This window comes from Edaphobacter paludis, assembly GCF_039993895.1.
Classification (GTDB): Bacteria; Acidobacteriota; Terriglobia; order Terriglobales; family Acidobacteriaceae; genus Edaphobacter; species Edaphobacter paludis.
On record NZ_CP121194.1, the window covers coordinates 2,702,563 to 2,933,248 of the forward strand.

Sequence of the window (230,686 nt, forward strand, 5' to 3'; positions counted from 1 at the left end):
GCATCTTGTTCATGGCCTCTTCGCGGTCCTTGCCGTGGCAGATCAGCTTCGCAATTAGCGAGTCATAATAAGGGGGCACCACACCCTCGGCATACTGCGCCGTATCCACGCGGACGCCGTTACCGCCGGGGAGGTTGAATGCCGTGATCTTGCCCGCGCTGGGTGTGAATTTTTCCGGATGCTCCGCATTGATGCGGCACTCAATCGCATGACCGCGAATCGCCACCGGCTCCGTAATAATCGAGTTCAGCTTTTCGCCCGCGGCGATTCGTAACTGCGCCTTGACGAGATCGATTCCTGTAACCATTTCTGTTACACAATGCTCGACCTGAATGCGGGTATTCATCTCGATGAAGTAGATTTTTCCATCTTCATCCATCAAAAATTCAATCGTCCCGGCGTTCCAGTAGCCGATATTTTCCAGCGACTTCCTGATCGTCTTGCCCAGTTCCTCGCGCAGCTTGGGAGTTACCATCAGGCTCGGCGCCTCTTCGATCAGCTTCTGGTGCCGTCGCTGGATCGAGCACTCACGCTCGCCCAGGCTCATCACGTTTCCATGCTCATCGGCGAGCACCTGGAACTCGATATGCCGTGGCTGCTCGATGAACTTCTCCATGTAGAGGTCGCCGTTGCCAAACGCATTCGCCGCTTCAATCGAAGCCTGCTGATACAGTCCCGGCAGCTCATCCTTGTTGCGGCAGATGCGCATTCCGCGGCCGCCGCCACCGGCGACTGCCTTCAAAATTACTGGATAGCCAACGCTGCGCGCCCACTCCAGCGCCTCGCCTTCACTGGCGATGATGCCGTCCGACCCGGGCAGAATCGGCACCTTCGCCTTCTTCATCGTTTGCCGTGCTGTGGACTTCTCGCCCATCATCCGCGTTACTTCCGGCGGAGGCCCGATGAACTTGATATTGGAGGCCCGACAAACCTCGGCGAAGTTCGCATTCTCGCTTAACAGACCATAGCCAGGATGGATCGCATCTACATCTGCAATCTCCGCCGCCGAGATGACCGCCGGCACATTCAGATAGCTCTCCGACGAACGCGGTGGCCCGATGCAGATGGCCTCATCGGCAAACCGCACGTGCAGGCTGTTACGGTCCGCCTCGCTATACACCGCGACCGTGCGGATTCCCATCTCCTTGCACGCGTTGATCACCCGCAGCGCAATCTCCCCGCGATTTGCAATCAATACCTTACGAAACATGCGTTACCTGTTCTCTTCCCTTTAGATCAATTTACTTGTCATCCGGAATGCCGAATCCGCCGCGAAGCGTTTCACCTCGCCTGCCACCCGTCAAATCGCTAACGGGCTTTGATCGCAAACAGCGGTTGCCCGTACTCTACTGGCTGCCCACTTATGGCAATTCGCTTGACTACTTCGCCCGCGACGTCTGACTCGATCTCATTCATCAGCTTCATCGCCTCAACGATGCAGAGCACCTGGCCAACTTCCACTTGGTCGCCAACGTTCACAAACGACGGAGTGCCGGGCGAGGGCGACTCGTAGAACGTCCCCACAATCGGCGACTTCACCTCATGCAGAGTCTCCGCTGGAGCAGCGGCAGGAGCGCTCTCCACAACTACGGCAGGGACCGCGGCAACTGGCGCCGAAGCCGCTGCAGGAGCCGAAGCCATCAGCCTACTCAGATGCGCGAGATCGACACCCCCCGCCGCAGCCTGAGGCTCGCCCGCGAACTTGATGCGGACCTTCAGATCATCTTGTTCCATGTCGAACTCGGCGATCTCGTTCGCCTTCAAAAATTCGACCAGTTCGCGAAGCTCTTGCAACTTGTTAACGTCCATCCATATCTCCTGTGCCTGTTGCGGCACTCTAGTCATTACAACTCAATCCAGGCCTTCACGCTTGGCGTCAGAACTTCGCCTCCCGTCGCGGTGACGAGAACCATGTCCTCGATCCGCACGCCGAACCGGCCTGGCATATACACTCCGGGCTCGATCGTGACGATCATTCCCGGAGCCAGAACCTGCGTCTGCTTCGCCGCAAGCCTTGGACCTTCGTGAATCTCCAACCCAACGCCGTGCCCGGTCGAATGGCTGAAATACTTATCCATCCCCGCCGTCCGCAGCACGCTTCGCGCCGCTTCATCGACCTCGGCACAGGTCACGCCCGGAGCCACCTTTGCGACTCCGGCCTCCTGCGCTTCCAGAACCGCATCATACACTTCCCGCTCGTCCGGCTGCGCCTTGCCCATGTGGACGGTGCGCGTCATGTCGCTGCAATAGCCATCGACGACGACGCCAAAGTCCAAAGTTACGAAGCCTCTCTTTGGCAGCTTCGCCTGAGTTGCGCGCCCATGCGGCAGCGCGCTCCGCTCTCCGCTGGCGACGATTGTCTCAAACGACATCGCCTCCGCTCCAGCCAGCCGCGCGGCATGTTCGAGTTCTGCCGCCACTGCGACCTCAGTCAGCCCCAATTGCATGAAACTAAGCATCCCGTCGAACAATTGGCAACCCAGCAGAGCGGCCTTACGCATGGTCGCAACCTCTTCCGCGTCCTTCACCTCACGCAGACCGGCAACCAGTGGCTCAACTGCCTGAAACAGCCCCCGGCGCACCTTCGTCGAGACTGACTTCCGCATCCCTTCGAGTGCAGCGACCGTCGTCTGTGCAGCATCGAAGCCGCAGCGCTGAATGCCGGCGGCCTCCATCCATTCACAGGCAGCCGTCACCACCGGCTTCTTCGCGATTACCACGCGGCTTCCCGCTGCCTCAGCCTTCGCCTGGGCTGTATAGCGTCCATCCGTAAACAGAACGGCGCGGCCGCCAGCCAGCACTAAAGCGGCATTCGACCCCGTAAACCCGCACAGATAGCGGACATCCGGCAGATGCGTCACCAGCAGGCAATCCACTCCGGCGGCCTTCGCCCGAGCCACCGCTCTCTTCTTCCGCAAACTTAAACTCATCCCCATGATTCTACCGAACTTGTGCGGCAAAGCTGGCTCAACATGTACACAACCCGGTATCATGTCCTATGTCCGGCTTTAATCCCGAACCATCCCCGCGATTCACCCGGCGCCACTTTCTCGTCGGCGCGGGAGCAGCTGCAGCGGGCCTGGCTGTTTACTCTGGCGAAATCGCCCGCCATGAGATCGATCTCGTTCCCCGCACCATCGCCATTGCCAACCTCCCCGGCGCCTTCCATGGTTTCCGCATCGCGCAGATCAGCGACATCCACCTCGACGAGTTCACCGAGCCATTTTTCCTCGAACGCGTCGTCCATCAGGTCAATACCCTTGCCGCCGACATGGTCCTGCTGACGGGAGACTTCGTCACCCATGGCTCGCTCACCTTCCTCAACGGCCAGAACGCCGCTCACCGCTGCGCGGAGATCCTCAGCACGCTTACCTGCCCCTTGCGGTTCGCCTGCCTAGGCAACCACGACGTCGCCGTCAGCGCACCGCTGGTTATTTATTCCCTTACTTCGAACGGTATCCCGGTGCTCGTCGACCAACATGTTCCAATCGAACGCAACGGCTCCCGCTTCTGGCTGGCCGCCGTCAACGACCCCGGCACTACCAATCCCCGCCTCGAACTCGCTGTACCGGCACGCCCCGATGGTCCCGTCATCCTCATGGCGCACGAGCCAGACTATGCCGACACCGTCCGTGCACATCCCCGTGGCCATCTGGTCGACGTCATGCTCTCCGGCCACACCCACGGCGGCCAGATCAGGCTGCCCTTCCTCGGCCCTCTTGTGCTTCCGCCCATGGGCAAAAAGTACGCCGAAGGCCTCTTTCGCCTCGACAACATGCAGCTTTACGTCAATCGCGGTATCGGCGCTGTGGGAATTCCCTTCCGCCTTAATTGCCCGCCAGAGATCACCCTCATCACGCTGCAATCAGCTTGAAATTTAAGGCTGCCGTGTCATTGCAGCTTTGCCCGGGCATCCACGTCGACCTGTACCGTCTTGCCTACTCGCAGAATCAACGTGCTCGGATCTTTCATTCCCCACGCCACATAGGGCACGTCAAAGCTGGTCTTCGTAGTCAGCGTGGTTCCGTTCTGTGTAGTTGTGACCTGCAGGAAGAGTGGATGATCGGCGCCGTGAATGGTAAAGGTGCCTTCCACTGTCACATTCTGCGTCTTGCCGTCGCGGACAACGCCAGTGACCCTCTGAGGGTGAAAGATCGCTTCCGGATACTTCGCGCTTTCAAGAACATCGTTCGCCATACGATGGTCGCGAGCACCATTGCCGCTCTCGCCCGAGGCAGTTTCGACGATGATCTCTCCCTCAGCCACACCCGTCTTTTCATCCAGCGTCATCAGGCCACTCTTCAGCAGGAACGTACCGCGAACCGTGTGCAGAACGTCCTTCAGTGTCCAGCGGATCGTCGTCGCCGCGGGGTCGAAATGGAGTGTCAGATTCGAGGGCGTGTCTTGCGCCCACGCGGAACCGACGGCCAGTGTAAGTGTCGCTACCGCGAGAGCTAGCGAAAAGCGTGTAATTCTCTTTTTCATCCTGCTGAAAATAGTAATAGCCTCCCGAACCTCACCCCATGCCGCAGTACAACATGAGGAAGGCGTTCCTCGTTTAGATGCACGCGAAGCATCGCCGCGAAGAGATCGGGGCGAGCTGCGAGCGCCCTGAGTGTCCGTTTCCTTAGCCGGGGATGGCGGTCCATCAGGAGCATGACACGCGCCATCTGTTGGGGCAATCGTAAAATGTCCGCATGTTGCGCTTGATATAGCTCGAGTCCACCTTCGGCGATTGAATCGCGCAGTAGCAGCGCCTGTCGAAAACCCATCGCAAGTCCTTCCCCTGTGATAGCGTCAGCCGAGCCGGACGCATCGCCCACCAAAGCGACGTTGCCCCGCGTGACCCTATGAAAGCTGGAGGTCATCGTTACCGCGCCCCGCTGCGGAGTAAGCTGCTTCGCGCGCGATAGCAACTCGCGAAGTGCCGGGATGCTGTCAATCACGGCATTAAATGTCGTCGGCAATTGTGAGCGGGAGATGACGGCAACACACACCGTCCGTTCTCCCACGGGCGTCACATACGCCTGTCCGCCATCACCCCAATGGACCTCAACCTGTGACATCCCCACATTTCCATCTGTCGGCAGCTCGAAGTGTGCTCGAAAGCCAAACCGGCGGCTGCGCACCGCTCCGTTATTCAATCCAGCCCACGAGCGCGTTCGTGAGGACTCGCCATCCGCTCCAATCAGATATTTGCAGCAAAGAGCTTCGCCCTCGATGGACGGCTTCTTCCCAGGCGTCAACTCAACCCTTGTCTTCCACCGCATTCGTACTCCCATCGTCGTCGCCCTCTCCAGCAACTGACGATGCAGCGCCAATCGACGCACACCCATGCCCTCACCCGTTGTGAATGCGCTGCTCACGGTGGAGTCCCTATCTGCAAAGCGAATGCCGCCGAAAGGCGCCCCTTCCACCTTGGCCAAGTCAATCCCGAGTCTTGATAATTCGAGCAGAGAATCGGGCATCAGCCCCTCGCCGCAAGCCTTGTCTATCCCAGGCTCCTGCGCATCGATGAGTAGAACGTCGGCCCCCGTCTGCCTGAGCGCGATAGCGGCCGCCAGACCGGCAGGACCGCCGCCCACGATGACAACGTCGGCGCTACAGGTATTTCCCCGTTTCGATTGCCCTTCAGAGATCTCCGTAATCACCTTGCTTAGACTCCCCTGGAGCTCAAAAAGAGCACATTCTTTAGACTAAATGCACCCAGCCGAACGGAGATCACCGACATCTTAGTGTTGAAGACCCGGGAACGAATCGTAAAAGAGAACACCCTCAGAGTCGCGCGAGCGATCAGCGGATAAACAGGCAGGCAAACGAGGTGAGTACATTGCGCGGGAGGAACTTCGTCAACAGCTAGGTAACTTGAACAAAATCTATTACTTACCGCGCACGGCCTGCCGGCTTTTTCTGCTTTGGCTGCACCGTTACAGGAGCCGTACTCTTCACACCTGACTTCTCATCCATCCAGGCATCCAGCAAGTTCTTTTTGAACCGCCAGCGGTTCCCCAGTTTGAACGCCGGAATAAAGCCCTCCGACGCATACCGGTACAGCGTATCTCCACTGATGCCTAGATACTCCGACGCCTGCCGGATATCCAATACTTCGCGAGTCGTCACCTGCGCCAGAGCAGCCATTAGAGAACCCTTCGAAAGACCAGAACAAACCGGATAAATGCCAAGTCGAACCGGAAACCCGGGCACACTCTTTGTACCCCGTTTTCTTCAGCCAGACAACAGCAAACCCGGTTGTTAATCAACTAACCGATAATCACCCAGAGCCCCTATTGCTTCGAACGCAAAAATAAACGGCCCAACGCTGGCGCTGGACCTTCTTTGAGGTACTGCAATATTTTTAGCAAGCCGTTTTTTATCTCGTCGTGAAAGAGCGGTACCCGGTGAAAACTAATGGAATCAGCTACTTGACTACAGATTGAAACAGAGGCGAGTTCAGCAGTCCGGCAAATTCACTATCCGAGGAAGAGTAATCCACGGTCAGCGTTCCGGAGTTGGAATCGATCGTTGTCCGGTCCAGCGCCGATCTTTCCATCGGGGAGCCGGATGATTTCTTCATAATGACCATTCCCTTCATCAGGGTGGCACAGGTGGCCGCAGTCATCGTATCGGACATGACAACGGCGAGGTCGAACTTAACGCCGTTTTCGAAGTCCATGGTGTAGCGCGAACTCTTCATCCGGTTGCGAACCGTGTCGTAGTCGGTTAACTGCGCAGCATCGCCGAGCACGCTTTTCATCATCGTCTGCGTGCCCTTGGCGTCAAGCAGACTCCAGATCGCGCGCCGATCGACCGTTCCCATATCGTTGACCATCTCGCCGTTGGTGAGGAAGTTCGGGATGATCCCATCGCGAGCATCCAGTGCGACCTTCACCGCTGCTCTATCACCGAAGACCATCGTGGTCTGGTTCAGGAACACGACACTCATCCCGGCCGACCCCATCGAATAGATGGTGTTGTTGCGGTCGACGATGGGCTTGGTTTTACTTTTGGCAAAACCGGCCAGAATCGATTGCGTCTCAAACTGCCCCTGGGCGATGCCGACGATCCTGGTTCCCTGCCCGCTGGAGTCGCGGAACGAAGCGAAGGCCAGGACGTCAGCGTCTCTATCCACGTTCAGCTTGGCGTTCTTCAGCGCGGTCTCTAATCGCTTAAGTTCAGGCGGGAGAACCCGCTCCTTCAAGTCCATTGCGGCAGTCGAATTCTGCATGGCGCGGTAGTCCACCACGATGAGTTGCTGAACGTCCTTAGGAATAGCGGACTTAGCGTCACTCGATAGCTCCGCCGCCTGAGAGAACGTAGCGGAGAGAGCAAGCACGGCGATGGGGAGGAGGTGCCGATAGAGAATACGCAATGAAATTACTCCTTGGCCACGGAACTTTGCGGCCTAACCTTTCTATTCTTCCGTGAAACACGGGGATAAGCAAGCAATAGGGCTTCCTACCTTTGACGTACCCGGCAAAATAGTGTCGTTCGAAGTCTTCAATACAAGTGGTTAACGGCGCCGGAAGCGCTTCGATGATCTCAGTACTGACACTAGCGCATCAGGCGGTAGGCCAGGCGAGCGGATGCTCCAGGCGCCGCTCCAGAACTTTGAGTGCTGGATTAAAGCCCGTGATCTGCCCAACCCACTCTGAACCCTCATCGTAGGCCTCCTGAGGAATCAGGCCGATGAGTTCGGCGTCATCGATCAGCGCGCCATGACGCTGCGCAAGATGCTGGATGGTCGCGTGGATATGCCGCATGGGCGTGATGCGAAAGTCCGTGATGTTCATGCTGACCTGGGCGCGCCCATTCGCAACCACGCCAATTGCCTTCACTCCATGGAGTCCTCCGTTGGAGGCTCGAATGTCCCGGGCGATGGCGCGCGCGGCGGAGATATCCCCTTGATGAAGATGGACGTTGTAGGCAATAAGGAAATTTCGCGCTCCAACAGCCGAGGCTCCAGCGGTTTCGTGGAGGCCGGGACCTCCGACGTCGGGACGTCGGGCCGCATCGCGACGGGTAGCTTCGCGGAGCCCTTCAAACTGGCCCTTGCGTACATCTTCGAGCTGGACGCGATCAGGACGCGCAGCGGCGGCTCCGTAGAAGTAGACGGGAACCCCGTAGGTCCGCCAGATCAGCAGCCCCGCCTGCCTCGCCAGCACAGCGCACTCCGCCATCGAGATGCCGCTGACCGGGATGAAGGGGACTACGTCGGCAGCGCCGATGCGTGGGTGGACGCCCTTCTGTTTTGTAAGGTCAATCAGTTCCGCCGCTTTGCCGACGGATTTAACCGCCGCCGCTATCACCGCTGCAGGCGGCCCAGCGATGGTAACCACCGAACGGTTGTGAGCAGTGTCGAGCGACCAGTCGAGAAGGCTCACGCCCTCGACCTGCATCGCGGCGACGATCTTGCTTACCTTGGCAACGTCCGTGCCCTCAGAAAAGTTCGGGACACACTCGATGATCGCATCAGAATTCATAGGCACGTCTTACTTCCACCAGCTATAACCAATCGTGAATTGGAGACTCGCATTCACGCCGGGGTTCTTGTCGCCGAGCGAGGCCGAGGAGATATGCACCGCGTTGGCGCTGAAGTCGATGGAGCGACGCGGGCGCAGGAAGTAGTGAAACCCAACGCCCCCCTGAGGTGTGAAGTTCCACACGCTGGCGTCGGTGTTGGGACCGTCGTTGGCGAGAGTCAGCGGCTGTCCGCCAAACGCCGGATATTTGTGGTTGGTCCAAACGAGGCCTCCTGCACCCTGTATCCATGGGGAGACGCGTCGGGTACCGGTAAAGTTCCAGCGCAGAATGATGGGCGTAATGGAGACTCCGGAGTAAGTACCCCCCGTCGTATAGAGCGGTGAGCAGGCGAGATTAGCCGAGTCTGAGACAACGCTGCAATGGGCGCGCTGAAACTTCGGCGTGTAGGACTGCCAGAAGGGGAAGACCTCGACGGCGTACTCGAAGTTGCCGTGGAGTGGGCCGGGCAGGTAGTTGCCGGTAAGAACTTTGCCTGCATGAACTCCGGCCATAAGGAACTTGAAACTATTGCGATTCTCGGTGAGGCCGACGCCGCTCTGGACGAGGACCCCCAGTTCGAGCGGCAGTTTGCCGGAATTGGTGTGAAAGGGAGTCGCCTCGCGGCTTGCCGCCGGAGCCTGCGCGACCGCGAGGGGTACGGAGAGAACAAGAGCCAATGCTCCGATGAATGGTCTTGCTATGCCGCGAAATCCCTTGGTCACTATGTCGCTCCGTTTGATACCTGTGACAGAAGAAAGGCCGCCGATAAACGGCGGCCTGGTATGAATCAATTGACCGCCTCGGCTAGTGTCCGGCATTGGCTACAGCAGCTTCATCCATGTCGAAGTTGGAGTAGACATTTTGCGTGTCATCCAGGTCTTCGAGCACTTCCAGAAGGCGGATCATGGCGTTGGCCTGAGAACCTTCGAGCTTCGTATACGTCGAAGCAATTTTGGTGACCTCGGCGTGCTCAGGCGTAATGTTGGCCGCCTTGAGCGCGTTGGTGACCGCCTCGAAGTCCTTGGGATCGCAGAGCACTTCCCAGTTCTCGCCCTCGTCGCTTAGGTCTTCGGCGCCGGCTTCGAGCACAATCTCAGTGAGTTTGTCTTCGTTGGCGGCAGACTTTGCAATAACGATGACACCCTTCTTGGAGAACATCCAGCCAACAGAGTTGGACTCTCCGAGATTGCCGCCGTTCTTGGAGAAGGCGTGGCGAATCTCGCTGACGGCGCGGTTCTTGTTGTCGGTGAGGACATCGACGATAACTGCGACGCCACCGGGGCCATAGCCCTCGTAGGTGATCTCCTCGTAGGAGACGCCTTCGAGCTCACCCGTACCGCGCTGGATCGCACGTTTGATGTTGTCGGCGGGCATATTCTCCGCTTTGGCCGCTGCAATGGCGCCGCGCAGACGGGGATTGCCGTCCGGATCTCCGCCGCCGCCGGTCTTGGCTGCGATGGTGATTTCCTTGATGAGACGAGTGAAAATCTTGCCACGTTTGGCGTCAAGCGCGCCCTTCTTATGCTTGATTGTGGCCCATTTTGAATGGCCGGACATGTACTACCTCGGTGGTGATTTTGTCGGGGCTGCGATAAGCTGCGGCCCCAAGCGACCCTGTGAGTTTAGCACGCTGGAGGGGCGCTAGAGTACCTCTGGAGCCAACAGATCGCGCATGGTCTCGCGGCGGCGAATCAGCTTGACCGTCGCTTCGTCGATCAGCACCTCAGCGGGACGCGGACGGCTGTTGTAGTTGCTGGTGAGACTCATACCATAGGCTCCCGCATCGAGAATCAGGACCAGGTCGCCGGGTTTGACGGCAGCGAGGACGCGGTCGCGGGCGAAGAAGTCGCCCGACTCGCAGACCGGACCTACGATGTCCGCCGTGATGGACGGGGCTGCGGTACGCGGCTGCTTGATGGGGAGAATCTCGTGATGAGCGTGATAGAGCGAGGGCCGGATGAGGTCGTTCATGCCCGCGTCGGTAATGACGAAGGTCTTGGAACCATTCTTCTTCACGAAGAGGACTCGGGTAAGTAACGCTCCTGCCTGGGCTACGATGAAGCGCCCCGGCTCGATGATCAGATGGGAGGATTCAGCGGCAAGTCCCTTGCTGAGAGCGGCGGCGTACTTCTGCACCTGCTGCGCCGGGTTGAACGCGGTAGTGCCGTAGTCGATGCCGAGACCGCCACCGGCGTCGATGTAGCGGATGTTGTGGCCATCCTTTTTGAGGTCAGAGATAAGGGCGGTGACGCGGGCAGTCGCTGCGGCAAAGGGATCGACCTTGCGGATCTGCGAACCGATGTGAACGCTGACTCCGGCGGCATCGAGCCACTTGGATTTGCCCGCTTTGCGGTAGATGGCACGAGCCTGATTGATGTCGATGCCGAACTTGTGTTCACTGAGGCCGGTAGAGATATAGGGGTGAGTGTCGGCGAAGACGTCGGGATTGACGCGGAGTGCGAAACGCGCACGGATGCGGAGAGCTTCGGCGCGGGCGGCAAGCAGGTACAGCTCGGCTTCGGACTCGACGTTGAAGAGGAGGATGTTCGCCTTGAGAGCGGCATCGATCTCCCAGACCTGCTTGCCTACCCCGGAGAAGACGACCTTCGTGAGCGCCGCTTTGTGGGCTTTGCGGACGCGCTCCAATTCGCCGCCGGAGACGATGTCGAAGCCTGCTCCCTGCAGCGCTAGCAGGCGCAGAATCGCCAGCGACGAGTTAGCTTTAACCGCGTAGCAGATGGTGTGCGGCTGCCCTTTGAACGCCTCTTCAAAGAGTTGAAAGCGAGCGGAGATCTGCTCCGCCGAGTAGACATAAAGTGGAGTGCCGTGATCTTCCGCGAGAGCTGAGATGTCAGCTCCGTCACAGTGAAGGGTGCGGTTGCGATAGGCGAAGGGGCGGGGGCTTGGCTGCGGCGCGGTTTTTCTGGGCAAACTAGGTACTCTTTATCGGAAGTGCGTAGGGGGCTTCGGGAATGATGACCCAGGCGGCGAGATAGGCCAGTGCGCCGATTCCTGTAGTAAAGATGATGAATAGCGCCGTGATGACACGCACCACGTTGATGTCCCAGCCATAATGCAACGCAAACCCGGAGCAGACTCCGGCGATCATCCGCGGGGTGCGCGGACGAGTAAGGCGCGCGACGGGCTGGTATGCGTTCGCCGTAAACAGCGCGGGGCTGATCGTCGCTCCGCACGCGGGGCAGAAGCGAGATGACGGTTCGATTGGCTTTCCACAATGGCTACAGAACATGGGAGCCTCCAAATATTACATTTAGCAGCGACCTCTATTTTGCCACACCTTCTGGTGCTTTATTTACCCGCATAAGGGGTTTTGAGGTACTTGCGTGCGGTGTCGGCCTGGGATTGGTCGCCGCCCCCGGCACTGGCCTGCTGATACTGTTTGATGGCCTCGGGCCGGTTGTGGAGGAGATCGAACATCTCTCCGGCGTTGAGTTGGGCACGGCGCCGCAGCCAGTCGCTGCAGGTAGGTTGTGCGGCGGCCTGAAGGTAATTGTTGGCCGCGTCAGAGATATCGTTCTGCCCCCGCTGGGTGTCGGCGAGGCCGAAGTAGGCCATGTGCAGGCGCGGATCGAAGAAGTAGCCGGGCTTGGCGGCGTCGACCAGAATGGCTTTGTACGTAGCGATGGCAGCCGGGCCGTTACCTTCATCCTTGGTGATGTTGGCGACTTCGAGGCGAAAGAGATAGTCACGCGGAAATTGCTCGGCCAGAGCTCGCTCCACGGCGAGCGCCTCGGGATATCGGGCATCGTGGCGCAAAAACAGGGAGAGCGCGGTACGCGATTCGACCGGAGTGACCACACCCTGCGCGGCGGCTTCGCGGAGCAGTTGCAAGCCTTTTTCCTTATTGCCATTGAGGCCGGCGATACCGACCATGATGCGGAGAAAGCGCGGCAGACTGGCGACGGCGAACTGCTGAATACCAATCGCCATCTTCGCGTCGGCGTAGCCGGGATCGATCCTGAGCGCTTGTTCGCTGTCGTTGCGAGCGGTCAGTCCCTGATGCGCCGCCGAGATGTAGCTGTGGTCGACCAGCGTTATAAAGGCCGTATGCATTCCGCGAGCATAGCCGCGGGCAAAGTAGGCGTTCTTGTCGTTCGGGTTATTGTGGATCTGCCGGTCGCAGAGGTCGATGGCGCGTTTGGTGAGATCTTCGATGCGCTGGCGCGTCGCGTCTGGAACAGGCACATCGCGTTTGGAGCTGAGAAAGCTGTTGTGGGCGTAGTAAGTCGTGTCTAGAAGATCCTGATGGTAAAGCTCGCGAAAGATTATCGTCGTCAGCACGTAGTCGACGGCCATCGGATTCTGCGGATTGGCCTTCAGCACAGCCTCGAAACGGGCGAGCGCGCCATCGTAATTAAGGTTGTAGAAATCGACCCGGGCTTCGCGGACCAGCGGGGTAAGGTTTATGGGATCGGTGTGGTCAGCCGGGTTATAAGTCTGCGCGCCAGCAGATATGGCGAAGGCAAGCATGAGGGCGAGGGGACTTGATATCGCAATGTAGCACAGTTTTGATGTCATCGTTTCAGAAAATCATTCGAAGATAGGTTGCGAAGACGAAAGAAATCCTCTCGGGATGTTGGACGGCTTCTCACCGTAGACTATACAGTTGGACGCCTGTACTACTGGCAGGTTACTGAATGCTCTTGGGGATGTGGACGGACCTTCATGACACGGTTTCAATTACTTCAACTACTGATTGCACAGGCTCGCGGCAATGGCTTCGAGTTTCGCAAATGGTACACAGGCAATCTCGGACTGCCATGGCAGAATACGCACCACGCGATTGAGATGCTCTCCGCTGAAAAGCGCTTTTACGTGCTGCTGTTCTCGCATGAGTTTGCGTCTTCCTTTTGGAAGGGGGGCGCATTGATGACGTTTCAAGTGCCGTCACAGAGCTTTATGCGCAAGATGGCGGACGGGAGCATTGGCATCGTGAAACGCAAGGCCTATACGCGCCGCAATACACGCGAGGATGCATGGCGCTACCACCTGCGAGAGATGGCGGTGTCAGAAGATCCGTTACGCTACATGCGACGCTTTCTGCGGGTGGAGGATGATCTGGAGGATGAGGCAGTCCCGACGACCCCGTAGAATGAACCGACACCATGAAGCCAAAGACCAACCGAGTTTTCGTCCCCAGCCTGCTGCTGCTCGCATTTGGCATCGTCGGCCTTAATACCTGGCTTGCATTCCGTTCCATCAATTCGCTCGTCCGCAGCGAAGCCTGGGTGGACCATACCTGGCAGGCGATCGATCAGGTCGAGCGCATCATGAGTTCAGCCAAGGATGCCGAAACCGGCAATCGTGGCTATCTCATCACGGGCGATCAAAAATATCTCGCGCCCTATCTCTCGGCGAGACAAGAGTTACCCGCTGAACTCAAGCATTTTCAGGAATTGACCGCCGACAATCCAAGCCAGCAGGCGCACGTTCACGAGATGGACGCTGCAATCGGCCGCCGCCTCAACTTGCTGCAGCAAGGCATTGACCTGCGCCGCAGTGGAAGCGTGGACAGCGGTCATGCGCTGATCCTGAGCGGGACCGGCAAGCTGGAGATGGATAACCTGCGCCGTATCGCCGACCAGATGGAGGGGGTAGAGCACGGTCTGCTGATAGAACGCACCGCGGTCGCAAAATCGAGCAGCCGTCAGGCACGCTACACGCTCGCGCTGGCCAGCTGCCTCGACTTTCTTTTGATCGTCGTGATGCTCCGCTATTTTGTTCGTGAGCGCCACATGCGCGTCGCCTTAGAACGGGATGCGGAACGGCTTGCCGTGGCGCGCGCAGAGGCCGAGGAACGCGCCGACGAGGTTCGGTCACTCAACGCAACGCTCGAGGACCGTGTAAAGCGTCGCACCGCCGAATTGGAGACGACCAACCGCGAGTTGGAGGCTTTCAGCTACTCGGTCTCGCACGACCTTCGCGCCCCGCTGCGCACCATCGACGGCTTCAGCCTCGCGCTCGAAGAAGACTACGCGACCCTGGTCGACGACGTTGGGCGAGACTATATCCGCCGCGTCAGAAACGGCGTTCAACGCATGGGGCAGCTGATCGATGCGCTTCTGCAACTCTCGCGCATCACCCGCGCCGATCTCTCCAGGGAGGATGTTGACCTTAGCCAGATGGCCGAATCCATCGCCTCCGAATTCAAGGACCAGAATCCGGCGGGCAATCTCACCTTCAACATCGAGAGCGGGTTGCACGTTCATGCCGATCCTCGGCTGCTCCGCATCGCTCTCGAAAACTTGTTCGGAAATGCCGTCAAATTCAGTTCCAAGATCGCGGGGCCTACCGTCGAATTTGGCTGGGATCCGGATCAGAAGGCGTGGTTTGTACGCGACAACGGCGCCGGCTTCGACATGTTCTACTCCGACAAGCTCTTCAACGCTTTCAACCGCCTGCATGGGGACAAAGATTTCACCGGCTCAGGCATCGGTCTGGCGACGGTGGCCCGTGTCATCCATCGCCACCAGGGTCGCATCTGGGCCAAAAGCTCTGTCAATCATGGCGCTACCTTTTGGTTTACGCTAGGATGAACTCCATGAGGGACAGCACTAAACTGATCTTGCTGGTCGAAGACGATCCCGACCATGAACTACTTACGATTCGTGCTTTGAAGAAATCAAATATTGCGAACGAGGTCCGCGTGGCCCGGGACGGCGAAGAAGCGATCGAGCTGCTCTGCGGCTCCAATCCCATCCGCCCGCAAGTGGTTCTGCTCGACCTCAAATTGCCGAAGGTCGATGGCCACGAAGTTCTGCGCCGCATTCGCAATTGCACCACCACCAAACTGCTGCCGGTCGTTGTGCTCACCTCCTCCGACGAAGAACGCGATGTTGTTCGCAGCTATCAGCTGGGAGTCAATAGTTACATTCGCAAGCCAGTTAATTTCATCGACTTTGCAGAGGCTACACGGCAACTCGGATTGTATTGGCTGGTGTTGAACGAATGTCCTCCACTGAACTAGCACCACGCGAACTGAACGTTCTCCTCGTCGAAGACAATATCGACGACGCCTTCCTGCTGGAACGGCATCTGAAGCGGCACGGGTTCGCGCCACAGGTCACTCGCGTCGAGACCGGCCCCCAAATGCTGGCCGCCCTTGAGCAAAACACTCTCCCTGACGTGGTGCTGGCCGACTACAATCTGCCCAACTTCAGCGGACCCGCCGCGCTGCGACTGCTCAAACAATCCGCTCTCGACGTTCCCTTCATCATGATGTCGGGAGCTGTCTCCGAAGAGACTGCCGTCGAGTCCATGCGTGCAGGCGCGCATGACTACGTCTCCAAGCAGAACCTCACTCGTCTCGTCCCCGCCCTCGAACGCGAATTGAAAGAAGCCTCAGGCCGTCGCAACAAACTTGCCGCCGAAGAAGCGCTGCGCGCCAGCGAAGCCCGCTTTCATCGTCTCGTCGAGGCAATGCCGCTGGGCTTGCTGATCAGCGACGCCTCGGGCCGCGTCATCTACGCCAATCAAGCAGTGGAGCGATTGCTCGGCTGCACGGACAACGACATCGCTTGCGGAACGCTAACGCTGGATTCTCTCTGCCCGTCGCTCACTGCGGCCCATTCAGCCCTGACTCATACGGCACCACCTGAACCATTTGAGGCCGTCTGCACCACGCGCAAGGGGGAGACGATCACGGTCCTCGTCGGAATCGCGCTTCTCAATCCCGAAGCAAAACCTGAAGACCGCCAGATAGCCGCCTTTATCGCCGATCTCTCGCTCCAGAAGAAGAGCGAAGAACTCCTGCGTCGCACCGAAAAACTGGCTGTAGCTGGGAGGCTCGCTGCCTCCATCGCTCACGAGATCAATAATCCTCTAGAGGCGATCACAAACTGTCTCTATCTGGCTGCAGGTACTGAACTATCAGACTTGTCGCGCAGCTACATCGAACTCGCGCAGAACGAGCTCGACCGTGTAGCGCAGATTACCGTGCAGACTCTGCGCTTCTACAGGGGCAGCACACGGACCGTCGAAACCGACGTCCATGAGTTGATCGAGACCGTCTTCGCGCTACTGGAGTCGCGCCTTCGCGGCCTGCAAATCGAGGTCGTCCGCCAGTTCCGCGCAACCTCGTCCGTCATGGTGCAGGCCGGTGAGATACGGCAGGTGCTTGCCAACCTCTTCGGAAACGCGATGGATGCCCTGCCTTCGGGCGGCCGCATCCTGCTCCGTACCGCGGCCACACGTGACTGGCGCTCCGGCAGGCACGGTATCGCCATTACCGTGGCAGACAATGGCACCGGCATGGACAGCGCAACCCTCAACCGCCTCTTCGAGCCCTTCTTCTCGACCAAGGGAATCACCGGTACCGGCCTCGGCCTCTGGATCTCCCACGAGATCGTCGCCAAACACCGCGGGACCCTGCATGTCCGCAGCCGCGCCACAGAGAACGGTGTCGCAGGTGGGACCGTCTTCCGGCTGTTCATCCCTACCGAAGATGAGTCTTACTCTTCCGACACGGCCAAAACTGAAGCAAAGGCATTAACCCGCGTGGTTGCCACCGGCGCGTAATCCGCGTCCAAGCTCTGGAAACCCGCTCGATTTCCGCGAGATCAACATATCTTCTCCGCCTGACAATCCCAATGTCCTAAACTAGAACTCAATGTCCATTCAAATCATCCGCCCCGCCCGCACCCTGCAAGGCTCCCTTACTCTGCCCGGAGACAAGTCGATCTCCCATCGCTACGCCATGCTCGCCGGCCTCGCCGAAGGCACCACCCGCCTCTCCAACTTCTCGACGGGGGCCGATCCCCACTCCTCGCTGGCCTGCATGGAGGCGCTCGGCGCCACCATCGTCAAACAAGACAAGACCATCGAGATCACCGGCACCGCCGGGGCCTTCCGCCAGCCTGAGCATCCCCTGGACTGCGGCAACTCAGGCAGCACTATGCGCATGTTGGCCGGGTTGATCGCTCCGCATCCCCACACCTTCACCCTCATCGGCGATCATTCCCTCACCATGCGTCCCATGGAGCGCATCCGCAAGCCGCTTTCAAGGATGGGCGCGGAGATCCACTTGACCGGCGGGGACGGAGCCGTCGGCGGCCACGCCCCCATGACCATCGTCGGCGGACCGCTTACCGCCATCGACTTCGACACTCCTATCCCGTCGGCGCAGGTCAAAACTGCGGTCCTCTTCGCCGGTCTTCAGGCCAACGGGACCACCAGCCTCACCGAATCTGTTCGCACCCGCGACCACTCCGAACAGGCGCTCAAGGCGTTCGGCGCGACGCTCACACGGGAGGGCGAAAAGCTGAGCATCCCTGGCCACCAAAAACTCAAAGCCATCGACGCTACCGTTCCCGGCGATCTCTCCTCCGCCGCATTCTTTCTCTGCGCTGCTTTGCTCTTCCCCGATTCGAACCTCATCCTCGACTCGCTCGGCATGAATCCCACTCGCGCGGCGCTGCTCGATGTCATCACAGCTTTGGGCGGAAAGATCAAAGTCCTCACCGTCGAAGAACACCACGGCGAACTCATCGGCACGATCCAGGTCAACACCATGCCGGGCGGACTCAAGGGCATCGCCATCGCCGGAGCGCTCTCCGCGCAGCTCATCGATGAGTTGCCGGTCCTCGCCGCCATCGCTCCCTACACCCGCGAAGGCATCACCATCCGCGATGCCAAAGAGCTTCGCGTCAAGGAGTCCGACCGCATCGCGCTTGTCGCCAAAAATCTCAAGGCCATGGGGGCCGAGTTCACTGAATACGAAGACGGTCTCAGCATTCCCGGAAACCAGCAACTTCACGGTGCGCAGATCGACTCCGGCAGCGACCATCGCATTGCGATGGCCTTCTCTATCGCCGCTCTCCGGGCCACCGGCGACACCGAGATTCACGGAGCCGAAGCTGCCGCTATCTCCTTCCCTGAGTTCTTCACGTATCTCGACACTCTCTGCTTACGCTAGACACGACAGAGATGCATGGTGAATTTCCTTGACTTGGGGGAGAAAGAGCGAGAGCCTTTCTCCCCTAATCCGTCCGTGTCCTAATGGGCGGCAGGTGAAGGAGTTTTGACTGCACCAGACCGATCGTAATCGAAGTATCGCTTCATGCGAAGGAACTGCTTTTCGTACAGGTTATAACTGGCATACGCGAGGACGATAGCAACGAGGAACGTAAGAAATCCGGCTACCACGACCCCAATGAGTTTGCTGGAAGTGAAATGCAAAATCCAGCTGCGAAACGTGGCGATAAAGAAGCCCGCCGCAGCATAGTGAAGCACATAGAGCCCGTAGCTGTATTTGCCGAAGAAACGCAGAGTGCGACCTTCAAAGAAGATACGAGTTCGCGACGAAGGCCGCAGGCACCATGCAATGAGTGCCGCAGAGCCAAGCGCTACCAGCGTATAACGTATGGCGAGATAGCTGCTATCGAAGGCAAAGAGCCACTCGGAATGCCGCTCAATCAGAAATCGAGAGAGATTGAGGGCGACGATAACGGCAACAATCGCAAAAAATATCTTCTTTGCCGAGGCCAGTACAGCATCATGGAGACGGCTGCGTAGCAAGAGCGCCAGAACAGCTCCAAGAAGCAGAGAGTCCGCACGGCTAAAAGTGCTCCTGTTAACGAAGTTGTAGTTGACGTGATGAAAGATCAGAAGGAAGCGCAGCAGAAGTGCGACAAAGGAAACTGAGCAGCAGACCCAGAGGAGCTTCCGCAGATCACGTATAAAAAAGACCGCTAATGGCCATACCAGATAAAACTGCTCTTCAACGGCCAGTGACCAGAAGTGATCAAGCGAAATGCCATGCCCCAGTTGAAACGTATAGAAGGTCCCGAATATGTTCGTATTCTGCAGGTAGAAGAGGAGCGCCCAGTTCATTCTGTGCCAATGAAAACCAATCAAAGGTGTTAGAAGGAACAGTAAAAAAAGGACACCATAGTACAAGGGGAATATGCGCAGGGTCCTTCGAGCGTAAAACTTACGGAAATAGCCTGAATCAGAGATCGAATCAAAAAGAATTCCCGTAATCAAGAAGCCGGATAGAACGAAGAAGAGATCGACTCCATTAGCACCAAATATGAGAGTCGCCCCTATCGGTTGCAGCCATGTGCCACGAGTCGTACCGGGGAAAAGATGCGATGCCATGACCGCCAAAACGGCCATCCCACGAAGCCCGTCGAGCGATGGAACATGGCGGGAGTAAGGTCCTGCTTCTCTTGGGGAGGTGATTTGGGGCATCGTGATGGTAAAAGTGTAGCTTAACCCTGATGAATCTCTGTCTGGTCAGGAATGCGGTTCGGATATCGCGTAAGAAGATCAGCTAACGCCGATGTCACTTCGTCGACACTGACTTCATCGATGATGTAATCCTGCGGCGGCGGTACTGGTATATCGGCGTTCTTTAGTATGCGGAATTTGTTGTTTCCTAGCGGCAGCCACTCGATAGGAGGAGACCAGGCCGGGGCAATGATGACCATTGGAAGACCGACTGCGCGGCCAAGATGCATTGGTCCCGTGTCCAGGGTGAGGCCGACCGTGACAAGACTCATGAGAGCGGCCAGTTGCAGCACTGTGGTTCTGCCGGCAACGCTGGTTGTAGGAGCCGACAGACTACCGCGCAGTTCATCGATGGCCGCGGCCTCGGCGGCGGTGCCTACAAATAGAATATGGGCACCATAGCGCGTCATCAGAAATTCGGCAGCAGCCTTGAATCGCTCAGAGCGCCAGCTTTTTCGCTGCGTAACGCTGGTCTGCGTGATAAAGACTGCGACAGGCTGACCGCTTTGCACACCCGCACGAGCGAGGGTTTCGCGAGCGAAGGCGAGGTCTTCCTGGCGGTAGAAGATCTCCGGCTCAAAATGAACCGAGGTATGCCCCAGGGCCTGCACGATACGAAGGTTATTGGCAATCTGACTCGATGTTCTATCGAAGATCAGCGGCTTACGATAGAGCTTCGGCACTACAGTGAAGCCAACCCGGATCGATGCTCCGCTGAGCAAAGCCTGCATCGCGATACGAGTTCTCTCGTTGCCTGTGGAGGTCAACGTGGCGAAGGCTGTTTCGCCAAACGGAAGTTCGCGGCGAAGCGTCATTACAGAACCGTTCAGGTCTTTCAGGGGAGTCGGTGTTTCGATCAACCGGTCAATGCCTGGGTTGTTGCGAAAGACATCCCGAGCGAACCCGCTGGCTGCGACCACGATGCGGCATTGTGGAACAGCGTGGCGTAAGGCCCGAATCAGCGGGGTTGCGTGTATCGCGGTGCCAAGGGCGGTGGGATATTGGAGCAGAAGAAAGTTTTCGATCTCCCGAAGAGAACCATTGCGCGAGACTCCTCCGGAGTTTGAGACACGCTCAACTGCGGCGACTCCGGCGAGGATTCCACCCTTCAGGTTTTGAACAAGACTCAAGAGCAATCCTTGGTGGAGTAGTTGAAGATCTAAGAACAACGACAAGCTGCATTACATTTTGTAACGGCCCATGTCATCGTCGTTCAGATTTTCCAGCCAGCGTCGCATCTCGTCAGCATCGAGGGTTTGCGAGCCGCTGGCAGCTTGTTTCGAATTTTCCAACACATCGCGATTGACGTAGATCGGGCAGTCCCAGCGCAGGGCGAGTGCGATGGCATCGGAGGGACGGGCGTCAAGGGTCACGGTCTCTCCAGCATGGTCCATCCAGATGACCGCGTAGAAGGTGTCGTCGCGCAATTCCGAGACGACAACCTTATTTACCTGCGCGTTGAGGCCTCGGGCGAGATTTTGCAAAAGATCGTGTGTCATTGGCCGCGGCGTCGCGGTTTTTTCGAGTTCGAGAGCGATAGCATTAGCCTCGAAGATGCCCACCCAGATAGGAAGGATCAGATCGCTTGCAATGTCTTTGAGCACAACGATCGGCATGTTGGTGACTGGATCCATCATGAGGCCGCGAATCTGCATCTCGACCTCTGCCCCAGAGCCGGAGTCAGCAGTCTTATGAACTTCGGTCTGGTCGTTTGATTTCATTAGCTTGCCAATGCCTCGCCGAGAAGGCTGTTGGGAAAGGTCTGGGTGATGCGGACAGAGACGTAGCTTCCTGTCGCAGGGAGAATGGGCTGCGTGGTAGTGAAGTTGACGGTCTTGTTCTGGGTGCTACGGCCAATGACTTGATTTCGCTGACGGTTATGGCCTTCGACCATAAGTTCCATTACTTCACCAAGATGGCGCTCATAGTTCAAGCGTTGGGTTTCGCGCTGACGGTCGAGGAGGATTTGCAGCCGCTTGACCTTGACCTCTTCCGGAATTGAGTCAGCCATGTTGATGGCCGGAGTATTGGGTCGGGGCGAATATTTAAACGCAAAGATGGCGTCGTAGCCGACCTCTTCGAGCAGGGTCGCAGTCTGCTCCAGGTCTTCTTCGGTCTCGCCGGGAAAGCCGACGATGATGTCCGACGTAATGCTGATGTTGCGCTTGGCAGCCTTGATCCACGAAATGCGCTCGAGATACCAGTCTCGCGTGTACTCCCGCGCCATGGCGCGCAGCACATTCGTAGAACCGCTCTGAACAGGAAGATGAACATGATCGCAGAGGGTTGGCACAGCGTCGATGGCGTCCACGATGTCCTTGGTGAAGTCGCGTGGATGAGAGGTGGTGAAGCGGACGCGGCGGATGCCGGGAATACTGCCGACGGCGGCGAGCAATTCGGCAAACGTCATCTTTGCCGAAGGATCATGGTAGGAGTTGACGTTCTGGCCTAGAAGCTGGATCTCGGTAAAGCCCGCGTCGGCCATGCGAATGGCTTCGTCAAGAACCGAGTTCGCGGTGCGACTGCGCTCCTTGCCGCGCGTGTAGGGCACGACGCAGTAGGCGCAGAACTTGTCGCAGCCTTCGATGATTGTGATGTAGCCGCGATGAGGATTGGTGCGGGCGACAAAGGGGGTTTCAAAGGTCTCGTCAGTCTGGCGGTCGTCGAGGCCGGTGATGCGCTGTTCCCCGGCTTCAAGGCGGGCTAGCATCTGGGGGAGATTGCGATAGGACGCCGAACCGGAGACCAGCGAGACGTAGGGAGCCTTATCGAAGATCTTTTCGCCCTCCTGCTGGGCGACGCAGCCAATCACGGCGAACTTTTTGCCCTCGCCCTGCAGCTTCTTGTACTCGTTGAGGCGGTGAAAGACCTTCTGTTCGGCTTTGTCGCGGATGGAGCAGGTGTTGTAGAGGATCAGCCCGGCGTCGGCTTCATCCTGTACACGGGAATAGCCCTCATGTTCCAAGGTGCCAATGACCTTTTCAGAGTCATGGGCGTTCATCTGGCAGCCGAAGGTTTCGATATAGAAAGTCTTGCTCACAGAGACAGTATATCGCCCACGACTGATGCATAGATTTGAAGGGATTTTGGTAGCGCCACCGGGGCTCGAACCCGGACTCTCAGCCTTGAAAAGGGCTATTTTGGCCATTTTCAGATTTTGCATCGTGCACCAAGTCGCAATAAAAAGCAGCGTCTTTATTGACGATTTTTTTCGGGGGGCCTTTCTGTTTTCTACACGGGTGATCCTTTCTTAATATCGGGTGATCCCTGTGAATTGGCGAGATGCATTATGTAGATTTAAAGCACAATAGTTGGGCGCGTCATCAAGTAAAAACTATTATGTATAGCTCTATGCGTGGCCTGGAGATGGCACACAACAAAGCCGCCTCCGTAGAGACGGCTTGTGCTCGATTACTGTCTGCACGATCAGGAGAGGAACTTGCGCCGTGCGAATCCTGCCAAGCCCACAAGGCCAGTGCCAAGTAAAGCGATGCTGGAGGGTTCGGGTACAGGCGAGTATGTGACATCCAACTGGACAGTGTAAGGAGAAACGATGCTCCCACTCCCGCCGATATAACCATCCCAGTTGACCCCTGGAGTGTTAACGGTGTCACTAATAAAGCCCATTACGTCAAAATACAAATTCAAGTTTCCGGTCGATACTTCGTCTCCGTTGATGATTGGGAGCAAAATGCCAGATTCTTCATCCAGATCCACGTGCACATCGGACCACCCATTGATGCCAAATGTCGGGGCTATTTGCGGAGCATTCCAATCTGGGGGCGGAAGAGCTTGTTTAACAACGACGACACCTGTCCCGTGAACCGTGGTTGTGGGTAACAGAATATGAATTGTGGCCGAGGTTACGAAATCTCCACTAGGAACGAAAACCGAAATATTGGAGAAGGTGGTGCTCGCTCTCGGATAATATCCAGGTCCAAGACTAGGACGATCAAACAGACCCTTAACGGTGGAGTATTCACCCCAGAAATTGTCATTTGGACTATCGAACGACGCCGTAAAGCTGGAGCTAACTGAGAGTTGAATGCTATCCGCCTGGGCTAAGGGTGTAAGGGTAAGAACCATGGCGGCGGCAGTAATTAGACCGGCAGTTAAGCGCATCAAGTGACCCCTGTTGGATTTTTAGGTGCCCGCAGAGGCTATGCGCTGCGTGTATGCAATTGATAGGCAAAACTTAGGAACGAATGTTCCAATGCGATATATGCCCTACGCGCTATTTAACGGCAGTTGCCTAGTGGGCGTGTCAAGCAATTGAATGTTCATCTCTTCAAGGGGGCAGAATACGCAGCAGGTGCAGCGGTGGACGTTCGCTCGATGCCAGCCACTCTTCATACTCACGGCGGCTGAAGTATGGCTAGTTGGCGAGTGTGTACCCCAGGCCCGAATACTGCTCTCAACCTTTGCCATGTCTTCTGGGCTACACCGCGTGACGCACCTGAGTAGGCCATCCTCTGTGGCGAAGTGATAATAGAGAGTCCTGGTCCCGATCCATGTACGGCAATCGGCCTCTATGAAGGGAACACGCCAAAGGTCTTTATAGTGTTGAAAGTAGGAACACGCATTGAGGCGCACCAAGATGCCCACATAATCGGTACGATTGAGCCCTTTTGAGCCCTTCGCGCACTTCCTGTTTGCCTTATGTATTTATGTTGTTTACTTTGGTAGCGCCACCGGGGCTCGAACCCGGACTCTCAGCCTTGAAAGGGCCGCGTGTTAACCAGTTACACCATGGCGCCGTACACAGAGTGATCCACTGCTTCGACTATATTCCGCTTGCAGCTTCGAAGCGAACATTCGGAAGGAAACAGATTTGGTAGCGTTACCGGGGCTCGAACCCGGACTCTCCGCCTTGAGAGGGCGGCGTGTTAACCAGTTACACCATAACGCCAGAAGGAAGGAAGTTCTCTGCTGCGATGGCTTAAGTATATCAGAATTTCAAGTGAAGATTCACTCACTCTGGTAGGTACTATAGCCCCAGCTTTTTGACTTCGTCGTTATAGTACTTGCGGTAGAGGATGTCCCATTCCTGCGAGCCTTCCATAATGATCTTGCGCTGCGAGGCGATCTTCTGGCGTGCGGCTGCGTCGATCTTGGTTTCTTCGAGGAGGAGCTTTTCGAGGGCCTTGCGGGCCTCCTGCCGAATCGTATTGCGATCTTCGAGAAAGTCGCACTCCGGAATCTCGGCGAGGGTGTCGGCAACCGTGTGGGCAAGTTTGTTGAGCTTGTCGCGGGAGATTCTCACAGCACCGCCTTGTATTTGCGGGCCAGCTCGTTCTTCACCTTTTTGAACATCTCGGGGTAGCTGGCTCCGGTCTTGAGCATATCGTCTTGGAAGGCTTCGAGAATGACGCGGACCTCGTCATTAATACGATCTTCGAGGGCCAACTCTTCGATCATAGCGGCTGTAACCCGCTCCTCGAGAACGGCGGGCTTAGAGCTCTCGATCATCTTCTCGGCGACGAGGTGCTTGAGGGTCTGGCGCGCCAGATATCCAACGTAATCTTTAGAAAAAATCATTGACTTAAATTCGAATATATCATGCGTGCCTCTAACTTGTGGCCGCTGAATTACTTGTGCTTCGCAGCGGGCCTGTGCGGGCAATGCTCGGTGTTGAGGCAGGTGTCAGCGAGTCGCAAGCGTTCAACGGGACGGCCCTGGACAAGGTGCTCGGCGACGATTTCCTCAACATCTTCCAGTCGCACAAAACCATACCAGACTGCCTCCGGATAGACGACAACAGTTGGGCCGTGCTCGCACTGATCGAGGCAGCCGGACTCATTGGCGCGGACCTGGTGCTTGAGCCCGGCGTCCTTGATAGCGTCCTTGAAGGCCGATTTAAGCTTCTTACTACCCCTCGGAAGACAGCTTGGACGGGACGCGGACTCGTCGCGCTCGTTCGTGCAGATAAAGATATGGTGCTTGAATTTCGGCACAGGTAGGTTCCTTCTCCGTCTCTTTCAGAGGCGCGCGTGCGGTCTGCGTGGCTTTCTGAGACAATATGAGGTTGATGCAACCTGACAATCTTATCTCGCTTAAAGACGACATGGTAGCGTTCATCGCTGGCCACGGCATGCGCCGGCTGAACGCTTATGTCACGGAAGACGTACCCACGGTCCTGTTCGAAGAAGAAAATCCGGACGGTTGGAAGGACTTTGTCGAACACGCGAAGGCCGCAGGCGCGCCGTTTGTGACGATGAGCGAGGTGGTGCTGGAAAAGTCTGACGTTGCGATCCTGCTGGATCAGATTCGCGAACAGACATTTCCCGACGAGGCTCCGGAGCTGGATGACGCCGAGTACCTGGTCAACTATGTGGGCAAGATCGGCTATCTGCAGCTTGGGTTTGCGCACCAGGGCGTGATGTTTGTCTTTGAAGTTGCCACGGACTGGTATGACCGTTTTCAGGATCTGCTGGAGACAGTGTCTGAGCTTGGTGGCATCGTGCTCGACGACAGCGATAGCGACGAGTAGCCGAAATGATTTCCGCCCAGAGTGGGCTGCGACAGGAGTGGACCATCGATTCGCATGATGCCGCGGCGGTAGCGCGGTTGGCACGTGAGGTGGGATGTCCTGACGCCATTGCTACGTTACTTATGTCGCGCGGCATTGTTGACGCTGTCGCGGCCCGCACATTTTTCAATCCTTCCCTTGATGACCTGATCGATCCCCTGTTGATGCTCGGGATGCCTGAGGCCGTCGCGCGCATACAGCAGGCGGTTCGCATGGGCGAGCCGATCCTGATCTACGGCGACTACGACGTGGATGGCACAACCGCTACGGTCTTATTGAAGACGGCCATCGAACGCACCGCGACGAAGGACCACCCCGCGATAGTGACCTACCATGTGCCCCACCGGCTGCGCGAAGGGTATGGGATGCAGACTGGCGTGCTGGGTGCGGCGGCGGCGGCGGGCGTCCGGCTGGTGATCAGCGTCGACACAGGAATTCGCGCGTTTGCTGCTGCTGAAGAAGCCAAAGCCCTGGGGCTCGATCTAATCGTCACCGACCATCATCTTCCCGACGACGCCGTTGGTGTTCCCCATGCTATTGCCGTGGTGAATCCCGCACAAGACGGATGCGCCTATCCATTTAAGTCGCTCTGCGGAGCGGGGGTAGCCTTCAAACTTGCTCATGCAATTCTGTCCGCTGCTGCGGAAACTGCGGAAGAAAAGGTAAAGCTTCGACGTGGACTGATCCCCTCCTTTTTGAAGCTGGTGGCTATTGCCACAATCGCGGATTCGGTGCCGCTTGAGGGAGAAAACCGGGTCATTGCAGCATTGGGCTTGCGGGAGCTTCGAAATCCGGTTCAGCCGGGGCTGCGGGCATTGATGCAGGTGGCCCAGATACCCGCAGAACGTCCGCCTACGGCAACGGAAGTGGGCTTCCGGCTTGCGCCGCGCATCAATGCCGCAGGCCGAATGGATATTGCGAGCGATGTTGTGGAGCTGTTTTTGACACGCGACGCTGAGCGGGCCTCTGAGTTGGCGGAAAAACTCGATCGATTGAACAACGACAGGCGGGCGACTGAGGCCAGGGCACTTGAGGAAATAGAGATTCAGCTTGCTTCTCTACAAACCGCCGACGGTGAATTTGTCGCAGAGTGCATCGTTTTGGACGACCCGGCGTGGCATCGCGGGGTGCTTGGGATTCTGGCGTCGCGCATCGTCGATCGGACTGGCCGCCCTGCTCTCGTGCTTACCCATGAGGATGGTCACGCGCACGGATCGGGGCGCTCCATCGCTGGTTTTCACTTACTCGATGCACTGACGGCGGTTCATAGCGATGGCGAGGTCCTCTTCACCCGGTTTGGCGGACATGCCCACGCTGTCGGTTTCTCTTTGCCTTCGGAGCGGGTGGAAATTTTACGCACGCGAATGCAGAGCTATGGCGCGTCTTTATTGTGTGGATCAATGCTTGCTCCGCCGCTGAAATGCGATGTCGAAGTCTCGCTGAACGACCTGACTCCGGAGTTCTTCGACTGGCTGGTCCGGTGCGGGCCCTTCGGAATTGGCAATCGCGAGCCGGTATTTGTGACCCGCCGCGTAACCCTATCCACCGACGTGCGGCTGATCAAGGAAAAGCATGTGTGTCTTCAGGTCTGCCAGAATGGCGGCGGCGCAAAATTTAGCGCGCTGGGATGGAGTCGTGGAACGGACTGGGCAGCACGATGCTCCGGGATAGGATTGCGGCGTGGTTCGGTTGTCGACATCGCCTATCGTTTAAAGGCAAAGACCAATCCTCAGTTTCCCGGCCTCGAACTTGAATTACTGGACCTTAATTTAGGCTGAATCATTCTGCATTCAACGGCGCACCTGTCTGGATACCAAAAAAAATCTGCTTCGTTTCCAGTGCAGGAGCGTCTTATATACTGAAAATTCAAGAGATGCCGACAACCGATACAAGACGCCTGAATCCCTTTATGCTGTTGGGCATCCTGCTCGGTGCTCTTGTTCTCATCGTCGTGCTCGTTCGCTCGTTCACGCGCGAAGACGTGGAGGTTCGCGCCGCAGCAGTGACCCGACAGAACCTGGTAAAGTCCGTCCCTACCAACGGCAAAGTCGAGCCCATAAACAATTTCGCCGCTCGCGCCGAAGCTCCAGGAATCATCGAGAGCATTGATGTAAAGGTAGGGCAGAAGGTAAAGCCTGGGAGTCTGCTCCTGAGGATGGACGGCTCCGACGCCTTGGCGCGGCTGGCTACAGCCAATGCAAGCCTGCGTACAGCCCAGGCCAACCTTCACGACCTGCAGCAGGGCGGTTCTCAGGATGAGCGCATCGCATTGCAGGGCGACCTCGGACGAAGCAGAATTCAGCAACAGGAGGCAGCAAAAGATGTCGCCGCGCTGAAGCAGCTACAACAGAAAGGCGCCGCTTCGGCCAGCGAAGTTGCGTCTGCGGAACAACGCTTGCAGACTGCCGAAAGCTCCCTGCAGAACGTCCAGATGCGCAGCACGCAGCGTTACAGCGCTCCCGACCGCGCCCGCGCCGAGGCGCAACTTGCCGATGCACGGGCTGGCGTGGCTGCTGCACAAAAAGGATATGCGAACGTCAATGTCCGTTCCCCGCTGGCTGGTACTGTTTATTCCATTCCGGTTGCCCGGTACGATTTTGTTCAGGCAGGGGAAGACCTGATGGATGTTGCGGATCTCAATAAAATTCAGATTCGCGCTTACTTCGATGAGCCTGAGATTGGCAATCTTGCCGTAGGTCAGGCGGTTCAGATTCTTTGGGAAGGAAAGCCCGACCGGGTGTGGCATGGGCATGTCAGTCGCGTTCCGACAACAGTTATCGCTTATGGCACGCGCAGCGTCGGTGAGTGCATCATCGCCGTGGATGATGCGAAGGAAGACCTGCTGCCTAATACGAATGTGACAGTCACAGTAACGACCCAACAGCGGTTCAACGTCCTGAGTATCCCTCGCGAAGCATTGCATACCGAAGGCTCCGCGCGTGATTTCGTCTATCGCGTCGTTCACAACAAATTGGTTGTCACACCCGTCCAGGTGGGCGTAGTGAACCTCACGCGGGTAGAGATCACCGGCGGCCTGACCGACAAGGACACCGTCGCCCTCGGTGCAACCAACAGTAATCGTGATCTCTCGAACGGGCTCGCAGTAAAAGTTGTCGAATAATCATGGCTGCAAAAACAAACCTGATTTACATCCGGATTGCACTTTTACTTGTCCTTCTCTCCGGCGTTCGTCTGCTTGCGGATGACACCATGGCCAACGCATATCTGCAGCAGGGGCGGGTCGACGAGGCGCGTACCGCATTGCAGCAGATATTGGCCGCACAACCTGATAATGCTCATGCCCATCAGTTGCTATGCCGCGTCTACTATGCCCAGGACATGGCTGACCTCGCGATCCATGAATGTGAACTGGCGGCGGCGAACGATCCAGGCAACAGCAACACCCAGATGTGGCTGGGTCGCGCTTATGGGATGAAGGCATCTCACGCCAATCCTATCGTCGCTTTTGGACTCGCCCGGAAGGTTCGGTATGCCTTCGAGCGGGCGGTGGAGCTTGATCCGGGAAATGTTCAGGCCATGAGTGATCTCGGCGAGTTTTATGTACAGGCTCCAGCGATTGTAGGCGGAGGGCTCGACAAAGCTCGTGTTCTCGCTGACCGCATGCAGCCCAGATTTTCATCCCAGGCGCATCGCTTGCTCGCATTGATCGCTAACGAAAACAAGGACACGACGACAGCCGAAGCGGAGTTCAAAAAAGCCGTCCTCGCGGGCAGGACCGCAGCAGCGTATGTCGACCTTGGCCAGTTCTATCAACAGCAGAGCCAGCCCGCCAAAGCTCTGGAAGCGATAAAGACCGGAATCGAAGCCGATCGCCGGAAAGATGCGGTACTGGTGGACGCGGCAAGTATCCTGACCTCGATGAACCAATCTCCCCAACTCGCCGAAGATCTGCTGCGCGAATATCTGGCCTCTCCTGCAAAGTCGGACGACGCGCCCGCATTCAAGGTTCGCCTACAACTCGGCAATCTCCTGGCGCGTCAGGGCGACGCAACTTCCGCGCAGCGGGAATATGTCGCCGCCGCTACCCTCGCCTCAAACTATGCACCTGCCCGCAAATCGCTGCAGGGGTCCTGAAGGAAAGAGCTATACCATGATAGGCAGCCCATCTCGAAGGAACCTCTCAGGACGTATGACCCGTCTTCTTCGCCTCGCCATGACGTGTACTGTGTTTGCCGCTGCGGGCCTTCCGGCGATGGCGCAGATTTCCTTTACATCCGCACTCGACCTCGCGCTCAAAAACAGTCCCAGTGTTCTGATGGCCCAGGCTAACGTAGATAAAGCCAGGGCTGCTCTTTCCCAATCGCACGATGTCTACATCCCCAGTGTCGCCGGCGGCTCGGGACTGGGTTATTCCTATGGCTTCCCTGTAGGTCAGCCCTCGGTCTTCAACTTCACCATGCAGTCGCTGGTCTTCAATTTTTCTCAAGGCGATTACATACGAGCATCGCGCTTCGCCTTGAACGCCGCCGAACTGGCCCTCAAAGACGCGCAGCAGGCAGTCACCGAAGATGTTGCAGTCACCTATGTTTCGCTCGATCGCGATTCGCAGCGGCAAAAGGCGTTGAGCGAACAGGCAGACGACGCTAACCGTCTCATCGATATCATTCAGCAGCGCCTCGACGCCGGCGAGGACACGCCCATAGATCTCACCGGTGCACAGCTTTCAGCGGCGCAGATCAAGCTGGCCAAACTCCGCTCCGACGACGAAGCAGAAAACGATCAGGCCCACCTCGCCCGCCTGATCGGTGTCCCGGCACAAGGGCTCAGTGTTGTAAGCGGTAGCATTCCGCCGTTCACAGCGCCGCCAGTTGACGCGTCGAACACCGCCCTGCCGGGCAGTCCGGCGGTCGCCTCGGCCTATGCCACAGCCAAGGCAAAGCGCCAGATCGCCGATGGGGACGCGCATTACCTTTGGAGGCCCCAGATCGCCTTCGCTGCCCAATACAACCGCTATGCGAAGTTCAACAACTACGATCTTTACTATTCGCACTTTCAGCACAACAACTTCGGCGTCGGCGTGGAAATTACGCTGCCGATCTTCGACATGGGCCACCGCGCCAAGGCGCTCGAATCGGCCGCCGATGCCGCACATGCCGAGCACGAAGCCGACCTCGCGCGTGACCAGTTTCTCGAAGGACGCCAGAAGATGCGTCACGCCACATCCGAGCTGACTGCACAAGCCGAAGTTGCCACGCTGGACCAGCAACTCGCCCAGCAGCAACTCGATATTATGCTCGTCCAATTGAAGTCCGGGAGCGGGAATCCTTCCGCCCCGCAGATGACACCCAAGGATGAACAAAAGTCCCGAATCGCCGAGCGGGAGAAGTTTTTGACGGTGCTTGATACCAACTTCGAGATGCGCAAGGCAGAGATTAATCTGCTGCGCGAGACAGGTCAGCTCGAAGACTGGATCAAATCCGTAGCCCAGTCTCAGCCTTCCGCTACGCTGAAACCGGAGTAAATTTCGGTGATCTTTCTATCAGGCCTTCGTCTATCTTGTTGATCCGCAAAGAGCGAACCACCGGTGGAACCAAAGAAAATCCCTCAAACCCCTTAGCAAAATGGTAAACTTGGACTATTATCATGCCCCTCAAAACACTGTTCTTGAACCCGCCCTCCTTCGAGAAGTTTGACGGTGGTGCCAGCTCTCGCTGGCCTGCCACTCGCGAGATCGAATCCTATTGGTATCCCGTATGGCTCACCTATCCGGCGGGCATGTTGGAAGGGTCCCGTCTGCTCGACGCGCCGCCGCACCATATCAAGTGGCAGGAAGTCGTCGAAATTCTGAAGGACTACGAATTCCTCGTGCTTTTCACGAGTACCATGGGTTGGGACGGCGACCAGAAGATGGCCGAGGTCATCAAGCAGACCTATCCCGCGATCAAGATCGCCTTTGTCGGCCCCCCGGTCACGACCTCGCCCGACAAGGCGCTCACTGAGTGCCCTGCTATCGACTTCATCTGCCGCCGCGAGTTCGACTTCTCTGTCGTCGAATACGCCAACGGCAAGCCGCTCAATGAGATCCTCGGCGTCAGCTACAAGGACAAAGAGACCGGCAAGATCCTCCACAATCCCGACCGCCCTCAGGTCACGCCCGAACAGCTCGATGAGATGCCCTGGGCAACGGAGATCTATCACCGCGACCTCGACGTCACCAAGTACAACGTTCCCTTCCTTCTTCACCCGTACGTCGCACTCTATTCCACCCGCGGCTGCCCGGCGCAGTGCACCTTCTGCCTCTGGCCCCAGACTCTCAGCGGCCACGCATGGCGCAAGCGGTCGACCGACGATGTAGCGGCGGAGATGAAGCAGGCCAAGGAACTCTTCCCCCACGTCAAAGAGTTCTTCTTCGATGACGACACCTTCAACATTCAGAAGGCGCGCACCATCGAACTCTGCGAGAAGCTGAAGCCACTCGGCATCACCTGGTCCTGCACCTCCCGCGTTACGACGGACTTCGACACCCTCAAGGCCATGAAGGAAGCCGGCTGCCGCCTTCTGATCGTGGGCTATGAGTCAGGCGATCCGCAGATCCTCAAGAACATTAAGAAGGGCGCGACTGTCGAACGCGCGCTCGATTTCACCCGCGACTGCCACAAACTCGGCCTCGTCATCCACGGAGACTTCATCCTGGGCCTGCCCGGCGAGACGAAAGAGTCGATTCGCAACACCATCGAATTCGCCAAGCAGCTCGATTGCGAGACCATCCAGGTCTCCATCGCCCACGCCTTCCCAGGCACGGAGTTCTTCGACTTTGCCAAGGAGAAGGGCTTCATCACCAACGAAGCCATGTCCGACGATGGCGGCCACCAGATGGCGCATATCGAGTATCCCGGACTGCCCGTCGAGTACGTCATGGAGATGGTGCACAAGTTCTACGACGAATACTTCTTCCGTCCCAAGGCAGCGTTCCGTGTCGTATGGCAGGCTATCGTTCACCGCGACGTACCCCGACTCTACACGGAAGCAAGATCGTTCATGAAGCTCCGCTCGCAGCGCAACAAGGCCGCACTCAAGATGAAGGAAGCCAACGCCGCCAAGGCGCAGGAATCAGTCAGCATGAACGCGTAATTAATCTTCATCTCAGGCGGTCAGCATTTCTGATGCTGGCCGCTTTTTTCTGGAGCGACTACGCTCAATCAGTCCCTCCATCTTGGGTTCACTCTCTAGATTAATGAAGCACACCCTCACCCCGCGGCGTTATCTCATCCTGCTCGCCGTCATGCTCACCGCATCGGTCGGCGACACGCTGCTGTCGCGCGGCATGTCCCAGGTTGGCCCTGTCGACCTGCATCACCTCGGCCTCCTGCTGCACGCCCTCACTAACATCAATGTCATCGCCGGCATCCTTCTTCTCATCGGATTCTTCGCCAGCTACACAACGTCGCTCTCCTGGGCCGACCTCACCTTCGTCATGCCCGCCACCGCCTTCGGCTACGTTGTCATTGCGCTCCTCAGTCGCTTCTGGCTGCACGAGTATCTAAGCCCATACCGCTGGTCGGGCATCGTCCTCATCGTCTGCGCCGTCGGGTTTGTTGCCAACGGCCCCTCGCGCACTGAGCACCCCTCCGACCATCCAGAGCTCGATCTCATGGACAGCGGAGTCGGCCGATGACCTCTGCTCACGTCTTCCACCAGTGGTCCGCCATCCTCTTTGTCGTTGTCCTTGCCATCACGGGTGAGTGCCTCATCGCCGCCGGCATGCGCCGCCTCGGCGACCTCGACCGCCTCCGCACCCGCCCCGGTCTTCTTGGCTACCTCGGCCCTGTGCGCGCCGTCCTCTCCAGCCCGCTCTTCCTCGCCGGAGCCCTCTGCATGGCCCTCAACTTCTTCGCCATGCTCTACACCCTCTCCATCGTCGAGCTCTCCCTCGCCGCTCCCGCCATAGCCTCCCTCACCTACATTGGCAACACCGTCGCCGCAAAGCTTTTCCTGCACGAAAACGTAGACCGGCGCCGCTGGCTCGCAGCCCTCTTCGTCTGTGCCGGGGTCGTTCTACTGTCGAAATAGAAATATAAAAGTGAACTAGTTCACAACTAAACTATTTCGATACTAACTAAACGGCCAGCCCGGCCAGTTCCCTTGCGCGAAGAAAGACTTTAGTAAACATGGGCCGATTCAAACGTCCCGTATTCGTGTTGCGCAACGAGGGATGATAGGTAGCCAGAAGATGCATTCCATCAGGAAGAACATAATGCGCCCCGTGCGCGAAGCGGTAGGCCGATTTCCGGGCCATGATGCCCATCTGCAAGAGATAGGCGAGATAGCCGTCGAAAGCAATTTTCCCCAGGCAGACGACGACGCGGACACGCGACAGGGCTTGAATCTCATCCGCCAGGTGAGTGGCGCAATTCCGAATCTCCTGCGGAAGCGGCTTGTCGCCGGGCGGAGCGCAGCGAACGACCGAGGCAATCCAGGCATGACGAAGTTTGAGGCCGTCGCCGCGGAAGAGGCCCGTGGGCTGGCTGGCTAAGCCTAACTCGTGGAGGATGGGATACATGAAGGCCCCGGAGCCATCACCAGTGAACGGACGTCCAGTCCGGTTGGCGCCATGGGCGCCGGGAGCCAGGCCCAGAATGAGAATGCGGGCGCGGGGATCTCCGAAGCCGGGAACGGGACGGGCCCAGTAGGTCTGGTCCTGATAGGCCCGGCGTTTGGTTTCGCCAATTCCCTGGCAGTAATTGAGAAGGCGGGGACAACGGTCGCACCCTACGATGAAGTCGTGGATTTGCTGCAAAACCGGCGAGAGGGGCTGGACTTTAGAACGGCTCACTGCATCCCATGATAGTTGCACTTACCCGCGGAGGGCCATGCGGGCTTTCCTGAATCCATGTAAGTAAGATGATCGTTGAATAAAAAGTGAATTGGAGATTCGTTGGAAGATCCCAGACTCAGCAGAATGTATGCAAAGTTATTGAGGCACAGACTGGCAGAAGTGCGGCATAACGTATGGCAAACAATGGTGAAGCGGACAGGACTGCTGATTACCATTACGGTTGCTGTCGTATTGCTGCTGGTGGCCGTTGCCTCGAAAGAACGGGGTCGTGGCAATCTTACGAAGCTGAAGACAGAACTGGGAGTCCGCAATACGGTACCGCAGGAAGCGGTGACAGTCAGGCCCGGCGGCCAAGACGCAGTTGTTCTGGAACATGCACAGGTGATGGACATGGAGAGCCCGCAGTTCATCTCAGCAACGCTGTTGCCGGGGCGTGGGATGAATTTGCTCCAGATCAAGGCCTATCTTCCCCAGTTGGGCACTGTCGGGCTGCTTGCTTCACCTTCGCTGGAGGACGCGGCAAAGCAGATGACGGGCGAGGGAGAGGATGCCAACGGAAGCGCGAGTCTAGCCATGGGGGGAGCAATTGAGACTCCCTGGGCGGGCAGCATCTGGGGCACGCCGTCCGAGGGCACAAGTATTACGAGCTGGCGGGACCATACTTTCGATCTTCCCGCGAACGGGAGGGAGAGCAGTGGAGGATTACTGCTGGACCGGCAAGCGGACTCGGTGAAGACGAATGTGATGCCAGATGGCGGCCAGGCTCAGGCCATTTACAACGCGGGAGATTTCAACGGGCATTGGATCTCCAATACTCAGATCACAACGACTGTCCAACTGAACAGTCGGGCGTTAGAGATAAGTATTGCTGCACGCAACACTGGAGATGAGGCCGAGCCTCTAGGAATCGGCTGGCATCCTAAGTTTGCGATTCTGAGCGGAGACCGCAGCGAGATTGCGCTTAAACTTCCCAATGCCCTTCATGAAGAGGTCGACGACCGTCGCGGCAGGATGCCAACAGGCAGGCTATTACCTGTGACCGGAACACCTTACGACTTTACGGCACATGATGGAGCGAGAGTGGGCACTTTGAACCTGGACGACACCTTTGTCCATCTCAAGCAGGGATTGCTGGACAATGGCCCCATTGCCGAGCTTCGCGATCCGAAGAGCAATTATGGACTGCGCATCACGATGATGAGTTCCGCCATCAAAGCGATTCACGTCAGTGCACCGGCGAATGCATCGTTTATTTCGATCGATCCTCAGTTCAACTACGACGATCCTTTTGGTCACGAGTGGCCGAAAGACGAAGACACAGGCATGGTATTGCTGCAACCTGGGCAGACAGTGCAATGGAAGATAAGGCTGGAGATCTTCGCGCTGACAGGGAATCCGTCTCAGCACATGTAGCTTTAGCAAATCAGGATAGCCAGGCCGCAGGCAAATCAGGGATGCTCCGGGTTTGACCCTCCACAACGAAGACTCGTACAGTAGTAGAGAGGCATTTTTTACGCGGCCAGCTTCTTGAGCGCGCCCAACCTCACATACAAGCAACCCCGGAAGGCATGGATTTGACCCCGACTGAGATGACAGAGACAAACGAGACTGCCGAGCAGCAGCCCGAAACAGCGCATACCCACAACCATGACCACGAGCACGATCATGAACATGAGCATCAGCCTGCTCCTTCGCTGAACCCCGAACTGACGCGAGAGATCGAAGTAGAGGTCGGAGCGGATGAGGTGTCGAAGGCCTTCAAGACGGTTGTGAAGCGCTATCAAAAACTGGCACGTATTCCTGGGTTCCGCGCGGGCAAGGTGCCCGAAGCGCTCATCCGGTCTAAGTTCGCCAAAGAAGTCCGGCAGGAAGTGCTGGAGAGCCTCGTCGCCGCGCCGTTCCGCAAGGCGATCGACGACCAGAAGCTCCGTCCCATCTCCGAGCCGCAATTGCTCGATATGCAGCTTTTCGACGGACAGCCGCTGAAGTTCAAAGCTGCATTTGAAGTCGCGCCGGAGTTCGACATTGCCGGTTACGAGAGCGTCCATGTAGCGAAGCCCGAGGTGGCATTGACCACCGAAGAGTTTGATGCGGAACTTGCCCGTGTGCTCGATGGCCATGCGACGGTAGAGCCCGTAGACGAAGATCGCGCGCTGGTTGATGGTGACTGGGCCGAGATTCAGTTTCGCGGTGAGGTAAAAGATCTGGCACAGACGGTTACGGAAGAGGGCGTGACGAACGCTTCTCAGTCTGAGCCAATCACCGGCGACGATGTGCTGATCGAAATCGGCGGCAAAAACACATTGGCTGCATTCAACGAGGCCCTGCGCGGTACGAAGGCAGGACAGGAGTTGAAGTTCGAAGTGGACTACCCGTCGGACTTTGGTGAGGCACGTCTTGCCGGCCAGACCGTCAGCTATGACGTGACCGTAAAGAGCATCAAGCGCAAAACCTATCCTGAAAAGGATGCGGAGTTTGCCAAGCAGCTTGGAAACTATGAGAGCTGGGATGAGTTCGAGAACAAGTTGCGAGAGCACACTGCGGACCGCAAAAAGGATGCTCTCGAAAACGGCGCCAAGGACAAGATGCTCGAAGAGTTGATCGGGCGCTACCACTTCCCTGTTCCCGAATCGTTCGTGCAGCAGCAGATCGACGCAAGACTCGACCGCGGACTCCGCGCTCTTGCCCAGCAAGGTATGAAGGCTGAAGACATGCGCAAACTGGACTTCGGTCGCCTGCGCGCTGCTCAACGTGACCAGGCTGTTAACGAGGTGAAGGTCTCGATGATCCTCGATAAGATCGCCGAAGCAGAGGGTGTCGTCGTAAGCGACGAAGACCTCGACCGCGAACTGCTGATGATCTCGATCCAGTCGCGCGAACCGCTCGAGACGCTCCGGGAGCGGCTGGCAAAAGATGGCGGGTTGGACCGGATTCGCGAGCAGATGCGGCGCGAAAAGACGGGAAGCGTGCTCTACGAGAAGCTTTCGTCGTAGAGAAAAATCAACTGCGTTGTTATAAAGACAAACAGTATTTTGCTTAAGGATTTCTAGAAAGAGAGCGCTATGGGATTAGTACCGATGGTAATTGAGCAGACGAGCCGGGGCGAACGCGCCTACGACATTTACAGCCGTCTGCTACGAGACAACATCATTTTTCTGGGCACTCCGATTGATGACAACATTGCGAATGTGATCATCGCGCAGATGCTGTTTCTGAGCGGCGAGGACCCGGAGAAGGACATTCAGCTCTATATCAATTCACCCGGCGGGTCGATCACCGCGGGACTGGCCATCTACGACACCATGCAATACATCAAGAATGATGTCGTGACGTTCTGCATTGGCCAGGCTGCCAGCATGGGAGCCTTCCTGCTGATGGCCGGCAAAAAAGGCAAGCGGTTTGCCCTGCCGAACTCGCGCATTCTGATTCATCAGCCGTCGATGGGCGGGTTGAGCGGACAGGCCACCGATATCGACATTCATGCGCGTGAGATTCTGCGGATTCGCGAGATTACGAACAAGCTGATGAGCGCCAGCACGGGCCAGACGCTGGAACGGATCGAGCGTGACGTCGAGCGCGACTTTATTATGACTGCTGCCCAGTCAAAAGAGTACGGCATCATCGACGACATTATCGACCGGCCTCGAACGTAAACAAAAGCAATAAAAGTAGAAGCCCGGGCCAATGGTCCGGGCTTTATCCATGATCACCAGTTCGACGTATAGCAGCAGGCACCTCATACCCTGTTTGCAAGATGAAACGGGTGTAAACTTCTGCTTATACCGTTGCTGGATTCACCCAGGAGTTGCCGTACTTATGAAAACGTCACGAGGCACAGACGAATCTCTTCGCTGCTCGTTCTGCCACAAGTCGCAGGATGCCGTTGCCAAGCTCATCTCTTCCCCATCGGACTATCCGCGAGCTTACATCTGCGACGAGTGCGTTGCCGTCTGCAACTCCATTCTTGAAGACGATCGCGCCGAGGCCCAGCCAGGTGCTGCGCCCGCGCACCTGCCCAAACCGCAGGAAGTCAAGGCGTTTCTCGATGAGTACGTTATAGGCCAGGACCAGACGAAGAAGAAGCTCGCCGTAGCTGTATATAACCACTACAAGCGAATTCAGATGAACAAGACCCGCGGCAACGATGTTGAGTTGGCAAAGTCGAACATTCTGCTGGTGGGGCCAACAGGATCGGGCAAGACCTTGCTCGCGCAGACCATGGCGAAGATGTTGGATGTGCCGTTTGCTATTGTCGATGCGACGACGCTGACCGAAGCCGGATATGTGGGCGAGGATGTCGAGAACATTATTCTGAAGCTGCTGCAGGCGGCTGAGGGGGATGTGCAGCGCGCCCAGAGCGGCATCATCTATATCGACGAGATCGACAAGATCGGGCGCAAGGACGAGAACCCTTCAATTACGCGTGATGTCTCCGGTGAGGGCGTCCAGCAGGCTCTCCTGAAGTTGCTGGAAGGCACTGTCGCTAACGTTCCCCCGCAAGGCGGCCGCAAGCATCCCCACCAGGAATTTACCGCCGTTGATACGACGAACATTCTTTTCATCTGCGGTGGGGCGTTTGTCGGCCTCGAGAAGGTTATCGGGCGCCGCATCGGCAAAAAGGCATTGGGATTCAAAGCAGTGATCGATCCGGAAGCGAAGGTTGACGATGTAACCCCGATCCGTGCCCAGCGCGATGCAGAGTTGCTGCGGCAGGCCGAACCGCAGGACTTGTTGAAATATGGCTTGATCCCCGAGTTTGTGGGACGCTTGCCGGTGATGGGAATTCTCGATGAATTGGACGAAGCTGCGCTGATCGAAATTCTGACGAAGCCGCGGAATGCGATCCTGAAGCAATACACAAAACTGTTTGATTTCGAGGGTGTCAAGGTGACGTTCACGGAGGAAGCTGCACGAGAAATAGCCCGCGAGGCATTGCAACGGAAAGTGGGCGCTCGAGGCTTGCGTATGATCCTGGAAGAGTTGATGCTGGATCTGATGTACTTTGTCCCGGGCAACAAGAAGGTCAAAGAGTTGTCCATCACGGCGGAGATGGTGAAGAAGCACAGCCTGACGCTGCCGATGCTACTCGAGAAAGCTGGCTAGAGAGACCGTAGCTAAAATATTGTGATTCCAGGCAAAAGGCGCAAACCAAACCTAATTCCGCCCGAATATTGCCTGCAGCCTTGCCAGACACCTTCAAGGACGCATCGGATTACAATCACCTCAAGCCGCAGACGCTTGCATCGTTATTGATGTTTAGTCGTCTAATTGGAGAGCGATGACAAATCAAGCAAAAGAAGCACTGAGCGGCGACGTTCGCAAGCTACCGATGATGCCCATTCGCGACATGGTCATCTTTCCCCACATGATGACGCCGTTCGTTGTAGGCCGCGAGTCCAGCGTACGTGCGCTCGAAGAGGCATTGTCGGGCGACCGCAAGATCTTTCTGGCGACGCAGCACGATGCCTCCATCGATGAACCGAATGCCGATGATATCTACGAGACGGGAACGATCGGAAACATCGTCCAAAGCGTCAAGATGCCCGACGGAAACATTAAAGTGCTTGTTGAGGGAGTCGAGCGAGCACGTGCCACCGCCATCAACGACGTCGATGGGTTCTTTGTGGCAACAGTGCGCACCGGCAAAACCCATCTGGACCTAACGCCGCAGGTCGAGCAGTTGATGCAGCGCGTTCATACCCTGTTTGAGCAGTATGTAAAGCTGCAACAATCTTTGAACTACGAAACCATGGCAGCCAGCGTGCGTGCCGATGAGCCAGCCAAGCTGGCGGATACGATTGCCGCGAACCTGCAGCTCTCGATTGAAGAGAAGCAGCAGTTGTTGGAAGTGTTTGATCCCGAGTTGCGGCTGTCGCGGGTGGCGGACGTACTGGACGTGGCGATCGAGAAATTGAACATGGACCGCACCATTCAGTCTCGCGTGAAGCGGCAGATGGAGAAGGCGCAGAAAGAGTATTACCTCAACGAGAAGATCAAGGCGATTCAGAAGGAACTCGGGCGTGGTGAGAAGTCCGAGTTCGACGAGCTGAAGAAGAAGATCGAATCGGCAGGAATGCCGAAGGACGTGCTTGAAAAATCATTGCAGGAGCTGAAGAAGCTCGAAGCAATGCCTCCGATGTCGGCGGAGTCAACCGTCTCGCGGAACTACCTTGATTGGCTGCTCGCCGTGCCATGGAAGAAGCGCTCCAAGGAGATCCGCTCGATCGAGCATGCCGAGAAGATCCTTAATGAAGACCACTATGGCCTCGAAAAGATCAAGGAACGAATTCTCGAATTTCTAGCTGTGCGGCAGCTGGTAAAAAACCCCAAAGGCTCGATCCTGTGCTTTGTCGGGCCGCCGGGAGTGGGTAAAACCTCTCTCGGAATGTCGATCGCCAAGGCCACGGGACGCAAGTTCGTGCGCATGTCGCTGGGTGGAGTCAGGGATGAGGCTGAAATTCGCGGACATCGCCGCACTTACATCGGTGCGCTTCCCGGCCAAATCATCCAATCCATGAAGAAGGCCGGGACGAAGAATCCGGTGTTCATGCTGGATGAGATCGACAAGATGGCTTCGGACTTTCGCGGCGACCCGGCAAGTGCCCTGCTTGAAGTTCTCGATCCCGAGCAGAACACTTCGTTCCAGGATCATTACCTCGATGTCGAATATGACCTGTCGCAGGTACTGTTCGTCGCCACGGCGAATGTATTGCATACGATTCCGGGACCATTGCAGGACCGGATGGAGATCCTGCGGCTGCACGGCTACACCGAACTCGAAAAGCTGGAGATTGCGAAGCAGTATCTGGTCAAAAAGCAACGCGAGGGCACAGGTTTAACCGAAGGTCAGGCTGTCTTTGAAGATGAGGCACTACAGCAGATCATTCGCGGATATACCCGCGAAGCGGGTGTCAGAAATCTTGAACGCGAGATCGGCAACGTATGCCGCAAAATTGCACGCCGCGTCGTAAAGAATGGCGCTAAATATCAAGAGACTGTGACCGGAGAGAACATTGGCGAAATTCTCGGTGTAGCCAAATTCCGCGATTCGCAGGTCCACGAAAAGAGCGAGGTCGGATTGGTAACCGGACTTGCGTGGACCGAGATGGGCGGCACGATTTTGCAAACTGAGGTGCAGGTCCTCGATGGTAAGGGCAAGCTGACCGCCACCGGCCAGCTCGGCGACGTAATGCAGGAATCCGCACAGGCGGCACTGAGTTACATACGGTCGAGAGCAAGCTATCTTGGCCTGGCGAGAGACTTCTATCGCAACGTCGATATTCATGTACACGTTCCCGAGGGCGCTATTCCCAAGGATGGCCCGTCGGCCGGTATTACGCTGGCTACAGGCTTGGCCAGCGCGCTCACCAAGATCAAAGTGCGCCGCGACATAGCCATGACCGGTGAGATTACGCTACGAGGCAAGGTGCTTCCGATTGGCGGCCTGAAGGAGAAGCTGCTCGCGGCACATCGCGCTGGCATCTTTGAGGCGATCCTGCCGGAAGACAACCGCAAAGATCTGGCGGAGTTGCCGGAGCTGCTGAAGACAACCATGAAGCTCCATTTCGTAGAGGAGATGGATCAGGTGCTCCAGATCGCTCTCGAAGAAAAGCTCCCAGAGCTTCACGAAGAGACGCCCAGCGCCTTGGGAACTGTGCTGCCGTCAACTCTCGGTACGCCCCTGCCCGCAGCACATCAATAACGAATCAGGCAACATTAAGTAAGGCCGAGCCTCATAGGCTCGGCCTTTCCTTTGCGACGGAGATGTTGCTCAGGCTGATCGTCTTCCCGTTACGAAGTGCATGATGAAGGAGATGACAGCGAAGATGATGAGCAGGTGAATCAAGAAACTGCTTATGTGCAGGACAAAGAAGCCGCCCAGCCAGAGAATAATGAGCACCACAGCCAATATAAGAAACATGTAGAACCTTCTTTCTTCATTAGATATATCGCGTCCAGCGCGACTGTCTACAAGTGATAAGAGCCACGGCAAGCCGCATCCGTTGTATCTACAACGAAATAATGTATCAACCAAATAGATAAGGTGGCCAGAACCCTCTGGCCACCTTAGATTTAGCAAGCAAGAATCTCGAAGAATAATCCGATAGCTAGCAGCAGCCACCCGCGATAGAGGGTATGAGCATCACCTCGTCGCCGTCCTGGAACGCATACGTCTCGCCGCCGAGGAAACGAATATCTTCGTCGTTCACATAGATGTTGATGAAGCGGCGAAGTTTGCCATCTTCCCCTTTGATCTGTGTGCCGAGAGCAGGAAACGTCTGGTCGATATCAGCGATGAGCGCAGGCAGATTCTGTGCGGCGGAATCGAATTGCTTGCGGCCATCTGTATGGCGGGTGAAGGCAGCGGGAAGAGACACTTTAATTGGCATGAATACCTCCGATGGCGGCCAGTTCCGGTTCGGCGGCGCCGTCTAGCTCCCGCAGATAGGCATCGAAGTCAGCCAGGCGGGGGCGAACAGCGCGCTCTTCCGGGTAATGTCCGGCCAGCGCATCCGTTGTTTTAAGACCGTTGCCAGTGATGCAAGCAACCGTCAGCTCATCGGGCGAGATACGTCCTTGAGCATAAAGACGCGCCGTGACGGCAGTCGTGACACCCCCCGCAGTCTCGGTGAAGATGCCTTCGGTCTCTGCAAGTTCCTGCATGCCGGAGACCAGTTCCACATCCGAGACATCCTCTGCCCAGCCGCCAGTGGCACGGATCATCTGAGAGGCTGCCGGACCGTCGGCAGGGTTGCCGATGGCGAGGGAGCGAGCGATCGTGTTTGGCCGCTGCGGCTCGATAAAATCATTCCCCAGCTTTACGGCTTGTGAAATCGGCGAGCAGCCGGTGGCCTGTGCGCCAAAGAAGCGGACAGGTTTCTCTTCTACGAGGCCGAGATAGATCAGCTCCTGGAAAGCTTTGCGAATTTTGCGGATAAGAGAACCGCCAGCCATCGGGACAACTACGTTGTCGGGCAGCCGCCAGCCGAGCTTCTCTGCGATCTCGTAACCTACGGTCTTCGAGCCTTCAGCATAGTAGGGGCGAAGGTTGACATTGACGAAGCCCCAGTTGTACTCGTCGGCAATCTGGCTGCATAGCCGGTTGACGTGGTCGTAGTTTCCGTCAATGCGGACAAGGCGGGCACCATAGACCTGCGTGTTGAGAATCTTCGCGGCTTCGAGCTCCGCGGGAACGAGAATGCAAGCCTTGATGCCAAGCCGCGCAGCCTGCGCTGCTACCGAGTTGGCCAGGTTGCCGGTCGAGGAGCAGCCGACGGTCTCGAAGCCGAACCGCTGAGCGTTCGCCAGCGCGACCGACACAACGCGGTCCTTGAAGCTGAGGGTCGGGAAACATACCGCGTCGTTCTTGATGTAGAGATTTGTCGCGCCAATCCGCTTGCCGAGATTATTGGCCTTGATGAGAGGAGTAAAGCCGACTGGAAGATCCGGTTGATGACCCGCGGGGATGGGCAGGAGCGCGGCGTAGCGCCAGATGCTCGGCGGCCCGGCGGCGATAGCTTCGCGGGTGAAGACGCCGCGCGCGGCTTCGAGATCATAGGCCACTTCGAGCGGTGCCAGGCAATCTGGGCATGCAGACAACGGTTGGTTACCAAACCGCTTTCCGCACTCGTTGCACTTCAGCTCATACGCCGTACAGGAATAATTCATTACGCTCTCTCCGAGTGGAGAGGAGATTTCAACTTGCGACGTACTCTCTGTTAGGGACGCCGCGAACGGCCAGGAAGGTGAAATGGGGTGCAACCTGAAGTTTTGGCTGCGTGCTCCTAATCTCATGTTCCCTGTTTCCAGGAGAGAGTTGACACCGGTACGCCTTTGTTTTGTCCGGTTGTCGTGGCGTCACAGGGCTCGTCCCTCAACCACTCTGCATGAAATTCAAATTTGCCCGAAAGCAAACTGGAATAGTTAACTTTTAGCACAACACAGATGCCACTGCAACTACAGGTGTTAGCAAATAGATGCGCTGGATCAGGTTGCGGCTGCATCTTTTTCGCGCATTTCGACCGGTAATTCGCGGCTAATGTTTAGTGACGATATCGCGGACACCGTCGACAAAGGCTGCCGGATCGAACTCGGTGCGAAGAATCTCGTCGGGGCAGTCGGTGTGAATAGCCACCCGCCAATTACAGACAAAGGCAATCACCTGTCCATGCTGAGCTGTCTTGATCTCCGAACACAGATGTTCCGCATCCTTTATTCCTGACTCTCCCTCAACGTCGATCAGGACAAGATCATAGTGCCGCGCCCAGAACATGGACAGTCCCTCCTCGTGGCTGAGGGTGGAATCTACATCGAAGCCGGAGATGCGAAGAATCTGATCGCGCAAAGGGCGCAACATCTCGCGGCGACAGATATGCAGGATTGCCTGCTTATTGGGTGTTCGTGGTTCCATTTGTTTTGTAATTGGGTCCTGCTTCTATTGTATCTTTCTTCTCAAGTCAGCGCCCCGCATGCCTGTGTATCCACACGTCGCCACCCAGCCAGTGGGTGCCAGCGATGAGTTCACCTTCACGGGTTTAGTCTCGCGCCGATGGCCCGCGAAGGCGCCCTTTACCCCACGCACATCATACCGGCAGCAGTACGGGCCCTCCACAACGCGCCTTCCAGCGAATTCACCGCTCCATCAAGCACATGAACCTGTGGCGCGGACTCCGCCAGCGCCGCGATCATGGCCTCCCGGACTATTGTGACGTGCTCCAGAATGCTTCCCACATATGCCACTCCAATCGGGTCTTTGCTCTCACCCGAGGTCTCCATCATCTTCACTGCCACCAGCGTCACCAACTCTGCCAGATCGGCTCCGGCACGCTCCAGCACGGCCCGCGCCATCTCGTCACCGGCCTCAGCGCATCGCACCACAAGAGGAACCAGCGCAGCAAAGTCCGGGCCTGGACGATCGTTTCCCTTCTCCACCAACTCGCCCAGCGACCCCAGCCCCCAGAAGCTCTGAACCTCGGTAAGCAGGTTGGTCTTGATCCCGCGGTCTCTTGCCCAGAAGCCCGAACGAACCGCCTCCAACCCAATCCACCAGCCCGAGCCCTCATCCGCCAGGACCGGCCCCCAGCCGCCAACGTGGTACATCGTTCCATCTGCGCTTCGTCCAACGAAGATCGATCCCGTCCCCGATACCACCAGAATGCCGGGACCGCCCTGGAACGCCGCGTCGAGAGCGATCTCCTCGTCGCCGCATACCTCCACCTCTCCACTAACCATCGCTTTCATCTGCGAGTGGCACCACTCGCGCACCGCCGGAATCGAGAATCCTCCGATGCCGACGCAGCTTCGCGTCACCTCTTGCAGACTCACTCCAGCCGCCGTCGCAGTCTCTTCCAGAAGTCTCCGCAGCCGCGCCGTGGCCTCTGCTTCGCCCACGCGCATCAGCTTGATGCTGCCGCACTCCGCCCGCCCAAGAACCTTGGTCTCATCCGCCAGAACACACCTTGTCTTTGTTCCTCCTGCGTCGATCCCAATAAAATATGCCAAGTTTCCCTATCTCCCATCACCGCTCCAAGCCATCGCGGCGCCCTGCCCGTTATCATAATGTGCACAAGGTGATGCCGTCAGGCAGCCTCACAGGAGAGTCGCATTGACCGGTAGTTTCGAAGCCCTGGCGCTGGCCGTGCCGACACGTCTCCACCCCATCGATCTCGCCCTCATCGCCGTCTACCTCATCGGCATCACCCTCTTCGGCCTGCGCTTCCGCTCGAAGAAACCATCCGACGGCCGCTCCCTTAAAAGCTACTTCCTCGCCGACCGCTCCATCCCCTGGTGGGCCATCGCGCTCTCCATCGTCTCGGCCGAGACCAGTACCCTCACTATCATCTCCATTCCCGGCCTCGCGTTCGGCGGAGACTTCGGATTCCTCCAGGTCGTCTTTGGCTACATGGTCGGCCGCATCGTCGTCGCCGCCATCTTCCTTCCCAAATACTTTCAGGGCGAGATGCTCACCGCCTACCAACTCATCGACCGGCGCTTCGGCCCCACGCTGCACAAGGTCACTGCCCTGCTCTTCCTGCTCACCCGCGCCGCTGCGGAAGGCGTGCGCGTCTTCGCTGTCTCCATCGTCGTAGGCATCGCCATCGGCACACGCGATGTCCTGTCCATCGCCATCATCTCCGCGCTCACGCTGCTCTATACCTTCGAAGGGGGAATGGCCGCTGTCATCTGGACCGATGTTGTGCAGATGATCATCTACATCGGCGGAACCGTCGTCGCCATCGCCACGCTCGGAACCCATGTCCCCGGAGGATGGTCGCAGATCCACGAAGTCGCCGCAGCAGCGGGCAAGTTCCACCTCTTCCACTTCGCCCTGAACCTCACCGAAACCTACACCTTCTGGGCCGGGCTCATCGGCGGAACCTTCCTCACCATGGCCTCTCACGGCACCGATCAACTGATGGTCCAGCGAATGCTGGCCGCCCGCAATCTGCGCCAGTCCATCGCCGCTCTGCTCTCCAGCGGAGTCGTCATCCTGCTCCAGTTCACTCTCTTCCTCTTCATCGGAGCGGGCCTCTTTGTCTTCTACGGCCTGCACCCTGCAGTGTTCGCCTCAGCGGACAGAATCTTCCCCACCTTCATCGTTCGCGAGATGCCCATCGGAGTAGCCGGCCTGCTCGTCGCCGCCATCCTTGCCGCCGCGATGTCCAACCTCAGCGCCGCGCTCAACTCGCTCTCCAGCACCACCGTCGTAGACTTCTATATGCACTGGCGACCCGCAGCCGACGACCGCGAACGAATGCTCATCTCCCGCTCCTCCACCGTGATCTGGGCCTTCGTGCTCTTCGCCATTGCTGTCTACAGCGTCCACGCCGGAGGCAAAGGCCACGTCGTGGAGATCGGCCTATCCATCGCCTCGGTCGCCTACGGTGCGCTGCTAGGCGTCTTCCTGCTTGGAACGCTCACGCGCTACGCCACCCAGGCCGGAGCGATCCTCGGCATGATCGCCGGCTTCTCCCTCAACATTCTCCTCTGGCTCCATCCCAACCCCATCGCGCTCGGCCCCATCACCATTCCGCATGTCGCCTGGACCTGGTACGTCTTCATCGGAGCGGTCGCCACCTTCGGCATCGGCACCATCGCCAGCTTCATCTTCCGGACAAAACCCCAAGCGAAAGTTCTCGCTACAACTGCCCTTCTAGCTTTTTTCGCCCTCAACGCAACATCAGCCCGAGCACAAACTCGGAAGCCCCACCTTCCCGGCGGCTTCATCGCCGCTAAGGTGGATACCGCCGAACCTACTAACTTCGCAGCGGTCAGTACGCTCATAGACAACGCCATCGCTTTCCAAAAACTCCCGGGCGCAGTCGTCCTCATCGGCCACGACAACAAGGTCGCCTTCGAACATGCCTACGGCAACCGTTCTCTAGAACCCACCGAAGAACCCATGACCGAAGACACCATCTTCGACATGGCCTCCCTCAGCAAGTGCCTCTCCACAGCAGTAGCCGTCATGCAACTCTACGAAGCACACAAACTTAACTTCGACGATCCCGTCGCAAAATATCTTCCCGCCTTCGCAGCCAACGGCAAAGAAAATGTGACCATCCGCGAACTATTAACCCACTACTCCGGCCTGCCGCCCGATGTAAATCTCAAAGACCCCTGGGGCCTCGCCGCTCCCGACAAAGCCGAAGGCATCCGCCGCGCTCTCGACTCGCCGCTCGTCACCCCACCCGGCGCCCACTTTGAATACTCCGACATCAACTTCATCACCCTCGGAGCACTCGTAGAAAAGCTCAGCGGCGAACCCCTCGACATTTATGCCCAGCAGCACATCTTCACCCCTCTGAAGATGTCCCATACCCGCTACCTGCCATTTGCCAAAGCCTGCGGACCACATGAAGTTTTTGGCGCAGCGATCGAGCTGCACCTGGATCCGCATGAGATGATCGCCAATGCCTGTGGCCCCGGCATATGGAACACGCTCATCATACAGCACATAGCACCAACCATCTACGACGATGAAGGCACCGCAACCACCAACCCTGACTTCGGCCACATGCTTCGCGGCACCGTCAATGACCCCACCACCCGCCGCATGGGCGGAGTAGCCGGACACGCCGGCGTCTTCAGCACCGCCGCCGACACCGCCCTCTTCGCCCAGGCTCTCCTCGACAAACTCGTACACAACACCGGGCCCTTTCCTCTCAAGCAATCCACCCTCAAGCTGATGACCGAACCCCAGCAGCCAGCGAGCGCGGAATCAACCGCCACCATCTTCACTCCCGACGGCGAGACCACCAAGGGCGTCGCCACACGCGGCTTCGGCTGGGACATCAACTCCCCCTTCTCGCGCCCTCGCGGCGGCGTCTTCCCCATCGGCTCCTTCGGCCACACCGGATTCACCGGCACATCGCTCTGGATGGACCCCGCCAGCGACACCTACGTCATCCTCCTGACGAATGCCATCCATCCGCACGGTGACCCACCCATCTCCGTCCTCCGGGGCGAGGTCGCCACAGCAGCAGCCGAAGCTCTTCACCTCAATCAATCGGCGCAGCCAAGCGAGGCACAAACCCTCACCGGCATTGACGTCCTCGAATCCACTCAATACGCCGCTCTCGCCGAAGCCGCCCATCGCCACAACAATCATCTGCGCCTCGGCCTCCTCACCAATCAGTCTGGCCTCGACAGCAAAGGCCGCCGCACCGTCGATCTCCTCGCCACCGACGCTCCAAAATTCGTCCCCGGCCTCACGCTCACCACGCTCTTCTCCCCGGAACACGGCATCTTCGGCAAACTGGACACCACCAAAATCGCCAGCGAGACCGACCCCGACACCCACCTCCCGGTCATCAGCCTCTACGGTCCCAAAGACTCCGACAAGCGGCCAAAGCTCGAAGACCTTAGCAAGCTCGACGCAGTCGTCATCGACCTGCAGGATGCCGGAGTCCGCTTCTATACCTACGAGACCGTCGTCGGCTACTTCCTCGAAGCCGCGGCGAAGGCCCACATCGAGATCATCCTCCTCGACCGCCCCAACCCCATCGGCGGCGAACAGGTCCAGGGTCCCGTCTCCGACGCCGGGCTCGAGTCCTACACCGACTACATGCCGCTGCCCGTCCGCCACGGCCTCACCCTCGGCGAACTCGCACGCTACATCAATGGAGAGCGCCGCTTCCCCACCGCCGCCTCTCGCAACATTCAGGTTCCCATCAACGCGCACCTCACCGTCGTTCCCATGCAGAACTGGACACGCAGGGAGTACTTCGACCAGACCCATCTGCCCTGGACCAACCCCAGCCCGAACCTCCGTAGTCTCACCGCAGCCACGCTCTACCCCGGCATCGGCATGATCGAAACCACCAACATCTCCGTAGGACGCGGCACGCCCACGCCGTTCGAGCACATCGGCGCACCCTACATCGACGCTCCCGCTCTCGCCGCTTACCTCAACGCCCGCCACATTCCCGGCGTGACGTTTACTCCCACCACCTTCCCCGTCGCCGAAACATCCAACCACTATCCCTTCCACGGCCAGACGATCCCCGGTGTTCACATCACCCTCACCGACCGCAACCTCCTCGACGCGCCCGAGCTAGGCATTGAGCTCCTCGCCGCTCTCCACCGCTTCTACCCCAAAGAGTTCGACCTTGCGAAAGCAGAGCGCCTCGTCGCCAGCGTCAACACCATGCTCGCCCTCAGCAACAACGAAGACCCACGCACCATCGCCGCCTCGTGGGCCAGCGATCTGGACGCCTTCAAAAATCGCCGCGCTCCCTACCTGCTCTACCGCTAGCTCTTGTTGTCAATTCCCCATTAGCAACCATTCCGGAAGGTATTCATCTCACTACCGCCGGCAAAATTCATCTCTTCTTCGCCGTCTTTACGTCACAATAGAGAGATAGGCATTCACAGAGAGGGAGCACATGCCCCGCATTCATTTTCAGCAACAACTCGTCGCATTGAAAGACAAGCTGCTCGCCATGGCTGCCCTTTCCCAGCAGGCACTCAGTCTCTCCATCGATGCCTACCTCAACAGCGACAGCGTCCTCTGCGACCACATTAAGGAGATTGAAGAGGCCATCAACTCCGCCGAGCGCGACGTCGACGAGATGGCCTACGATCTGCTCGCCAAGGAGCAGCCCATGGCCATCGATCTCCGCTTCATCCTCTCCGTCATCAAGATCAACGGCGACCTCGAGCGCATCGGCGACCAGGCCACCAACATCTCGCAGCGCGTCCAGCTTCTCGACAACGCCCAGGCCATCAAGCTGCCCATCGACATCTCGGAGATGGGAGAGAAGGTCGGTGTCATGATCCGCACCGCCATCCAGGCGCTGCTCGAAGCCGACGCCAAGCTGGCTGAATCCGTTCTCGCCATGGACGATGAGATCGACGACATGAACCGCACCGTGCAGACCGAACTCGTCGAGCTGATGCAGCGCAGCCCCGAGGTCAGCACTCAGGCGCTCAACGCCATCATCGTCTCCCGCAACCTCGAGCGCTCCGCCGACCACGCCACCAACATCGCCGAAGACGTCATCTTCTGGGTTCGCGGCTCCGACGTCCGCCACAAATTTTCTCTCGCTCAGGCAGAGTAAGCTTCACGGCTGTTGCAGCTTGCCGTCGACCAGCCTCCACAGATGAAGCGGATTGCCATCCTTAAGTGGCTCAGGCAGCAGCGCCGATGGAATGTCCTGATAGCAGACCGGACGCAGGAAGCGCTCGATCGCCATCGCCCCCACAGATGTCACGCGGCTGTCCGAAGTAGCCGGCGAAGGCCCGCCATGCACCATGGCATACGAGACCTCGACCCCAGTAGGAAAGCCGTTGGCCAGAATGCGTCCAGCCTTCCGCTCCAGAACCGGTAGCAGGCGTCGAGCCAGTTCCGCATCCTCATCCGCAAGATGCATCGTCGCCGTAAGCTGGCCGTTGATATGCTCCGCCACGGCCACCATCTCGTCTGCATCCCTGCACGCGATCAGCAAAGCCGCTGGCCCAAAGACCTCTTCCATCAGCGCGGGCGTCGTCAAAAAATGCTGTGCCTTCGTCGCAAACACCATCGGCTGACCAGCGCAGGTCGGGGTCGCCGATTCAGATGCCTGTCCACTCGCCAGCTTGTCGACCTTATCTTCGCCCGCCCACTGCGCCGTGCCATGCTCGTATGCCTTGTGGATTCCCGAATTCAGCATGGTTGTGGAAGTTTTGGCCTCAACGGCAGCCTCCGCCGCACGTTGAAAGCGATCAAAATCCGCACCCTCTATACCAATAACAATGCCCGGCTTCGTGCAGAACTGCCCCGTCCCCAGCGTCACCGAATCAACCAGTCCCTGCGCGATCGTCTCCGCACGTTGCGCTACAGCACCGGGCAGCAGGAAGACAGGATTGATGCTACTCATCTCTGCAAATACCGGAATCGGAACCTCTCGCCCAGCGGCAATCGCGACCAGCGCCCGCCCGCCCCTGCGCGATCCCGTGAAGCCCACCGCCTGAATCGCTGGATGCGATACCAGCGCTTCACCCACCGCATTGCCATCTCCAACAACCAGCGAGAATACGCCCTCCGGCAAACCGCAGTCAGCCACGGCCTTTCGAATCACGCGTCCCACCAGCTCCGAAGTTCCCAGATGCGACGGATGCGACTTCGCCACCACAGGACACCCCGCCGCCAGCGCCGAAGCGGTATCTCCCCCGGCAACCGAAAAAGCCAGCGGAAAGTTGCTCGCACCAAAGACAGCAACCGGACCCAGCGGAATCTTCTGCGCGCGAAGATCAGCGCGAGGCAAAGGCTTGCGCTCAGGCAACGCGCTGTCCAGCGTGACGTTGAGCCAACGGCCCTCTCTTACCACCCCGGCAAACAATCTGAGTTGGACTACCGTCCGCCCGCGCTCGCCTTCAACGCGTCCGCGTGGCAACCCCGACTCGCTCATCACGCGCTCAACCAGCAGATCTCCCAGGTCAAGAATCCCTTGTGCAATCGCCTCAAGAAAACTTGCGCGCTGCTCAAGACTAGTCGCACGGTAAGCGTCAAAGGCACGCATCGCCAGCGTACAAGCAGCGTCAACATCCTTCGCCGAGCCCCCGCCAAACTCCGGCGTCAACTCCTCGCCAGTCGCAGGATTCATCGAGCGCACCACTCCCTGCGTGCCACGAACACTTCGCGCTCCAATGAGCATCTCGCCGGTAATTTCAATTGCCGTCACGCTGCCTCCTACGTTACCTACACACTTTACTATCAGGCACGAGCGACGATTTCAGCCAGCCTTGACGCAGCGAAATCCGATATTCGAAGCCGAGCTATCCGGAGTGTTCGAAGTCCGCGCGGCCACGCGATAGCGATTGCAGTACGAAGCATGGCAAAGAAACGATCCGCCCTTCATCACCCTGCTCTGCCCATTGCCGGGTCCAATCGGATCATGCTGCGGCTCCGCGCTGAACGACGCATGAAACCAGTCCGCGCACCACTCCCACACATTGCCCGTAACCGAATAAATCCCAAATCCATTCGCCGGAAAGCTATCCACCGGACAGCTTCCCCGAAAGCCATCCTCGCCCGTATCTTCCACCGGAAACTTCCCCTGCCAGATATTGCAGCGATGCTCTCCACCCGGAGTCAGCTCGTCACCCCACGGATAGAGCTTCTGCTCCAATCCGCCACGCGCCGCATACTCCCACTGCGCCTCCGTCGGCAGCGACTTCGAAGCCCACGCAGCATAAGCACCCGCATCGTTCCACGACACATGCACCACCGGATGCCTGCCGCGCTCCCGCACATCCGAGCCCGCGCCCTCAGGCTGCCGCCAGAACGCCCCCGGAACCTTGCACCACCACGGAGCCGCCGCCACCGTATCCTCCACCAACGCCTCAAACCGTTCCGCAGGGATATGCGACCAGAAGACGAACGACCAGCCAAAGATCTCCGCCTCCGTGCGATAGCCCGTCGCCTCGACGAACGCCGCAAACTCCTCGTTCGTCACTGGAAACCGATCTATCTGAAATGGAGAGAGCGTGACCGGACGCACCGGCCCCTCGCCATCCAGCGGAAAGCCGTGAGCATAGTCCGTGCCCATCAAAAAAGTCCCACCCGGCAGCGAAACCATATCGCTCACAAGCTCAGCGGCAGCATGAGAAGCTGCCACAGCCTTGCCCACTTCCAGCACAGCCACATCACGAACAGCCACCGGCGCGCAGCAGGAAGATTTTTGCTCCACACCGTGTTCACCCGAATTCGTTTCGCCGCCAGTCACTTCGTCAACCATCGCTGCCCTTCCCCATCACGGATACAACTTCGCCTCGGTAATCTCCGGCTCCGGCTCTCCCGAAGCGACGATCAGCTCTTTGAGTTCTTCGCGAAGCTCAGCCGCCTTCGCGCGGTACTCTTTTCGCCCCGCAAGATTCACCAGCTCATGCGGATCGTTGCGCTGGTCGTACATCTGGTACTCATGATAATTATTGCTCGTAGCCGCCCGCACGCCCGTCGGATCAGCAACGCAATACGTCCAGTCCTTGGTGCGAATGGCCCGTCCCGTCATCGATTCGCTGATCTGAATCAGCTCCTTATTCGGCCACGCCTCTCGCGCTTTGGCATCGTTCAGCAGCGGCAGAATGCTCTTCCCCTTCATCGACTCCGGCACCTTCACGCCTGCCGCCTCCAGCAGCGTAGGAGCGACATTGATAATCCCGAACAGCTCCGGTATCTGCTGCGCTCCCTCAAAACCCGGCCCCTGAATAATCAGCGGAATGCGAACCGAGCTATTGTGCGTGCTGCGCTTGTACTCCTCATTGCGCGTCATGAAGTGGCATCCATGATCGCTGATGAAGACAAAAATCGTATCGTCCGCAAGATTCTCCTCTTCAAGAATCTTCCTGAGTCTGCCCACCGAAGCATCGATGCTCTCGCACGCGCCATAGTAGTCCGGAAGCTGCTGATGCCAGTCGCCCGGCTGCTCACGCAGATCGGCAGGCACCGCTGCATTGATAAATCGCTCCGCTGAACCCTTCGGCCCAACCATGCGCTTCATATCATTCTGCTGATGCGGTTCAAGCTGCGAGACGAAAAGAAAAAACGGCTTCTCCTGCTTCTGTCGCAAAAACCGCTCGGCACGGTCGGTAATAAAGTCGACGCGATACTGGTCCTTGAACGTGATCTCTTTCCCATCACCGTCAAAGATGGTTCCCTCAAAAGGATGGGTCGTATGCTCCAGCGCATTCGCACCCTCCCAGAGATCCAAAAAGCCTCCGCGATACTCCGGTTTCACATAACCCGGCCCACCGCCATCCGCCGCCTTGGCCGGTGCAAGATGCCACTTGCCAATCAGATTCGCCGTGTAGCCAGCCTTGCGCAGTTCTCCAGCCAGCGTCGGCAGTTCCGTGCTCAGCGCCGGACCATTGTGCCAGACGCCTGTCTCCGTAGCATATCGGCTTGTCATCAGCACAGAGCGCGCCGGAGCACACACCGGCTGGTTGGTCACAGCATGAGTGAAGTTCTTGCCATGTGCAGCCAGCGCATCCAGATTGGGCGTGTTCGTAGAACTATTCAACCCATTCGCGCCAACAAAGTCCCAGCGAAACTGGTCGGACAGATACAGAATAATATTCGGCTTCCGCTTCCCTGCCCGAGCGGCTCCCTCCGCGCCCGCGTCGCTCTTCGTACCAGTTGGCAAAGCCGCCGCTACACCCGCCTGTGCTGCCGCCGCCGCTGTCCCTAAAAGAAAATTCCGCCGATTAACTGCCAAAGTTCACTCCTTACACTTCCATGCCATCTGGTTCGAGCTGGTTTCATCCAGCGATACTGCAAGCCTAAACGGAAGCTCTCTCGGTTATCCACCACCCCCGGGCAAAAACAAGGCTCCGCCCCGGTCGTCTAAACTAATAAAGACATGATTCCTACCCTCGAATGGCTCCCCGCAGGCGTTAATTTCCTCGACCAGACCAAGCTCCCCCTCGAAGAGACCTACGTTCTCGCGACGGACTACAAGCAGGTCGCCACCGTCATCCGCGACATGATCGTCCGCGGAGCACCCGCCATCGGTGTGTCTGCCGCCATGGGCGTCGCCATCGGCGTCGACCGCAGCACCGCCGCCAGCCTCCCCGCCCTCACCGAAGAAGTAGCCGTCATCGCGAAGACCCTCGCCGAGACCCGCCCCACCGCCGTCAATCTCTTCTGGGCCATCCAGCGTATGCGCGACAAGTACAACGCTCTCGCCGCCGCCAACACCCCCATCCCCGAGATCAAGGCCGCCCTCATCGCCGAGGCGCGGCAGATGTACGACGAAGACATCGCCGCCTGCAAGCAGATGGGAGCACACGGCGCAGCACTTCTTCCCCAGGAAGGCACAGTCCTCACCCATTGCAACGCCGGAGCCCTCGCCACCTGCGGATACGGCACCGCCCTCGGCGTCATCCGCGCCGCCGTCGAGCGCGGCCACAAGATCGACGTCTTCGCCGACGAGACCCGCCCCTACCTGCAAGGCGCACGCCTCACCGCATGGGAACTGCTTCACGACAACATCCCCACCACCGTCCTCTGCGACAACATGGCAGGCGCGCTCATGCGCCAGGGACGCATCCAGGCCGTCATCGTAGGTGCAGACCGCATCGCCGCCAACGGCGACACCGCCAACAAGATCGGCACCTATTCCGTCGCCGTCCTCGCCAAAGAGCACGGCATCCCTTTCTATGTCGCCGCCCCCCTCTCGACCATCGACCTCGCCACCGCACACGGCGATCTCATCCCCATCGAGCAGCGCGCCGCCACCGAAGTCACCCACTCCAACGGCAAGCAGATGACACCCAACGGCGCCGCCATCCAGAACCCGGCCTTCGACGTAACCCCGGCAAAATACATCACCGCCATCATCACCGAGCGAGGAGTCCTCCGCGCCCCCTACAACGAGTCCATCCAGCAGATGGCCACAGAAGCCAACTCCCAGCTCACCACCGCCTGATCGTACCGCAGGAGCTTGACCACCTTCGCCGCAGGGGAATTTGGCCGTAGGCGTTCCCCTGTATGCAGGGAGCATCTGTATTTAGAGAAGCATTTGTATATTGATATTGTCATTCTTCGCCGCAGGCGGAGAATCTGCGTTTCTATTTGCATCCGCATAATTGAGCTACATGGCGATAAAGTTATTGTTCTAAGCTAGTTAGCAGGCGTGGCCTCAGAAAACCCAGCAAAAACGCTGTCAAGCCTCTACACCACTCAAACTAAACAAAACAAACGAAATAGGGATTGCAAAAGAGTTCCCTCCAATCCGATAAAATAATGACAGCAAAGAAATAATCAAAGGCCCAGCGAAACCGCTGGGCCTAACTCTTTTAGATAGAAGACTTTACAAAATAAGCCTTTTAGAATGAAGACTTTACATCCCAAGTACGGGGAGGGGAGGGACCTCCAGTCGGGTCAACTACCCGCATCCGGAGTGACCGCCTTGCCCTTATCCGAAAAATACCCAGCCAACGGATCACGGGGAAGGGCCTTCAGCCCAGCCACGACACACTCCGCGTTCAGCTCCGCCCCTGCCCAGCTCGTATGCGTATGCGGATCGGCGAACAGCGGTTCGACCTTCTCCTCACCGAGCGCATCGTAACGGCGCGCAATGATGGCGTTCAGATCGATGAAGGCAACATGTTGCTGAAGCGCAACCTGACGCGCCCAGCCGCCATAATTGTCGGCATTGCGAACCACCTTTCCGTCCTTCCAGATCTTGCGAGGAATTGGAGAACACACAATCGGAGTCGCCCCTTTGGCAATCGTGTCCGCCACATACTGGCGCATATACCAGCCATAGGTGTGGACCGTCTCATGGCGCTTGAGGATAGGATTTTCAATCTCCCTGCTCTCATCGCCAACCCCCGGAATCGTGCCGCGAGCGCGGGCAGCATCATCGAGCGGCCCCGAATCATTGTGCCCAAACTGGAACAGCACAATGTCGCCCGGCTTCATCAGCGCCAGCGTATCCGCCCAATGTCCTTCGGTGATGTAAGTGCGGCTGCTGCGCCCGCCGATGGCACGATTCACAACGTTGATCTTCGCAGTATCGAAGAAGCTGACCAACGGCTCACCCCAGCCCCACTGTCCATGAGCGCCATCGCCATGGCCGTTCCGGACTGTAGAGTCTCCCACGAGAAACAGCGTAGGAAGATGAGGATTAGCTGGAGTCGGAAGCCCCAACCTGGCATGAACCGCCGGGTCGGTAGGTGATCCCGGCTCTACCGGAGGCTGCACAGTCTGCGCCCGGCCAACAGGAAGCAGAAGAAGGAAAGCTGAGACGAGTGCAAGCAGCGAGAGGGATTGCAGAAAGGCATGTTTCTTCATTGAAACTATTTACGCTGATAAGTATTCAGCAGTCAAGGCGGGTAGGTTGCTGCATCGAACCCACGCTCAACCACGCGTATACTGAGAACAGTTCTTTGTAGCGCTCCAATGCAATGTTGGTGCCAGCTCCAGATGGGGGCGTCACGGCTTCGACGGGATTGCTTGTGGCAGAGAGGCATGCCGGGGTGTGAACACCCGTAATCGCTCACAAAACTATAAGTGCCGAACCTCAATTCGCGCTTGCTGCTTAATTAAATAAGTAGCCGATCGCTCAGGCTTCGCCTACGGGCTTGTACCGATCGTCGCACAGTAGGCTGGTCTTCCCTGCTCCGCCTGAGCGGGTCGGACGAGATTAATCAGGCTGGTCGTCGTCGCATCTTCGTCCGTTCTAAGCGCCGATGACGAGACAAAAATGATACGGAAAAAGCATGAAAGCTCTCTGTTGGAAGTTTTTTCGGACGCGGGTTCGACTCCCGCCGCCTCCACCATAGTAACCATCTGATTCCACTGCACTTATATGGATTTTCTCAGTGCGCGTGGACCTGATGCTAGTTCTTCTCTAAATTCGCTGTCCTACATAGTCTTTCCGGGCCAATGGAATATGCGTCGTCGCGCGAACCACACTCACATTATCGCGAGGATCAAGTGAATCAAATTGATTTGAATCGCCGTCATGCTGTGGTAACGGGGGGAGCCCAGGGGATCGGTCTTTCTGTGGCAACTCGTCTTCTGGAGTCGGGTGCATCGGTCTCCATTTGGGACAACGATCGTGCGGTTTTGGAGATTGCAATCCAACAACTGGAAAAGGCAGGTCATGTCTCCGGAGAGATAGTTGATGTTTCGGAAGTTGCTTCCGTGGATCGCGCGGTTCAGGCAACGATCGACAAGCATCGACATGTCGACATACTTGTAGCGAATGCCGGTATTGCCGGGTCCAATCACAATACGTGGGAGTACCCGGTTGAGGAATGGCAGCGCGTCATCAACGTGAATCTACTTGGTGTCTATCATTGCTGTCGGGCCATCGTGCCACACATGTTGCGCCAGAACTACGGACGAATCGTCAACGTTGCCTCGATCGCGGGAAAAGAGGGTAATCCTAACGCTTCCGCATACAGTGCTTCAAAGGCCGGCGTCATCGCTTTGACGAAGTCACTTGGCAAAGAGACCGCGGCTAACAACATCGCGGTAAATTGCATTACACCGGCAGCCGCTCGCACGCGTATTTTCGAGCAGATGTCGAAAGAGCATGTGGACTACATGCTGAGTAAGATTCCGCGTGGACGCTTTCTCGAAGTAGATGAAATCAGCGCGATGGTTGCCTGGTTAGTCTCCGAGGAGAACTCCTTCACCACAGCAGCGGTATTTGATCTCAGCGGTGGGAGAGCCACGTACTAACGCTGCTCCCTTAAATTTCAAATCAAACAATTTGGAAGACATCATGCAGTCTTGAACACTATTTGCTTCAAGCTCGTCGCATTCTTACGATCCATCGGGAAGCTTAGAGAAAACGATTTAGTCCAGTGCGGCAGAGGCCGTAGAAAGTTTGGTGCCGTTGTGATTCGCAGAGAGTTTATTCGTTTGGCTTCGCTTACGACGGCTGCGATGCCTTTTACCGGCCTGAAAGATTGCAGAGCTAGCAGCTCTGGTCTGTCTGAATCTGACAACGAAGATTCGAAAATCGATGTCCCTCCTGCCAACATCTCCGAGACCAGTCTGTACGAGCTCTTCCGGCAGCCAGCAAATCAATATCGCCCGATGGTCCGATGGTGGTGGAATGGAGATCGAGTTGTCGGAAAGGAGATCATCAGAGAGCTCGACGTATTGCAGGCCGCAGGAATCGGTGGGGTCGAGATCAATCCAATTCGGTTTCCTGCTGAAGCGGACCCAATGAATACCCAGGCTCTGACCTGGATGAGCGACGAATGGATCGACGTACTCGAAGTCGCGCTGCGAGGCACTAAAGAACGAGGCATGACCTGTGACATGATCGTGGGTTCGGGTTGGCCGTACGGTGGCGAGTTCCTGTCCAGGGAAGACCAAACGCAAATGATGGCGATCGGTACAAGAAACTTCACTGGTCCCGGACATGTTCGGCTCACTCGTGCAGAACTGCTGGATAGTGTGAGCCCGCATTTCGTCTCGCCTTACAAGGACAGCCAGAAAGAGCTCTGCGGGCTTACGTTAGTACCGTCTCGGCTTAGCACAACTACTGCAGGCGTTCGCATGGATGAGCAGCGAAATCGTGACTTCATCGAGTTCGATCTTCCGAGTGGGGATCACGTTCTGTACTTTCTTGTAAAACTCACTGGATTCATGGCTGTCATCAATGGTGCGCCGGGTGCAACAGGACCGGTCTTGAATCACTACAGTGAACAGGCGGTCGCAAGGTATCTCGATCGTCTCTCGAACAGGTTATCGGCACGGATAGGTCCGCTGGGCGGGCACTTTCGAGCATTCTTTACCGATAGCATCGAGCTTGAGGGAGCGAATTGGTGCGACGACATGTTCGCGCAGTTTCGCAGAAGAAGGGGATACGACCTCTCGCCGTGGCTCCCATTCATCCTCTTCAAGGTGGGAGAGATGGGGAATGCTGTCTCTGAAAAATATGGAGCGGACTTTTCTCCTGCATTCAAAGCGCAGACCGATCTTGTTCGTTATGACTTCGAAATCACCAGACATGAGCTGTTTGAGGAGAGGTTCGTCGCAACATTTGCGAAGTGGTGCACGAACAATGGAGTGAAATCCAGAATGCAGGCTTATGGCATGGACCTCGATGCAATTACCGCCGGCATGATGGTCGATATTCCTGAGTGTGAAACATGGATTCGGTCTGAGAAGATCGAAAGCTTTGGGACCGGCGATTACCGCCAGGGTCGCAGCTATACCATGATCAATAAATTTGTCAGCTCGGCTGCTCATCTGTCCGGCAAGCAGCTCATCAGTTGCGAGGAGATGACAAATACCGACGATCCATTCCATGCTTCCCTCGAGAGGATTAAGGTTGCCGGTGATCAGAGCATGTTGTCCGGAGTCACCCAGTCGGTGTTGCACGGCTTCAACTACAGCCCGCCAGATGCCCCATTTCCAGGGTGGGTTCGATATGGCACCTACTTCAGCGAACGGAATACATGGTGGCCCTACTTCAAGCTATGGGTGGACTATAAGGCTCGCCTCTCAGCCCTCTTCCAACACTCGGTAATGCAGGCCGACATCGCGATTCTGCCTCCTTCAGCTGATCTCGCATCGCGGTACGGCTTTCAACGTGATCCCTTTCCGAAGACCGTCGATCCGCCGTATCTTTATAAGCTTTGGGAGGTCATTCACCAGAATGGAAGTGGGTGCGACTATCTCACCGAGGACATCATCCGCCAATCGACTGTCAGCCAGGGCAGGCTGCGGTTTCGCGATCGATCCTACAAGGCCATCTTTCTACCCGACGTTGAGTCGATCCATCCAGCCACGGCCGCGCTGCTGAAGGCATTTGTAGAATCTGGTGGAACTCTCCTATGCATCGGCAAGGTCCCCTATCGCGCTTGTGGGCTCATCGATAACGCATCGGAGAGTCGCATCGTTCATGATGTGATTCAGTCTCTGAGGAGCAGCTATCCACTTCGGACTCCGATACTGACAGTGAACGAAGAAGACATGGTGAATTGGTATCGCGAGGTGCAGAAGAAATACGCGCTTGAACCGGATGTTTTGATAAGCAAGCCCACTGACTATATCAGCCAGCTACATTACGTCTGTGGAAGTCAAGATATCTTCTTTTTTAGCAACTACGGCCCACAAGATACTCACACGTTTGAAGCCACTTTTCACATCAAGGATAAGACGCCTTGGCTATGGGACGCCGAGTCAGGTGAACGTGCACCTTATCCAACATCTGGACCTAAGGACATGCTGACTATCACGCTTGGCCCATCTGAATCCAGGCTGATCGTCTTCGAAAAATCCGCTGTCTCATCTGGTTCGGCCATTGCATCGAAGCTCTTACCTGCGGCCATAGGCGACCCTGTCTCGGAGCGAACTATAGCCGGACCATGGAACGTCAGGCTGCTTCATGTGGACGGAACAGCGCAAACCCGGGTACTACAGAATTTGGTCGATTTCAGTCAGGATGACGGTCTGAAGTCCTTTGCAGGAACCATGATCTATAGCAATCACTTCCAGGTCGACCATCCGGATCAGCACCTCGTCCTCGACCTCGGACATCTCCACAGTGTTTCGCAGTTAGAGATAAATGGCCGCCTCATCGGTACGCGTTGGTATGGTGAACACACCTATGACCTATCAGGTGCCCTGAGGTCCGGCGTAAATGACGTGACTATCAAAGTCGTGTCGACACTCGGAGATTACATGAAGACTTTGACCGACAATAAGGCTGCCCGCGCATGGACAGAAGACACGCCGTTCTATCCCATGGGATTGACCCAACCTGTGCGTCTGGTGAGAACCCAGTAAATTCCGACATCAGCGGCCCCCACCGATTATGTCCCGCAAAAAGTCTGAGTGACACACTCGTTGGGAAGCGCGGGCGTGGAGTACCACTCCAAACGCGGCCTGTCCTCGTACGGGCGTGTCACAACTTCCAACAATTTCTCGAAGGGCTGAAAGTCGTGCCGATCAACAGCGGCATTGAGAGCCGCTTCCAATACATGATTGCGTGGAATGAACACCGGATTTATTAGCCTCATCTGTACAGCGCGCGTTTGAGCTGTAGTTGGCTCTTCATTCATGCGCTGGCGCCATCCAGCGGCCCAAGTGTCATAAGCTTCCGGTTCGGTGAAGAGCTTGCGCACTCCCGCGTCCCCGTCCAGTCCAGCTGCGGCATCGCAGAGCCGGCGGAACGTCAGGGTGAAGTCCGCGTTATTTGTGGCCATGCGGTCCAGCAAGTCTTGAGCCAGAACTATATCTCCCTCGCGTTCGGTAAACAGACCAAGCTTACGGCGGAGGCCAGTCTGACGAGCTGCCTCGAACTGTGGTTCGAAGGCAGTGAGCGCCTCTTTCGCTGAGGCCAGCGCGGCCTCTTCGCTTCCCGTCTCCTGCTCTAAAACCGGCAGCAGGGCTTCAGCGAGACGCGTCAGGTTCCAGTGCGCGGCATGGTGCTGGTTGCTGTACGCATATCGTCCATTGCGATCGATAGAACTGAATACCTTATCCGGTTCATAGGCCTCCATGAACGCGCAGGGACCGTAATCAATGGTTTCGCCCGAGATGGAGGTATTGTCGGTGTTCATCACCCCATGGATGAAGCCGAGGAGCACCCATTGTGCGATCAGCTGTGCTTGCTTGGTAATCACGCCATCCAGAAAAGCGCGATATGGCTGATTCGTCTGCGCCGCATCGGGATAGTGTCGGGCAATCGCATAATCCGCCAACGTGCGTATCCCTTCGGTGTCCCCTCGTGCGGCGAAGTACTGGAAGGTTCCCACGCGAATGTGGCTGGCCGCTACTCGAGTCAGCACAGCGCCGGGCAAGACCGTTTCGCGAAAAATCTGCTCCCCTGTGGTCACTGCTGCCAAGGCCCGAGTGGTCGGCACGCCCAGCGCCGCCATGGCCTCGCTCACGATGTACTCGCGCAGCACGGGGCCAAGTGCGGCTCGGCCATCGCCACGCCGCGAGAAGGGGGTTGGACCGGAGCCCTTGAGCTGTATGTCGTAACGCACGCCGTCGCGTCCTATGACCTCTCCCAGAAGATTTGTCCGACCGTCCCCGAGCTGAGGCACGAAGTGTCCAAACTGATGACCCGCATAGGCGAGGGCAAGTGGTTCAGCACCCTCGGCTATACGGTTGCCAGCAAGGATCTCTACTCCTTGCTCGCTCGATAACGCTTGTGGATCGAGTCCTAGATTCCGGGCCAGCTCTACATTCACCTTCACAAGGCTGGGTGCCGCTACCGGCGTTGGATTCAGCCGTGCATAGAAGCGCTCCGGCAAACGCGCATAGGTGTTTGCGAAGCCAAAACGGGTACGAAGGAGGTCACTGGCAGACGTGGGAGGCAGCGTGATCGTGAAAATGTCTGACTTATGCATATCTATTTGATGTGCTCATGGTTCTTTCGCTCCCGCTAAGTTATTGGGTCGATCCCGGGGCTGAGATCGGCCCGATTGTTCGACTTGCAGAGGAGCAGAGCGGTTCATCGGATCCTCTGACCAACGAGAGCGATTGAACTAAGCTCCGAAGACGAATTTCCTTCCCTAACGAGCAGCCGCCTTACGCAGCACCTCAGCCGCACTTTCTGCCGTAATGTCCCGCTGCGGAGAGCCTAAAAGTTCATACCCCACCATGAACTTCCGGATCGTGGCCGAGCGCAGAAGCGGCGGATAGAAGTGAGTATGAAAATGCCACTCAGGATGTTTCTCCCCATCCACAGGCTGGGGATGCAGCCCCATCGAGTACGGAAAGGGAGTATCGAAGACCCGGTCATAGGTCGAAGTCACTGACTGCAGCATGGAAGCAAAGTCATCGCGCTCCGCAGCGGTCATCGCCTCCAGATCGGTAATATGCCGCAGCGGCAAAATCATCACCTCGAACGGCCAGACCGCCCAGTAAGGAACCACGGCGACAAAACTCTCATTCGTCGCCACCACCCGCTCGCCAAGCCGAATCTCCATCTCCTGATAAGCGCAAAGTAGGCAGCATTTACGCTCTTCCAAATAGGCTCTCTGCCCCGCAAGTTCAGAGACAATCTCATTTGGGATCGAACGACTGGCCCAGATCTGGCCATGCGGATGCGGATTGCTCGCGCCCATCATCGCGCCCCGATTTTCAAACACCTGAACATAAGCAATATCGTCCCGCGAACCCAGCTCACGATACTGCTCAGCCCAGACATCCACCACCGCCCGAATCTCGGGAACGGTCATATTCGCCAATGTCAGATCATGCCGCGGCGAGAAGCAGACCACCCTGCAAACCCCGCTCTCTCCCTCGGCAATCAGAATGCCTTTGCCATCCTCGTCATTTGAAAATCGAGGAGCGTCGAGCTTCAAAGCCGCATAATCGTTCTCAAAGACGTAGGTGCTCGTGTACTTGTCCGTCCGTGCGCCGCCGGCGCGAATATTCCCCGGACAAAGATAACAATCCGGATCGTATGTCAGCGCAGCCGCAACAACAGGCTTCTCCATCTGCCCCTGCCATGGACGCTGTGTCCGATTCGGCGAAACCAAAACCCACTCCTGCTTCAGCGGATTGAACCGGCGATGAGGATTTGTCTGAGCTAATGGATTCACTGCGCACCACCCTTCGCAGCCATTGCGAGCGCCCCATCGGAGGGAGCACAGACGAAGCAGTCCGCGTCGATCCCCAAAGCTGCCTTGTACTCATGCCTCAGCGCTTCTGCAAAAGCTTCTGCCTTATCCACGCTGACCAGATTTACGGTGCATCCGCCAAATCCGCCTCCGGTAATCCGCGCCCCAAAGCATCCCGGCAGCCGCATTGCCATCTCCACCAGCGCATCCACCTCAGGACAGCTGGCCGCGAAGTCATCGCGCATACTCGCATGGGCGGCAACCATCAACTCACCAAACCGCTTCACGTCCCCGCGCAGTAACGCCTCACGGGCCTCCTGCACCCGCACATTCTCGGCGATGATGTGCCTGCACCGCGCAAAGCTCGCCGCACTCATCTTGTCCCTGCAGGCCTCAAGATCGGCGAGCGTGGCATCACGCAGCAATTGGATGCCAGGCCGTTCGCGCCGCAGCACCGCCTGCCCTGCCTCCACCTCATCGCTCCGGTCGCCGTACTCTCCGGTCGCATGCTCGTGTTGCACCATCGAGTTGCAAACCACAACCCGCACCTCGGACGGCAAGGGCAGCAGCTCGAACTCCAGCGAACGGCAATCCAGCAGCATCACGCGTCCAGCTACGCCGCCGGCCACGATGAACTGGTCCATGATTCCACTCTTGGCGCCGACAAACTCATTCTCGGTCCGGCGACAGAGCGTCGCTACGGTCTTCAGCGGAAGCTCAGCGCCAGCGTGCGACAGCAACGCCATCGCCGTTGCAACTTCCAGTGAGGCGGACGAGCTTAGTCCCGCGCCCACGGGCACATTTCCCGCAATGCTCATGCTGAACCCGCTCACAGTAATGCCCTCCTGCGCCAAGCTCCATACCACCCCCAACGGGTAGTCGCTCCAGTGTCCTCGCGGAGTGCGTCCAAGGCCCGCGATCTCGAAGGAAACTTCCTCATCAAAGTTCAACGAATAAAAGACAGCACGCCCGTCGTCGCGAGGACTGACCACCGCCAGCGTTGCGAAATCGATTGCCATGGGCATCACGAAACCACCGGTGTAATCGGTGTGCTCGCCAATCAAATTCACGCGCGCCGGTGCGCCAAATGCCCGGCCTTCCCGCCCAAACCGCTGCTTATGCACACGAAGCGCTTCTATTCCATCCAACTTCATCACCACACTCGCACATTTGGATTGCAAGACATATTCATCCTACAACCTAAATCGGCTTGAATGTACGCGTTTACCTCCCGAAGAATTACCGCCCATGCGTCGAATTTCGCTTCCCGCCAGCAGGAAGGCGCCCACGCCATAGGTATAGCTTGCACTGGCTTTGAATGGAGCCGGTTCGGCTCCCGTCTGCTGGATGCAGCCCAGCCGTCCATCTGCATAAACATGATGCAGCATTCCTGCCCAGGCCTTCTCAATCACAGGCCGATAGATTTTCCTGTCCAGAATTCCTTCATTGACGCCCCACGCCATCGCGTAGGTCATCAAAGCTGAGCCCGACATCTCTGGCAGATCATAGTTGCTCTGGTCAAGTAGGCCCGATCGCCACATCCCATCCTTGCCCTGCAGCGAAGCGATCCGCGCCGACATCTCCTGCAACTGCTTCACATACTTCGGACGCGCGGGATCGTCCTTCGGCAGGTATTCGAGCGTACGTGCAATACCGCCCATGACCCACCCATTTCCCCGCCCCCAGAACATCCGCTGTCCATTGGATTCTGTCTTCGTTAGATAGCTCGCATCCCTCGCATACAGATGTTCGCGGGTGTCATACAGCAGGTCGGAGGTCTTCCACCACTCCTCGTCAAGGTAGGAGATATATCTGCGGTCGCCCGTAGCCGCATACATCCGCGCCCACACCGGAGGACCCATAAATAAAGCGTCGCACCACCACCAGGGAAGCTCCTTCCCCGGAATCGTCGACAGTCGCGGAGCGGCCAGCACAGCGTCCAGTTCACTCCGCGTCGGCTCCATCATTGCAGGCTCTTTCTTCAGAAGAAATAGCTCCAGGTAAGTCTGCCCTACGCTCTGATCATCCGCATTCGGCAGATGCGACCGCAGTCGCCAGTCGAACTTCGTCCCCATCGCCATCATGGCATCGCGATATTTGGCATCGTCCAGCGACTCCGAAGCAGCCATGAATCCGCTGTACAAAATGCTCCACGTCCATATCCGATCGAAGTAGGGCTGGGATCGAGCAAGCTGCCAGTCGGCAACCTTCCGCATGGCCTTACCCACCGCTGCAGGGGAAATCTTGTACGACAAGTCCGTCGCCAGTGGTCCAGGATCATCCGGGTCATCACCAAAGTGCCGCGAATTATCCTTGGCAATCCCCGCAAGTTGCTTCGCGGTGGCATGTTGATACGAAATCTGTTGCGCCGTAGCCTCCTGCAAGCCAAGACTCAGCAACAATACCGGAACAACAGCGGCATATTTTCTATAAAAACGATGCATTTCTTAGCTCCTGCAAATGAGGCTGTCATAAAAAATGGACAGACGCTGAAAACCGCAATCTGTCCGTCTGGAGAATTTTGGTCCGATCAATTTGCGATTACTTGACCGCTATAGAATCTATGGAATTATCGAAACACATGTCAATAGAAAAATTATTTCAGTAGATATTGAGATCAAAGCGTTAACGGTGCCATTAGATCGTCTGCCCGCAAAATTACTCTTCCCGCAGAACTTCCAGCGGTTTCTGCCCAAGAATTCGATGACTTGCGGCCCATCCAGTTGCAACCGTCAGGGCTCCCGTTCCTATGAGCGCGGCCAGCGACCAGCCCCACTGCCAATGGAATACCACGTTCATCCGATGCAGCATCACTCGGGCAATCAGGTTAGCAAAGGTAATACCAACAACCCCAGCCACCAGTCCCAGCACCGCAAACTCAATCGAAAAAATAGTCGCAATCCGCCGCCGCGTCGCCCCCAGCGTCTTCAGCACCACTACTTCTCTTATCCTGCGATACCGTGTGCCTGCAATGCTGCTCGCCAGAATGATGATTCCCGCAAAGATCGAGAACGCCGCCAGAAACTGAATCACATAGGTAATCTGAATCACCACAGACCGCACTGTCTCAAGCGCCTGCGCCACATTGATCACCGTCACCGTCGGATAGGCGTTATACAGCGCCCGCTGCAACTCTCCCACACGCGCCGGATCGGCATGAACGCCGCCATACCAGACGACTGGCAGCCCAGCGAGGGCAGCCGGCGGCAGGATAAACGCAGCGCGTGAGTAAGCATGTTGCCCATCCGACTTCGTCAGTGCGACTACCGTTGCAGTAAAGCGCGAGTCCTGCGCGGCAAACGTAATATGCGATCCAACCTTTACGCCAAGCCGCTCGGCGTCACGCTGGTTCACCGCCACTACCGGCGATTTCTCTCCCGCCTGCCACCACTTCCCTGCAACAGCGCTCGTACCTGGCGGCGCGGCCACGGCCCAGGTCAGAGAGATCGATTGCAGCATCCGCTTGGGAAAGTTCTTCAGCTTCGCCTGGTCTGCCGGCACTCCGTCAATATCAACAACGCGCGAAGACACCACGGGCAGCATCTCAGGCGGAACAGTCACGCTAGGCTGCGCCTTAATCAGCGCTCGTACCCCATCAATCTCATTCGGCGTAATGTCCACCAGAAAAACATTCGGCAGATTCGGAGCACTGGTGATGTGCAGTTCGCGCACGACTGCCTGCTGCACAAAATATACCGTCATGATCTGCATCACGCCCAACCCAAGCGCCGCCAATAATGCAGCCGAAGGGTTCCCCGGACGATAGAGATTCGCCAGCCCATGCCGCATCGCCGATGGCAGGCTCAACCGTGTCCGCCCCAGAAACTGCTTCAACCCTGCAAGCACCAGAGCCGAAGCTCCCAGTAAAACCGCAAGCACAGTCACCAGTCCCAGGGAAAAAACTCCACCTATCATCGCCGAATCGCTAAGCGTCGCTGCAATCGCCGCCAATCCTGCAAGAATAAGAACAGCAGCTCCAATCTGCGCGCCATTCTTCCGCAGTTTGCGAAAGACCGCGGTGACAAACGGGTCATCACTCTCTTCCACCGCCCTCCGAAGAATCAAAACCGGACGGACGCCACGAATATCCAGCAGCGGAGGCAGAGTAAATAGCAGCGTCGTCAGCACCCCCACGCCGAGGCCGGTCAACACCGTCTTCCACTGGATATGGATCTGGGTCTGCATATGGAGCAGCCCCGCCAGCAGGCGTGGAAATGCCATCTGCACCCCCACCCCGAGCGCGACGCCCAGCACTCCCCCTAGCAGCCCAAGCAATAGTGTCTGCAGCAGGTAAATTTTCATGATCTGTCCGGAGCTCGCGCCCAGCGACTTCATGATCGCAATCGTGTCCAGCCGTTGTTGCAGGTGCGCGCGCATCGCCATGCCGACGCCAATCGCCCCCAGCACCAGCGCCACCAGGCTCATCAGAGAAAGCAGACTCGTCGCCCGGTCCAGCCCCTGCGTCAGTGCTGGATTCGTCTCGCGATAGTCGATCACCCGGGCCTCCGGTAGCAGCTTCTCCAGGCGATCTCTCAACGCCGCAACCTTTGAATCCGGCATCGCACTTCCGTCCCGAGGCGCGGGCAGCTTGAAGAGAAATCTCTGCCCTGCGTGGCTCCCCGGCGCGAGTAGCCCGCTCGAATCAAGCCCTTCGCGCGAGATGAGCACGCGAGGCCCAGCCGCAAAGTTCCCCGACAACCTGTCAGGCTCGTTGACCACAACTGAAGCAATGCGAAACAGTTTGTTCCCAATCTTCAGCTGATCTCCCACTTTCAGGTGCAGCCGCACCAGCAGGTCATCAGCCACCGCCACACTATCCTTTGTCAAAGCACTCTTCAGCGGAGCCGCCGGCGCCAGATCCACCGTCCCGTAAAACGGATACATCGCGGGATCGACAGACTTCAGCGAAACCAACAGAGGATCGAGTGTCTTCGGCGAACTCGCCATCGACAGCAGTTCCGTCACAGGCGTCATCTCCACGCCGTCGGCCGCAATCTCGTCCAGTCCCTTCTGCTCATCCGGCGTTGGCTGCTCAAACATCCGCGCCGAAACATCCGCCGCCATAATGCTCCGCGCGCGCGTCAGCAGCGTCGCCCGAAACGACGAAGAAAATCCACGCACCCCCGTCAGCGCCGCCACTCCAATGGCAACCGACAGAATCACAAAGAAGAATTTCCCCAACGACGAGCGCATCTCGCGGGCGGCAATCTTGGCAGCAGATCGATACGAAAGCCTCGCCATAGCTACTCCATCACCGCGGAGCCCTGCACTGAAGAGCCCTGCCGATCTTCGGCATCTCCACTCATCTCATCGGAGACAATCAACCCATCCCGCAACGTAATCCGCCGGTCGGCATAAGCAGCCAGCACGGGATCATGCGTCACCAGCACCAGCGTCGTCCCTTCCTTCTTATTTAGATTCAGCAGCAGCTCCAGCACATGCGCACCATTCGTACTGTCCAGATTTCCCGTAGGCTCATCCGCCAGCACAATCGGAGGCCGCAGAATAAACGCACGCGCCAGCGCTACTCTCTGCTGCTCGCCGCCAGAAAGCTGCACCGGATAGTGTCCCACCCTATCTCCCAGGCCCACACTGGCCAGCAACTCTCGTGCACGCGCCAATCCATCCTGCGTGTCACCCGCATTCAACTCATAAGGCAGCAGAACATTCTCAAGCGCGGTCAGCGTGGGAATTAATTGGTACGACTGAAAGACGAACCCAATCGTCTTTCCCCGAACCTGAGCCAGCCTGTCCTCCGGGAGATAGCTGATCGCGACTCCATTCAGCCGCACATCACCGGAGCTGGGCGTATCCAGCCCCGCAAGCAACCCGAGCAGTGTCGACTTGCCGCTCCCCGACGCTCCCATAATCGCGGCAAACTGTCCCTGCGGAATCGTAAAGTCGAGGCCCTTCAAAATGTCGACCGTCCGCGCCCCATTGCGAATCGACTTACGCAGCCCTTCAACCTCAATCATCAGAGCAGTGCTGGCTTCCGTAGCATTCACCTGGCTTCGCTCCTCCTGATAACGTTGTACGTATGCGGCAGATTCAAACTGTACTTATAGTAGCGGGTGTCACCATCGGCATGTTCGGATGCAAGTCAAACTCTTCCTCGCCGTCATCCTCCCCCGTCAGCTCAACCCCCATCGCCCAGCCGCAACTTGCATCCGTTACACCGCTGCCAGCAACAAAACCGGACAATCGTCCCGTGCTGGTCTGCTTCGGCGACAGCCTCACCGCAGGCTACGGGGCCGACCCCGGCCAGAGTTATCCCGACTACCTGCAGGCCGATCTCGACGCTCGCGGCTATCACTACCGCGTCGTCAACGAAGGTATCAGCGGTAACACCACGAAAGACGGCGTCGAGCGTCTCGGCACCATCCTCGCGCTCAAGCCAACCGTCATCGTCGTCGAGTTGGGGGGCAACGACGGTCTCCGTGGCCTGCCCATCGAGGACTCACGCGCCAATTTGGATAAAATCATCACGACGCTCAAAGCCAGTGGCGCAAAGATAGCACTCGCCGGAATCACTCTCCCGCCAGACTACGGCCCCGACTACATCAAGCAGTTCGACGAGACCTACACTCTACTGGCAAAGAAGCACCACATCCCGATGCTTCCATTTCTGTTACAAGGCGTCTACGGCGTCAATGGCATGATGCAAACCGACCAGACCCACGCCACCGCAGCCGGAAACGAGATCATAGCCAAAAACGTCCTACCCCTTGTCTTGCCTCTTTTGAAAAAGAAGCAGCCTTAGTAGTTCTCTGTTCCTAAATCGGTATCCTGGGTGCAAATCGGTGGGAGCCTTTCGCTTACCCCATCACGACAATCGGCTGCATCAGCGTCCCCGCCACGCGCCGTGTGATCGCCAGCAAATCCGTCGGGCTGGTAAACACCTTCACCAGCGAAGCCTGCGAAAACTCCGGCAGGTTCACCTGCATCCCATTGCGCAACCGTCCCGCCATCTGCGCATCCACCGTCACCGCCGGCATCTCGGGCAGCAGCGTCCGCGGATGCGGCAACAAAGCCTCAATCTCTTCAGGCCCGGCAGCTTGCTTCAATTGCTCCACCGTCACCGCTTCATTCAGCGAAAACATCCCGGCCCGGGTGCGTCGCAGCGAAGCAAGGTGCGCTCCGCAACCCGCAAGCTGACCCAACTCATGCGCCACCGACCGGACGTACCCTCCCGCCGAGACATGCATCTCAAATGCAGCCACGTCCCCCTGCAACTCCAACAACTTGAAGTCATGGATCGTAATTCGCGCAGGCTTCACCGCAACCTCGACCCCAGCCCGAGCCAGCTTATGCGCCGCAACGCCATTGATCTTCTTGGCCGAATAAATTGGAGGAACCTGATCGATCTCGCCATGAAACCTACGGCTCAACTCGCGAAGCTCCGCAAGCGAGCAAGTCAGCGCCTTAGGATCAGCAGCCGGAGTGCCCTCGGCGTCAAAGGTGTCGGTCGCAAAACCAAAGCGGATCGATCCCTCATAATACTTCTCCGCCTGTCCGAAAAACTGCGCCAGCCGAGTGTACTTGCCCAACAACAGAGGCAAAACCCCAGTAGCCATCGGGTCAAGCGTACCAAGATGTCCGATAGACTTCTCGCCGGTGGCCCGGCGAACTATAGCCACAACGTCATGCGATGTAAGCCCCGAAGGCTTATCCAATACCAGAAGACCGTTCATTTCATCTTCTAGTCTATTTGCTAAAGCTCGCTTCCAGACCGCCGCACCAACGACAAAAACTCATTCCGCGTCTGAAGCTGCGTCTTAAACACGCCCAGCATCGCCGACGTCACCGTAGACGAGTGCTGCTTCTCCACACCACGCATCATCATGCACAGGTGCTGCGCCTCCAGGATCACCGCAACCCCCTGCGGATTGATCGCCTCCTGAATGGCCTCTCCTACTTGCCGCGTAAGCCGCTCCTGAACCTGAAGCCGCCGCGAAAAGACGTCCACCAGCCGCGGAATCTTGCTCAACCCAATGACCTTGCCGTTGGGAATATAAGCAATATGCGCCTTGCCAAAAAACGGCAGCAAATGATGCTCGCACTGCGAGAAGAACTCGATGTCCTTCACGATGACCATCTCGTCATAGTCCACATCGAACAGCGCATCGTGCAGAACCTTGGTGACATCCATCGCATAGCCCTTCGTCAAAAAGGCTATCGACTTCTCCATACGCTCTGGCGTTCGCAACAATCCGTCACGGTCAGGATCTTCCCCCATGCGGCGCAACAGCTCGCGATACAGCTCCTGCGTTGAAGCAGTCTCAAGCAAAACGGAATCAATTGTGGCGGACGTGCCTGCCATAGTGAACCTTCCTTTTAGATAAAACCGGGATCTACATTACCCGCATAGTCGAAGGAGTTATTGTTCGTCTCTTCAACATGCACCCGCTCCAGATGGGCAGCGGTAAAGCCACAAAAGATGCGATAAACCTCAATACTTAGATTCTCCGTCGTCGAGACCGATTCGCGAAAGCACTCCAGCGTGTTCAGATTCACATGGTCAAACCGATCCAGCAGATTTGTTTGCGCAAACGCATCCAGGTCGGCCAGATTGCAGACCATCCCCGTTGCCGGATCGACCTCACCGCTCACCGTCACCTGCACGGTGTAGTTATGCCCATGCCCGTGCGGATTGTTGCACTTGCCAAACACAACCCTGTTCCGTTCCGCGTCGAAAGCATCGCTATGCAGCCGATGCGAGGCCGGAAAATGATATCGCCGTGAAAGATGTGCTTTCATCGCTCACCGTAGTAATCCGCAAATAGATCGGCCATCTCATACACCCGAACCCTGTGCAGCTTTGCGTTTGGAATCTTGCCATCCAGCCGCTGCCAAATCGCAATGGCGATGTTCTCTGTCGTTGGAATCGCCTTCGCAAACTCCGGCACTTCAAGATTCAAATGCCGATGGTCATACACGCTGACCACCTCACGCTCCAAAATATCTTTCAATTGTTTCAGATCGACCACAAACCCAGACACCGGATCGATCTCGCCGGCAACCGTCACTTCCAGCGTGTAATTGTGCCCGTGGCCATTACGGTTCGCGCACTTCCCAAAGACCCGCAGATTCTCCTCGGCGGACCACGCATCATTCCAATAGAAATGTGCGGAAGAAAACTCGGCTTTACGTGTCAGCAATATCATCGTTGCTCTTTCTATTAGACGCCCCGCACAGCCACGCGGATACAAACCTCAATCATATCCGCGATAAAGCCGACGCTATCGATTGCTACACGCCGCCATACCGCCGTCCCTTCCAGACAACCGACTTCTTCACCCGATGATCCACCACACTCCGCACCAGCAGATAAACAAACAGCGGAACCCCAAGTATCGAAATCACCAAATCAGATGCAGGAAAATGCGACCGCGCTACCCGCGAATAAAACCGCCAAAGTGTCCGCAGCCAAATCACCCAGATCACGCCTCGCTGCCACGGCTGCAGCCAGTACATCCCAACCGCCAACCCCGGCAGCCCAAAAAAAAGCAACACATCCAGCACCCGCCAAGCCGCCAGGTAGAGCGGACGCGGAAACAGCAGCGCAAGATTCTTCGTCCACCCCTCGACCATCTCCGCCGTACTGCGATACATCCGCGTCGCCAGCGCATCCGGCGCATAGCGAAATCGTATCGTCCGCTCCCCGCTCTTGATATTGCGCGCCAGCGCCACATCTTCGAGCACCGTCCCTCCCAGCGCATGATGTCCGCCCACCAGAAAATACGCATCCCGCTCCACCAGCAGAAACTGCCCATTCGCCGCCGCCACGCTCCGCCCAGGATCATTCACCTGCTTCATCGGATAGACACTGGCCAGCTCCGAAAATACTAGCGGCATCACCGCCCGCTGCCAGAAGCCTGTCACAATTTGCCGCGGCGAATACGACAGCAGCGTCGCCTTATACTTCTCCATCTCAAACAGCGCGCGCGAAAGATTCCCGGGTTCATGCACAGTATCAGCATCGGTAAACAGCAGCCGCCGCCCCCGTGCAACCCGCGCTCCGGCCCAGCAAGCATTCGACTTACCCGAAAGCGCACCCGTCCCGCTCAAATCCAGCAGCGGAGCATCCATCACCAACACGCCATCATGGGCAGCCGCAACTCCCTCCGCAATCGCCCGCGTGCCATCCACGGAGTCATCATTGACAACAATCAGCTCCCACTGCACCCCCAGCTCAAATCCCACCTCCGACTGATTCACTAGCGATGCCAGGCACGCGGCCAGCACGCTCTCTTCGTTACGCGCAGGTACGATCACCGACAGCGCAAGCTCATCAACCACAGTTCTCGACTCGGGGGAAAGCTCACTTGGGTTCACGACTTTGTATTATAGGAAGCGGAGCGTAATGTGCGTAAAGTCTGGGCCGGTGTAGTCCTCGCAATGTTACTGGTCGCCGGGTGCGACCGCGGAAGCCATCCCCACCAGATCGGCACAGTAGCGCCGGAATTCACCGTAAGCGATGGCGTCCAGACCATCGACCTCAGCAAGTACCGTGGCCATACTGTCATCCTCAACCTGTGGGCCACCTGGTGTCCCCCATGCATCATCGAGCTTCCCAGCCTCATCCAGCTCCATCACCAGATGCCCGATGTCGACATCATCGCCATCAGCCAGGACGAAGACGACGCCGTTTACCGTCGCTTCCTCGTCCAGCACAACATTGACTTTCTCACCGTTCGCGACCCCACTACCCGCATCAACCGCCTCTACGGGACCAAACAGATTCCAGAGAGCTATGTCATCGACAAGAATGGCATGATTCGCCGCAAATTCGTCTCGGCCCAGGACTGGACCAGCCCCGAGATCATGTCCTACCTGAAAAAGCTCTAATCACCAGGGTCATGCGACCATAGTCATCGCTTCGGCGCGAAGTATTCACGGATATCGATGGCCCTCATCCCGGCCCTGCGAGCACCTTCCAACCCCTCATCGGAGTCCTCAAACACCACGCAACTGGCAGCCGCAACTCCCATCCTTCGCGCTGCCTCCAGAAAGACATCCGGAGCCGGCTTACCCCGCTCCACATCCTCTGCCGCAACAATCAAGTCAAACAGCGTCCGCAGTTTTGTAACCGTCAGGCTAGCCTCGACATTCTCCCTGCGCCCATTCGAGGCAACCGCCATCGGCACCCGCCCCTGCCACTCGCGAGCGATCTCTGCAATTACCGTGACCTCCCGCAAACACTCTAACTCTGCCTGAAACGCCACTGTATACCGCGCAAAGATGTCCTCGCGCGGCACCGACGTCCCGAGCAGCGCCTCATAGTCATCCATCAGCGCATCCGGGGTCAGCCCGCCACGCGGGTAGTACCACTCCTTCGCCATCGTCAGCCCATGCGCGTCCAGCCCCACCCGAAGCGCCGCCAAATGCGCAGGGGCCGTATCCACCAGCGTCCCGTCGCAATCGAAGATCAGTCCCGCAAACGTACCCTCAACCAGAGAAATCCCCATATATTCGATTCTACGTACCCCGCGCCGCTGCTATCATCGATGCATGACCCAGCTTGACGTCCTGTACCGCTACGGAGCGCCTCCCACCGAGGCTGCAACCCTTGCCATCGCCAAAATCCGCGAAGTCTACGGAGTTCGCCGCATCGAGCTCCGCGAAGCTGAAAAGACCGTCCGCATAGAGTACGACGCCACCCGCCTGACCGAGCCGGTCATCCACCAGCTTCTCCGCCGCGCCGGCCTCGATATCGTAGAAACCATGCCCATGTTCGCGCCTCCGCTTCCCGAGCCCGAGCCTGCAGCAGCGGTATAGTTGCACCATGCGCCCGTAGCTCATCTGGATAGAGCATCTGGCTTCGAACCAGAGGGTAGGGAGTTCGAATCTCTCCGGGCGCACCATTATTCATTTTCCCCCCAAAAAAATTCCCAACCGATTGAAAATACTGCCTCTCGATGACCTCGACCTCCTCGGCGAGTTGTGGCCTACAAACTCCTCCCAATTGAGTGAGTTCCTCTTCTGAAATTGGGTTTAGACATAAAGCAAAATTTGCGCGCTCCAATTTTTCAACAACTTACGAGCCCCGTAATGCTGATGCGAAGACTCTATAAGCCTAAATTTTCACCCAGTCTTGACGAATCGCGCTAAAGTTTCAACAAGTAATATCGAAGGGGCATTGCTCTGGACCGCGCTCTACGTCGTGAGAATCCTTCAAGTAGCGAACGCTCCGTGGCTTTACCTGCGGAACTAAGGATTACCTGACTATTGGATTGGGAGCTTTGGGATGGAAGAAGCATGAAGCGTTGCCACATCAACGGATGGGGTCCGCGGTGAGTGTGCAGTCTCTATTCCCGATAATTCTTGCGTTGGCCATCAGTCCCGGCAGCCTGGCGGGCCAGAATGCCGCATCGCGCCCGACCACGAACTCAGTTATCGACTCACATCTCGCAGCAGCGCAAGAGGCGCAACATAGTCAGGACTACAGCACAGCCGAGCGGGAATATAAAGCTGTGCTTGCCGTAGTACCTGATTTTGCCCAGGTTCACCTGAACCTGGGTCTTATCTACCAACTCGAGAATCGGACCCCTGAGGCAATGACGGAGTTTCATCGAGCGCTCAAGATAAAGCCAGGGCTTGCCGCCGCCAATTTGATGCTGGGGGTTGACTACTGCAAGATGGGCGAGGGTACCAGAGCAATCCCCTACCTCACTGCCGCCGTCAACCAAGACCCAACTCGGCCAGAGTCCTGGTCATGGCTGGCAGCAGCGCACGAAATGTCTGGTGATGTAAAGGCTGAACTCGTAACGGTCAAGCATGCACTGAAGCTTCAGCCGCAAAACGTTGATCTACTCTACCTCCTGGGCCACACTTACGAACAGTTAGGAAAAGCAGAGGTCGAACGGATGCAGGCAGCGGACCCCGGCTCCTTCCGTGCCGAGCAGTTGCTGGCTGAGGGCTATGCGACGAGTAGCGAGTGGCCCTCCGCAGTCATTCATTTTCAAAATGCCTTAGCTGCTTCACCTAACCAGCCGGGGCTTCACGTCGAACTCGGCGAAGTGCTCTTGCGAGCCGGAAAGCTGGAGCGGGCAGGCCGGGAATTTAACGAAGAATTGCAGATCAATCCTCACAGTGTGCGCGCAATCGTTCGTCGCGGAGAAGCAAAGCTGCTTGAAGGCGACCTTGACGGCTCTCTTCAGGATTGGTCGCAAGCGATCGAGATAGATCCGCTCTATGCCGCGCGAGTCCTTGGAATAGGTGACGCGGAATCGGGTGATTCTGCCTTCGAGCAGCTTCCTGCCGAGTCTCTCCAAAAAATCGAGCAGCTTGTGCCCGAGTTGCAAAACCGAAATAGCGCCGCTGCCCAATTTGCGCTCGCATATCTTGCGGCACAACGCGGCCAGGTTCTTCCAGCGACGGGGGATCCAGCCCATACGAACCCACCCCTCGCTACCTGCTCCGAAAGCGAAGCACGCCGTGCTCTCAACTCCGGACGATTATCCAGCCTCGCGCCTTGCGGCTCGCGCGTCTTGACCGCGACGTCCTCTGAAGATTTTCGCATTCAAATGGCGGCCGCTTTATTTGAGCTCGGAGATTACGAGACGTCGATGAAGATGCTGGATGGCTTGCCGGCAGGTGGGCGGCATCTCTCCGAAGTCGCTTATTGGCGCGCCCGCTGCTATGAAAAGCTGGCCACCGCAGCTTATCTCAAACTCTACCAGGCGGACCCAAACTCCTATCGCTTGCATCAACTGATGGGTGATCTTGCGGCTACGAGGGGCGACGACAAAAAGGCCATTGAGGAATATCGCGCTTCCCTTGCGTTGAAGCCCTCCGCGCCGGGCTTACATTACAGTTTGGGGCATCTCCTTTGGAAGAATCTTGATGTCAGTGGAGCGCGCGTAGAACTTGAGGCTGAGTTAGCGATTAATCCACGCCACGTTGAGGCGCTTCACGACCTGGGCGATACCTATCTCCTGGAGCGCCAACCGGAGAAAGCTCTCACTTATCTGAACCGCGCATTTACAGCGGGTGGAGACACCTCGGATATTCATCGTGACTTGGGCACTGCTTACGCCGATCTGGGTAACAACAGCAAGGCAGAAGCCGAATTTAACATTGCGTTGCCTGGCGATCACGATGGTTCAGTCCATTTCAAATTGGGCAGAGTGTACCAGGCTTTGGGCGAGAAGGAGAAGGCAGCGCATGAGTTTGCAATCTCGGCGAATCTCAATCGGGAATCCCACACTAAGCTTGAGAAGCAAACCCCCCGCTTAACTGAGATTGAAAAGTAATCTCGATATTCCAACCTGGCAAGCGGTAGCAACAAGCCAGCTCAGCGCAAGCAAATATATGCAAAACTACCCGGGAGACAGCGGCGAATGAAGATGCGAAAACAGAACAGCGTTCTTTATTCCCCACGCCGGCATCCCAGACTTACATGCCGATTCTTTGCTCTTGTTTTGTGCTCGTCTTTTGGTGTCCTGTTTTCTTTGCGACCCGCTGAAGGTCTTCTGGCTAATCCCCCCGTACATCTACCCGCTTCCTACCTGGCTGTACAGGAGGACGCATTTCAAAAAGGCCTGATTGCACTCAAAGAAAATCGTCTCCAGACGGCGCTCGATGAGTTCGCCACCGCTGAACGTGAACGACCGGACAACGCCCTGGCGCGCAACTTCCGCGGAATCGTACTTGCCCGCTTAGGCCGAAACATCGAGGCTGCCGATGAGTATCGCGAGGCAATACGAATCGATCCCCAGATGGAAGCTGCTTACAGAAACCTGGGATTTCTCTACTGGACCGAGCAGCAGTTAGATCGTGCGCGTGAAGAATTGAAGCACGCAGTGGAACTGTCGCCCGATGATTCGTTTGCCCATTACTATCTCGGCAGAGTACAACTCGATGCCCAACTCTATGTGGATGCCTTCGCGGAGTTCCATCAATCTGGAATGTCATTACCTGACGACCCTGACTTTCTGATCGCAGCTGCAACCGGATATCTTGCTATTGGGCAACAAGAAGAGGCTCGAAAAATAATTAATCGTCTCGCAATCCAACCGCTCAGTGCTGTGCAGGACCTACGCATCGCTTCTCTTCTTCTCGCCGTTCACGAAAATGACACAGCCATTCATCTTCTGGAGCAATTGAGTAACACCACGCCGCATGACCGTGCTTCAGGGGTTAATTTCGATTTAGCTTTGGCTTACCTTCTGGCTGGACGCTACCAGCAAGCCATCGACCAGGCTCAGCCCTGCACTGACGCCGTCCACCAAGCCTCTGCGCCAAGCCGCGCTGCGCAGGCGTGGTCTCTTATCGGCATAGCCTATGCTCGCCTCGGCAATGCCGAACTGGCAGTGAACGCTCTCCGCCATGCAGCCATACTGGCTCCGACGCAGGAGGAGCATTGGCTCAATTTGACGCGCGAACTGATGGAACTGAGCCAATACGCTAATGCGATCTCAGCCACTCATGAGGGACTTACTTTCAACCCCAAGTCCTACTCCTTGAACCTACGCCTCGGAGCAGCCAACCTGGCGGCAGGCCACTATGACGAGGCGGGCGAAGTTTTTCGCACCCTCGTCGCTGCCGGCGATCCTTTGCCGACCAGCTATATAGGACTGGCCCAGGTCCTGCTCCGCACCGGCCATGCAGAGGAGGCCGTTACCGAACTGGCCGACGCACGGAAAAAATTAGGCCCGAGCTTTCTCATCAGTTATTTCCAAGGCCTGGCGCTCGATCGCACCGGCAAGTTATTGGAAGCCATTTCTGCCTTTCAGGAAGCTGTGCAGCAGAATCCGGACAGCGCAGAAGCTCACCTGGGACTGGGAAAGACCGAGCTTGTGCAAGGCCGCGTAAGTGATGCCATCGTTCAACTCGAAGAAGCGCTTCGTCTCAGTCCCGGCAACGTGCAGGCGCTGCGACTTCTCAGTCAGGCATACCGGAGGGCCGGGGAAAAAAAAAGCAGCGCAAAGTACGCAGAAGCACCCGCGGCAGCGCCAGTTGCCAACGGAGATCTGGTAGGCGACTTCTTGTTGCCGCCGTGGCAAAATCCTCAGGTAAAGAACATTCCGTAAACCAGACCGCTCGATGCAGGGTATAAGGTGCAGCTAATATTCAGCTACCAACTTACGGATTGCTCCTCCAGGAACCTGCAGGGTCTCAGAGATAGGCTTTCCATTTTCACTTAGACGAACGTTGCTACCTCCCGCCGGCGGAATACTGATCGTTGCGGTTCGCACCTCAGCACCAGGGTTGTACAAAATGAAATTTAGCTGGCGCGGCGGAAATGTTTTCGCATCATTGATGTCGAGAAGATCCAGGTTAACAAGCATTAACTCGCGCTCGCTGACGTGCCCGAGAGCTTCAAACATTAGATACATCCACAGCGATTCACCGGCACCGTATATTTCCTTGCCCACGGTGCCTGTCTGCCCGTTTAGTTCCAGAGTACCCAGGTTTTCAAACGGAATGAATGGCGCGACATTGCGCTGTTGATTGCCCGAGCAGTTCTCAAAGAAATAGAAATTGTTGCGCCGTTGTTGATCCATGAAGCGCAGCAGGCCCTCCGGAATAATTCCACGCTTCATTATTCCCGTCCACGGCAGAATCGCTTCTACATTCTCTTTGAATGCGGGATATAAGATCGATGCCGCAGCCTGAACCATGCCGCGAACTTCGTGTTTTTTTTGGCTTGGGTCGGAATACCAATAAAACATGCGGAGTTCTTCAGAAAGCAGATACATCGCCTCATCGTGCATTCCCAACTCCGCAGCCGCAAGCGCGCCGTAGGCGAGTTCCTGAGGCTCATGAAAAAGGCGATCTGAAGGAACGGTATATAGAACCTGGATGGCCCGCCGGGCGTCGTCGCGGTACTTGTCATCGCCGGTTAGCCTGCTGGCCAAAATCGCTGCCCACGCATAAAGCCCCCCAATGGCATAGTTTGTTCCCGCGCCTTCGGCGCGAAGAGTGGAAACCTGGTAGTAGATCGGGAAAAGATAGTCATACTTATCGGCCATAGTGTGCGCGGTGTTGAAGACGTCCAGAAAATGATCTGTAATTTCCTTTGACCCGACCAGAGTTCCAATCATGGGATACTTCACAAGCCCGTTCTCGAATGGATACCAGGAGTCCGCCCGTTCATGCGGTGGCCGCACAAAATCATTGCTCAGGCTATGCGTGTCCGCATGGTAGAAACCCGGAAGGCTAGCGACAAGCTGATTACATTCAGCGGCAAAACCGGGCGACGGATGAAGCCTCAAATAGAGCAGCGATGGCCACAGGACGTCAGCCACACTCATCAACTCAAAGTTATCAGCGGTTTGTTTCCATATCTGCGAGCTTGCTGGGACGTAGGCACGCAGTCCAGTGTGCCCATCGACGGCAACCTGTGACGAGCTTCCCTGCAGATCGGAAACCGTACCTGCTGCGAAATCCTTCCAACTGGTCGCGCAGGGAGGCCATGCGAGTCTTTCCTCAAAGAGTGGAAGCAGGGCCTGCGTCCATCGTGTCACCGCCTCCTGCTCCGTCAACAGGTCGGTGACAGCCCGCTGCAGCAAGAAATAAGTGAACCGTACCTCGCCCGCAGGAAGCATGTTGCCGGTTGCCTGCGTGGCGATTAATCCAACACCGAGCCGTTGTGTTCCATCGCGCTCGATGTGCGAAATACTCGAACAGCGATAGACCAGGAACCGTGGCAGATTTTCCGTCGACATCCAGCTCATATCGTCAACATCGAAATACATCATCGTCTCGATGCCCAGATTTTGATCCAGCAGATAGAGTGCGGGAAGATCGTTGCCGTAGGTGCCGAGAGAGTTTCGTGTCGGCTGCTCCAGCAGCACGCGTCTCCAACTTCCTGACTGTCCTTCCATGAGAGTGGACGTTGAACTCAACCAGATGATGATCTGCGGCTCTATGCCGCTTTGTTCTTGCAATTTTATCGGCGCGGGCAGGTGGAGGGCGGTTCGAAATCGAAACCAGGGCTCGCCGCCTCCAGCGCCCAAAGCATGGATTTCCGTATTCCAGCCATATTCCACTTGCTTGCCGTTGAGCCCTTCGGCAGCACCCGTCCCTTCCAGCATCACTTTAAAACCCTGATGTTTGGCATGTGAGGTCTTGAACAGAAATGACGCACCCGTCACCAGGCTGCTTGCCAGTGTGGCCGGCTTCCACTCGTTCCCTACGCGCAGAAAGTTTTGAAACGTGGGGGAAGCATCGGTTGTTGTTATTCGAAGCTGCTGATCTCCGTTTTCCAGAACAGTGGAGGTAACGGGACCTTCCGTGCCAACTCGTGCGAAAGCGGCTGCCCTGCCAAACTTCGCATACGCCGGCGAGGCACTTGCCGCCGTTGCCATCAGCGTTTTGACAAAGAACCGGCGATTAAGAAAAGTCATCGTGGAACTCTCGCTGAGGACAAGTCATTGGGCCGTGATGCAGTCGCGAGTACGGATCGTAACAACAAACACGCCCTCGGTGTGACGTCAGTAGGAGATATTCAGACCAAACTGAATCGTTCGCGGTCCACTGGCATTCGTGACCGCGCCAAAACCGCAGGCGAATGGCCCGGGACATCCTGGACCACCTACAGGAACGAATGGGGTAGCCAGGTTGGGACCTCCGACACTGGGCAGGTAAATATGCCGATTAAAGATATCGAAAAACTCTGCTCGAAAGTCGACTGTGAGCTTGTCCTCAAAGAGAAGAGTCTTTTTACCGAGTGTGAAATCCTCATTCTTGGGGGCGTAGAAGCGGGCACTTGCCAAAGAGCGCGGTTCATTACCGAAGGTAAGAGGTGCCGGAACCGAGAAAGCTGCCGCATTCCAGAACGAGGTCGAGAACGGGTGAAAGCTGCTCTTGTTCGTTTCCTGAACACCCGGGATGACATTGACCCTTGCAGCTCCGGTGAAGTGGCACCCTGCAAACAAAACGTCACCGGCTGTTCCGCCGCAAGGGCCATATACCTCGGTAGGGGTTCCCGAATGATAGCTGGCAACCGTAGAAAAGAACCAGCCACCCACAACAGTGTTTACCGGTCCACCCTTATTCATATAGGTCTTCCCATGCCCGACAGGCAGTTCATAGAAGAGGCTCGCGACCAAACTCTGCGGCGTATCAAGTTCGCTCACTGCTTTCTCCGCCTTCCGATCATATGAATTCTGGCCTATGAACTCGTTGGTGCCAGTGAAACCGGAGACGCCTGGCCCCGACGAATCGGCATCCGTAATATTCTTCGAAACCGTGTAAGACACCAGGAAACTCAACCCCTGCGCGATCCGCTTGTCCAGCCCCAGTTGCATTGCGTGATAGGTGGAGTTACCTGTGCGGTCTGGGCTGAAGGAATTATCTTCCTGATTAAAGTCGCCGTATTGAGGAAACGGTCGAATAGCTTGATTGATGAGCCCGGTGAAAGTCGGATAGGGCAACTTGATACCAGCCGCGATGGCGCGAGGACAAGTGCCATTCGAGAGGCAGGTGACATTCATCGTTAAGTCACTGCCCAGCGCGAGGTACGAGGGATTTACCTGGTTTGGAATAACGTTCAGTGCAACCAGATGAGTCCCCTTGGTGCCGACGTAAGCCACGCTGACAAGAAGATTTGCCGTGATCTGCCGTTGAACGTCGAGATTCCACGATTGCACGTCGGATGGGCGCCCGGTATTTGCGGGAACCATGATGACGCCGTTGCTGCCATTCTGCCCGTCAGGCGTAAAGGGCCCGGAATTAGGAAAGACACGCGTCACGCCATTGTCGATCTGGGTGGGACCGCCATTGGTTGGAGTGATCGTTTGGCGGTTGAAAAAACCCAGGCTGTCCTGGTCCGCATACGATCCCTCTTTCAACGGCTCGTAAAAGATCCCATATCCTCCACGCAGCACCGTCTTGTCATTAATGCTGTAAGCAAAGCCTAAGCGGGGACCGATTGCTTTAGTGTAGATATCCTGCGGACGCTTTCTTCCATTGCGGCCTGTACCGCTTCCGAAGTATGTATATGCTCCTAGTATGTTTCCTGCACCAGGATTCGGAAGCGTTGGATCAACCGCTGAAAAGCGGTCAAAGGCTTCTGAAGCCGGGATGTCAACGTCATAGCGGAGGCCATAATTAACAACTAATTTGGGCGTGAGCTTGTATGAGTCCTGTCCATAAAATGAAAAGTTCTTGTATCGAATGCCGCTGTATGCGCCGTAGTTCAGAATCGAGGTATTGGAGAGGCCAAAGAGAGCGCTGGCCACCGGATTGCCTCCCGTTCCATTGGGCGCGCTGGTCTCGGCCGACATAAAGTCGAATTCGCCGGAGGCTTGCGTGAGGCGACGGACATTGAACTGCAGGTTTCGATTCTCACCGCCAAATTTGAAGACGTGTTTACCCTTGGCCCAGGTGACCGATTCGTTCACCTGGTAGACGTTGTCGGCAAATTGCGAGTCTCCACAGTTGTTCAGCAGGCTCTCGTATGGAGTTCCGACAAATTTGATGCATGGAAAAGTGACCGGCGAAACTCCCGTAAGTCCGATCTTCGCTGGATAATCCTGCCCGAGAGTATTCGACGCTTCCGTCCGGAAGCGTCGACTGAATCCAAAAAGAAGATGGTTCACTACAGAGTCGCTGAAGATGTAGTCGTCGCTGACACGTGCATAGCGCGTGACCTGAGGCGTATGAGATCCAAAGATGGGCCCCAAATTCGAGACACCTCCAGTATCGGTGTCGTCCCAATCAAGCCCACCGGAGATACGCTGTTTCGAGGAGATCACCTGATCGATTTTGACATCGTAGAGATCGGCTGTCGTGGTTGAAATGCTGGTGTTGACGACGTTATTTGTGAGGCTGCCGTTAGTCGGTGGCAGCAACGCGAAGACCTTCGACATCACGGCGCTCGGCTTGAAGTTGGGATCGTTAGTCAGAATGTCGCCAGGGATGGCCGCATGTGTTGTGGGATCGTAAAGCTGCACAGCAGGCAGCAGGGCAGATAAATCGCCCTTGCGAAAAGCTTCATTGGGAACACTTAGAAGGGATGTTCCGCCGGTGCGGAATCGGAATCCTTCATAGTCAAAGAAGAAGAAGGTTTTGTCCCGGCCATTGTAAATATGGGGGAGACGCACAGGACCGCCGATGGTAGCTCCAAAGTCGTTCTGAGTATTGACAGACTTGTGTAAACCGGCAGTGTCGTTGGTCCAACTGTTCGCGTCGAGTGCCCGGTTGCGGAGAAAATCATAAACCGAGCCATGGAAATCGTTCGTTCCGGACTTAAGGGTGAGACTTACAATCCCATCGCCCGATTCGCCGTACTCAGGAGAAAAGTTGCTCTGCAGGACTTTGAACTCCTGCACCGCTTCTGTAGAAACGCCTTTATTCCATTGCGTATTGGGAGAAACGAGCGAGATTGAAACTCCATCGACCAGCACATCCGTGCTGTTTTCCTGCCCCCCGTTCACTTTAAAATCATCCGTTGAATTGTCTCCGGGGTTGTTGCCTACGCTCCCCACAAATCCTGGTATCAGCGTGATGAATTGAACCGGGTTGCGGATCGTCCCCGAGACCTCGAGCGGCAGGTTCTCTATCAGAGTTTTCTCGACGGTCGCCCCGATATCCGACGTGACGGTTTCCAGTTGGCTGGCGTTGGCGTTCACAACCACATTCTCGGTGACCGCACCAAGTTGCATTTGGATATCGAGCGGCACCGTGCTGCCCGTTTGCACCGTCACACCTTCTCGCACATACTTCTTTAAATCTGGGGCGGCAACGGTAACGGAATATCGTCCGGGAGGCAGATTAGGGATCGAATAAAGCCCGGCGCCAGTGGTTGAGGTGGTGACTACAAGTCCGGTATCCAGATTTCGCGCGGTCACATTAGCTCGTACCAGCAGCGCACCGCTGGGGTCAGTCACGGTTCCCCGTATACTCCCATTCGTAGTTTGACCGAATAGAGGCGCTCCCAAAAGAATGCAAGATAACAAGATCCCTAAGCATTTCATCGGTGTCTTCCCTTCTTGTGCTATCGCCGCTAACACTTATTCGAAGAAGAAGCTCTTTTACGCAACCCGAGAAACTCTACGGCGATGCAGCGCGAATTGTACGCCGCTCTTTTCTTCTCGTAAAGAAACTATTTGTCTTTTTGCGAACACTATGACTGTAGATACGAAACCTCGTTCATGGAGCATCCTCAGGCTGGACCGCATCTCTGAAGGTGGAAGGAAGAGAGGTAGTCAGCGATTGGGGGCAGGTGCTTGCCTGCAACGAACCAGCGCCCCATCTTCCGGCGGCGATGCAAAACGCACTCTCTGTATAAAGGGGCAGCGTTTCGCAATTACATCGGCAAAATGCTTCCAAGTGGTCGAGTTTTGGCACACCAAATCCCCAGCGTTCAAACATGGTTGCCCTAACTACCAAATTCCGTTATCTTTAGAGAGTTGCATCCAAACGCAATGTGCGCCCGTAGCTCAGCTGGATAGAGCAACTGGCTACGAACCAGTAGGTCGGAGGTTCGACTCCTTCCGGGCGCACCATTTCCCCTTCCCTTCTCCCATCTTTACTTCGAATCCCGGCAAGAAACGCTGCGGCAGATCTGTCAGCGCAGCCTTTCCATCCTTATAGTCGATGCTCCCTATTCAGCCGGACTTCCATCCGGCCACGGCGTATAAGGCGGCCATCCGCCGGTGCGGTAACCAGCTCCAGAATCCTCACACGATTGACGACCAATTTAGTCCGCATTAGACTAGAAGCAGGAACGCCAGCCAGTCCAGAACAGCATCGAGGATCAGCCTTCACGCGCTCGCGGAAAGCCTCCAGGGAAGAGAAAGACCTTATGTTGCAGGCATTTATCATCACCCTCCGCGAGGGGGTCGAAGCAGCACTGATCGTCGGAATTGTCTTCGCCTACCTTTCGAAGATCGGCCGCAACGAGCTCAAGCGCATCGTCTTTTGGGCCCTCGGAGCTGCCATCGCCGCCAGCATCGGCGTAGCTATTGTCGTCGCCCACCTGAACTTCAACTCCGACATCATTGAAGGCTGGGTCATGCTCGCCGCCGCTGTCTTCGTCGTCAGCATGATCTGGTTCATGCACAAGACAGCCCACTCCATGAAGGGCGAGATCGAATCCAAGGTGGCCAAATTCACCGGCGGCGAAGACGGCGTCTCCCGCATCGGCCTCTTTCTCTTCGTCTTCCTGCTCGTCCTGCGCGAGGGCGTCGAGACCGTCCTCATTCTCTCCGCCGTCACCCTCAACTCCACCGAACTTCTCAGCTTCACCGGAACCCTTCTTGGCATCGCCGTAGCCGTAGTCTTCGGTGTGCTCTTCATCCGCGGCAGCGTCAAGATCAATCTCCAGCGCTTCTTCCGCGTCACCACCGTTATCCTCTACTTCGTGACCTTCCAGCTAGTCGTCAGCGGTCTGCACGAGCTCAGCGAAAATGGCGTTCTTCCCTCCAGCAACACCGAGATGCGGCTTATCGGCCCCATCGTCCGCAATGACCTCTTCTTCTTCGTCACCATGCTCGCCCTCGCGGGCCTCATGATGCTGCTCGAATACAAGCGCCGCACCCCAGTCGAGATTCCCTCGACCGCCACACCCGCCGACAAGCGCCGCGCCGAGTGGACCCAGCGCCGCGAAAAGATGTGGATGAGCGCCGTCGTCGTCACCAGCTTCGTCTTCATCTTCCTCTCCACCGCCGAGTTCATCTACGCCAAGAGCACCACTGCGCTCTCGCCGACCACCGACGTCACCCTCGTCGGCAGCCAGGCCATCGTCCCCACCTCGCAGATCACCGACGACCAGCTTCACCGCTACGGCGTCCACGTCGACGACGGCAAAGGCGGCACCGCCGAAGTCCGCTTCCTCCTCTACAAAAAGCCCGATGGCAACATTGTCTCCGTGGCGGACGCCTGCCACATCTGCGGCCCGGTGGGTTTCTACATCAGCAGCCAAGGAATCACCTGCAAGATGTGCGCCTCCCCGCTGGTGCCTCAATCCATGGGCCAGCCCGGAGGCTGCAATCCTATCCCGCTCCACTCCACCATCGGCGGGGGTGAAGTCGTCATCGAGGCAGCAGACCTCCGCGCCCTCGCGCCGGTCTTCGAGCGATGAGGTCGCTACTCTAATGTTCTTCCGCCTCCTATGGGAAAGCTTCCGCCGCCAGCGCCGCCGCAAGGCACTCGCCGGAATCGCCATCCTGCTCGGAACAACCGCCGTCACCGCCATGCTCGCCCTCGCCACCACCATCGGCGACCGTATCCATAAAGAGCTGGCAGTCTACGGAGCCAACATCGTCGTTACCCCCAGGGCCGACCTGCTCGACGTAAAGATCGGCGGCGTAGACATCAAGCCAGCCACCGGCGGCGCCTACCTCAAAGCCAGCGATCTACCCAAGCTCAAAGCCATATTCTGGGCCAACAACATCACCGGGGTCTCCCCCGAACTCCCCATCACGCTCACCCTTGCCAACGGCCAACAGCTTCCGGCCACCGGCCTCTGGTTCAATCACAACCTCTCCAACGGCGGCAGCAGCATGATCACCGGCGCACCGCCACTTCACCCATGGTGGAAGCTCACCGGAGCATGGCCCGCGGCGGCAAACGAAGCCGTCGCCGGACTCGCCACCGGTCTGCACATCGGAGACACCGTTCAGGCTGGCAACACGCCTCTCCGCATCACCGGCCTCGTGTCCACCGGAGACGCCACCGACAAGCGGCTTCTCCTTCCTCTCGAAACCGCGCAGAAGTTGGCCAACCTTCCCGACGCTGTCTCCCGCGTCGATGTGTCCGCCCGCACCAAGCCCGAAGACGCCTTCGCTCGCAAAGATCCCGACACGCTCTCGCCGCAGCAGCACGAGATCTGGTACTGCCGCCCCTACGCCAACTCCATCGCCTACCAGATCCGCGAAGCCATCCCCGGCGCACAGGCTGAACAAGTCCGCCGCGTCGAGCAGAATGAAGGCAATGTTCTCGAGCGCATCAGCGGACTCATGTGGCTTATCAGTGCTGCCGCCCTGCTCGCCGCCGGATTCGCCGTCTCCGCCGCCATGGCCACCGCCATCCTCGAACGCCGCGCCGAAATCGGCCTCATGCGCTCGCTCGGAGCCAGCAAAGGCGCCATTGCGTTCCTCTTCTACTCCGAGACTGGCCTTCTAGCCGTCCTTGCTGGAACTATCGGCTATCTCTTCGGCTCCGGCCTCGCCGCATGGCTGGGCGCCCGCATCTTCGCAGGCGACGGCGCAGCCTCCATTGGGCCTATCCTCAATCCCGTCCTTTTCCCTGTCGTCGTAGCTCTCGCCCTCTCTGTAGCCATCGCCGGAAGCACGCCCTCCATCCGCACCTCCCTCAAAATGGATCCCTCCACCATCCTCCGGGCGGACGCATGAGCAATCGGGCAAATCGGAATACGCGCAAGCCGCAACTCAGCTTCGTCGGCATGTTGCGCCGCTCGCTTACCCATCGCCGAGCCCGCAGCCTCTCTGCGCTGGTAGCACTCACCGTCTCCGCCGCCGTCGCCACCGCCTTGCTCACTCTCTACGCCGACCTCAACGCCAAACTCCACAACGAGTTTCGCAACTTCGGAGCCAACGTAGTCGTCACTGCCTCTGCCTCTTCCCCGCTACCACCCAACGCCCTGGCTCAAATTCAGCAAGCTGCAGGTCCCGACGCTCTCGTCGCTCCCTTCGCCTACGCCGTAGCCACCACCGACCGCGGAACCTCCGTCGTCGTCGCTGGAACCGACTTCCCCGCCGTGCAGCGCCTCGACTCCTGGTGGGACCTCACTCACTGGCCCGCTACGCCGGACGCCGCACTGCTCGGCGACCGCGCCGCAAATTTCGTTGCCGACGAACACGCCGTAAAACTCACCTACGCCGGTAAGGCCATCGCGCTGATTGGCGCAGGGCGGCTGAAGACCGGAGGCGACGAAGACAGCCGCATCTATATCCCGCTGCCTGCCTTCACCCATTGGACAGGCGTCTCGCCCACAGTCGTCGAGATCCAGATCCCCGGCGGAGCAGTCGCCGTAGAAGCTGCCCTCACACGCCTTCGCTCACAGTTCCCCGCACTGCAAGTCCAACCAGTTCGGCAACTCGTCGAAGGCGAGTCCCGCATCGTAGATCGCACTCACTCCCTCATGTACGGCTCGGTGCTGCTCATCGCCCTCACCGTCGCCGTCAGTGTCCTCGCCACTCTCTCCGCCAGCGTCCTCGAACGCCGCCGCGACTTCGCCCTCATGAAAGCGCTCGGAGGCTCGCAAAGCCAACTTATGGGCATGTTCCTGCTCGAGGCTCTTGTACTGGCGGTGGCTGGAGTTGTCCTCGGCTACGTCGCAGGTTCAGCCGCCGCCTGGGTTATCAGCCAGGCCAACTTCCACACGGCCACCTTCCCCAGACTCTCCGTCCTTCCGCTAGTACTACTTCTCAATCTAACCATAGCCGCATTGGCAGCGATCTTTCCCGTCCGCGTTCTTCGCGGCCTCCAACCAGCCGCGCTCTTGAAGGGCGAGTGATAAGTATGCAGTCCACCACAGAGCTAAACTAAAAGAGAGTCAATGCCTGAAAGCCTAAGCCCTATCGAAAGCGAAACTCGACGCGATTGCGCCGTCATCTCTCTAAACGGAGTCACTCGCGAGTATGCGGGCCGGGCCGGAAACGTCCGCGCGCTCGACCATGCCGCATTCAGCATTGTTGCCGGCGAGTGGGTCGCCATTACTGGCCCCTCCGGTTCAGGCAAATCTACCTTGGTCAACCTGATCGGTTGCCTCGACCGGCCCACCGCCGGAGAACTCCGGATCGACGGCGTTGACGTGGCCACCATGTCCGCTACCGAGCTGGACCGATTCCGCGCGGACAAGATCGGCTTCATCTTCCAGCAATTCCACCTAATCCCTTATCTTTCAGCGCTTGAGAATGTAATGCTCGCCCAATACTTCCACTCTATGACGGACGAGACAGAAGCTCGCGCCGCACTTGCCCGCGTCGGCCTCGCAGCCCGCGCCGAACATCTGCCCAGCGAACTCTCCGGCGGCGAGCAGCAGCGCGTCTGCATCGCCCGCGCCCTCATCAATAATCCCCCGATCCTGTTGGCCGACGAACCTACCGGCAACCTCGACGCCGCCAACCAGACCATCGTGGCCGAACTGCTTCAGGATCTTCACCGCAACGGCCACACCATCGTCATGGTCACCCACGACCCCGAAATGGCCGCTCTCGCGCAGCGCAAGATCGCCTTGAGCCATGGCAAGGTCTTCTGCCACCCAATCGGCTCCCAGGTTGTTACCTTGAAACGCTGAATGTGCGGCGAAGGATGACAGTTTTAGAGGGATAACATCTTGCAAATCCCGGCAGAAACTAGCGCTCGCCCCACTTCAACTTTGACCGCAGCACATTGAAGACGCCATTTGGAGTGTGCCGCAGGAGTCGCACGCTATATTGCGACCGGCAACAATGAACCATGTCCCCTAACATGAGCTCTACCGCCTCCTGCCCGTCCACCGTCAAGTAGGTTTGGTTCGGAACCCCTTCGATGTGAATGGTGACAGATGAATCTCCAGGCACGACAATGGGCCGCAGCGTCAGTAGATGTGGACAGATTGGCGTTACCAGCATGGCATTCACATTCGGCATCACAATCGGACCATTGGCTGCGAGGTTGTAAGCCGTTGACCCAGTGGGGGTTGCCACGATAATGCCATCCGCCCGAAACTTGGCCACGAGCTGCGCATCGATCTCCACCATGAAATCGGCCATCCGGGCGATTGTTCCTTTAGATACAACAACATCGTTCAAAGCATCCCATTGATGCAGCAGCTTGCCATCTCGGCGCAGTTCAGCATGCATCATGCTTCGAACCTCAACATCGGCGCGATGATCGCACCAATCCTGAAGCGTCATATAAAGGTCGCCCAGAGGAATTTCGGTGAGAAAGCCCAGTGACCCCAGATTTACCGAAAGAATGGGCGTAATCGTCCGTGCAAACGCCCGCGCCGCCGCCAGCAAAGTTCCGTCGCCGCCCAGCACGATCACCAGATTAGGCTTGTGCGCGGGCATATCCGGCCGTTCAATCCCGCCCGGCACAGCCAGATACGCCGCACTGTCGGGATCCAGAACGCACTGATAATCATGGATTTCGAGCCAACTCACAAGCTCACGGAGTATACCGGCGAGCTCCGGCTTCTGAGGCTTGGAGATGATGGCAACAAGAGGCATGTGGCTAGTGTAATGGCACTCTGTCCCTACTCCTACGAGTTTTCCTGCCGCCTGAAAGAAGCATGAAGCAGATACTCGTGGTTCCCTTCCATCCCAAGAATCGGCGAGTCAATCACCTCGATCCCGCTGCCTCCCTGTTCAAGCACACATTTGCGAACGCGCTCCACCGCCTGCTCGCGGGCTGACGCATCGCGAACGATTCCGCCCTTACCCACATGCGCCCTTCCTGCCTCAAACTGGGGCTTCACCAGGATCACTCCCTCTCCCTCCCACGGCTGCGACACCGTAGAAAGCGCGCCAAGGACTGCCGGGAGAACCAGCGTGACTGAGATAAAGGACACATCCATCGCAAAGAAAACCGGCACGACATCGCTTCCCAACAACTCGCATGGCGCCAACAGCCGGGCATTGGTACGTTCCCGCAGAGTCACCCGCCGGTCATCACGCAGCTTCTGCGCGATCTGGCCGTAACCTGTATCTACTGCGAGCACGCTGGCTGCGCCGCTCTGCAACATGCAGTCGGTAAAGCCGCCCGTCGAAGCTCCAATATCGACACAAGCTTTACCTGCCAGCACAATCTTCCAGTGGGCGAGCGCCTGCTCCAGCTTCAGTCCACCGCGGCTGACGTACTTCAAATCCGAGCCCAGCAACCGGATCGCGACATCTCCCCGCACTGCCGTTCCCGGCTTATCCACGCGCTGTTCATCGACCAGCACGCGGCCTGCGAGAATCAACGCTTGCGCCCGCTCCCGCGAGGCGGCGTGTCCCAGGTCGACAAGCAATTTGTCCAGACGAATTTTTTCAGCGCGCGTGTTAACGGGAGCGTCCATCATCCTGCATCTATTTATAAGGTACATGTTGAGCAGGAGTAAGAATGAGCAACTATTGCAATAGATTTTCAAGTAAAGTTGCATTTGTAATGATGCCAATCACACCGCAAGCGGTAGGCCGTCTGTCAAACCGCATATATTCAACACTCCGACAATCTGTTACGGGCCCAGGTGCGTTTTATGTATAGAGAGACGGGCATGGTTAACACGCCACCGCTATCTACGCAGGACGATGCAGGACTTCTTGCGTTAGTGCAGCGAGGCGACGAGTATGCGATGGCGTCCTTGTTCGACCGCTACTCGAAGGTGGTGTACTCCGTGGCGTTGCGGGTGCTTCGCGATCCCGCTGCAGCGGAAGACGTTTTACAGGAAGTATTCATGCAGATCTGGCGCAATCCCGATGGTTTTGTCGCAACCCGCGGAAGTCTCGGCGGCTGGCTCGCGGTGGTCGCACGCAACCGGTCGATCGACGCGCTGCGCAGGAAACGGCCCACGGAATCCGTCGACGATATGGCGCTCGCGTCTAACTACAATCTGGCCAACGAGGCCGAACAAAACAATATGATGGAGAAGGCACGCGTTGTCATCCAACAGCTTCCTATGGAGCAGCGCAAGACCCTTGAAATGGCATTTTTTGATGGCCTCACCCACTCGGAGATCGCCGAAATGACCGGCGACCCGCTTGGCACGGTAAAGACCAGGATACGCAGCGCGCTCTCGACGTTGAGAAAGGCATTCACGGCATGAACACCACCGGACATATCGAACGCGACGATCTGGTGCTCTTTGCCATGCAGCTTCTCTCGCGAGAAGAGACTGCGCTTGCCGCGGCTCATATCGAACAGTGCCCCGAGTGCCGCCGCGAACTGGCCGAGGTGCAAGGGGACCTCGCCATCTACGCCATGACGGTGGATATGCAGACACCCCCCGCCGAGGCAAAAGAGCGATTGCTTAAGCAAGTGGCACACGAAAAAAAGATCATTCCCATCGATATCGCACAGGAGCCCGTGCTTCCTGGCCCCAGTTTTAGCGGCCGCAGATCCCTAAGCGACGACGATCTTCCGCAGCGCAGCTTCGCCGGCAGTGTCTTTCCGTGGCTGGGCTGGGCGCTGGCCGCCGGCCTTGCGGTAACCACCGGCAATTTTTATCTTCAGCGGACAGCCCTGCAGGGTTCCATCGCCGAGCAGAAGGACCAGATCGCGCAACTCACCGTGGATGCTGCCACGGCACACCAGGTCATGGAGACTCTCACGGACCGAAACGCCATGCGCGTCACGCTCACCAAGGCGCAGGCCGCGCCGGTTCCCCAGGCCAGGGCTACCTACGTGGCGGACAAGGGCACCCTGATCTTCCAAGCCAATAATATGGAACAGCTTCAGCCTGCCAAGGTCTACGAGCTCTGGTTGATTCCCGCCAATGGCAGCAGTCCCATTCCTGCGGGCACCTTCCACCCCGATGAGCGCGGCTATGCCAGCGTCATCATGCCTCCCCTACCCAAGGGAGTGCAGGCAAAGGCGTTCGGCGTCACTATCGAAAACGAGGGTGGCTCCCAGACCCCGACCCTGCCGATCATTATGGTCGGCACATAATGTCGTTCAGTCCGAGAGAAGAAATTTCGGGTGTTAGAGCGGAATCATGACTGGTGCCCCGAAGTCAAAAGCGATCCTCCGCCTACGGCGAAGGATCGCAACTGGGGCTATAGCGCTTTAGTTCGGCTCTAAATAGTTGACTGATTAAATAGTTTAGTAACGAACCAATTCCTTCGTCTGTCAGCCGGTACCCCATGTCCCAAATCGGGACATGGGGTGCCTGGATCGCCCAAAGAGCTATTTCAAGCTGCTAAGGAGCGGTGACCCGAACCGCAACACCCTTCCCTTGCAGGGGAACAATGGTATCAATCGCATCGATGTCCGTGCGGATGACCGACATATTGTTCGAGTCGCCAGAGGTCACATAGACCTTTCCGGTCGGTGTTCCGGTCGTAGCGGCGATCCAGTTTGGACGCCCACATAGAACAGCTGGCTTTGCGGCCGCACATGCAGCGTCAGGCAGACTGGTGATCGTCGCGGTGACTGTATTCGTGGTGAGGTTGATCACGGAGACGGAACATACCGTGCTCTGTCCAGCGACTGCAACAGCCGCGCAAGGGAGCGTGGGATCTCCGGCGTTCGCGACGTAGGCACGCGTGCCGTCCTGCAATACGGCGACCATCACCGGATTGACGCCAACCGGAACCGTGGCGAGGACCGTGCCGAATCCCGTAGCGTCCACCGGGTTAGTCGGATCACAGCCGGAATTCTGATTGCCGGTAACCGTGGTGACCGAGCAGAGCGGAATACTGATGATGCTGACCGAACCGGGCGAAGTGCCATTTCCTGCGTTAGCGACAACCAGCTCGTTGCGGGTTGGGACCAAATCAGCCCAAAGGGGATTCGTGCCAACTGGAATGAAACTCTTACCGGTACTCGGTACCGTATCCAACAGGTTAGTCTGGGCGTTGATGACGCTGACCGTACCATCTCCCTTGTTCATCGTGAAAACGCGTTTGCCATCTGCCGTCATCACGCCATAGACCGGATTGCTGCCGATCGTGATCGGAGTCTGGTCAATGGTGTCGGTCGTCGTTTCGAGGGTATAAGCCTGACCATGGCCCGAGCTGTCCGAGCCGAGCGTATAGACCCGAGGCGCATTCGTAACTCCGACCACGTAAGTCGGATTCGATACGGGACCAAACTCCTGGTTCAACTTGGGCGGAGATCCCGCCAGATCGGCAACCGCAGACCGACCCGGCTCCGCGATATAAGTATGAAGACCCTGGGGAAGAATGCTGACCGGGTTCGCACCAGAGAGCAGAGTGGTCTGAAGCACCTGGGTACTCAACAGCGCAGGGGAGATGTCGAAGCTGTTGACCGTGGTGTCCCGGTTGAGCGTGTAGCCGGTAGTGCCGTCTGAACTGACCGCAAGATAGTAGGGGTCGACGCCAATGCTCGCCGTGATGAGCACGGTGTCCCCGGAAAAATCAACGAACGTTGCCAACCCAGGCGTGCTCGCTCCCGTAGTGGAAATCGCGACCGCATATTTGGTCGGCTGGCCCCCCGGACCGACGGGATTGATGGCAGTAACCACCGGCCGATAGGTATTTCCACATCCGATAAGAGACGCCGATACGGCCGCTACCAGAGCGAACCTGAATGCGAACCGCGTTACAGACCGAGTGAGGTGCTGTGCGTGGGGCTGTGTGTTTGCTTCTGATTCAATTCTTGCTGAATGCAAAACTACTCCCGCCGTGATGCTGGTGTTGGCTAAGCTCAAGGACTGATTGTAAATCACCGGCGAGCATGTGACTGTTGACAGAAGAGGAAATGCAGAAGATGGAAGCGCAAAAGACGATCCCCTCGCGCCGGGACGAACAGCAAAGTGCCGCTCTGGTTTGGATCGTCACTCCTCTGCTGGCGACAGGGGCGGCTTATGCACCGGTCCATGCAGCGGCGCGCAGCTCTTCGCTTACGCCGTGGATCATGCCACTGCTGCTGAGTGCTGCCTTCGCGGTGTTGGTGTCGCTGCTGAAGGCGGCGACCTGGCCCGCTGCGGCAATTGGGTTTCTGGTCTGCACGATACTTGCGCAGCAGCCGGGGTTTGGTGCTCTGCTGGCGCTGGTTGTGCTCTTCCTGCTCACTTTTGCGGCTACGCGGTTTGGCAGGTCGAAAAAGGAGTTGCAGAGGCTGGCCGAGGGCCGAAGTGGCAGACGTGCCGCGCAGATTGTGGCCAATCTTGGCGTTGCGGCGCTCTGCGCCTCCATGGGTTGGTATGCCGGCTGCATCGCCGCGCTCTCAGAGGCCGCCGCCGACACTGTTTCATCCGAGATTGGGCAGGCTGTCGGCGGACAGGCGTGGCTGATCACTTCATTGCGGCGGGTTCCCGGCGGGACCGACGGGGGAATCAGCGTAGCCGGAACCGCCACTGGTGTTGCGGCTGCCGCTCTGGTGGTGGCCGCAGGCACGATGCATCCTGCTTTCCGTCCGGATGCGTTGCTGATCTTCGCAGCGGCATGCGCGGGATTGCTCTTCGACAGTGTGCTAGGGGCAACCGTTGAGAGGATCGGCTGGCTGGGGAACGATCTCGTTAACTTCAGCTCGACCCTTTTTGCAGCGATGATTGCCGTAATGTGGCTGCTGTTCCGGGGCAGAATCCTCTGATAGATAAAGGCTAAAGCTCGGATTTGCCTTCGAGCCAGCTATGCAGCCAAGCCGGATCCAGTTTCATCTGCCAAGCCGTGTAGCTGAGCATCTCGTGGAAGTAGCGCATGGCCAGCTCGTAGTTGCTGATATGGCCCAGCATGGGCCGCGGCGAGGTATAGACGTGTAGCCCGACAGCCTGGCAGAGCTCGCGGACACGGAAAAGATGAGTGCCATCGCTGACAACGATGATGGATTTGAGATTGTTTTCGCGGGCAATGGCGGCGAGGCGGTGAACCTGCTGCTCGGTGTCGGTCGAACGGGTTTCGGCGATGATGTTGCCGAAGGGAATGCCGTTGGCGAGCAGATAGTCCCGGCCTACGCCTCCTTCGGTATGGCCGGAGTCCTTATCGCCACCTCCGCCGAGCGTGATGACCAGCGGCGCAATCTGTTTGCGGTAAAGCTCGACGGCGTGATCGAGACGGGCATGTAGGACCGGAGAGGGATGACCGGAGTATTCGGCCGCACCAAACACGGCGATGGCGTCGGCTGGCTGGGCCTGATCCTCGCCGGCGACCTGCGAGATCTGCTGATAGACCCAGACAAACCAGCCCAAAGCCACCAACAGCAGGATTCCAATCAAACGACGAAGAAAAATACTACCTGTAGAGGAGCGGCGTGAGGGGCGCAGGTTGGAGGAAGAAACGGTCATCAGCAATGAAAGATGAGTCTACGGTACATGAGCGTCGATGGAAAGAAATCTCGTGTTTACCTTTTCTATCGATTGCGTCTCACCGTTGCAACGTCAACGCTATTTCATGAGTGGGAATGGCGCCTTCGCGGAGGATCATCCACGAGTTTCCCCCTCCTGAGAGATCAACGATGGTGGTCGGAATCGAACGGGCGGTGGGGCCGCCATCGACGATCAGCGGTATCTTGTCGCCCAACTGTTCGCGCACACAATTCGCGTAGGTGCATTCGGGGAAGCTCTGGAGATTGGCGGAGGTGGCGGTAATGGGCAGGCCGAGCGCCGCGACGATAGCGCGAGGGATCGCCGCCTCGGGTACTCGTAGAGCTACGTTGCCCGTGTTGGCGGTAACCCGGAGCGGAAGCCTGGAGCCCGCCTTGACAATGATGGTAAGCGGGCCGGGCCAGAATTTTTCCGCGAGACGATCGAAGGCGGAGTCGAGCTGTCGGGCAATCTCATACGCTTGCGCGACCTGGGCGATGAGAAGCGATAAAGGTTTGTGCCGAGCGCGGGTCTTCAGCTCGTAGATACGGTCGACCGCCTTCAGGTTGACGGGATCCACGGCGAGTCCGTAGAAGGTGTCGGTCGGCAGGGCGACGACACTACCACGGTACAGGTTGCTGACCACCTGGCTGATCAGCTCCGGTTCAGGCTCGTCGGGATGGATGCGGAGTATCTGGGCCGTCAAATCTGGCTCCTGTGCCTTGGTTCAGCAGGTTAGGCAGGTCATGCGGCATGGTCGCCGCGAACCTGCATCAGGATATCAGCATTGCTCTCTTCATCACGACGCTTGCTTGCCCTCAAGCGCAGGACAAGGGACAGCGTAAGATTTTCCTGATGACTTTCTTTGAAAAAGCTGCGCCCGCTTCCATCGTATCCAGCCGCGCCAATAGTCGCGTCAAGCAATTGCGTGCAGCGTTTGCGGGTCATGCGCGGTTGAGCGGAGGAATGGTGGCCATCGAAGGCGACCATCTGCTGGCCGAGGCGCTGCGGAGCGGGATGGTGCTGAAGACGGTCTTCGTGAGCGAGCGCCGTGAGCTGCCGGCAATCGTTCCGCGCGGGGTAGAGGTGTTGCGGCTCACCGATGAGGTGTTTGAGAGCGTCGTCGAGACACGTGCCCCGCAGGGGGTGGCTGCTTTGATTGTGCCGCCGATGCATGCGATGGAAGACGTGCTGCGCGGAACGCCGCTGATCCTGATTGCAGCAGGGTTGCAGGATCCGGGAAATCTGGGGACGCTGGTACGCTCTGCGGAGGCATTTGGAGCGACCGGAGTGCTGACCACGCCGGGAACCGTGAGCGCGTGGAACCAGAAAGCCCTGCGCGCAAGTGTAGGCAGCGTATTTCGGATGCCGGTTGTAGCGGCGACAATGGAAGAGGTTGCGGGCCTGAAATTACGCGGTGTTCGACTGATCGCTGCGGTGGGTTTCGATGATTCCGAAACGATTGTGGCGCAGGAGATGGACTTCTCCAGGGGATGCGCATTGATGATTGGCAACGAAGGAGCAGGGCTGACGGCGGAGTGGATGGAGATGGCCGATGCACGGGTGACGATTCCCTGCCCTGGGCCGGTGGAGAGCCTCAACGCAGCGATCGCGGGATCTCTGTTGCTGTATGAAGCTTCGCGGCAGAGGAGTATGCGATGAGCCTGTTCGATGCTTCTCCCCTCTCTGCCGCGGCGTCGCATGGGCGGCAAGCCCCGCTCGCGGAGAGAATGCGGCCGCAGACTCTGGACGAGTATGTTGGCCAGGACCATCTCCTGGGGCCGGGTAAGCCGTTGCGTCTGGCGATTGAAGCCGACGACGCTACGTCGATGATCTTCTGGGGGCCACCGGGAACGGGCAAGACGACCTTGGCGAAGATTATTGCTCACATGACCTCGGCCAGTTTCATCGAATTCTCTGCGGTGCTTTCGGGGATCAAAGAGATCAAGCAGGTGATGGTGGAGGCGGAGAAGGCGGCTGGCTTCGGGTCGCGCACAATTCTGTTTGTGGATGAGATTCACCGCTTCAATAAAGCTCAACAGGATGCATTTTTGCCGTATGTGGAACGCGGGACGATCCGGCTGATCGGCGCGACAACGGAGAATCCTTCGTTTGAGATTATTGCCGCTCTGCTGTCACGATGCCGTGTCTATACGCTGCAGGCGCTTACCGAAGAGCAGATTGTGGCTCTGTTGCAGCGGGCCTTGAGCGACGACAAGCGTGGGCTTGGCGGCTCCGGATTGAGCGCGGACGAAGACGCGCTTTCGACCATTGCATCCTATTCGAGCGGGGACGCGCGCAACGCTCTCAATGCTCTCGATGTAGCGGCAAAGCTCGCGGAAGGGCGCAAGCGGCGAACCATCACCAAGGCGATCGCATCCGAGGCAATGCAGCGGAGGGTACTGCTCTACGACAAGAAAGGCGAGCAGCACTACGACATCATCTCGGCGCTGCATAAGAGCGTTCGCAACTCCGATCCGGACGCCGCTCTCTACTGGCTGGGCCGAATGCTGGAGGCGGGCGAAGACCCCATGTATTGTGCGCGGCGCATCGTACGCATGGCGGTTGAGGACATTGGGCTGGCGGCTCCAGAGGCACTGAACCTTTGCCTTTCGGCCAAGGACGCCATGCATTTTCTGGGGCAGCCGGAGGGTGGCCTGGCACTCGCGCAGGCGGTGGTGTATCTTGCGCTGGCACCGAAATCGAATGCAGTCTATGTGGCGTATGGCGCGGTGAAGGCCGATATTGAGGCGACAGCGGCAGAGCCCGTACCACTGCATCTGCGGAATGCCCCGACCAAGCTGATGAAGGAGCTTGATTACGGCAAGGACTATCAGTACGCGCACGATGTAGAAGGCCGGGTGGCGGACATGGAGTGCCTGCCGCCGAGTCTCGCCGGACGCCGTTACTATCAACCGACGGGCGAAGGACGTGAGAAGCTGCTGGCCCAACGAATGGATGAGGTCGCTCGCATCAAAGCCGCGAAACGCAAATGATTTATCTCGATCGTATATAGAGGATGAGTTGCATGAATAACTTTGAAAACCTGCGGGTGGGACTTTTCGGTATTGGGCTCGCGGCCTATTGGGAACAGTTTGCGGGACTCGAAGAGCGTCTGAAGGGATACGTTCACACGGTCGAACAGCGGCTTTCTGGCGCTAATCGAGACATAGTCAATTTTGGCCTCGTCGACTCGCCTGAGCGCGCCCTCGCCGTCAGCCATGAGGCGCGCCAGCAGGACGTAGACATTCTTGTCATCTACGTCACGACCTACGCGCTCTCTTCGACCGTGCTTCCCATCGTTCGCAGGGCCAAGGTGCCAGTTCTGGTGCTCAATCTACAACCCACCGCCGCCCTCGATTACGCACACTTTAATGCCCTTACCGACCGCACCGCCATGACCGGCGAGTGGCTCGCCTACTGCTCTGCCTGTCCCGTTCCCGAGTTGGCCAACGTCTTTGCGCGTTCCGGTATTCCGTTTCATCAGGTCACCGGCGTCCTTGACGACGACCCTGAATGTTGGCGCGAGATCCACGCGTGGATCGATGCCGCACAGGTTGCGCATACGCTGAGCCATACTCGCGTCGGCCTTATGGGCCACTACTACAACGGGATGCTCGACATCGCTACCGACCTCACCGCCGTCGCCTCAATCTTCGGCACGCATCTTGAAGTCGTCGAGATCGACGAACTCAGCCGCATGAGGCTCGATGCTCCGGAAGACGAAGTTCAACGCCATCGGGCATCCTTCTCCCAAGCCTTCGATATCCAGCCCGACTGCTCCGCCAGCGAACTCCAACGCGCCGCACGCACGTCTGCCGCGCTCGAACAGTTTGTCAAAAGCCACCGGCTCGGGGCGCTCGCTTACTTCTACAAGGGCTCCGGCTGCGAGATGAACGAAGAGACGGTTACGTCCATCATTCTGGGGACTTCCCTGCTTACCAGCCGGGGTATTCCTGTCGCGGGCGAGTACGAGATAAAAAATGTCCTCGCTATGAAGATCCTCGACAGCTTTGGCGCAGGAGGATCCTTCACCGAATACTATGCCACCGATTTTGCGCAGGACGTTGTGCTGCTGGGGCATGATGGGCCGGGCCACGCTGGGATCGCGGAGGGCAAAACAAAGGTCCGCCCCCTCACCGTTTATCACGGCAAAATCGGCCGCGGCCTCTCTGTCGAGATGAGCGTCAAATATGGCCCGGTCACGCTGCTTTCTGTCGTCGAGAGCAAGGATCGGGGCTTTAAACTGCTCGTGGCTGAGGGGCAGGTCGAGGCCGGCCCCATTCTCCAGATTGGCAACACCAACAGCCGCTACCGCTTTCCTGTGGGTGCCCGCAACTTCATCCAGCGTTGGAATGAACAAGCCCCCGCTCATCACTGTGCCGTCGGACTTGGCCACATTGCCGACAAGCTGGAAAAGCTTGGCCTGCTTCTCAATATCGATGTTGTACGCATCTGTTAAAGTACGTTGTACCCTTTAGCTGAAAGGTTCTAACTACGATGAAGGCTCTCCTGCTCTCCGAGTATAAAAATCTTCAACTTCAGGACTTGCCCACGCCCGCTCCCGGTCCTGATGACGTTCTTGTGCAGGTAGCCGCCTGCGGCATCTGCGGCAGTGATGTGCATGGGTATGACGGCTCGACCGGCCGACGCATTCCTCCTATTGTGATGGGGCACGAGGCGGCGGGCGTTGTCGCCGCTGTCGGCTCGAAGGTCAGCAAATTTGCTAAGGGTGATCGTGTCACCTTCGACTCAACCGTCTACTGCGGTGAGTGCGACTTCTGTAGGAAGGGTGAGGTCAACCTCTGCGACAATCGGCAGGTGGTGGGTGTTTCCTGTGGCGAATTCCGCCGGAACGGGGCGTTCGCCGAATATGTGAGTGTCCCTGAACGGATTCTGTACTCTCTGCCCGCGGCGTTGTCATTTGCGGAAGCGGCTATGCTTGAGGCGGTTTCGGTGGCCCTGCATGGTGTGCATGTCTCCGAGATAAAGGGCGGAGAGACGGCGCTGGTCATCGGCGCAGGAATGATTGGATTGCTGTTGCTACAATCGGCTCGCGCTGCGGGCTGTTCTCGTGTCTTTGTGGCGGACATTGATGCCACTCGGTTGAAGCTCGCCGCGGATCTTGGAGCAGACCAGACGCTTCAACTTTCTGGTACAGAGTTGCTCGACGAGATCTTACGGCGGACGGAAGGACATGGAGTAGATGTTGTGCTCGAAGCCGTGGGCCGCAATGAAACCGTTGGCTCCGCAATCGACTGTGTGCGCAAGGGCGGCACGGTTACGCTGGTGGGCAATATCACGCCGCAGGTCACGATCCATTTGCAGAAGGTCGTCTCGCGGCAGATACGCCTGCAAGGCTCCTGCGCCTCGTCGGGCGAATATCCGGAGGCGATGCAATTGATCGCGGAAGGAAAGATCAAAGTGGGACCACTCATTACTGCCGTCGCTCCTTTGATCGACGGCCCGGAGTGGTTCAAGCGACTCTACGTGCATGAACCCAACCTGATGAAGATCGTTCTCGATCCACGCGAAGGTGCAGCCAGATCATGACCAATCCCCTCTTCGATTTGACCGGGCAGACAGCCCTTGTTACCGGAGCCAGTCGTGGCCTCGGGCAGATCTTCGCTCGCGCTCTGGCCAACTCTGGAGCGGATCTCATCCTTACCAGCCGGAACCGTGATGACTTAACTTCTTTCGTCGCCGAGATTGAAGCGATGGGTCGCAAGGCGACTCCGCTCGCGCTCGATGTACGTGATCAGGGCAGCATCGAGCGCATGGCCGCCGAGGCTGAAGCAGCGTGCGGGCAGATCCATATCCTCGTCAACAATGCCGGATGCAATGTGCGCAAGCCTGCTCTGGACGTCACGTGGGATGACTGGAACCTTATACTCGACACCAATCTTCGCGGCAGCTTTTTTGTCGCGCAGCAGATGGCGCGCCGCATGGTGCCGCATGGCTATGGCCGCATCGTCAATGTCGGTTCTGTGACCAGCGTCTTCGGGTACGCAGGCCTCGCGCCCTATGGAGCAAGCCGCGGTGGCATTCGGCAATTGACGATGAGTCTCGCCGATGACTGGGGCAAACATGGCATCACCGTCAACTGCCTCGCCCCGGGATGGTTCCACACCAAACAGAACACCGTGCTCTATCAAAACGAGCAATGGGTGGAGTACCTGAAGGACCGCATTCCGGTGAAGCGCCCGGGCGAGCCACGTGACCTCGAAGGAGCTGTCGTCTTTCTTGCCTCGGAGTCCAGCCGCTACATCACCGGGCAGACACTTCTGGTTGACGGGGGCATCTCAACCGGAGCCATGCGTGCCACTGTGTAGCAAGCCTCATGCTGCACGCTGAGGCTCCGGTGCCATCGGTTCGATTTTTCCCAGCATGAAGATGTAGGCGGCGACGCCAATCAGCAGATACACCGCGGACACGCCGAACGCCCACGCAAATGACCGGGTCGCAGCAACCACGTAGCCGGTAATGATCGGCGCGGCAATTCCTGAGATCTGGTTTGAAAAATTCATGATGCCGCCGACCTTACCTACACTGTGGCGCGGCGCGATGAGCGAAGGGATTGACCAGCCTACCGGAGCGGCAGCCGAAAGGCCGCCAATCGAAATACTGATCCAGATGAGTGCTCGCGCGGCGCTATGCGCATGAGCAGCGCCGATGATACCGAGCCCCAGAACAGTGCCGCCGATAAGAACCCCCTTGCGAACGAGGTTTGCATTCCATCCGCGGCGAAGCAAGGCATCGACCAGCCATCCGCCCACGATCAAATCGGCTGCGGTCGCAACCAGCCAGGGCACTCCCGTATAGAGAAAGGAGTGCAGCAGATCGATATGCAGGGCAGAAGAAAGATAGCTGGGCAGCCATGTCAGCAACAAATAGAAAACATAGTTATAGGATCCAAAACCAAGCACCATCGCAAGCATTTTTCGTTGTCGCAGCAGGAATCCGAGCGATACATGGCCGCTATACCCGTCATCCACCATCTCAGGATCTGCATCGTCCGCTATGTGTTTTCGCTCAACGTCGCTTAGCTTTGGATCGTCTTTAGGATCGCGATAGATCTTCCAGAAGAAAAGAAAATAAATGAGGCTGACGAAGCCCGTGATGGCGAAGCTCCACCGCCAGCCAACCTTCAGCAACAGAATACCGATAATGGGTACGCCGATGGCGGAAGAAAACTTGGCTGCGGAATCGAAGATCGCTGTGGCAGTAGATCGCTCTCGCGCGGGAAACCAATAGCCAATCGCCTTTGCGTTCGAAGGAAACGTGGGTGCCTCGCCTACACCCAGCAGGAGTCGCGCCGCAAAGAATCCGCCGAGATTAGGGGTAATGGCCGCGCCAAAAGAAGCTATGCCCCACAAAAACGTTCCGATGAGTCCAACGCGTCGGATACCAAATTTATCCAAAAGCACGCCAATCGGTAGCTGGAACATAGCGTAGGTCCAGTTGTACGCTCCCGAGAGATAGCCGAACGTCACTGCCGAGATGCCAAAGGAAGTGATGAGGGCTTCATGGGAGACCGACAGATTCACGCGGTCAAAGTAGTTGACCAGCACGCCGATTCCCAACAGCCACGCGATGCGCCAGCGGCGGCGCTGTATATGCATCTCTTCGCTGGATGTAACGGCGTGTTGCAGTTGGGCAGTCCGATCGTCGTGGGATAACAGCCTGCCCAGATTACACGAAACACGTTCTTCGGGCAGAGGACATCCCACATCAGAAACTCGGAATGTTCCCGGCACGCATGGGCCGCGGCGCCGGGAACATCCACGTTTTTACTTCTTCGCCGCAGGCGTGTGCAGCGGTGTCGGGTCGACCGGGTTGAACTGCTTCGCTAAAGCGGGAGTGGAATGAATCTCCGACGCGGACGGGTTCACGGCCTTCGCAACCTCAACGGCAAACACATAGCTGTCGCCAAACATATTACTGGTAAAGATAACCAGTTTCTTGTCGGGCGAAAAGCGGACGTTCGGCTCAAGCCGGTAGTTGTGATGAGACATGTTGACCAGGTGCTCGGCATGAAAGACACCAGGCTGCCAAAAGTCAGGCTCGTTGATGCCTGTAACCTTTAACATCTCCGGGTGAAAAAGTTCGATCCACTCGCCATCCGGCGCCTTCGCTACCTGGCCAGGGTCGCCACCGTCGCCGGTAAAGAGATCGAGGTCCTTGGTCAGATTGAAGTGAATCGACCACTCGTTGCGCTGCATGTGGAAGGCGGTTCTCTTATGCGTCTGCAGGTTGTAACCGGCAAGGAAGAAGTCTTCGCCCTTGGGATACTGCCAGTCGTACCAGATCGTCTGGCCATCCAGACCCCAGAATTCGTGTCCGGCAATCTCCATCGCCATGGTGCGCTTGTGAATCAGCGTATTGTGCGTGCCATCGGTGTGGATCATCCAGATGCGATCGACCTTCTGCCACGGACCTTCATGGCAGTACATCAGCAGGGTCGGATCGCTCGGCGAAAAGAGGAGATGGTTGACCCAATCGGTGCTGTGCAGCAACGTCGTCATCTTGCCTGTCTGCAGATTGATGGTGAAGAGTACGAGCGGCAGATGCGCGGCCAGCCGCTGCTCCATCATTTGCCCCTTGTTCTGCGGCTGTACCAGAAAGCCCGGCTTTACCCCGGGAGGGTTCACGCGATGCTCGCCATAGTCTGCACCTTTTCCTTCAATGTAGGTGCCAGCGGCCAAGGTCTCATCGGCGTTGACCGTAACCACGTTCGCGCGCGGCGGCAGGGTAGCCAGCTTCTTGATTGCACCCGTGTACACGTTGGCGGAGTATACAGAGCCGGTCTTTGTAGCCGCATCGAACTTCGAGAAGAAAACGCTCGGCGTTTTTTTGCCAACAACGATCGTGTGCACTCCTAAACGAAGTCCGCTGGCGCCGTCTGTGTTTTCCGGGCGTGGCGGGTTGGGAACCAGAAGTCTGGTCTTGCGTGTGGCAAGGTCCATGACATGGATTCCATCCGGCGCGTTGTAGACCATCTCCTTACCGTCTGGCGTATATGCGTTGACGTTGAAGTAGAAGCCGGACGAGCCGGGCTCGTTGGTAAGGCGGATGACCCTGTGCCCGGTATCCTTATCGACCCACGAGGTCGGTAGATTCTGGGCAAGCGCGAGAGGGGTGAGCGTAGCGGAAAAGACAAAAGCAGATAGAACAACTCGGGTAAAACGATGCATCAGGGAATACTCCTTTGGTACCAAACAATCACGGGAAAAACGATGAGAAGGTGCAACCGTCAGAAAACTCGAGCGAAAGATTTATAGACTTCCAGGATTCACTTGGAAATTATTCCCTACTGGAAACAATTGACGCAGCCATATCCGCGAAAGTTTCGCTGCTCGTCCATGACCGCTAATTCAATCTCAACCCCGCAACGCCATACAATGAATTTATGGGTAACGCTGTAGCGACTGACAACCAGCTTGTGGAGATTGCCGCGAAGGTGAACCAACGTCTGCGCATTACAGACGACGATGCCCGCTGGCTCTGGAAGAATGCCTCAGACGCTGATCTGTGCTCCCTAGCCGGCGTCGTTCGCAGCCGGTTCCACGCGCCAGACGCCTGTACCTACATGGTGATGCGCATCATCAACTACACCAATGTCTGCGTCGCCCAATGCGATTACTGCGCCTTCTACAAGCTGCCGGGAGCGGACGGAGGCTATGTGTTGAGCCATGAAGACGTATTCGCCAAGCTCGATGAGCTACGTGCTCTGGGCGGAGACCTGGCGGCCTTCAACGGCGGCTTCAATCCGCAGCTTCCACTTAGCTACTATTGCGACTTATTTGCATCGATCCGAGCGCGATACGGCGATTCCATCGAGTTCTATGCCCTTACAATTGCCGAATTCCTCTACCTGGCGGACCACGCAAAACTGAGCTACGGGGAGACCGCAGAACGACTGAAGGCCGCCGGGGTACGCTGGATCACAGGCGGCGGTTCCGAGATTCTCACCGAAGACTTCCGCGCTCGCCACTCCAAATTCAAGTACACGGTCGACGAGTACTTTTTCGCGCAACGAGCCATCGTGGAAGCTGGACTCAAGACCACCGCCACCATGGTGATCGGCTTCGATGAGACGCTCGATGAACGCATCGAGCATCTGGAACGCACTCGTAAATTTCAAGATGAAACCGGCGGCCTCGCCAGTTTTCTCTGCTGGACCTTCAAGCCCTACTTCACTCAGATTGGCGGGATCGAAATCACCACCTCCGAATACCTGCGCCATCTCGCCCTGAGCCGAATTTATCTTGATAATATTCCACGCATTCGGACATCAGTGCTAACCCAGAATGAACGCGCCCTCGATGGACTTCGGTTCGGCGCAGACGATTTCGATCTGCCCATCGAAGATGAAGTTACGCAGAAAGCTGGAGCGACGATCAGCCTCGATTTCGAACGAATTCTTACCTACGCTCGACAACTCGGCTATGCGCCGGTATACCGGCACGTTGCAAACGCCTCTCAATAACGAATCGGTTGCAACGCATTCCTTCGAAAATCGGCTATTTTGGCCTAGTAGCGTTTATCATCGGCAACCCAGTGTCATAGTCCAGCTCACGAGGAAGATAGCCATCATTCTCTCGCTGGCGGGTCATACCTGCATTCGCCCATGTCACAGGAAACTCCGGTCGCCACTGGCGTCTACCCCAGTAATATCCGCGAAATGGATCCCGAGAGACGTTCATCCAATCGAGTAATTTGTCATGCAAATGGTTTCGAATTGCCGCATGATCGGATGAGTCGATGAGATTATTCATCTCGCGTGGATCGGTCTTCAGGTCATAAAGCTCATCTGTCGTCATCAGATGAATCGAGAGTTTATATCGCCCATCGCATATGCAACGGATTGGCTGGAACGCGCCAAAACCATCGTGATCGACCTCGTATCGTCCCCACTCGATAAAGGTATAATCCCGCCCTGGACTCTTGGGTTCCTTCCACAACGGCAACATGCTTTTGCCTTCCATCGTCTTCGGCACATCGAGACCGAAAAAATCCATGATGGTTCCGCTTATGTCGATATGGGATACCAAGCTGGACGATCGAGTGCCCGGCGCAACTTGGCCCGGCCATTTAACGATGAAGGGAACGTGGGTTATCTCGTCATACATCGCCGGCCCCTTATCGATCAGTCGATGAGCATCGAGGAACACGCCATGGTCGGAGGTGTACATCACGAGAGCTTCAGGGCTATCCTTCTCGACCGCTGCCATCAAACGGCCGATCTCTGCATCTACGAAGGTGTGCGATCCAAAAAAATGGGGAGCCTTTTGTGCAGGAAGATGCTTTTCTAAACGCCCTGCCGCCCAGACGCGCTGCTCCGCTGGTTTGTTTTCGAGGCTGTCATCAAGATCGCCATCTCGGGGAAACTCATAGTCTTTATATGCCCGACTATATTCGATTGGACAAAGGGAAGGACCGTGGGGCTCGTCATAGGAAACCACCAGGAGAAAGTCTTCCTGTCGATGTTTGGCGAGAAAATCGATGGCCTTATTGGTGCATCGGAACGCATAGCAGAGGTCAGCGGTCCAACTCGGGTCGTCACCAGTTGCGGGATTTCGCGAGCGAACTCTATCCTCCGGTGATAGCTCCTGTAAATAATCGCGCATGGCATACCAATAGTCAGGATCCCAGCCCGCCGCGCAACGTCCGGTGTCGAAATAATCCACGCCGTCAAGATGCCACTTACCGATAAACGCGGCTTTCACGCCATGATCGTGCACAAACTGGCCAATCGTGTGGGTGGTATTGCCAAGCGCCATACTATTTCCCCACACGCCGTTGGTATGTGGGTAGAGGCCAGTCCAAATGGCAGATCGTGCCGGCGCACAGACAGGCTGGCAATTGTAGGCTTTATCAAAGCTGACGCCTTGAGCAGCCAGGCGATCAAGATGTGGTGTCTTCAAGCCAGTTGGACGATTGCAATTGAGCATGTCATAACGGACTGATTCGCCCAGAATAATGACCATTTGGTGTGGCTTGCGATCCATTCCACTTGCAGCGTTGGACACACCCGCAACCGTCCCCACTGCCCCCATCGCCTTTATAAAGGCTCGCCTGTTCATATCTCGCTCAACGCCCTCAGATCTTCTAATGTAATGCATCACACCAGAGCATTAAGGATTAAGACAAAGCGATAACGCCATTAAGCCTGCTTTGCTTGAAATTCGGATTTGCTTGGATTTTTAGATATATGGCGGAGAGGGGGGGATTCGAACCCCCGATAGCCTTGCGACTATGTCTGATTTCGAGTCAGGTGCATTCAACCGGGCTCTGCCACCTCTCCGCGACTTCAATCATTTTAGTACAGATTCAGTCCTGGGCAGGTGAATTGCTTTTGACCCACGCCTAAATCGCGCGCAGAAGAGAGTCCTGCCCGGGTCTGAAGACTTGTATCAAGGGTGACCTGGCGATGGGATGAATTCCATTCACCAAGTCTCTCGTCATCCAGATCTATCGCGCAGAGACTCGATAGATGACCGAGCCGTGTGACGGAACGGTCGCTTCGATCTCACCATGCGACGTGGTGATAGATTTCGATACCAGATTTTTGAGCGTCAGTGATGAGGCATTGTTAAGTCCCAGGAGCGATGCGGTCGTCGCAATCTTCTGACTGGCGCTGCCCTTGTTGTAAAGCACAACTGCAACATCGCCGTTCGAAAGCGGCTTGGCAAGTACATCATAGGTCTCGCCAAACTGAACGATGTGCCCCTGCACCCCTGCCGGATCCTGGTCGACCGCGATCACGTCCGGGTTGCCGAGGACAGCGAGTGCAGATGGGCTGACCTTCGTAAGGTCCGTGCTGCTGATGAGCGGGGCCGCCATAACCGCCCACAACGACATCTGACTCTGCATTTCGTCGTTGCTCAAGCCGCTATCGCCGACTAACAGGAAATCGGGATCGTTCCAATGCCCGGGGCCAGCGTACTTCCAGAGACCAACGTTATAGCTGTAGTTGTAATTGAGGCTTTTCCATTTGCTTGCGCCCGAATATTGCCCGAGCGCAATATCGTCACCCTCGCGCCAAAGGTTTCCATACTTCGGGACCCATCCCAGTACCAGATACCAGTCGTCGGGTGTGTATTGGAAATAGGCAGGTGCTGACTCGGAGAACACCATCTTGCGATGGGTATGGAGAATCGCATCACTGAACGCCTTGTATGCGTGGCGGTAGGTTTCCTCGTTGGTTTTCCCCGGCACCTTCGGCACATTGCAACCATCGAGCTTGATATAGTCCACCTTCCACTTTGCGAATGTATCGGCATCCTTTTGAAAGAAGTTCCACGAGCCGGGGAATCCGGCACATGTTTTGTCACCTGCATCCTCATAGATGCCAAACTTGAGCCCTAACGCATGTACCCGTTGCCCCATCCACTCCATACCGTGGGGAAATTTTTGGGCGTCGGCAGCAAGCGTCCCATCAACATTGCGCTTCTTTGCCATCCAGCAATCGTCGATCGTGATCGTGTCGTAGCCCTTCTTGGCAAGCCCCGTCGTAACCAGCGCCTTTGCCTGCGAAAGGATCAAATCTTCATTGATATTGCATTGGTAATACGACCAGTTGTTATAACCCATGGGAGGAGTGAGAGCCAAGCCATTCCATGCCGGTGCTGCGTTCCCCGCTAGTGGCGCAGCAGATATTGCTCCGGAAACGCCGAATACAATGCTGAGTACGATCGCCCCTCTGAACAGAAATCTCCGAATAGTTGCAATCATCATGAGGTCTCCTATGTATCTTTTCAGTCAAATCATATTACGAGATGTTCAGCTTAGTTTTCTTTTCTTTCGAAACAAAAACCTTCAATGTTGCATGTAATACGCCTGCGGTGTGCACCGTCTCAATGAGGGAGACGGATGCTGATCTAAAAAACTTCCGCATTGCTATTACGGGGGACATCCAATTAGATATGACGATGATGCGTAAGGCTAAGAAGCTGGGACCGAGGTTTCTCAATCCGGTGCTGACGACGGTGGGCGAATGGAGCACGATCCTGAAGGTACTTCCGCTCTACTTGAGCAACAAGGAAGAAAGAACGCCGCGCAGCCCTCTTGGGCCATTTAAAACGGAGACGTCGACGTATCTAAGGCCGCCGGAGAGCGGATTGCGCGTGACGTGGATGGGGCACTCATCACTGCTAGTGGAGATCGACGGCGCAAGGGTGTTGATTGATCCAGTGTGGGATGAGAGAGCATCGCCGATACGATGGGCAGGGCCGAAGCGGTTCTTTGCGGCACCTTTACCCCTGTCGAGCCTGCCCAAAGTCGATGTTGTTCTGGTATCCCACGATCACTACGATCATTTGGGAGAGGCCACGATTCGAAAGCTCTCGACGATCGATTCGGTGAGCAAGGCACGCTGGGTAACTTCACTCGGCGTCGGCGAAATCCTACGGCGGTTCGGAGTAGAGGAGACGCGGATATCGGAGTTGGACTGGACGCAAAGCCTATCCGTTGCAGAAGGCGCGCTTGAGATAATCGCAGTCCCCACTCGACACTTCTCGGGCCGTAAGATGTTCAACCGGTTTGAGACACTATGGTCGGCCTTTGTCCTGAAGGGGGCTGAACACAAGGTCTACTTTGGTGCGGACACCGGTTGGTGGGATGGATTTGCTGAAATCGGCGCGACCTACGGTCCATTTGATCTGACCATGCTGGAGATTGGGGCCTACCACCAACTTTGGGGAGACATACATCTCGGCCCTGAAGGTGCCGCACGGGCATTTACGGCCTTAGGTGGAAAAGGTTTGATGATGCCAATACACTGGGGGCTTTTCGATCTGGCACTCCACGGATGGCGACAGCCGATTCAAAGACTGTTTGAGGTAGCTGCGCAGGAAAACATCTCATTATGGACGCCAGAGCCTGGTCGTCCCACCGAGGTAGTACGCAACGTTGCAGTCCGATCAGAGTGGTGGCGTTGAGACCTGGTAATTCTTCTTCATACCCGCCTCCAACTCTAGCTCCCTCCAGATGCTGCAACGCCTGCATCTGCCGGAGACATCGAAGGCGGAGCTTCTTCAGGAGCACTGCCCCACGCCTTGTTGGGCTTGTCTCCCATCTCGAGTACAAGACTGCCACCGTTCGCAATCGCTGCATGCGTGAACCATGGCTTGTCCAGTTTTGTTCCATTCAACTGCGCGGACTGAATGTATTTGTTCTGCGCGGAAACGTGATTTGCGATGATCGTGAACTCCTTGCCATTCGCCATCCGAATCGAAATCTTCGCAAAAATTGGGCTGCCAATCTCGTATACCGGACTGCCTGGGCATACCGGATAGAATCCCATTGCACTCAGCACATACCACGACGAGGTCTCACCACCATCCTCGTCTCCCGGAATACCGAGCGGCCCGTCTCCATACCAAATGTCCATCAGTTGGCGCACGCGCCGTTGCGTCTTCCACGGCTGCCCGGAGAAGTCATACAGATACGGAATATGAAAGCTGGGCTCGTTGCCCTGCGCATAAAGCCCGACCAAGCCAGTTGAATCGGGAAACTGGCTAAGGTATTGGTACTTCGATGTTCCATACTGTTCTACAAAGAGTTGGTCCAGCTTGGAGTTGAAGCTGTCTCGCCCTCCCATCAACTGAATCAGACCGGCAACGTCGTGCTGCACGTGAAACGTATAGGTCCAGGAGTTCATCTCGGTGAAATAATCTCTTCCTCCCTGGCCTCCTCCAAGCTTCGGATCGAAGTGAGCCACCCATCGCCCATCCGCACTCTTTGGAGCCATGAAGTCGATCTTTGAATCGAACACATTGCGGTAGTTGTGCGCTAGCTTCATGAAGTAGAGATAATCGTCCTGCTTACCAAGAGCCTTCGCAAGCTGGGCCGTGCACCAGTCGTCATAGCTCGTCTCAAGTGTCACTGAGACTGCCTGACGCCGCTCTCCCGTAACCTGCGGAACCGTCTCAATCTCTCCCGCAGCCAGCGCTGGAAAAAATCCCTTATCGAAATACACATGATCGAGGGTCGTTAGCGGACCGCGTTTCCAAGGCAGCATCGTCGCCTGTGTCTCATTCTTCCGAATTGCCTGATACGCCTCTTCAACGTCGAAATTGCGGTAGCCCTTCAAGTACGCATCGAGAATATAGGCCGCCGCATGATGCCCGATCATCACTGCCTGTTCACCCGCCGCCGAAGGAAACGATGGCAGCCATCCACTCTGCTCATACATTCGCAGGTAAGAGCGAATCATGTCCTCCTGCCGCGGGGCCTCCAGAAGTAGCTGCAACGGATGCAACGAGCGATAGGTATCCCACAGCCCATCGTCTACATAGAAATCATGCCCATTGCTCTCATGAACCTTATGATCGTACCCGCTGAAATATTTGCCATCCTCCGTAATATCCGTCATGCGGCCCAGGGAGCGGTACAGCGCCGTATAAAAGATCGTGCGTTGCTGCTCGCTCCCACCATCGATCTCTACCGCGCCAAGCCTCTTGTTCCATAGCTCTCTCGTCTGCTCCTTCACCTGCTCGAAGCTTCGCCCCGCCATCTCCCTTTTAAGATTCTTTTGTGCCTGCTCCGTGCTGATATAGGAGAGTCCAACGCGGACCTCGATCCCATCTCCTCCTGCTCCTGGCTCCTCTGCAACGAATCCGATGTGATCCCCAGTCTGGGTTCCAATCTGCGACAGCGCATCTTTCTGCCAGGTCTGGTAATGACGAAAAGGCTTGGAAAATTCTGCGTAAAAATATTCCCTCGTCTCACCATCCTTCGCCGACAATTGGGCGACAGTACCACCCACCTTCTCGCTGCCTTCCACCGCAGAGTCACCGACGATCTTCAACTCAGCTCCGTCCTCCATACTCAAGACCAGGTGAGCAGGAGAACCTGCAGGCAGTACAAACCTGTAATATGCTGCCGTCTGAGTAGCCGTAACTTCTGCCTTAATACCCCAACTTTGCAGATCGGCTGCATAATAGTACGGCGTCGTTGTCTCGAAATCGTGGTCGAAGGTCGAAGCGTAGTCCTTCGGCTGCGTGCTCAGCTTACCTGTCGAGATCATCAGCATCGCCGGTCCCGCCGGAAATCCATAGATCTTGTCCGCCAGATAGCGGTCGGTGATCCCGGGCGTAGTGATTGGCGCGATACGCGCCATCCCATGGGGTGTCTGAACATAGGGAACAGTCGCTGTCAACAGTTGACCGATGCCGCCGATGTTGGGCGAAACGTAGTCCACCGGCTCCATCCGCTTCGCCGTTGCGTTGGCTGTTGCATTCCCCAAAAGACCCAGCAGCAACGCTGCCCATATCCATGATGCTGTTATTCCGCGCTGTACTGGCATAGCTCTCCGGTCTTCTCTCTTAACATTACGCAAAGGGCAACAAAGACTTGCCATCGTCGTCTACATATTGAGTGGTACTTCACGAATATCACTGTCTGCAAACTCTCTTCCCGCCAGCAACCGCAACTCAAGCCGGGCAGCCTGACGCACGTTATAGACGAGCGTCGGCCTGAAGCAGACGATGCAGGTACCACCCTTCTTCCTTACACTCGGATAAACAATCCCATTCGATTGTTGCCCCAGGAGCACCACGGCAAGCTGTTGAGAATCGGCATAACAATCAGGAATTGGTCCCGCCTTCAGAAATCTTCGATACTGCGGCTTGGACGCACGAAGATCTTGTAACGGGGTTGTGAAGTCCGCGAGATAATCGTCGAACGTGGAGACCTCTTCCTCATTCCAATCCACTTCCTCTAGCTGTCTAAGTTTGTGAAACGCGACCTCTGCAATCGAAGTCTCTCTCTCCACGGCACAATACCAGGCCCCGCGCTCGCTGTTATTGAACCGCCCTCCCATCGGCCCGGCATGGGTGAACGCAGCATTGACGATATGAGCGTAGCGCACGCCGTAGACCAACTCATGGACACTGATGCCCGGCAGCAGGCCCTCCTCGCCGAGCAGACGGTCGTTCGTAGCTCCATCCAGTTCCATCAGATCGCTGAGACTGGACTCATCTTCCGCAAGTCGCGACAGCACCGTGCCGCTCGCGCTGTACTTCGACGGAATGAGGCGATGCGTATCTTCAAGCTGAATTTCGGCAACTGCCGGAATCATTGCCCACCACGACGCGCATCGAGCAGTTGACGTACATGCAGCATCCCCGGTAGCCCTCGCTGGATCATGTATGCCAACGGCGTCATTCCGCGGAACATGGAATTGCGATTCGGGAGTTTTATCCACGCATCTGCCAGCGACTTGCTGTAAAGGATATTCAAGGCCTTGAATATCCCAACCAGAAGCGAGATGCGTGTAAGCGTGTCCTGATCGAGCGTCCGGTGTTTCGGCTCTTTTTTGAATCCATAGTAAGAGCCTGAGGAGAGTCCTCCCAGCAGCTGCCGTGCTTCTGTATCTTTGATTCCCCACTTCTCCATGATTCGCAGAAAGCCCTTGATTGCGGCCGGGCTGAGGCGTTCACGCGTCGGAAGATTGGAGAGGTCTGGAGAAACATCGAATGCATATCCGGCGATGTGAGGAATGACGAGAGCGGCTGCCATAGTTGGCCTCCAATATTGAGTCAATAGTTCATCATATTTGATGAATTATTGCAATCCCTAAGTCTGCCTGGCAAGCACCAGCGTAATGTCGTCGGGCTGCTCTTCCGCTCCGATCCAGGCATCGAGAGCCTGCATCACCTTCATAGAGATCACGTGCAAAGGCTCATCGCGATACCGGTTCACCACATCGACCAGCCGGGCCTCTCCAAACTCCCCAAAGTCATTTTCCGGCTCTGTCACACCATCGGAGTAAGCCACCAAGATGTCGCCTGGCCGCATCTGGAAGCGGTCTTCGTCATAGTGCATCCCGTCCATCAGACCCACAACCGTTCCTCCCTGATCCAACCGGCGAATCGTTCCATCGCGCCCCAGCACCAGGGGAGGCAATTGTCCCGCATTCGAGTAGGTCAGCATGGCGGAAGCAGCATCATAGTGCGCCAAAAATAACGTCGCGTACTTCTCCGGCTGCGTACTGCGGTAGAGATGACGGTTCAGCAACGAGAGAATGCGCCCGGGTGACTCGAACAACTCATCATGATCTCCTCCCCGCTCTTCCCGGCTCGCCATCAGACCCTCCAGTGTCGTCTCGCTGTATACCAGCTCCTCGCTCGCAAACCGGTAGGCCCGCACCGCAGAGTGCAATGTCGCCATCAAAAGCGCCGCCGAAATCCCCTTCCCACTGATATCCCCAATCGCAATGCCCACCCCCGTCTCTCGCCGCGACGGAACACCCTCGTTCGCCTCTTCATGGAAGACCAAAAAGTCATAGTAGTCACCGCTCACCGAACGCGCCGGACGGCAGACCCCGTGCAGTTCGAGGTTCGCCATATTCGATATATGGTGCGGAAACAGGTTTGCCTGAACCTCTTGCGCGATGGAGATCTCGCTCTGCAGGCGCTCTTTCTCCTTTTGCTCCGCCAGCAGCCGCTGCAGCGAACCTGTCATCGTGTTGAAGGAGCGGCTCAACTCCGCAAGCTGGTCGTTCCGGCTTACACCAATCCGATGGTTCAACTCGCCGCGGTCTACCGCATGCGTCGCCTCATACAAATCCGTGACCGAGGCCGTAATCGTCCGACTCAGCCGAATCGCCATGTACAGCGCCAGCAGTTCAATCAGCGCAAATACCACGCACAGGACAATCAATCCAAGTCGAATCCCGCTCGTAATCACTCCACCGAGCGAACCACCAAAAAGCTGTCGATACAGTAGCGCCGGCCGCGAATCCACCTCAATCAAAATGCTGTCACGGTCTCCCGAACCCCAGTCCGTCATCGACATCGTCGACATAAAACGCACGCGAACGTCAGCCAGGTTCATTGCACTCGGCTCACTGCCCCCTACAATCCCACTGGCACTTTTTGATCTACGTCCCGTTCCTACGGCAGGCTTGGCGGAGGACCCTGTTTTTTCGGCAGCGACATCCCTTCGCTCCTCCGCAAGACTGCCCACGCTCTCCGGAAACAGCACGGCCCTTCCCAACCCATCTGCAATCAAGTTCATCAGCGCGCCATCCACTGGCGTGCTGTTCACCAGGCTGAACATTCGGCCGTCGCCCAGCCGTCGCTGATGAACAACTACGAGATACAATTCCCCACCATCGAGCACAAGGTCCTGAAATTCTGAGGTCTTCAGCTCCGCCGCCCAAGGGGGCAATCCTAGCGGAGTCTTCCCAGCAACAGGATCTAACGCAATCGGCGCTCCATTGATATACGCCTTCGTCGCTGGATGAAGTCGCATTCTTGAGGCATCCAAGCGATTCGTCGTGCCGCCCCGCTCCTCCATCTCCTCCACCGACGGCTTGCCGCCCAACGCCTCAGCAATCAGGTCTGTGCGATGCGCATTCGCCCCCGACATCTGGCCCAGTTCGGCCTGCAGTCGCGAGTCCACTAGATGAATCGCAAACTGTCCCGCCGCTATATACGCTGTAATCGTCACAAGCGTTACGAACAGTACTACCGGGGCAAGCCCGATCAGCAGGTAGGTCAGCACCAGCTTGTTCCGCAGGCTCCACAGCATTCGACGGCGCACCAACTGCACAGCCAGTGGAACGGCTACAGCTACGAGTGCCACTCCAACAAAAATCTCCGTGACATTAAAAAACGTTCCCCACCCGCCCGGCAGCAACCGCAAGGCAAGCAGCACGCAGAACCACAACGCAAGCCATAGCGCAGCTCCCGGCAATCCAGTGGGAAGCCGCTTCGCCCATCCTTGCACGCGAGCTCTCAGCGTATCCTGCGTCACCCCTTTTCCCCTCGCTCTTCTTGCCGGGCCAGCCGGAGCGTATATCGCGTTGCTGAAAAATGCGCTCCCGCCAGCAGCAGTAGTCCCGACAGAAATGCCCACATCATCAACCCGACAGAGATGTAAAAAGGTCCGTACACCGATTGAAAATCCAGCCACGGGAGCGCCTGCACATACAGATGTTTTGCGCCCTCCCAAAGCAGTCCCGTCACAATCGCCGTAGGAAGAACAGCCAGCGCCGGAACCTTCCTGTTTGGAAGCACCCAGTAGATCAGGAAGAACAACAGAATACTTGCGAAAGCTGCGCAAATCTTCATAAAGCTGAACGAAACAAAATTGAACACACGATTGTGAGTATGGCCAAAGAAGACCAACTCGAGTACCGAACTCTGCGCCGTCGTAAATGCAATTGACACCATCGCCAGCACCGCAACTCCAAACGCTAACCCGGCGGATACTGCCTGGTTACGCAAATAACTTCGGTTTTGCTTTACGCCCCAGACATTATTCAGCGCTACTTCCAGCGGCAGAAACACGCCCGTAGATGTAATCAGCAGCATCACCAGCGAAAAAACCTCCGTCCGTTTGTGCGGATGCGCCAGCAGCTGCATATTGCGCATCACAAAATCCTGTCCCGTCGGCAGAAAGCTCTTCATCATTTCGCCAACCACGGTCTCCATCGACCGGGAATGAAAGATCCTTCGCGAAACTGTCAGCAGCAGCACAATAAACGGAAACAGAGAAAGAATCGCATTGGCTGCCACGCTGAACGCATAGGTATGCACCTCGGTTTGCGTAAGGTAGCGCAACAGCGCAACGATCGGCGCCCAGAAGCCGCTCTTCGCGACGACTGGCTGCACCTCTTCCATAGGCTTCGGCGGCAGATCAGGCTTCTCCGGCTCTGTCGTAGCAGGTGGCTCAGGTGGAACGGTTTTATCGGGTACGCGAGGGGCCATGGCAAAGTTGCAGCAGACGAGAAAACCGTCGCCGTCGCATTCGATGCTAGCAGAGGCGCTCACGACTAAGCGCTTACCCAAATATCGGATGCGCTATGTCATCTCCCACCAACGTCCATTGATCTTTACCGTCCGTCCCCTTCCGCAACCCCGCGAATCCGTTCCAACGCCCACAGGGCGCTCTCCGCCAAAACCTCATCCTCCCCTGTACTCCATGTCTCCAATTGCGGAACGAAACGCGGTTCGCCGCTATTCCCCATAGCAATGGCCACATTCCTCTGTAGCCGCTTCTTCCGCGTCCGCTCAATCGGGGAGCCCTTGAACCATCGCCGAAACTCTGTCGCATCCATTCCCGCCAGCCACTCCAGCGCCGGATTCACCAGCTCCGGACGGGTGAGCATGCCTTCGGTTCGGGCCACAGGTGCCTTCCTGTTCCAGGGACATACGTCCTGGCAGATATCGCACCCAAACACCTGCCGCCCCATCGCCTCGCGAAATTCCTCCGCAATCGATCCCTTCTTTTCAATCGTCAGATAAGCAATACACCGCGAAGCATCCATCTCTCTAGGCTCAACCAGCGCATCAGTAGGACAAGCGTCGATACACCGCGTACAACTTCCACAACGGTCTGCGGCCACCTGTAACTCCTCACCTGCCGCCACCTCCAGCGAAGTTACGATCACACCCAATAGCAGCCACGACCCCAATCGCTGATTCAGCACACATGCATTTTTGCCGATCCAACCGACTCCGGCCTTGGCCGCCGCAGCCCGCTCGACCAGCGGCCCCGTGTCCACGTAGCATTTTGTCTCGCACCCATACCGTTCATGGAGCGCTGCCTCCACCCGCCGTAACCTTCCCAGCATCTCATCGTGATAATCCGAAGGAACCAGATCTTCGCCCCCCTCGGGCCGCCGCCCGCTCCACGCATACCGCGCAATCCAACCGGTTCCCTCCCCTGCCGGCTGAATCGAGAGTGGCCCATCGCCGTTGTAATTCACGGCACATACCACCACTGACCGCGCCCACGGCATCGCCACCTCGACTCCGCTGCGCAGCAACACCCCATGTTCATTTCTGCGCTTCAGATAGTCCATCTCGCCTGCCCGACCCGCCTCTACCCAATCGGCAAACCGTTCGGCATCTACCCTGCCCGGATCACTCTCAGTTCCATACACAGGCGCGACCCCAGCCGTATCAAACCCGGCTTCGGCTGCACGCTCCCGAATCCACTCCTGCCACTGCCCGATCCACAAGCCAGCCACACCGCCCCCGCGACCCCACCTCTACTCATTACATTCTCGCAAGGCACAGCAACGCAAGCCGCCCGCCATCACAGGCAGCGAATCAAATCCATGTCTTCAAAGTTTCCCAAGAAATGCACCCACACCCCGCGCACTAACGCGCACCTCGTCTCTCCCATGCATCAGCACAATTTCATCTGCTTCTGCGCGCACATCCTCAATCTCCTGCCAACCCTGCGGAATGGCGGCCACAAACAGCAGCCACGGAGCGCGCAACGTCTCATTGGCCCCAATCCTGCGTGACGTAGGCCTCCCAAACAATGGACCGCGCTCATCGACGGCCTCATTTCCCAGTGGCAGCGGCGTCGTGCCAAACTCCATTCCGCGTGCCTGCACGTGGCCGTTCCAGGGTGGATCGTGGCGTGCCTGATTCTCCTCCCATATCGCAAGCCAGGGAAAATCTTCCACACGAAACAGATAGCCCACCGCCAATCCAATCTCCGCATGACAAACTGCGACAAACCCATGCTCGCGCCCTGCCTTCTGCTGCGTTGTCGCTATAAAGCCCGCTCTAGCCTGGACAAACAGCTCGCGTAGATCTACCTTCTCGCCATGGGCACCCGGCGCATACGGCCATGTAAACGCTCCATCGCGCGCCAGTAGATTGCGACCGTCATAGTCGGCGGGCGATGTGATCCCATTATGTACCGAGGCAGTTGCTCGACCTCCGCCCTTGACACTGGATGGAACACCGAACGTCGCATGTTGTACCCAATGAAGCGGTCGCTCGGTATCCCGCATATTCGACACGCGTTCATCGACGCGTAAAACGCTCTCCCCCTCAGGCAGCGAAAACTGCCGCTCCACGCGCAATCCCGCGGCGGGCAATTCCGCAGTGGCCAAAACCCTGTTCGCGTCCTGCGTCGTGATTGCCCACATCACATTCGGCGCTTCGCCATGAAGCGAAACCCCGGCTGCCGCATCCGCTTTGCTGGCAGCTCCAAATCCATCAAGGCAGAGCGCATGCCCCGTATACGACGCGAGATATCTTCCTGCCTCCTCGTCCCCGAATCCTTCCGCGATCACCGCATGAGCAGGCGAACCGGGATCGGCTGTCTCCCAAGGCGTCTCCCAAAGCAAATTATCCTGCGAGGGCCCATTCCCCTCGACAAATCCCCACCAGGCAAGATGCCCTCCGCCCGGCAACAACTTTACCTCGACCAAGCCATTCGTCAGAGTAACCGCAGCCCGGCCATGCCAGTCTGGGGCCATCGGTGAACCGCTTTCGTGCATAGCTTTCATATTCATTAGTCGGACGCTCCCAAACCACTCTCCAAAAAGATTCCAAGTCTCACTGCCAAACTCGGGGACACCGCATCGCCGTAGCACGCAAAATCGCAGATGATCTTAATCCCATCACAACACCGCCATCGCATACTGGCAACTCCTGCCCCTCACCAAGCGATGGATTCGAAAATAATCCGATTCACTTATCCCCCAAAGGAGGGATAACAGTTCAGCCCACAATCAATGAAGATATTAGATATCTACGACCTCTGCTTTGACCGCGATGTTCGTACCCTTCAGAATTAGTTTAGGGCCCCTATCCGATCTATCAGCCCATTATTCTTAATCAGGATGACCACCCGCATCTTTCTGCTTCGTCTAGCTTCATAAACCTGTAACAAAAAATATCGTTCTCGATTTGGGAGTTTGTTAATGCGTCTTGGAAGCCTGTGTACCGCGTTGTTGGCCCTCGTTGCTATGGCTGGAGTTGGATTCGCGCAGACCGGCAGCGTCACCGGCCAGATCTTCGATCCTGCTGGCGCTCTCGTTCCGAACGCAACCATCACAGCAATTTCCAATTCGACAGGCATTACGCGCACAACGACGACAACTTCGGCAGGCCTCTATAACTTCGCCGCGTTGCCCCCGTCCATCTATACTGTCTCCGTCGCCGCATCGGGCTTTCAGCCACTCACTCGCAGCAACGTCGTTCTCAACATCGCCGCAATTCTCCCGCTGAACTTCACTCTGTCTGTGGCCGCCGCAGCCACCTCGGTCGATGTGCAGGACGTCGTGACCGCTCCGATTGAGACCAACAGCTTCGAGCTCTCGACCGTCGTCAACGCCAAACAGATCAACGATCTCCCTCTCATTCTGCGCGATCCATACCAGTTGGTCCTTCTAGCCCCCGGGGTCGTCACCGCCTCCAATAATGTAGGCGGATTCTCGGTCAACGGGCAGCGCGACCGCAACAACAATTTCATGCTCGACGGCGGCGACAACAACGATACCTCAGTTCCTGGCGGCCAGCAGGGCATCTCCGCAGCTAATCCGGACTCCACGCAGGAGTTCCGCGTCATCACCAATAACTTCGACGCGGAGTTCGGTCGCAACACCGGCGCAATCGTCGATGTCGTCACCCGTGGCGGCAGCAACGGGTTCCACGGCAACGCCTACGAGTTTGGACGCTACAACGCACTTGGCGCGCGCGACTTCTTCAACAAAAAAGAGAACGGCCCGCAGGACCCCTATGTCCGCAACGACTTCGGCGCATCCATCGGCGGCCCGGTCTGGAAAGACCGCACCTTCTTCTTTCTCAATGCCGAGGTTCAGCGCTTCCGCACCACCCGCACCTCGTTTCAGACCACCCCAACAGCCGCATTCCGAACCGGCAAGTTCACCTACACCGATCCCATCGGAGGCAGTCAGACACCCGTTGATCTCACCGCCGACCCAACCACCAACCCGGACAACATCTCCGGCCTCAGACAAGACCCGCTTATCGCAAAGATCCTCGCTCTCGCGCCCGTCGGACAGGCCGACAACGGCGACGGCGTCAGCACCACCTACTTCTTCCCTTCTCTGGATGCCTTGAACTCCTACAACCTCACCGGCCGCTTCGACCAGAAGCTGACGAACAAACATCAGCTAACCGTTCGTTACATCTATGGCCACGCCGCCGAAAGCAACCCTTTCCACGATGAGGTGCTCCCGGGCTACGGCAACTTCAGCAATATCAACACGAATCATAACGGTGTCATCTCCCTCGCCTCTTCGCTCTCCGCCCGCGCCACCAATCTCCTCCGCGCCGGTTACAACCAAAGCAACAGCGGCGACTATTGTAACCACGCAGCCATCGACGCCCTCACCGGCACCGACACCTTCGGCAACGGTCGCGACATCAACATTCCTTACTTTTTCATCTTTGGTTGCTCCGCCCTCGGCGACAGCAACGCGCAGGCCCGGCTTAGTTCAACCCTCCTCTTCGCCGACACCTTTACCTTCACCAAAGGCGCGCATTCCATAAAATTCGGCGGCGAGTACCGCAGCGTCAAGGACAACAACTTCACCGACTTCAATTCGCGCAATCTGCTTCTTCTGGATAACTTCACCATCTTCGGCTATCCCTCCTACAGCTTCTACGGCAGTCACCGCTCTCCCAGCGTACGTGGCTTCGAGGACCTAATCTGGGGCGCGCAGGGCGCCGTCGCCAACTCCTCCGAGAATCAGTTCTTCACCCGCGCCGGTGTTCGCCGCGCCAATGACGTCGCCCGCTTCCGCCAGCACGAAGGTGCAGCCTTCGCGCAGGATACCTGGAAGGTCAACTCAAGGTTCACCGCCATCCTCGGCCTCCGCTACGCCTTCAACGGCGTGCCCTACGAGAAGGACGGCAACCTTTCCACCTTCCTCGGCGATGCCTCCGCTGCCGTGCCTGCCGTTGGCTACTTCAGCTTCACCTCCGTCGGTTCCGGAACCGGGCGTCAGCTCTACGCCGATAGCTGGAAGCTCATCGAGCCTCGCATCGGCTTTGCATACGACCTGAACGGAGACGGCAAGACCGCAATCCGTGGAGGCTTCGGCATCTTCCACGACCGCGTCTTCGACAACCTCTTCGGCAGCGCCAAATCGAATCCCCCCTTCCAGGCACAGGCAAACGAGTACCCCTTCGACGGTACATCCACCACGCCGACGGTCGAGAACACTGCCTTTCCCGGCGAGCTGACCCCCTCCCCCAACATCACCGACGGCCAGTTTCTTACAGCGCCCGTCGTCATCGATCCACACCTCAAAATGCCGACCAGCCAGAGCTACAATCTCGGCATCCAGCATCAGATCAATAACAATTTCACCCTCGAAGTAAACTACGTCGGCAATCACAGCACCCATGGACTCCGCGCCATCGACGGAGCCCCGCCCCAGCCGAATCTCGTGCAGGCAGCCCTCGCCGCTGGCGTTCTACCCGATGCCCTTACCTTCGACGCCCTCTACCAGGGCGGGGTCGACGCCAACGGCACCAGCTTCGGCCCCATGGTCAACAACAACGCCTTCTATCACGAAGCGTTCGAGACCTCGGTCGTCAGCGGCAACTACAACGCCCTGCAAGCCAAGCTCTCCGGGCAGGTCGGCGGCCTCACCTTCACCGGCAGCTACACCTGGTCGCACTCTCTCGACAATGGCAGCGACCCCATCCATCCCGGCGCCGGTGATTCCTTCTTCCCGCGCAACAGCTACGATCTCAGTCCCGAATATGGCAACTCCGACTTTGATGTCCGCCAACGCGGTGTCTTAGCAGCCACCTACGCGTTGCCCATCGGCATCGGCAGTACACACCTGAACAGCAACCTCGTTGGCCACATCTTCGAAGGCATCCAGCTCTCCGGCATCCAGCAGGTTCAGACCGGGTTGCCGTTCGATCTTCGCGGCACCCGCGACAACCTCCACACCGGCGCCGCTAACCGCCCACAGCTCGTCGGAGCGCCATACCCATCCGGTCGCGGAACCATCGTCGCGTCAGGCAAAATCACCGGTCCCGCTGCCGCCGCCTTTGCCAACGCGCCCTACGGCCAGAACCTCTCCCTTCATCGCAACAAGTTCTACGGCCCCGGCTTCGTCAACACCGACGTAGTCTTCCAAAAGACGCAAACCCTGCGTGAGCAGGTCAAGCTGATCTTCCGCGCTGAAAGCTACAACGTCTTCAACCACCCCAACCTCGCCTCGCCCCCTGCGTCTTCGCTGAGCATCGCGTCACCCACCTTCGGCGTCTCGCAATCGCAGCTCAGCCAGAACGACGGCACCACCGGAGCCCGGCAGATTCAAGCGGCATTAAAGGTAGTCTTTTAACTGCAAGGAACTCTCGCGTATGCTCCGCTTCTCCTTGCGCCGCAGCAGCGGCCAGCAGTGTAACGACGGGCGACTCTACCGCTCATCTAGTCGTTGAGCTCTGCCGTTCATCCGCAGCTTTGCGAGAAGATACAGCGGCAAACCACAAGCGGCAATCAGTGAGGAAAAGGCAAGCGCTGACATTCCCGCCACCGTCTCCGTTCGCGACGCATAGAGCGCGTAAAGCACAAGCGCCGCCGGACTAAGCCCGAGCAAGACAGGCACCCAGTCGGGTCCGGGAATGCGAAAAGGCCGCGGCAGTTCAGGCTCTCTATAACGCAGAACGATCAGCGCAACAAACTCCAGAATCATCGACAGTCCATAGAGAACCAGGTCAATAGTAATCAGCCGCTCAAAGCTGAACCCCAGCGCCAGCGCCCAGCAGAAGCCACAGGCCAGCACCGCAACCCATGGAGTGCCGTTCTTCAGCCGCTTTGTAAACACTATCGGTAAGAATCCATCCTCCGCCAGCGCATGAGGCAAGCGCGTGTAAGACAGCGTGAGATTGCTGAATGTCCCCACATCGTCAAGCGAACCCGCCAGCACCACCGTAAACGCCAGCGCAGGCCCTCCGAGAATATGTGCCGCATCCACCCACGCCCCGGTCGAAAACCGGCCCGACGGAATGCCGGCCCACGCAATTGCGGCAATAGGAATGACATAGGTAAGCATCACCATCACCGCGGCAATCAAAATCACGCGAGGATAATTACGTTGCGGATTCTCGACTTCATTTGCGATGGTCGTGGCATTGTCCCAACCCATGTAGTTCCACATCGCGACAAGGATCGCTGTGGAGTAATCGGCATGCACAGGCGGCGCCAGTGAAGCATGGCCACCAAATGGCCCGGTCGCACCCCGCAGACCAATATAGACAGCGATCACGATAAGAATGAGGTACGGAGAGATCGAAAGAATCCACAGCCGCAGCGAACCTTCACCCACGGCCGCTGCGCCCCGCAAATTCCACAGGACAGCCAGAGCGACCACACCAAGCTCAAGCACAATTCCCCGATGCCCACGAGTCAGCGAAGGGGCAATGCGTGCGAGATACAGCACAAATGTCGTGGGATAAATCGCCATGTCGAAGACAGAGGCAGCAAGCGAAAGCCACGCCTCCTGAAATCCCCAGAAGGGCCCCATTGCACGGCGCACCCACGCATAGAATCCACCCTCCTCAGGCACCGCAGCAGCCAGTTCGCCCAGCATCAACGCTGTCGGAAAGCTCCAGAAAAACGGCAACAACCCCAGCAGCAGCAGTGCATGGCCATATCCGGCAAAGCCGATGATGTCTTCAAGGTCATACGGTCCACCCGAGACCATGAAATAGGTCGCCGCGAGCAAAGGAAGCAACCGAAGTTTGCGCATCGCCGGCTTCGATACAGATATTAAGGACGCGCTCTCGCTCATCACTCCGACTTTATCGCAGAACTACCCTACTTCAGCTTCATCACACGCCGCGCCATCGCCTATTTCAAATGCTATTGCGTTGCAGTTGCCTCTGGGTACGCCAAGGCTTTAGCTTTGGCTCTCTCCGGAGCCAACAAAAAGGGCTTTAGCCCCTGGGTGTCCTCATTCCGGCCCAATGCCTAAAGCCGAATCACCACATGACCGGGACAAAGATTAGCCGCCGCCTCTACCAGCCGCTCCACCAGCCCCTCCCCATGCCGCGCCACAAACCAAACCCCAGCCACCAACCGCTCCTGCGGGTGTCCGTCGGGAAAGACATTCAGCGTAATCGCCGCCGCATGTTTCTTCAGGCTGGACTCCTTCTGCAACTCAAACGCTGCCGCCATCCGTCGTAGCCGGTTCATCTGGTAGCGCATCTTCGAGCTGGAAACTTCGACTGTCCGTCCCAGCGACTCATCCATCCCGCCCATGTAGTCGTCTGCCGCCGCCAGCGCCGCATCGAGCGCATTGCCCGCCGCAGCCAGTTTCCGCTTCCCTTCAATCGGCATCGCGCGCGCGCCCAACCGAAGCGCCAGCTCGTCGGCAGTCGTCATTGCATCCGGCAACTGGACCTCGTGCATCTCCATCACCGCCGCGACCGAAGGCTCCAGCACCGTAGCGGTCAACCGTGGCAGCACCGGCGTCACTCGCCCCAGAATCGCCTCATACACCACCGAGCTCTGCGCAAAATAAGCAATCTCTGAAGGCCCGCCAATATACGCCGCCGTCGGCAATATTGTGTCCTGAAATACCGGCCGCAGCAGCGCATTCGGACTCAGCCGCTCCGGAGCACTCTCCAAAATCGCGATCAGTTCCGCAGCCGAAAAGATCTTCCCGCCAGCCTTCCATCCACCATCAGGCAGGCGACGCAGAGCAATCCGCTCACCCGTCGCTTCATCCACCAGAAACAGCAGACTGCCACCCGCCGCAACCAGCACCTGCGCATGATACCCAGCCTTGACCAGCTCTTCGCTACGCGCAATCAATGCCGCTTGCAACTCCTCGGCATGTTCAATCGCATACCGCAGCGTGCTTGCCCCCAGTGCATGAAACTCCTGCGAAGCGGCGTCCATCACAATCAATCCCTGCTCCGCAAACAACCGCGCCATCAACCCTGCGAAGGCCCCACCCAACGTCTGCCCCGCTGTATAACACTCCTTCAGCGTCTCCCATACCGGAGCAAACTCCAGCAACTCGCCCGCCTGCTCCAGGACCTGATCGATCTCGCTGCCCAGCGCAATCCCGCCTACCTCAACCGCGGCCTTCGTCTTCAATCCCGCCCGCAGCGTCTCCACCGTCGTCTTCGTCAGCAGCGAAACCTGATTGACCTCCGCCAGATCATGGTCTTCCGTAGCCAGCCAGAAAACCGGCACATGCTCCACGCCTGAAACCCGCGTAGCATCCTTAGCCCGGGCAATTGCAGTCGCAGCTTTTAATAGAGTCAGCAGCGGGCCGCCAAACAACCCCACCTGCTGCCCGGTGACTACGGCACGCGCACCGCCGCGCAGCTTCTCGATATTCGCCATCGCAGCCGGACTCGCGCCAAACTCAACGCTTTGGCGCGCCAACGCATCTGCCAACCGTCCCGCATCCACGGCCGGGCGTTCGGAGCGCATCCACTTACCCGCAAACGGCTCCGCTCCGTACCATTGGCGCACCGCCGCGTCCACAGGACTAGCTCCCATGCCAAGGTAGCCGCGATACAACTGCGACACGTGCGGCAAAATCGTTATCGGGTAACACTCAGCGCTCATCGCAGCCACAATCCTCGTACTGGCAATACACTACGGCGTGGCCCAAAACGAGCAGCCATTGTCCACCTTACTATCTTCTTGTAACGGTTGGATGCCTCACAACCGACTCGCGATGCAGGAATGATAACGTAGCCTTATGGCCACTTCGACAAAAAGACCCGTCGCCCCCAAGTCCAAATCTGCCTCCAAATCCCCCGCCAGCAAGCCCAAAACCACCGCCAAGAAGAAGCCCTCCGCCACCAAAGCCGCCCTCATCTCCTCAAAACTCTCCTACAAAGGCACCGTCTTCTCCGTCTACACCGACCAGGTCATGGAGCCCCGTTCCACCACCGTTCATACTCGCGACGTCATTCGGCACAACGGCTCCATCGTCGTCCTCGCGGTAGACGAGTCCGTCAACCCCAAAGACCCCGACCTCATTCTCATCCGCCAGTACCGCCATGCCGCCGGCCAGTTCCTCCTCGAGCTTCCCGCCGGACGCATCGAGCCCAAAGAAGCTCCGCTCGCCGCCGCCAAGCGCGAGATGATCGAAGAAACCGGCTTTCGCGCCAAACGCTGGACGTCCCTCACCAAGTACTACGCCAGCCCCGGCTTCCTCGGCGAGTCCATGCAGATCTACCTCGCCCGCGACCTCAGCCACGGCGCCTCAAACCCCGAGGACGACGAGCACATCGAGATCGTCCGCACCCCGCTCTCAAAAGCCCTCGCCCTCATCGCCGCCAACAAGATCCACGACGGCAAAACCCTCATCGGCGTCTCTCTCTACGCCGCCGCCCGCCGCGAAGGTCGCCTCTAACCAAGGCAGGGTATTCGCAGCTTTAGACGAAAATCCTTCCCTAAATACGCCTGATACCATTCACGGAAAAATCACAAAGCCCTCAAATCATTGGGGCAAAACCCAATTCCTGCCCTGCAGAAAAAACTCCTGCCCGAAGGGAAAACTTTGCCGGAAAACTCCACGTTCAACTCTTGCGTCAGACACAGGTAAGTCGCGCGGCATCGCGCACTGATCGAGAAAAGGGAGTTAGTTCACGTGAGTCAATATAAAGGCACCGTAAAGTGGTTCAACAATGCAAAAGGCTACGGATTCCTCGGCCGTGATGGCGGGGCAGATGTCTTCGTTCACTACAGCTCCATTCAGCGCGAAGGCTACAAGAGCCTCAAGGAAGGCGACGAAGTAGAATTCGACATCATCGAAGGTACCAAAGGCCCACAGGCCGATCAGGTCAGCCGCCTCAAGGAGGCTGTCTAAGGCAGTTCTATTTCAACTGCGAACTGGATCGGGATAATGGACTCAGTGCCGTTTCCTTGAAAATCGACGCCAAGACTCAAGACCAAGCCCCTTGGAGACGCCCCAAGCCAACGGCTCATCGACATCTTCGCCCGGCCCGCCGTATCAACGTGCATCCTCATCTCCCGCCGTTGCATACTGACTGAGCAGCCGGGCGAAGACGACTCAGACAAAGAAAGACCGGCTAGCGCCTTTTCATGGACAACATAACCATTGCACGCCTGCTCGACGAAACAGCAGCCCTGCTCGAAATCGACGCAGCCGACCCCTTCCGCATCCGCTCTTACCGCCGCGCCGCCGAAGCAATCGAGCAGCAAACCACCCAACTCTCCACCCTCATCGCCGATACGAAACAACTCCTCGCCATCCCCGGCATCGGCAAAGCCATGGCCGCCAATATCGTCGATCTGGTCAACACCGGCACCATGCCACTCCGCGATGAGCTGCTCACGAAATACAAGCCCACGATGCTTGAACTCCTGCGTCTCCCGGGAATGGGCCCCAAGACCGTGGCCCTCATTTGGTCCTCGTTGCAGGTAGCCGACATCGACGCCCTTGAAGAAGCCGCCAAAGCTGGACACCTCAACAAGCTCCCGCGCATGGGCGAAAAGTTCACCACCAAACTCCTCAAGGGCATCGAAGACCACCGCAAAAACTCCAGCCGATTCCGCATCGACCAGGCTCAAGACCACGCCGAAAGAATCTCAGAGCTTATTCGCGCTTTCCCTGGCATCGAGACCATCACCCCCGCAGGCTCTCTTCGCCGAGGACGCGAAACCGTCGGCGATCTCGATCTCCTCGTCACCGGCCCCGCCTGCGAACCCGATGTCGTCGCCGCCGCAGTCGAGCACGTAGCCACACTGCCCCTCATCGACAAACTCCTCGCCAAAGGCCAGAACAAGGTCTCCTTCACGCTCCGCAACAACCTTCAGGTTGACGTCCGCCTTCTGCCCCGCGCGAGCTATGGAGCCGCGCTGCAATACTTCACCGGCTCCAAGATGCATAACGTAGCCCTGCGCCAGCGCGCCATCAAACGTGGCCTCACCCTCAGCGAATACGCTTTGCTGCGATTGGAAGACAACAAGATCATCGCCGCCGCCAGCGAAGAAGAGATCTACAACGCCCTCGATCTCGACTACATCCCACCCGAGCTACGCGAAAATTGTGGCGAACTCGAAGCCGCGGCCGCTCATACCCTCCCCAAACTCATCACTCTGGCCGACATTCGCGGTGACCTGCACATGCACACCGAAGCCACCGACGGACGCGACACCATCCGCCAGATGGCCGAAGCCGCCATCGCCCGTGGCCTCGCCTACATCGCCATCACCGACCACTCAAAAAATCTGGCCATGACCAACGGCCTCGACGATGCCCGCGCTCTCGCCCACATCAAGCGCATCCGCGAAGTCGACGCCGAGATGCAGGGCCGCATCCGCGTCCTCCCCGGCATCGAGGTCGACATCCTGGCCGAAGGCCAGCTCGATCTCGACGACAGTACCCTCGCTCAAATGGACATTGTCGTCGCCAGTGTCCACAGCCGCTTCGACCAACCCATCGAGCAGATGACTGACCGCATCCTCCGGGCCATCGAAAACCCACACACCCGCATCCTCGGCCACCCCACCGGCCGCAAGGTGCTCAAGCGCGAAGCCTACGCCGTCCATATAGACACCATCCTCAAACGCGCCGCCGAGCTAGGCGTCGCTGTCGAGCACAACGCCTCACCCGCTCGCTCCGATCTCAACGATCTCAACCTCCGCCTGGCCAAACAACACGGTTGCAAAATCGTAGTCGACACCGACGCTCACGCGACCGAAGAGCTCGACCAGATGCGCTACGGAATCACCCAACTCCGCCGCGCGTGGCTCACCAAAGACGACATTTTGAACACCCAACCCACCGCCGAAGCTCTTTTAAGCCAACTCCGACCCAAGCCCTGAACACGCAAGGGGTATCTACAAAGATTCTCTGCAAGAAGTTGTCTTCCACATGCACTCGATGGCAAACATGCAAAGTTAAGCAGTTATTGTGAAGTGTTTTATCCCGTATACACAAAAAAGCGCTGCATGATTTTGCAATATGTGAGTTTTTTTCCTGAAAAAAGGAAGGAAAATGCATAGATTCAGGTCTGGCCCTCGAATTGCTAACTTTGGGCTTGAGCGACACTTCGCTCAAGGTTCATCCAATGCAGCGACGGACTTTCTTGTTCCTGATCATCGTGCTTCTGGTTACCGGGTCAGCTACCGGAGTTCACGCGTCCACCGACTGTCAACGGTGGTTCATCGCATACAGGCAGCAGCTGGAACATTCTCAGGCAGCGAATCGCATGCGCCGTGCAAAGCTCCGAGCACAGCGATACGCGCGTATGAAGCTGGCAGGCTACGTCAGACCGAAACCTGTGACCAGGCCACACCACCACTATCCGAACCGCCCCAGAATGACACGAGCCGAGGCGCTTCGCCGCTACAATCTCGCCTGTGGGGTATTACCGGAGAGAGAAGCCCAGCAGGAGACAATCAGCGAAGAAACCTCGGCTGATTTCGCCCCCCGGCGCCCCTTTGACTTTGTTCCGGTGGCAGACTCAGACGACCAACAACTGATCGCGTCAAATTCCATTCCGTCGTATGTCGGACCGGAAGACATCTCCGACAATTCAACCCCGGAGGGATCGGCGACCTACGCACCGCAGATCGGTGGGTTTCTCGGAAGCCCGGGATTTCCAGGATCCGGAGGAGCACAGCCGCCACGCAGTTCCACTCCGCCGCCAGTGCTGACCACGGTTCCCGAGCCTGAAAGCCTCGCACTTCTACTGACAGGTCTGGCCGGGGGAGTTGGCATCCTGCGCCGCAGAATCAGAGCCTGATCTCGCTGGTCTTCAGCGAACCTTGATGGCCTGTCCTATAAGCAGAATCACCGGTGCCGGTCCGATATCAGCATCTTCAATCGACCTCAGCGTCGCAACATGAACATGTTCTGCAGCGGTAGACGCCTTGGAGACAGCAACGCAAGGCGTATCCGCGGCGATGCCGGAGCCAATGAGATCATCGGCAAGTGCACGGAAGTTGCGACCCGGCATGTAGATGACGAGCGTAGCATCCGGAGGAAAGGCGCCTGTCCACTTCGGAGTCAGCTGAACTTTGCCAGCCGCATGGTGCGCCGTAGCAAGAATCAGCTTGGATGCAGCGCCGCGATCGGTGAGCGGCGTCTGCAAAGCAGCGGCGACTGCAAAGGCAGTCGTGATGCCGGGAACGATCTCAAAGGGGATGCCCGCGCCGCGAAGAGCCTGAATCTCTTCTCCAGCACGCCCGAAGATAAGCGGATCGCCTGACTTAAGGCGCAGTACCGACTTCCCGGCCTGTGCCCCCTCGATCATAAGAACGTGGATCTCAGCCTGGGTAATGCGAGGCTGGCCGCAGCGTTTGCCAACAGGAATAATCTCCGCGCCCTCGTGCGCCAGGGCAAGAATCTCGTCGGAGACAAGATCGTCGGGCAGGATAAGATCGGCCGTTCCCAGCAGATGCGCCGTACGCAGGGTTAGATAGTCAGGGTCGCCCGGACCTGCTCCGGCGAGATAGACGTGCCCGCTCTGGGCTGCGAGAGCCGCCTTCTTTCGCGATGCCACAGCAAACGTTGAAGCACTCGGCACCTGACTCACGCTTTACCTTCCGGCGGATTAGTCTTGGCGTGTTCGCGTGCCAGCAGCCGCGAGGGGCATTGATCGTAGCCACAGACTTCGCGTTGAGCGAGTTGGTGAAGCAGCCACTTGCGCTCCTCATTCAGCGGCTCGGCTGCCACAACTTCACGCCGCAAATTGCCGAGGTCGGCAAGCCACTCTCCTGCATCAAGAGGAAGCTGTGCGTTGATGTCCTTGCGTATCTTCTGGGCAAGGGCGGGACTTGCGCCCGCGGTCGAGATGGCGATCTGAAGGTCGCCGCGCCGGACGACGGAGGGAAAGTAGAAGTCGCAGAAGGGTGGATCGTCAACGGCGTTGCAGAGAATGCCTTTTTCTGTCGCTTCGTGAAAGACGGCGCGGTTGACGGCGGGCACGTTTGTGGCAGCCACGACAAGGAAGTTTCCTGTCAGGTCACCTTCAGCATAGGGCCGCTGGTGATATTCGAGCTCGCCTTCGGCGGCCAGACTCTGGATGCGCTCGCTGGCCTCAGGGGCGATCACCGTGATCCGGGCGTTTGCGGCTTGCAGCGATTCGATCTTGGACTCGGCCAAATGCCCCGCGCCGATGACGATGCAGGGACGTGCAGCGAGCTTGAGGAAGATGGGGAAGAGGGACATAGGATCTTCCTTTGATGATAGCGGAGGCCTCGGAACGTATTCAGCCGATGCCTCCGCTGTTATGTCTATTCGCCCGGTGCGAGGCGGACAGCGCCGACGGGTGGAGCATCACGCTCGACCGGATCGATAGCTACGCCGTTGAGCAGCGTGCGAAGAGTATCGTCACTGTTGCGTGCGAAGTAGGCGCGGAGGTCCTCTTCAGGCTGGCGCTCGGCAAGGTAGGCACGGAGCAAGCGTTCGATTGCGTCCGGCACGTCCTCGGCGGCGGCGCGATAGCCAAGGGGACGAGACGTGCGAGCATACTTCCCGACTGCTCCGCCCACGCAGAAATGAAAGGCATCGACTAACTTGCCGTCCTGCTTGATCTTCTTGCCTTCGAGCCCGATATCGGCGATCCAGTGCTGGCCGCAGCTATTGGTGCAGCCAGTGACGTGAAGCTTGATCTGCTGGTCAAAGCCCGGCAGACGGTCTTCCATCTCGCTGACCAACCACTTTGCAAAACCTTTGGTTTCGGTGATAGCCAGCTTGCAAAACTCGGTGCCGGTGCAGGCGATGGCGCCGCGCCAGAAGGCCGAAACGTCGACCTGAAAGCCGAGTGTGTTCAGCTCGATCACGAGAGCGGCGGTCATCTCGTTGGGCACGTTCACGATGATGATGTTCTGCATGATGGTGGCGCGAAGTTGACCGTTGCCGTATTTCTCGGCAAGATCGGCGAGCTTTTGCAGTTGATCGCCGGAGACCCGTCCGCGAAGCACGCTGGCGCCGACCGAGGAGAGGCCGGGCTGGCGCTGCGGGGTAATGCCGATGTGATCGCGATAGATGTCGTCGGCAATATTCTCATCCTCGGCGGGAGAAGGGATCAGCTTGTAGCCGAGCTTGGCTTCGAGCACTTCGAGATAGGATTCCGGGGTCCAGCCGAAGCGCATGAAGAGATATTTGGAGCGAGCCTTCATGCGGTTTTCGCGAAGAACGTCTGCATCACGGAAGATCTCGGCTGCGGCCATCACAGCGGCGAAGGCCTGGTCCTGACGGATAAAGGCAGGAATGCGTGCGGCGATGTGGGGTTCGGTGGAGAGACCGCCGCCGACGCGCAGGGTATAGCCGACCTCTTCCTTGCCGTCGACCGTGTGCTTGATGGCGGTAAGGGCGACGTCATTAATCTCGGGATAATTGCACCAGAGCGGGCAGCCGGAGATGGAGATTTTGAACTTGCGGGGCAGATTGTAGAAGGCGGTGTTGGCGGTGAGCGCTCTAGCTACCTGGACGGCAAGGGGCGAGGCGTCGATGAGTTCGTCGTGATTGATTCCGGCGAGCGGGCAGCCGGTGACGTTGCGAACGACGTCGCCGCAGGCGCCCTTAGGGGAAAGACCGATCTCGGTAAGTGTGTCGACGACATCGACGAGGTCGCCGATGGTAAGCCAGTGAAGCTGAATGTTCTGGCGGGTAGTAATGTCGGCCAGGTTGCGCGCGTACTTTTTGGTGATGCCGCCGATGACGCGGAGCTGATGGCTCGTAAGCAGCCCGTTGGGCAGACCGATCCGCAGCATGAAGAACTCAGTCGCTTTGCCCTCGCCATTCTTGCCGCCCGCGAGGCCCAGCCCGTCGCCCTGCGAGTAGACCCCCCACCAGCGAAAGTAAAGAGCCCAGTCTTCTGGGACGGAGTCACGACCATCCCGGGCAAATTGACGGATCTCGTCAAAAGCTTCCCAGGGATTCTTGGCTAGCTTGAGGCGCTCGGTCTTCTGGGCTTTGGTTTCTTTGATCGCGGGAGCGGTAGGGGTTGTCATTAGAAATCCTTTAGAGAGCTAAATAAGAAAAGCCCACTGGGTTCGTGGGCGCTTATGACTTTGCTAATGTGTTCGGACTGATTCGATCAGTCTACGAAGCGGGGCAAAGGCGAAGGCGCACTGAGTCGCAACAACACATGCAACAACGGGATGCGCAAAAGATCGCCATTGATATTAGGATAATTCGTGCCCTGTCTTGCGTCAAGAAGCCCTTGGCGAAGAAACAGTGTTGTGTTCGATTACCCGCATAGACCTTTCAGTGTGATCATACGGACGAATTGTGAGGAGGAAAAATGTTGAGACTGAGCTTTCTCGCCCTGACCGGGACAGGATTGGGAGCGGCCCCCTTTGTTCCGATCATCCATAAACCATTTCCCTTTTTCCCGGAGTCGATCATGCATGATGCTAACTCAGGTTTCGCCCCGGTCAATGGATTGAACCTTTATTACGAGATACATGGTGAGGGTCAACCCCTCATCCTGTTGCATGGTGGCGTCTCAGCCAGTGAGGCATTCGGTCCGAATCTGAAGGAGTTGGCAAAGTCCAGAAAGGTCATTGCTGTTCACCTGCAGGGTCACGGACATACGAAGGACATCTATCGTCCGCTCCGATTCGAATCTATGGCCGATGACGTTGCCGCACTGATAGCCTTTCTCAAGATCGACAAGGCGGATGTGCTTGGTTATTCGCTGGGCGGCGGTGTTGCGCTGCAAACAGCGATTAGGCATCCTGCAGCCGTCAATCGGCTGATCATTATCTCGGCGGCTATGCAACAGGACGGATGGTTTCCGGAGGTAATTACAGCGTTCAATCAGATGCCCGCGCACGCATCTCAAATTGCCCAAAATATAAAAGGCTCGCCACTTGGCCAGCTTTATCCGGAAGTCAACTGGGAAGTATTACTCAGCAAGATCGCAGAGATGGAGTCGCGCGACTTTGACTGGACAGAGCAGGTGAAAAAAATACAGTCTCCCACGATGCTTGTGTTTGCTGACGCCGATGCGATTCGGCCTGAACACATGATCGCGTTTTACAAAGCGCTAGGCGGAGGTCAACGCGACGCAGGTCTGGACGGTTCTCTTCGTTCAACGGCACGGCTTGGTATTGTTCCCGGGGCAACTCACTACAACATTTTGGCGACGACAGCGGTCACAAATCTCGTGACGCCCTTTCTCGCTCAAGCCTAGGCGCTAGCCTTTTTGCTGCATTTCTGCATAATGGCGGCGTGGAGACGTTCGCGGAACTCGTCCGAGACCTCGTAGACCTCGTTGCCCCGATAGATTTCAATGGTCTGGCGGGTCGTGTTAAGGACGACCTCGCAGTGGCTGCACCCGGCAGTATGGGCGCGAACCTCTTCGAGCAGTTCGGGGCTGATCTGGCCGTCGAAGTAGTCGGTTAGCTGGCTGAGAAAATCAGTGCAGTTCATGCTGGATGGCCCTCCTTCTTATGGAAGTACCGGCTCAGTCGCTCACGTAACTGAAGGCGGGCGCGCAGCAATCTCGATTTGACGGCGGGTACGCTCAAGCCAAGTGCCTCCGCAGTCTCTTCCGTGGAGAGATTTTCAATGTCGCGCAGCGTGAAGACGGTGCGGAATCCGGGCGGAAGGCCCTGGATCGTCTTGCGCAGAATTTCGCCAAGCTCCGCTTGGTTGTAGTTCTGCTCGGGATTTGGCCGCCATTCCGCGAAATCTCTGGGGATGGCTCCATCTTCAGTCTGCACATCGGCATCCATGGAGACGGTCTTGCTGGTCTTGCGCTTGCGCAGCCGCATGAGGCTCTCATTGACGGCGATGCGGACGAGCCAGGTAGAGAACTTGGAGTTTCCCTGAAACTGGTCCAGCTTCTCGTAAGCTTTAAGGAATGCGTCCTGCGTGATGTCTTCGGCGTCTTCACGGTTTTGTGTAATATGCTGCGCTACCCGGAAGATCTGGCGTTCGTACTGCCGCACGAGCTGCTCAAAGGCCGCCGTGTCTCCCGCTTTCGCGCGTGCTACAAGCGCTACATCGGGATGAATCTCTTCCGTCGCTGGAGATTGGATGGCTGGCATATGCAGAAAGGTGCTAAAAACGGCAGGCAATTGAAGACCGGCGCTTGCACCATAGTAAATGCAGCCGCAAGGGAGGGCAATGCATCTGGCTGGAATCCCTGATAACACATGCTTATTCAGAAGGGCCTTCAAGACCTAGTCCCATCTCATGAATCTCTTGCCTATCCACACGGGAATCGCTAAAGTTATCCCCCGCAGACCAATCCTCCTGGAGAATCGCACCTAATGCAAATTACCCGTCGCAAAGCACTGCAACTGCTGGCTGCAACAACTCCTGCCCTCGCTTTCCGTAACTCTTTTGCGGCCAGACTTCCGATTACCTCTGGTCCATTTCTGGGAACTCGGGATTCGCTTGCTGCCTATCGCATACCGGCGTGGTTCGCGGACGCCAAGTTCGGAATCTGGTCTCACTGGGGGCCGCAGTCTGGAGTTGAAGATGGCGACTGGTATGCACGCAATATGTATATCCAGGGCTCCGACCAGTACAACTACCACGTTAAGACTTACGGGCATCCGTCCAAGGTCGGATACAAGGACCTCGTTCCGCAATTCAAGGCGGCACGGTGGGATCCTGAGCACTTGATGGATCTTTACGTTAAAGCCGGAGCGAAATACTTCTTCTCGATGGGCGTCCACCATGACAACTACGATATGTGGAACTCCAAATACCAGCCGCGCTGGAACGCTACTGCTATCGGCCCGAAGCGCGATATCGTTGGCGAGTGGAAAGTGGCAGCCCGCAAGCGTGGTCTTCGTTTCGGCGTCAGCGAGCACCTCTCCAACTCCTTCGACTGGCTTGCACCTGCGCATACCAGCGACTCTGCGGGACCGCTTGCAGGGATTGCTTATGACGGCGTTCTTCCCGCCTACAAGGATCTTTACCACGATTACACCGGCGAGCCAGCCGCCTTTGCAAAGACCGCCCAGGCCATGGGCCGGGTTGCGCCGGACTGGTGGAAGCAACAGTACTTCAACCGCATCAAAGACCTCGTCGACCAGCATCAGCCCGACCTGCTTTATACCGATGGCGGGATTCCATTCGACGAGTATGGACTTTCGCTTGTTGCCAATCTCTACAATCTCAGCGCGGCGAAGCACGGCGGTCAGGTCGAAGCGGTCTATAACAGCAAGACCAATAGCGACTGCTCGACAGGAACCTGCGCTCTCGACCGCGAGCGCGGTGTGCTCGACAACATCTCTCCGGTTCCCTGGCAGACGGATACCTGTATCGGCGATTGGCATTACAAGCGCGGCGTCAAATATAAGACCGCCAAGAAAGTCGTCGACCTGCTGGTTGATATCGTCAGCAAAAACGGCAACCTGCTGCTTAACTTTCCGCTGCCCAACTCTGGGGAACTGGACGCCGAGGAGAGGGTCACTCTCGACGGCATCACCGCCTGGATGGCCGTCAATAGCGAAGGCATCTATGGCACCCGGCCGTGGAAGATCTACGGGGAAGGTCCGTCAACCAAGGTTGTCGTCGCCTCCAATGGCAAGGAGTTCGATCCCAATGAGAACAAAAAGCCCGACCTCAACGCCTCGGACATCCGCTTCACGACCAAGGGCAATATTCTCTATGCCTTCGTTCAGGGCTGGCCGCAGGGGCAGGCGGTGATTCCATCGCTGGGCACTGCAAGTCCGCAGCATCCAGCAAAGATCACCAGCGCCTCGATGCTGGGGCAGGATGGCCATCTGAAGTTCACACAGGACGCCAGCGCGCTTCGGGTCACTCTTCCCAGTAACCGTCCACGCGCGGCCGATATCGGGATTACGCTCAAACTGACTACCGCTTGAGATGTTGGCGGGGAGAGGGAGTACCCCCCTCCCCCGTACTTAAGTCCTAAAGTCTTCGAATCAAATGGTTTAAGTCTGGACTGGTCTATCAAAGTATCCCTAACCACAAACAGCCCGGGATCGTCGATCCCGGGCTGTTCTGTCTTTAATTGTAATGAGCCGCAAGAAACTAATTTGCAATGTATATCTCTTTTATTTTCTGACATTTGAGTCGGAATGGGGCTTGACACGATTTTGTGGTGCGGCAGGGAGGAGCATGGGCACGATTCGCAATGGCATTTTCAACCACTACGGTCTTGTCCGCGGTTCGACCGAGGGCTACACTTCCACCCATGCGATTTCCTGCGCTTCCACTGCTTGCCGCTCTTCTGCTGATGTCTCCTCTTTCCGCTCCGGCACAAGATTGGGCTAAGGCACGGCTCGACCAGTCGCCCCGACACCATGAGTATGTTTCGCTCAAGCATGGTGACCGGACGGTTCAGGCCTTTGTCGTCTATCCGGAGGTCAGCGGGAAGGCGCCGGTCGTCGTTCTTATCCATGAGATCTTCGGCCTGACCGACTGGGCCAAGGAGATGGCCGACGAGATTGCAGCGAAGGGCTACATTGTGGTCGCGCCCGATCTGCTCTCCGGGCATGGGCCGAAGGGCGGCGGCTTCAGTGAGTTCGCCAGTCAGGAAGATGCTGTGAAGGCGGTCTCCGCACTGAACCCTGATGACGTGAATGCCGACCTGGACGCCGCAGCCGATTACGCGAAGAAGATTCCTTCGGCCAACGGCAAGCTGGCCGTGGCAGGCTTTTGCTGGGGTGGAGGAAAGTCCTTTGCATTTGCGACTCATCGCCATGGCCTTTCGGCCGCGTTCGTCTTCTATGGTCCACCCCCATCTGAGTTCACCACGATTAGCGCACCGGTCTATGGCTTCTATGCCGGAAACGATGCGCGCATCAGTGCTACTGTTCCAGCTACTACCGAGGGCATGAAAGCTGCGCACAAAAAATATGAGCCGGTGATCTACGATGGCGCGGGGCATGGGTTTATGCGGGCGGGCGAGGCTCCTGATCCGACACCGGCGAATAAAACGGCGCGAGAAGAGGGATTCGAACGTCTCGTGAAGCTACTTGGCACGATGTGACGGGCTGCATTGGCGGCTGCGATAATGAGATGTGACTGCCTCCCTTCAAGATCAACTCGATCTCATTACTCAAAACACGCGCAAGCTGGTGCAGGCTGAACGCCTCGCAATCTCCGAACAGGCCACTGTCGATCTTTTCAACACTGGCATTGAAGAGCGCATTCTTTCTATTGGAAGCGTCGCGCCAAGCTTCTCGCTTCCGGACACCCGCAGCGGCAAGCCTGTTAGCTCTGCCGACCTTCTAGCCCTTGGGCCACTGGTGATTAATTTCTTTCGCGGTCGGTGGTGCCCCTACTGTGTCACGGAACTGGAGACATGGCGGGAACTTTATCCGGAGCTTCGTGAGCGCGGTGCGTTCTTTGTTGCCATCTCGCCGCAGACGCCGCGGCAGAACGACTTCATGATTCAGCAGCATGCGTTGCCCTTCCCTCTACTGGCTGATGCGGGCGCTGCCGTGGCTGAAAAGTTTGGCATTGCCTACACCATCCCTGAGCAGCATCGGCGCTACTACCAGAGCATCCTCGTCAATATTCCATTCAATAACGCTGGGCTGAGTTATCACAATGCTACCGAAGAGAGTTGGCGGCTTCCGTTGCCTGCGGTCTTTGTGATTCGACAGGATGGGACTATCGCTTTCAGTGAAGCGCATGCGGATTTCCGCGTGCGTCCTGAACCTGCCGATGTGCTGGCTGCGCTTTAATGTGCATCGACAGATTCTGCTGCTAAGAAGGACGTACCTCCGCGGCTAAAGCCGCATTGCAAATGAGTTTGTGGCACGGCTGAAGCCGTGCCCTTAACAAACCTGAAAGATTCTGCGGATGCGCAAGATAGCGATGCCCGCCTCAAAAGGGCAGGCATCGCTGTTTGTTCGGCGGCGGTAGACGCTATTTATTCTTGCGGTACCTCTGAATGAGGTTGGTGGTGGAGGGGTCGTGGGCCATCTTCGGCTCGGACTCGCTTTCCAGTTCGCCGATGATCTTCTGCGCCAGCACCTTGCCCAGTTCGACACCCCATTGATCGAAGGAGTCGATGTTCCAGATGGCGCCCTGCGTGAAGACAGAGTGCTCGTAGAGTGCGACGAGCTGGCCGAGTACCTTGGGTGTCAGGTGGTCAGCCAGGATCGTGTTCGACGGACGGTTGCCCTCGAAGACGCGATGCGGCACCAGCCAGTCGGGCGTCCCCTCTGCCTTGACCTGCTCGGCGGTCTTGCCAAAGGCGAGCGCCTCGGCCTGGGCGAAGACGTTGGCCATGAGCATGTCGTGATGGCGGCCAAGCGGGTTCAGGGTTTTGTAGAAGCCGATGAAGTCGCAGGGGATGAGGCGCGTGCCCTGATGGATGAGTTGATAGAAGGAGTGCTGGCCGTTGGTGCCAGGCTCGCCCCAGTAGATCGGGCCAGTCTGGACCTCTACTTGTTTGCCGTCGAGGGTGACGTGCTTGCCGTTCGACTCCATGGTCAACTGCTGGAGATAAGCGGGAAAGCGCTTGAGGTACTGCTCGTAGGGAAGAATCGCGACGGTCTGCGCGTCGAAGAAGTCGGTGTACCAGATGGTCAGCAGGCCAAGGAGAACGGGGAGATTTTTTTCGAACGGCGTGGTGCGGAAGTGCACGTCCATCTCGTGAAATCCGGCGAGCAGGTCGCGGAAGTTGGCTGGCCCGATGGCGAGCATCGTCGAGAGGCCGATGGCCGAGTCCATGGAGTAGCGGCCGCCGACCCAGTCCCAGAAGCCGAACATGTTGGCGGTATCGATGCCGAACTTCGCTACCTCTTTCGCGTTGGTGGAGATGGCGACGAAGTGCTTTGCTACCGCCTTCTCGTCGCCGAGCTTTGCCAGCGCCCAGTCGCGCGCGGTGTGCGCATTGGTCATGGTTTCGAGCGTGGTGAAGGTCTTGGAGGCGACCAGGAACAGCGTCTCCTCGGCGTCGAGGTCGCGCACGGCTTCGGCGAAGTCAGAGCCATCGACGTTCGAGACGAAGCGGAAGGTGAGGTCGCGCTGGCTGTAGAACTTCAGCGCTTCGTAGGCCATGACGGGGCCGAGGTCGGAGCCGCCGATTCCGATGTTGACTACGTTGCGGATTTTTTTGCCGGTGTGGCCTTTCCACTCTCCACTGCGGACGCGATCGGCGAAGGCGGACATCTTGTCGAGTACCTCGTGCACGGGGGGAACTACGTCTTCGCCGTCCACAACAATGGACTCGCCCTTCGGGGCGCGTAGAGCGACATGCAGAACGGCACGGTTCTCCGTGATGTTGATCTTGTCGCCGCGGAACATGGCGTCAATCTTCTCGCGCAGGCCTGACTCATCGGCGAGTTGTACCAGCAGCTTCAGGGTCTCGTCGGTGATGCGGTTCTTCGAGTAGTCGAGAAAGATACCGCCCGTCTCGGCGGTGAAGCGCTCGCCGCGCGCCGGATCGTCAGCGAACAGCTCACGCAGATGCTTGCCGCCAATCTGCTGAAGGTGAGTTTGAAGGGCCTTCCAGGCCTTGCGTTCGCTGAGAGGTACAGTCTGAGTTGCCATGCGCTTTGCTTCTCCTTTGTCGAGCCGATCCTGAGTGTCTGGATATTAGTTTAGAGCCGAAGTTTGACGGACCGTTGAATCGGCGGCCCTTGGTGGTTGAGATGCCTGATCTTGCGTTGAAGTGAATGTGCGTTTATCGTATATGTAGTCCGGCTATCGCCCCATGCCTCTTTTCGCGATGACCGCCATGGAAGGATTCCAATGAGTCTCGCTCCTCGCCGCGCCGCCCTCCCCACTGAATCACTGGCGGCTGCTCCTCTGCCCGATGCGCCGAAGGCCACTCCCGCCTCATCGCTTGACGTCTATACGGGCGACCCGAATTTCATGACTTCGCTGGCGCGGGGCCTTATCGTGATCCAGGCGTTCACGCAGCAGTCGCCGCAGATGACGATCTCTCAACTGAGCATGAAGACCGGCCTCTCGCGTGCGGCGGTCCGGCGTTGTCTTTATACGCTGACCAAGCTGGGTTTTGCCGGGGCGGAGGACGGGTCGCGCTACTCGCTGCGTCCGCGCATGTTGACGCTTTCACACACTTACACGGCTTCGAATACGCTATCGAGCGCGGCACAGCCTATTCTTGAGCGCATGTCGGCGGCGCTGCGTGAATCTTTTTCGGTGGCTACGCTGGATGGTGAGGACATCGTCTACATCGCGCGCACCAGCGTCAGCCGGGTGATGTCGGTGGACCTGCATATCGGCAGCCGGCTGCCGGCGTATTGCACGAGCATGGGGCGGATCTTGCTGGCTTATCTGCCTGCGGAGCAGCTCGAGAGCTATCTTGCCAAGGTCGTGCTTACGCCTTATACGACGCGGACGGTGAACTCGATCGAGAAGCTGCGGCTGCATCTGCGCAACATTCGACGGAATGGCTATGCTATCTGCGATCAGGAGTATGAGGTTGGGCTGCGGTCGCTGGCCGTGCCGGTGTACTCGCCTGCGGGGCGGGCAGTGGCGACGATCAACCTGAGCGGAAATGCGCAGCGGATGTCGGTGCTGGATATGCAGACGCGGTATCTGCCGCATCTGCGGAATGCGGCCAGCGAATTGAGCGTCTTTCTGCGCTGATCTTCGTGGCTTTATTTTGCCGGGGCGCTGCAACGAACGAATGACAAAGCTGCCGGTGCATCGATGGTGATGTCTCCCGTTCCCTGGGGCAGGATGACTGCCTGACCGGGTTTCAGACCAGTGGAGCCTTTGCTGCTTTTCACTGTGCCCCAGCCGGAGAGACTGACCAGGCAGGCGGGGCCGCTGTTGGTGATCTTGATTTCGCCGAATGGAACATCGAAGCGGTCTACAGTGAAATACTTCTGTTCGATGAGGCGGATGAAGCCGTCCATCTGCCGGGGCTCTACCTTGCCTGCTTCGGTCTTCGCCTTGATGACGGCGATTCCCTGCTCCAGATGTAGTTCGCGGGGGCGGCCGTAGTCGTAGAGGCGGTAGGTGATGTCGCTGGTCTGCTGCGTCTCAAGCAGCACGACGCCGGGGCCAATAGCGTGGACCGTTCCGGCATCGACGAAGATCATGTCGTCTACGGATACTGGGACTTGTTCGAGCAGGTCTTCCATCTTTCCATCGGCGACGGAGGTGGCAACTTCGGCTGCGCCCACTCCGGGCTTGAGGCCGAGAGATACGGCAGCTCCGGGGACGGCTTCGAGAACGTACCAGCACTCGGTTTTGCCGCGGGTCTCGCCTGCGGCCTGGGCCTGCGCGTCGTCGGGATGCACCTGGACGGAGAGTTTGTCATTGGGAAAGAGAATCTTAACCAGAAGCGGGAACTCGCCGCCGATATGGCTGTACATTCCTGCGAGGGTCTTTCCGGTGAAGGGGCCGGTTTCGACGACGCAGGCCGGGCCGGTCAGCCAGGCCTCTCCGACCAGTTCGTTTGTTCCGGTCGATTCGTACCAGGGGCGAAGATCGCTCTTGCCCCAGGGGCGCTCGCTGAACCAGGGCTTCAACCGAAACGGTGCAATGCTAGTCGTCATCGTCATCCTTCACTTTCTTGTAATGGATCAGCAACTGAGCGGGAACCGGTTTGTTGCCCATTGCGTCCTTCCACAGGATAACGTTCAATTTACGTGAATCGGCGCGGTCGGCGTGGCGGAAGTCCATTTTCATGCTTTCCTTCGCCCCGGGCGCTGTTTTTTTGTTGGCGGTGTAGATGAGGCCGTTGTCGCGGTTGGCGTAGTCGGCGGTAAAGGGCGGCTGATCGCCGGGGCCGGTGAACTCGGGCGTCATCGCGCTGCTGAAGGCGTCGTTGTTGTTCATCGGGGGCAGGCCGAGCACCATCTCCATGGTTCGGATCATGGAGACGGTGGTGTAGAAGCGGCTATCGACGAAAGCGCTGCCGCTGGAGTTTCTGGGCGAATATTTGCTGACGACCAGCGCCATGCTGCGGTGCGCGTCCACGTGGTCGGCGCCGTTCTGGGCGTCATCTTCCAGGATGAAAAATGCTGTGTCGTTCCAATAGGCCGAGTGTGAGACCGCATCCACGGCGCGACCGATGGCCAGATCGTTATCGGCGATGGAGGACTTCGGAGAGGGTGCGCCGGGACGGGTTCCCGCGGTGTGATCGTCCGGCATTCGCAGCATCACGAAGTCGGGCATGGTGTCGTTGCCGGCGTTGCGGTCGGCTACCCACTTTTTGAAGTGGCGGAGAAAAACCGCCACGCGAATCTGGTCGGGCACCATCAGTTCGAAGTCCGGCTGCTCCGGCGCGAAGTGACCGACGAGCTCGGGCTTGGTGGCGACGTTGCGCGCAAGCAGCGGAATCGCCCAAGGCCATTTGCTGATACCGCCGCCCCATTCCTCGGGAATTTTACCGCCGGGCGCAATCGACTTCGGGACGCAGAGTTTGGTTGCACCGGACATCGCTCCCTGATTGGGGTTGATCTCCTTCATCGCGTTCTTGTCGCTGCAAAAGGTGGAGGAGATGTACTCGCCAAAGTGATAGAGCGTCTTGCCGTGCGCAGCGAGATCGCCCCACAGGTAGCCGCTCTCCGGCTCGTTGACGTCGGGGATGTTCTGCTGGATGGGATAGCCTTCGGCGACCATGCCTTCGAAGTCGTAGCTGCGCTGGCCACGGCCGTAGTTCTGAGACCAGGTCTTCTCCAGATAGTCAGTGCCAATGGCAGCATTGGACCATACGTGGCCCTGGCCGGAGACCTCGCCCGAGTCGTAGAAGTTGTCGAGGACACCGAACTGGAGCGCCATGCGATGCTGGTTGGGCGTAATGTCAGCGCCGTACATGGTGAGGCTGGGATCACCGTTGCCTACGGGTTTTCCATCCTGCTTTAAATCGCCGAATAGCTGATCGTAGGTGCGGTTCTCTTTGATGATGTAGATCACATGCTTGATGGGGTTGGAGCCGTCGGCGAAGTGCAGCTTTTCCTGTGCTGCCTTCTGTCGATTCGATTGAAGGACTTCATCCGTCCAGCGCGGAAGCTCCTTCTCGATCGCGTTCATGTCGAGCGAGACCATGGAGCCGTAGAGAAGTGTGCCAACGTAGGTTGTAGCTCCCTGCAACTTTTTCGTTGCCATGGTCTCCGCAGTCTGGCGTTGCGGAAAGTTGTTTGGGCCGGTTCCCTTCCCCTTGTCGGTTGCGAGGTATAGCTTGCCGCCGGTGATGGCCATCGAGATCGGAAGCCACTCGGTCGGCACAAATCCGACAGGCTCGACCATACCCTTCTTTGCTGCGCCTGCCGTCAGCTTCGATGTGTCGATTACTGCAACCGCGTCCGAACCAAAGTTCGCTACATAGAGCTGGCGCCCATTCGCGTTGAGAGCGAGCGCGACGGGCTCCGCGCCGAAGTAGCTCTGGCCGGGGAGGCGCGTATCGAAGTAGCCCTTGATGGCAAACTGCTCGCCTTTGATATTCACCGCTGCGACGGCGTCGCGATTCGATAGCGCAACGTACATCGTCTGGCCGTCGGGGGAGATTTCGAGCGCCGAGGGATGCGTTCCCGGAGCGGTGGCTACGCTGGGTTTCAGCAGGGAGAGTTTGCGTCCAACGACACCGCGCTTGAGATCAAGTTCCACCACCTCGGAGGCGTTCCAGAGGGCGACAAAGGCGCGTGAGCCGTTCGGCGAGACGGCCAGCGCTACGGGATAAGTAGAAGGCACGGCGTCGCTCTCGGACAGATCAAAGCGTTGGAGCGTTGCGCCTGTGGCGGCGTCGATCAGCAGGACATCGTCGGAGAGATTGTCGGCCACCAGCAGCTTCTCCGCGCTGGCGCTGCCTATGACTGCAATCGCTGCCGGAAATGGAACTCCTTTGTCGCCTGGGGCGCCGCCAACCAGCATGGTGCGGCGTGCGCCTGCCAACTGTTGCAGCGGAATTTTGATCATTCGCTCGCGGGAGATCCTGCCATCGCTGAAGCCGTAGATCACAATGCCGTTGCCGGTGTCGTGGATGCGCTTCCCTGTCGGATCGCTGGTCGAACCGATGCTGGCGTAGAGGTGCTTGCCGTCGCGGCTGAAGGCGAGGCCGGAGTAGAGCGTCTGCCCGGCACCCACCATTGTCCAGTCATCGGGAAAATCGGTCACTGTGCCAGTCCGCGTGTCCATCACCGCGAGTGACTGCATGTAGTTGGACTCGTAGGTTCCGTAGCCTGCGTTGACGGTCACGACGTAACGTCCGTCGGGCGAAGCAGCCATCGAAATAGGCAGGCTATTGAGACGCTGCGGACTGCCCGGCACCTGGCCTAGAATCTGTTTGCTGCTCGGCAGATTAATCGTCTGCCCCAAAACGCTTACGGCCCCTGCTGCCATAACAACCACGGTCAGAAATCTACTCATCCGAATCATTCATACACATTACAACTCCTTTGTTCCGGTGGCATTACAAAAGTTTTACAAAGCGCAAAGCCCGAATGCCGGGGCGTTACAAAAGTCTTACAACCGCAGTCCGCCAAGCCTGATAGCGTTGATACAAGCAGTAAAAAGGACAGCTCACACCATGACACCAACGCTTATTACTCCCGAAGAAACGACGACGACCCAGGCCGCCGCCTCTACACGCGTTATCCCCGCCGTCGCCGAAGTCCAGCAGAAGGTGAAGCAGGACCTTCGCATGGGCCGCGAGTATCAGCAGGGACGCATCAACTGGCTCACCACGATCTTCATGGGCCTTTTCCATGTGGGCGCCATCGCCGCACTCTTCTTCTTTAGCTGGAAGAACCTTCTCGCGTTCGTGGTCATGTACTTCTTCGCGATCAATGTCGGCATCGGCATGGCCTATCACCGGCTGCTGACGCACCGCGGCTACAAGACGCCCAAGTGGGTCGAATACTTTCTGACCATGTGCGGAACGCTCGCGCTTGAGGGCGGACCGATCTTCTGGGTGGCCACGCACCGCGTTCACCATCAGAACTCCGACGACGAGGGCGATCCTCACACGCCGCACGATGGCACCTGGTGGGCGCATGCAGGCTGGATTCTTTCGGGCCGGGCCATGCACTCCGAGACCGCGCTGCTCGGCCGTTACGCTCCTGACCTTACGCGCGATCCCGTGCATGTGTGGCTGAGCAAATATCACTGGGTTCCTCTGACCACCTCGGGCGTTCTGCTTGGACTTATCGGCGGCTTCGCTACGCACAGCGTCATGGGCGGCGTAACCATGATTCTTTGGGGAACCTTCCTCCGCGTTACGCTTGGCCTTCATGCAACGTGGCTGGTCAACTCCGCCACGCACCTGTGGGGCAAGCGACGTTTCGAAACCAAGGACGATTCGCGCAATAACTGGTGGGTCGCTCTGCTTACCGGCGGCGAAGGCTGGCACAACAACCACCATGCCCACCCAGTCAGCGCGCGCCATGGCCTGGCGTGGTATGAGTTCGACATCAACTACTACGGCATCTGGCTGCTTTCGAAGATTGGCCTGGCGAAGAAAGTCCAGGTCGCCAAGTTCGATCCACAAAACCCGAAACCGGCTGGCGTCTAAGACGCACGCAAATATACAGCGAAGGCGCAGAACTCAGGTTCTGCGCCTTCGCTTTTTAATGCCTGCCGCTATACTTTCAGCAACGCACATGAACATTACCCGACGCCGCGGAGCAATCGCTTTCTTCATCACGCTGGGCGTTCTGCTCGTGGGGCTTGCTGTTGCGCTGAATATCGGTTGGATCATTCTGAATGATCGTGCGGTCGCGTTTGCTGTGCTCGGCGTGATTCTCTTCAGCCTGCTGATAGCGGGAGTTGTGCTCAACACAGTTTTTCTGGTGCGGGAGATTCGCCGCAACGAGCGTCAGGACTCTTTTCTAAACGCCGTCAGCCACGAACTCAAGACACCGATCGCTTCGATCCGGCTTTATCTGGAGACGCTGCAGCGCCGCCCCATCGACGAAGAGCAGCGGCAGCAGTTTTACAAAATCATGCTCGCGGACTCGGACCGTCTACTGGCCACAGTCGAACAGGTGCTGAAGGCTGGTCAACTGGGCCAGCGACATCGCCAACTGAACCGCACCACCATCGACCTCGAATCGCTTGTGAGCGAATGCATCAACGTGACGCTGCAACGACACCATCTCGCTGCCGAGAGCATTGTTCTTGAGCCGGTGCCGGGGGCGGTGCGGCTGCAGGTGGTCGGCATCCCTGAAGATCTTCGAACGGCCATTATTAATGTGCTCGACAACGCAGTTAAGTATTCGCCGGAGGGAGTGCATATTCGCTGCTCTCTGGCCATCACGCGCTACACATGGGTTACGCTGAAGATCAGCGACAAGGGCATGGGGCTACCCTCGAATGAGTACAAGCGCATCTTCAAACGGTTCTATCGCGTGCCGGGGCGCTCGATGGTCAAGATCAAAGGCACTGGACTAGGGCTATTTCTGGTTCGCAATATTGCGCGGCAGCACGGCGGGGATGTGACTGCATCGAGTGCGGGGGCCGGTCTCGGGACCACCATCACATTTACATTGCCTCTTGCCGGCCCCGAGAGCAGTCTGGATAAATCATGACCGAATCGAAGGCTCCATTGATTGCCGTTATCGAAGATGAAGAGCATCTTGCGCAGGGGCTGCTGTTCAATCTTCAGGCTGAAGGCTATGCAACTCACCATGAGGCGGATGGAGACGCAGCGCTTGCCTACCTTTTGAACACGCAGGACAACATTGCCGCCATCGTGCTGGACTGCATGTTGCCAGGCACGGATGGCTTTGCCATCGTTCACGCTCTGCGCGAAGCGAAGCGATACACACCGGTGCTGATGCTGACGGCGCGTACGCGTCCCGAGGATATTCTCGAAGGGCTTGAAGCGGGCGCGGACGACTATCTTCCCAAGCCATTCGAGTTGAGCATTCTACTGATGCGGCTGAAGTCTCTGTTGCGCCGCGCTGCGTGGCAAAACACCGCCGCTCCGCCTGAAGCGCCGCCTGACGAATATATCTTTGATCACCGCACCATCCGTTTCGATGCGCTTGAACTGGTCGCGCCGAATCGCACGACCCATCTCACGCTGATGGAGGCCGATCTTCTGCGCTATCTGACCGACCGCGAAGGCCAGATTGTGCCGCGCAAGGACATCCTCGAACAGGTGTGGCGCGTTCATGAGGATACCGACACTCGCGCCATCGATAACTTCATCGTCCGCCTGCGGCGCTACATTGAAGACGATCCAGGCAATCCACAGCATCTGCTTACGGTGCGCGGCATCGGCTATCGATTTATCGCGAACCCTTAGTTTTATTGAGAGGCATGCTCCATTTTTGATAGATCATGGAGCATGCCATTTGCGCCTGCAAACCTGAAACGAAGCTGGAGACGGCTGGACGGTGTGGACATGCTCCGCGGCCTCGCCATCTTCTTCGTGCTGATGAACCACGTCAACATGCGATTGCTAGGGGCAAAGGTGCCGTACACCAGGGGGCTTCCACACCAGCTTGTTTTTTCACTGGTCTGGAATGGCCAATTCGGCGTGCAGATGTTTTTTGTGGTCTCCGGTTTTCTCATCACTTCGACGACGCTTCGTCGCTGGGGATCGCTCTCCTCCGTCAGCGTGCGGGACTTCTACCTGCTGCGCTTCGCTCGCATTGCACCGCTGCTACTACTGTTATTGGCGGTCTTGAGCACTCTTCACTTCGCGCACCTCAAGGACTTTGTCGTTTCGGCAAAGACAGGAGGGCTGGGACGCGCGCTGATTGCGGCGCTCACGTTTCACATTAATCTTCTTGAGGCCACGCGTGGATACCTGCCGGGCAATTGGGATATTCTCTGGTCGCTTTCCGTTGAGGAGATGTTCTATCTCTTCTTCCCGCTGGTCTGCTGGTTGCTTGGTCGCGGCAAGCTGCTCATAGGGCTACTGCTCGCCTTTGTCGTCCTCGGCCCTTTCGGCCGAACCATACTCGCGCATGGGAACGGCGTGTGGCAGGAGTATTCGTACCTCGGCGGCATGGATGCGATTGCTGTCGGCTGCCTGACGGCTCTGCTGGTCTCGCGAATGCGCTTCTCTCGCCTTCAGCTATGGATGCTCGGCAGCCTGGGCGCAATCCTTCTTATCTTCAGCCTCTGCTTTTCCATCAGAGCCTATATCTGGGGTCTTGGCCACAACGGTCTGAATATGACGATCCTCGCCGTTGGTACCAGCATGCTCGTCGCAGTGGCAGCACAGACACAATGGAAGAGTCCCCGCATCTTCCGTCCGCTCGTCAAACTCGGCCAGCGCAGCTATGAGGTCTATCTGACCCATATGTTCGTGATCTTCGCCTTGTTTGGCCTGTTTGTCAGCATCGGTAAGCCTATGCGAGGAGTGCCTGCCTTGTTCCTCGCCGTGATTGTGATTGCGGGGTTGCTCGGAGAGGCGGTTGCGCGCTTCTTCTCTGACCCAATGAATCGCTACCTCCGTAGACGGTTTGGCGATGGTTCCGACAAGCTCGGATCGGTCATCGAAAACGATAGCAGGCTGCAGCACGAGGGGAGCGTTGCGGTATAACGGCGAAGCTCTCCGCTTCGCCGATCTTCTCCTCACATGCATACCAGCCAATTTCGAGCGCACGCGATAAACTCAATCCAGGCAACTATCTGTCCATGCGCATCTTCACCCGTTACATTCTCCGCGAAGTCACCTCCTACGCTTTGCTGGGTGGGACGCTCTTTACTTTTGTGCTTTTCATGCGCGACCTTGGCAAGATCCTCGAACTGGTGGTTCGCGAATCTGCCTCCCTCACCCAGGTTTTCCTGGTTTTTGCTTATACGCTGCCGAGCGCCGTTACCTATACGATCCCGATGGCTGTGCTGGTCGGCATTCTACTGGGCCTCAGCCGTCTCGCCTCCGACAGCGAAATTACAGCGATGCGGGCCAGCGGTATGGGCGCGCTCAGCTTCGTGCGCATCGTCTCTATTGTGGCCGTCGTCGCGCTGGGGCTAGGACTGTTCAACTCTCTCTATCTCGGGCCACGGGCGGCCGCCGGGCTGTTGCGGCTGGGAGATACGCTGAAGTCTTCGCAGGCTTCTTTCGAGGTACAGCCTCGCGTCTTCTACGAAGACTTCCGCAACTATGTTCTCTATGTTCAGAATGTGAAGCCTGCGGCCGGGGCAGCGTTATGGGATCACGTATTCCTCGCCGATCTCACCCAACCCGCCACACCGCATATCACAACGGCGGAACGCGCTATCGTCGTCAGCGGAACGCCCGGCACCTCCGACGCCCAGACCATCCGCTTGCACCTCATCGACGGCGGTCAGCATGAGACCACGGCAACCAATCCGAACCAGTACAACATCATTACCTTTGCTTCCACCGATATTCCCATTGAGACTGAGGCCCCGCCCGACACCCATCTCGGTCGCACCGACACGCCGATACTTGCGCTGCCGTTGCACGAGCTATGGCGGCGGAGCAACCTAAGCGGCGTTCCAGCAACCCTCGCGCGAAGCTACCGCATCGAGTTCCACAAGCGCTTCTCGTATCCCTTCGCCTGCCTGGTGCTGATGCTCGTCGGTGTACCGCTTGGCCTCTCCTCCAAGCGCGGCGGAAAATCGACTGGTTTTGTACTTACGATTCTGCTCGTCTTTATCTACTACTTTCTTTCGTCGGTCGGCGTGGCCTTTGCCAAGAATGGCAGGCTCTCGCCTTTTTTCGGTGTTTGGGGGGCAAACCTCATCTTCGCCGGAGCCGGCATCTTTCTGCTCTACCAGATGTCTCGCGGAAGCCTTGCGCTCGGTGTCTTCTCCAGCCTTGGCGGTTCGTTCAACAAACTGTACGCGCGGCTGGTGTCACGTGGAGGAGCCGGGAGTGTCGCCACAGGACTGACGCCGGATATAGCGACGCTTCTGCGACGGTTTCGTCGCATCTTCCATATTCGATTTCCGCTGCTGCTCGATGACTACGTCATGCGCGAGTACGCCGCCAACTTTGCGCTGATTCTCTCAAGCTTTTCGGCGCTCTCCATTATCTTTACCTTCTTCGAGCTGATCGGCGACATCTTCCGCAACCGCACGCCACTCATTACCGTGGGCGAATATTTACTCAACCTCATTCCTTTTATTCTCTATAACGTCACTCCGCTCTGCGCTCTGGTGGCCGTGCTGGTCACGTTCGGCGCGCTGAGCCGCAGCTCCGAAATTACCGCGATGAAGGCAACGGGCATCAGCCTCTACCGCATCATCACGCCGGTGCTCATCGTCACGATGATGATCTCCGCCGGGCTCTTCGCCTTCGACGAGCTTTATCTTCCCGCGGCCAATCGCCGGCAGGAGGCGCTGCTCTCCGTCATCAAAGACAAGCCTGCGCAGACCTTCCTGCGGCCCGACCGCAAGTGGATCTCCGGCCAGACGACCGAATCCGGCGAACCTTCGCGCATCTTCTACTATCAATTTTTCGACGCCGACAAGAATGTCTTTGCTAACCTGAGCGTCTTCGAGTTCGAGCCGCACACCTTTGCCCTGCAACGGCGCATCTTCGCGTCGAGCGCGCGATGGGATGCCCGCGTGAATCGCTGGGTCTTCGACGACGGCTGGCAGCGCAGCTTCGCAGGGGAGACGGTCGCCTCCTACCAGCCGTTTACCGTAGCCACCTTCCCCGAGATCCGGGAGCAGCCGGGTTATTTCAAGAAAGAAAATATACCCTCGCAGGAGATGTCGTATGGCGAACTCTCGCACTACATCTCCGACCTGAAGCAGAGCGGCTTCGACACGACGCGACTTAGCGTTCAACTCAACCGCAAGGTCGCGTATCCACTCATCACACTGGTCATGGCGATCCTTGCCATTCCGTTTTCGCTTTCGATGGGCAAAAAAGGAAGTCTCGCCGGCATCGCCACCGCCATCGGATTGGCGATTGCCTACTGGGTGGTCGCCGGCCTGTTTGAAGCAATGGGCAATGTGAGCACATTGCCGCCTCTGCTGGCGGCGTGGTCGCCCGACCTTCTTTTCGGTATCGCAGGCACGTACCTCCTGCTTCGTAGCTCCACTTAACCTAACCATCGCGACAAATCACATGTTCTGCGATACGATTAGCCACATCAAGCCATCAAAATAGAATTACCCATCTTTCAAAGAGATCACAGCGCTACACCTGTGTGAAGCCATGCCTCAGAAGCTGTCCGTAGCCATCATCACCCTCAATGAAGAGGCCAACCTCCGCCGCACCCTCGCCAGCGTTCAGTTTGCGGACGAAGTAATCGTTCTCGACTCCGGCTCGACGGATTCAACCCTTGAAATCGCCGGGTCGTTCAAGAACACGAAGGTGTTTTGCGAGGAATGGAAGGGATTCTCTCAACAGAAGAACTCTGCGATTGAGAAGTGCTCCGGCACTTGGGTTCTTTCGCTCGATGCCGACGAAGAACTCTCTCCCGAGTTGCAGACAGAGATACGCCTTCTGCTCATTGGAGAGCCGCGTGCCGATGCCTATCTGCTGCGCCGGCGCAATCTTTTTCTCGGTCGCTGGATACGCTACGGCGGCTACTACCCAGATGCTAAGCTACGCCTCTTCCGTCATCACGCCGCGAACTTTGCGCCCCCGGCCCGGTTCACCGAGCGTCCCGTCCACGAGACCATAACCTTTGAAGGCAAGCTCGAAACGCTCCATCACGATCTCATTCATCATGCTTATCCCACTATCGAGAGCTACATCGAACACATGGATCGATATAGCACCTTGGGCGCGCAAATCGTGATCGAGAGGGGAAAGACCAGCCGCTCCTGGATGGCCTTTTACTGGAATATCGTCGCCGTTCCCACCTTCACCTTCACCTGGAATTACTTCTTCCGACTCGGCTTCCTCGACGGCCGTGAAGGTCTGCTTCTCCATCTCTACCACTCCACTTACACCAGTTGGAAGTATGCAAAGGCCTGGCAGACAATCAGCAAACGCTGACGCCGCCTCAACGAGGCCGCGTATACTTACGGCTCCCGTATACTTATGGATCGATGGAGCGTTCAGCGCCAATCCGTGTTTTGGTCGCCAAGCCCGGCCTCGACGGCCACGATCGTGGCGCAAAGATCATCGCGCGCGCGCTCCGCGACGCAGGCATGGAGGTCATCTACACGGGCTTGCGGCAGACACCGGAGATGATCGTCAATGCCGCGGTGCAGGAAGACGTGGACTGCATCGGCCTTTCCATCCTCTCCGGCGCGCACAACATCATTGTCCCGCGCATTATTGCACTGCTTCGCGAACAGAATGCCGAAGACATCCTCCTCATCCTCGGCGGCACGATTCCTGATCAGGATGCAGAGGCCCTGCGAAAAAGCGGCGTCTCGGCCATCTTCGGACCGGGAACGCCGCTGGAAACGATCATCAATTTCATTCGCAACAACGTAAAACCCCGTGGCCTGCTTACCAGGGAAGCGCCTCTCCCATATGAAAATAGCCACCCGTAGGACCGTCCTCCGGCAGCGTAGCCAACTGCACCGAAGTCTTCACGCCATCTTCAATTTCCATCATTGCGCCTTCTCCACCCATCTCAGTCTTTACCCAGCCAGGATGCGCCGAGTTCACCTTGATGTTGGTATTTGCAAGCTCATGCGCGAGGTGGATCGTGAAAGAGTTCAACGCCGCCTTCGAGGCATCGTAGGCAAAGGTCTTCGCATCGTAGACGTACGAGCCCTTCTTGGCGTGAAGCGTCAGGGAACCCAGAATGCTGGACAAGTTCACGATGCGTCCTGCCTTGCTCTTCCGCAGCAACGGCAGCAACGCCTGCGTCAAAGCGACCACTGCAAAGAAATTGGTATCGAAGGTCTTCCGCAAAACTTTATCTGAGGTTGTGCTCGTCTGGTTCGGGCCACGGTTGTCCAGGAAGACTCCCGCATTGTTCACGAGAATGTCCAGCACACCGAAATCCTTTTCGATGGCCTTGGCCACAGCAGCATAATCCGCCGGGTTATCGACATCCAGCTTTATCGGACGGGCGTCAATTCCCTCTTTTTTTAGGGTGGATGCAGCCGCCTCGGCCTTGGCGAGATCGCGAGCAGCCAGCAAAACCGTGATGCCCTGCGCGCCCAGTTGCCGTGCCGTCTCCAGCCCAAGGCCGCGGTTGGCGCCGGTAATCAGCGCAATCTTTTTTTCTTGTGAACTCATCGTCATACCTCGTTGTGTTCCCTGATTGGGATTCATCTATGAGATGAGGTGCGCCGCAAAACGTTCCGCATATTTCTGAGGAAGAGATCGTTTTTTCATATCGGGCCCAACCACGACGTGCACCGTCTCCCCTTCGCATAGCAAAACGCCATCCGCCACACGCGCAATCCTGTACGCAAACCGCACCAGAGCGCCACGAGCCGCAACCAGCCGCGTGTGCACGATCAATTCATCGTCATAGCGAGCGGGAGCCTTATATCGCGCCGATACGTCGACGACCGCGATTCCACAGCCTTCCTCGCGCTCCATGGATTTGTAGTCCAGCCCCAATTGGCGAATGAACTCCACTCGCCCCACTTCAAACCAGATCAAATAATTTGCGTGGTACACCACGCCCATCTGGTCGGTCTCCGCGTACCGCACGCGCACGCGTGTCTCACCGATCGATGGCTTTTCAGTTACAGGATTAGTCATTCTTACAGTTTACCGAAGCAGGGGGCGACATTTCAGGCGAAAGCCCATTACGGATCGACGCAGGCAAGAGTGAATGAAGCGCGCCCATGGCGATCCCATATCAATAAGCCTTGCTTCTCATCCGTGGTGATCCGCGTTCATCCGCGGTCGGTCTTCGCCCAGACCGGCTTACGCTTCTCCAGAAACGATGAAACACCTTCACGAAAATCCTGTGTCGTTCTGGCTTCGGCGTTTGCCGCCATTGCATACTCAATTGCTGTATCGAGCCATGCTTTATTCTGCGCGGCCAGCAGTCGTTTCGTCGCAGCCATCGACTCCGGACTATTTGTGGCTAAACATCGCGCAAGCTCCCGGGTACGAGCGCGCAGATCCTCCGGATGCAGTACCTCATTCACCAGTCCCAGGCGATGTGCCTCTTCCGCGGGAAATAACCTGCCCGTCAACAGCAGGTCTCGCGCCCGCTTATCACCGATCTGCAGCGTCAAGAACGCCGATACCAGCGCCGGCACAAAGCCGATCTTCACCTCGGTATATCCGAACTTCGCACCGTGCACGGCAAGCGTGAAATCGCAGATCGTCGCCAACCCCGCGCCACCGGCTATCGCCGCGCCATGCACCGCCGCGATCGTCGGCTTGGGCAGCTCAAAGATCGAGCGAAAGAGGCGGGCCACGCGATCCGCATCTGTCGTATGTTCCTCGATCGACTTATTATTCATCTCCTGCAACGAACTCAGATCGAGTCCCGCGCAAAACGCTGCGCCCGCGCCCGCGAGTACCACTACGCGGCAACTGCCCGTAGCTGCCTCCCGCATGGCAGCCAGCAACTCCTCCTGCATCTGCGGAGTCATCGCATTGCGCCGCTCAGGGCGGTTCAGCGTGATCGTTCGAATTGCACTCTCTTCCGCAACCAGGATCGTTTTGTAGCTCATCGGCCCCTCACTGAACTCTCGCACCAAATTTACGCGAAATCTCCGCACTCGCCGCAAGTAAACCATCCAGAGGACGCATCGGCGGCAACTCCGCGCCCAGAGCCTTCAACTCCTCTAACACCATCTCGGTCGGAAGGTTCCCCACCAGCGCATCCTGCGCAAACGGACAGCCGCCCAGCCCGCCAATCGCCGTATCGAACCGCCTGCATCCCGCGCCATACGCTGCCCGTACCAACTCGCGCGCGCCCTCGTAGCGGGCATGAAGATGAACTCCCACTTCCACGGCATCGTGCACCGCCATTACCTCGGCAACTACATCGACAACCTGCTTTGGTGTGGCAAGTCCTACGGTATCCGCGAGCGATATCTGCCGCACTCCGCTGTCGATCAGCAGATCGCAGGCAGCGACAACCTCATCGATGTCCCAGGCCTCCCCATAGGGATTCCCAAACGCCATCGAGATATACGCCACCACATCCAGTCCCGCCTTGTACGCCAGCGTGCCCACCTGCTCCAGCGCATCGAGCGATTCTTCGGGCGTCTGATTCTGATTGCGTTGCAAGAATCCCGGCGAGATCGAATACGGAAATCCCAGCGTCTGCACGCTCCCCGACTTGATTGCCCGCTCCGCGCCTTTCGCATTCACAACGATGCCGATAATCTCGACATCATCGGGCGGATCGAGGTACTCCAACACCTTCTCCGAGTCCGCCATCTGCGGTACCGCCGCGGCGGAGACAAAGCTCACTGCGTCGATATGCTTGAAACCAGTGGCGATCAACACTCGCAGATAGTCTGCCTTTATCTCAGCCGACATGTGCACCGGCAAACCCTGCCATGCATCTCGGGGACATTCAATAATCTTTACTGCATCGCTCATGACTAAGTCTTTCATGTCTGCAACACCCCGGGATTAAACTTCGCCACCTCAGGATTCAAACTAGCCGCCTCCAGAGCTGTCATCAACACCTGCCGCGTCTGGGCAGGATCGATAATCGCATCAATCCAGAGCCGCGCCGCACCATACCTTGGATCGGCCTGCGCGTCATAGGTCGCCTTGATTTCGTCATACAGAGCCTTCCTGTCCTCGTCCGTCAGCACCTTTCCTCCGCGCTCCATCTGCTTCACCCGCACTTCGACCAGAGTATTGGCAGCCGAAGCCCCGCTCATCACTGCGTACCGCGCCGTGGGCCATGCGAACAGGAATCGCGGATCATATGCCTTGCCGCACATCGCATAGTGCCCTGCCCCGAAGCTGCCGCCAACGATGACCGTGATCTTCGGCACCACACTTGTGCTCACCGCGGAGACCATCTTCGCTCCCGCGCGAATGATGCCACTCCACTCCGCGTCCTTGCCCACCATGAAGCCGTTCACGTCATGCAGAAATATCAACGGAATCAGACTCTGGTTGCAATCCATGATGAACCGCGCCGCCTTCTGCGCGCTTTCCGTATAGATGACGCCGCCAAACTCCGTCCGCTTGCTGCCGTCGAGCGCCGTCTGCTGCTGGTGCACCTTCTGGTTGGCGACGATTCCTACTGCCCGTCCGCCAATTCGCGCATAACCACATAACACCGTTCGGCCAAAGTCAGCCTTGTACTCATCGAATTCGCTGCGATCGACGATCCGCGCAATGACTTCGCGCATGTCATATACATTGGTTGCCGCCTTCGCCGGATCAGGATCAATCAGCCCATATAAATCCTCAGCCGCGTACTTGGGCGCATCCCTTGCAGCGTCGTATTCCACGATGCTGAACGGAGCCTTAGCAGGCGAGCCGATCTTTCCCACCAGAGAGCGCAGCCGGGCAATGCATAGATGATCATTCGGCTCCTTGAAGTCCACCGTGCCTGAAATTTCCGAGTGCATCGAAGCGCCGCCCAATTCCTCCGCGCCGGTCTTTTGCCCAATCGCCGCCTGCACCAGCGACGGCCCCGCCAGAAACAGCCCAGAGCCCTCTGTCATCAGCACCGTATCGGTCATCACCGGAAGATACGCGCCCCCGGCCACGCACATCCCCATGATCGCCGTAATCTGCGGCACCCCCAGCGAACTCATCACCGCGTTGTTGCGGAAGACCCGGCCAAAGTCGTCCGTATCGGGGAAGACGTCTTCCTGCAAGGGGAGGAAGACCCCGGCGGAGTCCACCAGGTAAAGCGTGGGAATGCGGTTCTCCAGAGCAATCGTCTGCGCGCGCAATACCTTCTTCGCGGTCATCGGGAAGAACGCGCCAGCCTTCACCGTCGCATCATTGGCGACGATCATGCACAATCGCCCACTCACCCGACCCAGCCCGGTCACTACTCCCGCCGCCGGAGCGCCGCCGTACTCCTCATACATTCCATGAGCCGCCCACAGTCCAAGCTCCAGCAGCTCCGTTCCTTCGTCGAGCAGCAGTTTCAGCCGCTCGCGCACCGTAAGCCGTCCCTTGGAATGTTGCGCCTCGGTCGCCTTAGCACCGCCGCCGAGCCGAATCGTATCTTCCTCAGTTCGCACAGCCCCGAGCAGCGTAAGCAATGCACTCCGGTTCGCCGCAAACCGAGTGGCCTTCAAATCCAGTTTTGTGGCTAACGCATTTTCAAACTTCAATTCATCCGCCATCACACCATCCACGAAAAACCTGCCAGTAGCACGATACAGTGTAGGACTGGCGATACACTTCTTTGACGAGAACTAAGCTCTCTCAAGCGGTACGATAAGCGGCCATGACTATCACCCCACAAGCCGACGACGCCCTTCTAGTCATCGACGTCCAAAACGACTTCATGCCTGGCGGGGCCTTGCCTGTTACCGAAGGCGATCAGGTAGTCCCCATCATCAATGCTCTCGCGAAAAAGTTCGAGCACGTCATCCTTACCCAGGACTGGCACCCCTCCGAGCACATCTCCTTCGCTGCCAGCCACCCAAACAAGAAGCCTTTCGAGACCATTCAGGCCCCCTACGGCGCGCAGACCCTCTGGCCCGAACACTGCCGACAGAACACCCCCGGCGCTTCATTCCACCCCGCCCTCGACATCCCGCACGCAGAACTCATCCTGCGCAAAGGCTTCCGCCGCCACATCGACAGCTACTCCGCCTTCCTCGAAAACGACCACTTCACCTCGACAGGCCTCGCCGGATATCTTCGCGAGCGCGGCCTCCAGCGACTCTTCCTCTGCGGCCTCGCCTATGACTTCTGCGTCCGATTCTCCGCCATCGACGGCACCGCCCTCGGCTTCGAGTGCATCGTCATCGAGGACGCCACTCGTCCCGTGAATTTGCCCAGCTCCGTCTCAGCGACCAACGCAGCCCTCCGCGCAGCGGGCGTCGAGCGCATCCACTCCCGGCAGATCGTCGCATGAAGAAGCGCACGCAAAGCCCGGATTTCCCCTGGCTCGAAACTCAGGCCAAGGTCACCGCCTGCAAGTACGACTTCGGAGCAGGACAGGCCCTCGCCTTCGGCATCCCCACCAGCAAGCACTTCCTTATCAGCTTCAGCTACTACGCCCACGGCCAGACCTTCACCGACGAGTTCCGCTCACCTACCTACCTTGAACAGGGCAGTACCTTCGTCATCACCTATAACCCGCTGTCTCCTCAGCAAAACAGCAAGTCCACGGCGGCTCTTCCTACGAAGACCCCTCTCTTCGCCATTGGCGTCGTTGGCTCCATCATCATTTCGCTCATCTGGCTTGTCATGATGCGCGGGTGCCGGTAGGTCCCCGCGCATCCCCCAACGACTCGATGTCTAGTTGCCCCCGATTCTCAGTTTGAGGCCGGCGCGGAAGGTGAACGGCAGGCCGGGATAGCCGATGGGACCGGTGTGCTGCTGGCTGAGGAGATTGCTTAGCTGGCTAAAGACGGTGACGCGGTGCGTGGCGGCGTAGAGGAAGTTTGCGTCCAGCTTCGCGTAGCCGAAGTCGAGGTTGTGATTGGGAAGCAGGAGGCTGTTGCCGAAGTTAGGATCGAATCCGTCCAGGTACGTGGAGTCATCGGCGCGGCTGGCGAGGGCACCCTTGAAGGCTGCGGAGAATTTGCTGGTCGTATACTGCGCGCTGAAGAAGCCGGTATGTGGCGGCCGACGGAAGGGACGGGCTCCAATCAGGGGGCTTTCCGCACCGATCGCGATGCCGGGGAGATTCGGATTCTCCGTGGGGTTTCCGGTGTTGGCCGCGATCGCATCACCAGAGAAGGACTGGATAACCACGGCATTGAGGTAGGTATAGCCTCCACGCAGAAAGATGTGGCGGGTGGGCTGGTATTGCAACTCGGTTTCGAGGCCCTGAGCGCGAAAAGCCAGCGAGTTGATGTAGGCCGAGAAGATGCCGGAGACGACGCTGGGCGGCAGGCCGAAGTATTGCTGCAGCGCACCGGACTGCACGCCTTCCAACTGGTGGTCGAAGATGTTGTGGAAGTAGCCTGCCTTGAAGATCAGCTTCTGGCTGAGTATGTTCTGATCGATGCCAACGTCGTAGGTACGGGAGCGCTCGGCGTCAATGGGTTTGATGTGGTACTGATCGATTGCGGCTGTGTTACCGGCAAGTTCCAACTGCTTGTACAGGCTCACGAACTCGGTTGAAAGGTTGGGCTCCTGAACACCGGTGGCCACGTTGGCGCGGAGCTTGGTGCCTTTGAACCAGCCGGTGCCGGGGCGAACGGGAACGCAGGCGAGACCGAGGCGCGGGGTTCCTGCCACGCCGTAGAGGTGGTTCTTTTCAATCGCTCCGCCGAGCGAGTAGAAGAGGCGATTCTTGATGTCGCCCTGAAACTGGAGGGTGTACTGGTAGTTGGTGCGCTTTATGATCTCGTCCTCGCCGAAGTCGGGCTCGACGAAGCTGCCGCGCTCGTTCTCGTACCGGAAACCGAAGAGCGCGGTGAGGTGATGGGTGAAGGTGTAGTCGGACTGGTAATAAAGTTCGTCGCGGTTGGAGACGGAGTCTTCATTGGGCAGGAAGAAGGAGGCCTGTCCGGTAGCGGTGTAGCCGTTGGCTCCGCGAATGGTGACGACGTTGCCGAAGTATTCGGTGAAGGGGCCGCTGCCGAAGTCGTAGGTGATGGGCTGACCGACGTTAGTGAACTGGTGCTCCTGCTCGCGCTTGCGGGCGATGCCGTAGCGAACGAGGTTGTGCCATTTGCTTTGGAGGGCGCGGTTTTCGAGGGTGAGGCCGGAGTAGATGTCCTGGTCTCCCTGCTTGCCATCGCTGGAGATGCCGTAAAAGTCATGCGCGCTGGGCAGGCCACTGGCCGAGACGGCGTTGCGCAACGTGAGGCGGGCCTGCGTGTTCGCCGTAATGTTATAGCCAAGGTTAGCGACCGAGGTGGCGGAGTGATACTTGTCGCGAGGCAGCGCGTTGGAGCTGTCGAAGCGCGAGAAGGCTCCGTAATAGTCGAGGCGGTTCCATGCACCGCTGAGAGCGGCTTCGTTGCGATAGGTGTAGAAGTTGCCTGCGTCGCCGGAGTAGTTGAGCACAGGGTGAAGAGAGTTACCGCGCGGCGTCTTGAGGCTGACAACAGAGGCTCCGGCATCGGAGCCGTAGAGCACACTGTTCGGACCGCGATAGAACTCAAGCCCGGAGAGACCCGTGCTGGAGACATTGCCAAAGTCGAAGACGCCGCCAACATCTTCTGCGGGGATGCCGTCGATGAGGACCTTATTTGCGGTGGAATTTCCGCCTCGGACGAAGAGCGAGGTAGCTCCGCCGTACTGGCCGGTCTGAACAGCGGCGACGCCAGGAGACTGGCGTAGGTCATCGACGATGCCAACCTGAGTGGCGAGGTCGGAGGCCGGGATAAGTGTGATCGGCGAGCTTACCTGCTGGATGGGCGTCGGAATTCCCGTCGCCGTGACCGTGACCGAGGTGGTGACGGAGGCGACTTCAAGCGTGACGTCGCGGGTGACGACGTCGGTGCGGCCGCCATAGAAGTCCTGGCCGATGTTGGGCGTGAAGGTGGCCGCAGAGGTCAGCAGGAGGAACCGCCCGGGAGCAGTGCTGCGGATCTCGAACGATCCGTCCGGCCCGGTAAGCGATACGGCGATGGCGCTCTTGCCCTGAATAAGTTGGACGCGGGCTCCTGCTACGGCTGCGCCGAGTGGGTCGGTGACGGTGCCGCGAACGATGACGGCACGACTGGATGGAACAGCGAGCAGAAGGATGGCGGCGAGTGCGGCGAGCGCACGCAGAGATGACGCGACCGCTGAGCGGTGCAAGGGTGCAGGCATGAGTGAAGCTCCTCCATTCCCCCCTCGGGAATGTGGTTGATGTACGCAGACGGAACCGGTCTCCTGACTGACGCGATGCATGATAGCCGTGGTGCTGACCGCGTCCCTTCCCAATGCGCTGGCATCAGTGGGAGCGGCTGGCTGACATTCACGCAGCGGTGCAGCGGCTGCGTGCGCGAATCACAGTTGCGGGGCAGTGGCGGAGTTTCACCGCGCTTCCCGAGCATTCCGAATCGGGACAAAGGGTTGAGTGGGACGGACAGCGCTACGATGCCATGCCGCAGGGAAAGAGGGTGAGATTCAAGTTTGAGCCAAGCTTTAGGGGAAGTCAAAGAAGACGGGATACGACGGCGGATTACGCGGATAGACGCGGATAAAAGCTATTTAAAAGAATGTCTTAATCCGCGTTATCCGTGTAATCCGTGGTCGGTTTTTGTTATGGGATGAGGAGCAGCTTGCCCGTAGTGATGCGGGATTCGAGGTCGCGGTGGGCGTGAGCGGCGTCCGTCAGGGGATAGGTGTGTTCGAGGCGGAGCTTGAGTGTGCCGTCGGCGATGGAGTTGAGGACTGCAGTGGCGCGGAGTTCGAGGTCCTGCCGGGTGGCGATGTAATCCTTGAGCGTGGGCCGGGTGATGTAGAGCGAGCCGAGGGCGGAGAGCTTAATTAGGTCGAAGGGTGGAACCGCGCCGCTGGAGCCGCCGAAGAGCACGAGCGTACCGCGAGGCCGGAGGACTTCGAGCGACTTGTCGAAGGTAGATTTACCCACCGAATCATAGACAGCGTTGAGACCCTTGGGGGCTTGCTTTTTGATCTTCGCGGCGAAGTCTTCCTGGGTATAGAGAATCACTTCGTCGGCCCCGGCAGCGCGTGAGAGGGCAGCTTTCTCTTCGCTGGAGACGGTGGTGAACACGCGGGCACCGAGGGACTTTGCCATCTGGGTGAGAAGCAGTCCTACGCCTCCGGCGCCCGCGTGGATGAGGACTTCGTCGCCGCGGCGAATGGGGTAGGTGGAGTGGGCGAGGTAGTGGGCGGTCATGCCCTGCAGCATGGCTCCTGCGGCCTGCTGGAAGGTAACCGCTTCAGGGATTTGGACGAGGCGATCGGCGGGAGCTACCGCCAGTTGCGCGTAGGTTCCGGGAACGCCGCACCAGGCCACGCGGTCACCCGCCTTTACCATGGTGACGTTATCTCCAGTCGCGACGACAGTTCCGGCTGCCTCCTGGCCGAGAGTGTAGGGAAGTTTCGCGGGATATCGGCCCTCGCGAAAGTAGACGTCGATGAAATTGACGCCGGAGGCTTCGAGTCGAACGAGGGCTTCGCCGGGACCGGGGGTTGGAGTAGGTAGATCGCGGAGGGTGAGAACTTCGGGACCGCCGGTGGCGAGGATCTGGATGGCTTGCATTCTGAATTGGATGCGCCGCGCGGGCCAACGATCATTGCAGTCTTTGTGACTGGAAGAGCTTCCAGACTTTCTGAAATTCCTGTTCTGGATTTACGCTTACCGCATAATGGATAGGTCACTTTTTGAGGTGCACGGATGCGGTATGGGCTGGGTCGTTGGCAAGCAAAGGGGCGGTGGGCCGGATTGCTCGGCGCGGGGTTGGCAGTAGCTATCCTGGGTTGTCATGAGAAGAAGCAGGATTTGTCCATCGCCGGAGTAGCCCCGGAAGCATCTGCATTGCTGGCGGACAAGGGAGCGGCGGCAATCGCGACGGTCTGTACTCGGCAATCGTATGCAACGGCAAAGGTGGGGCTGATTGCAGGCGAGACGGGACTACAGGAAGACGTGTTCGAGATGCGCGATCCAGTGTCGTTTACGATCGTACCTTACCGTCTGCGGGCAACGGTGAGGCTGGAGGCGTTACTTCGGCAAGGAGCGGGGGCAGCCGGGCGTCCCAAGGATCAAACCCAATGTATGCAGGACTTTGCCGATCACTTGAAGACACTAAGCGATCCGTTGGTCGAGGCAGCCAGGAGCCAGAAGGCAGTCGACGCGCTGGCCTTCCACGACGCCGAAAAAGAGGCCCAGCAGGAGATCGAGACACAGGAGCGGATGGAAAAGAGCTCTCGATAACAGTCTTATTACTGGAGCAGGCTCTCTTCAGAGCGCAGACGAATGACGCGGTCCACCGCATAAGGGGCGCGGTGGGCGGCGGTGAAGAAGTGGCGCACCTGTAGCTCTCCAAGCAGGCCGATCCCCATCATCTGAATTCCCGCGAGAATGAGGATACCGGCGATGACAAAGATGGGGCCGTGCTGGTCCATGACGGGTTGCCCAGTGATGAGCTTGAGGATGAAGAGCCAGATGGCAAGGCCGGAACCAGTGGCCATGCCAAGCGCTCCGATCGTCCCGAAGAAGTGCAGCGGGCGGGTCATGTACTTCAGTAGAAATCGGATGGTCAGCAGATCGAAGAACACGCGGAAGGTGCGTGAGATGCCATAGTGGCTCTTGCCGAACTCGCGTGCCGGGTTTGAGATGGGAATTTCGCAGATGCTGGCTCCGTACCAGGACGCGAGCGCCGGAATGAAGCGGTGCATCTCGCCGTAGAGGGGGATGTTCTGGATGACCTCGCGGCGGTATGCCTTGAAGGTAGTGCCGAAGTCGTGGATGTTGACGCCGCTCAGGGTCGCCATGAGCCAGTTGGCGGCACGCGAAGGAATTCGGCGCATGATGAAGTTATCGCCCCGGTGCGAACGCCAGCCGCTTACGACGTCGTAGCCTTCCTCCAGCTTCGAGAGAAATGTGGGGATCTCGTTGGGATCGTGCTGCAGGTCGCCGTCCATAGCGAGAATGAACTCACCCGTAGCGTGGTCGAAGCCCGCGGCTAGCGCTGAAGTCTGACCAAAGTTGCGGCGCAGCTTGACGACCAGTACGCGGCTATCTACGGCCGCAATCTCTTCCAACAGGCGATAGGTGCGGTCACGGGAGCCGTCATCGACGAAGACCAGTTCGAATGTGTCGCCTACATGCTCCATGATGGCCTTCAGGCGGTCGTAGAGCGTGGTGACATTCTCTTCTTCGTTATGAAACGGCACGACAATGGAATATTTCGACACTTTGTAATGATACTCCCCGGACGTCTATGATTTAGACACATTTACAGCGGAGGAGTTGCACTTTTTATTCGGAATGTGGGCTTTTCACGAAATTTGAAGCTGGGGGTGGTGGCCCGGGCAGGAGTCCAACCTGCGACCTTCGCGTTAGGAGTGCGCTGCTCTATGCAACTGAGCTACCGGGCCAGATGACGTATCGATGACAGTGTATCGCGGCGATTCCCCGCGACACGATGCTAAACTTGAAGATGGAGAATTTATGCCTGATATACAGCGTCGGCGTGCGGTAACGGTAAATGTAGGTGGAGTTCGTGTGGGTTCGGATGCACCAGTCGTGGTGCAGTCCATGACGAATACGGACACGGCAGACGTGGAATCGACCGTGCAGCAGGTGGCTGCGCTGGCACGCGCCGGCTCCGAGATGGTGCGCGTCACGGTGAACAATGATGAGGCAGCGAAAGCTGTCCCTTACATCGTTGAAGAACTGGCGAAGAAGGGCTGGACGACTCCGATCATTGGGGACTTCCACTACAACGGACATCAGCTGCTGGCCAAATATCCCGATACCGCAGAGGCATTGGCGAAGTACAGGATCAATCCCGGCAACTGCTCGATTGGGCGCAAGGATGACGACAATTTTCGAACCATGGTTGAGGTCGCAGTCAAGCACCAAAAACCCGTGCGCATCGGGGTGAACTGGGGCTCCCTCGACCAGGCCCTGTTGACGAAGATGATGGATGAGAACTCCAAGACCGCCAATCCCTTGCCCGCGCGTGACGTGATGATGGAGGCAATGGTGGTGTCGGCGCTCGACAATGCGGCTGCGGCTGAGCGCTATGGATTGCGTCGCGACCAGATTCTACTGTCGGCCAAAGTCTCCGGAGTGCGCGACCTGATCGATGTTTATACGGAGCTGGCAAAGCGGTGCAACTATGCTCTGCATCTTGGCCTGACCGAGGCCGGCATGGGAATGAAAGGCGTGGTGGCCTCGACGGCTGGATTGGCCCCTCTATTGCTTTCTGGAATTGGGGATACGATTCGGGTGAGTCTGACGCCGACCCCAGGGGGGGATCGCAGCGAAGAGGTTCGCTGTGGTCAGCAGATTTTGCAATCGCTGGGAATTCGCAGCTTTATGCCCCAGGTGACGAGCTGCCCAGGGTGCGGGCGGACGACTTCGACCTACTTCCAGGAATTGGCAGAGCGCGTGCAGGGATATCTGGTGGCGTCCATGCCGGAGTGGAAAAAGCGATACCCGGGAGTGGAAGAATTGAAGCTGGCGGTAATGGGTTGCATTGTTAATGGACCCGGAGAAAGTAAACACGCCAATATTGGCATCTCACTTCCAGGAACCTTTGAAGAGCCGAAGGCTCCGGTATATGTTGACGGAAAATTGTTTACGACATTGAAGGGCGACAGGATCGTCGAAGAGTTTCAAGTGATCCTGGACGAGTACGTCGAAAAGCGGTATGGACATGAGTTGGTAGGGAGTTTGTAGACTGCATCCGTCTTTCCACCTGTATCAATAGCTTGGATGTATTGTTACTTAGTAAGAAATACAGCACCGAATGCGTAGCTAAAAGCATCGGCCATAACCGCTTTTTCCTCCCCGAAAGAGAGTTGTATGTCTTACCAATTGATACTCGCCCGCACTTTACAGAGACTGGGAATACTCCGCGCACTCGAACTGTGGCGGTCAAAGCCCGGCATTCTGATTGTGAATCATCATCGGATCGGCACGCCTGATGAGACTGGCTTTGACCGGGACCTGTTCAGCGCAACTGCCGACGAACTGGATGCGCAGGTCCAATACTTCAAGCAGCGGGCTCCGATCATCTCCGGCGAGGAGTTGGAAGACCTCGTATCTGGCAGGACTCCGCTAAAGCGGCTTTATGTAGCATTTACATTTGACGATGGATACCTCGACAATTACACCAAGGCCTTCGACGTCTTCCGCAGCGCGGGAACCACGGCGGCGTTTTTCCTGGTCACCGATTATGTGGGAACGGCCACCGTGCCTTGGTGGGACGAGATTGCCTATAGGGTGCGGAATACCAGGAGAACAGAGATCAATCTCGAGTATCCGACACCCCTGAAAGTTCCGCTGAATGGACACCGGGAAGCCTCGATCGCCACCGTCCTCCAGCATTACAAACGCACCGATAATATTTGTGGCGAGGAGTTTCTGGCTGAGATCCGCCGTGAGACCGAGTGCGACCTTCCTTTGCCGAAGCGACGTTTTCTGAACTGGGACGAAGCCCGTGAGATGCGTGACGCGGGAATGGCGATTGGGTCACACACCCGTTCGCATGCAATTCTCGGTCGGCTTTCGCCGGAGTTGCAGAAGCAGGAGCTTGAGGATTCGAAGAAAGAGATTGAAGCTCGGCTAGGAAGTAAAGTGAGGGGCCTCGCCTACCCGGTGGGCGCGAGAAACTGCTTCAGCCATGCTACGGAACAGATCGCCATGGATGCGGGATATAGCATGTGCTTCTCGGCGTACGGAGGCATGAACGACGCCACTCACTTGAATCGAAGCAATCTGCTGCGCGGGACGGTGCCATCGAATCCGGAAAGATTCCGGGCCGTGGCAACGGTGAGAACTAGTCTGGGGCGGCATCTCTAGGAAGTGCGTGCGATCTTTTGGCGGAGTTCGGCGAGCGAGTAGAAGGTGCCTCGCCAGGTAACTCCTCCCTGCTTGAGGGTGATGAACATGGAGCGTAGCAGGCTGTAGATGAAGAGTATTGCGCTTGCCGGGAAGAAAACGGCGTACCAGGCAGAGATACCGCTAAGCCGACCGGCGAGACGATAGAGCATCGCTATCCCTGCGATGGTGATGACAGCGGGGATACGTGTCGCGGGTGATATCAGGAACGCAAGCGGGGCCAGGTAGAAGAGGGTCAGCCAGGCGCAGGCGGCCAGCAAAAAAGAGATGTGAAATTGGAAGACGGCGAAGAGGTTTTTCGTCATCACTCCGACCACGCCCATGGCCCCCCGCGCCCAGTGGACTTTGACGAGGCCTGGAGAGACAGCCACGCGCTGGCGAAGTTTCATTACCTTCACGAGGCGGGCGAGGGTCAGGTCTTCCAGGATCTCCATCCGCACCGCTTCGAACCCGCCTAGCTTCTGGTAAGCAGAGGCGCGGAGCAGGCAGAACGCCCCAATGCCTATGAAGTCGCGCACGGCCCGAGGATTGTCGGCGCGCCAAGGACGCGTGGCCCAGAGGCCGAGGACCTGGAGGAAGCCGAGGAGCATGCCTTCGCCGGAGGTCTTAATGATAGGAGTGGGTAGGGTGACGAAATGGTCAGCCCTGGTAGCAACGGCTTGCGCAAGGCAGCGTCGGATGGCATCGGGACGGAAGAGGATGTCGGCGTCAGTGAAGAGGAGGTAGTCGGAACTGGCATGACGAGCGGCGAACGCCATCGCGTGCGTCTTGCCCAGCCAGTTAGGTGGAAGTTCGGTTACGCGGAGGACATGCAGCTTTGCCGGGTGTTCCACGGCGAGAGCTTCCATGATCGCGCCAGTCCGATCAGTGGATCGGTCATTGATAGCGATGATCTGGAGGTTGGCGTAGTCCTGTTGCAGGAGAGACTCGAGGCAGGCGGCTACGTCTGCAGCCTCATTGCGTGCGGGCACGATGACGGTGAGGGATGGATTCCCATCGGGAGTTACGTCGTATTGGGGCAGGGTGATATCTGGAATGTGAGGGAGGCCGCGCGCCGCGCCGATCGCCTTCCAGACCCAGGCAACGGCGACCGGCCACGCCAGATAAGGCAGGATGTGCGTTGCATTCATGCGGCTGTCGACATCTCGGGTGAGTGCAATTCGGGAGCGTATCTCGATCCCACAAAGAAGATGACGGACGCGAGAACCAGGGTGACAAGGGTGGCTCCGAGGCCGGTGTTGAGATTGCTTCGGTCGCTGATGCTTCCGATGATACGCGGAGAGATGGCATCGCCGAGTGCGTGGATAATGAAGAGCTGTCCGGCGAGCGCGGTGGCGCGGATCTCCGGGCGCACAGCATTGACCGTGGCTGCGTTGACTGGCCCAGTTCCGAGGAAGATGAGGAAGATGGCGACGGCAAGGGCCGGGAGCGTGAAAGCCTTAGGCCCAAAGAAGCAGACGAGCGCAGGGGGAACAGCTAACAACGCGCTCCATGCGGGCACGAGGTAAAGTGCTTTGGAATTCTTATGCGACCACTTCTGTGCGACCGTACCGCCGACGATGGTACCGAGCAGACCGGTAACTACAGTGATAGCTCCCATGACATAGGCGGCGGAGGACTCGCTGCGGCCGTTGACGCGCTGGAGGAACGAAGGCATCCACCACGAGATTCCGCCCAGCGAGAAGGTGACGGCCGCGTAGCCGAGGATCGAGGCGAGATAAGCCTTGTTCTTGAGGAGCGTAAGGACGGTGTCCTTCTTCAGTTCGGCTTTATCGTGCTGGCTGGCTCCGCGCGCAGGTTCCTTCATGAAGAAGGCGATGAGGAGCGCAATGATGACGCCGGGGCCCGCCGAGACGATGAACGACATGCGCCAGCCGTAGTGCTGGCCGACAGTGCCGCCTATGAGATAGCCGAGGGCCGCGCCGACGGGGATGGCTACGTTGAAGACGGTGAGGACTCGGTTGCGCTGGTCTTCGGGGTAGAAGTCCGCGAGGATGGCGGGAGCGAAGATGCCAAAGCTGGCTTCACCGATTCCGAGCGCTGCGTGGCGGATGTTGAGCGAGTCGTAGGAGTGGACGGTAGCAGTGAAGAAGTTGATGCTACTCCAGAAGAGGGCGGCGATGACGATCATCGGCTTACGCGGAAAGCGGTCGCCCAGCCAGCCGGTGATCGGCGAGGTGAGCATGTAGGCCAACATGAACCAAAGGGTGAGCGAACCGATCTGCGCGTCGGTGGTGTGAAACTCGCCCTTTATCTGTTCCTGAACGCCGGGAAGAATGTAGCGGTCGATATAGTTGACGAAGTTGAGGGCGGTGAGCAGGACCAGAGCGGTGGTGGCTCCTACGACAGTGGCGGCGCCAGGAGTGGGTTTGGTCACAGAGGCCATGTTGGGAAGGATAGCAGCGGATGGTGGTTGTCCGGTCATCGCATTTCCTCAGGTACCACCCTCCCACCTTAAAGTATCCAAAGTCTTCAAAACAAGAGACCTAAGTCCGGACTTCGGTGCAGAAGTCACGCTTAAACACGTTAGTCCGGCGTTGGCCGGACTAACGTTTCGCTGATTTAAGGATAGCAGGCATGTCAAGCGATGAGATGTTGGAAAGCACATAAGACCCTACTTCTCCGAGGGAGATACCTTGTAGCTTTGGCCCAACCGAATCCCATGTGCTACCGTACGTAGGCCTTCGCGCTCTATGGTTACAAGTCACGGGTACCGTTCCAGATTCGGCATGAGATACGTAATCGAGGTGAACCGGATGCAGTCGACAATCAGCGAATCCACCGGCGAGGTCGTCCAGGCAGCAACGAGGCCGATCGCGGCGCCAGGGCCTCCGCGCAACGTTGCCGTCGATGCTTATCGTGGCTTGGTCATGCTGCTGATGATGGGCGAAGTGCTAAGCTTCGCCGCCGTCGCACGCGCATTTCCGCATAGTCTCTTCTGGCACATTCTCGCGTACAACCAGACGCATGTGGAATGGGCGGGACTGGGTCTTCATGACATGATCCAGCCGTCGTTCACGTTTCTGGTGGGTGTTGCCCTTCCCTATTCCATCCATAGCCGTATTCGCAAAGGGCAGAGCTTTCAAAAGCAACTGGCGCATACTCTGTGGCGCAGCCTGATCCTCATTGCGCTTGGGATCTTCCTGCGCTCCACCCATAGCCAGCAGACCTACTTCACATTTGAAGACACGTTGACGCAGATCGGCATGGGGTACACGTTTGCGTTCTTATTGGCGTATTGCCGTCCGCGCTGGCAGTGGATAGCGCTGGCCGTGATCCTTTTTGGGTACTGGCTGGCGTGGGCGATCTATCCTGCTCCGGGACCGAACTTTAACTACGCCGCGGTTGGCGTTCCTGCCGACTGGCACCACAACTTCACTGGATTCGCCGCGCACTGGAACAAGAACAGCAACCTCGGACAGGCCTTCGACGTCTGGTTCCTGAACCTCTTTCCACGCGCATCGCGCTTTGTTTTCAACGAGGGCGGATATCTTACGCTGAGCTTCATTCCTACACTGGGGACGATGCTGCTTGGTCTACGAGCAGGCGAGTGGTTCCGATCGGCTGCGCCTAAGATTCCGGTGAAGCGTTTTTTGATTGCGGGAACGCTTCTTGTCGCTGCGGCGCTGCTGCTGCACGCAACGGGAGTATGCCCTATCGTGAAGCGCATCTGGACGCCGGCCTGGACGCTGTTCAGCGGCGGACTCTGCTTCTACTTCCTCGCGTCGTTCTCGTGGGTCATCGACGTGAAGTTGCATCGCCGCTGGGCATTCCCGCTGGTGGTCGTCGGCATGAACTCGATCGCGGCCTACCTGATCGCCGATCTATTTGGAGAGTCTATCCAACGCAATCTGCATATCCATCTTGGCTACCGGATCTTCCAGCTATTTGGAACGGCGCTGGAGCCGCTGATGTTCGGCCTCGTCGCGCTGCTGATCTACTGGTCGATCCTGTTTTGGATGTATCGCAGAAAAATTTTCCTGCGCATCTGAGACCCGCGACCGCTGCGCTGCTACATCGGGCCTTTGGAGTTTTTGGGGCGTGGGTGGAAGGCTTCGACCACGGTGGAGATGCCGCCACGGGGGCGGAAGTCGCCTACTACTTTGGCCCAGACCGGGTCGCAGGCTTTGACTACGTCGTCGAGCACCTGGTTGACGATGTTCTCCTGAAAGATGCCGAGGTTGCGGTACGTAAAGAGATATTCCTTCAGCGACTTGAGTTCGAGGCAGGTCTTGCGAGGCATGTAGCGGATGGTGATTCGGCCGAAGTCGGGCAGGCCGGTCTTGGGGCAGACGCTGGTGAACTCGGGATCGTCGACGAGGATCTCATAGGCCTTGAACTGGTTCTTCCATGTTTCGATGGCGGGAAATTTAAGGTCGAGGCCGGATGCGGCGTGATCGTCGGTGTAGCCCGTGGTGCGCTTGGTGGTCATATTGCTATTTTATCGCGTGTAGCCGGTTGGTCGGCATGACGCCCCCTAACAGCGATCTGCACCGATTTAACCGATAAAAGCCGACCACGGATTACGCGGATGAGCACGGATTCAAAGCGAAATATTTATCCGTGTTGATCCGCGTTATCCGTGGTCGCGTGTCTTAGTCGCGGCGGCTTAGAGTTGGGCGGTCGTCGCCGGAGTTGGCCGGGTTATTGGGGCTGTTGGGGTCATTGTTCGTGCCGCCGACACGACGCAGTGTGGGCTGGCTGCCCTTGCCCTTGTCGTTGAGTTTGCGCTTGTTCTCCAGGCGGGCGAGGCGGGCCTTGACGTCGTCGAACTCGCTGGTGGTGACCATGTAGTCGGGCCGCGCCGGCATGATGGTGGCGATCTCATCTTCGGAGCGGGCGATGCGGTCGGGGGTCTGGGGATGGTCGGAGAAGACCTTGGCCAGCGTGCCGGGTTTGTGTTTCTCAAGTGCGTCGAGCTTCTCGAAGAACTGGATGAAGGCCTGCGGATCGTAGCCGGCCTTGTACATGTACTGCAGGCCGAGCCAGTCGGCTTCCGCCTCGAAGTTGCGCGAGAACTGGAGGAACGTGACTGGAATGGCTAGTTGCGATGCCTCGTAGAGGCCGTAGCCCGTCCAAGAGCCCTGGGTGAAGATGATGAGCGGGACGGAGCCGATCTGCATGTAGTTCATGCGGGTCATCTCGCGGGCGGCGTGGTGGGCGCAGACATGGGCGATCTCGTGGGCCATAACGCCGGCCAGCTCCGCCTCTTCGTCAGCGGCGAGGATAAGGCCGCTGTTGACGTAGAAGAATCCGCCGGGAAGCGCCATCGCGTTGATCTCGTCCGAGTCGATGACCTTGATGGTGAAGGGGACCTTGCAGTCGGAGTCCTTGACGATGTTCTGGCCAACGCGGTTGACGTACTCGTTGATGACAGGATCGGTGACCAGATGCGCGGACTTTTCGATCTCCATGGAGTACTGCTTGCCGTTGCTGATCTCCCAGTTGGTGGAGTACCAGTTGCCCATACCGCGGCCGCCGATGTTGCGGTCGCCAACAGCGCTGATGTCGTTCTCACTGCCCTTCTTGATGTGGGGGTCGAGATTTTCACCGGGGGATGGAAGCGAATCGGTCTGGGCGGCAGCTTTGGCGGCAGCAGCCTTGCTCTCTTCCGGAGTCGCGGTGGGCTTGCCGGGCAACGGGGATTCGGACGGAATGCTGGACGGACGTGAGGTCGGCGTCTGATTCTGGGGCTGCGTCTGAATCTGGGCAAAGGCCACGGGGCCAAGGATGAGAGAGGCGGCCAGGGCAAGTTGCGTGACGGGTCGCATGAGGGGTCTCCTGATGAGTTGCTTCCCTGCACTTGGACGCAACTCAACACTTCATTTGACGTAGTATGCGCCTTTTAAGGGAGCAAAGGATAGTGAACTGCCTCCCGCCGGATGACGAAAATTCACCAGGGAAAGAATTTACAGAGACACAACAGCCAAGGGCAGGATACTTTTGTAGCGCGGAATACTTGAAGGAGTCTCGATGCGTATATTTTGGTTGCGGGTGGTGGTGTGTGGGTTGTTCGCAGGGCTGGGATGCGGGGCAGGACATGCCGAAGGACGGCTGCTGGCGGCAGCCGGGTTGCGCTGCGATGCGGCGGCGCAACCACTTGCAGTGGAAGATGTTGCTCCGCGGCTGGAGTGGCGGCTGACGGCTGCAAGCGATATGCGTGGGGTTGGGCAGAGCGCCTACCGCGTGCTGGTAGCCTCTTCGCAGCAGGCGCTGGACGCGGGCCAAGGCAATATGTGGGACAGCGGGCGCGTTGAATCCAGCGACAGCTTTGGGGTGGTGTATCGGGGGAAGACGCTGGCAGCGGAGAAGACTTATTTCTGGAAGGTGATGGTTTGGGATGAGCGGGGAGATGCCGCTCCGTGGAGCGCTGTGGGGAGTTGGACGATGGCTCCGGCAGAGTGGACGGCGAAGTGGATTGCACAGGCTGGCACGACCAATGAGACCGCCGAAATGCCGCTATTTCGGCGGCAGTTTGCGGTGAGACCAAAGCTGGTTCGGGCGATGCTGTATGTCTCCGCGCTGGGGCAGGGAGAGGTGCATTTGAATGGCCGCAAGGTGGGCGATGCCGAGCTGGCTCCGTCGTGGACAGACTATCGCAAGACGGTTCGCTATGAGGCTTATGACGTGACCGCGATGCTGCGGCAGGGGAAGAATGCTGTTGGCGTAATGGTGGGCAATGGGATGTTCAACGTAGTGAAGACTCCCGAGCGCTATACGAAGCTGGAGAACAGCTTTGGGCGGCCCATGGTGATGGTCCAGATGCGGTTGACCTATGCGGATGGGAGGTCGGAGGCCGTTGTCAGCGATGCGTCGTGGACGGCGGCGGCAGGGCCGATTACTTTTTCTTCGACGTATGGCGGAGAGGACTATGACGCAACGAAGGAGCAGGCCGGATGGGACTCGGCTGGTTTTCGCGGCGACGGGTGGAAGCCGGTGAGCGTGGTCGATGGGCCGGGCGGAACTCTGGCGACTGAGGTGGCTCCGCCAATCGAAGTGATGAAGACTTACGCGCCGGTGAAGACGACCGAGGTTAAGCCGGGAATGACGGTCTATGACCTGGGACAGAACTTTGCCGGATGGCCCGATGTGAAGGTGCGCGGACCGAGAGGGGCTGTCGTGAAGATGGTTCCGGGTGAGTTGCTGAACGAGGATGGGACGGTTTCGCAGAGAAGTTCCGGTAGCCCGCAGTGGTTTAGCTATACGTTGAAGGGCGGTGGGGTGGAGGAGTGGCACCCGCAGTTCAGCTACTACGGCTTTCGCTATGTGCAGGTGGAGTGGACTTCGGGAAAGGGTGAGGTGGCTTCGCTGACAGGCGATGCGGTGCACACCTCATCGCAGGTGGTGGGCGAGTTTGCAAGCTCGAATGAGATGCTGAACCGCATCCATCATCTGATCGTGATGGCGATGCAGAACAACTCGGTCAGCCTGTTTACCGATTGCCCTCACCGGGAGAAGCTGGGCTGGCTGGAGGAGACGCATCTTGTGGCTCCGGGGCTGATCTTCAATAGCAACCTGCAAGGGCTGTTTGCGGCGACCGAGAAGAACATGGCTGATGCACAGAAGGCCGATGGCATGGTTCCGACGATCGCTCCTGAGTACACCGTGTTTGCGAAGCAGGGCTATGGAGTATTCGATGACTCGCCTGAGTGGGGCTCGGCCAGTGTGCTGGCGGAGTGGTCGGCCTATCGCGCCTATGGCGATGTTGGCGAATTGCAGCGGTCTTACCCCGTGATGCAGCAGTATGTGAAATTTCTCGAAGGCAAGGCAAAAGACGGCATCGTCGCCTATGGGCTTGGCGACTGGTTCGACATTGGACCCGGCGGACCGGGGCTCGGCAAGCAGACGACGCTGGGCGTGACCGCGACGCTGATGCTGTACGAAGACGCGGTGACAATGGCGAAGATTGCCAGACTGTTGGAAAAGCCGGAGGACGCGGCTGGCTATGAGGCGCTGGCCTCGCGGATTGGTACGGCGTTCAATGCGCGCTTCTGGAATGCCGCGACCGGGACGTATGACAAGGGCAGCCAGACGGCGAATGCAATGCCGCTGGCGCTTGGGCTGGCGCCGGAGGCGGAACGGGCTGAGGTGCTGGAGCATATCGTCGCCGACATCCATGCCCATCATGACCATGTGACTACGGGAGAGATCGGCTATCCCTACATGCTGCGTGCGTTGATGGCGGCCGGGCGCAGCGATGTTGTGATGGCGATGATGATGCGGAAAGATCCGCCGAGTTACGGCTCGCAGCTTGAGGCAGGAGCAACGTCGCTGACGGAGGCGTGGGACGCCAATCCCCATAGCTCGCAGGACCACTTCATGCTGGGCGGCGCGGAAGAGTGGTTCTATCGCGGGCTGGGGGGAATCGATTTCGACCTCTCGCGAGTAGTCAACGCAGAGCGGATTACGATCCGTCCGGCTGTGGTCGAAGGGGTGGACTGGGTGCGGTGCTCGTACGAATCAAAGCTGGGAAAGATCGAGAGTGATTGGAAGAAAGAGAATGGATCGCTCACGATGGACGTGACGGTTCCGGCAGGAGAGACAGGCACGGTCTGGATTCCGGCGGCGGATGGAGCTGCGGTGACGGAAGGCGCTACGCCGGCGGAGAAGGCTGCCGGAGTAACGTTCGTGCGTCGGATAAATGGCGCGGAGGTCTACCGCGTAGGATCGGGCAGCTATCACTTTACGGTGAAGTAACTGGCGGTGTTCTACGTGGAGACAACCTCGGCGAGGGCGGATACTGTAGCGCGGTTGAAGATCTTGTGATCGATGTAGTTGTAGGGTGGCACCGTGTTACCGGTGACGAGCAGCACTCCGAGGTGGATGAGGCCCGGGCCGTACTGCTGAACATCGGGGGAGATGGAGGCCAGCACCGGGCTGGCGGGGTCTTCGAGCTCGGCGAGCATCTGCGGAATGCCGTCATGGCCAATGATGACGACATCATGCTGCCGGTGGAGCGCGCGAATGGCATCGAGCGCGCCAAGAGCACTGGAGTCGTTCGCGGCGGCGATCAGGATGTGCTTGTCCCGCGGATGGCGGTGCAGGAAGTCGCTGACAATGCGGTGACTTTCTTCGCGGAGACCGCGGCCATCCATGCGGACGAAGGACTCAATGGGCTGCCCGGGCAGGAGCGTACGCACGGCTTCGAACGCGCCGGTGGTGCGGCTCTGGACGAGCGTGCCCGCCTCTTCGATGTCCAGACCGAGGATCCAGTCGACCTGGCGGTTCCAGTGTGCGATGGCGTAATTCGCGAGAATCTCGCCGCCCTGAAAGCCGATCCGGTAGTTGTCGACGCCGAAATAAGTCGCGTTGGGGTGGGGGATATCAATAGCCATCAATGGGATGCCGGCGGCGGCAAGGCGGGCAGCGATGATGGGCGCGGCATGGTCCTCGACCTGAAACTCGATGACCAGTTCGACGCGCTGACGGATAAATTCCTCGGCATTGGCAAGGGCGGTGGAGGCGTCGTAACGGTTGTCGAGAACGAGAAGATCGACGCCGGAGGCAGAGGCGGCGGAGCGAAGGCTTTCGGTGACGGCCTGCGAAAAGGGCTGGTCGCCACTCTGGCTGGCGAAGCCGAAGCGCATCTTGCGGGGGCGGCTGGCGCTGCGGTAGAGGCCGTCGGGCGACTGCGACACGTAACCGCGATGGACGAAGGTCTTGAGGATGCGATAGACGCTGGTTTTGGAGTGGCCGGTATCGCGATGGATCTGTTCGAGCGCCAGTGGGCGGTTCTCCCGCTGGAGATACTCCAGAACATCGAGCGCGCCGGACAGGATGGGAATGAGATAGAGGTGATTTGAGGTCTTGTTCGACAAGATGCATCTCCTTCGCGCTGCAAACGATTGGATTTATGCCCCTTCCAGCGATGAAACAAGGATAGCGTAGTAGATGATTCGATATGAAGGGTTGATGCGGACTTTCTGCTGTCGAGCCATGAGCGGCGAAGGTTGTCGAACGTCTAAAAGGTGAGGCCGCAAGGGGGCCGCTGAACCCAATGCGGCGAAGCGCCACCGGTACCGAAACGCCAGTTGTAGTGGCAAGACGGATGATTTCGGCATAGCATGGTGCGCGCGGAGATACGCATGCGATCCATGACAGCGATTGCCGGAGCGGTGCTGAGACTGGAGACATGCGCGTCCGCCGCGGCGGAAGACCTTACCGTTCGCCTGCCTGGAGTTTGCCGTTACGAAGATTCATGCGAGCTTCGAGTGCGGCGCCGACGGTGCCGCCTGCTTCGGGAGCGCACTACGCCGCTGGACGATATATCTGGGGGGACGCCGGAGCCCGTATGCCGAGGGTATCGATGGACATACCAAAGCAGATTGCCATTTGGTGAAGAAGTGATGAAGGACTTGCTGCCAAGGAGGTAGAGAGATGATGAGGAAAACATGGCGAATAGTGCTGACGATCCTGATGTATGCGGGAGTCGTCGTCTTCCTGCTTCCCTACTTTCGAGGAAAGATCATGACGAGTTCGGGTATATGGTTCATGATTGTCGGCGTAGCGATGGCCGTGGTGTGCGGTTTGATGCGCTGCTATCTCACCGAGGGAGACTGCGGTCGAGTCTCCGATATTGGCCGGGACTGGTAAACCCCTCCAGCGCCCGATGCCGAATGAACAAACCTGACTTAAGATGATAAGAGGACGCTCGGCAGCTTAGGATGATCGCATCCCCCCTGCCGCCCCCGTGGAGACAAGTTGAACCAATGGCACCCGCTTCCGCCGCAGTTGCATTCCCTTGTCGCCAGCCATACGGATTCCGTTTTGCTCCAGACTGCCCGCTTCGACAACTTCAACAAGCGAAGCTTTCTCTTTCTTGATCCGATCCAAACAATAGCCGCCTATCGGCTTGAAGAGATTCCTGGCCTCTTTCGGCAAATTGAGCGGGCACTCGCCGACGGATTTTATGCGGCGGGATTTCTCAGCTACGAATGTGGATATCACTTTGAGCGATTCAAGGATATTTCTATCCCTGTTCAGGAATCGCCTCTGGCGTGGTTTGGAATTTATCGAAAGCCCCTGATCTTCGATCACGAGACAGGCGAATTCGATGGCGAACTACCGCCGCATTTGCCTGAATCGGTTACAAAAAAAACTGTGACTGGCTTTGCCGATAAAGTCGAATTGGCCATCTCAGAACCGGACTACACCGCGAAGATCGAGCGCATCAAAGAATACATCTTCGCTGGAGACACCTATCAGGTCAACTTCACCAACAGGGTCTCGCTATCTGCCCCAATCAACACCGATGTTGCCTTTGCGACTTTGCTGCATCAGCAACCGGTGGCCTACAGTGCATTTCTAAACGTGGCTGGACACCAGATACTTTCGATTTCGCCTGAGCTGTTTTTCAAGATCGAGCAAGGCCGGATCACGACTCGCCCCATGAAGGGAACGATGTCACGTGGTTTGGATTCCGCTGAAGATGCAGAGGCCGCTGTCCGGTTGCGGAACGATGAAAAGAACCGCTGCGAACACGTGATGATCGTCGATCTGCTACGCAACGACATGGGCCGCATCTGCGAGATGGGCAGCGTTCAGGTGGATGACATCTTCTCCGTCGAAACGTATCAGACACTGTTACAAATGACCTCGACCGTCTCGGGTACGCTTCGCCCGGCGCTCACGTACTACGACATCTTCAAGGGGATGTTCCCGAGCGGCTCCATCACCGGCGCCCCCAAGATTCGCACCATGGAGATCATTCACGAGTTGGAGGCCGCGCCGCGTGGAATCTACACCGGCTCCATCGGCTACATGGCTCCTGATGGGACCGCAACATTCAATGTGGCTATTCGCACGCTCGATCTGCATGCGGGCAAAGCGCATATGGGAGTAGGCAGCGGCATCGTAGCCGACTCTGACCCACAAGACGAATACCGTGAGTGCCTGTTGAAGGCAGAGTTCCTCATTCGCACGCGTCGCAACTTCCAGTTGATTGAGACGATGCTGTGGAACGGTGAATTCCGCCTGCTCTCCATGCACCTCAACCGCATGGAAGCATCTGCATCTTACTTTGGCTACGTCTTCGATCGTGCAGCGGCCCAGTCGCAATTGATTGCGGAATCGTCTTCGTTTGAGCCGAGAGCCTTCTATCGAGTTCGCCTGCTGCTCGCCGAAAGCGGAGAGTTAACAGTCAGCCACTCAAAGTACACCGCAGATGCAGCTTCACAGACGGGCCGCATCCGGCTATCGTCAGAACGAACTTCATCGACGGATGTCTTTCTTCGCCATAAGACAACGCGCCGGGAACTCTACGAATCGCAATACGCGAAGTGCCGCAGCGATGGCTTCGACGAAGTCATTTTTTTCAACGAGAGAGATGAAGTCACCGAGGGAGCTATCAGCAATATCTTTATACGAAGAGGCGGAGAATTGTTGACTCCTCCGCTCAGCTCCGGCGTCTTACCCGGAGTCTTCCGCCGCCACACTCTCGAAACGGACGCCACCTCGAGAGAAATGGTACTGACGCTTGAAGATCTCGAATCGGCAGACGCTATCTATCTCTGCAATTCGCTTCGCGGCATGCGCGAAGTCAAACTGTGCCCGGTTGAGAGCACAAGCCGGCTCACAGCGCAGTAAAGCGGCGCCGATATGCAGAGGGTGCGCCTACTCGTCGTCCTCTTCGCCAGCAACATCCAGATCGGTCGCCACCATGCGGCTTCCTCGCTCGACCAGCACCTGAATCTTCCCCTCGGCAGCCTCCAGCTCCTTCTTGCAAGCGTCGGAGAGCTTCACCCCTTCTTCAAACAGCCGCACCGAATCATCGAGCGACAGATCTCCTCGCTCCAGCTTTTCGACCACGGCCTCGAGCGCCGTCAGCTTCTGCTCAAAGTCCGCCATTATGCCACCCCCGCTTCGACCAGCCCCAGCACCTGCGCTGCTGCCGCATACTTGCCAAACGGCGCGCTCACCTGAACCCCTTGCACCATCGGCCTCACCTCGGCCAGCATCTCCTGGGCGATCTTTACGCCCTCGGCCCGCGATGCCTCAGGCGACGTCGCCGCGGCCATCCGCGCCATAATCTCCTCGGGCATGCTTACTCGCAGATCGTTCTTCATGAACTCCGCATTGCGCAGGTTGGTCAGCGGCCATATCCCGGCAATCACCGGAATCCGGAACGACTCGATCCGCTTGAGGAATTCTTCGAGCAAACGCAGGTCGAAGACCGGCTGGGTAATCGCATATTCCGCACCGGCCTCCACTTTGTACGCGAATCGCCGAACTTCCTGATCGATATCAGGCACTCCCGGGTTCGCCGCGACCGCGACGGTAAATCCGGTCGACTCGCCGATCGAATTCTTGCCAATGTCCAGGCCGCAGTTCAGGTTGCGAACGATGTTCACCAGCCCGATTGCATCGACGTCGAAGACCGCCGTCGCATCGGGGTAGTTGCCTAGCTTCGGTGGATCGCCGGTGAGGCAAAGAACATTCTTCAGCCCTATCGAAGAGGCTCCCAGCAGATCGCTCTGAATACTCAGCACGTTGCGGTCGCGGCAGGTGTAGTGCAGGATCGTCTCGATGCCGATGTTCTGCTGAATCTGCACACACAGGCTCTGCGCGCTCATCCTTGCACTGGCGCGGGGCGAATCGGGCACATTGATCGCATCCACTCCCAGCTTGTGAAGCTCCGCCGCCCCATTCAGCTCCTTGCTGCAATCGATTCCTTTGGGTGGGACGATCTCGACCATGGTGACAAAGTCGCCCGCGGCCACCATCGAGCCGATTTTCGAGCGTTGCCCCAGCGGAGGCGGTTCCACCTTATTTTTAGCCGGGGCAGCTGAAGCAGACTCGCCGCGCTCCATGACCTGCGCACCAGTCTCCATCGCGTCCAAGGCACGCAGCGCGCTCTTCATCGCCCGGGTATAGCTTGGAGTCGTTCCGCAACAGCCGCCCACAAAACTCGCTCCCGCCTTCACCAGCTTGCGGGTAAAGCTCGCCATGTACTCCGGCGAAGTCAGATAGAGCGTACGTCCCTCTACGGCGCGGGGAATGCCCGCATTCGGCATCGCCGCCAGAGGCAGCGAAGTCACCACGCGCATGCGTTCAATGACGCTCAGCACCGTCGCCGGACCCGCGCTGCAGTTACAGCCAACCGCATCCGCGCCCCACTCCGTCAGCTTCAGGGCGGCAGTCTCGGCAGAGGCGCCATCAAGGCAGTTGCCCTCTTCATCAACCGTCATCATTACGATCACGGGAAGCGAGGGAGCCTCGCTCCTCGCCGCCAGGATCGCCTGCCTCGCCTCTGTCAGCGAAGTCATCGTCTCTACAATCAACAGATCGACGCCGACTCCCGGGCCGCCTTCAGCCATCGCCCGAATCTGCTCGGCAAACGCCGCCTGGGCCTCATCGAGGCCAACCTTGCCTAAGGGCTCCAACCGAACCCCCAGCGGCCCAATCGAGCCCGCCACAAAAGCCTCGCTCGCCTGCTTCTCGCGGATCTGTTCGACACACTCCCGGGCAAGCTTTACACCAGCGACATTGATCTCACGGACCTTATCCTGAAACCCGAAGTGTTCCAGGCGAAAGCGGTTCGCCCCGAAGGTATTGGTCTCGACGATCTCCGCGCCCGCCTGCAAATACTCAGCGTGCACCTCGCGCACCAGATCCGGCTGCGACAGGTTCAGTTCGTCATAGCAGCGGTTGATGAACACGCCGCGTGCATACAGCATCGTTCCCATCGCACCGTCGCACAGCACCGTTGCCCCCGCAAACAGCCTGGCCGTCGCGGCAGGTTCCGCAACATAATGTATGGCGATACCGCCAGCCCCATCACTCATCGTTCTCTCCGGGTATTCTCATCATCCTAAGCCACCAGCGGGATGCGCTCCAAACCCAGCCGTCCGGCAATCCCGCCTGATCCTCCAGCTGCCCAGCCATTCTGCCTCCTTTGTTATACTCAGCGGATAGCCGTGGCCCGCATAAACACGCCGCAGCGCTCAGGTCGGAGTTTGTTCACGTTGAAGAATCGAAGTCTCTTTGCCCAGTCCCTCAGCACCCAGATCTACTGCGGCCTGCTGATCGCTATCGCGTGCCTCACCCTCAGCTCCTGCCATAGCGCCGACTATTATTACTACAAGTTTCCCCAGTACACCTTTGCCAACCGGCCTGTGCCACCCAGCAAGCTAGCCCAACGGGTGATGATCGCCTATACGGTGAACGGTTCCAGCACTTCGACCGCAGGGGCCACCGGCAGCCTGGCCATCGTCGACGCCAAGCGCGACATCCGCAGCAATATTGAGAACACTGTTCCCACCTTCCAGATCGCTGGCTATAACTCCGGCTATCCCAGCATGATCTTCAACTTCCCTGCCGAGGTGCACGGCTACGTCTACTCCAACACCGACGGCAGCCTGGCCACCATCGACTACAGCAAGGAATCCTCTTCCGGCTCCTCGACCAAATTCCCCCAGGCTGCATCTATCGCTATCCCGCCGACCTTCACGCATTACTATGCCGCCGAAGAGCGCTCCGGTCAGCTCGCCGTCCTCGACAACACTACGGGCGGCACCTACGGCCTCAATCTCCCCGACGTCTATAAGGTAGCCGTCAATCAGGGGGATACCGTCGTGCTGGCGATGGTACGCAACTCCAATATCGTCTACCGCCTGGTCAAGCTCAACGCCAACCAGTTCCCAACCTCCGCCGCGGCGATCACGGCTACGGGCGCCACCGACTGTGAGCCGCTCAACCTGCCCGTCTATTGCATCGTGCCGGTCAATCCCGCGGGTGCGGGAGGCGGCTCAAACGCCTTCGATCGCCCCGTCGGAGCTTACTTTTCGCTCGACGGCACCACAGCGTACGTCCTCAACTGCGGCGCCGAGTGCGGTGGAACCACCTCCAGCCTCACCCTGTTGAACCAGAGCACCCTCAACGTCAATACCATCCCCAATACCACCCCCGACAAGTCCGCCTTTGTGTCGAACGTACCCATTCCCGGCGGAGCAACGGTCGCGCTCTCTGACGCCACCACGCTTTATGTAGCGGGTCAGCAGCAGATGCCCGATGGCCTCTTCGCAGGCTATCTCACCACCGTCAACCTCGCTGCCGCCGCCAGCAGCCCCTCCACCGCGGTCACCGGCAAGTACTCTATCTCCGACGGCACTCATACCAAGCTGCTCTTCGCCGACGACAACACTCTCTGGATCGGTTCGCAATTCTGTGCCACCGGCGAGCGCCAGAAGCTGAACGAAAATTACAACTGCCTCACCCGCTTCGACCTCGGAGGAAAGACCGCCCAGGTTGTGCCGAACGTCGTCCCGGGCGACTCAACCCACACGGTCGGCTATCCCAATACCAACCAGAACCTCTATTACTACGGCGACCTCACCGGCCTTTGCTGGGTACAGAACTTCCACAAGGTCTACACCGCCTACGGTGGGCAGGTCCACGTCTTCAACACCGCAGACGGCTCCGAGATCGACAATGAGTTTGTAACCGTTCAGGGAACAGCACTCGACGTCGCCTATATGGACGCCATTGCCGATAGCGACAACTAAGACTTGGTCCCAAAACAGATCAGGCCCTATCTTTTTGCAGACTCACCGCAAAGGATAGGGTCTAACTCTTTAAGCCATGCCGCTGCTACCATAACCACCATGCCCTCCATCGACATTCTTGCCATAGCCGCCCACCGGGACGACGTTGAGCAGACCTGTGGCGGTACGCTGCTCGCCATGCATGCCCGGGGCTGGCGTACGGGCATCCTCGACCTTACCCGTGGTGAGTCCGGCACCCGCGGCACTGCCGCTGAGCGTGAAGCCGAGGCCATCGCCGCCGCCCGCATCCTAAATGTCAACCACCGCGAAGCCCTCGATCTTCCAGACGGCAACGTCGAAAACACGTTGCCTAACCGTCTCAAGGTCGCAGAGGTCCTCCGTCGGCTTCGTCCGCGCGTCGTGATACTGCCTTACTGGCAAGGCCGCCACCCCGACCACTACACCACAGCGACGCTCGGATACGAGGCCTGCTTCATCGCTGGCTTAGCCAAGTTGGATATTCCCGGCGAGCCTCACCGCCCTTACAAAATCCTCTACGCCTCGCTCTACGCCGATGTCCGACCATCCTTCGTCGTCGACATAACGCCGTACATCGAGCAGCGTTATGAGGCTCTAGCAGCCTATCGCTCGCAGTACGCATCCCAATCCACAGGTGATTCTATCTTCGTCCGCGAGGACGACATCCGCGAGCGCACCTTCGCCACCGCGCGCCACTACGGCTTGCTCGCGGGCGTGCGTTACGCCGAGCCTTTCGTCCAGAAAGAAGTCGGCCTCATCGAAGACCTGATGCTCCTCCCCGTACAATCAATTTAGTCATTTTTATTTCCTTTCCCTTACATCCACATCTCCACCTCTGGCGTTACTTCCAATGAAGGCGCAATTCAACCTGCATTCAGGAGAGGTCCCATTGTGGAAAAAGTAAACGAACTTATCAAGAAAGCAGTCTCCCGCCGAACGTTCATGGCAGGAGCAGGAACCGCAGCTGCGGCCGCACTTCTGGCTGGCTGCAACGACGCCACAGCACCCGCGTCTGCGCCCAGCGGTGGTGGCACTACTCCTCCCGCCGCCAACCCGAACTTGGACGTCCTCAACTTCGCCCTCAACCTTGAATATCTCGAAGCCGAGTTCTATCTTTACGCAGCCACGGGCCAAGGCCTTTCGGCTGCCGATGCAGGAACCGGCGCAGGCACCACCAAGGCCACAGGCGTCGCCGCCGTTCCCTGGGGCAGCTCGGGTCTCGCCCAGTACGCCAATGAGATCGCACAGGACGAGGTCAACCACGTCCGCTTTCTGCGGAAGGCGATCACAGCCGCCAACGGAACGCCGATCTCGCGTCCGGACATCGACCTCACCTTTTTTGCGCCCCTCGCCGTCGCAGCAGGCATCACCACTACGCCGACCTTCAATCCTTTCACCTCGCCACAGGGCTTCCTCATCGGCGCCTTCGTATTTGAAGACGTAGGAGTCACTGCCTATCATGGCGCGGCTGGTCTGCTCACCGACAAAACGATCCTGACCGCAGCCGCCGGAATCCTCGGCGTCGAAGCCTACCATGCAGCCGCAATTCGCACGCTGCTCGTCGGCATGGCGGCCGCCAATAACGACCAGACCTACGTCAAAATCGCCAACCAGGTATCCGCTCTGCGCGGCACTCTGGGCGGCGGCAACGAGACCGCACTCAGCAGCAAGAGCATCGTCGCAGCCGACACCACCAACGCCATCGCCTTTGCGCGGACGACCGACCAGGTTCTGCACATCGTCTACGGCACCGGCGGCGGAGCAGGCGTCAGCAAGGGCGGCTTCTTCCCCAGCGGCCTCAACGGAAACATTAAAGCAACCGCTTCCTAAAGGAAAAGACCATGGCAAATCAAGAGACAAAGAAACTCGACGAAATCATCTCCAGCCGCCGCGCCATGATGACGATGGGCGGAGCAGCGATCGCCGGCCTCTTCCTCACCGGCGTTGCAAAGGCACAAGCAGCCCTCACCGATAACGACATCCTCAACTTCGCCCTCAATCTCGAATACCTCGAAGCCCAGTTCTACAGCCTCGCGGCGTTCGGCGTCACCATCGACCAGCAGCCAACCCCGATCCCGACAGCTCCCAATGCCAGTCTTGGTGCCGCTGGAACCGTCACCCTCAAGCCCAGCTTCGCGAAGGTGCCCTTCTCCAACCAAACCATCTCTGATTACGCTACGGAGACCGCTATTGAAGAAGGCAAGCACGTCACCTTCCTCCAGAGCGCGCTCGGCAGCGCTGCCGTTTCGATGCCCAACATCGATCTCTACAACTCCTTCAACACTCTCGCCATGGCGGCGGGCATCGGGTCGACATTCGATCCCTTCGATAAAGACGCAGACTTCCTAATCGGCGCCTATATCTTTGAGGATGTCGGCGTCACGGCTTACCACGGGGCAGCTGCCGCTATCACCAGCAATACGGTCCTGACCGCCGCAGCGGGCATTCTCGCGGTCGAGGCCTACCACGCCGGTCTTATCCGCACTGCCATCAATCAGATCGATGCCGGTTCGGGCGCGCTGGCCGGTCTCACTCAGAAGATCTCGGCGACACGCAGCAAGCTGGCTAATCCATCGGGTACACCGGTCGACGACATCGGTCTCACCACCGTAAACGTCAGCCTCAACGGCTCTGCCAGTCTTCCCGCAACCACCTTCGTCGATGCGGACTCGAACAGCATTGCATTTGCCCGCACCCCTGCACAGATCATCCAGATCGTCACAGGAGGCAGCGCCACCAACAAGGGAGTCTTCTTCCCCGACGGGCTCAACGGAACCATCAAATAACCATCAGCCATGAAGCGGGTGCCCCATCTTCGCGCAGTTTTATCGTCGCTAAGGTGGGGTTCTTGCTTTCTTCCATCCATAATCCAAGCATACGAGCAAGGTTAGAGTGAGGCCGTCCCCCCCTCACCCGCCCTCTCCCAAAGGCTCAACCTCGGCCGCTACAACCTTGTTCCGCCCCCCCCGCTTGGCGCGGTATAACGCCGCATCGCTCTGCTCCAACAGGGTCTGCCACGACAATCCACAATTCTCCGACGACGCCACTCCGAGGCTGGTTCGAATTTTCACCGTCTCATCCCGGTATCGCAGAGTCAACGCCTCCACCTGCGTCCGCATGCGTTCCGCCGCCATCATCGCCTCCGCCAGTCCCGTATCGGGAAGCAGAATACAGAACTCATCCCCGCCCATTCGCGCGACCGCATCCTGTCCCCGAACCGTTTCCTGGAGCGCCTTCCCGACCGCCTGCAGGACGGCATCTCCACAGCCGTGTCCCAGCGAGTCGTTCACGCGCTTCAGACCATCGAGGTCCATCATCACGACCGCGATCATTCCCTTCGTCCGTCCACATCGCGCTATCTCACGCAGCGCAATCCGAGCCAGCGCCCAACGGTTCAACAAGCCGGTCAACTCATCGGCCTGCGCGTGCCAAAGTAGTTCAATACGCTGCTTCGCCGCCGAGAGAAACATGAAACCAAAGGCGATCGCGCTGTTGGTTACCAGCATTCCCATCAGCCAATACCGCAATGTCTCGTTAGCCAGTTCGGGGTAGCCCATCGAACTGAACCGCAGCGTGCTGCTCGCTCGCGCCAACAACAGAAAGGCATATACCGCCAGTGACGCTCCGGTCAGGCTCGCTGCAGGACCAAGCTCGTCACCGGCAAACAGAAATACCACCGACGCCGTTGCCGCAACCTGCACGCTCTCCGTCGCAGATATCAACAGCAGCATCGCGGGATAGCGCGGCGGTACGATCAGAAGATACACCGTTCCCGCGGCCATCATCCCCACTAACACATATTGAAGCGACCGCAGCAGCGGTCCGCGTTCCAGCAGTCTGTCAAAGCTGAAGTGAAGCATCATGACGCCCAGCACCGCCATCATGCCGCTTAGGGCCTGGCTAACTGGTGTGACTCCAACAAGCAGCAGAAACAGCAGGCCTGCACCCCGGCTTAGATTCGCGCCTGCAAACCAAGCCGCGCCTTTCGCCGTTCCAATCATGCGAGCATTCAACGCGATCACACCCGCATACAGCACATACAAAAGCACGTTCATCACAACAAGTGTGTGCGTGTCCATCTTCCCGCCCTGGAAGCCAATTCAAGTGCCGCAATAGATTAAGGAGCCCAGCAAATCTTTACTGCGCCCGCCAATATGTTTCACTGGCGAATGGCGACTATATCTTCAAAAACTTGTTAATGCCAGTCGAATCTTTCGAACCTACTTCTGCGGATCACCTCTCCACCACGATCAAAGTCGCAACTTTTTGCACACTTCTCACCGGCGAAGTCGGAGTTAGGCTTTCGCCCGCTCGCGCCAAACCTTGTAAAGACCCCACGCTGCGACCGTGCAATTATCGACAATTGCTCCGTCCAGAAGCAGCCGCTCAAACTCCCTTACGTCGACCCGCAGCACCACCAGATCGTTCTCCTCCTGGTCCGGCTCAGCCTGTCCCATTGTCAGTCCCTCCGCAAGAAACACATGCTGCTGCTGGTTCATGACCCCATAAGCAATCTGCAGCGTAGCGAGATGAGTCATCCTCTCCGCCGTCAGCCCAGTCTCCTCACGCAATTCCCCCCGCGCCATCTCCTCCGCATCCACTTCGGCCAACTCCCACCCGCCCTGAGGAAACTCGATATGACGCCCGCCCACCGTATAGCGAAACTGTTCGATCAGGTAGACGAACTCCCCGTCCGCCGTCACTTCCAGAGGAATAATGATCGCAGCCGGATCTTTATCGACCACCCCATAGATTCCCCGATGCCCATTTGTCCGCTCAATCACATCCTCGCGCACCCGCGTCCAGCGGTTGCGATAGACCTCGCGGCTGCTGATTGTTCGAATCATGCCATCTCCTCCGAAAGGTGTGTCCAACCCTGCATTTACTTCGATTCCGAAAACTCCAGATGCGAAGGATACTTTGCCGACCCGAAGATCGTCTCCGTCTCTGCCTTGTAGGCCTTCTTCGGAGCGGTCATGATATCCGGCACAAACGTCTGTGGATTCCGGTCATACAGCGGGAACCAGCTTGACTGCACCTCGACCATCATCCGGTGGCCCTTCAAAAACGTATGGTCCACTCCGTGAAGACTCCACTTGAATTCAGTCACCTGACCCGGCACCAACGGCTCAGGCTTCTCAAAGCTCTTCAAATACCGCCCGCGAAAGATCTCATCCGCGATCATCAACTGATACCCGGCCATCTCTCCAGGCGAATCATCGGGATAAACATCGATCAGCTTCACCACCCAATCCGCGTCGCTCCCCGTAGTGGCCGCAAACAGATCCGCTTTCACATTCCCTGTAACCGTCACATCATGATCTAAAACCGGAGTAGAAAAATTGGCCAGGTCCTTCCTGCCGCTCACAAAACGCTGATCGTCCACCAGCCACGTCCGCCACTTCGATCCATCCCCATACGTAGCCTGAATAGGCCGGGGCCGGTAAGGAATCGGATTCGCCGGATCGGACACATAACTCGCCGCCGCCCCGCCACCCACCGGCGCAGTAAAGCTGAGTCCCCCGCCCTCCGTCAGATACAACTTCTCCGCCTTGAACCCGATCTTCGGTGGCCAAACATCATACCGCTCCCACTTATTCACGCCGGTACGAAAGCTATCCGTGTCCTTCAAGTCAAAGCCAGCCCTGTCCTTCAAATACTTCTCAAAGAAAGGCGCCTCCACCGTCTTGCGATACTGATCTCCCGTAGACGCGCCAAAGTCCAGCGGTCCCAGATGCCGCGTCGTCCACGACCACCCGCCATGGTTCCACGGACCCAGCACCAGAAACACCTCATGCTTCGCATCATGCGGCTCCAGCGCCGCATACTCCGCCTGTGTCCCCCACATATCTTCCTGATCCCACCAGCCGCCGACTTCCAGCGTAGGCACCTCGACCCTGGTCAAATGCCGCTGCACTGCCATATCCTGCCAGAACTTCGTGTAGGAAGGCTGCGTTATAAACGCCTTCGCCGTAGGCAGATTGCTCATATGCGCGGCCTTGGCCGCTCCGGCAAAGTTCACATGCTGCAAAAAGAAATCGTAGGTGTCTCCCGTGCTCTCCACACGCTTGGCCGTCTTTTGTTTCTCCAGCTCCTGCACATAGTCGAACCCATACGTCTCGCGAAACGCTCCATTATGAAAGAAGTCATCTCCCATCCAGACGTCTGTCATCGGAGCCTGCGGTGAGATCGCCTTCACTGCCGGATGTGGATCAATCCCCGCCATCATCGCCAGGAAGCCCGGATACGAGACCCCGATCACACCTACGCGCCCATTATTGTTCGGAACATTCTTCAGCAGCCAGTCAATCGTGTCCCGCGTATCCGTCGTCTCGTCCACATCATTCTTTGTCACATGCGCGACGATAGGCCGGTTCATCACAAACTTCCCCTCCGACTCGTACCGCCCGCGAATATCGCAGAACACGAAGATATATCCGCTCGCCGCCAGCTCCGGCTTGCTGCTGTTCACGCTGTCCGAGCTGTCGTCATCTGTCCCATAAGGCGTCCGCTCCATCAAAAACGGCAGCGGCGCTCCGCTCGTCTCCGACCCCACCGGCCGCAGAATCACCGCATGAAGCTTCGCCCCATCGCGCATGGGCATCATCACCGTCGTACGCGAATAAGCAAGCGCATGATTTAGCCGAACCGCCACATCGCTGAAGCGTTCCAGACTCCACGAAGCGTTCGGTCCGTACACCATTGTTACGCCAGTGACCTTTCCCCCGGCACCCCGCACAAACTGCAGATGCAGTAACGTTCCCGGCGCAAAGAAACGGTCCACAGCCTCGGCGCGCAGTTCCGCTCGCGGCTTCCGTTCATTCTCGATATATAACTTGTCGCCCTCGCGATAAACCGAATCCACCGCATCCGGCTCTTCAGACCCGTGATAGAGCCCCACATACTGATCGAGCGCACTCGCACTCAACGTCACCGCAACCTGATCGGCGGACTTCTGTCTCCCCCACGCCGCAGATGCCGACGCCAGTACCAACCCGCAAAGCAGCGCGGCAAACCCTCGGCGAACCCGCATCAAAACCCTACCTCAAAATAAAATCACCATACGAAGAGACAAATCGACCACGGAGAACGCGGATCGAAACGGATAAAACCAAGTGCCATGACCCACCCAAAGAACAGCTCGATCAACAACACTTTTATATCCGTTTTTATCCGGTCCATCCGCGGTCGGTCTGTACTTTCATCCGTCTTAAGTAAGCAGCGCCGGGCTGGCCAGGCACTGAAAACCCACCTTGTTATGCGAGCCATCGCAGAACGGCCGCTTCTCACTCGCGCCGCAGCGGCAAAGTGAAACCGCCGGCTTGCCAGTCAGGTCCCACTCTTTGCCATCGGCATCGGTCAACACAATATGGCCTTCCACCCGCAATGGACCGTTGGGGCGGACTGTAATCTTTACTGCTTCTTCTGACATTTTTTGGATACTCACTCTCTTTCAAAGGGTGAGCCCAGAATAACAAACCCAGCGCAAACTCCAGCTAACTCGCGCCGAATCAAGCGACATCCACCTCGATCTCATCCACATAGCACCAGCCCCAGTCCTCCCCCGGCTCGACTGATCGCATGATCGGATGCTTGGTCGCATGAAAGTGCGCCGTGGCATGGCGATGCGGAGACGAGTCGCAGCACGCCACATGCCCGCAGATCAGGCACATCCGCAGATGCACCCACGAGCTGCCAATCTTCAAACAGTCCTCACACCCTCGCGACGAGGGCTTGACCTTCCGAATCTGATCCAGATGCGTGCACCGCATAACCATCCTCCCAAACTCTCTACACAATTTACTCCGGCCCCGCTGTCACAAAACTGCACTTCCTCGACTAAAGCCGCGCAGCTTTATAGCGGCGTAGTGGAGAGGTCCCTGTATTTCGCCTTTCGCCTGCTAACCTTCCGCGATCCCGTACTCCTTCAGCTTCCTGTAGAGCGTCGTCTTGCCAATCCCCAGCAGGCGCGCCGCCATCAGCTTGTCTCCATCCAACTGCCGCAGCGTCTCCAGGATGGCCTTCTTCTCCAACTCCGCCATCGTGACGATGCTGGTCTTCGTCTCGCTCGCCGTATGCCCCTCATTCAAGCCATCACCAGTGGGAAAGACCGCACCGCCACGCTGCATTCGAAAGTCCTGCAACTGCGTCGGCAGGTCGCCCATGTGCAGCACCGGCCCCGACGAAAGTGCACAGGCCCGCTCAATCGCGTTTTCAAGTTCGCGCACATTGCCCGGCCAGTCATACTCCGTGATCATGCGCAGAGTCTCGTCTGAAAAGACGCGCTCGACGCCCGTCTCCTTCTTCATCCGCTCCAGAAAATGCATAGCCAGCGGAGCGATGTCCTCGCGCCGGTTGCGCAGCGGCGGAATCCGCAGATTCACCACGTTCAACCGGAAGTAAAGGTCCTTGCGAAACCGCCCCTGCTCCACCATCGTCGCCAAGTCGCGGTTGGTCGCTGCCAGCACCCTTGCCGAAATAGGCCGCGTCTGCGTCGCCCCCACAGGACGCACCTCCTTCTCCTGCAGCGCCCGCAGCAGCTTCGACTGCAAATCCAGTGGAAGCTCGCCAATCTCATCCAGAAAGACCGTGCCTCCATCCGCCGAAGCCAGCAAGCCCTCTTTCGCTCGGTCAGCCCCGGTAAAAGCACCCTTCACATGACCAAACAGCTCGCTCTCAATCAGCGTCGGCACCAGCGACCCGCAATCCACGGGAATAAATGGTTTGGCCGCATTCGTCCCATTGAAGTGGATCGACCGCGCCACCAGTTCCTTGCCTGTCCCGCTCTCGCCCAGTATCAGCACCGGATGCGTCGAGAAAGCCACCTTCGACAGAATCCTGTACAACTTCTCCATCTCCGGCGACTGCCCCACCAGGCCGCCCATCCCCTGCTGCGTCCGCAGCCGCTCCCGCAGTTGACGGCTCTGCACGTCCATATGGTGCCGCTGTCCCGCCCGCTCCAGCACCAGAGTCAGATCTTCCAGGGCAAACGGCTTGGTCAGGTAGTCGCTCGCCCCAATCCGCATAGCCTCCACCGCCGACGACACCGTGGCAAACGCCGTCATCACCACCACTGCCGTCTCGGGATGCAGCATCTTCACCTGCTCCAGCAGAGCCATCCCGCCGCCGCCCGGAAGCTTCAGGTCCAATAAGATCAGGTCGATCTGATGGTCTTTCAGGATCGCCTGCGCCGCCGTCGCATTTCCCGCGCCCACCACGACACAGCCCAGCCGCGCTGCGATCTCGCAGCAGGCCTTGCGCACCGCCTCGTCGTCGTCCACCACCATCACATGCAGCAACTCCATATGTCCGGCCGGTTCCTTCGGCATCTTTTCGTCAACCTTCGCTCCGCCCATTGGAGTCAAGCCAACCAGCACTGCCGATGGCACATCCTCATCCCATCCAATTACTCCAGACATCCATTTCTCCCATATTCTGATTTGCGAGACTTCAATCGTTCCCAACCAAAATCCATCAGCACATCGCCGCCGCAGCCAACTCGGTGACCACCTGCCTAAAGCACGTAGTATCGACAGCCTCCGCCGCATGCCACTCCACCGAAATGCTGGTACCCAATCCGGGTTCGCTCTCCACATTCAGGCAGCCGCCCGACATCGCCACCAGCTCCCGCACCACGCGAAAGCCGAGCCCCCGCCCGCTCGTCGAAGAGATTCCGCCGGGCTGCATCAACCTGTCGACCGCAGCACGGCTCATGCCGCAACCCATGTCCCGCACCGTCATTAATACCCGCCGTCGATCTCCAACGATCGCACCCTGCACGATCACCGTGATAACACCCTCTCCCGCCATAGATTCACCGGCATTCTTCACCAGGTTTGTCAAAATCCGTTCCACCACCTCTGCCCGAGAGTCAATCGGCTCATACGCCCCAACGCCAAAGGAAACCTCCACTCCTCGTCCGGCCACCCTGCTCAACACACCCCGGCACCGTTCCACCACCTCAGGCAGCACAGTTCCCGCCGCCGCGGCCATCTCTCGCTCTCCACGAGCATGATTCACCAGCCGGTGGATCATCGCCCAGCTACGGTCGCTCAACAGACGCAACTCCTCCGCAAACTCGCGATGCTCCTCATGCAGCACCCCCGGCATCGCCAGCAACTCCGAATAAAGGCTAAGCGCCCCCAGCAGATTCCCCGCATCATGCGCCAGACCAGCGCCTTCAGCGACCCCACAGTCCGCGAATCCACGATCAGCGCACCGAAGCCCATCAAATCCTATCGACCCTCCACCAAACTTCGCTGCAAACTCTGACCCGAACTCCGAGGCGGTCCTGCTCTGCGTTGCCTGCATGTACTCACTCCAATCATTCCCGCTCCTAAATTAGAACGGATGCACTTTCGTAATCACTTCAAGTGCCAAACTGGAACTTCTCCCTAAGTGATTGCTTAGAAAACAAAAATATACTCCGTTCCCATCAATGCTCGATTGCCAGAATTCCCAAATCGGAAACTGGCGCGGCCACTGCCCTTCGAAGTATCCGACAAAGCTTCGCAAATTCCCATTTCAGCCGTTTTCCCAAATCGGAACTGATTCCCATTCCGACACGCACCAGCCGACACTTTAGTAATCGAAATCTCCACAACTATAATCTCCTCATGCCCCCGACCCCATCGCAACTCTTCCGGCCCGACAATCGTGCCGCCGATGCTCTTCGCCTCACCCACATCACCCCCGGCTACATCGTCATGCCCGAAGGGTCGGTCCTGATTGAATCCGGCAACACCCGCGTCCTCTGCAACGCTACCGTCGAGCAGGGCGTCCCCGGCTGGCTGCGCAACTCCGGCCGAGGCTGGGTCACGGCAGAGTACGGTATGCTGCCCCGCGCCACGCTTACCCGCACCGCCCGCGAGTCGGAGCGCGGCAAAGTCGGTGGCCGGACCCACGAGATCCAGCGCCTCATCGGGCGTTCCTTAAGGAGCGTGGTCGACATGAAGGCACTCGGCGAACGCACGATCATCCTCGACTGCGACGTCCTCCAGGCCGACGGTGGAACCCGCACCGCTGCCATCACCGGCGCCTGCATCGCCCTCGCGCTCGCCCTCAACAAACTGGTCGCCGCAGGCACGCTCAAAGCCTCGCCACTGCGCCAGATGCTCGCCGCCACCTCGGTCGGCATCGTCGACGGCCATGTTCTGCTCGATCTCTGTTACGAAGAGGACGCGCGCGCCGAAGTGGACATGAACGTCGTCATGCTTGCCGACGGCGGCCTCGTCGAAACCCAGGCCACCGCCGAGAAGAACTCCTACACCCGCCAGCAACTGAGCCAGATGCTCGATTACGCCGAAAAAGGCATCCAGGAGCTGCTCGCCGCCCAGCGCACCATACTCGACGCAACGCCCTGAGCTATCCCTTTTTGAGAAGAAGGTGTGTTGCCTTTTCTCCGGCAACCGTCTTGAAGGGGATGAAGCCAAGTTCAGAGAGATTGATTCCGGAAAGTAGTTGCTCTCCTTCCCCCAGGACGACGGGCGATACGGCCAGGTGCATTTCGTCGATCTGGCCGGCGAACAGGTACTGACGAATCACAGACACACCTCCGCCGATCCGGACGTCTTGACCGTTGGCGGCCTCCTTCGCCTGCTGTAAAGCAGATTCCAACCCATCCGTGACGAAGTAGAACGTAGTGCCGCCATTCATCGTGAGCGGAGGCCGGGCGTGATGGGTGAGGACAAAAACGGGGGTATGGTACGGCGGAGTATCACCCCACCATCCTTTCCAGGAGTCACCTTCCCAGGGGCCGCGAACTGGTCCGAACATGTTGCGGCCCAGAATCCAGGCGCCGACATTCTCGAACGACTGAGCGGCGAAATCATTGTCTACCCCTTGCGTTCCGCCGCTTTGACCATGCATCTTCTTGAACTCCTCGGTGTTCAAGGCCCATTCGTGCAGTTCGAGACCGCGAACTCCGAGTGGGTTATTGATATCCTGCCGCGGCCCGGCGCCAAATCCATCGAGTGAAATTGAAAACGCAGCGACTCTAACTTTGCCCATGAATGCTCCCTGTTCGATATATGGCGAGTAGCCTCATGCCGAATCGGCTCTCCCCATTAATTGAAATTCCGTTTTACTTCACCTTACTTGCAAATTACAAGCGACATTGCTATCGTCTCCCCTGTGCATGAGAAGTCCAAACCAAAACACCGCTCCGGTTGCCCCGTCAGTGTCTCGCTCGAAGTCCTCGGGGACCGCTGGTCTCTGCTCATCATCCGCGACCTCATGGTGCGCGGCTATCACACCTTCAAGGATTTTCAGCAATCCGGCGAAGGCATTGCAACCAACATTCTCGCCGACCGCCTGCAAAAGCTCGAAGCCGCGAAGATCATCACTGCGGAGCCAGCCGAGACCGATGGCCGCCGCATCAACTACCGTCTCACCGAAAAGGGTATCGACCTTGCTCCCGTCCTGCTCGAACTCCTGCTCTGGGGAGCGAAGCACGAAGAGACCGGAGCCCCTTGCGCCGTCATGGCCGAGATGGCAAAGAACCGCACCGCTGTTCTCGCCGAAGCCCGCCGCCGCTGGCAGGATCGCGATTCCACCCCATTGCTTCCCCCGTTTGACAGTAAATAGTTGAGTGAGTAAATCATTTTTTCCTATCAGCAATTAGCATCGTCAGGCCCATAGACAAACTTCATAAAAAGGAGCAAATCATGAGCAAGGTAAGAGTATTGGTCGGCACGCGCAAAGGCGCATTCATTCTCACCTCCGATGGCAAGCGGGAGAAGTGGAACGTCAGCGGCCCGCACTTCGCAGGCTGGGAGATGTATCACCTCAAAGGCTCGCTGGCTGATCCCAACCGCATCTACGCCTCGCAGACCAGCGGCTGGTTCGGCCAGGTCATCCAGCGCTCCGACGACGGCGGCCAAACCTGGTCGCCAGTCGGCAACAAGTTTTCCTACGAAGGCGTCCCCGGCACTCACCAGTGGTACGACGGCACGGCGCACCCGTGGGAGTTCAAGCGCGTCTGGCACCTCGAGCCCTCGCTCACCGACCCCGATACGGTCTATGCCGGAATCGAAGACGCCGCCATCTTCCGCAGCACCGACGGAGGCCTGAATTGGAGCGAACTGCCCGGCCTGCGCGAACATGGCTCCGGGCCGCGCTGGCAACCCGGAGCCGGTGGCATGTGCCTGCACACCATCATCCTTGACCCCACCGATCCTCAGCGCATGTACATCGCCATCTCCGCTGCCGGAGCCTTCCGCACCGACGACGGCGGCAAGACCTGGCAGCCCATCAACCAGGGCCTCCACTCGCAGTACATTCCCGACCCCAAGGCTGACGTCGGCCACTGCGTCCACCACATCGCCATGCACCCCTCACGTCCCAACACGCTCTTCATGCAGAAACACTGGGACGTCATGCGCAGCGACAACGCAGGCGACCACTGGCACGAGATTAGCGGCAATCTTCCTACCGACTTCGGCTTCGCCATCGACGTACATGCCCACGAGCCCGAAACCATCTACGTCATCCCCATCAAGTCCGACTCCGAACACTTCCCTCTCGACGGCCAACTCCGCGTTTATCGCAGCCGCACCGGCGGTAACGAGTGGGAGCCACTCACCAAGGGACTTCCGCAACAAGACTGCTACGTCAACGTCCTCCGCGACGCCATGGCGGTGGATACGCTCGACTCCTGCGGCATCTACTTCGGCACCACCGGCGGCCAGGTCTACGTCTCGCCCGATGCGGGAGACACATGGGCCCCCATCGTCCGTGATCTCCCAGCCGTACTCTCGGTCGAGGTGCAGACACTCTCATGAACACCATCAGCATCCGCGTCGAACTTCCCGCGCATCTTCGGACGCTGGCCCAGGTGCATGGAGAAGTAACGCTCGAAGTCGCAGCCCCCGTCACCCTGCGGTCTGTCCTCGATGCGCTCGAAGCCCGCTACCCCATGCTGCTCGGCACCATCCGCGACCACGACACGCAGCAACGCCGTCCCTTCCTGCGCTTCTTTGCCTGCGAAGAAGACCTGTCCCACGAGTCTCCTGACGCTCCACTGCCTGAAGCCGTCGTCAGGGCAGCCGAACCGTTACTGATTATTGGGGCCATCGCCGGCGGCTAATTCTCCAAAACGTGCTGACAAACGCTGTCAGCAGACCATGTTTAGTCTGTGTCAGTAAAGCCAGAACGATAACTCACGAAAGGAGCAATCATCATGAAAGAATTCAACACCTACCTTAACTTCAACGGAAACTGTCGCCAGGCAATGGAGTTCTACGCAAAGTGCCTCGAGGCCGAGCTGCACGTGATGCCCTACTCCCAAGGCCCAGCCGACATGCCTAAAGAGATGAAAGACTCGAACAAAGTCCTTCACGCCAGCCTATCCAAAGGAACGCAGGCGATCATGGCGTCGGACTGCCCTCCAGGAAATCCAGTTCGCGAGGGCAACAACTTCGCCATCAGCATCAACTGCGATAGCCGTGAGGAAGTCGACAAACTGTTCAAGTCTCTCGGTGAAAAGGGAAAAGTCATCATGCCGGCCGCAGACATGTTCTGGGGAGCCTACTTCGGCATGGTCACCGACCAGTTCGGCGTCAACTGGATGTTCAACCACGAGAACCCGAAGCAAAATTAGGTCCAGATAACTACGAAGCCGGGTGCGCATGTCCCGATGCTGAGACATGCGCGTCGTGCCTGAAATCAGATCAGGCGGGTCAATCTCATTATCCACTGTGTAAAATGGCCTCGTACAAATAAACCGCCAAAACGCACAGGAGAACCACAGCAATGTCGAAGTTGACCCCAGGTAAGCTCGCCGGACTCAAAGCCGTCTCCGACTCACGCGGTGTCATCGCCGCAGCGGCGATGGACCAGCGCGGCTCCCTCCAGAAGTCCCTCGCCAAGGAGCGCGGCGCAGAGGCCGATGGCCACGATCTCGAAGTATTCAAGACCCTCGTCACCGAGGTCCTCACCCGTCATGCCTCGGCCATCCTGCTCGACCCCGAGTACGGTCTGCCTGCCTCCAAGCACCGCAATGGCAAGGGTCTCCTGCTCGCCTACGAGAAGACCGGCTATGACTCCCAGACTCCGGGCCGTCTGCCCGACCTGCTCGACGTATGGAGCGTTCGCCGCCTTAAAGAGGCTGGTGCCGACTGCATCAAGATCCTGCTCTACTACACCCCGTTCGAGAAGTCGCACATCAACGACCACAAGCAGGCGTGGATCGAGCGCATCGGCGACGAGTGTCTCGCCCACGACATTCCCTTCTTCCTCGAGTTCGTCGGCTACGACGCCGAGGGCGGCGATGAGAAGTCCCTCGCCTATGCCAAGAAGAAGCCCGAGATCGTCTCCGGAGCCATGGCCGAGTTCGGCAAGGCCCGCTACAACGTAGACGTACTCAAGGTCGAAGTTCCCATTGCGATGGAGTTCGTCGAAGGGACCAAGGCGTTTAAGGGCGAAAAGGCCTATACCCGCGCCGAGGCTCTTCAGCACTTCCGCGACGCCGAGAGCATGACCCACAAGCCCTTCATCTATCTCTCGGCCGGCGTCTCCAACCCGGTCTTCATCGAGACGCTGGAGTTGGCTGGTGAGTCCGGAACCAAGTTCAACGGCGTCCTCTGCGGCCGCGCCACCTGGAAGGACGGCATCGCCGTCTATGCCAGGCAGGGTGCAGATGCTTTCAAACACTGGCTCGAAACCGTCGGCGTAGAGAACATCAACAACGTCAACGAGGGCCTCAAAGCGGCCAGCCCCTGGTACCTGAAGTTCGGCGTCAAGAGCATGGACGAACTCGGCTAGTCGTCATCGCAACCAGGAAAGGCCTCGGCACCAAAGCCGAGGCCTTCTTTATTGGCCCTCATGGAGATGAGTCCGTGATGAATACAATCAGTCCAAGACGTCATCGCACCTTCAAGGAGAATTTCAAAAATGATTAAGCTCGCAGACGCCCGCCGGATGATCGCGGCAGCCGAAAAGAAAGCTGAAGAGATCAAGCAGCCCATGAACATCGCAATCGTGGACGAGGGCGGAAACCTGATCGCCTTCGAGCGCATGGAAAATGCATGGCTGGGCTCGATTGATATTGCGCAGAAGAAAGCGTGGACCTCGCGCGCCTTCGACATCACTACCAAAGATCTCGGCGCAAATTCGCAGTCGGGCGACCAGTTCTTCGGTATCCACGCATCGAACAATGGCAAAGTTATGATCTTCGCCGGCGGCATTCCTCTTCAGAAGGACGGTAAAGTAGTAGGCGCAATAGGTGTAAGCGGCGGCTCAGGCGAGCAGGACCACTCTGTAGCAGAAGCCGGCGCAGCGGCGCTCTAAACGCACAAACGGGTAGACCCGCTGAGCTCAGCGGGTCTACCCGTTTCAGTTAGTGAATCAACTTCAAATTTATTTCGAGAAGATGGAGTTGCCCGGGGTCGTCTCTTCGTTCGAGTGAATCCGGTTCTGGGCGCGCTTAGCGCTCTCCATACCAACGTGATTCAGTTTTTCCTCATCGGTCTTCCCTACTTCGGTCGCGCTCGATTCTTCTTCAATCGCTTCATGGGAAGGACGCGCGCCGGTCTTCGTTGAGTCTAAGCCTTGTGCCATACATCACCTCTACTAAGACAGATGGCATTGAGAAAGCCAAGGTTGCTCTGGATGGCCGTTGAGTACCAGCGCGAGCACCCATCAAACCGACATCATTTATTGGCAATAATCCCAATCTTGTGAATCTGCGGGGGTTCCGCAAGAAGCTCATCTGCCTTCGCCATCAGCGCTTTGGCAATCTCTCCACTCAAATGCGCCTCTCTCCCTGCTTCGTCATCGAAAGTATCGAAGATGGCATATCGTCCGTCATCTTCTTTGAGCGCGAACCAGGCAATCGTTCCCGGTTCCTTTTTTGCCATCTCCGCACCCTGCTTCAGAAATGCTTCTACCTCAGCTTCTTTTCCGGGTTTGGGCTTCAGCGGGACATACAGCGAGTACTTAGCCATCGTATGAATCCTCCAGCTTCATACGATGCATAATCCAACGCTGCCTCACGCCAACGCCCGCAAAATTGGCATCAAACCGAAGGGGGATGAATATGCGTAGAAACAAACCATCTATTTTTCGTGGAGTTGTAACCGGAATCGCCGCAGGCATCGCCGCCACGCTTGTCATGGATCAGTTTTTGAAACTAAGCACCGTTGCCCAGAAGTCATTGGAAAAGCAAAAGAAACTGGCTGAGCACGAATCTCCCTGGCAGATCGCTCACGAGCAGGTTCAAAAAGAGCAGAAGGCGGCGGCGCAGGAAGATTCCACCGAGATCGTGGCCCGTAAAATTGTTGAAGCAACTGGATCTCATCTGGACCGGGAAAGAAAGAAAAAAGCCGGACGGGCTGTCCACTACACGTTCGGAACCCTGATGGGCGTGGTCTACGCCGTCTCTGCCGAATTGCTTCCGGAGGTCACGACCGGCGCTGGCGCAGCCTTTGGTACGCTGCTGTTCCTATCCGCGGACGAAGTCGCCGTGCCTGCCTTTCAACTCTCAGGCCCACCGACGGCGACGCCCGGCTTCGACCATCTTCAACATTGGGCTGCCCATGTCGTCTATGGGGGGATCGCTCGAGATGGTTCGCAACCTGATAACACGCTTGATGTAAAAGGCGCGAATTGAATGGGGCATAAATTGGGCTTGAATTGCTCCTGGCACGCGTCTGCGATAGCCTGATGCATGGAGTCTTACACCGCATGAAGTTTCGCTATCTCGCCCTTGCCCTGGCCTTCAGCCTGCCCGCGCTGGCGCAAAGTTCGCCGACCACCACGGACTCTCTCCCCGACGATCCAGGCACAACCAGTCAGGTGAAGCCTCCCGTCGTGCCTACAGGGCCCACCGTTGTCATCGACACGACCATGGGCCGATTGACGTGCAAGCTCTACGACAAGCAGGCTCCGGTAACCGTAGCGAACTTCATCGGTCTTGCCGAGGGCACCAAGGATTGGACCGACCCCAAAACACTCAAGAAGGTGCATGGCCAGCCCTTCTACAACGGCACCACCTTCCACCGCGTCATCCCCGAGTTCATGATTCAGGGTGGAGATCGCGTGGGCGACGGTACCGGCGATCCCGGCTATCTCTTTCAGGACGAGATCGACCCGTCGCTCACCTTCGACCAACCGGGAAGGCTCGCTATGGCGAACTCCGGTCCCGGACCCAGCGGCGGTGGAACCAACGGATCGCAATTCTTCATCACCGAACTTCCGGTACCGCAGTTGGACGGCAAGCACACCATCTTTGGCCAGTGCGATGCGCATAGCGTACTGCTGGTGGCCTCTATCGCGCGCGTTGCGCGGGATGCAAACGATAAGCCGCTGTCGCCAGTCACGATCGACCGCGTGACGATCGTGCGCGATGGTCAGCCGATGCCGCCGCTGCCTCCCACGCCGCAACCCGCCGCGCCAACACCGGCCGTGCCGCCAGCACCCACGGCCCCGTAATTGATCTCCGTAACATCGCCGGAGATTCTTTCCACTTTCACCAACCAATAACCGCAGTTTTAGGAGAATGCTGAAATGCCAACCAAACCCGGAACCTATGCAACATTCAAGACCAGCGAAGGAACCATCGTCTGCGAGTTGTTCGAGAAAGACGCGCCGCAGACCGTAGCCAACTTCATCGGCCTCGCCGAAGGCACCAAGGAGTGGAACAGCCGCAGCAAGAAGGGCGCCAAGCTCTACGACGGAACTGTCTTCCATCGCGTCATTCCGCAGTTCATGATCCAGGGTGGCGATCCTGAGGGCACCGGCATGGGCGGCCCCGGCTACAAGTTCTCCGACGAAACCCAGGGTTCGAAGCATGGCTTCCAGGAGAAGGGCAAGCTGGCCATGGCGAACTCCGGTCCGAACACTAATGGCTCGCAGTTCTTCATCACCGTAGCCGACACCAGCTGGCTCACCGGCAAACACACCATCTTCGGCGAAGTCGTCGAGGGCTATGACATCGTCGAAAAAATCTCCAAGGCCAGCCGCGATGGCATGGACCGCCCCAAGACTCCCATCGTCCTCGAAACCGTCACCATTGAACGAATTTAGCTCTTACTAATTAGGGAACGACATGCCAGAAGCAAGCTCCGCGAAGTTGGGCCGAAAATCAACTTACAATTTCGTCGACTGGCATGTCGCCATTCTCTTTCTCGCAGGCATCCTCGCTCTATTCTCACGTTTCTTTCGTCACGATACCTTCGGCTTCTTCGAAGATGACTTCTTTTACTATGTCCAGACCGCAAGCAACTTTGCGCTCCGTGGAATTTCCAGCTTTGACGGAATTCACCTGAGTAATGGCTACCATCCACTCTGGATGCTCTTGCTCACCGGACTTCTTCGACTTACGTCGGGCACGGCTTTTCTGGTTGCCGTCCAAGTTGTCACACTCGTTGCGATCTTTGCGTTTTACTTTGCATTGGTCAATCTTCTCGACAGTGTTGCACTGGATTTTAAGTTCCGTCGGCTGGCCGCACTCCTTCTCTCTCTCCACGCCCTGCTTCTCTTCCGATATGGCATGGAGGTGACCCTCTCGCTTCCGTTAGGAATAGCCACGCTGGCTTACGTTTTGCGTCCTGCCTTCCGCTGGACTGCGACGCAAACCACGCTCTACGGTCTTCTCGCATGCCTTACTGTACTCGGGCGACTAGACAGTCTTTTGTTGTTCATCCTGATCGTCGCTGCTCAGACTCTCGCGTCCGATTCCGCGTGGCCCCTCCGTCTGCGGCGTATCGGGTTCTTCGCCGTCGGCTTCTCTCCTTTCCTGCTCTACCTCGCGATTAACGAGCACTTCTTTGGCACCCTCTTACCGGTCTCTGCCGCGGCCAAGGAGATGAAGCCGCTCTTCCCCTTATCGCTGGCCCCTTTGCTGGGCTTGTTTCTCCCCATGGATCGTATGAAGATGGCCTTCGTTCTTCCCGCAGTTCTATTGCTGCCGGCAGGCCTTTTCAAGCTGTTTAGAGCTTGGCGTTCGCTCCGTCGCGACCGGCGCGCCATCTTACTTGCACTCCTGCTCTTCCCCATCGTTCACATCGGCGTTTTGTGCCTGCTCAGCGATTGGGGTATGTGGCCGTGGTACTACTACCCACTGGTCTACTCCACTCTTGCCACGATTATTCTGCTGCTCCCACCAAGCGAATCACCGTCGCGTCATACCCCGCCTCGCGTTGTGCGACTCGCTCTGACTGTGCCAATCCTGTTCTACATGGTCTATTTTTCAATCTACGCAGTAAAGAAGCAACCGTCCTCCATCGCATTGATCGCCAGGGATCTCGCTACTTATATGCAAAGCCACCCCGCTCGCTACGCCATGGGTGACGAGGCCGGAACAACGAGTTATCTCTCGGGGCAACCCATCATCCAGCTTGAGGGTTTGATGATGGATAAAGCCTTCCTTCAAAATATCCGCCAGCAGCGTCCCCTCGCGGCCGTTCTGCACAACTATGGGATCCGCTATTACATCGTGCTCTACGCACAACCGTCCAACGGTTGCTATACAGTTCATGAACCCACTAATGGTGGAGACGAATCTCCTCATATGTCCGGACGAATCTGCCAACCTCCGCTTTTCACAGCGACCCATTCCGGGAGTACAGCATCCATCTTCGATGCCAACGCGGTCCGGTGAAGTAGTCACGCCGAAAAGCACTCATTAAACGAAGATGGGCCCACCTCGGTGGACCCATCTTCCATCTGATCTTTCTCACGCAAGAATATTTCTAAACAACCCCGATCACCGTGCAGAGTTCCTTCACGGAATCGGCGCTCCGCTGCAATGCTGCCTGTTCCTCGGCACTGAGTTTGATCTCGATGATCTGCTCCAGTCCTTTAGCCCCAAGCTTGCAAGGCACACCGACAAACAGACCAGAAATTCCGTACTCACCTTGAAGGTACGCGGCGCAGGGCAGAATCTTCTTCTTGTCCTTCAGGATCGCCTCGACCATCTCGGTCGCAGCAGCAGAAGGAGCGTAGAAGGCGCTCCCCGTCTTGAGATATTTCACAATCTCCGCACCGCCATCGCGTGTCCGCTGTACCAGTTCCGCAAGCCGCTCCGGCGCAATCAGCTCTGTAATCGGAATACCGGCAACCGTCGAATAGCGCGGCAGCGGGACCATCGTATCTCCGTGGCCACCGAGAACAAACGCAGTTACATTCTCGACGGATACATTCAGCTCCTGCGCGATGAAGGTACGGAACCGCGCCGAATCAAGCACGCCGGCCATACCGATGACGCGCTCGCGCGGGAACTTTGCCTGATGAAATGCCGCCTGCGCCATCGCATCCAGCGGATTTGAAACCACGATGATAATGCAGTTCGGAGAGTTCGCCGTAACCTTGGTCACTACATCGGACATAATCTTGTAGTTCGTATTGAGCAGGTCATCGCGACTCATCCCCGGTTTGCGCGGAATGCCAGCCGTAATCACCACAATGTCAGAGTTCGCGGTATCGGCATAGTCATTGGTGCCGATGATGTTGCAGTCGCGCTTCTCAATCGGCATCGCCTCCAGCAGATCGAGCCCCTTGCCTTGCGGCGTGCCTTCCGCGACATCCAGCAGAACTACATCCGCCAGTTCCTTTGCCGCAATCCAATGCGCAGCCGTCGCGCCAACATTACCTGCACCAACTATCGTTACCTTCTTCCGCATTGCATCTCCATTCCCTTTGTTTGTCATTCCGCAGCGCAGCGGAGGAATCTGCGTTTGCTCTTCCTCCGCGTCGCAGCACTACCCCATGTTTTCGATCATACGGCTGGCAAATTCGCTCGTCTTCGCCTTGGTCGCGCCCTGCATACCGCGCTCGAAGTCGTACGTTACGAACTTCTGTCCAATCGTCTTCTCCATCGAGCTCTCGATCAGCCGCGCCGCCTCTGTCCAGCCGAGGAAGTCAAACAGCATCACGCCCGACAGAATCACCGATCCGGGATTGATCACATCCTTGTCCGCATACTTTGGAGCGGTGCCATGCGTCGCCTCGAATACGGCATAGCCATCGCCAATGTTGCCGCCCGGCGCAATGCCCAGCCCGCCGACCTGCGCAGCCGCGGCATCTGAGATATAGTCGCCGTTCAGGTTCGTCGTCGCCAACACGCTGTAGTCCTCAGGCCGCAGGATGATCTGCTGAAAGATCGAGTCGGCGATACGGTCGTTAATTAGGATCTTCGACTTCCACTTGCCGCCGCCATGCGAAGCGCCGATCGAGGCGATCACCTGCTTCACCTCTGCCACCACGCCCTCGCCAAACTCCTTGGCTGCAAACTCAATGCCCGGCTCAATCAACGCAGCGTTCTGCTCCGGCGTAAGGTTCGGGTTCTGCTCCACGTTGCCCAGAATCCAGCTCTCGCGCTCCGTCACCGTCTGTTCGCGAAACTCCTCCGACGCAACCTCATAGCCCCACTCGCGGAACGCGCCCTCAGTAAACTTCTGAATATTTCCCTTGTGCACCAGCGTTACCGTCTTGCGATTGTTGTCGAGCGCATACTGAATCGCCGCCCGCACCAAACGCTTCGACCCGGTAATCGAGATCGGCTTCACACCCACGCCCGAGTCCTGACGAATCTTTTTCTTGCCACCCTTCAACATCTCGTCGTTCACAAAGTCGATAAACTTCTTCGCCTCAGGAGTCCCCTCGCGGAACTCTATACCGGCATAGATGTCCTCCGTATTCTCGCGGAAGATCACGACATCCAGCTTCTCCGGATGCTTCACAGGACTGGGCACGCCAGCGTAATACTTCACCGGACGCACGCACTGGTAAAGGTCCATCAACTGCCGAAGCGCCACGTTCAGCGAGCGAATCCCGCCACCCACCGGCGTCGTCAGCGGTCCCTTGATCGACACGCGAAAATCCACCGTCGCCTTGACCGTATCCTCGGGCAGCCAGTTCTGCGTCTGGCGATATGCCTTCTCTCCGGCGAGCACTTCAAACCACTTCACCGACCGCTTGCCGCCATAAGCCTTCTCAACAGCCGCGTCAAAGACTCGCTGCGACGCCTTCCAGATATCGCGCCCTGTACCGTCCCCTTCGATGAAGGGAATGATCGGGTGATTGGGCACCGTATAGGTGCCGTTGGCGTACTGAATTGCCTGACCGTCCGCTGGGACGGAGATGCCGTTATAGCTTGCCTGCATGTATGTTTGGCTCCACGAGAGATTAGGCGAAGGCTAACATTTCGAACAGACGAGTGGCAACAGAAGTGCGCTTATCGAACGAGGGGATGCTCCCGTCGCGACAACAGGATGAGCTTCCTCGGTCTCCACATCCGGCGACGCTCGTGACCCTCTCCAGAATCTGTCAAGCCCTCTATTTTGTAAGTCCATCAAACCAAGCCAAATATAGTCATCGAAATTTGCAAATGAGTTTCCGCTGTTCAGCTAGACTAAAGAGGAAGCTAAAAATCCCGGCCACCCACCGGGATTTTTTCATGAATCCGCGAAATAGGGTACAGCCTGAGGGCCAGACCTAAGTCTTTTGTTTCGAAGACTTTGGGACTTAAGTACAGGGGGGGAGGGGTACTTCACCTCTGCTCCGTCATCAGAACCAGAACTGAGGCTTTTCAAGGAGTCACTATGCCGTATCTACTCAAAACCGAGCCCAACAAATACTCCTTCGACGACCTTCTCCGCGATGGCGAGACCACCTGGGACGGCATCTCCAATAATCAGGCGCTGCTCTACCTGCGAAATATGAAGCCCGGCGAAAAGCTGGTCATCTATCACTCCAACATAGGCAAGGCTGCCATCGGAACCGCCAAAGTCGTCTCGGTCGATGCCGCCGATCCTAAGAATCCCAACGTCCGCATCAAGCCGCTCAAGCGCCTGAAACACGAGAAGTCGCTGGACCAGATCCGCGAAGCTGGCGTCTTCAAAGACTCCATCCTCTTCCGCCAGTTCCGTCTCTCCGTCGTCCCTCTCACCGACGACCAATACGACTGGCTCCTCGCCTAGCCACACAACTGGGTGCGGCCACAAAATCTGCACTCCCACAACTGCTATCCTAACCATCGGAATCCAACAGGAGCACAGAGCACAATGATTGATCTCAAAGGCAAAATAGCCGTCGTCTTCGGCCTCGCCAACAAGCGCAGCATCGCCTGGGGCATCGCCCAGAAGCTCTCCGAAGCCGGAGCCACGCTGGCCATCTGCTACCAGAGCGAGCGCCTCCGTCAGGATGCCGAAGCCCTCGCCGCCGACCTGCCCAGCGCCCGCACCTTCCAGTGCGATGTTGCCGTCGACGCCGACATCGACAATGTCTTCGAGCAGCTCAAGTCGGCCTACGGTAAACTCGACATCCTCGTCCACTCCATCGGCTTCGCGCCCAACATCAAGAATGATGTGCTTCACACGACACGCGAAGACTTCCGCATTGCGCACGATATCAGCGCCTATTCGCTCATCGCCCTCGCCCGCGCCGCGGAACCGCTGATGACCGAAGGCGGCTCCATTCTTACGCTGACCTACTACGGCTCCACCAAAGTCTTCCCCAACTACAACATCATGGGCGTGGCCAAGGCCGCGCTCGAGGCGACCGTTCGCTACCTCGCCGCCGACCTCGGCAGCAAGAAAATCCGCGTCAATGCCATCTCCGCCGGCCCCATCAAGACTCTCGCGGCGCGCGGTATCGGTGACTTCACCAAGATCCTCAACGCCGTCGAAGAACGAGGCCCACTGCATCGCAACGTTGAGGTCGCCGAAGTTGGCAACACCGCCCTTTTCCTCTCAAGCGACCTCGCCAGCGGAATCACCGGCGAAGTCACCTTCGTCGACTGCGGCTACAACATCACCGGCCTGTGATTAAGCGCATGTATACTGCTGCTGGTTCCCTACGACAATCGGAGAAATCTGTGCGATCTGTTTTGAACTCTGCTAGAGCACTCGCCGCGCTTTCGGTAATCTTGGCTTCGATAATGGTCGCGCAATCACCGCAAAGTATTGCATCAGGGAAAGAAGAACTCATTCCCGTTGGCAAGCGGGTGCGCGCTCCTGATTTCACACTCACCGATGTTTCCGGAAAACGGCTCACTCTTTCCCGATATAGAGGAAATGTCGTTCTGCTCGACTTTTGGGCGACAACATGCGGCGGCTGCAAGACGGAGCTTCCCTGGTATGTAGAGTTCAATAGCAAGTACCACGATAAGGGTCTGTCTCTTATTGGTTTGGACATGTACGGGGAGAATGCTGCCACGATCAAACCCTTTATGACGAAGTGGCACATGAACTATCCGGTAGCTGTCGGAACTGATGCTCTTGGAGAGAAGTTTGGTGTTCGGGAGATGCCGCTCACATTGCTCATCGACCGGGATGGACGTATCGCTGCCTCTCATGCTGGCATCGTGGATCGAGCGACCTTTGAAAACGATATACAGCAACTCTTGCAGAAATAATCGAAGCGACAGGACTTCGTTTCTCACGTGAGAATATTTAGCCCTTTTCAGCAGTAACTTCATTACGGAGCCACCAAATGACCATCGCCGAAATCCTCCTGCAAGACTTCGACAACGAGATGAAGGGCACCCGCACCACCCTCGAGCGCATCCCGGAAGACAAGCCCGACTTCAAGTGTCACGACAAATCCATGCCCATGGGTCGTCTCGCCGTCCACGTCGCCAGCCTGCCGCGCTTCGGCACCAACATTCTCACCACGCCCGGCATGGATCTTGCCACGACAAAGTTCCCCGACCTGGTCTTTGAATCGCGCGAAAAACTCCTCGAAACCTTCGACACTCTCGCCGCTGAAGCTCGCGCTGCACTCGCCAAATCCAGCGACGCTGACCTCGAGCAACACTGGAAGTTCAGCTTCGGCGATAAGCTCATCTCCGACATGCCACGCTCAGCCACCTATCGCAGCATGTTCTTCAATCATCTGATTCACCATCGCGCCCAGCTAGGCGTCTACCTCCGCCTCAACGACTTACCCGTCCCGCCGCTCTACGGTCCCTCCGCCGACGACAGGATGGGCTTCTAAGCCACCGCATTCGTCGCTTGCAGCGCCAACATATGGGCTGCAAGCGCCATCCAATCTTTAAAGATTGGAGATATGCGATGAAGGCTACATGGAAAGCTCACGACGACAATAAATCCCTCGATGCAGAGGAAAAGAAGCATCTACCCGACTCTGTCTACGCATTTCCCGACAAACGCAAAGAGCCGTTGACTAACGCGTCCCATGTGCGTAACGCCATCGCCCGTTTCGATCAGGTCAAAGACGTCTCAGACCATGAGCGCGAGCAAGCCTTCGCCAACATCAAGGCCGCTGCCAAACACTATGACGTAGAGATGACTGAGACCAGCTGGCATGATCTCGGCAAGAAGCCGCACACTCACAACGCGGCGCACAAATAAAGCGTCACCCGGCCTTCTCTGTCAGCTCTGCCCAACGCGCATACAAGCCATCCGCAGCCGTCTGGGCCGCTTCCATTTCAGCCAGAGCTGCTGTCAGCTTGATTGCATCGGTCACTACGTCCTGACGCTCCATCGCGTCTCGTGCCGCCTGCAACCGATCCTCCGCAGCCTCAACCGCAGCTTCGATCCCGGCAAACTCGCGAGCTTCGAGGTAAGACAACTTCTTCTTTCCGCCAGCAGCCGGAGAAGCGGCTGAAACAGAGGCGACTGCCTTGCCCGTAGCTCCCGGAGCGATCGCCTCTTCTACCTTCACACCGCGCCACTGTTCCCACTGCGAATAGTCGGAAAATCTCTCCGATCCGCCCTTGCCGTCCAGTCCAAGAACAATCGTCGACACGCGATCCAGCATGTAACGGTCGTGAGTCACTAATACAAGCGCGCCTGTGTACTCCAGCAAACTCTCTTCGAGAATCTCCAGCGTGGCAATATCCAAATCGTTCGTGGGCTCATCGAGCAGCAGCAGATCCGCAGGCTCCAGCATCAGCTTCGCAATCAGCACTCGCGCGCGCTCGCCACCGCTTAGCCGCTCGACCGGCTGGTTCAACTGCTCACTGGTAAACAGGAACTTCGTAGCATAACTCGCCACATGCACCACGCGACCTTGATAAACAACGGAATCTGAATCCGGAGCCAGCGCGCGCCGCAAGGTGACATCTTCATCCAGCTCGCGCATCTGGCTGAAGTAGACGATCTTCAGCAGCGGGGCCTTCTTCACCACGCCAGCCGAAGCCTCCAACTCGCCTGTGAGCAACCGCAACAGAGTAGTCTTTCCGCTTCCATTCGGCCCCACAAGTCCGACGCGCATCCCAGACGTAATCAGGAAATTCAGTCCCTCGACAATCTTTCGATCGCCGAGCGTGATGCTGACATCCTCCAGTTCGACCAGCCGCTTCGTCTGCCGCTCCGTTGCTGAAAAATCAATCCCCGCGGTTGCCGTCTGTACGCGCGAGTTCACTTCCTTCAACTGGCCGATGAGATCGTTCGCATTGTCGATTCGCGCCTTCGCCTTCGTCGACCGTGCCTTAGGGCCGCGCCGCAGCCAGTCGACCTCAATCTTCACGCGGTTCTTCAGCGCATCCTGCAGCTTCGTCTGCGCCTCCATGTAAGCCTCTTTGCCCTCAAGAAACTTCGAGTAACTTCCCTTCAGCCGCAGCAGGCCATCCGCATACACGCGGTTCAGCTCGACTATCTCCGTCGCAACATTCTCAAGAAAATAACGATCATGGCTAACAAGAACGCAAGCAAAAGAAGCCTCATTGAGCAATCCTTCCAGCCACGAAATTCCGGCCAGGTCCAGATGGTTTGTCGGCTCATCCAGCAGCAGCACATCGGGGTGCGTCACCACTGCCTCGGCAATCGCCAGCCGCTTCCGCCAGCCCCCGCTCAACTTTGCGGCCTCAACGTCCAGTGATGGAAAACCAATCCGCCCGCTGGTTTCACGCAGCCGTCCTTCGTGCTCTCCTTCAGACACCTTCGTCCGAACCAGCGCAGCTTCGAGTACCTGCCGCACCGTCAGGCCGGGAGCGAACTCAGACTCCTGCTTGACGTATCCGACACGCGCACGCTTGCGGACGGCAACGTCGCCTGCATCGGCATCTTCCTCGCCGGCCAGCACCTTCAGCAGCGTGCTCTTGCCCGCGCCATTCGGCCCGATCAGGCCAATGCGATCTCCATCGGATACAGTAAACGAGATTTCACGAAATAAAGCGGTCGCGCCGAAGGCCTTGGTCAACCCCTGCGCATTTAAGATTGGTGGCATCTCTTCAGTCTACCGCGCCTGTGACCAGCGAAACGACCGACCGCGGATTGGCGCAGATAAATGCGGATTTAAAAGCATTCGCCTTGAAGTTCAATATCCGTGTTTCTCCGCGTCCATCCGTGGTCGATGAGCAATCCTAATCGAGGTCGAAGTCCCTTAACGGCCGCTCCGTCAACGGGCTTTCCTTTGCCTTCTTCACGGCTTCAGCAAATTTTTTGGCCAGCACGTCCTCGTTGTTCCTATGCGCCTCGACACTCTGCGCAAAGATCGAGTCTCGCCGCTCGTCACTTTCGCGCAGGGCTCGCGCGGCTTCGCCAAAGTCCTCGAACATCTTCTTCTTCGGAGCAGCTTTATGCGAAATGATCGCCCGCGTCACCGGGTCGATCTTCAGCATTGCTCCGCAATCGGGACACATCACCTCAAAGACCTCGTCGCTCATCCCCATGGCCCATCACCTCACGAACCATTCTAAAACCGACAGATGGAATCTTATGCCGCAACCCCCAGTCTCCGCATGACTATGGCGTCGCACCCTGCTGCATAATCACCATCGCCCGTTGCACCGGGGTGGGGTCCATTATGGTGGAAATATTTTGCCTATTGAATTAGGCGCTTTCCATAGGCTACTCTTACTGCCATGGTTCGGATCAAGTCCTCCGCCTCCTGTTTCAGACAACTTTTCGCAGGGCTTCTGCTCACCGCCGCGGTTTCCTTCGCCCAAACCTCGACGCAGCCCCCTCCCACGCCGCCGCAAACTTCCGTCGCACCTTCCGTCCCGCTCAATCCCAGTCTTCCTACTGTCTTTATCGTCGGCGACTCCACGGCTCGCAACCAGGCCGACCTAGGCTGGGGGGACCATTTCGCCCACTACTTCGACACCATGCGCATCAATGTAGCCAACCGCGCCCATGCAGGCCGCAGCAGCCGCACCTTCATCAATGAGGGCTCCTGGGACCGTGTGCTGGCCGAGATGAAGCCCGGCGACTTTGTCCTTCTCCAGATGGGCCACAATGATGGCGGCAACCTCGATGGCCCCAAGGCTCGCGGCTCCCTGAAAGGGCTCGGCGATGAGACCAGGGATGTCACCCTGCCCGACGGGCACACCGAAACCGTTCACACCTATGGCTGGTATATGCGCAAGTACATCGCCGACACGCGAGCGAAAAAGGCTACGCCCATCCTGCTTTCGCTCACCATCCGCAATATCTGGAAGGACGGCAAGATCGAGCGGGACATGGGCTACGACGCCGAACTAAAGCAGTTGGCCGCCGAACAGCATGTTGCCTATGTGGACATGGCCACCGTAGAAGCCGACCGCCTCGAGGCCGCCGGGCAGGAAAAGACCGCGCTCCTCTTCCCCGTAGATCACACCCACACCAGCGCCGAGGGCGCCGAACTCAACGCCCAATCCGTGGCAATCGCCCTGCGCAAGGCCCAATCGCCACTCGCCGCCTTCCTCAAACCCCAGTAACCCGACCTCCTTAACCCACAACAGGGCCCGCAGACCATTTACACTAGACCTTGGGGGAAAGATGCACCCCGAAGGACACCAGTTTTGATCGATAAAGCTTTCGCAAAAGTCTTTGGCACCAGCAACGAGCGTGCCGTAAAGCGCCTTCTGCCCACCGTTAAACGGATTAATGACCTTGAGCCCTCCATCCAGGCGCTCTCGGACGATCAACTGCGCGGCAAAACCGTCGAGTTTCGCCAGCGCATCGCCGACGCTCTAGCCGCAGCCAAGATCAACCCCGACGATGAAGACGCTGAAAAGGCCACCTACGAGGCTGAGCAGGAAATTCTCAAGGAGATCCTGCCAGAAGCCTTTGCTGTCGTTCGCGAGGCAGGCAAGCGCACCGTGCAGATGCGCCACTTCGACGTGCAGCTTATCGGCGGCATGGTCCTCCACTCCGGCAACATTGCCGAGATGAAGACCGGCGAAGGTAAAACCCTCGTCGCCACACTTCCCTGCTATCTCAATGCCCTCGCCGGACGCGGCGTGCACGTGGTCACGGTCAACGACTATCTCGCCAAACGCGACGCCGAGTGGATGGGCAAGATCTACGGCTTCCTCGGACTCACCGTCGGCGTCATCGTCCATGATCTTGACGACCAGCAGCGCCGCGAGGCTTACGGCTCCGATATCACCTACGGCACAAATAACGAGTTCGGCTTCGACTATCTGCGCGACAACATGAAGTTCGAGCTGGCCGACCAGGTTCAGCGTGGGAACTACTACTGCATCGTCGACGAAGTGGACTCGATCCTGATCGATGAGGCCCGCACGCCGCTGATCATCAGCGGCCCGACAGACCAGACCACCGACAAGTACGCGCGCGTCAACCTCATCATCCCTTCGCTCGAAGAGGGCGAACTGACGGAAACGCTCGACACCAAGACGTATACCGGGGATTTCGTCATCGACGAAAAAGCGCGGGCCGTCACCATCACCGACGAGGGTTGGGAGAAGATCGAGAAGCTGCTCGGAATCGGCAACATCGCCGACCCGGAGAACTGGGACCTGAAGCATCACGTCGAAGTTGCAGTGAAAGCGCACAACCTCTATAAGCGCGACGTCGAATACGTCGTCAAAGACGGCGAAGTCATCATCGTCGACGAGTTCACGGGTCGCCTCATGCCGGGCCGCCGCTGGTCCGACGGGCTGCACCAGGCGGTCGAAGCCAAGGAAGGCGTGGCTATTCGCAAAGAGGACCAGACGCTTGCGACCATCACGTTCCAGAACTACTTCCGCATGTACAAAAAGCTCTCGGGCATGACCGGAACTGCCGAGACCGAGGCCGCCGAGTTCCAAAAGATCTACAAACTGGACATCGTCGTCATCCCGACCAACCGGGTCATGAGGCGCATTGAAAACTCCGATGTTGTCTACCGCACCTCGAAGGAAAAATACTTCGCCGTGGCTGACGAGATCGCCAAGCTCCACGAGGCCAAGCAGCCCGTCCTGGTCGGCACCACAAGCATCGAGAAATCCGAGCTACTCAGCGAGATTCTCAAACGCAAAGGTGTTCGCCACGTCGTACTGAATGCCAAGTTCCACGAGAAAGAAGCCGAGATCGTCGCCCAGGCCGGACGCCTCGGCATGGTCACCATCGCTACCAATATGGCTGGCCGCGGAACCGACATTCTCCTCGGCGGCAACGCCGAATTCATGGCCCGGCAGGACATCGTACGCAAGAACCTGGCGCGCGCTGTCTCGGCAGCTGAAGGGGCGATCTCTCCTGTCGCCGCTCCCGGCATGGTCCGCTTCTACTACACCGGCCAGGAGTTTGAAACCACCCAGGAGGCCTGGGATGCCGCGACCGCAACGCACGAAGCAGCGGCAAAGAAGGAGCACGAAGCCGTTATCGCCGCTGGAGGCCTCCATATCCTCGGCACCGAGCGCCACGAGTCACGCCGCGTCGATAACCAGCTCCGTGGACGAGCGGGACGTCAGGGCGACCCCGGCTCCTCGCGCTTCTTCCTCTCGCTCGAAGACGACCTTATGCGCATCTTCGCCCGCGAGTGGGTCTCCACCCTGCTCCAGCGTCTCGGCATGGAAGAAGGCGTTCCTATCGAGAGCCGCATGATCTCCAAGCGCATCGCCTCCGCGCAACAGGCGGTTGAAAGCCAGAACTTCGAGTCGCGCAAACACGTTCTCGAGTACGACGATGTGATGAACAAGCAGCGCGAGGCGGTCTATGGCCTGCGCCGCCAGCTGATGCAGGGCGTCGACCAGAAGCAGCTCATCACCGATGACTACGTCTCCACGATCCTCTCCAATCTGCTCGACGAGCACGCTCCGGAGAAGGCCCACGCCGACGAGTGGAAGCTCGATGCCCTCTTTAGCCAGATCTACGATATCTTCGGGGCCCATCTCGAAAACGAGATCGACGCGAAGGAGATGACTCGCCACGAACTTGGCGAGGCCATCTTCGAAAAGCTTCGCGGACGCTATGACGTCAAGGAGCAGATTCTCGGCGCTCCGCAGATGCGCTATCACGAGCGCATCGTCATGCTCTCCGTACTGGACGGTCTCTGGAAAGACCACCTTCTGGCCATGGACCATCTCAAGGAAGGCATTGGACTGCGTGGCTATGCCCAGCAGGACCCCCTCGTCGCATACAAGAAGGAGTCCTTCGATATGTTCGAAGGCATGATGATGCGCTTCCAGGAAGACACTGCCCGCCATCTCTTCCGCATGCAGATCATCGGCCCCGACGGCACCCCCATCGAAACCGCCGAACAGCTGCAGCAGGTGCAGATGCAGCGCCAACCGGTTCAAAATGCAGAGCCAAATGCGTTGCCGTCTCAGGCTGCACATCCTCCGGTTCCGATCCCCACCCGCGCTCCGTCGACCACGATCGACGCTCTCGAACGCGAGTTCCAGAAGAAAAAGAAGCGCGAACTCGACCTCGCACATGCCGCTGGCGCAAGTGCAGAGACGAACGGGGCAACTCCGCGCCGCGCTGGTGAAAAAGTCGGACGCAACGACGATTGCCCCTGCGGTTCAGGAAAGAAATACAAGAAGTGCCACGGCGCAGAGGGCTGAGAATTAAGTTGAAAGTGCGGGACGTGAGAGCAGCGCACGATGAAACTGTGCGCTGCTCGGGTCGAGATGACATGCTCTTGTACCGATGTTGAAAGACTTTAGTCCAGCTCAGCCTGCCTTATACCAGTTCCGAAGCTGGTCTACTCCTTACCAGTCTGCTTGTCCAGATCATCAAGCAGCAGGTTGGCCTTCGTAGCCAGCGTCGTTGCTCCTTCCACATCCCCGGATTTCAAGGCATCCTGCGCCTGTCGCTCGAAATTTTGCACACGATTTACCTGTGACCTTTGTTTCCTGGCCGTCTGCGGAGGCAATGCCTTCACCCGTTTTTCAATCAAACGAATCAGGCTTGCGGCCTCCTCCTGCGCCTGCGGGTTAGCTGCTCCCCCAGCGGTCAAATCACCAATAGCAGCAGTTTCATCCGTCGGCGGCTCGGGAGCCGCCTCTTCCGCAGGTGCTGCGGTGGCAGTCTTTGGTGCAAGATGTTTCCGCTCGCGCCGCGGAGTTGCCGCCGCCGCTGAGATAGGCATCGGCGGTATTTCAATTACCGGTGCAGTCAGTAATGGGGGATTCTTTGGTGGAGGGAGGGTCGCAAGCGCCACTGGCTCCATCACCGGCGGCAGTACCGGGGCCTTTGGACGCTTTTGTAGATGCATGCAGCCGCTCAATCCGCACGTCAACCCAGTGCATACGATTGCCGCCATCATCCTTCGCCCCATGTCGCCGTACACTTTCAAACGCGTTCTCCCATTCCTTTGTGACTGGTGCCGGCTGCAACAGCTTTGCGTCCTTCCACGCCTGCTCCAGTCGCAATTGGCAACCGGAGTGTAAACGTTGTTCCCCGTTCCGGAGAACCGGCCTCGGCATTGGACCGCACATCCATCGCACCGCCATGCATCTGCAGGATGCGGTAGGTCGTTGCCAGCCCGATTCCACTGCCCTTTGCTTTTGTGGTGAAGTACAGTTCAAAGATACGCGGTAACAGCTCCGGAGGAATACCCTCTCCTTCATCTTCTACCTCAACCACCGCAAAAGAATGGTCGCGGCGTATCGTCACCCGCATCTTACCTCCCGATGGCATCGCCTGCATCCCATTCAGCATCAAGTTCAACAATGCCTGTCGCATCAATTCCGCATCCACCCGCACCATCAGCGGTCCTGCGGGGGCAGACACTGTAACCTGCACTCCATTCTCTTGCATCTCCGCTGCCGTCAACTCCGTCACCGCACCCACGACCTGACGCAGGTCCTGTTCGCGAAGATGCAGTTCCATCGGCCGTGAGAAGTCGGCAAGTGTCTGCACAACCCGGTCCAACCGCTGCATTTCTCCTGCGAGTATGTCGACATGACGTTGCGCTCCGGCAAGGCCGGGAGAATCGCCAGCCGCGAGCTTGCTCCGCAATAATTCCAGGTGGACCACCATTGCGTTGATAGGGTTCTTAACTTCATGGCCAACGCCGGCGGTAAGCCGCCCAATCGCTGCAAGCCTGCGGGCTACCTCCAGTTCCTGACCTAGTTGAAGAGCCGACTCTGTGTCTCGCAAGGTGAGCAGGGTTCCCATATTGCTGCTACCTCCGAGCCGGTCGTCGATCCTGTCCAGCGAAATCTGTACCTGCCGCCCATCCTCCAGCGTTACGCCCTCCGCGCTCACCTGGCCGCCACTCGCAAATGCCCGCAGGACTGCTCCACCCAGCGCCGTGTCCGGCTCAAAGATCTCCTCCAGCCGCTTGCCCACCAGTTCGCTCTCGGGCATATTCAAAAAGTAAGCTACTGCATCCGAAACCATCACCGCTCGATGATCGGGGGTGAACAATAGTACGCCGTCCCGCAGGGTATCAAGCATCTGGGCCAGGTTCGCTTGCAACGCCGTATACCCCTCTTCGGTACTGCGAATCTGCTGGCCCAGCCGGTCGATGGTCTTCGATACCCTCACCACCGCATCGCTTCCAGAGTCCTTCTCCTCTACGTGCGGCACGGCATCGCGGTCGGCAATCGTCAGACTTTCCAGCTTGCGACTGATGGCCTCGATCGGTTGCAACGCCACATTCGCGAGCAAGCCCGCAGCGATCATCGCTGCCAATGCCGCCAGTAACGCAAAGATGAGAGCGTCCTTCAGCCACGGCTCGTACGAAGCGCGCACAAATGTCGAACGCACCCCTACATGCACTACAAGGAACGGCTGGCCGTTCCGGATCAGCGATTCCTCGATATCCAGCACGCGGGGCTGGCCGAAGACCATCTTCATCTGGGAGGCAATACTCCCCGCCTGTACGCTCTGCAGGCTCATCCTGTGGCCTACCGGCTGTTCCAGAGCATCCGGGTCCGTGCTCACCAGGATCAGCCCATGCGCGTCCGTCACGCTCACGTCCTGCACCGTTGGCGAGTAGCGGACCACCATATTCATCCCATCCGCCAACGCCTGATTGTTCTGCAACGCGTCCGTCACCGCAACATGAAGCGCCTCATCGGTCTTGTCCACCGGAGGTTGCGCACGGAGCCCGGTTTCGACTGCCTGCCGCATCATCAGCCATACTTCGTGGGCAAGCACGTCGTTCGCGGCCGAGGTCTGATCGATTCTCTGCCGCAGCAGCTCGCTGACAAACAGACCCGACAGCACCAGCACCAGCGCGAACGTCAACCCGGTAGCCGACACCACCAGTTTCGTTTTCAGCCGCATTCCTACTCCGTCACAACAGCAGACGCATTCTGATATTCCTTCAATTTGTTCTGCAGCGTTTTCGAGCTGATTCCCAGTATCTCAGCCGCCTTCGTCTTGTTATTATGTGTCGACAAAAGCGTCTTTAAGATCAACTGCCGCTCCGCCTCATCCACTGTTGTTCCCACCTCAACACGCACGGTATTCTTGTCTTCCAGATACCTCTGCACCTCGCTCGAAGCGGCGCCCTCCGCCTCCGGAGCAACCCTGCTGACCCGCGTCGGTGGCGGCGCAAACCCGGGTTCTCCAAAGTGTGGCGGCAGGTGCTCGACGCCCAGCATGCCGGAGCCCGCCAGAATCACCGCACGCTCGATCGTATTGCGCAGCTCGCGAACGTTCCCCGGCCATTGGTACGTCTCCATCCGATTCATCAGCGAATCCTTCAAGCCAGCCACCGTGCAATGATGCCGCTCATTCATGTCGTCGATCATCTTCTCCGCGATCGCCGAAACATCCATCAAGTGGTCCCGCAGGGGGGGCATATGGATATTGAAGACATTCAGCCGGTAGTAGAGATCGCCGCGCAGTTCACCGCTCGCCACCGCCTTCTCCGGATCTTTGTTCGTCGCCGCCACCACGCGAACATCCACCGGCGTCTCGACCTTGCTGCCCAGCCGCCTCAGCTTTCTGTCTTCTAGCACGCGCAACAACTTCGCCTGCGTGCCCGCCGGCATCTCGCCGATCTCGTCGAGCAGCAGCGTACCTTCTTCGGCCAGCTCGAAACACCCGGCGCGACGCTCCAGCGCACCTGTAAATGCGCCCTTCTCATGCCCGAAGATCTCACTCTCAATCAGCGTCTCCGGAATCGCGGCGCAGTTCACGGCGACAAAGGGCTTTAACCGCCTCGAGCTCAGGTCATGCAGTGCCCGCGCCACCAGCTCCTTGCCCGTACCGCTCTCACCGGTCACCAGCACCGAGACATTAGATGGAGCGACTCGCTCGATCATCGTGAAGATGTCCTTCATCTGCGGCGACGACCCTACCAGCGGCCCCAGCACGCCGGTATCCCGCAACTGCCGCCGCGTAACTTCAAGCTCTACATCGGCCTCGCGCTGCCGCGTCGCATTATGCAGGATTGTACGCAGACGCACTGGATCGACCGGCTTGGGAATGTAGTCGTATGCCCCCATGCGCATCGCTTCGACGGCCGACTCAATCGAGCCCTGCGCCGTCAGCATCACCACCGCAATACGTTGCGGTAGCTCGCCGATCCGGCTCAATAACTCCATGCCGTCCATCCGCGGCATCTTCAGATCGGTCACCACAATCGCCGGAGCCCAATCGACGGCCCGCTCCAGGCCCTCGATACCATCCGCCGCACACTCCGCCCGGTATCCCCAGCTCTCGATCAACTCCGTCAAGCCGCTCCGTGCGTGAACCTCATCTTCAACAATCAGAACCTTTTCCAAACTCATACCGCCCTTTCAAACTCTGCATCGATGCTTCGTTGGATGCACACCCATCTTCCAGTGTATCTATTTCCCGCCCATCGAATCACCAGGTCCATTGCCTCAAAAGAGCGAGCCATCACGATAAAACGTTAAACCTGCAAAAAGTTACCAAAGATTTATAACCGTTCCGCCGGCACTGCGGAAGGGAAGATTCGTGGAGTCCCCCAAAAAACGGTCCCGGGAGCCGCGGCTTCTTCGGTTTGAACGGCGAATGCCTCTAGCTGCCCGGATACAAAATTCTATACATTTCCCGGTTGCGCAGGATCGCCTGAACGTACTCACGCGTCTCCGAATAGGGGATCGACTCGACAAACTCAGGAATGTCTTTGTAATCGTTGCTCGACATCCATCGCCGTACCGGACTGTCACCCGCGTTATAGGCCGCCAGAGCATACTCTTTTTGGCCGCCAAACCGGTCCAGCACCTGCTTTAAATTTATAGTTCCGAGTTCGAGATTCACCTTCGCGTTCAGCAAGTCGTTTGTCTTGAAATGCTTGATCTTCTGCTTCTTCGCGATTGATTTGCCGACCGAAGGAATCAGTTGCATCAAGCCATACGCATTCGCACGGCTCACCGCACCCGCATTGAACTCCGACTCCTGGCGAATCAACGATGCTACAAAGTAGGGATCGAGTCCGTTCTTCTTCGATTCGGCCACAACATCCGGCCAGTAAGGCTGTGGGAACAGCAGATGCCAGTAAAGCGCCGGCACCTGGTCCACCGGCAGCGAATAGAACGATATGCCGCAGTGCTTCATCGACTGTACCGAGCGCGTGTACTCGCCATAGGAGGCATAAATCTCCGCCTCCGCCAGCGCTCCCCACTCGCTCGACGTCTCGCTCGCCTGAATCTCCGGCCCGATGTACTCGTTCAGAGCTGCATTGGCCAGCAACCGCGCCTTGATCAGATGTGGTTCATTCTCCGGCAGTTCGCCGGTCAGATCAGGAACTTCTAGCTGCGGCACGGCGCTCAATACGGGCGAGGGCGCCACGGGCGTCTGCGTCCCCAATACCTTCAGCCGCTCTCTCGCCAGGTTCGCATAATAGAAGTTGGTGTAAGTCGTAGACAGCACGCGGTAATAGTTCACCGCCTGGGAAAAGTTGTGCTCCTCATCCTCGTAGATGCGAGCCCGCCAATAAAGCGCAGACGACACCTCGACGCCCGACGGATACATCTGAATCTGCTCGTCCATCAGCCGCGCCGCCTCGGCATAGTTGCGCAGTCTGTAGTTCATCCAGGCCGCGCGCCAGTGAGCCGAAGGAGCATACAGGCTGTTGGGAAACATCTTTACCAGCATCGAGTAGTGATAAGTGGCCTGCTTCTCGTTGTGCTTCAGCAGATACATGTTGCCGCCCGAATACAGGGCTTCCTCCAGCCACCGGCTCTGGGGAAAGCGCTGAATCATCTGAGCAATCAAGGCGTCATGTCCGGCCTCGTCGTCCTCGTCGCGCGATAGCTCAGCCAGCATATAGAGCTTGAGGGCAGCGCTATCGCCAGTAGTCTCCGGCAGCGCCTCCACCTGCTTGCGGCTGATGTGCTTCAGCTTCAAATCGCAGACCGCCGAATAGAGCTTCAGCACATCGAGATCGGTGGCACTCAGGCCATCGCTGTCCTTTGCAATTGCATGGTATTCCTCGCTCGCCGCCGAATACTGCTTCGCGTTGAAGAGCTGGTCGGCATGGATCTTGCGCTCTGCCACGGTGAGAGGGACGCCCATCGTCTGCAACTGCGCACGGGACTGCCCCGCCTCAAAGCTCAAAGGCTCCTTCAGATAGATACTGCGAAAGATAGCGGCAGCGCGGGCGGTGTCGCCTGACATCTGGTAGGCCCGTCCCAATGCGTAGCGAAAGCCCACATGCGATGCCTGCTGCGTCTCCTGCAGCGGCAGCAACACCTTCAGCGCGGCCTGTGGATTGGCCTGCTGCAGATAGGCGTCGGCAAGCATTACAGGAGCGTCCGCGTTGAAGATGCTTCCGGGATGCTGTTCCGCAAAGTTGTCTAGCAGCGCATACGCGTCTGCGCCGCGACCGGCCTGCAACGAGGCTTGCGCTCCCAGATAGTCGGCATAATCATCCAGCGCCTTTCCTGCCCGGCTAGCCTGACGAAAAGCGTTGGCCGCATCGTCATACTTATGATCCAGCATGTAGGCATGACCCAGCGCGAGATACGCCGCAGCCGCTCCCTCCCCCGGATGCGACCGGGCATAGCTTTCGACGCCGCTATACGCCGCAGCCGACCGGGTCGCCGTCAACTGCTGCGCCATTGGCCGCAATTGCTCGGTCGCATGAAATGCGCTGGTCAGCTTGATGCTCCGCGCCGTTGCCTTGGGGGCAGCATGATGCTTCCTGTGTGCGGCAATCCTCCTGCTCTTTGCGCTTCGAGTAGAGACAGAGGCCCGAGTCTTTCGAGTTGTTTTCTTGGAGGTCTTGTTCCCCTTGACGGTGCCGCGCTTTTTGGCGGCTGAAGTCTTCGCCTGAGCAGACGACCCTTTTTTAGCAGTTTTTGCGACTTTCGAATGGGAATGGGAGTGTCCGGCTGATTTCGCCGTCTGCGCGACCGCGCCGTTACCCAGAACAACCATCATTCCGACCAGCAGAAATCGAACCAAAACCGCCATAAAAACTCTGGGACCCTTACTCACTATCAACTCACTCTTTTTCCCGACCACATATCTACTCTAAGCTGCGGACGCCACGCTGGTATCGCAGGAGTCCCGGGCAGAACCAGAACAGGTACCGCAAAGCCCGATCATAGAGGCCAACTTCATACTCCTTGCGCGCCGCCTGCCCTTGGCAGACCAGACGCTTTGGACGTTGCCGGTATAGAAGACGCTGCCACGCCCATGGCTACTGTCTTCAGAATCTTGCCGCCCTCCTGAATGACATAAAGATGATTGGCTGCGAGGTCCGTCAGTTTATCCTGCACGCCGGACGGCCACCTGATCTCCACCGAATCGGCTTTCACCGCGTGATCCAAGCCAAAGTGAATGCGCAGGTCATTTTGCGAATAGTAGCTTCCGCCGCTTCGCACCTCGTCAATCTGAACGAAAGGCTTCCCGGTGTTCGGTATCGCAGTAGTTACGCTGATCTTCGCGCCAATGCCGGCGCGGTTGGACTTTATCCCCACGGTACGGATCTTGATCCAGTTCCGTCCCGTGGTCGAATCGCAGCGAAGCAGTTGCGGCAGGCTGTTGACGCAGTTGACGACCACATCGACGTCACCATCGTTGTCATAGTCTCCAAAGGCGCAGCCGCGCGCTGGTGCGGCCTCGGTGATGCCTGGGCCACCCTGCTCCGTCACCTCTTCAAACTGCCCATTGCGCAGATTGCGATAAAGATACTTGTGCTGCGCGTAAGGGGCGTCGATGCTGGTGCCATCCACCTCTGGGTAGACGTGCCCGTTGCAGACCAGAATATCCAGCCAGCCATCGTTGTCCATGTCGAAGAAGCCAACCCCCCAGCCGAGTAGTCGAGTATTGACTCCAAGGCCAGCGAGGTAGGTACGATCATCGAAGCTGCCATCGCCAAGGTTGGCGTAGAGTGAATCCGTGTCGCCGGCGAAGTTGGTTTTGACCAGATCGAATCTGCCGTCGCGATTGTAGTCACCCACGGACACGCCCATCCCCGCCTGCGGCTTCCCATCAGGTGAGTATGCGACGCCGGACTCGATCGCCACATCCTTGAACGTCCCGTCCTTTTGATTCTGATAGAGAGTCGCCGCAGTAGAGTCATTGGCGACGTAGATATCCGGCCAGCCATCGTCGTCGAAATCGGAGACCGCCACCGAGAGCCCATAGGTGCCAACCGTCTCCCACATCCCGCTCTTCTGCGAGACGTCGGTGAAGGTGCCATCGCCGTTGTTGTGATAAAGGATGTTCTTGCCGCCCTGCAAACCGGGTGGCCCGCAGGCCACTTGAATCCCTTTATACTGGCAACCCGCGGCCTCTGGAAGCGGGGCTGTCTTGATGTCGAAGTCGATGTAGTTGGCGACAAACAGATCGAGATGCCCGTCGCGGTCGTAATCGAGAAATGCGCAGCCGGAGTTCCATCGGGTCTTCGACTGCCGCAGTCCAGCTTTCTCCGTCACGTCAGTAAAAGTGCCATCGCCGTTATTGCGGTACAGCACGTTCTGCCCGTAGTAACTCACGAACAGATCGTCCCAGCCGTCGTTGTTATAGTCGCCAACGCAACATCCCTGGCCCCATCCTGTCCGTGCTACGCCGGCCTTTATGCTCACGTCGGTAAAGGTGCCATCGCGATTGTTCTTGAACAGGCGGGAGACTGGTTCCTGTCCTTTGGGGAATCCCTCCAGCCGCGTGCCGTTGACGAGAAAGATATCGAGCCAGTCATCGTGATCGTAGTCGTAGAAGGCCACACCGCAGCCCGTCGTCTCAATGAGATATCGGTTCTTGTGTTCTCCCCCATAGATTGTCTTTGCATTCAGCCCTGACTGTCGCGCCACGTCGACAAAGCTCACGCCGAGGGGTGTGCCGGTCACGGGCGAAGGAAGCCGCGTGGGCGCGGGTTGCGGTTTGGCATCATAGGTAGGCCGCGATCCCATCTGAGGCATGCCTTGAGCAATTGGAGCTGCCAGGGCGAGAACGTCATCCAGCGAGAGAACCAGCGCAGTAGAGGACAGCGACGTGAGAAAACTGCGACGAGACCAACTCAAAAGAACACTCCCCTATATTGCTTGTGAATGATCGCGCTGACATTCAAAAGCTCTCTGCCTGCCATCCTAATTTATCTGTCAAAACTTCGACGGGCCACGATGAGTACAGCCAATTGATGCGGCCTCTACGGCTGAGACGGCG

At 57.8% G+C, this 230,686-nt stretch carries 197 protein-coding genes, 6 tRNA genes, 1 other RNA gene and 2 riboswitches (2 of these 206 running past the window's edge); of the genes, 94 read left to right on the forward strand and 110 right to left on the reverse strand.

The genetic code is table 11. The features are described 5' to 3' along the window. The 3 genes from accC to P4G45_RS11215 form a co-directional block, all read right to left on the reverse strand. Positions 1-1,210, reverse strand: partial view of an acetyl-CoA carboxylase biotin carboxylase subunit gene (gene accC / locus P4G45_RS11205; RefSeq protein ID WP_348266565.1) — the 5' portion only. Its footprint begins 155 nt before the window's first position; only the first 1,210 of its 1,365 coding nucleotides appear in the window; it begins with the start codon at positions 1,208-1,210; its stop codon lies off the left edge, out of view. A gap of 98 nt (positions 1,211-1,308) precedes the next feature. Continuing rightward, positions 1,309-1,809 carry an acetyl-CoA carboxylase biotin carboxyl carrier protein gene (accB, locus tag P4G45_RS11210; protein WP_348266566.1) on the reverse strand — a complete coding sequence of 167 codons (501 nt, stop codon included), beginning with the start codon at positions 1,807-1,809 and terminating at the stop codon, positions 1,309-1,311. 35 nt (positions 1,810-1,844) lie between these two features. Next, positions 1,845-2,930, reverse strand: a complete 1,086-nt coding sequence (locus P4G45_RS11215; protein ID WP_348266567.1) for a Xaa-Pro peptidase family protein — start codon at positions 2,928-2,930, stop codon at positions 1,845-1,847. Positions 2,931-2,998: 68 nt separating this feature from the next. Between P4G45_RS11215 and P4G45_RS11220 the strand changes: the two genes are divergently transcribed. Then, positions 2,999-3,874 (forward strand): metallophosphoesterase, encoded by an 876-nt coding sequence (locus tag P4G45_RS11220; protein ID WP_348266568.1) that lies wholly within the window; start codon positions 2,999-3,001, stop codon positions 3,872-3,874. Positions 3,875-3,891: 17 nt separating this feature from the next. On the opposite strand, the gene P4G45_RS11225 is transcribed toward P4G45_RS11220, so the two are convergent. From P4G45_RS11225 to P4G45_RS11270, 10 genes are all read right to left on the reverse strand, one after another. Beyond that, the gene (locus tag P4G45_RS11225; protein WP_348266569.1) at positions 3,892-4,485 is read right to left on the reverse strand and encodes a YceI family protein; all 594 of its coding nucleotides are present in this window, start codon (positions 4,483-4,485) and stop codon (positions 3,892-3,894) included. Beyond that, the gene (locus tag P4G45_RS11230) at positions 4,482-5,651 is read right to left on the reverse strand and encodes an FAD-dependent monooxygenase (protein ID WP_348266570.1); all 1,170 of its coding nucleotides are present in this window, start codon (positions 5,649-5,651) and stop codon (positions 4,482-4,484) included. The genes P4G45_RS11225 and P4G45_RS11230 overlap by 4 nt, the downstream gene beginning before the upstream one ends. 232 nt (positions 5,652-5,883) lie before the next feature. Beyond that, positions 5,884-6,138, reverse strand: coding sequence for a helix-turn-helix domain-containing protein (locus P4G45_RS11235; protein WP_348266571.1), 255 nt, complete (start codon positions 6,136-6,138; stop codon positions 5,884-5,886). Positions 6,139-6,418: 280 nt separating this feature from the next. Next, positions 6,419-7,369 carry a hypothetical protein gene (locus P4G45_RS11240; RefSeq protein WP_348266572.1) on the reverse strand — a complete coding sequence of 317 codons (951 nt, stop codon included), beginning with the start codon at positions 7,367-7,369 and terminating at the stop codon, positions 6,419-6,421. 190 nt (positions 7,370-7,559) lie between these two features. Next, entirely contained in the window at positions 7,560-8,480 is a 921-nt protein-coding gene (ftcD, locus tag P4G45_RS11245) for a glutamate formimidoyltransferase (protein WP_348269252.1), read from the reverse strand. Positions 8,481-8,489: 9 nt separating this feature from the next. Continuing rightward, the gene (locus P4G45_RS11250; RefSeq protein ID WP_348266573.1) at positions 8,490-9,242 is read right to left on the reverse strand and encodes an acyloxyacyl hydrolase; all 753 of its coding nucleotides are present in this window, start codon (positions 9,240-9,242) and stop codon (positions 8,490-8,492) included. Positions 9,243-9,324: 82 nt separating this feature from the next. Continuing rightward, entirely contained in the window at positions 9,325-10,077 is a 753-nt protein-coding gene (locus tag P4G45_RS11255; RefSeq protein ID WP_348266574.1) for a YebC/PmpR family DNA-binding transcriptional regulator, read from the reverse strand. Positions 10,078-10,161: 84 nt separating this feature from the next. Beyond that, a complete protein-coding gene (lysA, locus tag P4G45_RS11260; protein WP_348266575.1) occupies positions 10,162-11,451 on the reverse strand; it encodes a diaminopimelate decarboxylase in 1,290 nt (429 codons plus the stop codon). A 1-nt stretch (position 11,452) separates the two neighbouring features. Next, positions 11,453-11,770 carry a PspC domain-containing protein gene (locus tag P4G45_RS11265; protein ID WP_348266576.1) on the reverse strand — a complete coding sequence of 106 codons (318 nt, stop codon included), beginning with the start codon at positions 11,768-11,770 and terminating at the stop codon, positions 11,453-11,455. Positions 11,771-11,829: 59 nt separating this feature from the next. Further along, positions 11,830-13,059 carry a tetratricopeptide repeat protein gene (locus P4G45_RS11270; protein WP_348266577.1) on the reverse strand — a complete coding sequence of 410 codons (1,230 nt, stop codon included), beginning with the start codon at positions 13,057-13,059 and terminating at the stop codon, positions 11,830-11,832. Between the two features lie 147 nt (positions 13,060-13,206). Here P4G45_RS11270 and P4G45_RS11275 point away from each other — a divergent pair, with 147 nt between their 5' ends. From P4G45_RS11275 to aroA, 5 genes are all read left to right on the forward strand, one after another. Then, complete coding sequence (locus P4G45_RS11275) at positions 13,207-13,632, forward strand: hypothetical protein (RefSeq protein WP_348266578.1); 426 nt, start codon at positions 13,207-13,209, stop codon at positions 13,630-13,632. Positions 13,633-13,646: 14 nt separating this feature from the next. Further along, on the forward strand, positions 13,647-15,077 hold the full coding sequence (locus P4G45_RS11280; RefSeq protein WP_348266579.1) for a CHASE3 domain-containing protein: 1,431 nt from the start codon (positions 13,647-13,649) through the stop codon (positions 15,075-15,077). A 5-nt stretch (positions 15,078-15,082) separates the two neighbouring features. Further along, entirely contained in the window at positions 15,083-15,508 is a 426-nt protein-coding gene (locus tag P4G45_RS11285; protein WP_348266580.1) for a response regulator, read from the forward strand. Next, positions 15,490-17,058, forward strand: a complete 1,569-nt coding sequence (locus tag P4G45_RS11290) for an ATP-binding protein (protein ID WP_348266581.1) — start codon at positions 15,490-15,492, stop codon at positions 17,056-17,058. The genes P4G45_RS11285 and P4G45_RS11290 overlap by 19 nt, the downstream gene beginning before the upstream one ends. Positions 17,059-17,149: 91 nt before the next feature. Next, entirely contained in the window at positions 17,150-18,454 is a 1,305-nt protein-coding gene (gene aroA, locus P4G45_RS11295) for a 3-phosphoshikimate 1-carboxyvinyltransferase (RefSeq protein WP_348266582.1), read from the forward strand. Positions 18,455-18,534: 80 nt separating this feature from the next. Here the strand turns inward: aroA and P4G45_RS11300 are convergent, their stop codons facing one another. From P4G45_RS11300 to P4G45_RS11345, 10 genes are all read right to left on the reverse strand, one after another. Next, on the reverse strand, positions 18,535-19,731 hold the full coding sequence (locus P4G45_RS11300) for an acyltransferase (protein ID WP_348266583.1): 1,197 nt from the start codon (positions 19,729-19,731) through the stop codon (positions 18,535-18,537). 20 nt (positions 19,732-19,751) lie between these two features. Next, on the reverse strand, positions 19,752-20,900 hold the full coding sequence (locus tag P4G45_RS11305) for a glycosyltransferase family 9 protein (protein WP_348266584.1): 1,149 nt from the start codon (positions 20,898-20,900) through the stop codon (positions 19,752-19,754). 51 nt (positions 20,901-20,951) lie between these two features. Then, positions 20,952-21,491, reverse strand: a complete 540-nt coding sequence (locus P4G45_RS11310; RefSeq protein ID WP_348266585.1) for a bifunctional nuclease family protein — start codon at positions 21,489-21,491, stop codon at positions 20,952-20,954. Continuing rightward, the gene (miaB, locus tag P4G45_RS11315; protein ID WP_348266586.1) at positions 21,491-22,810 is read right to left on the reverse strand and encodes a tRNA (N6-isopentenyl adenosine(37)-C2)-methylthiotransferase MiaB; all 1,320 of its coding nucleotides are present in this window, start codon (positions 22,808-22,810) and stop codon (positions 21,491-21,493) included. The genes P4G45_RS11310 and miaB overlap by 1 nt, the downstream gene beginning before the upstream one ends. A 386-nt stretch (positions 22,811-23,196) precedes the next feature. Continuing rightward, complete coding sequence (locus tag P4G45_RS11320; protein WP_348266587.1) at positions 23,197-23,892, reverse strand: PEP-CTERM sorting domain-containing protein; 696 nt, start codon at positions 23,890-23,892, stop codon at positions 23,197-23,199. 558 nt (positions 23,893-24,450) lie between these two features. Continuing rightward, a tRNA-Glu gene (locus P4G45_RS11325) sits at positions 24,451-24,527 on the reverse strand. Between the two features lie 75 nt (positions 24,528-24,602). Next, positions 24,603-24,679, reverse strand: a tRNA-Glu gene (locus tag P4G45_RS11330). Positions 24,680-24,757: 78 nt separating this feature from the next. After that, on the reverse strand, positions 24,758-25,033 hold the full coding sequence (locus P4G45_RS11335) for a DUF507 family protein (RefSeq protein WP_348266588.1): 276 nt from the start codon (positions 25,031-25,033) through the stop codon (positions 24,758-24,760). Beyond that, entirely contained in the window at positions 25,030-25,308 is a 279-nt protein-coding gene (locus P4G45_RS11340; protein WP_348266589.1) for a DUF507 family protein, read from the reverse strand. The genes P4G45_RS11335 and P4G45_RS11340 overlap by 4 nt, the downstream gene beginning before the upstream one ends. Before the next feature lie 50 nt (positions 25,309-25,358). Then, positions 25,359-25,724: a (2Fe-2S) ferredoxin domain-containing protein gene (locus P4G45_RS11345; protein ID WP_348266590.1), complete on the reverse strand. Its 366-nt coding sequence runs from the start codon at positions 25,722-25,724 to the stop codon at positions 25,359-25,361. A gap of 74 nt (positions 25,725-25,798) precedes the next feature. Between P4G45_RS11345 and P4G45_RS11350 the strand changes: the two genes are divergently transcribed. From P4G45_RS11350 to P4G45_RS11385, 8 genes are all read left to right on the forward strand, one after another. Then, positions 25,799-26,260: a hypothetical protein gene (locus tag P4G45_RS11350; protein WP_348266591.1), complete on the forward strand. Its 462-nt coding sequence runs from the start codon at positions 25,799-25,801 to the stop codon at positions 26,258-26,260. Positions 26,261-26,265: 5 nt separating this feature from the next. Continuing rightward, complete coding sequence (recJ, locus tag P4G45_RS11355; RefSeq protein WP_348266592.1) at positions 26,266-28,077, forward strand: single-stranded-DNA-specific exonuclease RecJ; 1,812 nt, start codon at positions 26,266-26,268, stop codon at positions 28,075-28,077. 95 nt (positions 28,078-28,172) lie between these two features. Continuing rightward, positions 28,173-29,420 carry an efflux RND transporter periplasmic adaptor subunit gene (locus P4G45_RS11360; RefSeq protein ID WP_348266593.1) on the forward strand — a complete coding sequence of 416 codons (1,248 nt, stop codon included), beginning with the start codon at positions 28,173-28,175 and terminating at the stop codon, positions 29,418-29,420. 2 nt (positions 29,421-29,422) lie between these two features. Next, positions 29,423-30,394, forward strand: coding sequence for a tetratricopeptide repeat protein (locus tag P4G45_RS11365; protein WP_348266594.1), 972 nt, complete (start codon positions 29,423-29,425; stop codon positions 30,392-30,394). A 55-nt stretch (positions 30,395-30,449) separates the two neighbouring features. Further along, the gene (locus P4G45_RS11370) at positions 30,450-31,781 is read left to right on the forward strand and encodes a TolC family protein (RefSeq protein ID WP_348266595.1); all 1,332 of its coding nucleotides are present in this window, start codon (positions 30,450-30,452) and stop codon (positions 31,779-31,781) included. Positions 31,782-31,903: 122 nt separating this feature from the next. Next, positions 31,904-33,391 (forward strand): hopanoid biosynthesis associated radical SAM protein HpnJ, encoded by a 1,488-nt coding sequence (hpnJ, locus tag P4G45_RS11375; protein ID WP_348266596.1) that lies wholly within the window; start codon positions 31,904-31,906, stop codon positions 33,389-33,391. 103 nt (positions 33,392-33,494) lie between these two features. Further along, the gene (locus tag P4G45_RS11380) at positions 33,495-33,935 is read left to right on the forward strand and encodes an EamA family transporter (protein WP_348266597.1); all 441 of its coding nucleotides are present in this window, start codon (positions 33,495-33,497) and stop codon (positions 33,933-33,935) included. Further along, complete coding sequence (locus tag P4G45_RS11385; RefSeq protein WP_348266598.1) at positions 33,932-34,330, forward strand: EamA family transporter; 399 nt, start codon at positions 33,932-33,934, stop codon at positions 34,328-34,330. Before P4G45_RS11380 ends, P4G45_RS11385 begins: the two co-directional genes overlap by 4 nt. A gap of 46 nt (positions 34,331-34,376) precedes the next feature. Here the strand turns inward: P4G45_RS11385 and P4G45_RS11390 are convergent, their stop codons facing one another. After that, the gene (locus P4G45_RS11390) at positions 34,377-35,093 is read right to left on the reverse strand and encodes a uracil-DNA glycosylase (RefSeq protein ID WP_348266599.1); all 717 of its coding nucleotides are present in this window, start codon (positions 35,091-35,093) and stop codon (positions 34,377-34,379) included. 186 nt (positions 35,094-35,279) lie between these two features. Between P4G45_RS11390 and P4G45_RS11395 the strand changes: the two genes are divergently transcribed. The 5 genes from P4G45_RS11395 (at position 35,280) to lon (ending at position 42,798) form a co-directional block, all read left to right on the forward strand. Continuing rightward, complete coding sequence (locus tag P4G45_RS11395) at positions 35,280-36,509, forward strand: hypothetical protein (protein ID WP_348266600.1); 1,230 nt, start codon at positions 35,280-35,282, stop codon at positions 36,507-36,509. Positions 36,510-36,664: 155 nt separating this feature from the next. Continuing rightward, positions 36,665-38,089, forward strand: a complete 1,425-nt coding sequence (gene tig, locus P4G45_RS11400) for a trigger factor (protein ID WP_348266601.1) — start codon at positions 36,665-36,667, stop codon at positions 38,087-38,089. Positions 38,090-38,158: 69 nt separating this feature from the next. Then, a complete protein-coding gene (clpP, locus tag P4G45_RS11405) occupies positions 38,159-38,749 on the forward strand; it encodes an ATP-dependent Clp endopeptidase proteolytic subunit ClpP (protein WP_026336315.1) in 591 nt (196 codons plus the stop codon). Positions 38,750-38,912: 163 nt separating this feature from the next. Next, on the forward strand, positions 38,913-40,199 hold the full coding sequence (clpX, locus tag P4G45_RS11410; RefSeq protein WP_348266602.1) for an ATP-dependent Clp protease ATP-binding subunit ClpX: 1,287 nt from the start codon (positions 38,913-38,915) through the stop codon (positions 40,197-40,199). A gap of 175 nt (positions 40,200-40,374) precedes the next feature. After that, the gene (lon, locus tag P4G45_RS11415; RefSeq protein WP_348266603.1) at positions 40,375-42,798 is read left to right on the forward strand and encodes an endopeptidase La; all 2,424 of its coding nucleotides are present in this window, start codon (positions 40,375-40,377) and stop codon (positions 42,796-42,798) included. Positions 42,799-42,867: 69 nt separating this feature from the next. On the opposite strand, the gene P4G45_RS11420 is transcribed toward lon, so the two are convergent. The 5 genes from P4G45_RS11420 to P4G45_RS11440 form a co-directional block, all read right to left on the reverse strand. Continuing rightward, positions 42,868-43,017, reverse strand: coding sequence for a lmo0937 family membrane protein (locus tag P4G45_RS11420; RefSeq protein WP_348266604.1), 150 nt, complete (start codon positions 43,015-43,017; stop codon positions 42,868-42,870). Between the two features lie 187 nt (positions 43,018-43,204). After that, complete coding sequence (locus tag P4G45_RS11425; RefSeq protein WP_348266605.1) at positions 43,205-43,486, reverse strand: MoaD/ThiS family protein; 282 nt, start codon at positions 43,484-43,486, stop codon at positions 43,205-43,207. Beyond that, on the reverse strand, positions 43,476-44,765 hold the full coding sequence (thrC, locus tag P4G45_RS11430) for a threonine synthase (RefSeq protein WP_348266606.1): 1,290 nt from the start codon (positions 44,763-44,765) through the stop codon (positions 43,476-43,478). The genes P4G45_RS11425 and thrC overlap by 11 nt, the downstream gene beginning before the upstream one ends. Positions 44,766-44,884: 119 nt before the next feature. Then, a riboswitch (SAM riboswitch) is annotated at positions 44,885-44,990 on the reverse strand. A 142-nt stretch (positions 44,991-45,132) separates the two neighbouring features. Next, a complete protein-coding gene (locus P4G45_RS11435; protein ID WP_348266607.1) occupies positions 45,133-45,507 on the reverse strand; it encodes a hypothetical protein in 375 nt (124 codons plus the stop codon). 158 nt (positions 45,508-45,665) lie between these two features. Further along, complete coding sequence (locus P4G45_RS11440; protein WP_348266608.1) at positions 45,666-46,598, reverse strand: BadF/BadG/BcrA/BcrD ATPase family protein; 933 nt, start codon at positions 46,596-46,598, stop codon at positions 45,666-45,668. Positions 46,599-46,701: 103 nt separating this feature from the next. On the opposite strand from P4G45_RS11440, the gene P4G45_RS11445 reads away from it, so the two are divergent. Together P4G45_RS11445 and phoU are read left to right on the forward strand one after the other, a co-directional pair. After that, the gene (locus P4G45_RS11445; RefSeq protein WP_348266609.1) at positions 46,702-50,853 is read left to right on the forward strand and encodes a sodium/solute symporter; all 4,152 of its coding nucleotides are present in this window, start codon (positions 46,702-46,704) and stop codon (positions 50,851-50,853) included. Positions 50,854-50,983: 130 nt separating this feature from the next. Beyond that, positions 50,984-51,658 carry a phosphate signaling complex protein PhoU gene (gene phoU / locus P4G45_RS11450; RefSeq protein ID WP_348266610.1) on the forward strand — a complete coding sequence of 225 codons (675 nt, stop codon included), beginning with the start codon at positions 50,984-50,986 and terminating at the stop codon, positions 51,656-51,658. Positions 51,659-51,661: 3 nt separating this feature from the next. Here the strand turns inward: phoU and P4G45_RS11455 are convergent, their stop codons facing one another. The 3 genes from P4G45_RS11455 to P4G45_RS11465 are packed head-to-tail and all read right to left on the reverse strand — an operon-like array spanning position 51,662 to position 55,792. Continuing rightward, the gene (locus tag P4G45_RS11455) at positions 51,662-53,260 is read right to left on the reverse strand and encodes an aldehyde dehydrogenase (NADP(+)) (RefSeq protein WP_348266611.1); all 1,599 of its coding nucleotides are present in this window, start codon (positions 53,258-53,260) and stop codon (positions 51,662-51,664) included. Between the two features lie 51 nt (positions 53,261-53,311). Then, positions 53,312-54,316, reverse strand: a complete 1,005-nt coding sequence (locus tag P4G45_RS11460) for a formylglycine-generating enzyme family protein (RefSeq protein ID WP_348266612.1) — start codon at positions 54,314-54,316, stop codon at positions 53,312-53,314. A gap of 15 nt (positions 54,317-54,331) precedes the next feature. Continuing rightward, positions 54,332-55,792, reverse strand: a complete 1,461-nt coding sequence (locus tag P4G45_RS11465) for a sulfatase-like hydrolase/transferase (RefSeq protein ID WP_348266613.1) — start codon at positions 55,790-55,792, stop codon at positions 54,332-54,334. A gap of 144 nt (positions 55,793-55,936) precedes the next feature. Here P4G45_RS11465 and mtnA point away from each other — a divergent pair, with 144 nt between their 5' ends. Further along, positions 55,937-57,004 (forward strand): S-methyl-5-thioribose-1-phosphate isomerase, encoded by a 1,068-nt coding sequence (gene mtnA / locus P4G45_RS11470; protein WP_348266614.1) that lies wholly within the window; start codon positions 55,937-55,939, stop codon positions 57,002-57,004. Between the two features lie 455 nt (positions 57,005-57,459). On the opposite strand, the gene P4G45_RS11475 is transcribed toward mtnA, so the two are convergent. After that, entirely contained in the window at positions 57,460-58,374 is a 915-nt protein-coding gene (locus P4G45_RS11475) for a rhamnogalacturonan acetylesterase (RefSeq protein ID WP_348266615.1), read from the reverse strand. Between the two features lie 134 nt (positions 58,375-58,508). Here P4G45_RS11475 and ssrA point away from each other — a divergent pair. The 3 genes from ssrA (at position 58,509) to P4G45_RS11490 (ending at position 62,838) form a co-directional block, all read left to right on the forward strand. Beyond that, positions 58,509-58,862, forward strand: a transfer-messenger RNA (tmRNA) gene (ssrA, locus tag P4G45_RS11480). Between the two features lie 157 nt (positions 58,863-59,019). Beyond that, complete coding sequence (locus P4G45_RS11485) at positions 59,020-59,772, forward strand: SDR family NAD(P)-dependent oxidoreductase (RefSeq protein WP_348266616.1); 753 nt, start codon at positions 59,020-59,022, stop codon at positions 59,770-59,772. Positions 59,773-59,931: 159 nt separating this feature from the next. After that, a complete protein-coding gene (locus P4G45_RS11490) occupies positions 59,932-62,838 on the forward strand; it encodes a glycosyl hydrolase (protein ID WP_348266617.1) in 2,907 nt (968 codons plus the stop codon). Positions 62,839-62,864: 26 nt separating this feature from the next. On the opposite strand, the gene P4G45_RS11495 is transcribed toward P4G45_RS11490, so the two are convergent. The 6 genes from P4G45_RS11495 to P4G45_RS11520 all read right to left on the reverse strand — a co-directional run bounded on the left by P4G45_RS11495 (position 62,865) and on the right by P4G45_RS11520 (position 71,602). Further along, a complete protein-coding gene (locus tag P4G45_RS11495) occupies positions 62,865-64,409 on the reverse strand; it encodes a protein adenylyltransferase SelO (RefSeq protein ID WP_348266618.1) in 1,545 nt (514 codons plus the stop codon). 165 nt (positions 64,410-64,574) lie between these two features. Further along, entirely contained in the window at positions 64,575-65,609 is a 1,035-nt protein-coding gene (locus P4G45_RS11500) for a UDP-glucose--hexose-1-phosphate uridylyltransferase (protein ID WP_348266619.1), read from the reverse strand. Then, the gene (galK, locus tag P4G45_RS11505) at positions 65,606-66,808 is read right to left on the reverse strand and encodes a galactokinase (RefSeq protein ID WP_348266620.1); all 1,203 of its coding nucleotides are present in this window, start codon (positions 66,806-66,808) and stop codon (positions 65,606-65,608) included. Before galK ends, P4G45_RS11500 begins: the two co-directional genes overlap by 4 nt. Positions 66,809-66,820: 12 nt before the next feature. Further along, positions 66,821-68,071, reverse strand: a complete 1,251-nt coding sequence (locus P4G45_RS11510; protein ID WP_348266621.1) for a glycoside hydrolase family 88 protein — start codon at positions 68,069-68,071, stop codon at positions 66,821-66,823. Positions 68,072-68,285: 214 nt separating this feature from the next. After that, entirely contained in the window at positions 68,286-70,868 is a 2,583-nt protein-coding gene (locus P4G45_RS11515) for an FtsX-like permease family protein (protein ID WP_348266622.1), read from the reverse strand. Between the two features lie 2 nt (positions 70,869-70,870). Then, complete coding sequence (locus P4G45_RS11520; protein ID WP_348269253.1) at positions 70,871-71,602, reverse strand: ABC transporter ATP-binding protein; 732 nt, start codon at positions 71,600-71,602, stop codon at positions 70,871-70,873. 62 nt (positions 71,603-71,664) lie between these two features. On the opposite strand from P4G45_RS11520, the gene P4G45_RS11525 reads away from it, so the two are divergent. Further along, positions 71,665-72,387: an arylesterase gene (locus P4G45_RS11525; protein WP_348266623.1), complete on the forward strand. Its 723-nt coding sequence runs from the start codon at positions 71,665-71,667 to the stop codon at positions 72,385-72,387. 55 nt (positions 72,388-72,442) lie between these two features. Here the strand turns inward: P4G45_RS11525 and truB are convergent, their stop codons facing one another. The 5 genes from truB to P4G45_RS11550 all read right to left on the reverse strand — a co-directional run bounded on the left by truB (position 72,443) and on the right by P4G45_RS11550 (position 75,926). Then, complete coding sequence (gene truB / locus P4G45_RS11530; protein ID WP_348266624.1) at positions 72,443-73,318, reverse strand: tRNA pseudouridine(55) synthase TruB; 876 nt, start codon at positions 73,316-73,318, stop codon at positions 72,443-72,445. Between the two features lie 20 nt (positions 73,319-73,338). Beyond that, on the reverse strand, positions 73,339-73,947 hold the full coding sequence (folE, locus tag P4G45_RS11535) for a GTP cyclohydrolase I FolE (protein ID WP_348266625.1): 609 nt from the start codon (positions 73,945-73,947) through the stop codon (positions 73,339-73,341). A gap of 14 nt (positions 73,948-73,961) precedes the next feature. Beyond that, the gene (locus P4G45_RS11540; protein ID WP_348266626.1) at positions 73,962-74,384 is read right to left on the reverse strand and encodes a 6-carboxytetrahydropterin synthase; all 423 of its coding nucleotides are present in this window, start codon (positions 74,382-74,384) and stop codon (positions 73,962-73,964) included. Next, positions 74,381-74,791, reverse strand: a complete 411-nt coding sequence (locus P4G45_RS11545) for a 6-carboxytetrahydropterin synthase (RefSeq protein ID WP_348266627.1) — start codon at positions 74,789-74,791, stop codon at positions 74,381-74,383. The genes P4G45_RS11540 and P4G45_RS11545 overlap by 4 nt, the downstream gene beginning before the upstream one ends. Before the next feature lie 85 nt (positions 74,792-74,876). Next, a complete protein-coding gene (locus P4G45_RS11550) occupies positions 74,877-75,926 on the reverse strand; it encodes a glycosyltransferase family 2 protein (RefSeq protein ID WP_348266628.1) in 1,050 nt (349 codons plus the stop codon). A 66-nt stretch (positions 75,927-75,992) separates the two neighbouring features. Between P4G45_RS11550 and P4G45_RS11555 the strand changes: the two genes are divergently transcribed. Beyond that, positions 75,993-76,475 carry a TlpA disulfide reductase family protein gene (locus P4G45_RS11555; protein ID WP_348266629.1) on the forward strand — a complete coding sequence of 161 codons (483 nt, stop codon included), beginning with the start codon at positions 75,993-75,995 and terminating at the stop codon, positions 76,473-76,475. Positions 76,476-76,498: 23 nt separating this feature from the next. Here P4G45_RS11555 and P4G45_RS11560 read toward each other — a convergent pair whose 3' ends face one another. Continuing rightward, positions 76,499-77,095: an HAD family phosphatase gene (locus P4G45_RS11560; RefSeq protein ID WP_348266630.1), complete on the reverse strand. Its 597-nt coding sequence runs from the start codon at positions 77,093-77,095 to the stop codon at positions 76,499-76,501. Positions 77,096-77,138: 43 nt separating this feature from the next. On the opposite strand from P4G45_RS11560, the gene P4G45_RS11565 reads away from it, so the two are divergent. The 4 genes from P4G45_RS11565 to P4G45_RS11580 all read left to right on the forward strand — a co-directional run bounded on the left by P4G45_RS11565 (position 77,139) and on the right by P4G45_RS11580 (position 81,661). After that, on the forward strand, positions 77,139-77,405 hold the full coding sequence (locus P4G45_RS11565) for a hypothetical protein (protein ID WP_348266631.1): 267 nt from the start codon (positions 77,139-77,141) through the stop codon (positions 77,403-77,405). Positions 77,406-77,414: 9 nt separating this feature from the next. Further along, positions 77,415-77,491 (forward strand) — tRNA-Arg (locus P4G45_RS11570). 435 nt (positions 77,492-77,926) lie between these two features. Next, positions 77,927-79,882: a tetratricopeptide repeat protein gene (locus P4G45_RS11575; RefSeq protein ID WP_348266632.1), complete on the forward strand. Its 1,956-nt coding sequence runs from the start codon at positions 77,927-77,929 to the stop codon at positions 79,880-79,882. A gap of 198 nt (positions 79,883-80,080) precedes the next feature. Beyond that, complete coding sequence (locus tag P4G45_RS11580) at positions 80,081-81,661, forward strand: tetratricopeptide repeat protein (protein WP_348266633.1); 1,581 nt, start codon at positions 80,081-80,083, stop codon at positions 81,659-81,661. A gap of 33 nt (positions 81,662-81,694) precedes the next feature. On the opposite strand, the gene P4G45_RS11585 is transcribed toward P4G45_RS11580, so the two are convergent. Continuing rightward, on the reverse strand, positions 81,695-83,980 hold the full coding sequence (locus tag P4G45_RS11585; protein ID WP_348266634.1) for a hypothetical protein: 2,286 nt from the start codon (positions 83,978-83,980) through the stop codon (positions 81,695-81,697). Positions 83,981-84,067: 87 nt separating this feature from the next. Then, complete coding sequence (locus P4G45_RS11590) at positions 84,068-87,466, reverse strand: carboxypeptidase regulatory-like domain-containing protein (RefSeq protein WP_373694106.1); 3,399 nt, start codon at positions 87,464-87,466, stop codon at positions 84,068-84,070. Positions 87,467-88,007: 541 nt separating this feature from the next. Here P4G45_RS11590 and P4G45_RS11595 point away from each other — a divergent pair. From P4G45_RS11595 to P4G45_RS11615, 5 genes are all read left to right on the forward strand, one after another. Then, a tRNA-Arg gene (locus P4G45_RS11595) sits at positions 88,008-88,084 on the forward strand. 299 nt (positions 88,085-88,383) lie between these two features. Beyond that, complete coding sequence (locus P4G45_RS11600) at positions 88,384-89,661, forward strand: Fe-S-containing protein (RefSeq protein WP_348266636.1); 1,278 nt, start codon at positions 88,384-88,386, stop codon at positions 89,659-89,661. Positions 89,662-89,674: 13 nt separating this feature from the next. Further along, positions 89,675-90,934: an ABC transporter permease gene (locus P4G45_RS11605; protein ID WP_348266637.1), complete on the forward strand. Its 1,260-nt coding sequence runs from the start codon at positions 89,675-89,677 to the stop codon at positions 90,932-90,934. After that, complete coding sequence (locus P4G45_RS11610; RefSeq protein ID WP_348266638.1) at positions 90,931-92,058, forward strand: ABC transporter permease; 1,128 nt, start codon at positions 90,931-90,933, stop codon at positions 92,056-92,058. Before P4G45_RS11605 ends, P4G45_RS11610 begins: the two co-directional genes overlap by 4 nt. A gap of 42 nt (positions 92,059-92,100) precedes the next feature. Next, positions 92,101-92,841: an ABC transporter ATP-binding protein gene (locus P4G45_RS11615; protein WP_348266639.1), complete on the forward strand. Its 741-nt coding sequence runs from the start codon at positions 92,101-92,103 to the stop codon at positions 92,839-92,841. A gap of 58 nt (positions 92,842-92,899) precedes the next feature. Here P4G45_RS11615 and P4G45_RS11620 read toward each other — a convergent pair whose 3' ends face one another. Together P4G45_RS11620 and P4G45_RS11625 are read right to left on the reverse strand one after the other, a co-directional pair. Then, positions 92,900-93,757 (reverse strand): NAD(+)/NADH kinase, encoded by an 858-nt coding sequence (locus P4G45_RS11620; RefSeq protein ID WP_348266640.1) that lies wholly within the window; start codon positions 93,755-93,757, stop codon positions 92,900-92,902. 32 nt (positions 93,758-93,789) lie between these two features. Continuing rightward, complete coding sequence (locus P4G45_RS11625) at positions 93,790-94,590, reverse strand: TlyA family RNA methyltransferase (protein WP_348266641.1); 801 nt, start codon at positions 94,588-94,590, stop codon at positions 93,790-93,792. A 195-nt stretch (positions 94,591-94,785) separates the two neighbouring features. Here P4G45_RS11625 and P4G45_RS11630 point away from each other — a divergent pair, with 195 nt between their 5' ends. Continuing rightward, the gene (locus P4G45_RS11630) at positions 94,786-95,334 is read left to right on the forward strand and encodes a sigma-70 family RNA polymerase sigma factor (RefSeq protein WP_348266642.1); all 549 of its coding nucleotides are present in this window, start codon (positions 94,786-94,788) and stop codon (positions 95,332-95,334) included. Then, on the forward strand, positions 95,331-96,176 hold the full coding sequence (locus P4G45_RS11635; RefSeq protein ID WP_348266643.1) for an anti-sigma factor: 846 nt from the start codon (positions 95,331-95,333) through the stop codon (positions 96,174-96,176). Before P4G45_RS11630 ends, P4G45_RS11635 begins: the two co-directional genes overlap by 4 nt. A 250-nt stretch (positions 96,177-96,426) precedes the next feature. On the opposite strand, the gene P4G45_RS11640 is transcribed toward P4G45_RS11635, so the two are convergent. After that, positions 96,427-97,713, reverse strand: a complete 1,287-nt coding sequence (locus tag P4G45_RS11640; protein ID WP_348266644.1) for a YncE family protein — start codon at positions 97,711-97,713, stop codon at positions 96,427-96,429. A gap of 236 nt (positions 97,714-97,949) precedes the next feature. Between P4G45_RS11640 and P4G45_RS11645 the strand changes: the two genes are divergently transcribed. Beyond that, positions 97,950-98,783 carry a DUF92 domain-containing protein gene (locus P4G45_RS11645; RefSeq protein ID WP_348266645.1) on the forward strand — a complete coding sequence of 278 codons (834 nt, stop codon included), beginning with the start codon at positions 97,950-97,952 and terminating at the stop codon, positions 98,781-98,783. Positions 98,784-98,793: 10 nt separating this feature from the next. On the opposite strand, the gene P4G45_RS11650 is transcribed toward P4G45_RS11645, so the two are convergent. Beyond that, the gene (locus tag P4G45_RS11650; protein ID WP_348269254.1) at positions 98,794-99,474 is read right to left on the reverse strand and encodes a YdcF family protein; all 681 of its coding nucleotides are present in this window, start codon (positions 99,472-99,474) and stop codon (positions 98,794-98,796) included. A 79-nt stretch (positions 99,475-99,553) separates the two neighbouring features. Next, on the reverse strand, positions 99,554-100,198 hold the full coding sequence (locus P4G45_RS11655; protein ID WP_348266646.1) for an L-threonylcarbamoyladenylate synthase: 645 nt from the start codon (positions 100,196-100,198) through the stop codon (positions 99,554-99,556). Positions 100,199-100,245: 47 nt separating this feature from the next. Here P4G45_RS11655 and P4G45_RS11660 point away from each other — a divergent pair, with 47 nt between their 5' ends. The 5 genes from P4G45_RS11660 to P4G45_RS11680 are packed head-to-tail and all read left to right on the forward strand — an operon-like array spanning position 100,246 to position 105,824. Then, on the forward strand, positions 100,246-101,154 hold the full coding sequence (locus tag P4G45_RS11660; RefSeq protein ID WP_348266647.1) for an RNA methyltransferase: 909 nt from the start codon (positions 100,246-100,248) through the stop codon (positions 101,152-101,154). Continuing rightward, complete coding sequence (locus P4G45_RS11665) at positions 101,151-102,488, forward strand: replication-associated recombination protein A (RefSeq protein ID WP_348266648.1); 1,338 nt, start codon at positions 101,151-101,153, stop codon at positions 102,486-102,488. The genes P4G45_RS11660 and P4G45_RS11665 overlap by 4 nt, the downstream gene beginning before the upstream one ends. Positions 102,489-102,520: 32 nt before the next feature. Then, positions 102,521-103,954, forward strand: a complete 1,434-nt coding sequence (locus P4G45_RS11670; protein WP_348266649.1) for an arabinose isomerase — start codon at positions 102,521-102,523, stop codon at positions 103,952-103,954. 38 nt (positions 103,955-103,992) lie between these two features. Further along, a complete protein-coding gene (locus P4G45_RS11675; RefSeq protein WP_348266650.1) occupies positions 103,993-105,045 on the forward strand; it encodes a galactitol-1-phosphate 5-dehydrogenase in 1,053 nt (350 codons plus the stop codon). Further along, positions 105,042-105,824 carry a glucose 1-dehydrogenase gene (locus P4G45_RS11680; RefSeq protein ID WP_348266651.1) on the forward strand — a complete coding sequence of 261 codons (783 nt, stop codon included), beginning with the start codon at positions 105,042-105,044 and terminating at the stop codon, positions 105,822-105,824. The genes P4G45_RS11675 and P4G45_RS11680 overlap by 4 nt, the downstream gene beginning before the upstream one ends. Before the next feature lie 6 nt (positions 105,825-105,830). On the opposite strand, the gene P4G45_RS11685 is transcribed toward P4G45_RS11680, so the two are convergent. After that, the gene (locus P4G45_RS11685) at positions 105,831-107,114 is read right to left on the reverse strand and encodes an MFS transporter (RefSeq protein WP_348266652.1); all 1,284 of its coding nucleotides are present in this window, start codon (positions 107,112-107,114) and stop codon (positions 105,831-105,833) included. Positions 107,115-107,282: 168 nt separating this feature from the next. Beyond that, entirely contained in the window at positions 107,283-108,686 is a 1,404-nt protein-coding gene (locus P4G45_RS11690) for an oligogalacturonate lyase family protein (protein WP_348266653.1), read from the reverse strand. A 215-nt stretch (positions 108,687-108,901) separates the two neighbouring features. Between P4G45_RS11690 and P4G45_RS11695 the strand changes: the two genes are divergently transcribed. After that, entirely contained in the window at positions 108,902-109,981 is a 1,080-nt protein-coding gene (locus tag P4G45_RS11695; protein WP_348266654.1) for a radical SAM protein, read from the forward strand. Positions 109,982-110,015: 34 nt separating this feature from the next. Here P4G45_RS11695 and P4G45_RS11700 read toward each other — a convergent pair whose 3' ends face one another. From P4G45_RS11700 to P4G45_RS11710, 3 genes are all read right to left on the reverse strand, one after another. Beyond that, positions 110,016-111,482 carry a sulfatase-like hydrolase/transferase gene (locus P4G45_RS11700; protein WP_348266655.1) on the reverse strand — a complete coding sequence of 489 codons (1,467 nt, stop codon included), beginning with the start codon at positions 111,480-111,482 and terminating at the stop codon, positions 110,016-110,018. Positions 111,483-111,707: 225 nt separating this feature from the next. Further along, positions 111,708-111,799: transfer RNA gene (locus P4G45_RS11705), tRNA-Ser, on the reverse strand. Positions 111,800-111,966: 167 nt separating this feature from the next. Beyond that, positions 111,967-113,232: a glycoside hydrolase family 27 protein gene (locus tag P4G45_RS11710; protein ID WP_348266656.1), complete on the reverse strand. Its 1,266-nt coding sequence runs from the start codon at positions 113,230-113,232 to the stop codon at positions 111,967-111,969. A 194-nt stretch (positions 113,233-113,426) separates the two neighbouring features. Here P4G45_RS11710 and P4G45_RS11715 point away from each other — a divergent pair, with 194 nt between their 5' ends. After that, a complete protein-coding gene (locus P4G45_RS11715) occupies positions 113,427-114,434 on the forward strand; it encodes an MBL fold metallo-hydrolase (protein ID WP_348266657.1) in 1,008 nt (335 codons plus the stop codon). 35 nt (positions 114,435-114,469) lie between these two features. Here P4G45_RS11715 and P4G45_RS11720 read toward each other — a convergent pair whose 3' ends face one another. From P4G45_RS11720 to P4G45_RS11750, 7 genes are all read right to left on the reverse strand, one after another. Then, a complete protein-coding gene (locus P4G45_RS11720; RefSeq protein WP_348266658.1) occupies positions 114,470-116,803 on the reverse strand; it encodes a GH92 family glycosyl hydrolase in 2,334 nt (777 codons plus the stop codon). A gap of 60 nt (positions 116,804-116,863) precedes the next feature. After that, positions 116,864-117,577: an RES family NAD+ phosphorylase gene (locus P4G45_RS11725; RefSeq protein ID WP_348266659.1), complete on the reverse strand. Its 714-nt coding sequence runs from the start codon at positions 117,575-117,577 to the stop codon at positions 116,864-116,866. Then, the gene (locus P4G45_RS11730) at positions 117,574-118,017 is read right to left on the reverse strand and encodes an MbcA/ParS/Xre antitoxin family protein (RefSeq protein ID WP_348266660.1); all 444 of its coding nucleotides are present in this window, start codon (positions 118,015-118,017) and stop codon (positions 117,574-117,576) included. The genes P4G45_RS11725 and P4G45_RS11730 overlap by 4 nt, the downstream gene beginning before the upstream one ends. A gap of 57 nt (positions 118,018-118,074) precedes the next feature. Then, complete coding sequence (locus P4G45_RS11735) at positions 118,075-120,258, reverse strand: SpoIIE family protein phosphatase (RefSeq protein ID WP_348266661.1); 2,184 nt, start codon at positions 120,256-120,258, stop codon at positions 118,075-118,077. After that, entirely contained in the window at positions 120,255-121,277 is a 1,023-nt protein-coding gene (locus tag P4G45_RS11740; RefSeq protein WP_373694107.1) for a YihY/virulence factor BrkB family protein, read from the reverse strand. Before P4G45_RS11740 ends, P4G45_RS11735 begins: the two co-directional genes overlap by 4 nt. A 62-nt stretch (positions 121,278-121,339) precedes the next feature. Further along, positions 121,340-122,479, reverse strand: coding sequence for a tRNA epoxyqueuosine(34) reductase QueG (gene queG, locus P4G45_RS11745; protein ID WP_348266662.1), 1,140 nt, complete (start codon positions 122,477-122,479; stop codon positions 121,340-121,342). Between the two features lie 96 nt (positions 122,480-122,575). Further along, a complete protein-coding gene (locus tag P4G45_RS11750) occupies positions 122,576-123,766 on the reverse strand; it encodes a hypothetical protein (protein ID WP_348266663.1) in 1,191 nt (396 codons plus the stop codon). A 411-nt stretch (positions 123,767-124,177) separates the two neighbouring features. Between P4G45_RS11750 and P4G45_RS11755 the strand changes: the two genes are divergently transcribed. Continuing rightward, positions 124,178-127,585 carry a carboxypeptidase-like regulatory domain-containing protein gene (locus P4G45_RS11755; protein WP_348266664.1) on the forward strand — a complete coding sequence of 1,136 codons (3,408 nt, stop codon included), beginning with the start codon at positions 124,178-124,180 and terminating at the stop codon, positions 127,583-127,585. 75 nt (positions 127,586-127,660) lie between these two features. Here P4G45_RS11755 and P4G45_RS11760 read toward each other — a convergent pair whose 3' ends face one another. Together P4G45_RS11760 and bshC are read right to left on the reverse strand one after the other, a co-directional pair. Next, positions 127,661-128,992, reverse strand: coding sequence for an APC family permease (locus P4G45_RS11760; RefSeq protein ID WP_348266665.1), 1,332 nt, complete (start codon positions 128,990-128,992; stop codon positions 127,661-127,663). Between the two features lie 221 nt (positions 128,993-129,213). Continuing rightward, the gene (gene bshC / locus P4G45_RS11765) at positions 129,214-130,827 is read right to left on the reverse strand and encodes a bacillithiol biosynthesis cysteine-adding enzyme BshC (protein ID WP_348266666.1); all 1,614 of its coding nucleotides are present in this window, start codon (positions 130,825-130,827) and stop codon (positions 129,214-129,216) included. Positions 130,828-130,963: 136 nt separating this feature from the next. Between bshC and P4G45_RS11770 the strand changes: the two genes are divergently transcribed. The 4 genes from P4G45_RS11770 to P4G45_RS11785 all read left to right on the forward strand — a co-directional run bounded on the left by P4G45_RS11770 (position 130,964) and on the right by P4G45_RS11785 (position 134,984). Then, positions 130,964-131,623 (forward strand): NUDIX hydrolase, encoded by a 660-nt coding sequence (locus P4G45_RS11770; protein WP_348266667.1) that lies wholly within the window; start codon positions 130,964-130,966, stop codon positions 131,621-131,623. 237 nt (positions 131,624-131,860) lie between these two features. Continuing rightward, positions 131,861-132,079, forward strand: coding sequence for a cold shock domain-containing protein (locus P4G45_RS11775; RefSeq protein ID WP_348266668.1), 219 nt, complete (start codon positions 131,861-131,863; stop codon positions 132,077-132,079). Between the two features lie 236 nt (positions 132,080-132,315). After that, positions 132,316-134,061, forward strand: a complete 1,746-nt coding sequence (polX, locus tag P4G45_RS11780) for a DNA polymerase/3'-5' exonuclease PolX (RefSeq protein WP_348266669.1) — start codon at positions 132,316-132,318, stop codon at positions 134,059-134,061. A gap of 386 nt (positions 134,062-134,447) precedes the next feature. After that, complete coding sequence (locus P4G45_RS11785; RefSeq protein WP_348266670.1) at positions 134,448-134,984, forward strand: PEP-CTERM sorting domain-containing protein; 537 nt, start codon at positions 134,448-134,450, stop codon at positions 134,982-134,984. 12 nt (positions 134,985-134,996) lie between these two features. On the opposite strand, the gene cobA is transcribed toward P4G45_RS11785, so the two are convergent. The 3 genes from cobA to P4G45_RS11800 all read right to left on the reverse strand — a co-directional run bounded on the left by cobA (position 134,997) and on the right by P4G45_RS11800 (position 138,198). Continuing rightward, positions 134,997-135,776, reverse strand: coding sequence for a uroporphyrinogen-III C-methyltransferase (gene cobA / locus P4G45_RS11790; RefSeq protein WP_348266671.1), 780 nt, complete (start codon positions 135,774-135,776; stop codon positions 134,997-134,999). Beyond that, positions 135,773-136,411: a bifunctional precorrin-2 dehydrogenase/sirohydrochlorin ferrochelatase gene (locus P4G45_RS11795; protein ID WP_348266672.1), complete on the reverse strand. Its 639-nt coding sequence runs from the start codon at positions 136,409-136,411 to the stop codon at positions 135,773-135,775. The genes cobA and P4G45_RS11795 overlap by 4 nt, the downstream gene beginning before the upstream one ends. Before the next feature lie 65 nt (positions 136,412-136,476). Beyond that, positions 136,477-138,198 carry a nitrite/sulfite reductase gene (locus tag P4G45_RS11800; protein WP_348266673.1) on the reverse strand — a complete coding sequence of 574 codons (1,722 nt, stop codon included), beginning with the start codon at positions 138,196-138,198 and terminating at the stop codon, positions 136,477-136,479. A gap of 332 nt (positions 138,199-138,530) precedes the next feature. Here P4G45_RS11800 and P4G45_RS11805 point away from each other — a divergent pair, with 332 nt between their 5' ends. Beyond that, the gene (locus P4G45_RS11805) at positions 138,531-139,385 is read left to right on the forward strand and encodes an alpha/beta hydrolase (RefSeq protein ID WP_348266674.1); all 855 of its coding nucleotides are present in this window, start codon (positions 138,531-138,533) and stop codon (positions 139,383-139,385) included. Here P4G45_RS11805 and P4G45_RS11810 read toward each other — a convergent pair. Continuing rightward, positions 139,382-139,624, reverse strand: coding sequence for a zf-HC2 domain-containing protein (locus P4G45_RS11810; protein ID WP_348266675.1), 243 nt, complete (start codon positions 139,622-139,624; stop codon positions 139,382-139,384). The two genes, P4G45_RS11805 and P4G45_RS11810, sit on opposite strands and share 4 nt — an antisense overlap. Further along, complete coding sequence (locus tag P4G45_RS11815; RefSeq protein ID WP_348266676.1) at positions 139,621-140,244, reverse strand: sigma-70 family RNA polymerase sigma factor; 624 nt, start codon at positions 140,242-140,244, stop codon at positions 139,621-139,623. The genes P4G45_RS11810 and P4G45_RS11815 overlap by 4 nt, the downstream gene beginning before the upstream one ends. 225 nt (positions 140,245-140,469) lie before the next feature. Between P4G45_RS11815 and P4G45_RS11820 the strand changes: the two genes are divergently transcribed. From P4G45_RS11820 to P4G45_RS11830, 3 genes are all read left to right on the forward strand, one after another. Beyond that, positions 140,470-142,038 (forward strand): alpha-L-fucosidase, encoded by a 1,569-nt coding sequence (locus P4G45_RS11820; protein ID WP_348266677.1) that lies wholly within the window; start codon positions 140,470-140,472, stop codon positions 142,036-142,038. Positions 142,039-142,370: 332 nt separating this feature from the next. Then, positions 142,371-143,168: a dienelactone hydrolase family protein gene (locus P4G45_RS11825; protein ID WP_348266678.1), complete on the forward strand. Its 798-nt coding sequence runs from the start codon at positions 142,371-142,373 to the stop codon at positions 143,166-143,168. A gap of 31 nt (positions 143,169-143,199) precedes the next feature. Next, on the forward strand, positions 143,200-143,868 hold the full coding sequence (locus P4G45_RS11830) for a peroxiredoxin-like family protein (protein WP_348266679.1): 669 nt from the start codon (positions 143,200-143,202) through the stop codon (positions 143,866-143,868). Positions 143,869-144,052: 184 nt separating this feature from the next. Here P4G45_RS11830 and pgi read toward each other — a convergent pair whose 3' ends face one another. After that, complete coding sequence (gene pgi / locus P4G45_RS11835) at positions 144,053-145,684, reverse strand: glucose-6-phosphate isomerase (protein ID WP_348266680.1); 1,632 nt, start codon at positions 145,682-145,684, stop codon at positions 144,053-144,055. A 201-nt stretch (positions 145,685-145,885) separates the two neighbouring features. Between pgi and P4G45_RS11840 the strand changes: the two genes are divergently transcribed. Then, positions 145,886-146,749, forward strand: a complete 864-nt coding sequence (locus P4G45_RS11840) for an IclR family transcriptional regulator C-terminal domain-containing protein (RefSeq protein ID WP_348266681.1) — start codon at positions 145,886-145,888, stop codon at positions 146,747-146,749. An 11-nt stretch (positions 146,750-146,760) separates the two neighbouring features. On the opposite strand, the gene P4G45_RS11845 is transcribed toward P4G45_RS11840, so the two are convergent. Together P4G45_RS11845 and P4G45_RS11850 are read right to left on the reverse strand one after the other, a co-directional pair. Further along, complete coding sequence (locus P4G45_RS11845; protein WP_348266682.1) at positions 146,761-147,666, reverse strand: type I phosphomannose isomerase catalytic subunit; 906 nt, start codon at positions 147,664-147,666, stop codon at positions 146,761-146,763. After that, positions 147,656-150,478, reverse strand: a complete 2,823-nt coding sequence (locus tag P4G45_RS11850; RefSeq protein WP_348266683.1) for a bifunctional YncE family protein/alkaline phosphatase family protein — start codon at positions 150,476-150,478, stop codon at positions 147,656-147,658. The genes P4G45_RS11845 and P4G45_RS11850 overlap by 11 nt, the downstream gene beginning before the upstream one ends. A 160-nt stretch (positions 150,479-150,638) precedes the next feature. On the opposite strand from P4G45_RS11850, the gene P4G45_RS11855 reads away from it, so the two are divergent. From P4G45_RS11855 to P4G45_RS11885, 7 genes are all read left to right on the forward strand, one after another. Further along, positions 150,639-151,622, forward strand: a complete 984-nt coding sequence (locus P4G45_RS11855) for a fatty acid desaturase (RefSeq protein ID WP_348266684.1) — start codon at positions 150,639-150,641, stop codon at positions 151,620-151,622. An 88-nt stretch (positions 151,623-151,710) separates the two neighbouring features. Continuing rightward, on the forward strand, positions 151,711-152,637 hold the full coding sequence (locus tag P4G45_RS11860) for an ATP-binding protein (RefSeq protein ID WP_348266685.1): 927 nt from the start codon (positions 151,711-151,713) through the stop codon (positions 152,635-152,637). Continuing rightward, on the forward strand, positions 152,634-153,359 hold the full coding sequence (locus P4G45_RS11865; RefSeq protein WP_348266686.1) for a response regulator transcription factor: 726 nt from the start codon (positions 152,634-152,636) through the stop codon (positions 153,357-153,359). Before P4G45_RS11860 ends, P4G45_RS11865 begins: the two co-directional genes overlap by 4 nt. 42 nt (positions 153,360-153,401) lie before the next feature. Further along, the gene (locus P4G45_RS11870; protein ID WP_348266687.1) at positions 153,402-154,607 is read left to right on the forward strand and encodes an acyltransferase; all 1,206 of its coding nucleotides are present in this window, start codon (positions 153,402-153,404) and stop codon (positions 154,605-154,607) included. Positions 154,608-154,702: 95 nt separating this feature from the next. After that, positions 154,703-157,090, forward strand: coding sequence for an LptF/LptG family permease (locus P4G45_RS11875; RefSeq protein WP_348266688.1), 2,388 nt, complete (start codon positions 154,703-154,705; stop codon positions 157,088-157,090). Positions 157,091-157,202: 112 nt separating this feature from the next. After that, positions 157,203-157,991 carry a glycosyltransferase family 2 protein gene (locus P4G45_RS11880; protein WP_348266689.1) on the forward strand — a complete coding sequence of 263 codons (789 nt, stop codon included), beginning with the start codon at positions 157,203-157,205 and terminating at the stop codon, positions 157,989-157,991. Between the two features lie 53 nt (positions 157,992-158,044). After that, positions 158,045-158,497 (forward strand): cobalamin B12-binding domain-containing protein, encoded by a 453-nt coding sequence (locus tag P4G45_RS11885; protein ID WP_348266690.1) that lies wholly within the window; start codon positions 158,045-158,047, stop codon positions 158,495-158,497. On the opposite strand, the gene P4G45_RS11890 is transcribed toward P4G45_RS11885, so the two are convergent. From P4G45_RS11890 to P4G45_RS11910, 5 genes are all read right to left on the reverse strand, one after another. Next, positions 158,454-159,194, reverse strand: coding sequence for an SDR family oxidoreductase (locus tag P4G45_RS11890; protein ID WP_348266691.1), 741 nt, complete (start codon positions 159,192-159,194; stop codon positions 158,454-158,456). The two genes, P4G45_RS11885 and P4G45_RS11890, sit on opposite strands and share 44 nt — an antisense overlap. Positions 159,195-159,230: 36 nt before the next feature. After that, positions 159,231-159,668 (reverse strand): thioesterase family protein, encoded by a 438-nt coding sequence (locus P4G45_RS11895; protein ID WP_348266692.1) that lies wholly within the window; start codon positions 159,666-159,668, stop codon positions 159,231-159,233. A 137-nt stretch (positions 159,669-159,805) separates the two neighbouring features. Further along, positions 159,806-160,597 (reverse strand): enoyl-CoA hydratase-related protein, encoded by a 792-nt coding sequence (locus P4G45_RS11900; protein ID WP_348266693.1) that lies wholly within the window; start codon positions 160,595-160,597, stop codon positions 159,806-159,808. A gap of 7 nt (positions 160,598-160,604) precedes the next feature. After that, on the reverse strand, positions 160,605-161,477 hold the full coding sequence (locus tag P4G45_RS11905) for a hydroxymethylglutaryl-CoA lyase (RefSeq protein WP_348266694.1): 873 nt from the start codon (positions 161,475-161,477) through the stop codon (positions 160,605-160,607). 11 nt (positions 161,478-161,488) lie between these two features. Continuing rightward, positions 161,489-163,201 (reverse strand): acyl-CoA carboxylase subunit beta, encoded by a 1,713-nt coding sequence (locus P4G45_RS11910; protein WP_348266695.1) that lies wholly within the window; start codon positions 163,199-163,201, stop codon positions 161,489-161,491. Positions 163,202-163,305: 104 nt separating this feature from the next. Here P4G45_RS11910 and pncA point away from each other — a divergent pair, with 104 nt between their 5' ends. Both pncA and P4G45_RS11920 read left to right on the forward strand, forming a co-directional pair. Continuing rightward, on the forward strand, positions 163,306-163,941 hold the full coding sequence (gene pncA, locus P4G45_RS11915; RefSeq protein ID WP_348266696.1) for a bifunctional nicotinamidase/pyrazinamidase: 636 nt from the start codon (positions 163,306-163,308) through the stop codon (positions 163,939-163,941). Continuing rightward, the gene (locus tag P4G45_RS11920) at positions 163,938-164,297 is read left to right on the forward strand and encodes a hypothetical protein (protein ID WP_348266697.1); all 360 of its coding nucleotides are present in this window, start codon (positions 163,938-163,940) and stop codon (positions 164,295-164,297) included. Before pncA ends, P4G45_RS11920 begins: the two co-directional genes overlap by 4 nt. Positions 164,298-164,327: 30 nt before the next feature. On the opposite strand, the gene P4G45_RS11925 is transcribed toward P4G45_RS11920, so the two are convergent. Both P4G45_RS11925 and P4G45_RS11930 read right to left on the reverse strand, forming a co-directional pair. Beyond that, the gene (locus tag P4G45_RS11925) at positions 164,328-166,799 is read right to left on the reverse strand and encodes a TonB-dependent receptor (protein WP_348266698.1); all 2,472 of its coding nucleotides are present in this window, start codon (positions 166,797-166,799) and stop codon (positions 164,328-164,330) included. Between the two features lie 35 nt (positions 166,800-166,834). Further along, positions 166,835-167,045, reverse strand: a riboswitch (cobalamin riboswitch). Between the two features lie 190 nt (positions 167,046-167,235). Next, positions 167,236-168,201: a quinone oxidoreductase gene (locus P4G45_RS11930; RefSeq protein WP_348266699.1), complete on the reverse strand. Its 966-nt coding sequence runs from the start codon at positions 168,199-168,201 to the stop codon at positions 167,236-167,238. Between the two features lie 135 nt (positions 168,202-168,336). On the opposite strand from P4G45_RS11930, the gene P4G45_RS11935 reads away from it, so the two are divergent. Then, entirely contained in the window at positions 168,337-168,873 is a 537-nt protein-coding gene (locus P4G45_RS11935) for a hypothetical protein (protein WP_348266700.1), read from the forward strand. Between the two features lie 8 nt (positions 168,874-168,881). On the opposite strand, the gene P4G45_RS11940 is transcribed toward P4G45_RS11935, so the two are convergent. Together P4G45_RS11940 and P4G45_RS11945 are read right to left on the reverse strand one after the other, a co-directional pair. Further along, positions 168,882-169,856, reverse strand: a complete 975-nt coding sequence (locus P4G45_RS11940; RefSeq protein ID WP_348266701.1) for a glycosyltransferase family 2 protein — start codon at positions 169,854-169,856, stop codon at positions 168,882-168,884. Between the two features lie 106 nt (positions 169,857-169,962). Then, positions 169,963-170,039 (reverse strand) — tRNA-Arg (locus P4G45_RS11945). Between the two features lie 73 nt (positions 170,040-170,112). Between P4G45_RS11945 and ispG the strand changes: the two genes are divergently transcribed. Together ispG and P4G45_RS11955 are read left to right on the forward strand one after the other, a co-directional pair. Beyond that, a complete protein-coding gene (ispG, locus tag P4G45_RS11950; RefSeq protein ID WP_348266702.1) occupies positions 170,113-171,348 on the forward strand; it encodes a flavodoxin-dependent (E)-4-hydroxy-3-methylbut-2-enyl-diphosphate synthase in 1,236 nt (411 codons plus the stop codon). 126 nt (positions 171,349-171,474) lie between these two features. Beyond that, positions 171,475-172,473 carry a polysaccharide deacetylase family protein gene (locus P4G45_RS11955; protein WP_348266703.1) on the forward strand — a complete coding sequence of 333 codons (999 nt, stop codon included), beginning with the start codon at positions 171,475-171,477 and terminating at the stop codon, positions 172,471-172,473. Here the strand turns inward: P4G45_RS11955 and P4G45_RS11960 are convergent. After that, the gene (locus tag P4G45_RS11960; protein ID WP_348266704.1) at positions 172,470-173,642 is read right to left on the reverse strand and encodes a glycosyltransferase; all 1,173 of its coding nucleotides are present in this window, start codon (positions 173,640-173,642) and stop codon (positions 172,470-172,472) included. The genes P4G45_RS11955 and P4G45_RS11960 overlap by 4 nt on opposite strands. Continuing rightward, positions 173,639-174,898, reverse strand: a complete 1,260-nt coding sequence (locus P4G45_RS11965) for a spinster family MFS transporter (RefSeq protein WP_373694199.1) — start codon at positions 174,896-174,898, stop codon at positions 173,639-173,641. The genes P4G45_RS11960 and P4G45_RS11965 overlap by 4 nt, the downstream gene beginning before the upstream one ends. Before the next feature lie 343 nt (positions 174,899-175,241). Here P4G45_RS11965 and P4G45_RS11970 point away from each other — a divergent pair, with 343 nt between their 5' ends. Beyond that, on the forward strand, positions 175,242-176,504 hold the full coding sequence (locus tag P4G45_RS11970; protein ID WP_348266706.1) for a DUF5009 domain-containing protein: 1,263 nt from the start codon (positions 175,242-175,244) through the stop codon (positions 176,502-176,504). Between the two features lie 20 nt (positions 176,505-176,524). On the opposite strand, the gene queF is transcribed toward P4G45_RS11970, so the two are convergent. Then, complete coding sequence (queF, locus tag P4G45_RS11975) at positions 176,525-176,944, reverse strand: preQ(1) synthase (RefSeq protein WP_348266707.1); 420 nt, start codon at positions 176,942-176,944, stop codon at positions 176,525-176,527. A 163-nt stretch (positions 176,945-177,107) separates the two neighbouring features. Beyond that, entirely contained in the window at positions 177,108-178,283 is a 1,176-nt protein-coding gene (locus P4G45_RS11980) for a M48 family metallopeptidase (protein ID WP_348266708.1), read from the reverse strand. A 202-nt stretch (positions 178,284-178,485) separates the two neighbouring features. Here P4G45_RS11980 and P4G45_RS11985 point away from each other — a divergent pair, with 202 nt between their 5' ends. Further along, the gene (locus P4G45_RS11985) at positions 178,486-181,209 is read left to right on the forward strand and encodes a family 78 glycoside hydrolase catalytic domain (RefSeq protein ID WP_348266709.1); all 2,724 of its coding nucleotides are present in this window, start codon (positions 178,486-178,488) and stop codon (positions 181,207-181,209) included. 11 nt (positions 181,210-181,220) lie between these two features. Here P4G45_RS11985 and P4G45_RS11990 read toward each other — a convergent pair whose 3' ends face one another. Further along, positions 181,221-182,330 carry a substrate-binding domain-containing protein gene (locus P4G45_RS11990; protein WP_348266710.1) on the reverse strand — a complete coding sequence of 370 codons (1,110 nt, stop codon included), beginning with the start codon at positions 182,328-182,330 and terminating at the stop codon, positions 181,221-181,223. Between the two features lie 559 nt (positions 182,331-182,889). Here P4G45_RS11990 and P4G45_RS11995 point away from each other — a divergent pair. Next, complete coding sequence (locus P4G45_RS11995; protein ID WP_348266711.1) at positions 182,890-183,105, forward strand: hypothetical protein; 216 nt, start codon at positions 182,890-182,892, stop codon at positions 183,103-183,105. A 108-nt stretch (positions 183,106-183,213) separates the two neighbouring features. Continuing rightward, entirely contained in the window at positions 183,214-185,097 is a 1,884-nt protein-coding gene (pabB, locus tag P4G45_RS12000; protein WP_348266712.1) for an aminodeoxychorismate synthase component I, read from the forward strand. Positions 185,098-185,124: 27 nt separating this feature from the next. Here the strand turns inward: pabB and P4G45_RS12005 are convergent, their stop codons facing one another. Together P4G45_RS12005 and P4G45_RS12010 are read right to left on the reverse strand one after the other, a co-directional pair. Beyond that, positions 185,125-185,358: an exodeoxyribonuclease VII small subunit gene (locus P4G45_RS12005; protein ID WP_348266713.1), complete on the reverse strand. Its 234-nt coding sequence runs from the start codon at positions 185,356-185,358 to the stop codon at positions 185,125-185,127. After that, positions 185,358-187,295 carry a bifunctional homocysteine S-methyltransferase/methylenetetrahydrofolate reductase gene (locus P4G45_RS12010; RefSeq protein ID WP_348266714.1) on the reverse strand — a complete coding sequence of 646 codons (1,938 nt, stop codon included), beginning with the start codon at positions 187,293-187,295 and terminating at the stop codon, positions 185,358-185,360. The genes P4G45_RS12005 and P4G45_RS12010 overlap by 1 nt, the downstream gene beginning before the upstream one ends. Positions 187,296-187,475: 180 nt before the next feature. Between P4G45_RS12010 and P4G45_RS12015 the strand changes: the two genes are divergently transcribed. The 4 genes from P4G45_RS12015 to P4G45_RS12030 all read left to right on the forward strand — a co-directional run bounded on the left by P4G45_RS12015 (position 187,476) and on the right by P4G45_RS12030 (position 191,818). Next, entirely contained in the window at positions 187,476-189,014 is a 1,539-nt protein-coding gene (locus tag P4G45_RS12015) for a hypothetical protein (protein WP_348266715.1), read from the forward strand. 99 nt (positions 189,015-189,113) lie between these two features. Further along, a complete protein-coding gene (gene bshB1, locus P4G45_RS12020; protein WP_348266716.1) occupies positions 189,114-189,827 on the forward strand; it encodes a bacillithiol biosynthesis deacetylase BshB1 in 714 nt (237 codons plus the stop codon). A gap of 96 nt (positions 189,828-189,923) precedes the next feature. Then, entirely contained in the window at positions 189,924-190,862 is a 939-nt protein-coding gene (locus P4G45_RS12025; protein WP_348266717.1) for a ferritin-like domain-containing protein, read from the forward strand. 11 nt (positions 190,863-190,873) lie between these two features. Further along, positions 190,874-191,818 carry a ferritin-like domain-containing protein gene (locus P4G45_RS12030; RefSeq protein WP_348266718.1) on the forward strand — a complete coding sequence of 315 codons (945 nt, stop codon included), beginning with the start codon at positions 190,874-190,876 and terminating at the stop codon, positions 191,816-191,818. 123 nt (positions 191,819-191,941) lie between these two features. On the opposite strand, the gene P4G45_RS12035 is transcribed toward P4G45_RS12030, so the two are convergent. The 7 genes from P4G45_RS12035 to P4G45_RS12065 form a co-directional block, all read right to left on the reverse strand. Beyond that, positions 191,942-193,111, reverse strand: coding sequence for a GGDEF domain-containing protein (locus P4G45_RS12035; RefSeq protein ID WP_348266719.1), 1,170 nt, complete (start codon positions 193,109-193,111; stop codon positions 191,942-191,944). Between the two features lie 216 nt (positions 193,112-193,327). Continuing rightward, a complete protein-coding gene (locus tag P4G45_RS12040; RefSeq protein ID WP_348266720.1) occupies positions 193,328-193,879 on the reverse strand; it encodes an NUDIX hydrolase in 552 nt (183 codons plus the stop codon). Positions 193,880-193,914: 35 nt separating this feature from the next. Beyond that, on the reverse strand, positions 193,915-196,065 hold the full coding sequence (locus P4G45_RS12045) for a CocE/NonD family hydrolase (RefSeq protein ID WP_348266721.1): 2,151 nt from the start codon (positions 196,063-196,065) through the stop codon (positions 193,915-193,917). Positions 196,066-196,242: 177 nt separating this feature from the next. Beyond that, positions 196,243-196,464, reverse strand: coding sequence for a CDGSH iron-sulfur domain-containing protein (locus P4G45_RS12050; protein ID WP_348266722.1), 222 nt, complete (start codon positions 196,462-196,464; stop codon positions 196,243-196,245). Between the two features lie 79 nt (positions 196,465-196,543). After that, positions 196,544-196,804, reverse strand: a complete 261-nt coding sequence (locus P4G45_RS12055; protein WP_348266723.1) for a UBP-type zinc finger domain-containing protein — start codon at positions 196,802-196,804, stop codon at positions 196,544-196,546. 129 nt (positions 196,805-196,933) lie between these two features. Next, positions 196,934-198,451 carry a sigma-54 dependent transcriptional regulator gene (locus tag P4G45_RS12060; protein WP_348266724.1) on the reverse strand — a complete coding sequence of 506 codons (1,518 nt, stop codon included), beginning with the start codon at positions 198,449-198,451 and terminating at the stop codon, positions 196,934-196,936. 55 nt (positions 198,452-198,506) lie between these two features. Continuing rightward, positions 198,507-199,343, reverse strand: coding sequence for a HAMP domain-containing sensor histidine kinase (locus tag P4G45_RS12065; protein ID WP_348266725.1), 837 nt, complete (start codon positions 199,341-199,343; stop codon positions 198,507-198,509). 305 nt (positions 199,344-199,648) lie between these two features. Here P4G45_RS12065 and rph point away from each other — a divergent pair, with 305 nt between their 5' ends. Then, a complete protein-coding gene (gene rph, locus P4G45_RS12070; protein WP_348266726.1) occupies positions 199,649-200,395 on the forward strand; it encodes a ribonuclease PH in 747 nt (248 codons plus the stop codon). Position 200,396: 1 nt separating this feature from the next. Here the strand turns inward: rph and P4G45_RS12075 are convergent, their stop codons facing one another. After that, entirely contained in the window at positions 200,397-201,041 is a 645-nt protein-coding gene (locus P4G45_RS12075; protein ID WP_348266727.1) for a dihydrofolate reductase family protein, read from the reverse strand. Positions 201,042-201,128: 87 nt separating this feature from the next. On the opposite strand from P4G45_RS12075, the gene P4G45_RS12080 reads away from it, so the two are divergent. From P4G45_RS12080 to P4G45_RS12105, 6 genes are all read left to right on the forward strand, one after another. After that, complete coding sequence (locus P4G45_RS12080) at positions 201,129-201,617, forward strand: helix-turn-helix domain-containing protein (protein ID WP_348266728.1); 489 nt, start codon at positions 201,129-201,131, stop codon at positions 201,615-201,617. A gap of 80 nt (positions 201,618-201,697) precedes the next feature. After that, entirely contained in the window at positions 201,698-202,813 is a 1,116-nt protein-coding gene (locus tag P4G45_RS12085; RefSeq protein WP_348266729.1) for an exo-alpha-sialidase, read from the forward strand. After that, positions 202,810-203,118, forward strand: a complete 309-nt coding sequence (locus P4G45_RS12090) for a MoaD/ThiS family protein (protein WP_348266730.1) — start codon at positions 202,810-202,812, stop codon at positions 203,116-203,118. The genes P4G45_RS12085 and P4G45_RS12090 overlap by 4 nt, the downstream gene beginning before the upstream one ends. 93 nt (positions 203,119-203,211) lie before the next feature. Then, positions 203,212-203,631, forward strand: a complete 420-nt coding sequence (locus tag P4G45_RS12095; RefSeq protein WP_348266731.1) for a VOC family protein — start codon at positions 203,212-203,214, stop codon at positions 203,629-203,631. 152 nt (positions 203,632-203,783) lie between these two features. Continuing rightward, the gene (locus P4G45_RS12100; RefSeq protein ID WP_348266732.1) at positions 203,784-204,794 is read left to right on the forward strand and encodes a tagatose 1,6-diphosphate aldolase; all 1,011 of its coding nucleotides are present in this window, start codon (positions 203,784-203,786) and stop codon (positions 204,792-204,794) included. 129 nt (positions 204,795-204,923) lie between these two features. Continuing rightward, positions 204,924-205,319, forward strand: a complete 396-nt coding sequence (locus tag P4G45_RS12105) for a heme-binding protein (RefSeq protein ID WP_348266733.1) — start codon at positions 204,924-204,926, stop codon at positions 205,317-205,319. A 69-nt stretch (positions 205,320-205,388) separates the two neighbouring features. Here the strand turns inward: P4G45_RS12105 and P4G45_RS12110 are convergent, their stop codons facing one another. Both P4G45_RS12110 and P4G45_RS12115 read right to left on the reverse strand, forming a co-directional pair. Next, a complete protein-coding gene (locus P4G45_RS12110; protein ID WP_348266734.1) occupies positions 205,389-205,589 on the reverse strand; it encodes a hypothetical protein in 201 nt (66 codons plus the stop codon). 92 nt (positions 205,590-205,681) lie between these two features. Continuing rightward, positions 205,682-205,975, reverse strand: coding sequence for an antibiotic biosynthesis monooxygenase (locus P4G45_RS12115; protein ID WP_348266735.1), 294 nt, complete (start codon positions 205,973-205,975; stop codon positions 205,682-205,684). 167 nt (positions 205,976-206,142) lie between these two features. Here P4G45_RS12115 and P4G45_RS12120 point away from each other — a divergent pair, with 167 nt between their 5' ends. The 4 genes from P4G45_RS12120 to P4G45_RS12135 all read left to right on the forward strand — a co-directional run bounded on the left by P4G45_RS12120 (position 206,143) and on the right by P4G45_RS12135 (position 209,631). After that, positions 206,143-206,640 carry a DUF1440 domain-containing protein gene (locus P4G45_RS12120; protein ID WP_348266736.1) on the forward strand — a complete coding sequence of 166 codons (498 nt, stop codon included), beginning with the start codon at positions 206,143-206,145 and terminating at the stop codon, positions 206,638-206,640. A 74-nt stretch (positions 206,641-206,714) separates the two neighbouring features. Beyond that, complete coding sequence (locus P4G45_RS12125) at positions 206,715-207,461, forward strand: peptidylprolyl isomerase (protein WP_348266737.1); 747 nt, start codon at positions 206,715-206,717, stop codon at positions 207,459-207,461. Positions 207,462-207,536: 75 nt separating this feature from the next. After that, entirely contained in the window at positions 207,537-208,055 is a 519-nt protein-coding gene (locus P4G45_RS12130; protein WP_348266738.1) for a peptidylprolyl isomerase, read from the forward strand. 22 nt (positions 208,056-208,077) lie between these two features. After that, positions 208,078-209,631, forward strand: coding sequence for a hypothetical protein (locus tag P4G45_RS12135; protein WP_348266739.1), 1,554 nt, complete (start codon positions 208,078-208,080; stop codon positions 209,629-209,631). 91 nt (positions 209,632-209,722) lie between these two features. Here the strand turns inward: P4G45_RS12135 and mdh are convergent, their stop codons facing one another. Beyond that, positions 209,723-210,652 carry a malate dehydrogenase gene (gene mdh, locus P4G45_RS12140; RefSeq protein WP_348266740.1) on the reverse strand — a complete coding sequence of 310 codons (930 nt, stop codon included), beginning with the start codon at positions 210,650-210,652 and terminating at the stop codon, positions 209,723-209,725. 78 nt (positions 210,653-210,730) lie between these two features. Continuing rightward, positions 210,731-212,134, reverse strand: a complete 1,404-nt coding sequence (locus P4G45_RS12145; protein WP_348266741.1) for an NADP-dependent isocitrate dehydrogenase — start codon at positions 212,132-212,134, stop codon at positions 210,731-210,733. A gap of 438 nt (positions 212,135-212,572) precedes the next feature. On the opposite strand from P4G45_RS12145, the gene P4G45_RS12150 reads away from it, so the two are divergent. The 5 genes from P4G45_RS12150 to P4G45_RS12170 all read left to right on the forward strand — a co-directional run bounded on the left by P4G45_RS12150 (position 212,573) and on the right by P4G45_RS12170 (position 215,344). Beyond that, positions 212,573-212,950, forward strand: a complete 378-nt coding sequence (locus P4G45_RS12150) for an EVE domain-containing protein (protein WP_348266742.1) — start codon at positions 212,573-212,575, stop codon at positions 212,948-212,950. Positions 212,951-213,034: 84 nt separating this feature from the next. After that, positions 213,035-213,796 (forward strand): enoyl-ACP reductase, encoded by a 762-nt coding sequence (locus P4G45_RS12155; protein ID WP_348266743.1) that lies wholly within the window; start codon positions 213,035-213,037, stop codon positions 213,794-213,796. Between the two features lie 50 nt (positions 213,797-213,846). Beyond that, positions 213,847-214,386: a redoxin domain-containing protein gene (locus P4G45_RS12160; RefSeq protein ID WP_348266744.1), complete on the forward strand. Its 540-nt coding sequence runs from the start codon at positions 213,847-213,849 to the stop codon at positions 214,384-214,386. A 77-nt stretch (positions 214,387-214,463) separates the two neighbouring features. After that, positions 214,464-214,967: a DinB family protein gene (locus tag P4G45_RS12165; RefSeq protein WP_348266745.1), complete on the forward strand. Its 504-nt coding sequence runs from the start codon at positions 214,464-214,466 to the stop codon at positions 214,965-214,967. 77 nt (positions 214,968-215,044) lie between these two features. Then, complete coding sequence (locus tag P4G45_RS12170) at positions 215,045-215,344, forward strand: DUF6582 domain-containing protein (protein ID WP_348266746.1); 300 nt, start codon at positions 215,045-215,047, stop codon at positions 215,342-215,344. A 4-nt stretch (positions 215,345-215,348) separates the two neighbouring features. Here P4G45_RS12170 and P4G45_RS12175 read toward each other — a convergent pair whose 3' ends face one another. Further along, positions 215,349-217,163, reverse strand: a complete 1,815-nt coding sequence (locus P4G45_RS12175) for an ABC-F family ATP-binding cassette domain-containing protein (protein WP_348266747.1) — start codon at positions 217,161-217,163, stop codon at positions 215,349-215,351. A 136-nt stretch (positions 217,164-217,299) separates the two neighbouring features. Next, the gene (locus P4G45_RS12180) at positions 217,300-217,608 is read right to left on the reverse strand and encodes a hypothetical protein (protein ID WP_348266748.1); all 309 of its coding nucleotides are present in this window, start codon (positions 217,606-217,608) and stop codon (positions 217,300-217,302) included. Positions 217,609-217,800: 192 nt separating this feature from the next. Here P4G45_RS12180 and P4G45_RS12185 point away from each other — a divergent pair, with 192 nt between their 5' ends. Together P4G45_RS12185 and secA are read left to right on the forward strand one after the other, a co-directional pair. Then, positions 217,801-218,634 carry a rhamnogalacturonan acetylesterase gene (locus P4G45_RS12185; protein ID WP_348266749.1) on the forward strand — a complete coding sequence of 278 codons (834 nt, stop codon included), beginning with the start codon at positions 217,801-217,803 and terminating at the stop codon, positions 218,632-218,634. 84 nt (positions 218,635-218,718) lie between these two features. Beyond that, positions 218,719-221,709, forward strand: coding sequence for a preprotein translocase subunit SecA (gene secA / locus P4G45_RS12190; RefSeq protein ID WP_348266750.1), 2,991 nt, complete (start codon positions 218,719-218,721; stop codon positions 221,707-221,709). Between the two features lie 140 nt (positions 221,710-221,849). Here the strand turns inward: secA and P4G45_RS12195 are convergent, their stop codons facing one another. From P4G45_RS12195 to P4G45_RS12220, 6 genes are all read right to left on the reverse strand, one after another. Continuing rightward, entirely contained in the window at positions 221,850-222,362 is a 513-nt protein-coding gene (locus P4G45_RS12195; RefSeq protein ID WP_348266751.1) for a hypothetical protein, read from the reverse strand. A gap of 77 nt (positions 222,363-222,439) precedes the next feature. After that, positions 222,440-224,383, reverse strand: coding sequence for an ATP-binding protein (locus P4G45_RS12200; RefSeq protein ID WP_348266752.1), 1,944 nt, complete (start codon positions 224,381-224,383; stop codon positions 222,440-222,442). A 2-nt stretch (positions 224,384-224,385) separates the two neighbouring features. Beyond that, positions 224,386-225,837, reverse strand: coding sequence for a sigma-54 dependent transcriptional regulator (locus P4G45_RS12205; protein ID WP_348266753.1), 1,452 nt, complete (start codon positions 225,835-225,837; stop codon positions 224,386-224,388). A gap of 253 nt (positions 225,838-226,090) precedes the next feature. Beyond that, positions 226,091-228,490 (reverse strand): transglycosylase SLT domain-containing protein, encoded by a 2,400-nt coding sequence (locus P4G45_RS12210; protein WP_348266754.1) that lies wholly within the window; start codon positions 228,488-228,490, stop codon positions 226,091-226,093. Between the two features lie 146 nt (positions 228,491-228,636). Then, positions 228,637-230,433, reverse strand: coding sequence for a CRTAC1 family protein (locus P4G45_RS12215; RefSeq protein ID WP_373694200.1), 1,797 nt, complete (start codon positions 230,431-230,433; stop codon positions 228,637-228,639). A 236-nt stretch (positions 230,434-230,669) separates the two neighbouring features. After that, positions 230,670-230,686, reverse strand: the end of a protein-coding gene (locus P4G45_RS12220) for a tetratricopeptide repeat protein (RefSeq protein WP_348266756.1). Its footprint extends 1,804 nt past the window's final position; the window shows 17 of its 1,821 coding nt (coding positions 1,805-1,821); its start codon lies off the right edge, out of view; the stop codon is at positions 230,670-230,672.

Bases quoted from the DNA above. Each gene is read 5' to 3' on its own strand.
- mtnA (WP_348266614.1), top strand. From the start codon at position 55,937: ATGATTCCTACCCTCGAATGGCTCCCCGCAGGCGTTAATTTCCTCGAC.
- bshB1 (WP_348266716.1), top strand. From the start codon at position 189,114: ATGCCCTCCATCGACATTCTTGCCATAGCCGCCCACCGGGACGACGTT.
- P4G45_RS12055 (WP_348266723.1), bottom strand. From the start codon at position 196,804: ATGCGGTGCACGCATCTGGATCAGATTCGGAAGGTCAAGCCCTCGTCG.
- P4G45_RS11970 (WP_348266706.1), top strand. From the start codon at position 175,242: ATGAGATACGTAATCGAGGTGAACCGGATGCAGTCGACAATCAGCGAA.
- pgi (WP_348266680.1), bottom strand. From the start codon at position 145,684: ATGGCAACTCAGACTGTACCTCTCAGCGAACGCAAGGCCTGGAAGGCC.
- P4G45_RS11890 (WP_348266691.1), bottom strand. From the start codon at position 159,194: ATGAGTTCACAAGAAAAAAAGATTGCGCTGATTACCGGCGCCAACCGC.
- mdh (WP_348266740.1), bottom strand. From the start codon at position 210,652: ATGCGGAAGAAGGTAACGATAGTTGGTGCAGGTAATGTTGGCGCGACG.
- P4G45_RS12030 (WP_348266718.1), top strand. From the start codon at position 190,874: ATGGCAAATCAAGAGACAAAGAAACTCGACGAAATCATCTCCAGCCGC.
- P4G45_RS12085 (WP_348266729.1), top strand. From the start codon at position 201,698: ATGAGCAAGGTAAGAGTATTGGTCGGCACGCGCAAAGGCGCATTCATT.
- P4G45_RS12005 (WP_348266713.1), bottom strand. From the start codon at position 185,358: ATGGCGGACTTTGAGCAGAAGCTGACGGCGCTCGAGGCCGTGGTCGAA.
- P4G45_RS11980 (WP_348266708.1), bottom strand. From the start codon at position 178,283: ATGCGACCCGTCACGCAACTTGCCCTGGCCGCCTCTCTCATCCTTGGC.
- accB (WP_348266566.1), bottom strand. From the start codon at position 1,809: ATGGACGTTAACAAGTTGCAAGAGCTTCGCGAACTGGTCGAATTTTTG.
- rph (WP_348266726.1), top strand. From the start codon at position 199,649: ATGCCCCCGACCCCATCGCAACTCTTCCGGCCCGACAATCGTGCCGCC.
- clpP (WP_026336315.1), top strand. From the start codon at position 38,159: ATGGGATTAGTACCGATGGTAATTGAGCAGACGAGCCGGGGCGAACGC.
- P4G45_RS11565 (WP_348266631.1), top strand. From the start codon at position 77,139: ATGACCCAGCTTGACGTCCTGTACCGCTACGGAGCGCCTCCCACCGAG.
- P4G45_RS12065 (WP_348266725.1), bottom strand. From the start codon at position 199,343: ATGCAGGCAACGCAGAGCAGGACCGCCTCGGAGTTCGGGTCAGAGTTT.
- phoU (WP_348266610.1), top strand. From the start codon at position 50,984: ATGCCCCGCATTCATTTTCAGCAACAACTCGTCGCATTGAAAGACAAG.
- P4G45_RS12215 (WP_373694200.1), bottom strand. From the start codon at position 230,433: ATGGGATCGCGGCCTACCTATGATGCCAAACCGCAACCCGCGCCCACG.
- P4G45_RS11515 (WP_348266622.1), bottom strand. From the start codon at position 70,868: ATGGCGAGGCTTTCGTATCGATCTGCTGCCAAGATTGCCGCCCGCGAG.
- P4G45_RS12110 (WP_348266734.1), bottom strand. From the start codon at position 205,589: ATGGCACAAGGCTTAGACTCAACGAAGACCGGCGCGCGTCCTTCCCAT.
- P4G45_RS12050 (WP_348266722.1), bottom strand. From the start codon at position 196,464: ATGTCAGAAGAAGCAGTAAAGATTACAGTCCGCCCCAACGGTCCATTG.
- P4G45_RS12185 (WP_348266749.1), top strand. From the start codon at position 217,801: ATGGTTCGGATCAAGTCCTCCGCCTCCTGTTTCAGACAACTTTTCGCA.
- P4G45_RS11475 (WP_348266615.1), bottom strand. From the start codon at position 58,374: ATGAAGAAACATGCCTTTCTGCAATCCCTCTCGCTGCTTGCACTCGTC.
- P4G45_RS11785 (WP_348266670.1), top strand. From the start codon at position 134,448: ATGCGCCGTGCAAAGCTCCGAGCACAGCGATACGCGCGTATGAAGCTG.
- polX (WP_348266669.1), top strand. From the start codon at position 132,316: ATGGACAACATAACCATTGCACGCCTGCTCGACGAAACAGCAGCCCTG.
- P4G45_RS11265 (WP_348266576.1), bottom strand. From the start codon at position 11,770: ATGTTCTGTAGCCATTGTGGAAAGCCAATCGAACCGTCATCTCGCTTC.
- P4G45_RS11365 (WP_348266594.1), top strand. From the start codon at position 29,423: ATGGCTGCAAAAACAAACCTGATTTACATCCGGATTGCACTTTTACTT.
- P4G45_RS12135 (WP_348266739.1), top strand. From the start codon at position 208,078: ATGCCAGAAGCAAGCTCCGCGAAGTTGGGCCGAAAATCAACTTACAAT.
- P4G45_RS11810 (WP_348266675.1), bottom strand. From the start codon at position 139,624: ATGAACTGCACTGATTTTCTCAGCCAGCTAACCGACTACTTCGACGGC.
- P4G45_RS11510 (WP_348266621.1), bottom strand. From the start codon at position 68,071: ATGCATCGTTTTTATAGAAAATATGCCGCTGTTGTTCCGGTATTGTTG.
- P4G45_RS12010 (WP_348266714.1), bottom strand. From the start codon at position 187,295: ATGAGTGATGGGGCTGGCGGTATCGCCATACATTATGTTGCGGAACCT.
- P4G45_RS11525 (WP_348266623.1), top strand. From the start codon at position 71,665: ATGCGGCAGATTCAAACTGTACTTATAGTAGCGGGTGTCACCATCGGC.
- P4G45_RS12180 (WP_348266748.1), bottom strand. From the start codon at position 217,608: ATGGGGATGAGCGACGAGGTCTTTGAGGTGATGTGTCCCGATTGCGGA.
- P4G45_RS11850 (WP_348266683.1), bottom strand. From the start codon at position 150,478: ATGAGTAGATTTCTGACCGTGGTTGTTATGGCAGCAGGGGCCGTAAGC.
- P4G45_RS11625 (WP_348266641.1), bottom strand. From the start codon at position 94,590: ATGATGGACGCTCCCGTTAACACGCGCGCTGAAAAAATTCGTCTGGAC.
- P4G45_RS11610 (WP_348266638.1), top strand. From the start codon at position 90,931: ATGAGCAATCGGGCAAATCGGAATACGCGCAAGCCGCAACTCAGCTTC.
- P4G45_RS12205 (WP_348266753.1), bottom strand. From the start codon at position 225,837: ATGAGTTTGGAAAAGGTTCTGATTGTTGAAGATGAGGTTCACGCACGG.
- P4G45_RS11720 (WP_348266658.1), bottom strand. From the start codon at position 116,803: ATGCCAGTACAGCGCGGAATAACAGCATCATGGATATGGGCAGCGTTG.
- P4G45_RS12150 (WP_348266742.1), top strand. From the start codon at position 212,573: ATGCCGTATCTACTCAAAACCGAGCCCAACAAATACTCCTTCGACGAC.
- P4G45_RS11420 (WP_348266604.1), bottom strand. From the start codon at position 43,017: ATGTTTCTTATATTGGCTGTGGTGCTCATTATTCTCTGGCTGGGCGGC.
- P4G45_RS11755 (WP_348266664.1), top strand. From the start codon at position 124,178: ATGCGTCTTGGAAGCCTGTGTACCGCGTTGTTGGCCCTCGTTGCTATG.
- P4G45_RS11460 (WP_348266612.1), bottom strand. From the start codon at position 54,316: ATGGTTGACGAAGTGACTGGCGGCGAAACGAATTCGGGTGAACACGGT.
- P4G45_RS11960 (WP_348266704.1), bottom strand. From the start codon at position 173,642: ATGAATGCAACGCACATCCTGCCTTATCTGGCGTGGCCGGTCGCCGTT.
- P4G45_RS12175 (WP_348266747.1), bottom strand. From the start codon at position 217,163: ATGCCACCAATCTTAAATGCGCAGGGGTTGACCAAGGCCTTCGGCGCG.
- pncA (WP_348266696.1), top strand. From the start codon at position 163,306: ATGACTATCACCCCACAAGCCGACGACGCCCTTCTAGTCATCGACGTC.
- P4G45_RS11930 (WP_348266699.1), bottom strand. From the start codon at position 168,201: ATGCAAGCCATCCAGATCCTCGCCACCGGCGGTCCCGAAGTTCTCACC.
- P4G45_RS11215 (WP_348266567.1), bottom strand. From the start codon at position 2,930: ATGAGTTTAAGTTTGCGGAAGAAGAGAGCGGTGGCTCGGGCGAAGGCC.
- P4G45_RS12100 (WP_348266732.1), top strand. From the start codon at position 203,784: ATGTCGAAGTTGACCCCAGGTAAGCTCGCCGGACTCAAAGCCGTCTCC.
- P4G45_RS11360 (WP_348266593.1), top strand. From the start codon at position 28,173: ATGCCGACAACCGATACAAGACGCCTGAATCCCTTTATGCTGTTGGGC.
- P4G45_RS11820 (WP_348266677.1), top strand. From the start codon at position 140,470: ATGCAAATTACCCGTCGCAAAGCACTGCAACTGCTGGCTGCAACAACT.
- P4G45_RS11905 (WP_348266694.1), bottom strand. From the start codon at position 161,477: ATGAGCGATGCAGTAAAGATTATTGAATGTCCCCGAGATGCATGGCAG.
- P4G45_RS11425 (WP_348266605.1), bottom strand. From the start codon at position 43,486: ATGCCAATTAAAGTGTCTCTTCCCGCTGCCTTCACCCGCCATACAGAT.
- P4G45_RS11715 (WP_348266657.1), top strand. From the start codon at position 113,427: ATGATGCGTAAGGCTAAGAAGCTGGGACCGAGGTTTCTCAATCCGGTG.
- P4G45_RS11395 (WP_348266600.1), top strand. From the start codon at position 35,280: ATGGTGAAGCGGACAGGACTGCTGATTACCATTACGGTTGCTGTCGTA.
- P4G45_RS12120 (WP_348266736.1), top strand. From the start codon at position 206,143: ATGGATCAGTTTTTGAAACTAAGCACCGTTGCCCAGAAGTCATTGGAA.
- P4G45_RS11795 (WP_348266672.1), bottom strand. From the start codon at position 136,411: ATGTCCCTCTTCCCCATCTTCCTCAAGCTCGCTGCACGTCCCTGCATC.
- P4G45_RS11725 (WP_348266659.1), bottom strand. From the start codon at position 117,577: ATGATTCCGGCAGTTGCCGAAATTCAGCTTGAAGATACGCATCGCCTC.
- P4G45_RS11910 (WP_348266695.1), bottom strand. From the start codon at position 163,201: ATGGCGGATGAATTGAAGTTTGAAAATGCGTTAGCCACAAAACTGGAT.
- P4G45_RS11270 (WP_348266577.1), bottom strand. From the start codon at position 13,059: ATGACATCAAAACTGTGCTACATTGCGATATCAAGTCCCCTCGCCCTC.
- P4G45_RS11495 (WP_348266618.1), bottom strand. From the start codon at position 64,409: ATGCATAAGTCAGACATTTTCACGATCACGCTGCCTCCCACGTCTGCC.
- P4G45_RS11340 (WP_348266589.1), bottom strand. From the start codon at position 25,308: ATGATTTTTTCTAAAGATTACGTTGGATATCTGGCGCGCCAGACCCTC.
- P4G45_RS11560 (WP_348266630.1), bottom strand. From the start codon at position 77,095: ATGGGGATTTCTCTGGTTGAGGGTACGTTTGCGGGACTGATCTTCGAT.
- P4G45_RS11545 (WP_348266627.1), bottom strand. From the start codon at position 74,791: ATGATATTGCTGACACGTAAAGCCGAGTTTTCTTCCGCACATTTCTAT.
- P4G45_RS12115 (WP_348266735.1), bottom strand. From the start codon at position 205,975: ATGGCTAAGTACTCGCTGTATGTCCCGCTGAAGCCCAAACCCGGAAAA.
- P4G45_RS12200 (WP_348266752.1), bottom strand. From the start codon at position 224,383: ATGCGGCTGAAAACGAAACTGGTGGTGTCGGCTACCGGGTTGACGTTC.
- P4G45_RS11690 (WP_348266653.1), bottom strand. From the start codon at position 108,686: ATGCATCGTTTTACCCGAGTTGTTCTATCTGCTTTTGTCTTTTCCGCT.
- P4G45_RS11760 (WP_348266665.1), bottom strand. From the start codon at position 128,992: ATGCGCAAACTTCGGTTGCTTCCTTTGCTCGCGGCGACCTATTTCATG.
- P4G45_RS12130 (WP_348266738.1), top strand. From the start codon at position 207,537: ATGCCAACCAAACCCGGAACCTATGCAACATTCAAGACCAGCGAAGGA.
- P4G45_RS11920 (WP_348266697.1), top strand. From the start codon at position 163,938: ATGAAGAAGCGCACGCAAAGCCCGGATTTCCCCTGGCTCGAAACTCAG.
- P4G45_RS11645 (WP_348266645.1), top strand. From the start codon at position 97,950: ATGCAGAAGATGGAAGCGCAAAAGACGATCCCCTCGCGCCGGGACGAA.
- folE (WP_348266625.1), bottom strand. From the start codon at position 73,947: ATGGCAGGCACGTCCGCCACAATTGATTCCGTTTTGCTTGAGACTGCT.
- P4G45_RS11380 (WP_348266597.1), top strand. From the start codon at position 33,495: ATGAAGCACACCCTCACCCCGCGGCGTTATCTCATCCTGCTCGCCGTC.
- P4G45_RS11280 (WP_348266579.1), top strand. From the start codon at position 13,647: ATGAAGCCAAAGACCAACCGAGTTTTCGTCCCCAGCCTGCTGCTGCTC.
- P4G45_RS11615 (WP_348266639.1), top strand. From the start codon at position 92,101: ATGCCTGAAAGCCTAAGCCCTATCGAAAGCGAAACTCGACGCGATTGC.
- P4G45_RS11700 (WP_348266655.1), bottom strand. From the start codon at position 111,482: ATGGTCATTATTCTGGGCGAATCAGTCCGTTATGACATGCTCAATTGC.
- P4G45_RS11630 (WP_348266642.1), top strand. From the start codon at position 94,786: ATGGTTAACACGCCACCGCTATCTACGCAGGACGATGCAGGACTTCTT.
- P4G45_RS12035 (WP_348266719.1), bottom strand. From the start codon at position 193,111: ATGGACACGCACACACTTGTTGTGATGAACGTGCTTTTGTATGTGCTG.
- P4G45_RS11885 (WP_348266690.1), top strand. From the start codon at position 158,045: ATGGAGCGTTCAGCGCCAATCCGTGTTTTGGTCGCCAAGCCCGGCCTC.
- P4G45_RS11825 (WP_348266678.1), top strand. From the start codon at position 142,371: ATGCGATTTCCTGCGCTTCCACTGCTTGCCGCTCTTCTGCTGATGTCT.
- P4G45_RS11520 (WP_348269253.1), bottom strand. From the start codon at position 71,602: ATGATTGAGGTTGAAGGGCTGCGTAAGTCGATTCGCAATGGGGCGCGG.
- P4G45_RS11620 (WP_348266640.1), bottom strand. From the start codon at position 93,757: ATGCCTCTTGTTGCCATCATCTCCAAGCCTCAGAAGCCGGAGCTCGCC.
- P4G45_RS11895 (WP_348266692.1), bottom strand. From the start codon at position 159,668: ATGACTAATCCTGTAACTGAAAAGCCATCGATCGGTGAGACACGCGTG.
- P4G45_RS11880 (WP_348266689.1), top strand. From the start codon at position 157,203: ATGCCTCAGAAGCTGTCCGTAGCCATCATCACCCTCAATGAAGAGGCC.
- P4G45_RS12090 (WP_348266730.1), top strand. From the start codon at position 202,810: ATGAACACCATCAGCATCCGCGTCGAACTTCCCGCGCATCTTCGGACG.
- P4G45_RS11955 (WP_348266703.1), top strand. From the start codon at position 171,475: ATGTCTTACCAATTGATACTCGCCCGCACTTTACAGAGACTGGGAATA.
- P4G45_RS12170 (WP_348266746.1), top strand. From the start codon at position 215,045: ATGAAGGCTACATGGAAAGCTCACGACGACAATAAATCCCTCGATGCA.
- P4G45_RS11285 (WP_348266580.1), top strand. From the start codon at position 15,083: ATGAGGGACAGCACTAAACTGATCTTGCTGGTCGAAGACGATCCCGAC.
- P4G45_RS12210 (WP_348266754.1), bottom strand. From the start codon at position 228,490: ATGGCGGTTTTGGTTCGATTTCTGCTGGTCGGAATGATGGTTGTTCTG.
- P4G45_RS11925 (WP_348266698.1), bottom strand. From the start codon at position 166,799: ATGCCTGCACCCTTGCACCGCTCAGCGGTCGCGTCATCTCTGCGTGCG.
- P4G45_RS12165 (WP_348266745.1), top strand. From the start codon at position 214,464: ATGACCATCGCCGAAATCCTCCTGCAAGACTTCGACAACGAGATGAAG.
- P4G45_RS11685 (WP_348266652.1), bottom strand. From the start codon at position 107,114: ATGCATATACAGCGCCGCCGCTGGCGCATCGCGTGGCTGTTGGGAATC.
- P4G45_RS11845 (WP_348266682.1), bottom strand. From the start codon at position 147,666: ATGACGACTAGCATTGCACCGTTTCGGTTGAAGCCCTGGTTCAGCGAG.
- recJ (WP_348266592.1), top strand. From the start codon at position 26,266: ATGATTTCCGCCCAGAGTGGGCTGCGACAGGAGTGGACCATCGATTCG.
- P4G45_RS11750 (WP_348266663.1), bottom strand. From the start codon at position 123,766: ATGAATATGAAAGCTATGCACGAAAGCGGTTCACCGATGGCCCCAGAC.
- P4G45_RS11865 (WP_348266686.1), top strand. From the start codon at position 152,634: ATGACCGAATCGAAGGCTCCATTGATTGCCGTTATCGAAGATGAAGAG.
- P4G45_RS11870 (WP_348266687.1), top strand. From the start codon at position 153,402: ATGCCATTTGCGCCTGCAAACCTGAAACGAAGCTGGAGACGGCTGGAC.
- thrC (WP_348266606.1), bottom strand. From the start codon at position 44,765: ATGAATTATTCCTGTACGGCGTATGAGCTGAAGTGCAACGAGTGCGGA.
- queF (WP_348266707.1), bottom strand. From the start codon at position 176,944: ATGACCACCAAGCGCACCACGGGCTACACCGACGATCACGCCGCATCC.
- P4G45_RS12040 (WP_348266720.1), bottom strand. From the start codon at position 193,879: ATGATTCGAACAATCAGCAGCCGCGAGGTCTATCGCAACCGCTGGACG.
- P4G45_RS11385 (WP_348266598.1), top strand. From the start codon at position 33,932: ATGACCTCTGCTCACGTCTTCCACCAGTGGTCCGCCATCCTCTTTGTC.
- P4G45_RS11800 (WP_348266673.1), bottom strand. From the start codon at position 138,198: ATGACAACCCCTACCGCTCCCGCGATCAAAGAAACCAAAGCCCAGAAG.
- P4G45_RS11860 (WP_348266685.1), top strand. From the start codon at position 151,711: ATGAACATTACCCGACGCCGCGGAGCAATCGCTTTCTTCATCACGCTG.
- P4G45_RS11255 (WP_348266574.1), bottom strand. From the start codon at position 10,077: ATGTCCGGCCATTCAAAATGGGCCACAATCAAGCATAAGAAGGGCGCG.
- P4G45_RS11965 (WP_373694199.1), bottom strand. From the start codon at position 174,898: ATGGCCTCTGTGACCAAACCCACTCCTGGCGCCGCCACTGTCGTAGGA.
- clpX (WP_348266602.1), top strand. From the start codon at position 38,913: ATGAAAACGTCACGAGGCACAGACGAATCTCTTCGCTGCTCGTTCTGC.
- P4G45_RS11840 (WP_348266681.1), top strand. From the start codon at position 145,886: ATGAGTCTCGCTCCTCGCCGCGCCGCCCTCCCCACTGAATCACTGGCG.
- P4G45_RS11875 (WP_348266688.1), top strand. From the start codon at position 154,703: ATGCGCATCTTCACCCGTTACATTCTCCGCGAAGTCACCTCCTACGCT.
- hpnJ (WP_348266596.1), top strand. From the start codon at position 31,904: ATGCCCCTCAAAACACTGTTCTTGAACCCGCCCTCCTTCGAGAAGTTT.
- P4G45_RS11275 (WP_348266578.1), top strand. From the start codon at position 13,207: ATGACACGGTTTCAATTACTTCAACTACTGATTGCACAGGCTCGCGGC.
- P4G45_RS12145 (WP_348266741.1), bottom strand. From the start codon at position 212,134: ATGCAGGCAAGCTATAACGGCATCTCCGTCCCAGCGGACGGTCAGGCA.
- P4G45_RS11235 (WP_348266571.1), bottom strand. From the start codon at position 6,138: ATGGCTGCTCTGGCGCAGGTGACGACTCGCGAAGTATTGGATATCCGG.
- P4G45_RS11220 (WP_348266568.1), top strand. From the start codon at position 2,999: ATGTCCGGCTTTAATCCCGAACCATCCCCGCGATTCACCCGGCGCCAC.
- P4G45_RS12195 (WP_348266751.1), bottom strand. From the start codon at position 222,362: ATGCATCTACAAAAGCGTCCAAAGGCCCCGGTACTGCCGCCGGTGATG.
- P4G45_RS11585 (WP_348266634.1), bottom strand. From the start codon at position 83,980: ATGACTTTTCTTAATCGCCGGTTCTTTGTCAAAACGCTGATGGCAACG.
- P4G45_RS11710 (WP_348266656.1), bottom strand. From the start codon at position 113,232: ATGATGATTGCAACTATTCGGAGATTTCTGTTCAGAGGGGCGATCGTA.
- P4G45_RS11815 (WP_348266676.1), bottom strand. From the start codon at position 140,244: ATGCCAGCCATCCAATCTCCAGCGACGGAAGAGATTCATCCCGATGTA.
- P4G45_RS11290 (WP_348266581.1), top strand. From the start codon at position 15,490: ATGTCCTCCACTGAACTAGCACCACGCGAACTGAACGTTCTCCTCGTC.
- P4G45_RS12095 (WP_348266731.1), top strand. From the start codon at position 203,212: ATGAAAGAATTCAACACCTACCTTAACTTCAACGGAAACTGTCGCCAG.
- P4G45_RS11225 (WP_348266569.1), bottom strand. From the start codon at position 4,485: ATGAAAAAGAGAATTACACGCTTTTCGCTAGCTCTCGCGGTAGCGACA.
- aroA (WP_348266582.1), top strand. From the start codon at position 17,150: ATGTCCATTCAAATCATCCGCCCCGCCCGCACCCTGCAAGGCTCCCTT.
- P4G45_RS11695 (WP_348266654.1), top strand. From the start codon at position 108,902: ATGGGTAACGCTGTAGCGACTGACAACCAGCTTGTGGAGATTGCCGCG.
- P4G45_RS11540 (WP_348266626.1), bottom strand. From the start codon at position 74,384: ATGAAAGCACATCTTTCACGGCGATATCATTTTCCGGCCTCGCATCGG.
- tig (WP_348266601.1), top strand. From the start codon at position 36,665: ATGGATTTGACCCCGACTGAGATGACAGAGACAAACGAGACTGCCGAG.
- P4G45_RS11435 (WP_348266607.1), bottom strand. From the start codon at position 45,507: ATGGAACCACGAACACCCAATAAGCAGGCAATCCTGCATATCTGTCGC.
- P4G45_RS11935 (WP_348266700.1), top strand. From the start codon at position 168,337: ATGCGGTATGGGCTGGGTCGTTGGCAAGCAAAGGGGCGGTGGGCCGGA.
- P4G45_RS11855 (WP_348266684.1), top strand. From the start codon at position 150,639: ATGACACCAACGCTTATTACTCCCGAAGAAACGACGACGACCCAGGCC.
- bshC (WP_348266666.1), bottom strand. From the start codon at position 130,827: ATGAGCGCTGAGTGTTACCCGATAACGATTTTGCCGCACGTGTCGCAG.
- P4G45_RS12155 (WP_348266743.1), top strand. From the start codon at position 213,035: ATGATTGATCTCAAAGGCAAAATAGCCGTCGTCTTCGGCCTCGCCAAC.
- P4G45_RS11600 (WP_348266636.1), top strand. From the start codon at position 88,384: ATGTTGCAGGCATTTATCATCACCCTCCGCGAGGGGGTCGAAGCAGCA.
- P4G45_RS11665 (WP_348266648.1), top strand. From the start codon at position 101,151: ATGAGCCTGTTCGATGCTTCTCCCCTCTCTGCCGCGGCGTCGCATGGG.
- ispG (WP_348266702.1), top strand. From the start codon at position 170,113: ATGCCTGATATACAGCGTCGGCGTGCGGTAACGGTAAATGTAGGTGGA.
- P4G45_RS11660 (WP_348266647.1), top strand. From the start codon at position 100,246: ATGGTCGCCGCGAACCTGCATCAGGATATCAGCATTGCTCTCTTCATC.
- P4G45_RS11300 (WP_348266583.1), bottom strand. From the start codon at position 19,731: ATGCCCCAAATCACCTCCCCAAGAGAAGCAGGACCTTACTCCCGCCAT.
- truB (WP_348266624.1), bottom strand. From the start codon at position 73,318: ATGAACGGTCTTCTGGTATTGGATAAGCCTTCGGGGCTTACATCGCAT.
- P4G45_RS11605 (WP_348266637.1), top strand. From the start codon at position 89,675: ATGTTCTTCCGCCTCCTATGGGAAAGCTTCCGCCGCCAGCGCCGCCGC.
- P4G45_RS11650 (WP_348269254.1), bottom strand. From the start codon at position 99,474: ATGACCGTTTCTTCCTCCAACCTGCGCCCCTCACGCCGCTCCTCTACA.
- P4G45_RS12075 (WP_348266727.1), bottom strand. From the start codon at position 201,041: ATGGGCAAAGTTAGAGTCGCTGCGTTTTCAATTTCACTCGATGGATTT.
- P4G45_RS11370 (WP_348266595.1), top strand. From the start codon at position 30,450: ATGACCCGTCTTCTTCGCCTCGCCATGACGTGTACTGTGTTTGCCGCT.
- P4G45_RS11635 (WP_348266643.1), top strand. From the start codon at position 95,331: ATGAACACCACCGGACATATCGAACGCGACGATCTGGTGCTCTTTGCC.
- P4G45_RS11350 (WP_348266591.1), top strand. From the start codon at position 25,799: ATGCAACCTGACAATCTTATCTCGCTTAAAGACGACATGGTAGCGTTC.
- P4G45_RS12060 (WP_348266724.1), bottom strand. From the start codon at position 198,451: ATGTCTGGAGTAATTGGATGGGATGAGGATGTGCCATCGGCAGTGCTG.
- P4G45_RS11680 (WP_348266651.1), top strand. From the start codon at position 105,042: ATGACCAATCCCCTCTTCGATTTGACCGGGCAGACAGCCCTTGTTACC.
- P4G45_RS11995 (WP_348266711.1), top strand. From the start codon at position 182,890: ATGATGAGGAAAACATGGCGAATAGTGCTGACGATCCTGATGTATGCG.
- P4G45_RS11320 (WP_348266587.1), bottom strand. From the start codon at position 23,892: ATGCGCTTAACTGCCGGTCTAATTACTGCCGCCGCCATGGTTCTTACC.
- P4G45_RS11770 (WP_348266667.1), top strand. From the start codon at position 130,964: ATGGCCACTTCGACAAAAAGACCCGTCGCCCCCAAGTCCAAATCTGCC.
- lon (WP_348266603.1), top strand. From the start codon at position 40,375: ATGACAAATCAAGCAAAAGAAGCACTGAGCGGCGACGTTCGCAAGCTA.
- P4G45_RS11310 (WP_348266585.1), bottom strand. From the start codon at position 21,491: ATGAAATCAAACGACCAGACCGAAGTTCATAAGACTGCTGACTCCGGC.
- P4G45_RS12105 (WP_348266733.1), top strand. From the start codon at position 204,924: ATGATTAAGCTCGCAGACGCCCGCCGGATGATCGCGGCAGCCGAAAAG.
- P4G45_RS11900 (WP_348266693.1), bottom strand. From the start codon at position 160,597: ATGAGCTACAAAACGATCCTGGTTGCGGAAGAGAGTGCAATTCGAACG.
- P4G45_RS11670 (WP_348266649.1), top strand. From the start codon at position 102,521: ATGAATAACTTTGAAAACCTGCGGGTGGGACTTTTCGGTATTGGGCTC.
- P4G45_RS11675 (WP_348266650.1), top strand. From the start codon at position 103,993: ATGAAGGCTCTCCTGCTCTCCGAGTATAAAAATCTTCAACTTCAGGAC.
- P4G45_RS11730 (WP_348266660.1), bottom strand. From the start codon at position 118,017: ATGGCAGCCGCTCTCGTCATTCCTCACATCGCCGGATATGCATTCGAT.
- ftcD (WP_348269252.1), bottom strand. From the start codon at position 8,480: ATGAATTCTGATGCGATCATCGAGTGTGTCCCGAACTTTTCTGAGGGC.
- P4G45_RS11985 (WP_348266709.1), top strand. From the start codon at position 178,486: ATGCGTATATTTTGGTTGCGGGTGGTGGTGTGTGGGTTGTTCGCAGGG.
- P4G45_RS12125 (WP_348266737.1), top strand. From the start codon at position 206,715: ATGAAGTTTCGCTATCTCGCCCTTGCCCTGGCCTTCAGCCTGCCCGCG.
- P4G45_RS12045 (WP_348266721.1), bottom strand. From the start codon at position 196,065: ATGCGGGTTCGCCGAGGGTTTGCCGCGCTGCTTTGCGGGTTGGTACTG.